Here is a 226,608-nt window from a genome sequence, read left to right on the forward strand (position 1 = left end):
CCGCGGTGCCGGGGGTGTTCGTGGGCTGCGCGCCCGTGGTCGTCGCCGTGATCGCGCCCGCGCTGGACGGGCGGCGCCCGGCCCCGGTGGTGGTCGCCGGGGCGCTGGCGGTGGCCGCGGGCGCGTTCACCGTGCAGGGGTGGGGGCGTACGGACACGGCCGGGCTGCTGTGGTCGGCGGGGGCGCTCGCGGGGGAGGTGGGGTTCGCCGTACTGGCCGTCCCCGTCCTGCGGCCCCTCGGCCCCCGGCTGCTGTCCGCCGTGGCGTGCGGCCTCGCCGCCGTGGAGTCGGCGCTGCTCGGCCTGGTGCTCGACGGCGGGGGATGGCTGAGGGCGCCGGACGGCGGGGAGACGGCGGCGCTGCTGTGGCAGGCGGCCGTGGTCACCGTCGTCGGCTTCGTGTGCTGGTACGTCGGCGTCCAGCGGATCGGCGCCGAGCGGGCCACCCTGTTCTCCGGTCTGATCCCGGTCTCCGCCGCCGCGACCGCGCCGCTCGTCGGCACGGGCGGCTACGGCCCGGCACAGGCGGCGGGCAGCCTCCTGGTCGCCGTGGGCGTGGCCCTGGGCTCCGGCGCGGTGGGCAGTGGCTCGGATCGCCTCCGGGGCGCGAGCCGGTCAGCTGCTGCCGTCCAGGATGACGCGGGCGACGAGGGCCGGGTCGTCGTTCATGGGGACGTGGCCGCAGCCGGGGAGGCGGACCAGCCGGGCGGCGGGGATCGCGCGCTTGGCCCGGACGCCCTGACGGGGCAGCAGCACCCGGTCGCGGGTGCCCCAGCCGATGGTGACCGGCACGTCGGGGACGTCGTCCGCGAACATGGCGCCGCGCCCGGAGGCGAGGGTGGCCTCGAAGCCGGTCGCCTCGCGCATGGCCCGCGCCTCGGCGACCACCGCCTCGGCTGAACGCCGCCCGGGCCGGGCGTAGATGGTGCCGGTCAGCACCGCCCGCCCGGCCGCCGTCCGTGCCAGCCGGCCGACCAGCGGCAGCGGTATGGCCCGGGCGGCGCCCCGCATGGCCGTCAGCACCCCGGAGGCGTAGCGGCGTTCGCCCTCGCTCCAGAACCGCGCCGGGCTGAGCGCGGTGACCGACCGTACGAGCTTCCGGCGGCCGAGTTCGAGGGCGAGCAGCCCGCCGAGGGAGTTCCCGGCGACGTCCGGACGGTCGAGGCCGAGCGCGTCGAACAGCGCCGCGAGCACGGGCACCATGTCCTCCAGCCCGTATCCGACGCCGTCCGGCAGCGCGGCGGACTCCCCGAAGCCGGGCAGGTCCACGGCCGTCACCTCGCGTTCGACGGCGAGGATGTCCAGCACCGGCTCCCAGGCCTGCCAGTGGTGTCCGACGCCGTGCAGCAGCACCAGGGGCCGACCGGTGCCGCGCCGCTCGTAGACGACGTGCGCGGGCTGCGGCCCGGTGGGCGTGTCGATGGGGAAGGCGATGGTGGCGGCCATGGGGGCGGCTCCCGTTCCGGACGACAGGTGACGTGGTGGCGCGGTGGCGTTACGAGACAGCATGTCAGCAAGGATTACCCCTGGGTAGACCCGACGCGGACGCCGCCTCGGCAGGGTGGGATGATGGCCTGGTGGCCACTTCTGACACCGCGGCCGGCGCCGCGACGGACGTCTTCGAAGAGCACCGCTCCCTGCTGACCGGAGTGGCCTACCGGATGCTGGGCCGGGTGACGGACGCGGAGGACGTCGTCCAGGAGGCGTGGCTGCGCTGGTCAGGCGCCGACCGCGAGGCGGTGCGCGAACCCCGCGGCTACCTCGTACGGATCACCACCCGGCTCGCCATCGACCGGCTGCGGCAGGCGCAGGCCCGCCACGAGTCGTACGTCGGCCCGTGGCTGCCCGAGCCGCTCGTCACCGACTTCGGCCACACCGTCCCGGACACCGCCGAGCGGGCGGTGCTCGTCGAATCCGTCTCGCTGGCCGTGCTGGTGGTCCTGGAGTCGCTTTCACCGCTGGAGCGCGCGGTGTTCGTGCTGCGCGAGGCCTTCGGCTTTCCGTACGGGGAGATCGCCGCCGCCCTGGACCGTACGGAGGGGGCGGTGCGGCAGCTGGCCGGGCGGGCGCGGCGCCATGTGGAGGAGCGCAAGCCGCGGTTCGAGGTGGATCCGGGGCAGCGCCGCGATCTGACCGAGCGTTTCCTGGCCGCCGCGCAGGGCGGCGACCTCGAGGGGCTGCTCTCCCTGCTGGCGCCCGATGTCCGCCTCGTCGGCGACACCGACGGCAAGGCCAAGGCGCCGCTGCGGATCATGGAGACGGCGGACAAGATCGGCCGCTTCCTGGTGGCGGTGGGCCAGCAGACCATCCTGGAGCCGGAGTTGGTCTTCACCGAGCTCAACGGCGGCCCCGCGATGGTCCTGTTCTCGGCCGGCCGCCCCGACGCGGCCCTCTCCCTCGATGTCGCCGACGGCCGGATCCAGACCGTCTACGTCATGCGCAACCCCGCCAAGCTGGCGCACCTGGCGGAGCTGCGGCCCGGCGGCGCGGCTCAGTGAACGGACAGTCCGCCGTCGACGAAGAGCGCCTGCCCGGTGACATAGGCCGAGGCGCGGCCGGCGAGGAACACCGCCGCGCCCGCGAAGTCCTCGGCCAGGCCGTTGCGCCCGACCAGCGTGCGCTCGGCCAGCGCCGCCACCTGCTCGGGGTCGGAGGACAGCCGCCTGTTCAGCGGTGTCATCACGAACCCCGGCACGAGTGTGTTGCAGGTCACGCCGTACGGAGACCACGCCTCGGCCTGTGACCGGGCCAGCGACTCCAGTGCCCCCTTCGAGACGCCGTACGCCCCGCTCTGCACAAACGCCCGGTGCGCCTGCTGGGAGGTGATGTGGATGATCCGCCCGAAGCCCCGTTCGGCCATCTTCGGGCCGAACCGCTGCCCCAGCAGATAGGGGGCCTCCAGGTTCACCGCCATCGTGGCGTCCCACACCTCCTCGCCGAGCTCGCTCATCGGGGGCCGCAGATTGATCCCGGCGCTGTTGACGAGGATGTCGGGCTCCCCGAAGGCCGCCGCCGCCTCCTCGGCCGCCGCGCGCACTCCGTCGCGCGTGCCCAGATCGGCGCTCACCCGGGCCGCACGGCACCCCTGACCGGTCAGTTCCTCGACCGTGGCGGCCAGCTCCGCCTCCCTGCGCGCCACCACGACGACGCTCGCGCCCGCGCGCGCCAGCGCCCCGGCGATGGCCCGGCCGATGCCTGAGCTGCCGCCGGTCACCACGGCGACCCGGCCGTCCAGCGAGAACAGCTCGGAGAGATAGGAGTGTGAGGTCATGGCGCCATCCTAGGCGGCCCGTTGATTGGTCTTGACCAAGTCAGGGCGCCGCCTTATCGTCGCACTAGATACTGCAACAACCTTTAATAAAGAAACACGCATATCAAGCGCGCAGATCTGTTGCGGAGGACAGGGTGGGGACCACGCAGCTCGACACGGTGCCGGAGCCCAAGTACTGGCACCTCAAGACCGTGCTCAGCGAAGCGCTGGACTCGGAGTTCGCGGTCGGTGAGATCCTGCCCAACGAGCGTGAGCTCGCGGCCCGCTTCGGCGTGGCCCGCGCCACTCTCCGGCAGGCCCTCGAGCAGCTCGAGCTGGAGGGCAGGCTGCAGCGCCGCCGGGGCGTCGGCACCACCGTCGCCCCGCCCCGGATGGGCGTCGCGGTCGGCGAGCGGGCCCACAGCTGGGAAGACGCCGACGACGCTGCCGACGCGGACTGGCAGCCCGTCGACAGCACGGAGGCGGAGCCGCCCGCCGCCATCGCCCGGCTCCTCGACCTGCCGCCCGGCGCCCTGGTGCACACCGTGCGCCGCACCCGTGTCAGCCACGGCCAGCCGATCGCCGCCGAGCTCCTCTACGTCCCCTCCGGCTCCGTCCCCGGCCTCACCGCCATCGACACCCCGCCGGGCGCCCCCCGCGCCCGCGCGGTCCTGCGCGAACTGCGCCGCGTCGCGCTCGAGGGCCGTGAGCAGTCCGTCGAGCTGGGCTCCGCCCGCGCCGACGACGCCAGGCAACTGGACCGCCTGCCCGGCGCCCCCGTCCTCCTGGTCACCACCCGCTACACCGCGGCCGGCCACACGGTCGCCGTGGCCGTCGCCACCTACCGCGCCGACACCTGCCGCCTCACCTTCGGCGACGGCGCGGACATGGAGCTCCTGGCGGGCTGACCGCTACACGGCCTTCGCCGGGCCCAGCTCGCGGATGATGCGGGCCAGGTCGTCCGGGGCGGCCGCGAGGCGCACCGGCGCGCCCGCGTCGTCGAGTTCGGCGATGTGCCAGCTCCTTGGGACGGTGTCGCCGTCGCTGCCCCGGGCGCGCCGTACGTTCGCGACGGTGAGCCGTTCCACCGGTATCCGTTTCGCCGCGAACCGGCCCGGTCCGGGGTGGGGCGTCACCGCGGGCGGGCCGCCCCCGAGGACGATATGGGTGCCGAAGCCGTGCGGGTTGTAGTCGGTGTGCTCCAGGAAGCGGGCGGCGAAGAACGCCTCCGTCTCCGGTTCCGCCTCCGCCTCCGCCTCTGTCCCTGTCCCTGTCCCGGCGGGGCCTTCCGTGGCGTGGACCGCTTCGGGCGTACGGATGCGGGTGGCGCGCCAGGCCCAGGTCAACAGGGTCAGCGTGACCAGCGAGCCCGCGGCCGCCCAGGTGATCGAGCCGGGAGAGGCCGGCAGGGTCGTGGGGTGGCGGTAGCACAGCGGCAGCAGCCACAGGGCGGTACCGGTGAGCGCGGCCGCGAACGGAAGGGCGGACGGGAGGACTTCGTCGTCCGGCAGCCGGCGCCCGCGCAGGCGCAGCAGCGCCTGGGCCGCGGGATAGCCCGCGGCGAGGGCGAACACGGCCGCCAGGACGGCCACTTCCCCTGCGGCGGGGATGTGCTCGCGCCACACATGGCCCTCCCCGGCGACCTTCCTCACCTGACCGCGCCAGACGGTCAGCTCGACTCTGTCACCGGCCTCGAAGTCCCCGGCGGCCTCGCTCGAGACCTCCAGCCGCTCCATGGGCCGACCGCCGCTGAAGTACAGCCAACTGGGCTGCTTGGGCCGGTTGGCCTCGGTCCGCGCGATCACGGCCGGCAGCGTCGTCAGGCACGTGTCGCGCTCCGTGGCGGGCGTCCCGGCGGCGCACGGGGTGGCCGACCGCCACGCCCGCTCGTCCGACACCATGCCCGGCACGAACCACGCGGCCACGGCCGCGCCCGCCACCAGCAGCGCGCACAGGCTCAGCGACCCGGCCCAGCCGCGCCCGGCGGTGCGGTACGAGACGACGGGGATGTGGCTCGACTCCGGGTCCCCGTGGCGGCGGTGCAGCGCGCGGAGCGCTTCCCACCGCGCGTCGAAGTCCGGGTCGTGGGGCGACCAGCTCCGCGGCAGGGGCAGCGGCCGCTTGTGGCCGTCGCGCAGCACCAGGATGACGCGACGGGTCTCCTGGACCCGGGGGGTGTTCGCGTACTTCAGGCGTACGCGCAGATCGGCGACGTCACGCCACGGCACGCTCCGGCGGCGCAGCAGCGTCCGCGTGTGCAGGCCGTACGCGTCGGCGCCCACCCGGGCGACGGCAGCGCGCAGTGAGACGCTGCCCAGCAGCGCGAGAAGCAGCCCGACGCCCAGCCACAGGTCCAAGGGCCCGGCCCGGAACACCAGGCGCACCACGGCCAGGCCGGCCCCTGCGGCCCCGAGTGCGACGAAGAACCACAAGGCCCCCTTCCGGGGGAAACGGCAGGTCACTTCCCACGCGTCGGTCATGCGCCAATCCTGCCACCGGCCCGGCCGCCCGGTACCGGGTCAGTCGGTGAGCAGGGCGTCCATCTGGCCGACCGCCTGCTGCAGACCCTCGGCCATGCCCATGTCCAGCATGCGCTCCATCTGGTCCCGGGAGTCGTAGGCCGAGCGCAGCTCCATCCGCGTGCCCCCGTCGTGTTCGGTCAGCCGCATCCGCACGGTGGTGGTCGGCATCTCGGCGCTCGGCGTCCCGTCCGCATCGGCGAAGCCGTCGGTGAACTCCAGGGCGGTCGGCGGGTTGACCGAGGTGATGCGCCACCAGCCGCGGTGCTTGTCGCCCTCAGGGCCGGTCATGAAGTAGGTGACTTCTCCGCCCGGGGTCAGGTCGTGCTGCTCCATGGTCGCCGGGTAGGTCGGCGGTCCCCACCAGCGCTCCAGCTGCCGCGGGTCGGCCCACAGCTGCCACACCCGGTCGACCGGCGCGGTGAAGTCGGCGATCAGGGTGAGGGTCAGGTTGTCGAAGTCCTTGTCCAGGCTGGTGACGCTCATGTGTTTCGTCCTTCCGTCGGGTTGTTCGCTCGGGGGTCGGAGTCCTCCGCCAGCAGGCCGGCCATCCGGTTCACTCGTCCGCGCCAGGCCGTCTCGAGCTCGTCGAGCACCTGCCGCGCGCGGCCTATGGCCTCCGGGTCGGTCCGCACCAACTGCTCCCGTCCGCGGCGCTGTTTGGTGACCAGCCCGGCCCGCTCCAGTACCGCCACATGCTTCTGCACCGCGGCGAAGCTCATGGGGTAGACCTCGGCCAGCCGTGACACCGACAGCTCGTCCCGCACACAGCGGTGGAGGATGCTGCGGCGGGTGGCATCGGCCAGCGCGTGGAACAGGCGGTCCACTGTCTCGTCGGTCCATTCATCTACAACCATTTGGTTGTAGGTTAGCTCTGTGGCGCCCGCGGCGCAAGGCCGCTCGAGTCAGGTCCGGTCGGAGGTGAACTGGAGGCGTGGCGGAGGCTCGGTCGTCTCGTCCCAGGCGCGGCGCTCCGCGTACTCGAGCCAGTCCAGATACCACTCCGCGAACGACACGTGCCCCGTTTTTCCGCGCGTTTCGACCGGGGCGACGCCCTCGCCGAGGGCCCGTACGTCGTTCCACATGGTGCCGCTGAGGGGGCCGGTGACCACGAGGAGCGAGTAGTACGCGCAGCCCTGAGAGCTGATGCACAGCGTGCCCTCGGTCACGGCGTCGAGCAGTTCGTCGTGGCGGGCGTCCCAGGCGGCGTAGACGGCGGCGAAGGTGTCGTCGTCCGGGTGGTCGGCCCTCCGGGGCTCCGCGTCCATGTGCTCGTCGAGCTCGGCCGAGAGCTCGGGGCGGAAGGGCAGCGCGCAGTGGCCGGTGGCGGGCGGGGTGCCCTGGCCGGGCGGTCTCATCGGGAACAGCCCGTAGTCGGGGCCCGCGCCGCCGGCGCCCACCTCCAGGAGGAACGTGCGGTACTCCGCGGGCAGTTCGGTCCCCAGCCGCCGCTCCACCGCCCCCAACTGCTCCTCGGTGAGGACGGGCAGCAGCTCGAAGTCGTGCCCGTGATCGGCGAAGTCGGCACCGAACACCGCCCACCACCGCGGCGCCTTCCGCAGCGCGAGCACACGCTCCCGCACCCCCGCCCAGGTCCCGCCCATCGCTCCTCCTCGGGAAATCGCTCCTCCTCGGGAATCCGACACCGCCACCACCGTACGCGGATGAGAGTCAGCGCCCCGCGCGGCGGGCGGTGACCGTGGACTCCACGGCGAACAGCTCCTCTTCCACATGGTCGAGGGCCAGCCGGAGCGCGCCGGTCATCACGGCAGCCTCCCCCAGGAGGGACTGGGCGACCTGGGGCGGGCGCAGGCAGTAGCGGGCGAGTTCTTCGCGCAGGGGGTCGAGGATGCCGTCGAGGCCGGAGGCCCAGCCGCCGACCACGACGACCTCGGGGTCCAGGGCCAGCACCAGGGCCGCCACGTCGTGCACCAGACGGCGGATGAAGCGGTCGACGGCCGCGCGGGCGCGGGTGTCCCCGGCGCGCGCGAGGTCGAAGACACGGGCGACCTGGCCCTCGTCGAGGGGGATGAGCGGTTCGCCCGTCGTGGAGAGGACTTCCTCCGGGCTGGCCTCGCGGCCCAGCAGATGGAGGGCGCCGATCTCGCCCGCGGCGCCGCCGAAGCCGCGGTGGAGCCGGCCGCCGATCAGCGAGCCGGCGCCGGGGCTCAGCCCCGCCACGACGTAGACGACGTCGTCGGAGCCGACGGCCGCGCCCTTCCAGTGTTCGGCCACGGCGGCGGTGTTGGCGTCGTTCTCGACGAGCACCGGGCAGCGGAAGGAGCGCCGCAGCCGCTCCCCGAGGCGCAGTCCGGTCCAGCCGGGGAGTGCCGTGCACAGGCGGACGGTGCCGTCGGCCTCCACGACGCCCGGGCTGCCGACACCCACCGCCCGCAGCGAGTAGCGCGCCACACCGGCCCGGCGCAGCAGGTCGGCGACGGCGGTACGGACCCGGTCCAGGCGCTCGTCGGCCGACGCCTTCTCGGACACCTCCCGCACCGTGGAGCCGAGCGGGCGGCCGTCGAGGTCCGTCAGCAGGGCCGCGACGCGGTGGGCGCCTATCTCGACGCCGAGCAGATGGCCGGCCTCGGCCCGGAAGCGGAAGCGCCGGGCGGGGCGCCCCTGGCGGCGGACCCCGCCCTCCTCCGCGGGCATCTCCACCACCAGGCCGTCGGCGGTCAGCCCCTCGACCACACCCTCGACGGTGGGGCGGGACAGGCCGGTCACCCGGGTGAGGTCGGTGAGGGTGGCGCAGCCCGGCGGGCGGTCGTCGGCGCCGTCGGGGTCGGTGCCCTCGCCGGGGTCCTGGGCGTCGGCGGAGACGGTCGCCGCGCGCAGCGCGTGCAGGACGACGGCGGAGTTGATGCGCCGCAGCAGGGACGGATCCCCGCCGGTGAGCCGCCCCACGTGGGCCTCCTCTCCTGTGTGTGTCTGCCGGATGGTAGCCGCCCGACGAGGGCGCGGGGAGAGCCCCGTCAGCCGGGCACCACGAACCCCGACTCGTACGCCGCGATCACCGCCTGTGTGCGGTCCCGCGCGCCCAGTTTCGCGAGCACCGCGCTGACGTGCGTCTTGACCGTCTCGGAGCCGATCACCAGATGGCCGGCGATCTCGGCGTTCGACAGACCGCGGGTCATCAGCCGCAGCACCTCGGCCTCGCGTTCGGTGAGCGCCGCCCGCTCCATCGCCTCGCGGGCGCGCTCGTTGCCGCCGCGGGCCGCGGCGAAGGACCGCACGGCCGCCGGGAACAGCAGCGACTCGCCCTCCGCCGCCAGCCGCACCGCGTGCACGATCTCGGCGGGGCGGGCGCGCTTGAGCAGGAAGCCGTCCGCGCCGGCGCGCAGCGCCTCGTAGACGTACTCGTCGTTCTCGAAGGTCGTCACGACCAGGATCCGGGGCGGGCCGGGGACCGCCCGCAGCACGGCGCGGGTCGCCTCGATGCCGTCGAGCAGCGGCATCCGGACGTCCATCGCGACCACGTCCGGCCGCAGTCGCCGCACCAGCGGCACCACCGAGGCGCCGTCGGCGGCCTCGCCGATGACCCGGATGTCCGGCTGGGACTCCAGGATCGCGCGCAACCCGGCGCGCACCAGCTCCTCGTCGTCCACGAGGAGGACGCTGATCGGCACACGATCACCTTAGACGTCCGGCAGCAGGGCCCGCGGCGTCGCGTGCCGAGGGGCGGCGCCCGGCCGCCCCCCGCTCGTCGCACGAGCGGGGGCCGGCGGAGCCGCTGTGCTCTCCTCGCGGGGCACGCCCATGCGTCTCCCCTCAGGCCGGCGTGTGCGCGTGGTCGCGGTGCGGCGGCAGGGTCACGCTCAGCCGCCATTCGCCCTCGTACGGGCCCGCCTCCGCCGCGCCGCCCAGCAGCGCCGCCCGCTCACGGATACCGCGCAGGCCGGTGCCGCGGCCCTCGCCGGCGGACATCCCGTCCGGGCGGCCGGGGCTCGGCAGGGGGTTGCGCACGTCCAGCCGCAGCGCCCCGGTGTCCGCGGCGACGTCGACCCGTACGGCCACCGGCACCGGGCCCGCGTGCCGCAGCACATTCGTCAGCGCCTCCTGCAGGATGCGATAGCCCTCGCGGGACACCGGTCCTGGCAGCTCCTCCAGCGGGCCGGTCACCTCCGCGTCGAGCGTCGAGCCCGCCGCCCGCGCCGACTCCAGCAGGCGCTCGGCCTCGGTGAGGCCGGGACGGTCGGCCGGGCCCCGCGCGGCGTCCTCGCGCAGCAGCCGCAACACCCGCTCCAGGTCCTCCAGCGCATGCCGCCCGGTCTCCTCGATCGCGGCCAGGGCGCGGTCCGTGAACTCCGTCGAGCCTGCCGCCCGCGCCGCGCCCGCCTGCACCACGGCGACCGTGAGCGCGTGTCCGATGGAGTCGTGCAACTCGCGGGCGAGCCGGTTGTGTTCCAAAAGCCGCTCCGTACGCTCCTCCAGCGCGGCCAGCCGCTCGGCGGCCGACGGGCCGAGCAGCCGGGTCGCGGCCGCCGTCATCAGGCTCCCGCCGGCCACGACCAGGGCCATCAGGGCGGCCAGGGGGAGCGGGGCGAGCAGCGCGTACCACCAGTGGTGGCCGCTGATCCGTACGCCCATGACCACCGTGGGCGTGCCCTGCGACGCGGCGGCGATCAGCGCCCCCGTCAGAGCGGGCAGCTGGAGGCTCAGCAGCGCCGTCAGACAGCCCGCCTCCAGCCGCAGGACCAGCCACAGCGCGGTGCGCACCCGGTCGCCCCGGGACGCGGACGGCGCGGCCGCGATCCGCGGGGCGAGGTGGCCCTGCTGGTGGCGCGCATGCTCCCCGGGGGTGAGCAGCAGGCGCGCCTGCAACCCCTCCGCCAGCCGGGTGGCCGGCACCATCGCGACGGCGGCCAGCGGCAGCACCGGCACCACCGGCAGCCACAGCAGATCGGCGGGGCGGAGGCCGAAGAGCCCGGGGTAGACCAGACCGCACACCGCCGCCACCACGGCCCCCATCAGCAGATGCAGCCAGCGGGTGTAGGTGACCGCGCGGCTCAGCGGGGCGAGGACGGTCCGTACGGCGCGCGGGAGCCGGGCGGTGAGGGCGGGCGATGTCGACACGTCGACCATCGTGCCCTGCGCCCCACAGCCGCGCCCTCCCCCGCGCGGGGGAGCCGGAACCCACGCGCGGGGGAGGCCCGGGCGCCCCCGGCACGGGACCGTGGAGACCATGATCACCGGGACGTCGATCGACGTACATCAACTGACCAAGAACTACGGGGCGGTGCGCGCCGCCGACGGGTTGACCTTCCGGGTGGAGCCCGGCCGGGTCACCGGCTTCCTCGGCCCCAACGGCGCCGGCAAGTCCACCACCATGCGGATCGTGCTGGGCCTTGACCGGCCGGACTCCGGCACCGCGACCGTCGGCGGCCGCCCGTACCGCGCGTACGACGAGCCGCTGCGCCGTGTCGGCGCGCTGCTGGACGCGGGCGCCGCCCATGGCGCCCGCACCGCCCGGGACCACCTGCTGTGCCTGGCGCTCAGCAACCGCGTCCCGGCGAGCCGGGTCGACGCCGTGCTGGAGGAGTCGGGGCTGGCCTCGGCCGCGAGGCGGCGCGTCCGGACGTTCTCGCTCGGCATGCGTCAGCGGCTGGGCATCGCGGCGGCGCTGCTCGGCGACCCGCCGGTGCTGATGCTGGACGAACCGGCCAACGGGCTCGACCCCGAGGGGATCATCTGGATCCGTACGCTCATGAAGCGGCTGGCCGCGGAGGGCCGCACCGTCCTGGTCTCCAGCCATCTCATGGCCGAGACCGCGCTGACCGCCGATCACCTCGTCGTGCTCGGCCGGGGCAAGCTGCTCGCCGACACCTCCATGGAGGCGTTCATCCAGGAGCACAGCCGGCCGCGGGTACGGGTGCGTACCGCCGAGCCGGAGCGGCTGCGCTCGGAGTTGACCCGCGCAGGGCTGGCCGCGGAGCCGGACGGGCCGGACCACTGGGCGGTCGACGGGGCCACGCCGGAGGAGGTCGGCAGGCTCGCCGCCCGCCACGGCATCCCCCTCCTCGAACTGGCCGACGACAAGGCGTCCTTGGAACAGGCGTATCTGCGGCTCACCGCCGACGAGGCGGACTACACGGCGAAGCAGGAGGTTTGAGGGTAAATGTCAGTCAAAGCGGTGCTGCACTCCGAGTGGATGAAGATCCGCACCCTGCGATCCCTCTTGACCGCCCTCCTCGGCGCTCTGGTGGCCACCACCGGCATCTCGGCGGTGGCGAGCGCCACCCATGACGGCAAGGAGAGCGGCTTCGACCCGCTCTTCCACTCCTTCTTCGGCCTGCCCTTCGGACAGATCGCCGCCGTCAGTTTCGGCGTGCTCGCGGTGGGACACGAATACGCCGGCGGAGGCATCCGCGTCTGGCTGGCGGCCGTCCCCCGGCGCGGTCTGTACTACGGGTGCAAGCTGACCGTCGTGGGCCTGTGCGCCCTGGCCGTCGGCCTGGTCACCGGATTCGCGTCGCTGCTCGTCGGCCAGGCGCTGCTCGACGGCGAGGGCGTGGGCCCGGGCGCCCCGGGGGCGCTGCGCGCGGCGGTCGGCTGCGGCGCCTATCTCGCCCTGCTGACGGTGCTGGCCTCGGGCGTCGCCGCCGTACTGCGCAGCTCGGTGGGCGCCCTGGCGCTGGTCGTCCCCGTCGTCTCCTTCCTCTCGCCGGTGTTCGGCGCCACGTCCGCCACCAGGTTCCTCCCCGACCAGGCCGGTCAGCAGGTGCTGCACACCGCGCCCGAAGGCCCGCTGGGCGCGTGGACGGGGCTCGGGGTGCTGGCGCTGTACACGGCGGTCGCGGTGTGCTGCGGACGGCTGGCGCTCGAGCGCCGGGACACCTGACGGGCGGCCAGTTGTCGGACCCGGAATGTTTACTGAGAGCATGACCAGCACGGCGGACCATCTGGCGACCATCGACCTGCTGCGCGTCCGGGACTTCCCCGACCGGCGGGGCGTCGCCGGGGGCGTGGCGAGCGGCCCCGGCTTCCATGTCGCCGACCTCCGGGTCAGCGAGGACTTCTGGGACGAGGATCTGGAGCGACTGATCGAGGTCGAGGAGGAGTTCGAGGCGGAGCTGCGGGTGCTGGTCCAGGTGCTGTCCTTACGCTGGGGCGAGCCCGAAGTCCTCGACCTGGCCGACCATTTGGAGCGTGACGCCATGGGCGAGCCGGTGCCGGAGCCGCTGCGGTCGCTGTGCGGCTATGTGGGGCGGGTGTACGGCTGGCGGACCGACGGGCGCTGGATAGGGCTCGGGATAGGGCAGGGGGACCGCGAGCTGCCCCTGCAACTGGTCGCGGCGATAGGAGAGGGAAGCGTGCGCTGAGTTGTCAGCCGTCGCCGTCGCTGTCGCCGTCGGCGTACGCGGCGGCGCGCAGCCGGCCGAACTCCTCCGCCATCGTGGCCAGGGTCCAGTGGGCGTTGAGCCCGCTGGGGTTGGGCAGGGCCCAGATCCGGGTGGTGCCGATGGTCCGCTCCTGCGGGCCTATTTCGGCCCGCTTGTCGCCGAAGGCGACCCGGTACGCGGTCACCCCGGCGACGGCGAGCCACCGCGGGCGCAGCCGGGTGACCTTCTCCGCCAGGATCCGGCCTCCCTCGCGGTACTCCTCGTCGCTCAGCTCGTCGGCCCGCGCGCTGGCGCGGGCGACGACATTGGTGATCCCCAGGCCGTAGGAGAGCAGCTCGTGCTGCTCGGACGGGTGGAGCCGGCGCGGGGTGAAGCCGGAGGCGTGCAGGACGGGCCAGAACCTGTTGCCCGGCCGGGCGAAGTGGTGGCCCGTCGCGGCGGTCATCAGCCCGGGGTTGATGCCGCAGAACAGCACGCGGAGGCCGTCCGCGACCACGTCGGGCACGAGGCGGTCGCGGGCGGCCTCCAGTTCCGCGGGTGTCATCGAGGGGTGCCCGCCGGGATCAGAGGATCGACCCGGGCGTGTACGCCGCGGCCTCCGGATGGCGCTTCACGATCTCCTCGATCCGGGCGACCACCGCCGCGACCTGGTCGGCGGCGGCGCCCGTGAAGGACAGCTTGTCGGCCATCAGCGCGTCCAGCTGACCGCGGTCCAGCGGGATCCGCTCATCGGCGGCGAGCTTGTCGAGCAGTTCGTTGCGCTCGGCGCCCTGCTCGCGCATCGCGAGCGCCGACGCGACCGCGTTCTCCTTGATGGCCTCGTGCGCCACCTCGCGGCCCACCCCGGCCCGCACCGCCCCCATCAGCACCTTCGTCGTCGCGAGGAAGGGGAGGTAGCGGTCGAGTTCACGGGCGACGACGGCGGGGAAGGCGCCGAACTCGTCGAGCACCGTCAGGAAGGTCTCCAGCAGCCCGTCGAAGGCGAAGAAGGCGTCCGGCAGCGCGACGCGGCGCACCACCGAGCAGGACACGTCGCCCTCGTTCCACTGGTCGCCCGCCAGCTCGCCGGTCATCGAGGCATAGCCGCGCAGGATCACCGCGAGGCCGTTGACGCGCTCGCACGAGCGGGTGTTCATCTTGTGCGGCATGGCCGAGGAGCCGACCTGCCCGGGCTTGAAGCCCTCGGTCACCAGCTCGTGCCCGGCCATCAGCCGGATCGTCTTGGCGAGCGAGGAGGGGGCCGCGGCCAGCTGCACCAGCGCGGTGACCACCTCGAAGTCCAGCGAGCGCGGGTAGACCTGTCCGACGGAGGTGAAGACCTGTCCGAAGCCCAGGTGCCCGGCGATCCGCCGCTCCAGATCGGCCAGCTTGGCCGAGTCGCCGCCCAGCAGGTCCAGCATGTCCTGCGCGGTGCCGACCGGGCCCTTGATGCCGCGCAGCGGGTAGCGGCCCAGCAGCTCCTCCAGCCGCCCGTAGGCCACCAGCAGCTCGTCGGCCGCGGTCGCGAAGCGCTTGCCGAGGGTCGTCGCCTGCGCCGCCACATTGTGCGAGCGCCCGGCCATGACCAGCTCGGCGTGTTCGGCGGCCAGCTTCCCCAGCCGGGCCAGCGTGGCCACCGTACGGCCTTGGACCAGCTCCAGGGAGAGCCGGATCTGCAGCTGCTCCACGTTCTCGGTCAGATCGCGCGAGGTCATGCCCTTGTGGACGTGCTCATGCCCGGCGAGCGCGTTGAACTCCTCGATCCGCGCCTTCACATCGTGCCGGGTGACCTTCTCGCGCTCGGCGATCGAAGCCAGGTCGACGGTCTCCAGGACCCGCTCGTAGTCGGCGAGGGCGGCGTCCGGCACCTCGATCCCGAGGTCCTTCTGGGCCCGCAGCACGGCGAGCCACAGCCGCCGCTCCAGCGTCACCTTGTACTCGGGGGACCACAGGACGGCCAGCTCCGCCGAGGCGTAGCGGCCGGCCAGGACGTTCGGGATGCGCGGCTTACCAGTCACGGGCAGACAGTCTACTGGGCGTATACGCAGGCCAGCGCGGTGGCCGTGGTCACGTCCGTACGGCGGCGGGCCCAGCGCCCGTACGGCGGCGAATCAGCCCTCGTACGGCAGCAGCTCGGGCCGCTTGGGCGGACGCCCGTCGCCCGAGGAGCGGCCCGTCAGCCGCCGGCCGATCCACGGCCCCAGGTGCTCGCGGGCGAAGCGCGCGTCCGAGGCGCGCCGGGCGACCCAGCCGGGCCGTACGGCGGGCGGCAGCGGTGCGTTCCAGTCGGCCTCCGGCTCGTGCCCCAGCGCCTGCCAGACCGCCTCGGCCACCCGCCGGTGCCCCTCGGAGTTCGGGTGCAGCCGGTCGTCCGCCCACATCCGGGGGTCGCCGAGCACTTCGGAGGTGAAGAGGTCCACGACGATCGCGCCGTGCCGCGCCGCCAGTTCGTCGATGAAGGAGAACAGCCGCTCCATCCGTGGCAGGAACCGCACCAGCACCGGCCCGCGCCGCCCCGGGCTGCGCATCAGCACCAGCTGTTTGCAGCTGGGCGCCAGCCGCTCCACGGCCTCCTCCAGCAGCCCGCAGACCCGCTCCACGTCGCACTTGGGCCGCAGCACGTCGTTCAGCCCGCCGACCAGCGTCACCAGGTCCGCGCCCATCGCCGCCGCCGCGTCCGTCTGTTCGTCGACGATCTGCCGGATCAGCTTGCCGCGCACGGCCAGGTTGGCGTAGCGGAAGCCGGGGGCGCGGGCCGCGAGGCGCGCCGCGAGCAGATCGGCCCAACCCCGGTAGGAGCCGTCCGGCAGTCCGTCGGACATGCCCTCGGTGAAGGAGTCGCCGACGGCGACGAAGCTGGTGTAGGTGGTCTTCATCTGCATGGCGCGGGCGATCCTATCCCGTGGGCTGCGCCCGGCGGCGGCCGCGCGCATGATGAGCCCCATGGGGATGACCAACATCTACTTCGAGGGCGGGGCGCGCAACGGCACGACCGCCAGCTGGAACCTGGAGCCGGGCGCCGACATCTACGACGACAACATCTTCCGGCCGCCCGAGCTCTACCGGCGGACCACCAGGACGAAGGTCATCGGGCGGATCGAGTACACGATTTTCCGCTACGACCCGTCCGCCACCCGGCCCACCTAAGGCGCGCGTGAACCTCCGCTCGCGCGCGTTCCGCGCGCCCGGCGGATCCCTCGGTTGGCCCGTGCCGGGTTCCGGACGGGGCGCATCGGGGCAGTCTGGTCGGCGTGGATGCCTTTGAATGCGACCGTACGACCATGGCCATCGTGGCCGCCGCGCTCGCCGACGACGGAGAGGGGGCCGTCGCCCTGCTGGACCCGCTGGAGCGGCGGGACGTGTGCCGGGTGGCCGTCCGGCTGGCCGCGATGGCCGCCGACGCGCTGCTGGCCGTGGCGGAGGAAGGGGGCGGGGGCAAGGCCGAGGCGCTGGCCCACTGGCAGGCGTGCATCATCGCGCACGAGTCGCGTCGGGACGAGTGAGGGGGCCGCCGGGCCTCGCGTCAGGCGACCAGTTCGCGCAGTACGTCCTCCATGGTGACCAGGCCTTCCAGGCGTCCCTCGGGTCCGCTGACGGCGGCGAGGTGGGTCCGGCTGTCGCGCATCGCGGTCAGCACGTCGTCCAGCGCCGTCTGGGACCGGACCCGGGCGATCGGGCGCAGCTGATCGAGGCGGAACGGCAGGTCGCGCGGGCGGGCGTCCAGCGCGTCCTTGACGTGCAGATAGCCCAGGATGCGCCCGGAGTCGTCGACCACCGGGAAGCGTGAGAACCCGGACGCGGCCGCCATCCGCTCCAGCTCCTCGGGCGTCACCCCGAGCCGGGCGGAGACCACCTGCCGCAGCGGCAGCACGACATCGCGCACCCTGCGGCGACCCAGTTCGAGAGCGTCCCGCAGCCGTTCGATGGCCCGGTCGTCCAGCAGCCCGGCCTCGCCGGAGTCCACGACCACCCGGGCCAGTTCGTCGTCGGAGAAGGTCGCCGCCACCTCGCCCTTGGGCTCCACCCGCGCCAGCTTCAGCAGGGCGTTCGCGAAGGCGTTGACGGCGAAGATCACCGGGCGCAGCCCGCGCGCCAGGGCGACCAGCGGCGGGCCCAGCAGCAGCGCCGTGCGCACCGGCTCGGCCAGCGCCACGTTCTTGGGCACCATCTCGCCGAACAGCATGTGCAGATACGTCGCCGCGGTCAGCGCGATCACGAACGCGACCGGGTGGACCAGCTCCAGGGGCAGCCCGACCGCGTGGAAGACCGGCTCCAGCAGATGCGCGATGGCCGGTTCCGCGACGGCGCCCAGCACCAGCGTGCACAGCGTGATGCCCAGCTGGGCCGCGGCGAGCAGCGCGGAGACGTGCTCCAGGCCCCACAGCACGGCATGGGCCCGCCGGTCGCCCTGCTCGGCGCGCGGCTCTATCTGGGCGCGCCGCACCGAGATGAGGGCGAATTCGGCGCCGACGAAGAAGGCGTTGACGACCAGCGTCAGCAGGCCGATCAGCAGCTGCAGCAGGGTCATCGGGCCGCCCCCTCGCCGTCCCCGCCCCGCCCGGCCTGCCCGCCGTGCCTGGTGTCCCCGCCCCGCCCGGTCTCCCTGCCGTGCCTCGTGTGCCCGCCCCGCCCGGCCTCCCTTCCGCGCCTGGTGTGTCCACCGCGCCCGGCCTCCCCGGCGTACGGCAGCGGCGCCCGCAGCCGGACCCGCGCCGCCCGGTGGCCGGAGTCGTCGACCACCTCGACGTCCCAGCCCGCCACCTCCAGGGCGTCGCCCCGCACCGGGATACGGCCGAGCTCGGTGGCCACCAGCCCGGCCAGCGTCTCGTACGGGCCGTGCGGCACCCGCATCCCCAGCGCCTCCAGCTGGTCGACGCGCGCCGCGCCGTCCGCGTCGTACAGGATCCGGCCCTCCGCGTCCGAGCCGACCGGGGCCAGGTCGGGCTTCTCGTGCGGGTCGTGCTCGTCGCGGACCTCGCCGACCACCTCCTCGACGATGTCCTCCAGGGTGACGACCCCGGCGGTGCCGCCGTACTCGTCGATGACCACGGCCATGCTGCGCTCCCCCGAGAGCCGGTCGAGGACCCGGTCCACGGTGAGTGACGTGGGGACGAGCAGCGGCTCGCGCATCAGCTCCGACACCGGGTGGCGCATCCGTTCCTCGGCGGGGATGGCCAGTACGTCCTTGATGTGGGCGGTGCCGACGACCGTGTCCAGGCTGCCGCGGTAGACGGGGAAGCGGGACAGGCCCGTGGCGCGGGTGGCGTTGGCGACGTCCTCGGTGGTGGCCCGTACGTCCAGGGCGATGACCTGCACCCGCGGGGTCATCACGTTCTCCGCGGTCAGCTCCCGCAGGTTCAGGGTCCGTACGAACAGCTCGGCGGTGTCCGCCTCCAGGGCCCCCTCCCGGGCGGAGTGCCGGGCCAGCGCGACCAGCTCCTGCGGGCTTCGCGCCGAGGCCAGCTCCTCGGCCGGCTCCAGGCCGATCCGGCGCACCGTGCGGTTGGCGGTGTTGTTGAGATGGGCGATGAACGGGCGGAAGGCGGAGCTGAAGGCGCGCTGCGGGGCGGCGACGGTCCGGGCGACGGGCAGCGGGCGCGAGATGGCCCAGTTCTTCGGGACCAGCTCACCGACGACCATCAGCACCACCGTCGACAGAGCCGTCCCGACCACCAGCGCGACCGAGCGCACGGCGGAGTCCGGCACGCCCATCGCCCGGAGCGGACCCGCCAGCAGCGCGGCGACGGACGGCTCGGCGAGCATGCCGACCACCAGATTGGTGACGGTGATGCCGAGCTGGGCGCCGGAGAGCTGGAAGGTCAGGCTGCGCACGGCCTTCAGCGCGCTGCCCGCGCCCCGCTCCCCGCGCTCGGCCGCCCGCTCGAGCTCGCTGCGCTCGACGGTCGTCAGGGAGAATTCCGCCGCGACGAACCCGCCGCAGGCGAGGGCCAGCAGGATCGCCACGGCCAGGAGGATCACTTCGGTCATCGGTTCACCCCTGTCTGTCCCCATGGTCCAGCAGGGACGGGAGGAGTGCGCGATGTCGGCCGGCGGAACGCGTCGCCTGTGGCCGAGGAGCCGCGGTCCCGGCCGAGGAGCCCCGGTGTCGGCCGAGGAGCCGCGGTGTCGGCTAGTGGGCGGGATCCAGCGGCTTGACCCAGCGGCTCCACTCCGGCTGCGGCGCGTAGCCCGCCGCTCGCCACGCGTGGTGGGCCAGTGCGTTGTGGTCGAGCACCATCGCGTCGCCGCGCCGCCCGCCGAGCGCGGCGAACCGCTCCTCGGCCGCCTGGAGGAGGGCGGTCCCCACGCCCTGGCGCCGGTGGGCGGGGTGCACGGCGAGCCGGTAGAGATGGCAGCGCCAGCCGTCGAAGCCCGCGATCACGGTCCCGGCGAGCTCGCCGCCCCGCTCGGCCAGCAGCAGCGCCTCGGGGTCGCGGTCCAGCAGACGGGCCACGCCGTCCCGGTCGTCGCTGATGCTGGTGCCCTCGGCCGCCTCCTTCCAGAAGGCCAGCACGGTATCGAGGTCCGCGGGCGCGGCGGCCCGTATCACGAGATCGTTCATGGCGGGATCCCATCACCGCCGGGGGCGCGGCGTCGATCGAATTGGCTCCGGTCCCGCGATACGAGACCCGGCTTGTGGACGCTAGCGGATAAGCGCTAGCGTGAGGCTGTGGCGAAGACACAGCTGAACGTCCGGGTCGACGAGGCCACCGCGGAGGTGGCGCGGGAGCGCGCGCTGCAGCGGGGCATGAGCATGAACCGCTACATCGAAGAGCTCGTCCGCAAGGACGCCGGAGAGGTGGGCCATACCTTCGTGGAGGCGGCCGCCGACTTCATGAAGCAGTACCGGACCGTATTCGACGAGGAGTTCGGCAAGGAGGGCGAGGCGCGCCCTTGAATGTGCGGATCGACCTCGCCTGGCTGTTGATGGTCGCCGAGCGCAGCACCCCCGGAGACCCGCAGGTCACCGACTACGGCGCACTGGTCGCCGCCGTCAGCCGACATGAAGCCGAGATATTCGGCACCCCCGTCTACACCGACCCGCAGACCCGGGCGGCCGCCCTGCTGCAGCTGCTTCTGCTGGTGCCCGCCCTGGAGCGTTCGAACGCGCTGTTCGCGTCGGCCGTCGCGTACGCCTATCTCATCGCCAGCGGGCTGAGGATCGCCATCAGCCCCGAGCGCGTCCGCGACCTGGCCCGCTTGGTCAAGGACGGCACCGCCGACGTCCACGCCATCGCCGCCGAGCTGCGCAGCTGGAGCGAGTGAGCGGCGCGCCGCCGCGATCGGGGCGGCACGTCGGCCAGGATCTGTGCATGCAGCCGAAGGAGCCGCGATGCCAGGTCAGCGAAGGCAGTGGAGAGCGACGAGACACAGAGGACTGTACGGAAGGCTCGGGTGCGGGGCGGCGTCATTCGTCGCCGCGGCGGTCGTCGCCGCGTTACCGCCCCTTGCGGGAGGGGCCGCGACCGCGGCCGACGAGCCGCCGCCCGCCCCCGCGGACCGGTTCGCGCTCGACGGGGTCGAGCTGTACGGGAAGGCCGACGGCTCGCCCAAGGCACAGGTGATCACGGACGCGGCCGTCCACCCGGTCAAGGAGGGCGCGACCGCCCGGGTCAGGATCTCCGTCGCCACCACCGGCTCCGTGCCGATCGACGAACCCGTCACCGTCGACTACACCACCGAAGGGGGCGGCGGCTCCGCCACCTCCGGCGAGGACTACCGGCCCGCCCAGGGCAGTGTGACCTTCCCGGCCGGCACCGCCCCCGGCACCTCGCGCGCCGTCGAGGTGGCGACCGCGAGCGGCGGCGGCGCCGAACCGGCCGAGACCATCCCGCTCCGGCTCACCGTCTCCGGCGCCAAGGCCCCCGCCGAGACGCCGCGGATCGTGATCGACGCGCACGGCCTGCCGTACCTCGACCCCGAGCTCCCCGTGCAGCGGCGCGTGAAGGACCTGCTCTCCCGGATGTCGCTCGAGGAGAAGGCCGGGCAGATGACCCAGGCCGAGCGCAACGCGCTCACCACGCCGGGCGACATCGCCGAGTACGGCCTCGGCTCCCTGCTGTCCGGCGGCGGCTCGGTGCCCACCCCCAACACCCCGGACGCCTGGGCGCGGATGGTGGACGCCTTCCAACTGCGCGCCCAGGCCACCCGCTTCCAGATCCCGCTGGTCTACGGGGTGGACGCGGTCCACGGCCACAACAACCTCGCCGGGGCGACGATCATGCCGCACAACATCGGCCTCGGCGCGACCCGCGACCCCGAGCTGGCCGAGAAGACCGGTGCGGTGACCGCCTCCGAGGTGCGGGCCACCGGTGTCCCCTGGGACTTCTCGCCCTGCCTGTGCGTATCGCGCGACGAGCGGTGGGGGCGGGCGTACGAGTCCTTCGGCGAGGACCCGGCGCTGGTCACGGCCATGGAGACGGTCATCAAGGGCATGCAGGGCTCGCCGGGCGGCGGGGATCTCGACCGCCGCGACAAGGTGCTGACCACCGCCAAGCACTTCGTGGGGGACGGCGGCACCGAGTTCGGCTCCTCGACCACCGGTGGCTACACCATCGACCAGGGCGTCACCAAGGTCACCCGCGAGGAGCTGGAGAAGATCCACCTGGCGCCGTTCCGGGAGGCCGTGGACCGCGGGGTGGGCACGGTCATGCCCTCGTACTCCTCGCTCGACATCCTCGGCGACGGGCAGGCGCCGCTGAAGACGCACGCCGACGGGGCGATGATCAACGGTGTGCTCAAGGACCGGATGGGCTTCAAGGGCTTCGTCATCAGCGACTGGCAGGCCATCGACCAGATCCCCGGCGACTACCCGAGCGACGTCCGCACCTCGGTGAACGCCGGAGTGGACATGATCATGGTGCCCACGGCGTACGCGGACTTCCACACCACACTCGTCGACGAGGTGAAGGCCGGCCGGATCAGCAGGGCCCGGATCGACGACGCGGTCTCCCGCATCCTGACGGCCAAGTTCCGGCTCGGCCTCTTCGAGAAGCGGTACGCCGATACCGCCGACCTCGACCGGATCGGCTCGGCACAGCATCGGGCCGTCGCCCGCGCGGCGGCCGCGAAGTCGCAGGTGCTGCTGAAGAACGACGGCGGGGTGCTGCCCCTCAAGCCCTCCCGGAAGGTGTACGTCGCCGGCTCCAACGCCGACGACCTCGGCAACCAGACCGGCGGCTGGACCATCACCTGGCAGGGCTCCTCCGGCCGGCACACCGAGGGCACCACGATCCTGGAGGGCCTGCGGAAGGCGCATGCGCCGACCGGGGGGTCCGGGGGCTCCGCCGTCACCTACTCCAAGGACGCCTCCGCCCCGACGGACGGCTACGACGTCGGGGTCGTGGTCGTCGGCGAGACCCCGTACGCCGAGGGGGTGGGAGACGTCGGCAACGGCCATGACCTGCGGCTGTCCGACGCCGACCAGGCGGCGGTGGACACGGTGTGCGGCGCCATGAAGTGCGCGGTGCTGATCGTCTCCGGGCGTCCCCAGCTCATCGGCGACCGGCTCGGGGACATCGACGCCCTCGTCGCGTCCTGGCTCCCCGGCACGGAGGGCGACGGCGTCGCGGACGTCCTCTACGGCAAGCGGCCCTTCACCGGTCAGCTGCCGGTGACCTGGCCCAGGTCCGAGGCGCAGCTGCCGATCAACGTGGGCGACGCGGCGTACGACCCGCAGTACCCGTACGGATGGGGGCTGACGACCTCGGCCCGTGAGCCCGGTGCGGACGGCGCGAGGCGCCTCGCGGAGCTGACCGCCGAGGCGAAGGCCGCCCGGAAGGCGGGGCGCGGGGACGCGGGGGAGCGGCGTGCGATCGTGACGGCCGCGCGGCTCCTCGTCCAGGACCGGGTCGGCCAGAAGATCACCCCGGCGGTGGCGAAACCCTTCGCCGAGGCGGACCACCTGCTGCTCGGCGGGGATGTGGTGGGGGCGCTGCGGAAGTTGACGGCGGCCTACCGCGCCGCGGAGTGAGGGCGCGGGGCTGAGCCGACGGGGCGCACGCGACCATCGCGTGCGCCCCGCTGCCGCATGGTCAACGCGGGTCAGCCCTGCGCCGCGGCGAACCGCTCCGCGCTCCAGGTCCCGTCGAGCGCGGGCGCGAGCCAGCCGGGGGCCGCGGCGCGGAAGTCGGCGGGCGGAAGGGCCGCCGCGCCCTGGGGGAGGGCGCCCAGCAGCGGGGCGCCCGCCGCCTCCGCCAGTTCCGCGAGGTTGCAGCGGTCCGCGAGGTCCGGGGCCGTGGGCCAGCTGCCGATCACGACGCCCGGGCAGTCCAGGCCCCGGGCGCGCAGGGCCTCCGCCGTCAGGGTGGTCGTGTTGAGCGTCCCCAGGCCCGCCTGGACGACGACCAGCACGGGGGCGCCCAGCAGCCGCGCCGCGTCCGCGAGCGTGCCGCCCTCCTCGTCGAACCGCACCAGCAGCCCGCCCGCGCCCTCCACGAGCACCAGATCGTGCTCGGCGGCCAGCTTCCCCGCCGCCTCGGCCACCTCGTACGGCCGCACCGCGGCCCGACCGGCCCGCCGGGCGGCCGTGGCCGGGGCCAACGGGTCCGGGTACCGCGCGAGTTCGGCCTGCGCGACCGCCCCCGCAAGCCGAGCCACCTCCGCCGCGTCCCCCGGCTCATCCGCCCGGACCCCGGTCTGCGCGGGCTTGAGCACCGCCACGGACCGGCCGGCGGCCAGCGCGGTGGCGGCGACGGCCGCGGTGGTGACGGTCTTGCCGATTTCGGTGCCGGTGCCGGTGACCACGAGTACGGGCATGGGGCGCGCCTTTCGTTGCGGTGTGCGGGTGGAGCGGTTCGTTCCCGGAGCCGTGCCGGTACCGCTCCGGGAACGAACGGTAACGGCCGGGGCCCGGGAACGGACCGCACGGCCGGGATCAGGCGAGGGTTTCGCCGCCGTCGACGGTGATGATCTGGCCGGTGACGTAGTTGTTGGCCATGAGGAAGAGGGCCGAGGCGGCGGCTTCCTCGGCGGTGCCGAAGCGGCCGAGGGGAGCGGACGATCCGGCGGCGGCGACGGCCTCGTCGGAGTCCAGCCCCGGGATCGAGCGCAGCAGGGGGGTGTCGATCCGGCCGTAGCGGACGGTGTTCACGCGCAGCCGTGCGGGGGCGAGCTCCACGGCGAGGGCCTTGGTGAGGGTTTCCAGGGCACCGCCGGCCGACACCAGGGCGGACATTCCGGGAGCCGGGCGGGTCACGAGTATTCCCGAGCTGAACGTGAGCGAGCCTCCCGCGGGAAGCCGGGTCGCCGCCGCGCGTGCGACGGCGAAGGCCCCGCCGACGCGGGAGTTCAAGGCCGTGCGGAAGTCGTCGGCCGACAGCCCGCTCAGGGGGCTGGAGCCGCTGACGCTGCCCGCGGTGACGAGCACATGGTCGACGTGGTCCACCCGGTCGAAGGCCTCGGCGAGGGCCTGCTCGTCGCCGACGTCGCCGGGAACGCCCAGCACGGCGTCCTCGGGAGCCTCGGCCGGGCCCGCGCCCCGCACCCGGGCGACGGCGGCCTTCAGCCGGTCGGGGTCGCGGCCGACCAGCACCACGCGGGCGCCGGCCGAACGCAGCAGGAGGCCCGCCGCCAGCCCGATGCCCGAGCTTCCGCCGATCACGAGGGCGGTCGTGCCGGAGAGGGCGCTCGGCAGCGGCGAACGAACGGGGATGGGAGTCGCAGTGCTCATGGGAGAGCCTTTCCAGGAAATAAACCATCTGGTTGTTTTAGTGCTGCCCCGATCCTGCCGCCTGGGCGGTGAGGAGTCAACTGGATGGTTTAATTCGTGTATGGCCTATGACGCGGAGGACACCAGGCGGCGGATCTTCGACGCCGCTGCTGCCGAGTTCGCCGAGCGCGGCCTGGCGGGGGCCAGGGTGGATCGCATCGCGGCCGCCGCCATGGCCAACAAGCAGGCCATCTATCTGTACTACGGGGGCAAGGAGAAGCTGTTCGCCGCCGTTCTGCGGGCGAAGCTGGAGGAGATCCACTGCGCCCTCTCCATCGACGCCGGCGCGGTGGCCGAGTCGGTCGGGCAGGTCTTCGACTGGTACCAGGAACACCCGGAGCTGATCAGGCTGCTGCTGTGGGAGGCACTGGAGGTGTGCGGCGAAGACGACGAGAGCGAGCGGGAGCGCCGTGACGCCTTCCGCGAGAAGGTGCACCATCTCGTGGACAGCGGGGCGGCCCGCCATCTCGCCGGGGAAGCACGCGTCCGCGCCGCCCAGGACATGCTGTTCACCCTCATGGGGCTGATCTCCTGGAACTTCGCGGTGCCCAGGATGTGCCGCATGGTCCTGGACGAGGAGACCGACCGGGCCGCCCTGGCCCGCCGCCGCGAGACAGTGATCGAAGTCGCCCGCCGGCTCGCCACCGCCCCCGACGCCTCCCGAGCGGGGTCCCGGAGCGGCCCGGGCTGACGCGGGCGCCGGCCGGGGGCCGCCCCGGCCGGCGCCCGCGTCAGGCCGTGTCAGCTCGCGTCAGGCCGCGCGGGCCGCCGCGCGCAGGGCGGCGCAGATGCGGGCCACGTCGTCGTCGCCCGTGATGTACGGCGGCATGGTGTACAGCAGGTCGCGGAACGGCCGCAGCCATACGCCCTCCCGTACCGCCGCGCGGGTCGCCGCCGCCATGCCCGCCTCGTCGAGGGCGTGGTCGAGCTGGACGACGCCGATGGCGCCGAGGACCCGGACGTCGCGGACGCCGGGCAGTCCGGCCGCGGCGGCCAGGCCGTCCCGCAGCCCCGTCTCGATGCGCTTGATCTCCTGCCGCCAGTCGTGGCCGAGCAGCAGGTCGATCGAGGCGAGCGCGACGGCGGTCGCCAGGGGGTTGCCCATGAACGTCGGGCCGTGGGCGAGCACCGGCAGCTCGCCGCGCGAGATGCCGTCCGCCACGCGTGGTGTGCACAGCGTGGCGGCGAGCGTCAGATAGCCGCCGGTGAGCGCCTTGCCCAGGCACATCACATCGGGGCTGACGCCCGCGTGTCCGGCCGCGAAGAGTTCGCCCGTACGGCCGAAGCCCGTTGCGATCTCGTCGAAGACCAGCAGCACGTCGTGCTCGTCGCAGGCCTCGCGCAACACCCGCAGCAGACCGGGGGAGTGGAAGCGCATCCCGCCCGCGCCCTGCACCACCGGTTCGACGATCACCGCGGCCAGCTCATGGGCGTGGCGGGCGACCAGGTCGCGCAGATGTGCCTCGTACGCGGGGTCCGGCGCGGCGTCGAAGCCGGGCGGGGGCGCGTCGGCGAAGAGCTGACGGGGCAGCAGGCCCGACCACAGGTGGTGCATGCCGCCGTCCGGGTCGCACACCGCCATCGGCTGCCAGGTGTCGCCGTGGTAGCCGCCGCGCCAGGTCAGCAGCCGCCGCTTGTCGGGGCGGCCCAGCGAGCGCCAGTACTGCAGGCACATCTTGACCGCGACCTCGACCGAGACCGAGCCGGAGTCGGCGAGGAAGACGTGTTCGAGCGGATCTGGGGTGATCTCCACGAGGCGCGCGGCCAGCCGTACGGCGGGCTCGTGGGTGAGCCCGCCGAACATCACATGGCTCATCCGGTCCAGCTGGCCGCGGGCCGCGTCGTTGAGCACCGGGTGGTTGTAGCCGTGGACGGCGGACCACCACGACGACATCCCGTCGATCAACTCCCGTCGGCCCTCCGCCGGTTCGGCCAGGCGCAGCCGGACCCCGGCGGCCGACTCCACGATCAGCGGGTCCTGGCGGCCGGGCATCGGACCGTACGGATGCCAGACGTGCCGCCGGTCCAGGGCCAGCAGCTCGCCGGGCGTCAGCAGCGGCTCAGGCATTGGGCGGCAGGTCCGTGCCCACGCCACGGCGGCGCACGGCGACCAGGTCGGTGCGGGCACCTGCGGCCGGCGCGCCGACGGGTGCGGCGGCCGACACAGGCTCGGCTTCCGCACCCGCCCCCGCCACGGGCGCCGCGTCGCCGCACGGCGCGCAGCCGCCGCCCGCCGAACCGCAGCCCGCGCCCGCCGCCTCCCCCGCGGAACCGCCGTGCGAACCGCAGCCCGCCCCGGCCGCCGCGAGCGCGTCGGCGCGGTGCGCGGGCAGCGTCGTGGTGTCCGCGCCCTCGACCTCGAAGCCGGCGTCGGCGATCATCGCGAGGTCGTCCTTGCCGGCCTGGCCCTCGGTGGTCAGATAGTCGCCCAGGAAGATGGAGTTGGCCAGGTGCAGCGCGAGCGGCTGCAGCGAGCGCAGGTGGATCTCGCGCCCGCCCGCGAGCCGCACCTCCACGTCCGGGCAGACGAACCGCACCATCGCCAGGATCCGCAGGCAGCGCTGCGGGGTGAGGTGCCACTTCTCGGCGAGCGGGGTGCCCTCGATGGGGATGAGGAAGTTGACGGGGACGGAGTCCGGGTCCAGCTCGCGGAGCGAGAAGACCACGTCGACCAGGTCCTCGTCCGTCTCGCCCATGCCCGCGATCAGCCCGGAGCAGGCGGACATGCCCGCCGCCTGGGCCTGCCGGACGGTCGTCACCCGGTCGGCGTAGGTGTGGGTGGTGGTGATGTCCCCGTAGGTGGCTTCCGAGGTGTTGAGGTTGTGGTTGTACGCGTCGGCGCCCGCCTCCCGCAGCCGCGCCGCCTGCCCGTCGGAGAGCAGGCCGAGACAGGCGCACACCTCGACGTCCTCGTGCTGTTCCTTGATCGCCTGGATGGTCCGGGAGACCCGCTCCACGTCGCGGTCGGTCGGCCCGCGCCCGCTGGCGACCAGACAGACCCGCTTGGCGCCGCCGGAGACCCCCGCGCCCGCCGCGGCCGCCGCCTCCTCGGGCCCCAGCCAGGAGTACTTGAGGATGCCGGTCTGCGAGCCGAGCCGCTGCGAGCAGTACGAGCAGTCCTCGGGGCACAGGCCGGACTTGAGGTTGACCAGATAGTTGAGCTTCACCCGCCGCCCGAACCAGGCGCGGCGCACCTTGCCCGCGGCGGCCACCACGTCGAGCACGTCGTCGTCGGAGGTCGCCAGCACGGCGAGGGCCTCTTCTCGGGTCGGCAGCTCGCGCCGCAGCCCCTTGTCCACCAGCGTCTTCAGCAGCTCCATGGGCCGATCCTGCCCTGACCCCGGGCCCGGGGCAAAGGAGGGACCGCACAACACCACCCGTTCCAGGTGTGTGTATTGCCACACCCTGCCCATGCATGGACGCCGATACGTTCTAGCGGGACCCGACAGTTGGCGCCCGCCGCGCGGCGGAGCCGCCTGTCGATCGAAGCCGACGGAAGGCAGGGACGGCGTATGCCCCAGGACCGCCACGACGATCCGTTCGAGTGGATCGACGAAGCGAGCGAACGGCGCAGCCGCGCCGGGCTCGTCCGCACGCTCACCCCCCGCCCCGCCGACTCCCCGCTGCTCGACCTGGCGGGCAACGACTACCTGGGCCTGGCCCGGCACCCGGAGGTGACGGCCGCGGCCGGCGAGGCGGCGGCCCGCTGGGGGGCCGGCTCGACCGGGTCCCGGCTGGTCACCGGGCATACGGAGCTGCACGCCGCGCTGGAGGCGGAGCTCGCCGCCTTCTGCGGCTTCGAGGCGGCCTTGCTGTTCTCCTCCGGCTACGCGGCGAACCTCGCCGTCGTCACCGCGCTGAGCGGCCGCGATGCCCTGATCCTGTCGGACGCGGGTAACCACGCCTCGCTCATCGACGGTTGCCGGCTGTCCAGGGCCGAGGTCGCCGTCGTCCCGCACGCCGACCCCGAGGCGGTGCGCAAGGCCCTCGACGCGGCCTCTCCGGCAGGGGAGACGGCAGGGGAGACCGCGGCGGAAGCGGCGGCGCAGACACCCCGGGGCGGGGGGCGGCCACGCCGCCGCGCCCTCGTGGTCACCGACTCCGTCTTCTCCGTCGACGGCGACGCCGCACCACTGCCCGCCCTCGCCGCCGCCTGCCGCGCGTACGGCGCGGCCCTGGTCGTCGACGACGCGCATGGCTTCGGGGTGCTCGGCGACGGCGGGCGCGGCGCGCCGCAGGGCGCCGGGCTCGCGGGGGCGCCCGACGTGGTCGTGACCGTGACGCTCTCGAAGGCGCTGGGCAGCCAGGGCGGGGCCGTCCTGGGACCGGCCCGGGTGATCGAACACCTGGTCAACTCCGCCCGTACGTTCATCTTCGACACCGGTCTCAACCCGGCCGCCGTGGGCGCCGCCCTGGCGAGTCTGCGCCTGCTGCGCCGTGAGCCGGAGCGCGCGATCCGCGCCCGCGCGTTGGCCACCGGGCTCTACGAACGGCTCACCGCCGCGGGGCTGAGTGCGGTGCGGCCCGACGCGTCGGTGGTGTCGGTGCGGGCCCCCTCGCCCGAGCGGGCGGTGCGGTGGGCCGTGGACTGCCGCGCGTCCGGGCTGGCCGTCGGCTGTTTCCGCCCGCCGTCCGTCACGGACGGGATCTCCCGGGTGCGGCTGACGGTCCGGGCGGATCTGACCGATCAGCAGATCGAGGAGGCGGCCGACACGGTCGTACGGACCGCGCCGACCGCCTGACGGCTCAGCTCAGCTTTCGCGTGGGCGCGTGGCCGCGCCGGTGTCGAACGCGCTGTCGCAAAGCGCGTCGACGAACGTGATCCAGACCTCCGGGGCGAACAGCAACGCGGGACCGGCCGTGTTCTTGGAGTCCCGGACGGCCAGCAGGCCGGGCGGGAGCGAGGCCGTCTCGACGCAGTTGTTCATTCCGGTGCTGTAGCTGCTGCGTCGCCATTGCGCATCGCGCAGTGCCGAATCGCAGGGTAGGGACCAGGACGTTGTGGACATGGTGCCCCCTCAGGCGCCGCCCCCGATTTTTGTGATGAAGGTCAACGATTCCTTGACGGTCAGGGCGTTGGTCCGCAGCGTGTCGAACGCAGCGCTGTACGCCCGGAGGTCTTCTTTCCGCTCCAGGTAGAGGCTACTCGTCAAGTGGTCGAGAACTACAACGTCGAGATCAGTAATGTGCGAAAAGGAAAAAATAATGAAAGGACCGGTGATGCCAATGGGCATTCCGGCCGAGAACGGCAGCACCTGCAGCTGCACCTGCGGCAGCGCCGCCACCTCGGCCAGATGCCGCAGCTGACCCGCCATCACCCCGGGCCCGCCCACCTCGCGCCGCAGCGCCGCCTCGTCGAGCACCGCGTGCAGCCGCAGCGGCCGCGCACCGCGCAGCACCGACTGACGCGCGATCCGCACCTCCACCAGCGTGTCCACCTGCGGCTGGGGCAGATCCGGCAGCGCCGCCCGGGTCACCGCCCGCGCGTAGTCCGGGGTCTGCAGCAGGCCCGGCACCACCGTGGTCTCCAGCGTGTACGCGGCCGAGGCCTCCGACTCCAGACTGATGAAGTCCCGGTAGGCGGGCGGCAGCAGATCGCGGTAGGCGTACCACCAGCCGCGCCGCGACCCCTCGGGATCCGACGCGCCCCCACCGCACAACGCCTCCAGCAGGGCGCGCAGCTCGGGGTCCGCGACCTCGTAGACATCCAGCAGCCGCGCCACATCGGACGGTCTCGCGCCGCTGCTCCCGGTCTCCAGCCGGCTCACCTTCGACTGGTGCCAGCCCACCCGGCGCGCGGCCTCGCCGCTGGTGAGTCCGGCCAGATCGCGCAGACGGCGGAGTTCCGCACCGAGCTTGCGGCGGCGCACCGCAGGGCCGTACCGCATGACATCCCCTTTCGGTATTCCCTCGAATTCCCGGTCGCCAGTGTGCCGTCCAAATCCGGTCTTCCGTAGCAGAGTTCACCGTTTCGAGCGACAGATATATGCATAACTCGGTGGATCGCACCCGTTGTGCGGTCGATCGATGGCACTCTGACGCTAGAGCCGCCGGGGCTGCCCACGACTTCACTGGCTTGGCATTACCACTCCTACGCGCCCACAGCCGCGCCCCGGCGGGAAGGGACAGGGTCGCCATGGCTGACCACCACGAAGCATCCGTCACTCTGCCGAGCGCGCCGGTGTCGGTGACCGCGGCACGAAGATATGTGACGAGCGTGCTGACCGATTGGGGTCTGCCGACGGACGCGGAGACCGTCGGCATCGTACGGCTCGTCGTCTCCGAACTGGCCACCAACGCGGTCCAGCACACGATGGGCCAGTCGCCCACCTTCACCGTGGATCTGCGGCTGGAGCGCGAGGAGCGGCTGAGCATCGGCGTCACCGACAGCCATCCCAGGTGGCCCAAACGGCTGCCGCCCGCGACCCACCAGGACAACGGCCGGGGGCTGCTGATCATCCGGTCGCTGGCCGCGGAGTCGGGCGGCGAGGTGTCCGTCATCCCGACGCCCGAGGGCGGGAAAACCGTCTGGATCGCGCTGCCCTGGACCGTCCCCGTGGGCTGAGCGGCCGCCCTTGCGGGGTGCCGCGACGGCTCGACGCGCGCGGGCTCGCGGCGACGGTGCGCAGGCTCACAGGACGCGCTTGACGCGCCCCGTGGCGCCGCGGGCCTCGGCCAGCTCCCGTATGCGCCCGAACACCGGCCCGGCCGCCGGGCTGATCAGATAGTGCGGCATATCGCCGCGCTCGATCACACCGTACGGACTGGTGCCCATGAGGTACGAGGAGTAGAGGATCAGCCCGTCGGGCCGCCGCATGTCGACGGCCAGCGCCGAGAACCCGGGGAACTCGTCCGTCTGGTACACCCTCAGCCCCTCGGCCTCGGCGCCGTAGCGCTCCTTGAACCGGCCGAACCGCTCCAGCGAATCCTTGATCTTCCTCGTCATGTCCTCCTGGTACTGCCGCGCCAGCGTGGCCGCGGCGTCCGAGGACGGATCCAGCAGAAAGCAGCTGTAGACGCCGCCCCGGCGCAGCAGGCCGAGGACCGCGTCGCGATAGCGGGCCGGGCGCTCGGTGGTGACCAGCCGGCTGGAGGAGGTGCGCAGCGCCGTGCCCATGTCGAGGACCTCCTCGGACGCCGCGTCCAGCAGCCGCGCCTTCTCCTGTGAGCTCGGCCGCTCGGGATACGCGTGGACCGCGGTGCCCCCCTCCAGCCCGCGGCTCGCCAGCCACGCCTTGGCCGCCTGCTGCGGGCCGCCGTCCCCGGCCATCAGATAGACGCGCTTGCCCTCATGGCTCCCCACGGGCGCGAACCGCTCCGCGTACGGTCCCGCGGTGCGGTACACGTCCTCCGAGATCGCCAGGCAGTCCCGGGGGGTCGCCTTCTCCAGGTGGGCGGCCAGATTGATGTCGGGGGAGTGGATGGTGCCGGTCCGGCCCTCGCCGGTGTGCTGGATCGTCCCCTTGTGCACGGCCATCCGAAGATGCAGCTCGCCGCCCACACCCGCCCGCGCGAACTCGTCACGCAGATGGGCCAGATCCAGGGTGAGGAAGGTCCTGGCGGCCTCCAGCGCGACATCGCGGGCCACGCTCTCGCTGTCGTCGTGGACGGCGAAGAACCCGCCGTCGCCCCGCCAGCTCCACACCTCGCTGCGGGCACAGCGGCGCTCCGCCGCCAGCTGTGCGAGCCGGCTGCGCATCCGCTCGCGCAGCAGGTCGAAGGCGTGGGCGGCGCGGTCTCTCGGGTTCGACAGGACGATCGTCGAATATCCGGCCGTGTCGATGAAGACCAGATACACATGGTCGTAGGTCCGGTCCGCCTGGAACTGCTCGGTCACCACAAGCCCCCTCCTGCTGCCGACACCGGGCCACGCTACGCGCGTTGGCACCGGTGTCGAAGACGTCGCGCGTCACATCGGTTCCACCAGGCCACGCTCGACGGCGCTGCGCTCGACGCAGAACTCGTTTCCCTCCGGGTCCACCATCACCACCCAGCCGAGCCCGTCCTCCGTGCGCCGGTCGTCGACGACCTTCGCGCCCAGCGCGAGCAGCCGCTCCACCTCGGCGTCCCGCGTGCCCGAGGGCGGCTGGATGTCGAGGTGGACGCGGTTCTTGATCTGTTTGGAGTCCGGCACCCGGATGAACAGCAGGCCCGGGACGCCGGTCTGCTGCGAGGAGATCAGCACGTCGTCGTCGTCCGGCGCGGAGTCCTCCAGCGCATACCCGGTCAGGGCGGACCAGAACTGCGCCAGGGCGTACGGATCATGGGCGTCGAAGGTGATGTTCCGGACCGGGTTCAGATACGACATAGGATCCCTCACGGTGATGCACGGATTTCCCCGACCCCGCCAACGTACCGGCGCCCACTGACAGCCAGGCCCTCCTGCCTCCGTGTCAGCGCACCTTGCCGTACCGGACCTTCTTGGTCCAGATGCGCTCCAGCCGCACCACGGTCCCCGGCTTGGGCGCATGCCAGATCCGGCCGCGCCCCGCGTACAGGCCCACGTGGTAGACGCTGCCCCCGGAGTGGAAGAACACCAGGTCGCCGCCGTGGCGGGAGGCGGCCTTGATATGGCGGGTGCGGTTGTACTGGGCGGAGGCCGTACGCGGCAGCCGCTTCCCGGCCCGCTTGTACGCGTACTGGGTCAGGCCCGAGCAGTCGAAGCGGCTGGGGCCGGCGGCCCCGTACGTGTACGGGGCCCCCTTCTTCGACGCGGCGACCTGCAGGGCCTTCGCGGCGGCGGAGGCCGCCGCGGCCTGCTGCGGGACGCCGGGCCCCGCTACGGGGCCGCCGACCGCGGCGACGGTCAGGGCCGAGACGGCGCCGGCCCGGGATACGGCCGCGGGGACTCGTATGTGCGCATTCATCGCGCACCCCCTTCGTCTGCCGGGGCCCGCCCGGCCCAGGCCGGCCAGGCGCCCGGCGTGCGGCGGGTCCTGTCGTCCTTGGGATGGTGCGGCAGTCCGGCCCGGCCGCCGAGCCGGGAGGGGAATCCGTGAAGTCCTTCGCGATGCGTCCATCCAGGTGAAGGACCTGCCCGCCGCGCGTTCCGCCGCCACCGCGCCCTTGGTGAATCCGCCGCCGTGCCCGGGCCCCGGCGGGTCTGTGCCCGGACCGCCGCGCCCGCCCCGCGCAAGCCGGGGCGCCGGGGGCGCCGGGGGCGGATTGCGCCGTCCGGGTGAGTGGCGGCGCGGAGAGCCGGATGGGGTCAGGGCGCGTCAGGGTGTGGGCGCGGGGGGAAGCGTGACGCGCTCGGCGCGCCGCTCCCCGTCCAGCACCCGCAGGGCCCGCTCCAGGGTCGAGGTGTGCAGCCGGCTCTCACCCCGCTCGTGCATCAGCGCCAGCGCGTCCCGCAGGGCGGTGGCCTTCCCCACCAGGGCCTGGGCGGCCCGCAGCCCGGCGTAGGTGTCGCTGCCGCGGGCCGGGTTGATCCGGCCGAGCAGGTCGACCACGTCCAGATAGCCGTCCAGCAGCGCGCCCTCCGCGCGGGTGAGCGCGGGCAGCGGGGGCAGTTCGGGTGGCAGCACGGCCGCTCACCTCGCGCCGCGCGGCGCCTGCGGCCGCTTGCGGCTCTGGGTGAGCCGGTCCACGAGCCCGTACGCCACCGCGCCCTCGGCGTCGAAGACCTTGTCGCGCTCGATGTCGGCGCTGATGCGCTCGGCGGTCTGTCCGGTGTGCCGCACCAGCAGCTCCTCCAGGAGGGCGCGGGTGCGCAGCATCTCCTCGGCCTGGAGCTCCAGGTCGGAGGTCGTGCCCTGGATGGGCTCGCTGAACGAGGGCTGGTGGATGAGCACCCGCGCGCCCGGCAGCGCGAAGCGCTTGCCCGGGGCCCCGGCGGCGAGCAGCACGGCGGCCGCGGAGGCCGCCTGGCCCAGGCAGACCGTCTCGATGTCGCAGGTGACGAAGCGCATGGTGTCGTAGATCGCCGTCATGGCGGAGAACGAGCCGCCGGGCGAGTTGATGTAGAGCGAGATGTCCTGGTCGGGCCCGGCGTGCTCGAGGTGGATGAGCTGTGCGATCACGTCGTTGGCCGAGGTGTCGTCGATCGGGCTGCCCAGGAAGACGATGCGCTCGGACAGCAGCTTGGAGTACGGGTCCATGGTGCGCACCCCGGAGCTGGTGCGCTCGGTGAACTCGGGCAGGACGTAGCGCGCGGTCGGGCGTTCCATCGCGTCACCTCTCGGTGTCAGGAGACAGGGCAAACGACGACCTGTAAAAAATGTACAGGACGTACATCTCGTTATGATGGGGAGCATGGCCTACGAGATTCCGGTGACGCAAGCCCGAGCAGAGCTCGCCGAACTGATCAACCGCGTTGTGTACGGCGGCGAGCGCGTGGTCGTGACCCGGCACGGAAAACCGCTCGTGGCCCTGGTCTCCGCCGATGACCTGCGGCGACTGGAGGAGCTCGAGCAGGCCGCGGCGGGTGCCGAAGAGCAGCAGGTGATCAGCACGGTCTCGGCCGTGCGCCCGGGGATGTCCGCTCCCGGCGAACGGCGGCGGTTCGGCATCGCGGCGGAGCACCATGGCGACATCGCGGCGGAACATCGCGGCCCGGGCGCCGGCGGCCGGCGCCCGGGCCGCGAGGGGTGACCGGGGGAGGGTCCTCACCACCCGCCGGGGCGGGCGGCGGGCCGGAGATATGGTGGCAGCGGGAGCAAGGCGCACGGCCGGCGCCAAGGGCCGACAACGCTGATTCGGAGTGCACTGTTATGGGCGTGAATCCGGCACCCTCGCACCGCCGGTCCCGCGAGGCCGCTCACATGGCCTGCGAGGTGATCGAACTGCTCGAGGTCCTGTGGGAGCGGGGACGGGACGCCGTCTCGTCCTCTCCCGTATCGGCGTCGCAGCTACGGGTGTTGTACAGCCTGGACCGCGAGGGGGGCATCAACCTCCGTACCCTCGGTGAGCTTTTGGGGTCGGCTCCTTCGTCGGTGAGCAGGCTGTGCGACCGGTTGCAGGCTCTCGGCTTCGTGGAGCGCGCGCCCAGCCCGGTCAGCCGGCGGGAGCTGGAGATCCGCCTGACCGGCCACGGCAAGGCGTATCTGCTCGAGCTGCGGGCCCGGCGGGAGGAAGTCCTGTTGGCCGCCATAGCGACCATGACCCCGACCGCCCGCAAGGCGCTGCTGGAAGGGCTCAAGGGGTTCCGCGGTGCGGTGGAGGAGACCGCCACCGTCCGGCGGCGGGACGCGGAGGACAGTACGGTGCGGCTGGCCTGAGACTTCCGCCCCGTGCTGGTGCGAGCGCCCCCACGCCCGATGCGCCACCGTCCACCCCTCATGTGTCACAGGCCGCCGCCTGAAGCGCGCCGGAGCAGCCCCCGGCGCGGAACGAGCCTCCCTAGAATGTTGTCACTCGGTCACAGTTGTCAAATGGCAATGATCGGCCTGCTCGGCCGTCACCCCGCTGACCCCGCTTGTCCGTCGCCTTCCCGTCCGTACCAGTCGAGGCAGACCACCAGGGCGTCGTCGTCGAGCGGCGTGTCACCGCGGAAGCCCGCCAGTTCGCGCAGGACCGCCTGCGGCACCTGGGTCGGCGGCAGCAGCCTGGTGTTGCCCAGGGCGCGGACCAGCGCCCGCTCCGCATAGCGCTCACCCGCCGGGGACACCGCGTCGTACAACCCGTCACTGCCGAACAGCAGGCGGTCGCCGGAGCGGACCGTGAAGTGCTCGGCGACGTAGACGGTGTCCTCGAACATGCCGAGCGGCAGCTGGGCGTCGAACCGGACGGACTCGACGGTGCGGTCCCGCTGGCGCCACAGGCGGGGCGACCCGGCGTCCACGACCTCCACCTCCCCGGTCGCGAAGTGGAAGCGCAGCAGCAGCATCGACACATAGGCGGCGCCCCGGTAGTGGGCGTAGACCGCCTGGTCGGCGAGGCTGGCCTGGTCGACGAGGTCCAGTCCCGCGCGCCTGGCGTTGCGCAGGGCGTTGACGGCCAGATTGGTCAGCAGCGCCGCCTCGATGCCCTCGCCCATGCCGTTGGTGACGGTCAGGGTCAGGTGATCGGCCGAGGCGGACCAGTCGAAGTTGTCGCCGAAGATGGCGTACGCCGGCTCGAGGTGGGCTCCGAGGGAGAACTCCGGGCGGGTGCAGGAATGGCCGGGCAGCAACTGCCACTGAAGTTCGGCGGCGAGGGTCAGCCGGGTGGCCCGCCGGGCCAGGAGGTAGAGGTCGGTGTCGCGCCCCGCCACCAGGATCTCGTGGCCGAGCGCTTCGCAGATCGACTGCAGGTCCTGAAGGGATGCCTGGTGCAAGGCGTCGGCGGGCAGCCGCACCGACAGGACGCCCATGCGGTCGCCGCGGATCGTCATCGGCAGATGCACATCCGCCGAGCCCCGGGTGGTGTCCTCGATGACGCGCGGCTCCTGTGACCCGAAGGCGCGGCCCTGGGGGCTGCCGTGGACGGGCACCGGCTCCGCGTCGTCGGGTCCGGACCCCACGACCTGGAGCGATCGCATGCCGTAGTCCACCAGGCGCAGTTCGACCCGTTCGGCGCCGTACCGCTCCGTCAGGGCAGTCGTGACGACATCGAGCAGGGCATGGGGTGCGGCTGTGCGCAGAGCCCGCTCGACCGTAGCAATATTGTCCACATCGTCCTGCTTCTCGAATGCGCCGGGACCGCGGCGGCCACGGGCCGGCGTGCTCTTGCCGCGCCGACATGCGACGAACGGTGCGGTCGCGACGGATGGACCGTCGCGACCCCCGAGTGATCGTCACGCCGCATTCTATGCACCACGAGGACAACAATTGTCTTACGACAAATATTGCGATAACCAGGAGCCCGGGCGGGTGACAGCGGCCCGGACCCGGTGGCCCGTGCCGTCGGGCAATTGATTGGATGGGGCGGCAGCGGCCGCCTCCAGGGTGCCCCGGACGGGGCCGAGGACGGTCATCGAGGCTGGAGGGGTGTGCATGTCCGGTGGTTTCCGGGTCGACGCCGTCGCCGGGCAGGTGCTCGCGCTGCACGGTGAGCTCGACCTCGAAGGGGCGCCCGTCCTGGAGCGGGTCGCGGGCGAGGCGCTGGCGCGGCGGTCCGACCGGCTGGTCCTCGACTGTCGCGGGGTGACCTTCTGCGACTCCAGCGGGCTCAATGTGCTGCTGCGGCTCCACGGCCGGGCCGGGCGGGTGGGGGCCCGGCTGGTGCTCGCGGGGGTGCCGGAGAGCATGCGCCATGTGCTCCGGATCACCGAGACCGAGCGGCTGCTGGCCCTGGCCGGGACGGTCGACGAGGCTCTCACGCGACCCGTTCCGTGACGCCCTCCCGGAGCCCTTTATCACATTCTCCTCGTGCCCGGCCGGAGTTGTCACCAGGGCTTTCCCGCATGTCCGCCTTTGTGGTGGCGGCCGGGCTTCGCTGATAGTTGCTGGGCGGCAACTGTGGCAGTATGACGCTCAGAGCGCCTGATCACTTCCGTGTCGACGGCTCACCGGACCCGTGACCGCGGGGCGAGGCGGTGAGCGGACCGCTACATGAGGGGCGGAGAATCATGGCAGCGAGTTCCGGCGCGGGAAGGCGTACGACGACGCGTTCCGCGACCGGCCGGAGTGCCGGACCGGTCGCGGAACCGGAACTGAGGCAGTTGCTGGCCGGCCTCACGGCGGTCAGGGACGGCGACTTCGGCACCCGTCTGCCGGCCGACCGCGACGGGCTCCTGGGGGAGATCGCCGCCGTCTTCAACGGCATGGTGGACCAGCTGGCGCTGTTCACCTCCGAGGTGACCCGGGTGGCCCGGGAAGTGGGCGTCGAGGGCCGCCTCGGCGGTCAGGCCGAGGTGCCCGGCGTGGACGGCACCTGGAAGGACCTGACGGAGTCCGTCAACGCCATGGCGGGAAACCTGACCACTCAGGTGCGGGACATCGCCCAGGTCGCCACTGCGGTGGCCAAGGGCGATCTGACCCAGAAGATCACGGTCGAGGCCCGGGGCGAGATCCATGAGCTGAAGGACACCATCAACACGATGGTCGACGAGCTGTCGGCGTTCGCGGACGAGGTGACCCGGGTGGCCCGCGAGGTGGGCACCGAGGGCCGGCTCGGCGGGCAGGCGCGGGTCCCCGGCGTCGGCGGCACCTGGCGGGACCTGACCGACTCGGTCAACTTCATGGCCGGCAACCTCACCGCCCAGGTGCGGTCGATCGCCCGCGTGGCCACCGCCGTGGCCCAGGGTGATCTCACGAGCAAGATCGACGTGGACGCCCGCGGCGAGGTGCTGGCGCTGAAGACCACCATCAACACGATGGTCGACCAGCTGTCGGCGTTCGCGGACGAGGTGACCCGGGTGGCCCGCGAGGTGGGCACGGAGGGAAACCTCGGCGGGCAGGCCACCGTCAGGGGCGCCTTCGGCACCTGGAAGGACCTGACCGACAACGTCAACGTCATGGCGTCCAACCTCACCAGCCAGGTGCGGTCCATCTCCCAGGTGGCGACCGCGGTGGCCCGGGGCGATCTGTCGCAGAAGATCACCGTCGAGGCCAAGGGCGAGGTCGCGGCGCTCGCCGGGGTGATCAACACGATGGTCGACCAGCTGTCGGCGTTCGCGGACGAGGTCACCCGGGTCGCCCGTGAGGTCGGCACCGAGGGCATGCTCGGAGGGCAGGCGCAGGTGCCCCATGTGGCGGGCATCTGGAAGGACCTCACCGAGAACGTCAACTCCATGGCGAACAACCTGACCAATCAGGTGCGCAACATCGCCCAGGTGACCACGGCGGTGGCCCGGGGCGACCTCACCCGCAAGATCGACGTGGACGCGCGCGGCGAGATCCTGGAGCTGAAGACCACCATCAACACGATGGTCGACACGCTCTCCTCGTTCGCCGCCGAGGTGACCCGGGTGGCCCGCGAGGTGGGCAGCGAGGGACGGCTCGGCGGGCAGGCCGAGGTCGAGGGCGTCCACGGGACCTGGAAGCGGCTCACCGAGAACGTCAACGAGCTGGCCGGAAACCTGACCGGCCAGGTGAGGGCCATCGCCGAGGTCACCAGCGCCGTGGCCGAGGGCGATCTCACGCGCTCCATCACGGTCGACGCCTCCGGAGAGGTCGCCGACCTCAAGGACAACATCAACGCCATGGTGCGGTCCCTGCGCGAGACCACCCGCACCAACCAGGAGCAGGACTGGCTCAAGACCAACCTGGCCCTCGTCTCCGGGCTGACACAGGGCGGGCGCGAGCTGACGGCGGTCGCCGAGTCGGTCATGGACGAGCTGGTGCCGCTGGTCGGCGCCCAGTACGGCGGCTTCTACCTCGCCCGGGACACCCCGCAGGGCCCGGAGCTGCACCTGATCGGCTCCTACGGGCTGCCCGCCGGGGACGAGGACCGGCCCGTGCGGTTCCGGCTCGGTGAGTCGCTCGTCGGTCAGGCGGCCCGCAGCCGCCGCACCATCGCCATCGACGAACTCCCGCCCGGCTATGTCACCGTCTCCTCCGGCCTCGGCGCGGCCGAGGCGTCCAGCCTGATCGTGCTGCCCATCGCGGTCGAGGACCAGGTGCTCGGCGTCATCGAGGTGGCCTCGGTGACCCGGTTCACCGCCATCCACCGGGACTTCCTCCAACAGCTCGCGGAGATGATCGGTGTCAACATCAACACCATCGTCGCCAACGCCAGGACCGACGAGCTGCTGGAGGAGTCCCAGCGGCTGACCGCCGAACTCCAGGCGCGCTCCGAGGAGCTGCAGGCCCGCCAGGACGAGCTGCAGAGCTCCAACGCCGAACTGGAGGAGAAGGCGGCGCTCCTGGCGGCGCGGAACCGCGACATCGAGACCAAGACCCGGGAGATCGAACAGGCCCGCCAGGAGCTGGAGGAGCGGGCCCGGCAGCTGGCCCTTGCCTCCAAGTACAAGTCGGAGTTCCTGGCCAACATGAGCCACGAGCTGCGGACCCCCCTCAACAGCCTGCTGATCCTCGCCCAGCTCCTGGCGCAGAACCCGACCCGGAACCTCACGCCCAAGCAGGTGGAGTACGCGAGCGTGATCCACTCCGCCGGGTCCGACCTGCTCCAGCTGATCGACGACATCCTCGACCTGTCCAAGGTCGAGGCGGGCAGGATGGACATCAAGCCCGAGCGGGTGCCGCTGCGGCGCCTGCTCGACTACGTCGAAGCCACCTTCAGGCCCCTGACGGCCCAGAAGGGCCTGGAATTCCACATCAGCGTCTCGCCCGCCGTCCCCGACGAACTGGTGACGGACGACATCCGCATGCGCCAGGTCCTGCGCAACCTGCTGTCCAACGCGGTCAAGTTCACTGAGACCGGAGCGGTGGAGCTGCGTATCGCGCCCGCCGCCGAGACCGGTCTGCCCCAGCAGGTCCGCGAGCACGGGCCCGTGATCGCCTTCCGGGTCGTGGACACCGGGATAGGGATCGCCGAGCACCAGCTGGAAGCGATTTTCGGGGCGTTCCAGCAGTCGGACGGCACCCCGAGCCGCGCTTACGGCGGCACGGGCCTCGGCCTGTCCATCAGCAGGGAGATCGCCCATCTGCTCGGTGGTGCGGTACACGCCGCCAGCACTCTCGGCGAGGGCAGCACCTTCACCTTCTACCTGCCGGTCGAGCGCCACACCTCGCCCGGCGACACGCCACAGGCCGCGGACGCGCCGCGGCCCGCCCAGGAGCCGTCGGCCGCCGCCCGGCCCGGGCGGCGCGGTCTGCTCGTGGTCGAGGAGCGGCCGCGCGGTCTGCTGTCGCTGCTGGCCGAGAGCGTGGTCGACGGGGCGGCGGACCGCGACCGGACCGGGGACGCGCCGGGCCCGGTGCGGCTGCGCACCGCCGTCGGGCCGCAGGAAGCCGCCGCGGCGCTCGCCGCGGAGCCGTGCCACTGCGTGGTCCTGGACCTCGGCATGCCCGACGGGGCGGCCCTGCGGTTCCTCGAGGAACTGGGCCGGACCCCGGCCGCGGAACGGATCCCGGTGCTCGCCCACCACACAGAGCCGCTGGACCCCCACTGGGAGCGGCAGCTGGCGGACTGGTCCGAGGGCAGGGCGTGGGAACTGCTGCCGAGCCTCGACGAGCTGCGCCGGCGCATCGCGGTCCACATGACCCCCGACGCCCAGCCCCCGGTACCGCCCACCGCCCCGACCGACGTCCCGCGGGCCCGGCCCGCGGAGGCGGCACCGTCCGCGCAGACGGACCCGCCCGCGGACGACCTCGCCGGGCGGGTGGTCCTCGTCGTCGACGACGACAGCCGCAATGTGTACGCGCTCACCGGCATCCTCGAACTGCACGGCATGCGCGTCCTGCACGCCGAGAACGGACGCGAAGGCCTGGAGACACTGTCCCGGCACCCCGATGTCGAACTGCTGCTGATGGATGTGATGATGCCCGAGATGGACGGCCACTCCGCGACCGCGGCGATCCGGTCCATGCCCGAGTACGCCGACCTGCCGATCATCGCGGTGACCGCCAAGGCCATGGCGGGCGACCGGGAGAAGGCGCTGGCCGCCGGGGCGAACGACTACATCACCAAGCCGCTGGACGCCGACGCGCTCGTGACCCGCATCCGCCGCTGGCTGCACCGGTGAGCGGGTGCGAACAGGGCCTGGACGCGCTGGCCGCCACGGTGGCGCGGCTGCGCCATGAACTCGCCGCGGCACAGCAGACGGCCGACGCGCGGTCACTGATCGGCATCGCCACCGGCATCCTGGTCGAGCGCGGCCACGGCGGCCCGACGGCGGCCGCCCACCATTTGGAGGAGCTGGCGGAGACCGCCGGGCTCCCGCTTCTGGAGCTGGCCGCGGACATCGTCAACGGGGCGGCCGGGGACGAGGTCGCCGAGGCCCTGCCCAGCCGCGCCACGTCCCCCGACGACAAGAGCCCCACCCCGCCCGCCGTCCTGCGGCTGCGGTCGGCCGAGGCCGGCGCGCTCACCGAGGACCCCCAGTCCGTGGTGGACACCCTGATCGAGCAGGTGCTCGCCCCGCTCGGGGCGAGCGCGGTGGCGCTGTGGACCGTGGCCTCCGGCGGCGCCCTGACCCTCGTCGGACACGCGGGTTTCCCTGGGGGCGAGGCGGCACGCTGGCGTTATGTGCCGCCCGGCATCGGCGTCCCCGCCCAGCGCGCCGTGACCGAACGCCACTCCCAGTGGTTCGGGGAGCTGCCCCCCGAGGTGCCGGGGATAGGGAAGCACCACGGCAGCGACGGTGCCCGAGCCGTGCTTCCGGCCGAGCTCGCCGGCCGCATCCTCGGCGTGCTGGAGGTGTGCTGGCCCCACCCCCGCCCCCCGCTGCCCTCTCCGGTCAGCCGCCAGCTGAACGCGCTGGCCGACCTGTGCGCCCACACCCTGCCCGACTCCCAGGCAGCCGCGGCCGGCACCGCCGAGGACCCGGTGGTCCCGGCGAACGCCCTGATGGAGCTGGCCGACGGCCTGCTCGACCCGGTGCTGGTCCTGCGCCCCCTGCTCGACGGGCACGACCACGTGGTCGACTTCGACATCGCGTACGCCAACGAGCGCTTCGTCGATCCGGCCGGCCGGCCGCGCTCCATGATCACGGGCACGCGGCTGCTGGAGGCGTATCCGCTCACCGCCCGCGAAGGCGGACTGTATGGACACGCGCTGCGGGTCCACGCGACGGGGGAACCGTTCCGCGCGGAGCGGACGGCCCTGAGCGTCCTGGCCGGCGACGCCTCCTTCACCGGGATCGTCACGGTGGGCATGGGCCGGTACGGGGACGCGGTGCTGCTCACCTGGCGGCTGGAGAGCGAGGCCGCCCGGCTCGCCTCCCTGCTGGAGCACGTCCAGCGCCTCGGCCGGATCGGCGGCTTCCAGCAGGACACGATCGGCGGCGAGGTCCTCTGGGACAGCCAGCTCTTCTCGATCTTCGAGCTGCCGCCCACGGCCGCACCCGTTCCGGTGGAGCGGCTGGCCGAACACGCGCACCCCGACGACTCCGTGCCCATCGGCCGGTTCCTGCGCACACTGCTGCACCACCGCCACTCCGCGTCCACGGATTTCCGGCTCCGGCGAGCCGACGGGTCGGTGCGCCACATCCGCGTCGTCGCCGAGCCGGTGGCCGATCAGGCCGGCAGGCTGCTCGCGGTGCGCGGGGCCTACCAGGACTTCTCGGCCCAGCACTGGACGGAAGTGGCGCTGGCGGCCACGCGCGACAAGCTCGCCGACACCGAGCAGCAGGCCGCTGAACGCAACCGCCTGGCCCTCCAGCTCCAGCGGGCCATCATGCCGTCGTCCCCGGCCCCGGTCGACATCACCGGGCTGCACGTGGCGGTCCGCTACCGCCCGGCCGAGGAGGGACACCTGGTGGGCGGCGACTGGTACGACGCCGTGGTCCTGCCCGGCAAGAAGGTGCTGCTGGCGGTCGGCGACGTGGCCGGCCACGGCATCGAGGCGGCCACCGGGATGGTGGTCCTGCGCAACGCGCTGCGCGGACTGGCCACGACCGGATGCGGCCCGGCCCAACTGCTGGGCTGGCTGAACAGCGTGGCCCACCATCTCACCGAGCATGTGACGGCCACCGCGGTCTGCGGCATCTACGACCCCTCGACCCAGACGCTGCGGTGGGCGCGGGCCGGTCACCCGCCACCCGTCCTGATCCACGACGGAACCGCCACCGCCCTCCCGCTGCCGGGCGGGATCCTGCTCGGCGCCGTCGCGGAGGCCCGGTACGAGGAACACCGGATCTCCCTGTCGTCCGGGGACCGGCTGCTGATGTACACCGACGGGCTGATCGAGCGGCGGGACACGTCCGTGGAGAAGTCGCTCGAACAACTGCTGGCCATCGCCGGCGCGGCCACGCCGGAGCTCGCGGAACACCTGGACCTCCTGCTGACGCACGCGCGGTCCGACACCGACGACGACACCTGTCTGATCGGGATCGATGTGAGCTGAACCCGCGAGCCGAGCCCGGCATCTCAGGCGGGCAGCAGCCTGGCGCGCAGTCGGCCGATGGTCCGGGTCAGCAGGCGCGAGACATGCATCTGGGAGACGCCGAGCCGCTCGCCGATCTGCGCCTGGGTGAGCTCGTCGACGAACCGCATATGGAGCAGCCGCCGGTCCCGGTCGCCGAGTTCGGCGATCAGCGGTGCCAGCGCGTGGTAGTTCTCGACGAGCTCCAGGGAGGGGTCGTCGGCGCCGATGAAGTCGGCCAGCACGGACTCCCCGTCCTGGCCGTCGCCGCCCAACGTGGCGTCCAGGGAGGCGCTGCTCTTGCCGTTCGACGCTATCCGCGCCTCGATGACCTCGTCCTCCGTCAGGTCCATCAGCGCCGCCAGCTCGCTCACCGTGGGAGTGCGCCCGAGGCGCGAAGCGAGCTCGTCCGTCGCCTTCATGAGCTCGACGCGGGCCTCCTGGAGCCGCCGCGGCACATGGACCGCCCAGGTCGAGTCCCTGAAGAACCGTTTGATCTCGCCCACGATGTAGGGCACGGCGAAGGTGGTGAACTCCACCTCGCGGGACAGGTCGAAGCGGTCGATCGCCTTGATGAGACCGATCATGCCGACCTGGACGATGTCCTCCATCTCTTCGCTACGGCCGCGGAAGCGCCGCGAGGCGAACCGGACCAGCGACATGTTCATCTCGATGAGGGTGTTGCGCACGTAGGCGTACTCGTGCGTGCCCTCCTCAAGGGTCGTCAGCTGGTCGAAGAGGGACTTGGACAACGCCCGGGCGTCCCTCGGCGCGACGCTTCGCGGATCGACATCGTGCGGCAATCCCGTCAGGCTGGTTTCGTTCGCCGTGGACATGCTCGCCGCGGACATCGTCATAACCCCTCCCTGCTCTGGCCGGACCGGACGCCGATTGGTCGTGGGGCGCTTCTGTCCAACGAATCGCGGGTTATGCCTACGATTTCGGTCACAGCCCTCGGGCTCCGCCTGCCCGGCGAGGCGGGTGAGTGAGCGCGGCGTCGCCGGGAAGCCGGAGAGGAAGGGCGAACCAGACCGCCGGAGGGAGGCCAAGTGACCACCGTCGACCGACACATGTCGGTGCTCCCCAGCCCGGGCACCGCCGCGGTGGCACGCGATGCCGTGCGGAAGCTGCTCAGCCGGCACCGGCCCCCGGTGCCCGCCCGGACGCTCACCGACGCGTTGCTCCTCACCTCCGAGCTGGCCACCAACGCACTGCGCCACGCCGGCGGGATCACCGTCTTCGGATGCGAGGTGCAGGGGAACCGGCTCGAGATCACGGTCGAGGACGCCAGCGACGCCCTCCCCACGGCCCGCCCCCCGAACGACCCGTCCGTACCCGGCGGCCACGGCTGGCCCATGGTGTGCATGCTGGCCTCCGAGGTGACGGTGAGCGCGCTCCCCGGCGGCGGCAAGCGCATACGAGCCTTCCTGCCGCTGAGCTGACCACCACCCCGGCGAGCCGCGGAAACGAGGCCCGCCGGGCAGCTCGGCCCGCTCGTGCCAGTTAACGCGGTGGAAACGCCGCGGATCTAGGGTCCGTCCTTAGAAGAGGGCCGGGACGAGTGTGAGGTGGGAAGCGTGCAATTGACCCCGCACGAGCAGGAACGACTGCTCATCCATGTGGCCGCCGACGTGGCCGGGAAGCGGCGGGCCCGGGGAGTGCTCCTCAACCACCCGGAGGCCGTCGCGCTGATCACCGCGCACATCCTGGAGGGCGCCCGCGACGGCCGTACGGTCGCCGAGCTCATGGCCTCGGGCCGTAAGGTGCTCACCCGCGAGGAGGTCATGGAGGGCATCCCCGAGATGATCCACGACGTCCAGGTCGAGGCCACCTTCCCGGACGGCACCAAGCTCGTCACCGTCCACCAGCCCATAGCCTGACGGAGGGCGCCTCCCGTGATACCCGGAGAGATCCTGCACGCCGACGAGCCGATCAGCCTCAACGAAGGCCGCCCCGTCACCCGCCTCACCGTGCTCAACGCCGCCGACCGGCCCGTCCAGGTCGGCTCCCACTACCACTTCGCCGAGGCGAACCCCGGCCTCGACTTCGACCGCGCCGCCGCCCACGGCAAGCGCCTGCACATCGCCGCAGGCACCGCCGTGCGCTTCGAGCCCGGTATCCCCGTCGAGGTCGAGCTGGTCCCGATAGCGGGCGAACGCGTCGTACCGGGGCTGCGTGGCGAGACAGGAGGGCCGCTCGATGACTGAACTCAGCCGCGCCGCGTACGCGGATCTCTTCGGGCCGACCGCCGGGGATCGTATACGGCTCGCCGACACCGACCTCCTCATCGAGATCGAGGAGGACCGCGCCGGCGGCCCCGGCCGGGCCGGGGACGAAGCGGTCTTCGGCGGCGGCAAGGTGATCCGCGAGTCCATGGGCCAGTCCCGCGCCACGCGCGCCGAAGGGGCCCCCGACACCGTGATCACCGGCGCCGTGATCCTGGACCACTGGGGCGTCGTCAAGGCCGACGTCGGTCTGCGCGACGGCCGGATCACCGGGATCGGCAAGGCGGGGAACCCGGACACCATGGACGGCGTCCACCCCGACCTCGTCATCGGGCCGGAGACCGAGGTCATCGCCGGCAACGGCAAGATCCTCACCGCCGGGGCCATCGACGCCCACGTCCACTTCATCTCCCCGACCATCGCCGACGAGGCGCTTGCGGCGGGCATCACCACCCTGGTCGGCGGCGGCACCGGACCAGCCGAGGGCACCAAGGCGACCACCATCACGCCGGGCCCCTGGCATCTGGCCCGGATGTTCGAGGCGCTGGAGGGCCACCCCGTCAACATCGGGCTGCTCGGCAAGGGCAACACCGTCTCGCGCGAGGCGATGTACTCCCAGCTGCGGGGCGGCGCCCTCGGATTCAAGATCCATGAGGACTGGGGAGCCACCCCCGCCGCCATCGACGCGTGCCTGGGGGTGTGCGAGGAGAGCGGCGCCCAACTCGCCATCCACACCGACACGCTCAACGAGGCGGGCTTCGTCGGCGACACCCTCGCCGCCATCGCCGGGCGTTCCATCCACGCGTACCACACCGAGGGCGCGGGCGGCGGGCATGCGCCGGACATCATCACCGTGGTGTCCCAGCCGAACGTGCTGCCCAGCTCCACCAACCCCACCCGCCCGCACACCGTCAACACCGTCGACGAACACCTCGACATGCTGATGGTCTGCCACCACCTCAACCCCGCCGTCCCCGAGGACCTCGCCTTCGCCGAGTCCCGCATCCGGCCGAGCACCATCGCGGCCGAGGACATCCTGCACGACCTCGGCGCCGTCTCGATCATCTCGTCCGACTCCCAGGCCATGGGGCGGGTCGGTGAGGTCGTGCTGCGCACCTGGCAGACCGCGCACGTCATGAAGCGCCGGCGCGGCGCCCTGCCCGGCGACGGCCGCGCCGACAACCACCGGGCGCGTCGCTATGTCGCCAAATACACCATCAATCCGGCCGTCGCCCAGGGCCTGGACCACGAGATCGGCTCCGTGGAGACCGGGAAGCTCGCCGATCTGGTGCTGTGGGACCCGGCGTTCTTCGGCGTCAAGCCGCAGCTGGTCATCAAGGGCGGGCAGATCGCGTACGCGCAGATGGGCGACGCCAACGCGTCCATCCCCACCCCGCAGCCGGTCCTGCCGCGCCCCATGTTCGGCGCGATCGGCCGCGCCCCGGCCGCGAACTCGGTCAACTTCGTCACGCAGACCGCGCTCGACGACGGCCTGGCGCAGCGGCTCGGCCTCGGCAAGCGGTTCGCCCCGATCCGCAGCACGCGCGGCGTCACCAAGGCCGATATGCGGGAGAACGACGCCCGCCCACGTGTCGAGGTCGACCCCGACACCTTCACGGTGACCATCGACGGGGAGCCGGTCGAACCGGCCCCGGCGGCGGAACTGCCCATGGCCCAGCGCTATTTCCTCTTCTGAGGTGAACGGGCCTTCTGAGGTGAACGTGCCGACCATGCCTGTGCCCGAGGGCGCCGCGACCTCCCCGGGCGGGCCCGCCGCCCGGGCGGCCCTGCTCGTCCTCGCCGACGGCCGGTTCCCCGCCGGAGGCCATGCGCACTCCGGCGGTGCCGAGGCCGCCGTCAAGGCGGGCCGGATCCGGGACGCGGCGTCGCTCGAGGAGTTCTGCCGGGGCCGGCTGCACACCGCCGGGCTCACCGCGGCCGGGCTCGCCGCCGCGGCCGCCGCCGGGCTCGACCCGCTCCTGCTCGACGAGGCCGCCGACGCCCGCACCCCGGCCCCCGCGCTGCGCGCCACCGCGCGGCGGCTCGGCCGCCAGATGATGCGCGCCGCACGGGCCACCTGGCCGGGTCCTGAGCTCGACGCCCTCGCCACCGCCCGCCCGCGCGGCGCCCACCAGCCGATCGTCCTCGGCCTCGCCGCGCGCGCCGCCGGGGCGAGCCCGCAGGACGCCGCGCACATCGCCGCGTACGAGTCGGTCAGCGGGCCCGCGACCGCCGCCGTACGGCTGCTGAGCCTGAATCCCTTCGACGCCACCGCCGTGCTCGCCCGCCTCGTCCCCGAGCTCGACCAGGTCGCGGCGCGGGCCGCCCAAGCGGCCGTCCGCGCCCTCGACGAGGGCCCGGACGCGCTGCCCGCAGCCTCCGCGCCGCTGCTCGACATCACCGCCGAAGCGCATGCGGCCTGGCCCGTACGCCTCTTCGCCTCGTAGGAGCCGCCAAGCCGCCACAGCCGTCGAGCCGCCACTGCCGCCAAGCCGCCACAGCCGCAGCGCCACAGCACCGCCGCAGGCGCCGCGGCGGCGGTGCACGCCCCGCCCAAGCCCCGCCCCTGAGCAACCCCCGGAGCCGTCATGCATCTCGACCACGCGGACACCGACGTCTACCCGCAGCGCCACACCTACAGCGCCGCCGACCCCCGCCGCCCCGACGGCACCCGCCGCGCCCTGCGCATCGGCCTCGGCGGCCCGGTGGGTTCCGGGAAGACCGCGACCGTCGCCGCGCTGTGCCGGGCGCTGCGCGACGAGCTGTCCATCGGCGTGGTCACCAACGACATCTACACCCGCGAGGACGCCGAGTTCCTGCTGCGCAACGCCGTCCTGCCGGCGGAGCGCATCACGGCCGTGGAGACCGGTGCCTGCCCGCACACCGCGATCCGCGACGACATCTCCGCCAACCTCGAGGCGATCGAGGACCTCGAGGACGCCGCCGGTCCGCTCGGCGGCCTCGACATCGTCTTCGTCGAGTCCGGCGGCGACAACCTCACCGCGACGTTCTCCAAGGGACTGGTCGACGCCCAGATCTTCGTCATCGACGTCGCGGGCGGCGACGACATCCCGCGCAAGGGCGGCCCCGGCGTAACCACCGCCGACCTCCTGGTCGTCAACAAGACCGACCTCGCGCCGTATGTCGGCTCCGACCTGGAGGGCATGGCCCACGACGCACGCGCCCAGCGCGGCGATCTGCCCGTCGCCTTCACGTCCCTGGTCGCCGAGAACGGCGTCAAGCCGGTCGCGGACTGGGTACGCGACCAACTGGCCGCCTGGACGGCGGCCGACGCATGACGGCGCCCCCGCCCCCGCTCCACACATCCGGCCCGCGCCCCACACCCCCCACCCCAGGCGTATCCCTCCCCGCCCCGGACCTGCCGACCCCCACCTCCGGCGTCCGCGCCCTCGCCCGCATCGTCGCCGAGGCGGACGGGCGGGGCGGGACCGGGCTGCCCGTGCTCGTCGGGGACGGGCCGCTCGCGTTGCGGCGGACCCGGGCGGTGGGGGCCGAGGCGCGGGTGACCCTGGTGGGGGCGATGAGCGCTCCGCTCGGTGGGGACCGGCTCGCTCTCGATGTGGTGGTGGGGCCGGGGGCGCGGCTGTGTGTCGGTTCGGCGGCGGCGACCATCGCGCTGCCCGGACGGTCGGGCGAGCCCGCCCGCTACGACGTACGGCTCACCGTCGGCGACGGCGCGACGCTGTGCTGGCATCCCGAGCCGCTCATCTCGGCGCGCGGCAGCGACCTGCGGATGACCTGCCGCGTCGAGCTCGCCCCCACCGCCCGTCTGGCGCTCCGCGAGGAGCAGGTCCTCGGCCGGGCAGGAGAGCCGCCGGGCCGGCTGACGACCCGTCTGACGGTGCACCGGGCCGGGCGGCCGCTGCTGGACCAGGAGCTCGGCTACGGGCCGGGGACGGCCGGCTGGGACGGCGGGGCGGTCCTCGGCGGACATCGGGCGGCGGGTCAGCTCCTGTTCGTCGACCCGGCGTTCGAGGAGCGGCCGGTGCCTGTCCGGCAGCTCGGCGAGACGGCGGTGCTCACTCCGCTGGCGGGACCCGCCGCGCTGGTCACCGCGGTGGCGCCGGACGCGCTGCGGCTGCGGAGGCTGTGGGAGGGGGTGGCCGGCGGCGGTGTGCGTGGCGATGTGCCCGGGTGGTGCGAGGCCGCTCAAGGGGCCGCCGATGGCAGGATGTTCATGGATTGACAAAGAAACGCTGATTTCATGCTTTGCCCTGTACCGACCGGTCGGTGAGGCGCGAGGATCCTCTTGACACTCTGTGATCATCGCCGCCACAGCGCGGCGCGAACCAGCAGGGGGATTACCCACGTGAGACGTACAGCAATGCTCGGCGCGGCCGGCGGCGTGCTGACCGGGGCGCTGATAGCCGGCGCCCTGGCCACACCCATGGCCAGCGCGAAGGGGCGTACGCCGGGGGGAGCAGCGGAGGCGCGTGGCGTTCAGATCGCCGCGGCCAAGGCCGCGGCAGCGGGCATCGACTGGCAGGACTGCCCGGTCGACTGGGGCCTGGAGAAGCCCATCCAGTGCGGCTACGTGACGGTCCCGCTCGACTACGCCAAGCCGCACGGCCGCACCATCAAGCTCGCCGTGGACCGGATCGGCAACACGGGGAGTGCCGGCGAGCGCCAGGGTGCGCTGATCTACAACCCGGGCGGGCCCGGCGGCTCCGGCCTGAAGTTCCCGCGCCGGGTCACCACCAAGAACCCGCTGTGGACGAAGACCTCGAAGGCGTACGACTTCGTCGGCTTCGACCCGCGCGGGGTCGGCCACTCCGCCGCCATCTCCTGCGTCGACCCGCAGGAGTACGTCAAGGCGCCGAAGCCGGACCCGGTGCCGGACAGCGAGGCGGACAAGCGCGCACAGCGCAAGCTCGCCCGGGAGTACGCGCAGGGCTGCGCGGAGCGCAGCGGAGGGATGCTGCCGTACATGACGACGCCCAACACGGCTCGTGACATCGACGTCATCCGGGCCGCGCTGGGCGAGAAGAAGCTCAACTACCTCGGCGTGTCCTACGGCACCTACATCGGGGGCGTGTACGCGACGCTCTTCCCGACGCATGTGCGCCGCATGATCGTCGACAGCGTGGTCAACCCGTCGCGGGAGAAGATCTGGTACCAGGCCAACCTGGACCAGGACGTCGCCTTCGAGACCCGCTGGAAGGACTGGACGGCGTGGGTCGCCAAGAACGACGCGACCTACCACATCGGCGACACCCAGGCGAAGGTCCTCAAGCAGTGGGAGACGCTGCGCGCGGCCGCCAAGAAGCACCCGATCGGCGGGGTCGTCGGCCCGGCCGAGCTGGTGGGCTTCTTCCAGAGCGCGCCGTACTACGACTCCTCCTGGGCCCCGGTCGCCGCGGTGTGGAGCGCCTATCTCGCCGGTGACGAGAAGCAGCTGGTCGAGGCCGCGGGCCCGGATCTGTCCGACACCGCGGGCAACATCGCCTCGGAGAACGGCAACGCCGTCTACACGGCGGTGGAGTGCGCCGACGCCAAGTGGCCGACCAGCTGGCGCACCTGGGACCGGGACAACACCCGGCTGCACAAGGACTACCCGTTCATGACCTGGGCGAACGCCTGGATGAACCTGCCGTGTGCCACCTGGTACGCCCCGCAGCAGACCCCGCTGGAGGTCGGCGCGGACAAGGGGCTGCCCAAGACGCTCATCGTGCAGAGCACGCGCGACGCCGCCACCCCGTACGACGGCGCCGTCGAACTGCACAAGCGGCTGAAGGGCTCACGTCTGATCACCGAGAAGGACGCGGGCTCGCACGGTGTGACCGGCCTGGTCAACCCGTGCGTCAACGACCGGGTGGACGCCTATCTGCTGAAGGGAACGGTGGACGCCGCGGATGTGACGTGCGGCCCGCACGCCACGCCCGTTCCGGCCGCCGCGAAGTAGCCGGCACCGGCCGAGGCCCGGGTCCCGCTTCGGGGGTACGCACCCCCAAAGCGGGACCCAGGGTCCGTCAGCGCCCGAAAACGTCGGCGAACGCGGCCCGCGTCGGCGAGTCCGCGCGGCGGTCGAGCACGGCGAAGACGACCCGCTCGAAACGCCCGGCGAAGCGCCCCGGGGCCACCAGATGGGCGCGGAACGCCTCGGCCACCGCCGCCGGGTCGTTCCGGAACACCCCGCACCCCCAGGCGCCCAGCACGAGGTGGCGGTACCCGTGCGCGACGGCCACCTCCAGCACCCGCCCGGCGCGCGAGGCCAGCGCCCCGGGAAGGCGCGAGGTGTCCATGCCCCGCTGCGCGACGACCCCGGCGTTCGGCGCGGCCGAGGTCAGGAAGCCGACCTCGTACCAGGCGTCGAGCAGGGCGCCCCGGTCGTCACGGAAGACCGGCACGCCGGGGGAGTGGATGACCCGGTCGCTGTAGAAGGGGCTCGGGTCGGCCCGGTGCGCCGCGTAGAACTCCGGTGCGGCGCGCAGGCACGCGTACAGCGCCGAGGCCCGGCACAGGGCCTCCTCCTGAGCCTGGGCGCCGTTGAGGTAGCCGCCGCCGGGGTTGCGGGCGGAGGCGAAGTTCAGCACCGCCACGGCCCCGTCGGCCCCGTCTCCTTCGCCCACCAGCCTGCGCGCTGCCTCCAGGCTGCTCTCCCCGGTGACCTCGAACCGCGTGTCGCGGTCCTCGGCGGGGGCGGGGCCGCGTCGGCTCGCCACCGTGTGCGCCGGCTCGTGGAGACGCGTTCCCCCGATCGCACGCTCGATGTGCTCGGCGAGACGGACTTCGTGTCCGCTCGGTGTCGTATAGCCGCCCTCGGCGACGATCCGCTCCGTCTCACCGGCGATCGCGCGCAACCGCCCGCTCATCCGCTCATCTCCGTGTCTTTGTGCATCGGTGCGAGGCTACGTGCCGGGTGATCACGGCGCGACGGAATTACCGCCCGCCCTCGGCCAGCCACGCGTCCTCCGCGGCGTAGTCGAAGAGATCGCGCGGGTACGCCTTCGACAGGAGCGGGAACACCTCCCGCCAGCCGCGGCCGTCCGCCAGCTGACCGGCCGTCCACTCCACCGTCTCCGGCAGCGATTCGGCGTATCCGGTCGCCGCCCGGTAGCCCAGCTCGCGCTCCGCCGCCGAAATGTCCATCACCAGCGGCAGGGCCGTGCTCCAGGGGGTCTGTCCCAGGCCCGGGCGCGGCGGCTCGCCGTCGATGGTGATCAGCTCGCTGGTGGCGCCCATCGCCGCGTCCACCGCGGCCGCGATCTCGGCGACCGTCGGCGCCTGGGGGTCGCCCGCGTTGAGCGCTCGGGAGCCGGGCTTGCGGGCGGCCAGGCGGATCAGCTCGGCGAGGTTGTCCACGTGCACCGGGTGGAACCGGCTCGCACCTCCGTGGGCGAGGAGGCGCACCGGCCGCCCGTCGAGCACCCGCTTGACGAAGTACGCCTCGCGGGGCAGGGGGCTGTACGGGCCGTGGATCGCCCCGGCGCGCAGCAGCGTGGTCGGCAGCCGGTCCCCGGCGTTCAGCAGCTCCTGCTCCAGCGCGGCCTTGGCCGTGGCGTAGGTGGCGTCGCCCGGCGCGACGGTCGGCTGCGACTCGGGGATCGGCACCGGGTAGTGCGGGAAGCCGTCCGGCTCGCCCTGGGTGTCGAAGCCGCGGCCCCGGTCGTCCTGGTACACGGCGCAGCTGGAGATCACCACCGCCGAGCCGATCCGGTCCGCGAGGCCGAGCAACTGCCCGGCGTGGCGCGTCCCGTAGGCCACACAGTCCAGCAGCACATCGCAGCCGTCCCCGAGGGCCGCAGCCAGCGCGGCGTCGTCCTCCCGGTCCACGGTCACGGTCTCCACGTCCTCGGGCCATCGCTGGTCGCGGCCGCCGCCGCGCGAGGCGGCCCGCACCTCCCATCCGTCCGCGGCGAGCGCGCGCACCGCCGCCCGCCCGATCTGTCCCGACGCCCCGATCACATATGCGTTTCCCCTGCTCATGCCCGGACGCTACGAGTCCCCCGGGGCCCGTGCCAGGCCCGTTCGCCCTGCGCTGATCTGCTCTGGGCAGAGCGGCCCCAAGGCTCAAAAGAGTTCGAAGAGGCAATGAAAATGAAAGAACCTGATCGATTCCTGTGCCGTTTCAATTCGTACTTCTATGCATTACCGAGAAAAACGCATATTCGTCTCGGCAACTGCCATAAGCGCTATGCTCCTTGGCTCATAGCGAGCGCTTCGCGCCCGGTTTCCCCATCATTCCCTCTGCTGTTCTCTGCCTGTTCTTTAAGGACGCCCATGGTTTTTGCTGGCTCGTCACCCGGAGGCCGGCGGCCCGCCTCCGCACTCGTATGGCTGATCCCACCCGCGGCGACGGCGCTGGCCGCCGCGCTGGCCGTGGTCCGGGTCCCCACCGGCGCCCGGACGGCGGTCGCCTGGTGCGGCCTGGCGGCGACGCTCGCGGTGGCCGTGGCGGCGGCGGAGGCGGTGCGCCGCGGGCGGGCCATCGCGGCCCTGCGGCTGAAGGCCGCCGAGCGGGAGGCCGTGCTGCGGCAGCGCCTGGTCGACCAGGAGGTGGAGACCAGGCGGCTGGCCAAGGAGGTGCTTCCCGCGGCCGTCGAGCGGCTGCGGCGCGGCGCGGAGACCGCCGACGTGATGAAGGCCATCGACCAGGCGCCGTGCCTCGACCCGGACTTCGCGTCCGCGCACCGGGCGGTCCTGGCGGAGCTGCTGCACACCGTACGGGTCGAGGAGGACCTGAGGGACGCCGCGCAGCGGGCCTTCGTCAACATCGCCCGCCGCGTCCAGGCCATCACCCACCAGCAGGCCTACGACATGCGGGAGATGGAGGACAAGCACGGCGCCGACCCCGAGGTCTTCAACGATCTGCTCCAGCTCGACCACGGCAACGCGCTGATCGGCAGGATGGCCGACAGCATCGCCGTGCTCGGCGGCTCCCGCCCGGGCCGCCAGTGGCGGAGCCCGATCCCGCTGTACAACGTCTGCCGCGGCGCGATGTCGCGGATCCTGGAGTACCGGCGGGTCACCCTGCACTCGGTGGCGGACGTCGGCATCGTCGGCCCGACCGTCGAGCCGCTGATCCACGCCATGGCCGAACTGCTGGACAACGCCACCCGCTACTCACCGCCCAAGACCCGGGTGCACCTGACCGCGGTCGAGGTCCAGTCCGGGGTCGCCATCGAGATCGAGGACGCCGGGGTGGGCCTGACGGAAGAGGCCCGCAGACGCACCGCCCTGGTGCTGGCCCACGCCGCGACCGGACTCGACCTCAACGACCTGGGCGAGACACCGCGCCTGGGGCTCGCGGTGGTCGGCAGGCTCGCCCACAAGTACCGCTTCCAGTTCTCGCTGCGCCCCTCCGCGTACGGCGGTGTCCGCGCGGTCCTGGTCGTACCGCAGAGCGTCATCTGCACCACCCCCGCGCCCGGCGGCATGATCGCCAGGGCCGCCAAGCTGCCCCCTCCCAAGCCCGTGACCCGGGCGACGCCCAACCCGGGGCCGACGCGCACCCCGATGCCGACGCGAACCCCGGGGCCGACGCGCACCGGCGGCCCGTCCGACTTCGGTCGCGTCACGGTGCCGCAGAACACGGTCGGACTGCCCCAGCGCCGCCGCCGGACGCCCCAGGTCACCCGGCCCGTCCGGCGCGAGAGCGGCGCCGAGCCCGCGCGCCCGGCGCCGGCCGAGCCGCCCGTGGAGCCGGGACTGTGGCTGGCCCCGTTCTTCAACGGCATTTCCGGTGCGGCCGAGCACACCGAATCCGGCGGCCGTCCGCACCGTGATGAATCGTCGAACATCTCGCACGAGTCGGATAAGGGTGAATAGGCAAGTGACGCAACCGCGGTACAACATGGACTGGATGCTCCGGGACCTGGCGACCAGCGTTCCGCAGACCCGCCACGTGGTGCTCCTCTCCTCGGACGGCCTGTGCATGGCGCAGATCGGCGCCGACGAGGAGACCGCCGACCGGCTGGCCGCCGCCTGCGCGGGGCTGCAAAGCCTCTCGGGGGCGATCGCCGCCGAATTCCCCGAGGGCGACGGGCGGATGAAACTGGTCGCCATCGAGGTCGACGGCGGGTTCTTCTACCTGATGGCGGCGGGCACCGGGGCGTATCTGGCGGTGCTGGCCGAGGACACCGTGGACGCCGGGCTGATGGGCCAGTGCATGAGAAGCCTGGTGGCCCGGCTCGGCGAACACCTCAGCAGCCCGCCACGCGTCGACGGGCGGACGGCATGAGCGAACCGCGGGAGCGCCTTGCCGAAGGCGTCCCCGAGCGGCTGTACACCCTCCCCGACGACGACGAGCCCCGGTCCGGGCGCGCCGACGTCGAACTGGTCACCTTGATCGTGGCGCGGGCCGAGCCGGAGCCGGGGACGCGCCCCGAGTGCGCGGCCCTCCTGCGGATGTGTCAGTTCCCGCTGTCCGTCGCCGAGATCTCCGCGTATCTGGCCCTGCCCGTCTCCTCGGTCACCGTGCTGCTCGCGGACCTGCTCGGGAACGACCAGGTGGAGACCCGGGCGCCGGTCCCCGCCGCCGCGCTGCCCGACCCCGAACTCCTCCAAGCGGTGATGCATGGACTACAGAAGCTCTGAAGCGCTCGTCGGCCCCGGAACGGCCGTCGGCCCCGACGCGCTCATCGGCCCCGGAGCGCCCGTCGGACCGCGCAGCGAGGACACCCTGCCGTCCTCGGTGAGCGCGGCCGTCAAGGTGGTGATCGTCGGGGGGTTCGGCGTGGGCAAGACGACGATGGTCGGCTCGGTGAGCGAGATCCGGCCGCTGACCACCGAGGAGACCATGACCCAGGCGGGGGTCGGCGTGGACGACGTCGCCGGGGTGGAGCGCAAGACCGAGACCACCGTGGCCATGGACTTCGGCCGGATCAGCCTGAACGACCGGCTGGTGCTCTACCTGTTCGGCACGCCCGGCCAGGAGCGCTTCTGGTTCCTGTGGGACGGCCTGTTCGAGGGCGCCCTCGGTGCCGTCGTGCTCGTCGACACCCGCCGCCTGGAGGTCAGCTTCGACGTGGTCGGACGGCTGGAGGAGCGCGCCGTGCCCTTCGTCGTCGCCGTCAACGCCTTCCCCCAGGCCCCCGTCTATCCCATGTCCGAGCTGCGCGCCGCGATGGACCTGCCCGACTCCGTCCCCATGGTCGACTTCGACGCCCGGGACCGCGGGTCCAGCCGCGACACCCTGCTGACCCTCGTGCGCTATCTGCACTCCCTCATCACCGTGACCCCGGAGACCCCGTGACCCCTCCCTCCGACCACCTCGGCACGGACCACCTCGGCGCCGCGCCTCCCCCCGGGTGCCCCGCCCACGCCGCCGTCCGCTCCGGCACCGTGGGGGACCTCTTCGGGCCCGGACACGAAGCCGATCCAATGGGCTTCTACGAGTGGCTGCGCGCCGAGCACGGCGCGGTGGCCCCCGTCCGGCTGGCCGGCGATCTGCCCGCGTGGCTGCTGCTGGGCTACCGGGAGAATCTGGAGGTGGCCCGTACCCCCTCCCGCTTCTCCCGCGACTCCCGCCACTGGGGCGACTGGCGCGAGGGCCGCGTCGCCCCCGACTCGCCGCTGCTGCCGGTGGTCGGCTGGCAGCCCATGTGCACCTTCGCCGACGGCGCCGAGCACGAGCGGCTGCGCGCGGCGCTCACCGAGAGCATGAACCGCTTCGACCGGCGCGGGATCCGCCGCCAGGTCACCCGGTTCACCCACCAGCTGGTCGATCAGTTCGCCGCCGACGGGCTCGCCGACCTGGTGACCGGGTTCGCCCAGCAGCTGCCCATGCTGGTGCTCACCCATCTGCTCGGCATGCCCGACGAGTACGGTCCGCGCCTGGTCCAGGCCACCCGGGACCTGATGATGGGCACGGAGACGGCCATCAGCAGCAACGCGTACGTCACCGAGACCCTGGAGAACCTCGTGGCGCGCAAACGCGCCGAGCCCGGCGCGGACCTGGCCACCTGGCTGCTGGACCACCCCTCCGGGCTGACCGAGGAGGAGGTCGTCCAGCATCTGCGGCTGGTGCTGCTCACCGGCAACGAGACCACCACCAACCTGATGGCCAACACGCTGCGGACGGTGCTCACCGACCCGCGCTTCCGCGCCTCCCTGGCCGGCGGCCAGATGACCCTGCCGGACGCCATCGAGCATGTGCTGTGGAACGAGCCGCCGCTCGCCGTGATCCCCGGCCGCTGGGCGACCGGCGACACGGAGCTGGGCGGGCGGCAGATCAGGGCCGGGGACATGCTGCTGCTCGGCCTGGCCGCCGGAAACGTCGACCCCGCCGTACGCCCCGACGTCGCCGCGCCCATGTACGGCAACCGCTCGCACCTCTCCTTCAGCGGCGGGCCGCACGAATGCCCCGGCCAGGACATCGGCCGCGCCATCACCGACACCGGTATCGACACCCTGCTGCTGCGCCTGCCCGATCTGTGGCTGGCGGTCCCGGAGACCGAGCTGAGCTGGACGGCCTCATGGATCTCCCGCCACCTGGTGTCGCTGCCCGTCGAGTTCACGCCGCGCCGGGGCGACTCGGACACCGTGGAGACCGAGACGAGCCTGCTGACACCCCACTCGCCGGCCCGCGCCCTGCCCCGGCCGAGCTCATCGGAGCAGCCGAATCCCTCGGAGCAGCCGAACCCGTCGCAGCAGCCGGAGGCCTCCGCCCCGCGGGCCAGGCCCGGGGCGCGGCGCTCCGGGCGCCGGTCGTGGTGGCGGTCGCTGTGGCGCGGGCTCAGGCCCGGGCCACCACGACCCCGACGGTGAGCAGGCCGAGCACCACCCAGCCGAACCAGAGCCACCCATTGCTGCCGAGGGCCACCGAGTACGCGGTCACCAGGACCAGGCCCCCCACCGTGCACGCTGTCATCGCCTTCGCAGATCCGGGCATTCCCCGCAACCTCCTCAGCCCCAACGGCCCAGGAGGACATGGTCGTACGGAACCGCCCTCACCGCTAGAGAGCGTCAGCGGTGAGGACGGTGGGAACGGTCGGATGGCGCCGAGCGGTCGGACGCGGAACGGTCGGATGGCGCCGAGCGGTCAGCGGCCGCGGGCCTGGAGCGACGCCAGATAGGCGTTGTACGCCGCGAGCTCCTGGTCGCCGTCCCGGTCCGCCGTACGGTCCGCGCGCCGCGCCTGGCGCTGGTCGGACTTGTACCACTGGGCGAGCAGCGCGACCAGGACGATCACCGACGGGATCTCGCTGAAGGCCCAGGCGATGCCGCCCGCCGCCGTCTGGTCGGACAGTGCGTCGACGCCGAGCGAGGCGGGCGGGTGCTCGTAGGTGCCGACCATGGGCTCGCTCGCCATCATCAGGGCGATCCCGAAGAAGGCGTGGAAGGGCATGCCCGCGAAGAGCTCCAGCATCCGCATCACATAGCCGGGCCGGTGGGGGCCCGGGTCCACGCCCATGATCGGCCAGAAGAAGAACAGGCCCACCAGCAGGAAGTGGGTCATCATCGCGATGTGCCCGGCCTTGCTCTCCATGAGGAAGTCGAAGAGCGGGGTGAAGTAGAGCCCGTAGAGGCTCGCGATGAACATCGGGATCGTGAACGCCGGGTGGCTGACGATCCGCACATAGCGGCTGTGCAACAGCGCGACCAGCAGCTCCCTGGCGCCCTTGCGCCCGCGCGCGGCCGTCGGCAGGGCCCGCAGGGTCAGCGTCACCGGGGCGCCCAGCAGCAGCAGGATCGGGGAGACCATGCTGACGACCATGTGCTGGACCATGTGCACGCTGAACATGACCATGCCGTAGTCATTGAGCTTGGTGCACATCACCAGCGCGATGGTGAGGACCCCCAGCACGAACGAGACGGTCCGGCCCACCGGCCAGCGGTCGCCGCGCCGCACCAGCCGCGCTGCGCCCCAGCCGTACAGGGCGAGCGCCACCAAGCAGCCGACCAGGAAGAACGTGTCCCCGCCGAACTCCAGCCCTCGCGCCAGCGTGAACGGCGGCAGATCCATGGGCATGCCGTGCCCGCCGTGATCCATGTGTTGTTCTCCCGGTCGGCCCCTTGTTGCGCCTAAGCCGGCGCCGCTCTCGCGGACCTGGTTGCTCGCCGTGGTGGTTGCGCAATCGGTGGTTGCGGGGTCGGCCGCCGGTCTTCGGCTGATGCGGTACTCAGAGTACGCACTCGGCCTCGGCGTACCGCTCCGCGGGTACCGTCTTGAGGTGCTCGACGGCCTCCGCGAGCGGCACCAGCGTGATGTCCGTGCCGCGCAGCGCCGTCATCTTCCCGAATCCGCCGCGGTGCACGGCCTCGACCGCGTGCCAGCCGAACCGGGTCGCCAGCACCCGGTCGTACGCCGTCGGCGTGCCGCCCCGCTGGACATGCCCCAGGATCACCGGCCGCGCCTCCTTGCCCAGGCGCCGCTCCAGCTCGATGGCGAGCTGCCGGGCCACCCCGGCGAACCGCTCATGGCCGTAGACGTCCGTGCCGCCCGCCTCGAAGTCCATGGTGCCCTCGTGTGGCTTGGCGCCCTCCGCCACGACCACGATCGCGAACTTCTTGCCCGCCTCGAAGCGCGCCCCGACGACCTTGGTCAGCTCGTCGATGTGGAACGGGCGCTCCGGCACCACGATCGCATGGGCGCCCGCGGCCATGCCGGAGTGCAGCGCGATCCAGCCGGTGTGCCGCCCCATGACCTCGACGATCAGCACCCGCTGATGCGACTCGGCGGTGGTCTTCAGCCGGTCCAGGGCCTCGGTGGCCACCCCGACCGCCGTGTCGAAGCCGAAGGTCACATCGGTGGACGCGATGTCGTTGTCGATCGTCTTGGGGACGCCGACGATCGGCAGTCCGGAGTCCGACAGCAGCCGGGCCGCCTTGAGCGTGCCCTCCCCGCCGATCGGGATGATCGCGTCCAGGCCGAGCTCGGCGACATGCCCCCTGGCGCGCTCCACGCCGTCCCGCAGCCGGGTGGGCTGGACCCGGGTGGAGCCGAGGATGGTGCCCCCGAGCGCCAGGATGCCGCTCACGGCGTCCAGGTCGAGCTTCCGGTAGTCGCACTCCAGCAGGCCCTTCCAGCCGTCCTGGAAGCCGATCACCTCGTCGCCGTGGTCGACGACCGCGCGGTGCACGACGGACCTGATCACAGCGTTCAGGCCGGGGCAGTCGCCGCCGGATGTGAGCACACCAATGCGCATGGCCCTGATACCTCTGCAGTGTGGGCTGACGGCCGGACCACGGCGTCCGGCGGGAGACCCCGCCACCCTACAAGCGAGGGGGGTGGCGGGGTGGTGGTGTGTCCGCCATGCGGGCGCTTACGAGGGCTGGGTCGCCGCCGCGATCCGCTCGTTGCGCAGCGCCTCGTACCACTGGTCGTTCACCGGCGGCAGCGCGTTCACATCCAGCGCCAGCTTCAGCAGCAGGTCCGCGATGTGCGGGTTGCGCGCCATCACCGGGCCGTGCATGTAGGTGCCGAAGACGGTGTCGTTGTACGCGCCCTCGGTGCCGTCGCCCGTGCCGTTGCCGTTGCCGAAGCGTACGCGCGCGAAGGGGCGCGCGGTCGGGCCCAGGTGGGTGACGCCCTGGTGGTTCTCGAAGCCGGTCAGCGGCGGCAGCCCCAGCCGGTCGTCGATGTCGCCCAGCACATCGCCGACGCAGCGCTCGCCCTCGCCGCGGGTGCTGATCACATCGAGCAGCCCCAGGCCCGGCTCGCGCTGTCCGAGGTCGTTGATGAACTCGTGCCCCAGGATCTGGTAGCCCGCGCACACCGAGAACACGATGGCGCCGTTGGACACCGCGCGGTTCAGCCCGCCGTCGCGGCGCAGCCGCTCGGCGGCCAGCCGCTGCGGCCGGTCCTCGCCGCCGCCGATCAGATAGATGTCACCGGAGGTCGGGATCTGCTGGTCGGAGCGGACGTCGAGACGGGAGACGTCCAGCCCGCGCTGGCGCGCCCGGCGCTCCACGACCAGCGCGTTCCCCTGGTCGCCGTAGGTGCTCAGCAGGTCCGGGTAGACCCACACCAGGCGCAGGCTGTTCTGGTTCATCCGTCGCAATTCCCTCATGCCCTTTTCGCTCGTGCGGACTTGACCGTGCGGACTCAGTTGCCCACGCGGCGGCGCAGGTCCTGGAACGCGGTGTAGTTGGCGATCGTCTCGATCCGGCCGGGCGGGGCGATCTGCACCGCCTCGTCCAGGGTCTGGCAGACCCGGAAGTCCAGCCCGGCGACCTCCAGCCGCACTGCCAGGTCCAGCTTGCGGTCGCCGATCACACAGATCGGGTGCCCGGCGAGCCGGGTGTAGTCCACGTCCCACAGCCAGGAGGTGTCGGTGCCGTCCGCGCCGCGGGCGTTCACCGACAGGATCACCGGGGTGGGCGGCGGGTCGATCAGGGAGAAGGTCTCCAGCCAGCCGGCGGGGTTCTTGGCCAGCAGCAGCCGCAGCTGGCGCTCCTGGAAGCTGACCACGTCGTACCGCCCGGCGACCGCCTGGACCTGGTACATCCGCTCCAGCGCCACCTGCGGCGGCACCCCGAAGGTCGCGGCGACGGCCGCCGAGGTGGCGGCGTTGGCCTTGTTGGCGCGGCCGGGGAGCTGGAGGTGGATCGGCCAGGCCGAGCCGTGCGGGTCCAGGACGTAGTCGCCGTTGAGCGCCCAGGTGGGGATGGGACGGCGGAAGCCGCAGTCGGCGCAGACCCAGTCGTCGCCCGGGCGCTGCAGCACGCCGCCGCACGAGGGGCAGGACCAGGCGTCGTCCTTCCACTCCTGGCCCGCCGCGACCCAGACCACATTGGGCGAGGAGGAGGCGGCCCAGACGATCAGCGGGTCGTCCGCGTTGGCGATCACCACGGCCTTGGTGCCGGACAGGCCCTCACGCCACTTCTCGGCGAGCATGCGTGTCTCGGCGGCCCGGTCGAGCTGGTCGCGCGAGAGGTTGAGCAGCGCGATGGCCTTCGGTTCGGTGTCGCGCGCCACCCCGGCGAGGTACTTCTCGTCGACCTCGATCACGCCGTAGCGGGCGTCGGAGCCGCCGGCGAGGGCCGAGGTGATACCGGCGGGCATATTGGCGCCGAGCGCGTTGGAGACGACCGGTCCGGCCGCTCGCAGCGCCTCGGCGATCAGCCGGGTGGTCGTGGTCTTGCCGTTGGTCGCCGACACCAGGATCACGTCCAGGTGCCGCGCCAGCCTGCCCAGCAGCTCGGGGTCGAGCCGCAGGGCCACCTTGCCGCCGATCACCGATCCGCTGCCGCGGCCCGCCGCCCGCGACACCGCCGCCGCGGCCTTGCCTGCCGTCACGGCCAGCTTGGCCCGCGGCGACAGCGGCTCCGAGTTGCCTGCCATCGTCTTCGTCCTCCTCGCATACCGGCGCCGCTCTTGCCCCCTGAGGCGCCGGTGGTACGCCCCCTCCGCGCCGAATCGCCAGCCGGGAGGCCACGGTCGGGGATCAGCCTATCGAGATCCGGGCGCTGTCCCGAATCTCACCCGCACAACCTGCACCTGTCTCCCGCATCTCCGCGGTCCCCGACGCCGGGCGCACCCCCCCCGGCTGTCGCCGGTATGTGCCCCGCGCGGGGGTCTCGGACCGCCCCTGTGGGCCGAGGCCTCAGGCCGTCGTCCGAGCCCGCCGCGGCGGCGCGCGCCCCGCGCCGGGCACGTAGGCTTTGCTGCCATGCGAAACGGCGCGATCCCCGGCAGTCGCGGACTGGTGCGGCCGATGCGGCTGCTCGGCGATCCGGTGCTGGCGACGCCCTGCGAGGAGGTCACCGCCTTCGACGCGGCCCTCGCCCGGCTGGTCGAGGACATGTACGCGACGATGTACGCGGCGCAGGGCGTCGGTCTCGCCGCCAACCAGGTCGGGGTGGGCCTGCGGGTGTTCGTCTACGACTGCCCGGACGACGAGGACCGCCGCCACCTGGGGCATGTGGTCAATCCGCGGCTGGTCGAGGCCGACGGCGTGACGGTGCGGGGGCCGGAGGGCTGTCTCTCGCTGCCCGGTGTCGAGGCGGGCACCCCGCGCTTCGACCGCGCGGTCGTGGAGGGCGTGACGGTGACCGGGGAGCCGGTGCGGGTGGAGGGCACGGGCTTCTTCGCGCGCTGTCTGCAGCACGAGTGCGACCACCTCGACGGGCGTCTGTTCACCGACCGGCTCACCGGCCTGCGCCGCCGCCGGGCGCTGCGCGCGGTGCGGCGGGCGCCCTGGGCCGCGGAGGCCTAGGCCTGGCCCAGGTCCTGCCCGGGCCCGCGGCCCGGTCAGGGCTCAGAAGCCGGGCGCGCCGACGCGGTCGTCCATCGTGGTCAGCCGTCCCCACAGCAGATCGGTGAGGTGCCGCACCAACTGGGCACGGGAACAGGGCCGTTCGCGCAGCCACCAGTCGCCCGCCGCGTGCATCATGCCGACGATCCCGTGTCCCCAGACGCGGGCCAGCTCCGTGCCGCCGGGGCCGAGCTCGAGCCGATCGGCGATCACCTTGGCCAGCTCCTCGCCGAGGCGGCGCAGCACCGGGGCGGAGTGGCGGCCGACGTCGAAGCCCTGCTCGGCCTGCGGGGCGTCCTCGGCCGGGTGCATCAGGAAGCGGTAGACCTGGGGGCGTGCCTCTATCGCCGCCAGATAGGTGTCCAGCGTGGCCTCGACGCGCTCCCGGCGGTCGTTGGGGGCGTCGAGGGCGGCGCGCAGCGAGGCGAGCAGCGCGTCGGTGTGGCGCTTGGCGAGGGCGCGGTAGAGCCCGCTCTTGTCGCCGAAGTGGCGGTACAGGATGGGTTTGGTGATGCCCGCCTCCGCCGCGATGGCGTTCATCGAGGCGTCGGGCCCGTCCCGCAGCACCACCCGGTCCGCCGCCTCCAGCAGCTCCTTGCGCCGCCGCTGGGCCGCCTGCTGCTGATCGTCGCGCTGGCTGGTGCCGGTGTCCATGAAGTCGCCTCCCGCCCCCTGATGCTTCTTTGACGCCTGCGAAACGTAACACCCCGGCCCCGGCGGTGGGGTGGATCGGCTGGGGGAGTTGACATCGTCTACTCGCGGGTAACAGACTCTTGTTACCGACGGTAATAGTGAGGTGGAGGGGTAATGCCGGAATTCTCGTTCGAACTCGACGACGACCAGAAGGCGGTCCGCGACTGGATTCACGGATTCGCGGCCGACGTGATGCGCCCGGCCGCCGCTGAATGGGACGAGCGGGAGGAGACCCCCTGGCCGATCATCCAGGAGGCCGCCAAGATCGGACTGTACTCGCTGGACTTCTACGCCCAGCAGTACTTCGACCCCACCGGCCTCGGCATCCCGATGACGATGGAGGAGCTCTTCTGGGGCGACGCCGGTATCGCGCTCTCCATCGTCGGCACCTCCCTGGCCGCCGTCGCCGTCCTCGCCAACGGCACCGAGGAACAGGTCGGCACCTGGGTCCCGCCCATGTACGGTGACGCGGACGATGTGAAGGTCGCCGCGTTCTGCTCCTCCGAGCCGGACGCCGGGTCGGACGTCGCCGCGATGCGCACCCGGGCCGTCTACGACGAGGCCAAGGACGAATGGGTCATCAACGGCACCAAGACCTGGGTCACCAACGGCGGCATCGCGGGCGTCCACGTCGTCATCGCCTCCGTCGACCCTGACCTGGGCGCGCGCGGCCACGCCTCCTTCGTGGTGCCCCCGGGCACGCCCGGCCTCTCCCAGGGCCAGAAGTTCAAGAAGCACGGCATCCGCGCCTCGCACACCGCCGAGGTGGTCCTGGAGGACGTCCGCGTCCCCGGCCACTGCCTGCTCGGCGGCAAGGAGAAGCTCGACGAACGCCTCGCCCGCGCCCGCGAGCGCGCCCGCACCGGCACCGAGCGCGGCAAGAACGCCGCCATGGCGACCTTCGAGGCCTCGCGCCCGGCGGTCGGCGCCCAGGCGGTCGGCGTGGCCCGCGCGGCGTACGAGGTCGCGCTCGAGTACGCCAAGAACCGGGTGCAGTTCGGCCGGCCCATCATCGACAACCAGGGCATCGCCTTCCAGCTCGCCGACATGCGCACCCGGATCGACGCGGCGCGCCTGCTGGTGTGGCGCGCCTCCTGGATGGCCACCGCGGGCAAGCCGTTCGCCGCCGCCGAGGGGTCGATGTCCAAGCTCTTCGCCGGGGAGACGGCGAAGGCGGTGACGGCCCAGGCGGTGCAGATCCTCGGGGGCAACGGATTCACCCGTGAGTACCCGGTGGAGCGGATGCACCGCGACGCCGCGATCTTCACCATCTTCGAGGGCACGAGCGAGATCCAGCGGCTGGTCATCGCCCGCACCCTGTCCGGTATGCAGATCCGTTAGGCCCCTGTCCGGGCGGTCGCCGCGGCCGTGACATCAGCGGCTGCCGGCGAGCGGCCCCAGCGGCGCATGGCGGGGCGCTCGACCAGCGCGTACAGGCCCCAGGCCACGAGGACGGAGACGAGGAGGCCGCCCACCAGGAACAGGATGCCGACAGGCGTCGACCACATCGGTCCGGAGGGCTGGCCGAAGGCGTTGGGCTGCGAACCGAACGCCCGGTGGCCGTACTTCAGGACCATGTGGTGGACCAGGTAGAAGGCGAACGAGATCTCCCCGAGCCACACCATGGGGCGGCTGCTCAGCCAGGTCCGGCGGCCCTTGACGTCCGACGCGGCGGCGGCCGCGATCAGCAGCGCGAGGGGGATGACGGTCGGCGTCCCGTAGTCGTAGAGCGCGGGGTGCTCGATGTGGATGGTGCCCACGTACGCCACGATCCCCAGCAGCGCCGCGGGCAGGACGCCCAGGCCGATCCACCGGCCGGTGAGCACGATGCGGGCCATCAGCATGCCGAGGACGAACTCCAGCAGGCGGCACACCGGGAAGACGTAGACGAAATAGATCTGCTCGTACGACACCGGCAGGGTCGGGTAGGGAGGGTAGCCCGATACGAGGTGCCGGGAGATCACCGGCACCAGCACGATCAGGCCGGCGATTCCCGCGGCGGCGTACCAGAGCCTGCGCGGCGAGACCCTGCCGATCACCTTGATGAGGAGCGGGAAGGACAGATAGAAGAACAGCTCCACCGACAGCGACCAGCTCACCTCGTTGCCCGTGGACACATACGCGGTGTCCGGCACCCAGGCCTGGAGCAGGAACACGTTGGGGAGTGTTTCGGGAAACGCGATCGCCGTGCTGGTCAGCGACATCAGGATCAGGGCGGCGGCGAGCGTGACCAGATGGTTGGGGAAGATCTTGACGATCCGGCGGCGCCAGAATCTCCCTGTGGTGTCGGAGGGCCGCGCCGACCAGGTCAGTACGAATCCGCTGAGGATGAAGAAGAACGAGACGCCGACCGGGCCGGCATTGCTGAACCAGCGGTAGTAGTCGGCGGTGACCTCACCGTCCCGGAAGACGGCCACCGCCGATCCGTGCACCGAGAACACCATGAGCGCGGCGAGGAACCGCATGCCGGTCAATGAGGGCAATCTGGAAGCCGTGGGTCGGGACATCACAGGCCCCCGTCACGACGGGATAAACGGCAGACAATATGGCGTCGACGCTCATTCACGACTCTGTTCCCCCGTTACGCCGGCATGCTAGGCCGGATATGTCCGATGCCTTTCACCGCGCAAAAGCCGCATGGCGAACCGTACCTCGCATGGCCGCCAGCCGTTCAGGGAGGACCGTAGCAAGTTCACACTTCTTCCTGTCAAGGAATCGGCAATTCTATTCCGCGAAGCGTTGCGATGCCGGGGCAGCCAATTCAGTGGAAAATGCTCGCTATCCAGACAGAGCCGCCGCTCCCCGGTCCGCACCGGGGAGCGGCGGCCCGGCCGGGGAGGAACGGGGCCCTCAGAGCTTGCGCGCGACGCCCCCGTAGACGTCCGTCTTCTCGACGGGCGCGTCGGCGGGCTCGGGGCGCCACAGGGGGCAGGACACGATGCCCGGCTCGATCAGCTCCAGACCGTCGTAGAAGCGCGCGATCTGCTCGGGGCTGCGCAGCACGTACGGGACCGCGCCGGTGTCGTCGTAGCCCTGCTGGGCCTGCTTGAGCGCCCGGTCGGTGTCCGTGCTGTCGTAGTGCACGAAGTAGCTGCCGGAGGGGAGCGCGTCCTGGAGCCGCCGCGCTATCGTCCGGGCCTCGTCGTAGTCCTGGACATGGCCCAGGATGCCCATCAGCATCAGCGCGACGGGGCGGCTGAAGTCCAGCGTCTTGCTCGCGGCCTCGAGGATTCTGTCCGGCTCGTGCAGATCGGCGTCGATGTAGTCGGTGACGCCCTCGGGGGTGCTGGTGAGCAGGGCCTGGGCGTGCCGGAGCACCAGAGGGTCGTTGTCGACATAGACGATCCGGGCCTCGGGGGCGACCCGCTGGGCGACCTGGTGGGTGTTGTCGTACGTCGGCAGCCCGGTGCCGATGTCCAGGAACTGGCGGATCCCGGCCTCCCCGGCCACATGCGTCACCGTGCGGATCAGATACGCCCGGGACGCGCGGGCCATCACCTCGATGGTCGGCGCGACCTCGCGGTACTGGTCGCCGGCCACCCGGTCGACCTCGTAGTTGTCCTTGCCGCCCATCCAGTAGTTCCAGATGCGGGCCGAGTGCGGCACGGACGTGTCGATCTTGCCTAAGGCCGCCTGCCGACCGGGGGTGGACGAGCCGTGAGTCATCTGGTGATTCTCCTGCCATGCGTGAGGCCGTGCTCGGGGCTCCAACTTAACCCCGGGGCAGGGTACTTCGCCGCGCCCCGGTGCACGGTGCACACCGGGGCGTGCTGGGCGAGGGTGGTGAAGGCGCGCTCATAGGCGGCGGCCGCCGCCTCGGTCTCCGCCGTGGCCGCGGCCGCCCTGGCGCCCCGCTTGGCCGACAGCTGCGGGAACGCGGCCGGAGCCGCCGCCACATGGACGAACGCGCCGCCGCGCTCGGCCACCGCCTCGGCGAAGTCGAAGGCCTCGATCCATGTCACCCGGGAGTGTCCCCGGCGCAGCGGCCCGTAGACGAGCTCGCCGACGAACCCGGAGTCCACCGCGAGCGGCCCGGCGAGCCGCAGCAACTCGCGGTACGGCCGCACCGGGTCGAGCGCGGGCAGCTCGGTGGGCGTGCGCTCGACGGCGAACCCGTGGCGGCGGACCAGCCAGGTCAGCAGCCCGGCCCGGGCGGCGCCGGCACAGCCCTCCACGATCAGAACGCGGTGGCGCGCGGCCTCCTGAAGGTCCATCCCCGCCACCCCGGTCATCTCACAGCCGTCCGTCGATCTCGCACGGGGCATTCAGTGTGCGCGGCCCGCCCGCTCGAGGGGAGCCCGGGGCCGGGTTGTGCGGTTGTGCGGGCGTAGTGGTTTCCGGGACGGCCTGCCGCAGTGGCTCGCCGGGGTGGCGGGGCCCTTCAGGCGATGAGGAAGTCGGCCCGGCCGGCCTTCGCGGCTTCGAGGAACGAGGCGACCTCGGCCCGGGAGTAGATCAGGGCCGGTCCGGTGGGGTCCGTGGACTGGCGCAGCGCGACACGGCCGTCCGGCAGCCTCTTGGCCTCGATGCAAGTGCCGCCGTTGGTGCCGCTCCAGGGCTTCTCCCAGCCCTCCGTGCCGAGGTCCATGGCCGGCATTCCGCTGTAGACCGGGTCCGTCATGTTCAGAGCTCCTTACGCAGTTCGGCCAGGATGGGAATCGTCTCGCCGACCGGCTCGGCCTGGACGGCCATCCGGTCCAGCACCTCGAGACAGGTGACGACTTCGCCCGGCTGGTCCACATAGACCGCGCCGGTGACGCTTTCGGTGTAGACGACGTCGGGCAGTTCGGTGAATCCGAAGCGGAAGTAGTGCAGGGGGCCGAAGGCCCCGGGGTGCGGCCCCGCCGCGAACCGCATGATCTGCAGCCGGATCTTGGGCATCGCCAGCGCCTCGACGAGATGGTCGATCTGCCGGCGCATCACCTCGGCCCCGCCGACCGGGCGGCGCAGCGCGGTCTCCTCCACGATGGCCCAGATGGCCGGGGCGTCCGGTTTGGAGAGCAGGCCCTGACGCTTGACGCGCAGGGCGATCCGGCGCTCGATCTCCTCGTCCGTGTCATTGGGGAAACCGGCGCGCAGCACCGCGCGGGCGTAGTCCTCGGTCTGCAGCAGCCCGGGGATGTAGTGCGGTTCGTAGGCGCGGATGACGGTGGCCTCGCTCTCCAGGCTCACATACGCGCTGAACCACTCCGGTACGACATCGCGGAACTGGTGCCACCAGCCGGGCTGGTTGGCCTCCCGGGTCAGATCCAGGAAGTCGTCGATCTCCGGTGAGGGGACGCCGTAGGTCCGCAGCAGCTCCTTGACGTACGGGATCTTCAGGCCGACCTCGGCCTTCTCCATCCGGCGGACCGTCAGCGGAGTCACCTCGACGGCCCGGGCCGCCTCCTCGAAGGACACCTGGGCCTGCTCCCGCAAATGGCGTAGGCGCTTGCCCAGGACCATGCGTAAGACGGTGGGGGCGGCGCTCCCCGGCCGTGCCTCACTCACGTCCTGCCTCCCGGAATCACCGTCATGTGGGTGCAGTGTGCCATGACCTCGGAGCACCGGACAGAGCGATGCGGATCGTTCTGAAATTATCAGGACGAAGCTTGCGAGCTGAGTCTGTCGGCGCGCATAGTGGGGCACGTGACCCATCTCACGCACCACGGCTGGTGCCCTCAACCACCTTTTTCCGCTAAGGCGTTACGGGCACTCGGCAGCTCGGCGGCGCGCGGCAGTGTCATCGGCCTCAGGTGGCCGCGGTGACCGGCGGCGCCGCGCCGGGCACCCGGCGCCGGAGCTCGGCCACCAACCAGGCTCTGGCCGCGGCCCTCAAGGAATCCGGCTGCTCGTACGCCTCATTGGCCCTGCGCGTCAATGAGCTGGGCCGCCGTCAGGGACACTCCTCCAACTACGACAAGGCGTCCGTCACCCGCTGGCTGCAGGGCTGCCAGCCGCGCGGTACGACGCCGGAACTGATCGCGGCCGTGCTCTCCCACCGGCTCGGCCGGCCGGTGGCCCCCGCCGAGCTCGGCTTCATCCCCGACCGGCAGCGCCCGGTCGTCGCCAGGGCGCTGGCCTACCGGGAGGACGTGGCGGAAACCTTGCACACGCTCGCCGAACTCGGCTCCACCGACATATCCCGCCGCAGCCTGCTGGGCGCGGTCCCCTTCGTCGCCGGCGCGCTGGTGACCCCGCAGCGCGAATGGCTGCTGTGGCTGGTCGAGAACCAGGGCACCGGTCCAGCCGCCGGCAATCCCGCCACCGGCGCTCCGGCCTCGGCGGCCGACGCGGGCCGGATCGAGCAGGTCCGCGCCGCGATCGGCATGTTCGACGAGATGGACAACCGCTTCGGCGGCGGCCAGGTCCGCGCCGGCATCGTCCTGTACCTGTCGACCGAGGTCGTCCCCATGCTGCAGCGCCGCGGGGTGGCCCCGGGCGAGCGGCGCGAGCTGTTCACCGCCGCGGCCAAACTGGCCGCGATGGCCGGCTGGAGCAGCTATGACCACGCCGAATACGGCCTCGCCCAGCGCTATATGACCCAGGCGCTGCGGCTGTGCGCCGAAGGCGGCGACCGGGTCCTCGGCGGCCAGATCCTGGCCGGCCTGTCCCATCTGGCCACCAATCTCGGCCAGCCCCAGGCGGGCGTCGAACTCGCCCGGGTGGGCGTGGCCACGGCGAAGCACGCGGGCAGCCCGCTGGGCCTGATGCGGCTGCACGCCATGGCGGCCCGCGGACACGCCGCCCTCGGTGAGCCCCGCGAGGCCGCCCGCGCGCTGCGCTCGGCGGAGGCCGCGCTGGACGCCAGCCGGGGCGCCGGGGAGGAGTCGGAGTGGGTCCGCTTCCTCGACCACCACTATCTGGACGCCGAGGCCGCGCTGTGCTTCCGCGACCTCGGCAGCGCGGCGCAGGCCGAGCGCGCGGCCGATGAGTCGGTGCGGGCCAACGGCGACCGGCGCCGCCGGCAGGCCATCAGCCGCTCGGTCCTGGCCACCGCCCATCTGCAGCAGAACCGGCTCGACGAGGCGATCGGCACCGCCGACGAGGCGCTGAGCGCGCTCAGCGGTGTGCACAGCGAGCGCTCGGTGCAGGCCCTGCGCGACTTCCGCACCCGGCTGCGGCCGCACCGCGCGGAGCCCATGGTCCGCGACTTCGAGCTCCGCTCCCGGGCCCTGCTCGGCGCGGCGGCCTGAGCCGCGCCACGGCGGCGCTCCCGCTCCGGCTCCTTCCGGGCCCCACCGCCATGCGGCCCGGAAGGCGGCCTCGCCCGGACCCTGCTCCACCGGGGGTGTGCAGGGCCCGGGCGAGGCCAAAGGGCCTAATAACCCTCCGGGCTGGGCGCGTTCTGGGCCCGGTCGACCGGGACATGGGCGCCGGAGACACCGCTGGAGGCGTCCGAGAGAAGAAACGCGACGACCCGCGCCACCTCCTGCGGCGCGACCAGTTCACCGCTCGGGAACTCCGCCGCGAAGCGGGCGAACGCCTCCGGCTCCGCGCCGCGCATCCGGTCCCAGCGCTTGCCGGGGATGAGCATCGACCCGGGGGAGACGGCGTTCACCCTGATCCCGTCGGGCCCGAGCTCGCGGGCCAGCGAGGCCGCGAGATGGATCTGGGCGGCCTTCGCCGCGCCGTACTGGGCCTGCGGCCCCGGCTTCCAGCCGGAGATGGAGGCGATGACCACGACCGACCCGCCCCCGGGCCCGCGCGCCCCGCGCAGATGGGGCACGGCGGCCCGCACCAGCCGGGCGGTATGGCCGACGTTCAACTCCCAGGTGGCGGCCCAGTCGTGGGCGTCCGCCTCTTCCAGGCCCCCGCCGCGGGCGCCGCCGGCGCAGGCCACCACGCCGTCCAGACCGTCGAAACGTTCCGCCGCGCCCTCGACGAACGCCTCCAGCAGACCCGGCTCGACGACATCGAGCGCCCGGGTGAACAGAGCGTCCCGCCCCTGGCCGGGCAGCGACTTCTCCAGGGCCGCCAGATCGGGCGCCGTCCGCGCGCAGGTGGCCACCGAGGCGCCGTCCGCCAGCAGCAGCCGTACGACCTGTTCGCCCAGGCCCCGGGTGCCCCCGGTGACCACGATCCGCTTGCCGTTCACACCGGACCGCGCGGCCGGGCAGGGCCCCTGCCGGCGGTCCTCACTCACGCTTGCCACGCCCGGACCGTACAGTCCGCACGGCGTGCGACCCGAACCACTACGCCCGTACAACCGAACAACCCCCGTGCCCCCTCGCCGACCGGACCGTCCAACCGTTTGTCTACGTGAACGGTGACCGACGTAGTCCCGCTGTCTTCGAAGGAGGAATCCATGCCGCAACCCGGCAGCCACCGCGACCGGGCCGCAGCCGCCCGTGGCAGCCGGCCCCGGCGGGCGGGCCGAGGGGCGCGCACCCCTCGCCCCCGGCGCGGATGCCGCGGTGGGGGACGTAGGCATGCGCTTACCCGCTTACCGGGGCACCAACCACCCACGCCGCGGACGCTATCGGTGCGAGGGGCCCGGCAGACCCGACAGCTCAGACAGGTGCCACAGGCTCGGCCGGCGGGGAGGGGCCGGTGATCTCATTGGCGACCCGCCGTTTCTTCCGGGCCGAGTTCCCCGCCCGGACCGACCGGGCCTTCGCCGTCCGCCGGATGCTCACCGCCTTCCTGAAGTACTGGCAGCTCGACCACGCCGTGGAATGCGCGGTGCTGGCCACCAACGAGCTGTTCGCGAACGCGGTGGAGCACGGCAGCAGCGGCCCCGGCGACACCGTCACCGTCACCGTGGGCGTGGAGCCCGCCGGGGACGAGCTGCGCATCGAGGTGGCCGACGGCTCGCCCATCCGGCCGGTGTTCCGTACGGCGGCCGAGACGGAGGAGTCCGGGCGGGGGCTGGCCATCGTCGACGGCCTGGCGAGCGACTGGGGCACCGATCCGCCGGACGGGGACGCCGCGGGCAAGAAGGTGTGGTTCACCCTCGCGCTCGGGCGGGCGCGGTAGGGCACCGGCGGCCGGGCCGAGGGCGGGGCGGTGTGACCGGAGCGGACGAGTCAGCAGGGAGACCGGAGGCGATATGCGTGGGCGAGGCACCGTGGAGACCGCCGCGGCCGACTGGCTGCTGTCGTCGGTCGGCGAGGAGCCCGGCCGGGTGCGCGTGCAGTGGGCCAGCGGTGACGGCCTCGCCGACCTCCCGGTGGGCCCGCTCTTCGACCTGGTCCGGATGTCCGAGGGCACCGGGATGGCCGTGGTCCGGGCGCTGCGGTGCAGCGACGCGGTCGTCGGTCCGGTGATGCTGGCCACCGCCAGCCATGTGCTGTCCTTCCTGGTGCCGCCCGGCTCGGCCCACGAGTGGAAGGCCTGGCTGCGGGGGTCCGGCCACGGCCGCCGCCGCGCCGTGGCCGCCGCCGGGCCGGGCCGGGTGCTGCGCTGCCCCCGGCCCGGATGCGTACGGCAGGGGCACGTCTGGCTGGTCAGGCCGGGCGGCCCGCTCACCGACAGCCGGGTGCTGTGGGCAGCGCTGCGGGACAGTGCGCCCCCGCGCCCCCGGGACCGCGCCTCGTACGCCCTGTTCCGCTAGGCAGGGTCCGCCTCGGCCCAGTCCGCGCGGTGCTCGACGGCGAAGTCGCGGAAGGAGCGGGGCGCGCGCCCGGTGACCCGGAGCACCGTGTCGGTCACACCGTCCACTCGGGCGCGGTCTCCCGGACGAGCCGGTGCAGGGCGCCGAGACCCGGCATCCCGGCGGTGACCGCGGAGGAGCTGAGCAGCACCACGCGCCGTACGCCCCCGCGGACCGCGTCGGCCAGGAAAGGCTCGACCAGCCGCAGCGGCTCGGCCTCCGCGACCGGGGCGATCAGGTAGAGATGGGGTCACTCCGCGCAGCGCCGCGACCCCGAGCTGGCTGCCCCAGGACACGGACCGCGAGACCTGGGTGTGCGCGGCGGGGCCTGGAGAGGTATGACAGAAGAAGGGCGCGGAGAGCCTTCTAGGCCGCCCGGCCGATCGCTGGTGCCGCGTCGGCCCGCCCCTGCGTACGGGTAGCGGGAATGAGGTACCGGGATGACTGCGCAAGACCGCCCGCCGGCCGCGCGAGCCCGCCCGCGAGGGGACGGTGAAGCGGAGCTGAACGATCTCGCCGCCCCGGGAGGCCTGCTCGATCTGCTACGGGTCGCCGCCGTGGTACTGGACAGCGACGGCCGTATCGCGCTGTGGAGCCCGGAGGCCGAGCAGCTGCTCGGCTACCGTGCCTCCGAGGCCCTGGGCCGCAACGCCGCCCGCCTGCTGGTCGACCGCGAGAACCGGCGGTCCGCGGTGGAGCTGTTCGCGCGGGTGCAGGCGGGCAGGATGTGGGCGGGCGTCTTTCCGGTCCGGCACAAGGACGGCACCGCCCTTCGGGTGGAGTTCCGCACCATGGGCCTGCGCGACTCCCGCGGCGACGCCTACGCCCTCGGGCTCGCGGCCGACGAGGGCACCGTACGGCAGCTGGAGACCGATCTGGCCGTCTCCGGCTTCCTGGTCGAGCAGTCGCCCGTGGGCCTCGCTGTGTTCGACACGGACCTGCGGTGGATCCTCGCCAACCCGGCCCTGCTGGAGATGAACGGCCTGACCGAGGTCGACCTGCGGGGCCGCCGCCTGACGGACGTGCTGCCGGGGCTGGAGGCCTCCACGATCGAGGCCGCGATGGAGCACGTCATGGAGACCGGGCAGCCGCTGCTCGACCAGCAGACCGTCGGCCGGACCCCGGCCGACCCGGACCACGACCACGCCTGGTCGGAGTCGTACTACCGGCTGGAGGACCCCAGCGGGCGCGTGCTGGGCATCGCGATCTCGGTGATCGATGTGTCCCGGCGCCACCGGGAGGCCAGCGAGGTCGCCGAGGCCCGCGAGCGGCTGGCCCTCATCGCCGAGGCCGGAGTCCGCATCGGGACCACCTTGGACCTGCGGCAGACCGCCCAGGAGCTGGCCGATGTGACCGTGCCCCGGCTGGCCGACCTGGCCGCCGTGGATGTGCTGGACGCCGTGGTGCGCCGCGAGCCCGTGGCCCGGGTGGGCGCGGACGGCTGGGCCCGCTTCCGGGCACTGGCCGTGGCGGCGGGCTATCCCACCGACGCCGTGCACGCGGCGGACCCGGTCGGCGAGATCGCCCGGTACGACCCGAGCCGCATGATCACGCGCTGTGTCCGCGACGCTCAGCCGATCTTCCTGTCCCAGGTGACCGACGCGGACCTGCGGAGCATCGCACGGGACGAGGCGTCCGCCGCCGTACTGCGCAAGGAGGGCGTCCACTCCTATCTGGCGGCCCCGCTGATCGCCCGCGGCAGCGTGCTCGGCACCCTCAGCCTGCACCGCACGATCAATGCCCGGCCCTTCGACGAACAGGACCTCACCCTCGCCTGCGAGCTGGCCACCCGCGCCGCGCTGTGCATCGACAACGCCCGCCTGTACGCCAGGGAGCGCGACGCGGCGCTCACCCTGCAGCGCAGCCTGCTGTCCCAGCAGCCGCGCGACCTGGACGGCCTGGAGATCGCCTCGCGGTATCTGCCCGCGGTCAGCGCGGCCGGCGGCGACTGGTTCGATGTGCTCTCGCTCAAGGACGGCAAGGTGGCCCTGGTGGTCGGGGATGTGATGGGCAAGGGCATCCACGCCGCGGCGATCATGGGCCAGCTGCGCACCGCCACCCGGGCCTTCGCCCAGCTCGACCTGGCGCCCGCCGAACTGCTGCGCCACCTCGACGACATCGCCACCACCCTGGGCGATTCGATCGCCACCTGCCTGTACGCGGTCTGCGACCCGCGCAGCGGCCGGTGCCGGCTGTCCACCGCCGGCCATCTGCCACCGGTGCTGGTGCGCCCCGGCGGGCGGGCCGAACTCCTGGACATGCCCAGCGGCGCGCCGCTGGGCGTGGGCGGTGTGCCGTTCGCCTCGGTCGAGTGCGAGCTGTCACCGGGGACCCTGCTCGCCCTGTTCACCGACGGTCTGGTCGAAAAGCGCCACCAGTCGATCGATGTGGGCCTGCGCACCCTGCTGGAGCTGCTGGGCCGCCAGCAGGGCCCGCTGGAGCGGACCTGCGACCAGGTGCTGGCCGCCCTGCACGGGGCGCCGGACGACGATGTGGCGCTGCTCCTGGCGCGGCTGCGCGATGGTTCACCGCACGGGGGAAGCGCGGGTTAGCGACGTACCACCCCCCGGCGTCGGCGGGCGACGCCGGGCCGCCCCGGCCGGCTCACTTCTTCGCGCGGCTGGGCTGCACCCGCTTCGGCTCGCCCTTCGCCTTCGGATGCTCGGGCGGATACGGCAGATCGCCCAGGCCGTGCTCCCGCTCGTCCCGGTCGGCCAGCTCCAGGGCCGCCTCCAGACGGCACACCTGCCGGTCCATGTCGGCGTGCACGTCGCCCAGCTCCCGGAACCGCACCGGCATGGTGGCCAGATCGAAGTCCCGCGGCCTGGCGTCGGGCACCTCCTCCCAGCGCAGCGGCGCCGAGACCGGGGCGTGCGGCCGGGGGCGTACGGAATAGGCGCTGGCGATGGTGCGGTCGCGGGCCGTCTGGTTGTAGTCCACGAACACCTTCTCGCCGCGCTCCTCCTTCCACCACGCCGTGGTGATCCGCCGCGGCGCGCGCCGCTCCAGCTCACGCGCGATGGCGATCGCGGCGCGGCGCACCTGGGTGAAGGTCCACAGCGGCTCGATGGGCACGAACACATGCAGCCCGCGGCCGCCCGAGGTCTTCGGCCACCCCCGCAGCCCCAGCTCCTCCAGCACCGGCCGCAGCTGGCCGGCCGCCCACACCGCGTCCTCGTAGTCGGTCCCCGGCTGCGGGTCCAGGTCGATCCGCAGCTCGTCGGGGTGGTCGGTGTCCTGCCGCCGGACCGGCCACGGGTGGAAGGTCAGGCATCCCAGATTCGCCGCCCAGACGACGGCCGCGGCCTCGGTGGGGCAGATCTCGTCCGCGTGGCGCCCGCTGGGGAAGGAGATCCGCCCGGTCGGAATCCACTCGGGCAGGTTCTTCGGCGCCCGCTTCTGGAAGAACGACTCGCCCGCTACGCCGTCCGGGTAGCGCTCCAGCATCGTCGGCCGGTCCCGCAGCGCCCGCAGCACGCCCTCGCCGACGGCCAGGTAGTAGCGGGCGACGTCCAGCTTGGTGAAGCCCCGCTGCGGAAAATAGAGCTTGCCGGGGTTGGTCAGCCGTACCGTGCGCTCGCCGACCGTGAGCTCCGCCGTCTCTCCCATGGATTCAACGCTAGGCCCGCGGGCCGCGGGGCACCTCCCGGCGGGCGCCGGGGAGGGGAGGGACAGACAATCGGGGCATGGACCTTCCGGTCATGCCGCCCGTGGAGCCGATGCTGGCCAAGTCCGCGGCCACCATCCCGCCCGGCATGTGGTACGAGGCGAAATGGGACGGCTTCAGGGCCCTCGTCTTCCGCGACGGCGACGAGATCGAGCTGGTCAGCCGCTCGGGCAAACCGCTGACCCGCTACTTCCCGGAACTGGTCGGCGCCCTCCTGGCGAATCTGCCGCCGCGCTGCGTCCTCGACGGGGAGATCGTGATCGCGCGCGGGGGCCGTCTGGACTTCGACGCGCTCCTGGAGCGCATCCACCCCGCCGACTCGAGGGTGCGCCATCTCGCGGAGGTGACCCCGGCGAGCTTTGTGACCTTCGACCTGCTCGCACTGGGGGACGAGTCCTTGATGGACACCCCCCTGCGGCAGCGGCGGGACGCGCTGACCGAGGCGCTGCGCGGCGCCGCGGACCCCGTCCACACCGCGCCCTGGACCGATGACCTGGCCCTCGCCGAGCGGTGGTTCCAGCAGTTCGAGGGGGCGGGTCTGGACGGCGTCATCGCCAAACACCCCGGCCTGGGCTACCGGCCGGGGGAGCGGGTCATGGTCAAGGTCAAGCACGAGCGGACCGCGGACTGCGTGGTGGCGGGGATGCGGCAGCACAAGTCAGGCCCGGTCGTCGGCTCGCTGCTGCTCGGCCTGTACGACGCCGCCGGCCGGCTCCAGCACGTCGGCGTGTGCGGCGCCTTCTCGATGCGGCGCCGGCAGGAGCTCATGGCCGAACTGGAACCGCTGCGGATGGACACCCTCGCAGGACACCCCTGGGCCGACTGGGCCAGTGAGGAGGCGCGCACGCCCCAGCAGGCACGCCGGATGCCCGGCGCGCCCAGCCGCTGGAGCGGCGTCAAGGACCTGTCGTGGATGCCGCTGCGGCCGGAGCGGGTCTGCGAGGTGGCGTACGACCACATGCAGGGCGACCGCTTCCGCCACACGGCCCGTTTCCGCCGCTGGCGGCCCGACCGAGAGCCGCGCGGATGCACCTACGCCCAGCTGGAGGAGCCGGTCCGCTACGACCTGGGGGAGGTGCTGGGCTCCTGACAACCTGGCGGCTGGGCTCCTGACGCCCCCTCAGTGCCCCTCGGCGCTCCCTGAGCGCTCCGGGAGTGCTTCCGTGCGACCCCGGTCAGGGCCGTATCAGGGCCGCCGGGGGGACCGGCGGGATCCGCCCGGCCCTCCCGCGGGGGCCGCGGTCATGTCCAGGAACCAGTCGCGGGCCGCCGCGGCGGCCTGGGCCAGCGTGCCCGGTTCCTCGAACAGATGGGTCGCGCCGGGCACCACATGCAGGGAGTGGGGCGCCGCCAGCATGGCCGCCGCCTGCTCGTTGAGCCGCAGCACCTCCTGGTCCTCGCCGCCCACCACCAGCAGCACCGGAGCGCGGACCCGGGAGAGCACCCCGCCCGCCAGATCGGGGCGGCCGCCGCGGGAGACCACGGCCCGCACCCGCTCCGGCCGCTCAGCCGCGGCCACCAGCGCCGCCGCCGCGCCCGTACTGGCGCCGAACAGCCCGACCGGCAGGGCGGCGGTCGCCGGGTGCCCGCCGAGCCAGTCCACCGCCGCCACCAGGCGCCTCCCCAGCAGGGGGATGTCGAAGCGGTGCTCCGCGGTGATCGCGTCCACCCGCTCCTCGTCCAGGGTGAGCAGGTCGAACAGCAGCGTCCCCAGCCCCGCGTCCTGCAGCACCTCGGCCACCGAGCGATTGCGCGGGCTGTGCCGGGAGCTGCCGCTGCCGTGCGCGAAGGCCACCGCCCCGCGGGCGCCCTCGGGCACCACCAGATCGCCCACCAGCAGCGCGCCGTCCGCGGCGATACGGGCCGTCTCCGAGACCATCGGCCACCTCCTGCGCGGCCGGGCGGGGCCGCCCGGCGGGGTCAGGCATGGGCCAGCAGGCCCTGCCTCAGTTCGCTGTAGAGCCGGGAGAGCCTGCGGGATATGTGCATCTGCGAGAAGCCGAGGATCTCGCCGATCTGGCTCTGCGAGAGGCCGACGAAGAACCGCAGATACAGCACGTAGCGGTCCTGTTCCGAAAGGTGGGTGATCAGCGCCCGCAACGCCTCCCGGTTGACGACGCGTTCGATCGCCGCGTCGTCGGCGCCTACCGTCTCCGCGAGCAGCCGCTCCTCGGCGCCCTGCACCGCGGCGTTGAGGGACAGCGGGGTGCAGGAGGCGCTGGCCTCCAGGCCCGCCTTCACATCCTCCTTGGGCATCCCGGTGCGGGTGGAGATCTCGGTGATGGTGGGGGTGCGGCCGCCGAGCTCCTGCTCGAGGGCGTCGCGGGCCGAGCGGGTGCGGGAGCGGACTTCCTGGATGTTGCGGGGCACGTGCAGGGTCCACAGATAGTCGCGGAAGTGCCGCTTGAGTTCACCGGTGATGACCGGGATCGCATACGAGGGAAAAGCGTGGCCGAGATCGGGGTCGTAGCGGTCGACCGCCTTCACCAGGGCGAGCGAGGCGACCTGGGTGAGGTCCTCCATGTTCTCGCCCTTGTTGCGGAAGCGCAGCGCAAGGCGTTTCGCCACGGGCAGCCACGCACAGATGATCGCCTCGCGCAGGGCGTCGCGCTCCGGCCCCGACGGCAGTCGGGAAAGGCGCGCGAAGTCACCGTCGGTATCGGGAGTGTCGTCATGGCGCCGGTGGCGAGTCGCGGTTGCTGACATGGTCACTCGTCTCCGTGGTCCGATGTCACATCCTGCCCGCGGCACATCGATGCGCTAATGTCCCGCTGCGCTCGGCCTCTCTGGTTGATCCAATTCAGGGTCGCCACCAGATTCGCACGGTCCCGAATGCCTCGCAATTCGGCTGAATTGCCCCGGTTGCGTCCCCCGTGCGGGGGAACCTGACCGGAGCCGGCTGGTTCGGCCCGACCGCGGCGGGTACCCGGACGCGATGGACGTCACCCTTCGCCTCGCGCAGCGGCCCGAGGCCGATGAACTGCTCGGCCGCAGCCCGCTGGCCGCGCTGACCGGCATGCTGCTCGACCAGCAGGTGCCCATGGAGTGGGCGTTCTTGGGGCCGTACACCATCGCGCGGCGGATGGGCGCCGACGATCTGGACGCGCACGAGATCGCCGCCTGTGACCCGGAGCGGTTCGTCGAGGTGCTGTCGGCCAAGCCCGCGGTGCACCGCTATCCGGGGTCCATGGCCAAGCGGGTGCAGCAGCTGTGCCAGTACCTGGTCGACCACTACGACGGCGACGCGGCCGCGCTGTGGCGGGACGCCGCCACCGGCGAGGAACTGCTCGGCCGGCTGAACGCGCTGCCCGGCTTCGGCAAGCAGAAGTCGCAGATCTTCCTGGCGCTGCTCGGCAAGCAGTACGGCGTGCGGCCCGAGGGGTGGCGCGAGGCGGCGGGCCCCTACGGCGAGGAGGGCTCGTACCGCTCGGTCGCCGACATCACGGGGCCCGAGTCACTGGACAAGGTCCGCGCCTACAAGCAGGAGACCAAGCGGGCCGCCAAGGCGGCGACGCCCAAGCGGACCACTTGATTCCAGGGCTCGGCTCCCCGGCCACCGCCGGGGAACCTCAGCGCGCCTGCTGAGTGAGCGGTCCGGGCGCGGGGGAGGGGTCCGGGACCGGATCGGGGCCGGGCGGCTGCGGCACCGGGTGCGGCGGCGGGCCCGGCGGTGGGCTGGGCGGCGGACCCGGGGGCGGCCCGGGCGGCGGGCTGGGCGCGGGGTCCGGCGGCGGGCCGGGCGGCGGGCCGGGCGTCGGCCCCGGCTCGGGACCCGGACCGGGCCCGGGCTCCGGCCCGCCAGGGCCGGGCGACGGGGTCGGCGACGGCGGCGCGGGCTCGCGGTCGGCGGGGGAGAGGTGTCGGGGATCGGGCTGCCGGTTCACGGTGACCTCCAGAATTCCTACGACGGTCACTCATCCATCATCCATCGTGACGCGAGTGCCCCGCCGTCAGTCGGCCATGCCTCCCCGCCTCACCGCGCGTCGACGAGAACGACCTCGACCCCGGCCGCGCGCAGCGCCCGCACCTCGTCCTGATCGGCCGCGCCGTCCGTCACCAGCGTCCACCCCGGAGGCAGCTGGACCCAGGTGTGGAAGGGGCGGCGGCCGATCTTCGCCGCGTGGGCCAGCACGTAGACGGCGTCGGCCCGGCGGGCCATCAGCTCCTTGAGCCGGGTCTGGCGCAGGTCCGCCTCGCACAGGCCGTCGCCGGCGGTCACGCCGTCGGCGCCGAGGAAGACCCGGTCGAAGGTCATCCGCTCGAGCGCGGCCTCGGCAAGCGGTCCGACGAAGCTCTGGCTCAGCGGGCGCAGCGTGCCGCCGAGGCATTCCACCCGTACGCCCTCCACGTCGGAGAGCTCCTGCAGCGCGGTGAGCCCGGTCGTCGCCACCGTCAGATCCGCGGCGGCGCGCAGCTCATGGGCCAGGGCGCCGACGGTCGAGCCCGCGTCCAGCAGGACCGTCTCGCCCGTACGGATCCGCTCCGCCGCCCACCGGGCGATGGCCCGCTTGGCCTCGAAGGCCTCGCCGGTGCGCTGGCGCAGCGACGCCTCGGGGTGCGCCACCAGGGCCATCGCCCCGCCGTAGGTGCGGGCCAGCCGCCCGGCGGCGGTCAGTTGGGCGAGGTCGCGGCGGATGGTGGAGGCGGTGACCCCGAAGGTGCGGGACAGCTCCTCCACGCTCGCCAGGCCCGTGGTGGTGGCGAGGTGGACGATCTGGTCGCGGCGGCCCCGGGCTCCCTGGGCGGGCATCGTCACTTCGTCACTCGTCCTTCTGGTGCTTGTGTCACCGGGCGGGGGCCGAGGACATCTCGGCCGCCTGCCGCAGGGCCTCGATCATGCTACCGGCGTCCGCCTTGCCGGTACCGGCGATGTCGAAAGCGGTGCCGTGGTCGACGGAGGTGCGGATCACGGGCAGCCCGACGGTCAGGTTGACCCCGGCCTCCAGGCCGAGCACCTTGACCGGGCCGTGCCCCTGGTCGTGGTACATCGCCACGATCAGGTCGTAGTCGCCGCGGCCGGCCAGGAAGAAGGCGGTGTCGGCGGGGAGCGGGCCGCGGGCGTCGATGCCGTCGGCGCGCAGCACCTCCAGCGCGGGGACGATCTTCTCCTCCTCCTCGCCGTAGCCGAACAGCCCGTTCTCGCCGGCGTGCGGGTTGATGCCGCACACCCCGATCACCGGGTCGGGGTTCCCGGCGCGGACCATCGCCTCGTGGCCGCGGCGCACGGTGCGCTCGACGAGGCCGGGTTCGATCCGGTTGACCGCGTCGATCAGGCCGATGTGCGTGGTGACGTGGATGACCTTCACGGTCGGGGTGGCCAGCATCATGGACACCTCCTCGACGCCGGTGAGATGGGCGAGGAGCTCGGTGTGGCCGGGGAAGAGGTGGCCGCCCGCGTGCAGGGCCTCCTTGTTCAGGGGTGCGGTGCAGATGCCCTGCACCGCGCCGCTCATGGCCAGTTCGGCGGCCACCCGTACGTACTGGTAGGCGGCGTCCCCGGCCACCGCGGACAGCTGCCCCCAGGGCAGGTCGGCGGGGAGCAGGTCCAGGTCGATGACGTTGACCCGCCCCGGGGTGAACTCGGCCTCCTCGGGCCCGGAGACGGACACGATCTCGCAGTCGAGGCCCCGCAGCCGGGCGGCCTGGCGCAGCCGCGCCGCGTCCCCGATGACCACCGGGCGGCAGCGCCGCAGCGTGTCCTGGTCGAGCAGGCCGGGGACGATCACCTCAGGCCCGATGCCCGCGCCGTCGCCCATGGTGACCGCGATGAGGGGAAGCGGGCCGTCGGCGGGGGATGCGGGGTTGGCGGATGGGTTCATGGACGGGCCTTCCGTTGAGTCGGGTGGGGGCGCAGCGCGTGGACGATCTGCCGCAGTGAGTCGGCGTCGCCGAAGCTGCCCGGGCGGGTCACGACGGATCGCCCGTCGGGGGTGCGCAGGTGCACGGCGCCGTGGTGCACCTGGCCGACGGGGTGGAGTTCGGTGACGCCGAGCGCGTCCAGCACCCGCCGGGCGGTCTCGCCGCCGGTCAGGACGAGGTCGGCCGCCCCGTCGTGGCGGGCGAGAGCGGCGGCGACGAAGCGGGCGAGGCCGTGCACCAGGCGCCGGGGCGAGAGGGCGGCCGGGACCGGGCCGGGCGCGGGGGTGAAGACGGTGACCGCGGCGTGGAGCGGCGGCGGTGCCACCGGCGCGGCCGAGTCGTCGGCGCACAGGGCGTCGAGGGGCAGCCGCTGGACGGCGGCGCCGTCGGAGGCCAGCCGCCGGATCTGCTCGGCGGCCGAGGGCTCGGCCGTGCCGACCACGACCAGCAGCGGCCGCGGGCCGACCGCCTCGCGCTCATGTTCCGCGCGGGCCTGCCGGACGGTGGCTTCCCGGGCCTCCGAGACCGTCGCCGCGGGCCGGGCGAGGGCGTGTTCGACCGTGCCGGGCAGGGCTTCGATACGGACCTGCCGCCCCGGGCCGGCCGCGACCGACGTTGCCGGGGATGGCGCGGCGGTCTTGGCGTCGGGCTCGCCGCCCGCCAGGTGGCGGCCGAGGGCGGCGGCCAGGCCGCCGGAGCCCACCAGGCGGGTGCCGGGCCCGTCGGCCAGCGCGGCCTCGACGATCGCGTCCAGGTCGGCGTCGGTCTCCGCGTCGCAGACGGCCACCCGCCCCTCGGCCAGGGCGGTCCGCAGCGCGATCAGCAGGGTGCGCCGGGAGCCGCGTACGGCCGTGAGCGGGACGAGCGCGGTGCGGGCCGGGGCGAGCGCGTCCGCCACCGAGTGCGGTGGCGGCACCGGCTCGGCGCGCCAGGCGTCGCTGTGGTGCAGCGGGGTGGCGCCGAGGTGGACGACGCCCGCGCGCACCGCGCGCCCGGCGGCGGGCAGCGCGGGGGCGACGACCACGCCCGCGCCGTCCGCGGCGAGGGCGGCCACCTCGGCGGCCACATTGCCGCGCAGCAGTGAGTCGATCTTCTTCAGCACGAGGGTGTCGCCCGGGGGCGGCAGGGCCAGCGCGGCGCGGACCGCCTCGGCCGCCTCGGCGGCGGGCAGATGGCGCGAGTCGAGGTCCAGCACGGTCGCCTCGCCCGGGTGGCGCGGGGCGGCCGAACCCCCAACAAGCACCACCCGACTGCGCGTTGTGCGCGACTCAAGCCCGGCGGCCGTCTCGGCCGCGCCGGACAGGTCGTCCGCGACGGCGAGCAGCCGCCTGCTGGGCGTCGGTTCCACCGGTACCTCCTCGAACGACCAGGGACAGCGAGGGACAGCGCAGAAGAACGGCGCAGAACCGCGGGGACGGCGCAAGACGGCACCGCGCCGCCCCGGCGGTCTCGATGATGACACACCTTGCGCGAAGTGTGCGAGGGGTATTGCGTGAAACGCGCATCCATGTCACGGTGACGCCGCGACACCAAGACCGTCCGGGAGCAGAGAGCGCGGGCGACGCCGCGGGCCCTGCCGCCGGACGGTCTACGACCCGCCCGGCGGCGATCCGGGCGGATCGAGCGAGCCGGTCGCTCCCCTGAAATGCCGAGAGGTCGACGATGACCCGTATCTCATCCGGTCCCCACCCCAGTCGGCGGACCGTGCTGCGCCTGGGCGCGAGTGCCACAGCCGGCCTCGCCCTCGGCCCCCTGGCCGGGTGCGCGGGGCCCACCGGTGCCCCCGGCCCCGGCACCATCAGCCTGGGGCTGAACCGCTCCCTGGTCAGCCTCGACAACAAGCTCAACCAGTTCGACGCGGCGGTCACCGTGCAGCGCGCCGTCCGCCAGGGGCTCACCCGGATCGGCAAGGGCCTCGAGACCGAGCTGGTGCTCGCCGACCGCTTCGAGATGACCGAGCCCACCCGCTGGACGGTCCGGCTGCGCGAAGGAGTGCGCTACTCCGACGGCACCCCCGTCACGGTCAAGGACGTGGCCACCGCCCTGAAGATGTACGCGGGCGTCAACGGGTCCTTCCTGATCGGCCTGTTCCCCGAGCTGCCCACCGTCGAGCCGGTGGACGGGCGCACGTTCCATCTGCGCACCGAACACCCGGTACCGATCCTCGACCAGCTGATGGCCAACATCCTGATCAGCCCGGCTGCCAAGAACCGCCCTGAGGAGCTGACCGGCGGGGTGGGCTCGGGCCCGTACGTCGTCACCTCGGCGAACTCCGGCACCGGCGAGTACTCCCTGGCCGCCAACCGCAACTACTGGGGACGGCGCCCCGCCGTCGAGAAGGTGCGGGTGCGCTTCGTCCCCGAGGAGTCCAGCCGCGTCGTCGCCGTGCGCAGCGGCGAGCTGGACGTGATCGACACCATCACCCCCGACTCGGCGGAGCAGCTGCGCGGCCTGCCCGGCGTCCGGCTCGACCGCACCTCGGGCACCCGGGTCAACCAGCTGTTCTTCAACTTCCGCAAGCCCCGGGGACATCCGCTGGCCGACCCCCGGGTGCGCGAGGCGCTCAGCTACGCCATCGACGGCGAGGCCCTGGTGCGCGATGTGCTCACCGGCTCCGCCCAGCAGGCCGAGGGCGTGGTCCCGCTGGCCCTCAAGGGCGCGGTGCGCACCGGGTCCTATGTCCACGACCCCGGCAAGGCCCGCAAAAAGCTGGCCGCGCTGGGCGCCGGCGACCTCAAGGTGAAGATCATCTGGGAGTCGGGCGAGTTCCCCGGGGACACCTCGGTGATGGAGGCCGTGCTGGAGATGTTGCGCGCCGTCGGCGTCCGCGCCTCCCTGCAGCAGTTCCAGCCCGGCGGCGACATCCTGCAGTGGCGGCAGGGCCGCCGCGGCGACTGGGACGTCCTGGGCAACGGCTACTCCGTCCCCACCGGCTACGCCAGCACCAGCCTCCAGGGCATGTACGGCGGCACCCCCGAGAAGGAGAAGACCCGGGACACCTACCAGGGCTATGTCTTCCCCGAGATCGCGGCCCGGATCGCCGACGCCTCCTCCGAGAGCGACGAGAAGACCCGGAACAAGAAGCTCGCCGCCGTCCAGAAGGCGATCTGGGACACCCGACCCTGCCTGTGGGCCTTCATCCCCAATGTGGTGCTGGCCCGCCGCACCCGCGTACACGATGTGCGGCTCCTGCAGGTCAACTCCTACGACCTCGCCGCCGTGCGCCTGGAGGGCTGAGCCGTGATCCGCTATCTGCTCCGCCGCCTCGGCCAGAGCGTCCTGACCATCTTCCTCACCCTCTCCACCGTCTTCGTGCTGGTGCGCATGGCACCCGGCGACCCCGCCGCCGCCCTGGCCGGCCCCAACCCGACCAGCGAGGACCTGGCGCGCATCCGCGAACAGTTCGGCCTCGACGACAGCCTGCTGACCCAGTACTGGGTCTTCCTGCGCGACCTGTTCACCGGCGACCTCGGGACCAGCTACTCCTTCCACGCCCCCGCCTTCGACGTGGTGCTCGACCGCGTCCCGTACACCATCACCCTCTCCGCCGCCGCGATCGCGCTCACCACGCTCGTCGCCGTACCGCTCGGCGTCTGGATGGCCCGCCGCGCCGACACCAAGCGCGAACTGGGCGCCAACGTCCTCACCATCGCCGGACAGTCCATGCCGGACTTCTGGATCGGCGTCATGCTGCTGACCGTCTTCGCCGTGCTGGTGCCGGTGCTCCCCGCCTCCGGGTTCACCACCTGGGGCGGCCTGGTCCTGCCGACCGTCACCGTGGCCGTCCTCCAGATGGCGCTGATCTCCCGGCTGGTCCGCCGCGAGATGGTCGCGGCCCTGACCTCCCCGTACATCACCGTGGCCCGCTCCCGCGGCGTCTCCGAGCGCGCGCTGACCTGGCGCTACGCCCTGGGCAACTCCGCCATCCCGGTGCTGACCGCGCTCGGCACCCGCTTCGCCGCGATGCTCAACGGCGTCGTGGTGGTCGAGGTGGTCTTCGGCTGGCCCGGCGTCGGCTCCCTGGTCGTCCGCGCCCTGGAGACCCGCGACTACCCGCTCATCCAGGCCACCGTCCTGGTCACCGCCGCCCTGGCGGTCCTCGTCCAACTCCTCATCGACCTGGCCTACCCGCTGCTCGACCCGCGGGTACGCCTGGGAAAGGCGGCCTGAGAGATGAAAGGCGCCCTCGAACCCCCGGCCCCGGCAAAGACGGCCCCACCGACCCGCCCCAGCGCGGTCACCGCTAAGGACCTGGGGCGCGCCACCGCCACCCGGCGCCGCCGCAGCGCGAGTCTGAAACTGTGGGCCGGCGCCGTGTGCACCCTGCTGGTGGTGGTCCCGGTCGCCCTCGCCCAGGTGCTGCCGCTGGCCGGAGCCGACGACCAGGACCTCTCCGCGCGCCGGCTGCCGCCGCTGACCGACGGCCACCTCTTCGGCACCGACCAGCTCGGCCGCGACCTGCTCTCCCGGGTGCTGCACGGCGGCCAGGTGTCGCTCGCCATCGGCGTGCTCGCGGTCGTCGTCTCCGGCCTCATCGGCATCGTGGCCGGCGCCGCGGCCGGATACTTCGGCCGCTGGGTCGACACGGTCGTCTCCCGGCTGCTCGAGGCCCAGATGTCGCTGCCGCTGCTGATGATGCTGTTGCTGGTCGTCGCCCTCTTCGGCCCCTCCGTCACCGTCATCACCTGCGTGATCGCGGTCGCCCAGTGGCCCGAGGTGGCCCGGCTCACCCGGTCGCTGGTGCTGGTCGAGCGGGAGAAGCCGTACGTGGCCGCCGCCCGGGTGCTCGGACTGCGCCAGGTCGCCATCCTGGCCCGCCACATCATCCCCAACATCGTCCGCCAGGCGTCCCTGGTCGTCCTCCTGCTGCTCGCCCAGGCGGTGCTGCTGGAGAGCGCGCTGAGCTACCTCGGCGCCGGCCCCCAGCGGCCGTTCGCCACCTGGGGGCGGATCATCTCCGACGGCCAGGACTACATCACCACCTCCTGGTGGCTGGTGACCCTGCCCGGCCTCGTCATCGTGCTCCTGGTGGTCGGGGTCAACCTGCTGGGCGACGGTCTGCGCGACCGCACCCGCCGACGCGTCACGGAGGCGTCCTCATGAGCGAGACGAGCGAGCCGGCCCCCCTGCTGGAGGTCGAGGAGCTGCAGATCGAGCTGATCACCGACCGCGGCGTGGTCCGCGCCGTCGACGGCGTCGGCTTCACCATCGCCCCGGGCGAGACGGTCACGCTCATCGGCGAGTCCGGCTCCGGCAAGTCGACCACCGCCATGGGCCTGCTGAGGCTGCTGCCCGACGGGCTGGCCGTGCTGTCCGGCACCGCCCGGGTGCTCGGCTGCGACATCATCGCCGACCCCAAGGCCATCCGGCGGATCCGCGGCCGCGGCGTCTCCCTCATCCCGCAGGACCCGATGACCGCGCTCAGCCCCGTGCACACCATCGGCCACCAGCTGGGCGAGGCGCTGCGGCTGCGCCACCCCGGACTGTCCAGGGCCGAGGCGCGCGACCGCGGCATCGAACTCCTCGGCCGGGTCCGCATCCCGCGCCCCGAGACCCGCTGGAGCGCCTATCCGCACCAGTTCTCCGGCGGCATGCTGCAGCGTGTCCTCATCGCCATCGCCCTGGCCGCCGAGCCGAAGCTGCTGGTCGCCGACGAACCGACCTCGGCCCTCGACGTCACCGTCCAGGCAGGCGTTCTGGACCTGCTCATGGAGCTGCAGGAGCGCACCGGTATCGGCATCCTGATGATCACCCACGACCTGGGCGTGGCCCGGCTGGTGTCCGACCGCATCCACGTCATGCGCGACGGCCGGTTCGTGGAGTCCGGCCCGGTCGAGCGGATCGTCGACCACCCCGCCGAGCCGTACACCCGCGGCCTGCTCGCCGCCGTCCCCACCCTGGGCCCCTGGGACGAGTCCACCCATGAGGCCCCCGCCGCCGCACACCGGGAGGCGCTGTGACCACACCCCTGCTGGCCGTCGAGGACCTTGTCGTCGAATACCCCGTCCACGGGGGGAAGTTCCGCGCCGTGGACGGCGTCGGCTTCACCGTGGAGCGCGGCGGATCGCTCGCCATCGTCGGCGAGTCCGGCTGCGGCAAGTCCACCATCGCCCGCTCCCTCGTCCGGCTGCTGCGCCCCACGGCGGGCCGCATCCTGCTCGACGGCACCGACATCGCCACCCTCCCGGAGCGGCGGCTGCGCCCGCTGCGCCGCCGGGTGCAGATGATCTTCCAGGACCCGTACGGCTCCCTGGACCCCCATCTGAGTGCCGAGGAGACCGTGGCCGAGCCGCTGCGGCTGGCCGGCGTCACCTCCAAGGCCGAGCGCGCCCGCCGGGCAGCGGAGCTGATCGACCAGGTGGGGCTGCCCGCCAGCGCCCTCCACCGGCGCCCCGGCGAGTTCTCCGGCGGGCAGCGGCAGCGGATCGGCATCGCCCGCGCCCTGGCCAGCGACCCCGAACTGCTGGTCTGCGACGAGGCCACCTCCGCGCTGGACGTCTCCGTCCAGGCGCAGGTGCTGAGGCTGCTGCGCGATCTGCAGGCCGAGCGGCAGCTCGCCTACATCGTCATCTCCCACAACCTCGGGGTGGTCCGCGAGATCAGCTCCGAGGTCGTGGTGATGCACGGCGGACGGATCGTCGAGTCCGGCCCGACGCAGACGGTCCTCGCCGGGCCCGCTGAGCCGTACACCAGGGCGCTGCGCCGCGCCGCCCTCGACCCGACGACGATGCGGGGGCGCAAACCGCGCGCCGTGGTCTCCGCGATCGTCACCGCGTCGGCGCAGTCACCGGAGACGGCCGAGTCGCCGGACCCCGCCACTTTGCCCTGACCCACCGTCCCCCACACCCGGCGCGCCAGGTCAGGCGCGCCGGGGCGCAGGCCGAAGGAGCCACCCCCTGATGACCCACCCCGACAGCACCTCCCGGACCACCACCCCGGCGCAGGCCGCCGAGGAGCTGCGGACCGACGGGCGGGTGCGCGAGCGCCCGGACGACCCGGCGCGCGCCGAGGCGTTCCTGCCGGCCCCCGCCGTGCAGAACCACGCCGCCAATCTCGCCGTCCTGCCCGGGGGCGACCTCGGGTGCGTGTGGTTCGGCGGCACGCAGGAGGGCGTCGCCGACATCTGCGTGTGGTTCTCCCGGCTCGCCCCGGGCGCGGACACCTGGACCGACCCGGTGCGGCTCTCCGACGACCTGGCGCGCTCGGAGCAGAACCCCGTGCTGTTCTCCGCGCCGACCGGCGAGCTGTGGCTGCTGCACACCGCCCAGCAGGCGGGCCATCAGGACACCGCCGAGGTACGGCTGCGCACCTCGGCGGACGGGGGCGCCACCTGGGGGCCGACGCGCACGCTGTTCCCGGCCACCGCGGTGGGCGGTGTCTTCGTGCGCCAGCCCCCGGTCGTCCTCGAAGACGGCCGGTGGCTGCTGCCGGTGTTCCACTGCGTCGCCACCCCGGGCACCCCGTGGGTGGGGGACCACGACACCAGCGCGGTGATGATCAGTGACGACCAGGGGCGGACCTGGCGGGAGCGGCCGGTGCCCGGATCCACCGGATGTGTGCACATGAACGTCCACCCGCTGCCCGACGGCACCCTGCTCGCCCTCTTCCGCAGCCGGTGGGCGGACGCCGTCCACCGTTCGCACTCCCGCGACGGCGGCGAGACCTGGAGCGAGCCGGTGGCCACGGAGCTGCCCAACAACAACTCCTCCATCCAGTACGTCCCGCTCGCCGACGGACGGCTCGCGCTGGTCTACAACCACAGCAGCGCCGCGGACGCCACCGCGCGCCGCGTCTCGCTCTACGACGAGATCGACGACGACGGCCAGGCGGGCGAGTCCCCGGCCGCCACCGCCCCGTCCGAGGTGGCCGACGGCGGCAGGACCGCCTTCTGGGGCGCGCCGCGGGCCCCGATGACCCTCGCGCTGTCGTCCGACGGCGGCGACACCTGGCCGCACCGCCGGGATCTGGACACCGGCGACGGACACTGCCTCACCAACAACTCGCGCGACCGGCTCAACCGCGAGCTGTCCTACCCCTCCGTGACGCAGACACCGGACGGCGCGCTGCACATCGCGTACACCTACCACCGCCGGGCCATCAAGTACGTACGGGTGGCGCCGGATTGGGCGGCCGATGTCTGAGCCACGCCACGCGGTGGTCACCGGCGCCAGCTCCGGGATCGGCGCCGCGATCGCCGCCCGGTTGCTGGACGAGGGGTGGCGGATCACCGGGATCAGCCGTACGGAACCGGTGTCCGCGGAGCGGATGCGCTGGCTCCCGGTCGATCTGGCGCGCCCGGAGGCGCTGCGGGACGCGCTCGGGCCGGTGGCCGGGGTGGACGCGATCGTGCACGCGGCGGGTGTTCAGCGCTCCGCCCGGCTCGGCGGGCTGTCGGCGGCCGACGGGGAGCTGATGTGGCGGGTCCATGTGCGGGCGGCCGAGGTCCTGGTCGACACCCTGGCGGACCGGATCACCGACGGCGGGCGGGTGGTGCTCGTGGGCAGCCGCACCATGACCGGTGTGCCGGGCAAGAGCCAGTACGCGGCCACCAAGGCGGCGCTGGTGGCCATGGCCCGGTCCTGGGCCGCGGAGCTGGCGCCCCGCGCGGTCACCGTGAACGTGGTGGCCCCCGGCCCCACGGACACCCCGATGCTGCGGGACCCCGGCCGCAGCGCGACGCCTCCGGTCGTGCCGCCGCTGGGCAGGCTCGTACGGCCCGAGGAGGTCGCCGGGCTGACGTCGTTCCTGCTTGGTCCGGAGGGCGGCTCGACGACCGGTCAGACGCTGGTGATGTGCGGGGGAGCGTCGCTGTGACGCGTCCGCGGGGCCCTTCGCCCAGCGGCCTCTGGTCATGACCCTGTCACGAAACCTCTCCCTGCCGTTCACCTTGGGAGATCGGCTCTCTGACACGCTTTCGGCGATCGAACGTGAATCGGGGAGAGGACCGCCTGTGCACATCACCCGTGTGACCCGCTGGAAATCCCTGGCCCTTCTGGTCTGCGCGGTGGCCGTGACCGCCACCGCGCAGACCCCCGCCACCGCCGGCGCCGCGCCCGCCGACCCGACGCGAGCCGGTGGCTACGACGACACGTACTACAAGGACGCGATCGGCAAGACCGGGGAGCCGCTCAAGGACGCGCTGCACAAGATCATCAGCACCAACAGCAAGATCTCGTACAGCCAGGTGTGGGACGCCCTCAAGAACACCGACCAGGACCCCCGCAACTCCGCCAACGTCATCCTGCTCTACAGCGGCCGCTCGCAGAGCAAGAGTTCCAACGGCGGCAACGCCGACGACTGGAACCGGGAACACGTCTGGGCCAAGTCACACGGCGACTTCGGCACCGCGACCGGTCCGGGCACCGATCTGCACCATCTGCGCCCCGAGGACGTGTCGGTCAACAGCACGCGCGGCAACAAGGACTTCGACGAGGGCGGCTCCCAGGTGTCCGAGGCGCCCGGCAACTACACCGACGCCGACTCCTTCGAGCCCCGCGACGCCGTCAAGGGCGATGTGGCGCGCATGATCTTCTACATGGCGGTGCGCTACGAGGGTGGCGACGGCTTCGCCGACCTCGAGGTCAACGACAAGGCGGGCAACGGAAGTCAGCCGTATCTGGGGCGGCTGTCCGTGCTGCGCAAGTGGAACGACGAGGACCCGCCGGACGCCTTCGAGCAGCGGCGCAACCAGGTGATATACGACGACTACCAGCACAACCGGAACCCGTTCGTCGACCACCCCGAGTGGGTCGGCGAGATCTGGTAGCCGCGCGGCCCCAAGGCCCGCCCCCAGACCCGCCCTCATCCCTGTCGGCAGCCCCGTCTCAGCCCTGCCGGGCCATCGGGAACAGCTCCGCGGCGAGGGGGCGGGTCTGCAGCGAGGGCAGCAGCAGCGCCCACAGATCGGCCAGATGGTCCTCGATGGACCGGCGCCGGTCCAGGGCCTCGGAGACGGTGTGCACGCCGAAGAAGGCGCAGACGACGGTCCGGGCGGCGCGCTCGGGGTCGATGTGCGCGGCGAGGTCGCCCTCGGCGTGCGCCCGCTCCAGCATCTCGGTCACGGCGTCGATCCAGCCGACGAAGGGCGGCGGGAGCGGCGCCGCGATGAGGGTGCGCTCCGTCCACAGCCGCGCCCCCGCCCGGACGACGATGTCGTCGCGGAACGCGCGGGCCACCGCGAAGCTCAGCCGCACCAGCCGCTCCAGGGCCGGGGCGCCGGTGGCGGTGGTGTACTGCTCGATCAGCGGTGGCCAGGTGGCGAAGTGTCCCTCGACGACGGCGAGCGCGAGTTTCTCCTTGCTCGCGTAGTGGAAGTAGATGGCGCCGCTGGTGTGGCCGGACCGGGTGGCGATATCGCTGATGCTGGTGCCGGCGTAACCCCGTTCGTCGAAGAGGGAAGCCGCCGCTTCCAGGAGGGTTCGGCGTGTCTGCTCGGCCCGCTCTTGCACGTGGTGTCCGTCCTCGCTCCGTCGCGTGCGATGCGTTGTCGGGGTGAACTTAGCGGACTTGTCGCATGTCATGGAGGTGAAGACCCACAGGTCCACGATTATTGGTATTTTATGGCGATCATTGGTGAGGTGCGTGGTGTCCCGGAGCCGCCGGAGCCCTCGAAGGGCCCTGGGCGCCGGCAGCGCCCGCCGCGCGCACAGGCCCCGGAGCCGTGGGAGCCGGCAGCGCGGCGGCTGAGCTGGTCCCGCACCGTGGCGCGCGAGGCGGTGCACCGCGCCTCGGTGGCCGAGGTGCTGCTCACCGACGTCCGCGCGCTCGGCGGAGACCGGTTCGTGGCCGCGGCGCAGTGGCCCCGCTCCCACCCCACCTTCCCGCACGGCCCGGACGGCCGCCACCACCCCCTGATGGTCGCCGAAACCCTGCGCCAGCTGGGCATCTATCTGCCCTCCCGGCACTTCGCCACCCCCGCGGGGGCGCGCTTCGTGATCAGGGACCTGTTCTTCGCGCTCGACCCGGCCGCCGAACCGCGGGCCGAACACGGGGCCACCGATGTGGTCTGCCGCGCCGCGGTGACCGATGTGCGCACCACGCCCTGCGGCCGGTTCGTCTCCGGGCTCCGGCTCGACATCCGGCTTCTCGCGGGCGGGACGCCCTTCGCGCGGGCCGGTGGCACCGCGCGCTTCCTGGCCCCGGAGGCGTATCGGACGGCCCGTCGCGCGGCGCCCGCGGCCGAGCGGCCGCGGGCCGGCGTCCTCGCCCGGCCGGCGCCGCGATCGGTGGCGGTGCCGGCGGCGCGCGACGTCCTGGTGGTGCGGGAGGCGGGCATCTGGCGGCTGGACCCGGCGGACCTCCGCCACCCCTTCTTCTTCGACCACTGGAGCGACCATGTGCCGGGCCTGGTGCTGCTGGAAGCCGCCCGCCAGGCCGCCGCGTTGGCGACGGAGGGTGTTCACACCCGCCCCGTCGGCTGCCGGTTCCGCGCCCTGCGGTTCACCGAATTCGCCCCGCCTGCCCGGGTGGAGTGCGTTCCGCACGGCAGGACCTGTGTCTTCCGGCTGAGGCAGGCGGGGGAGCGGACCGTGGTCGGCGTCCTGCAGTACCCCTGAGCGCCGAACACCTCGTCGACGGGCAAAGCACCGACGAGCGCAAGAGCGACGAACAAAACGCCGACACATAGTAGTTTCTTGCTTACTGCGGGTCATCAAACTACCGTAGTGATCGTTATCTTTCGGGCAGGCGACTCTCCGCCTGTACGGCTTCCCGCATCGCGCACGCGATCAGGCGCCCGCGCGTCGGACGGCAGCGGTTGGCGCATCCGCGCCTGAGCCGCCGGGAACCCCACTGCGCTGCTCCCCGCAGGTACAGGCACCCCCTGCGCCGATTCGTCCACTCCCATGGAACGGCAGGCAGATGACAGCCAACACGCTTCTCGCTTGGACCCCCGCCGCCGTCGTCTTCGACTGCGACGGCACCCTCATGGACTCCGAACGCCACTGGGAAAAGGCGCGTGAAGTGGTGCTCAGCCACCACGGCAGCGCCCCCGACCGGGAGTTCGCGCAGGCCACCAAGGGCCTCCACTACACCGAGTGCGGCCGTATGCTGGCCGAGTACGCCGGGGCCCCCGCGCTGGCCGAGCAGATGACCGAACAACTCCTCGCGAGCTTCCGCCAACTGGTGGCCGACGACCCGGTCACCATGCCCGGCGCCACCGAACTCGTCCGCAAGGCCGCCGCCTTCGCGCCGCTGGCCGTCGCCAGCAACTGCCCGCGCGATGTGGTCGAGGCCGGGCTGTCCCGGGCGGGGCTGCTGCGGTACTTCCGCCATGTGCTGGTCCCGGAGGGGGAGGTGCGCCCCAAGCCCTATCCGGACGTCTATCTGGAGGCAGCCCGCCGGTGCGGCGCGGCACCCGGCGACGCCCTGGCCGTGGAGGACTCCCACTGCGGCTTGGTGTCCGCGGCCCGGGCCGGGCTCAGGGTCCTCGCGGTGGGTCCGCGCAATCCCCTGCACGACGCCGACGACGCGGACGAAACACCACCGGTGGATCTGTGGGTCTCCAGCCTCGCCGACCCCGACCTGCTCAAGTGGGCGGAGAGCCGCAGACCCTGACCTGCAGTCAGTGGTGCCGGGCGTGCTCGGCGTGGCCCTTCCCGGGCTCCGTCTCCATGCCCTCGTGTTCCGTGCCCTCGTGTTCCGTGCCCTCGTGTTCCGTGCCCCCGTGCTCCATGCCCCCGTGCTCCATGCCCCCGTGGAAGGTCCCGGTCTCGATGGTGCCGCCGAGCTTGACCCGCAGCGGCTTCAGGGAGTCCTCCGAGGGGGCCGTCACCGACCAGCGGTAGCCGACCAGATAGGTGCCGCCGTAGTCCTTGGACTCCGACAGCCAGGCGCGCTTTCCCTTGTCGGTGGCGAAGGTGACCAGGGTGTACTGATCCTTGCCGGCCTTGCACGCCGCCTGGCGCAGCTCCTCGGCGTCGGTCACGACGTTCGCCTTGCAGCCGATGGCATGGGCGATCTTCGTCAGCGACGCGGGTCCGCCGGAGTTGTCGCCGGACTTCCCGGCCGACGGGGAGGCCTTCTTCTGCGCGTGGCCGGAGTGGCTCTGCCCCTCGCTCCCGGCGCAGCCGCTCACCAGCAGCACCGCGCAGAGCGCGGTGGCACGCAGTACGTGTGACACGTCAACCTCCCGATGGTGGTCCGGCGGGGTGGCCCGGTGCGCCCGTGGCCTCGGGCCCCCCGCCCGGTGGACCGCTGTTTCGTACGGACCGCTGTCTGTGTATCACTCCGAGGCGGCCGCGCCGGCCTTCTTGGCCTTGTCGGTGACCGCGAACCACAGCCCCTGCTTGCCCTGTCCGTTGGTGTCGCCGGGCTTGGTGTCCCCGGTGAACGTGTACAGCAGCCAGCAGTCGAAGGCCAGCTGCTTGGAGCCGTCGGGCCTGGTGAACGTGGTGAGCTTCTTCGGGTCGACCCCGGCGACCTTGCTGGTGTCGACGGGCTTGACGGGCTTCCAGGTCTCCAGGCAGGCGTTCAGGCAGCCGGTCTTCATCGGCCAGGCGCTGTCCTTGTCGAACCGGTAGACGGTCATGCCCTGGCCGTCCACGACGATCTTGCCGAGCTTGGCGTTGCTGGTGACCGAGAGCTGGAGGCTTTCGTCCTGGGCGGCCTTCTTCCCGGCCGGCTTGCCGTCGGGCGCCAGCGCGTTCCAGGTGCCGCCCACGCCGTGGCCCTTGGTGTCCCCGGCCTTGGTGTCCCCGGCGAAGCGGTACACCGGCCAGCCGCCCAGGGTCAGCTGCTTGGTGCCGTCGGCGCGGACGACCGAGCCGAGCTCCTTCTCGGCGATCCCGGTGCTGACGGAGGCGTCGCTCGCCGGCACCGGCGGCCACTTGGTGGCGCAGGCGTCGTTGCAGCTGGACTTGGGGGAGGCGCCCGAGGTGTCCTCGTCGAACCGGTAGAGCGTCCAGCCCTTGCTGTCGGTGACGACCGAGCCCAGCTTGGGGACGTCCCGCACGGACAGCTGCTTGGCCGGGCCGGTCAGCGCGTCCTTGCCGGAGCCCGAGGCCGCGTCGCCGCTGTCGCCGCCGGCCTCGTTGCCGCTGCCGGCGCTGGTGCCGTAGCCCGACGACCCCGGGGTCGCGCCGATGCCCACGGTCTGGGTGCCGCCGATGGGCTGGACGTTGGCGCTGCCCGAGGACTGCTTCTCACTGCTGCCGCACGCCGCGGTCATCAGGACCATCGCGACGGAGGCCCCGGCGAACGCGATCTGCCGCTTCTTCATGCCCACTCCTTCAAGCTTGCGGTCCGGCGGCTGTTTTGCGCCGACGTCACTTGCATACGGAGGGGGTCTCGGCGGGTGTTCATGGCCTCCGGAATTTGTCATCAGACGCAAAAACAACGGTGTTCGTTGAGCACAAACGAATCGACGGCCGTTCCATGACGGCCGTCGAGAAGAGGAGGCGGGAGGTGTGGCTATCCCTCCATGCGCAGCGCGAGAGCGGGGCAGCGCCGCACCGCGCGGACGGCCTGCCCGCGCAGCTGGCGCGGCACACCGTACTTGGCCCGGTTCGGGTAGCCGTCGATGCCCAGCTCGATCACCTCGGGGAGGATGTCCGCGCACAGCCCATGGCCCTGGCACAGCGTCCAGTCCACGAGGAGCTGCTCCGCGGCGTCCCGCTCGTCCCGCCGGGTGGCGGACGGGCCCGGGGGCAGGGCCAGCGGCCCGGAGGGGGCGCCGTCGGTCAGCGGCAGCACCCCGAGCGTGGGACGGCCGCACCCGGGGCCCAGCGCGTGTTCCCGGAACTCGTCCGGAAACGCCTCCAGCGCGGTGGTCACGAAGCCGGCCGTGCCGTCGGGGTGGCTGCAGGCGCCGCGGCGCTTCACCGACTCGATGTACGCGCTGACGCTGTCCAACGCCGCCTGGCCACCGCCCCGTTCGACCTGGCCGATGGCGTCCGCGAGCGCCGGCAGCCCGATGAAGCAGGGCCCGCACTGGTTGGCGGTCTCACCCGCCAGCCAGCGCGCCACCCGGGCGGTCTCGCCGACCGGGCAGGTGTTCTCCGGGATCGGCAGCACCGCTCCGGCCCCGAGCCGCGCGTTGTACTTCTCCATGGACTCCCGGGAGATGTTGACCGACGCGAGGCTGTCGGGCAGCAGCCACTTTCCGTGGTAGCCGCCCACCAGCACGCCCTGGCCCGGCGTGAGACCGCACAGCTCCAGGACGTAGGTGAGCGGCACCCCGAACGGGGTCTCCATCACGTACTTGCCGCCCACCGTCAGCAGGGTGGTGCCGGGCTCGGTGGGCAGCCCCACCGAGCGGAACGGCAGGGCGCCCATCCGCGCGGCCACCGCGAGCTGCGCGAACGTCTCGGTGTTCGACAGCAGGGTCGGCAGCCCGCCCAGGCCGCTGTCGCTGGTGCGGATCTTGCGGCCGTTGGGGATGGCCGGGGCGCCGCTGACACCGTTGATGACGGCGCCGCCCTCGCCCGCGACGAAACGGTCGTCCGTCACGCTGACCTGCACCCGCGGCCCACTCGGGCCGCGCTCGGCGATGGCCGCGCTCAGCGACTCCTCGACATCCGGCCGGTGGACGGCGATGACCACGTCGTCGGCGCCCAGCGCGGTGGCGGCCAGCACGGCCCCGTCGATGACCAGATGCGGGGTGTGCAGCAGCAGCGCGGTGTCCTTGAGACAACTGGGCTCGCCCTCACTGCCGTTGACGACCACCGCGCAGCGGCCGTCCCGGCGGCCCGCCGACTCCATGACGGCCGTCAGCTTCTTGGCGAACGGAAAACCCGCGCCGCCTCGGCCGCGCAGGTCGATGTTCTCCGCGAGGGCCACCAGCTCGTCCGCGCGCAGCGCGGGCATCGAGCCGTGGACGGTCAGGTGTCCGACGCGGTCGAGCCGGTATGTCTCGTCGAGACCGGCCAGCAGCCGGGGCGGATCGATGCAGGCCAGTCTGGGTTTGGTCGAGATCACGCGCCCCACCCGCGCGAGGCGCCGAGGGGTTCGCCGTCACGGGAGGAGGCCCCGCCGGCCGTCCGGGGCGCGGACGGCATGGACCCGCGGGCCCCGCCGCCCTGGGCACCGCCCACGGCGTTCATCTGGCCGGTGATGATGGCGTCGCGCTCGCTGCGCTCGGCCCGGCGGCTGGCCAGCCGGATCCACAGGGTGATGGCCACGGCGGCCAGCGCCATGACATATCCGGCGGTCGCCCAGTCCTTGGCGGCGCGGCCGCTCTTGAGGCCGTGGATCAGCGCGGCGCACCACGCGGGGTACGCGGCCACGTGCAGCGCTCGCCACCAGCGGTACCGCCAGCGGGACTTGCCGGCGGAGGCGAAGGAGCTGCGTACCGCTCCCGTCACCGCCGCCGTGATGAACAGGTATCCGGCCAAGGTGCCAAGTCCGATCAGCACAGGTTTATTTGCGTCAGCGAACGGTACCACGATGGCCGCGGCGCTCGTGTGACTCTCCGCCACCTTCACCCACACATGGAGGGCGAGAAAGAGCAGGCCGCCCACCGCGGCGCCGCGGTGGACACCCTGGGCGAGCAGCCGGTGCTGCGAGTGGAGGATCAGCCGGTCGGTGGCCGCCAGGCCCCACAGCACGGCGCTGCTCAACGAGACCAGTGCGAGGACACCGGCGCCGAAGTCCAGGAAGGCCCAAGTTTTCGAGAACGCACCGGCGTTGCCGGCCACGATCAGTGAGAGTATGACCGCCGCGACAGCGGCGTACAGCGCGGTGTGGCGCGGCCAGCCGATGCCGGCCCGGACCGGGCGGGCTCGGCGGTCGGCTCGTCGGCCGCCGGGTCCCCCGGGCCCTTGTGGCATGGTTGATCCGCCGTGGCGAGCCCTGCGGCGCGGCCCCGGAATCGGGGGAGTCGGCGGCTGGGGCATGGGCATCGAAAGCCTCCCGATCGCGCCTGATCGCGCGAGTGACGAGTACGTCAAGTCGTCTTTGGGTACGGCAGCATCTCCGAACTACACGTGATCTCCATAAGATTTGTCGTAATGTGACAACTTCTTGTGGACCACCACTGCCCACACCGTCTTGGGCTGCTCCACTGTCATTTCGATGGCAAAGACCCGGCAAAGCGCCGGGACCGGCAGGGGAGGGGTTCCTCCAAGATTCATCGGAGGACCCTCGACTCCCTTTTCCGGAGTGGACGAACCGGCGACGGAGGCAACCTCCACGGGCCTGACCGACCCCCCAACGGCCAGGCCTCCCCCCGGCAAGAACGAGGTAATGATGGGCGAACTCGCGAACCGCATCTGGTCCCCCCGTCCCCCCCGTGGCGAGCGGACCCGCGTCCTGCGCAATGAACTCCCGTCCCTGGCCGAAGAAGTGGTTGAGACCCTTCGGCGCAGAATTCCGGGATTCGCCGACCTCTTGGAGGACACTGAGCGTGACAAGGTGCGATGGACCGTCGAACAGGCTCTCTCGACCGCACTCGGCTACCGGACCCCAGGTGAGGAGGCCACCGAACACGCGGTGGCCGACAGCGCCCGCGGCCGTGGCCCCCTGACCGAGGTACCCCCCGAGCGGGCCAGGCGCGACCTCTTCGACGCCCTGGTCGGCGAGGCACCCGTATCCGAGCGAGCCCTGGCCGAACTCTCCCGGGCCGCCCGCTGGCCACTGCCCGAATCGGTCCAGGCCATCGCCCTGCCCACCCCGGGCGAGGCGCCCCAGCTGGCCGCGGTGTTCGGCGACACCCTGATCGGCGCCGTCGGCGACGAGCTGTGCCTGCTGATTCCCGACCCCGACACGGGCACCGACACCGCCACCGGCCCGGACACTCCCCTGACCGAGGGAGCGACCGCCGAGCCGGACACCGACCGGGACACCGCCACCGAGACCGCCTCCGCGCGCGGCGCGCTGGAGACCGCGCTGCGGGGCCGTACCGCCGCCGTCGGCCACGTCGTTCCGCTGAACGACGCCGCCTCCTCGGTGCGGTGGGCACGGCGGCTGCTGACCATGACCCATGCGCGCAGCGGCCCCGAGGCCCGGATACTCTTCGTGGACGACCACCTCTCCACGCTGCTGCTGCTCCAGGACGAGTCGCTGGTACGGGCGCTGGCCTCGCGGTGGCTCAAGCCACTGGCCGGGCTGACCCCCCGGCAGAGCGAGCGGCTGCAGATGACCCTGCTCGCCTGGCTCGAGGGCGGTGGCGCACCCGAGGCCGCCAAGGCGCTCAAGGTGCACCCGCAGACGGTGCGTTACCGGCTGCGGCAGATCGAGAAGCTCTTCGGGCCGGGCCTGCGGGACCCGCGCATACGCTTCGAGCTGGAGATGGCGCTGCGCGGCCGCCGGCTGATGGCGCAGATGGACCGGATCCGGCGCCACTACTCCCGGGTGGTCACCCGCAGGGGCCGCGGAGCGCCGACCGGCCTTCGGCCCGTGGGCGGCATCGCGAGGGAGGCGCGCGTCAACGGACTGTGAGCCGGGGGGCCGTATGAGCCCCCATCATGGAACTGCCGGCCGCGATCCGCGGCCGGCAGTTCCATGTGCGCGCTTGTCGTCCGGGGCTCAGCCCCGGCACCCCGCGGAGTCAGCAGAGCCCGTGGAGTCAGCGGACTCCGCGGCCCGGGTGGTGTCCGGCATGGCCGCGTTGAGGGCCAGCAACTCGGTGTACGCGTGCGAGCAGACGCCACACTCGGCCAGATGGCGCGCCAGCGCCCGGCCGCGTACGGCGCCACGCCGCACCGACGCGCCGATCATGGAGCCGAAGTGGCGGCAGCGGTCGTCGTCCCCGGCCGCGGACCGCACATGGGCGCGCAGATACGCCTCGCGCAGCCCCTCGCGGGCGCGGAAGGCCAAGGAGGTGAGACCGCTGGGGGACAGACCCATCAGCGCGGCCACGCGCTGATGGGAGTCGCCCTCCACCAGCGTGTGCCACAGCACGGTCCGCCACCGCGCGGGGAGGGCCTGGAAACTTCGGACCAGCATCCTGCGGTCCTCGTCGGCCAGCAGGTGCTGCTGGGGGTCCGCCTCGGTCGACTGCTGCCGCCAGGACTCGAAGTCCGCGGTGAGCAGCACCTGACGCTCGCCGGCGCTCCACTCGATCGCGGTGTGGCGGATGACGGTCAGCAGGTACGGGCGCCAGGGGCCACGCGGGCCGCCGCCCGACCGGACGGCCTGGAAGGTGCGGATGAACGCCTCGGACACAAGGTCCTCGGCGTCGTGGAGGGCTCGGCAACAGGTGCGGGCATAGGCGAACGCCGCCTCGCGGTGGCGGCGGTAGAGGAGGTCACCGGCCGCCGGGCTCGCGGCCCCCAGGCGGTACCCCTCCTGGAGCCGCTGGGTGAGTTCCTGGTCCGAGGGCGTCGGTTCGCGGCCTCGGGGCTCCGGCCCCGCCCGCGCGGGTGACCGCTCGGGTAACGGCTCGGGATCGGACCCGTCGGGTAAGTGCTCGGGATCGGAACCACCCGGACGGTCCGTGTGATCCGGGTGTCCGGCGGCCGGATCGCCGGCGGCCGCGGCAGCCTCGTGCCGCGCGGTCTCGTGCCGGGCCGGAACGCGGCGTGCGCCGACCGGAGACCGATCGGCGCACGCCTGGGGTCGGTGGGGCATCAGCCGCACTTCTGCCCGCTGTTGATGCACTGCACGGCCTGGTTCATCAGCTGGTCCGACATCACGTTGATGAAGTCGTCGTGGTCGGTGATCGGCTTGTGCAACTGCTCGGGGAAGCCGTCGACCGCGTACGTCGCACCCGCCGGGACCTCATAGGTGATTTTGTTCACCAGCTGGGGGATCGCCTGGAAGCCACCCGGGCAGGAGCCGTCCTGCTGAGCGAAGGCGACGTGGTCACGGTGGTTGGCGCTGTCGATGTTCTTGCCGTCCCAGCAGCTCTGGAAGGCGAAGCTGCGCACCACGTCGCTGCCCTGCGGGCAGATCGGGTACTTGTCGGTCAGCTGGCGGTCCTCGAAGCCGGTGCAGCTCCAGTGTGCGTTGGCGTTGGCGGTGCCGTTGGTGAACGCCTTGGCGTCACCGGTGATGATCCGCAGGAAGCGGGGCATCGCGGTGACCTTGCCGACCGGGCTGCCCTTGAACTCGATCGTGGAGCTCTTGGGGGTGAGGATGCGGCCGACGTTCCCCTCGAGGCCACCGCCGAGCTGGTTGGCGTCCTTCTCCTGGGTGCCGTCCTGGACCCGGACCACCGGCCAGTAGTACGTGGACTGGTCGCCGTTGGTGCAGGTGGTCTCGCCCGCGGCCAGACTGTCGTTGGTGGAGTTGGCGTTCGTGGTCTTGTTGCCCACGTAGTCGTGGGTGTGGTGGGCGCCGTTGCCCACGCCGGGCGCCACGATCACGTTGTCGGTGTTGCGGATGGCCTGCTCGTTGACACCGCACTCCGAGACGAAGCTGCCGGTGGACGCGTTGCCCTGGTTCTGCGGCTCCTTGACGTTGGGCTGCACCTTCGTGATGTCGACGAAGTCCTCCGGCGAGGGGCCGTTGCCCTGCTGCCCGCCGTTGCCGCCCTGGTTGTTCCCGCCCTGCTGGCCGCCGCCTTGCTGGTTGCCACCCTGCTGGCCACCGCCCTGCTGGCCACCGCCCTGGTTGTTCCCGCCCTGCTGGTCGCCACCTTGCTGGTTGCCCTGCTGGCCGCCGCCCTGCTGGTTGCCGCCCTGGCCACCGCCACGGCCCTTCCCGGCGAAGTTGGTCTGCATCTTGCAGGCACTCATCTGCTCGAGACCCGCGGGGCGTTGAGCGCTGCGGCCGATGGCGATCCCGATGCGGTCCAAGGTGGCCGTGCGCTGCTGCTGGAGCGTGGTGAGCACGGAATCCGTGCCCGCCTCCTTCTTCGCCATCCGCTGGTAGGCGTTGGCCACCTGGGAGTCGAGCTCGGCCAGGTTGCGGTCGACCTCGGCGCGGGCCTGCCGCGGGACGCTGCTGAGCTTCTGGCCCACGTCGGGGCAGCTGATCGTGCCCGCCGTCGCCGACAGCGTCCGCTCCTCGCCGGAGCTCTTGTCGCCGCTCGCGGACGCGTTCGCCGCGATGACGGCCGCGCCACCGCCGCCGAGCGCCAGCGCGGCGACGATGGCCACGGTCTTGTTCGTGAAACGCCCGCGTTTATGGGTCTGTTGCCTCATGAGATCACTTCACTTTGTGTTGAGGGCCTCGAAGTCGACAAGCCCGGTGTCCTCAAGGACCGTGATGTGGTCGAGAACGACTGCGTTGGCCCTTGTCGCGAGGGACCTGACCATGGAGTTCTCGCTCTGCGCCCGCACCTGGGCCACCAGGCCGAAGACCTTCCCGTGCGCGGCGCGCAGGCGGTTGGCGAACACACGCTGGAACTCGGCCGGTGAGGCGGCGTTGGTCATTTCGTTGAGCCAGCCCTGCTGCTGCTCGTTGGGCTGGGTGGGCAGGTCGATTCCGAGAGCCTGGCCCACCTCGTTGGACCGGCGGTCCAGCTCGGTGTGGCCCTCGATGAGGTGTTCGCCCGCGGTCTTCACGGCGTCGGTGTTGCCACGCTCCTGTGCCATGCGTCCCGAGGGGAGTTCCCACAGGCCGGCGAGCTTGACCTTGCGGACGAAGTCCCTGTCGACCGCGGTGAGCGGCCCGTATTGCGTACTGATGGTTCCTTTGCCGTCGTCGGTGACCCCGCTCGGGAGCGCCGCAGCGCTGCTTTCGCCGAACAGGCTCACGGGGATGAGCAGTGCCGCGAGCGTCATGGCGAGCGCACCGATGATGAGCCCGGTCCCGATCGTGCGGCTGGAAGCAATGGATCTGCTGATGACTGATCGCACAGCGCCCTCCTTGGTTCGGAGTGACACCGGACGCTAGTGCCTGGTGTGGGCCGGGAGTGGAGAGCTCATCACCAATGAATAAAGACCTGACAGCGATCTCTGCTTGCTGGTACTCTGCCGAACTGTTTTGTGTCCCGCCCCCTGAGCTGGTGCTTTACGTCCGTTTTACCCAGTCGGGGGCGGGAGTCGCTCGGCCGGGGCGCTGAGCGCCGCCGGGGTCAGCCCTTGGCCAGGGCCTTGAGCCGGGCCAGGCTGCCGTTGAACCTGTTGTGGTCGCCCACCACCGGCCCGGAGGACGTGTACTGCCAGATGGTGTGGGTCTTCCACCCGGCCGGCAGCGCCCCCGGCGTGGACGCGTAGCGCGCGAGCCACAGCGGGTTCTTCGCCCCGAACGCGCCGCTGTTGCCGGTGCAGGACTTCCACCAGCTGGTGGTCGTGTAAATCACCGGGTCACGCCCGGTGCGCTTCTTGACCCGGGCGCTGAAGTCCTTGATCCAGGTGACCATCTGGGCCTTGGTCCTGCCGTAGCAGGACGCGCCGTACGGGTTGTACTCGATGTCCAGCACGGGCGGGAGGGTCCTGCCGTCGGCCGACCAGCCGCCCCCGTTGCTCACGAAGTAGTCCGCCTGCGCGGCGCCGCCGGACTTGTTCGGCAGGGCGAAGTGATAGGCGCCGCGGATCATGCCCTTGTCGGCGGCGCCGTTGTACTGCGAGGCGAACTTGGGGTTCTTGTACGTCGTGCTCTCGGTGGCCTTGACGTAGGCGAACCGGACGTTCTTGTTCCAGAGCGACGTCCAGTTGACCGCGCCCTGGTGGTTGCTGACGTCGACCCCCTCCACCGAGGCGGCCGCCGTGGCCTTGGGTATCGCCTTCGGATCGCCGCCCTCGTGCTCGGCGACGGTCGAGCCCATCCAGTCCCGCTCCGGGTGGGCGGGGGCCTGGGCCCGCGCCGCGCCGCCCTTGGGCCCCTCGGTGGTCGAGGCCATGGCGGGCACTAACGAGGCCGCGGCGGCGGTGACCGCGAGGGCCAACCCGCCCATGGCGTAGGGCGAGCGCAGGGCGGGGCGCTTCCGATGGGCACCCCTGCCGGTCTGTGCGGACATCTGTTCCTCCGAACTCGGTGTCACGTGGGGGGAAGTGCGGTCCGGCGAAGATACGCGCGTAGATCGGGTGGGTGGAAGGGGTGCGCGAAGGAATTCGCGGATTCGCTGAACGCCCCGCCCGCCGCGTCCGTACCGATGGACGTGAAGCCCGAGCACGCACCGCGAAGGTGCTCCCCGGAAGACGCGACCCGCCCGGCCCCCGGCCGCGCCGCCGCGGCCCCGCGCATCCGGCCGTGGGCCGCCCCGCGTCGCCGCGCCCGTGTCGGCGCCGGTGCGGTGGTGCCGGCCGTCGCGGCCGTGGCGCTGCTGTCCGCGGGATGCGGATCGGACGCCGAAACCGACAAGGCGTCGATCGGCAAGGGCGGGAAGGGCAGGCCGAGCGCGAGCGCCCCGGCCGCCCGCCCGGCCGGCGTCGAGAAGCTGGCCAGGACCATGGGCTGCAAGCCGGAGATCACCACGGACGTCGACGACTACCGTCAGGGCGTCTGCCACCTCGGCAAGAAGAACTACGTCTTCCTCAGCTTCGTGACCGCCAAGGGGCAGCGGGACTGGCTGGACTACGCGCAGATGTACGGCGGGAGTTTTCTGGTCGGCAACCGCTGGGTCGTCTCGGCGGAGTCCATGAGCTCCCTGAAGGCCGCCCGGGACAAGCTCGGCGGCGCCATCGAGAAGTCCACCGCCTACAAGTCCTCGCCGTCCGCCTCGGACCCGCCCCCCTCGGGCTGAGCTGACGGCCGGTCCCACGCCCTTTTGCCGTCCCCGATCCGCCCCGTCTCTGTCCCCTATATACAGGGCCCGATTCAGGCGGCATACAGGGCCCGATTCAGGCGGCCCTATATAGGGGACAGAGAGGGGGTGAAGGGCGTCCCCTCCGCGCGCCCGCGCCATCCCTTGACAGGCCCGTCGGATGCTGGATTACTTGATCGCGTCGCACGGTTAAACCGAATGTTCGGTCGGTTCATGAGGTGGTGCCAGACATGACGGTGTCGACGCATACGACGGGGGGCGGGCGCCGGCTGGGATCACCGCCGCCGGCCGAACTCCTGGACGCCGCCGAGCGGATGGGGCCCGAAGAGCTGCGCGAGACACAGCTCGCCCGGCTGCGGGCCACCCTCAGGCGGGTGTACGACCATGTCGAGCCGTACCGGGCGAAGTTCCGCGCGGCCGGAGTCGAGCCCGAGGACTGCCGCACGCTGGAGGACCTGGCCCGCTTTCCCCTCACCACCAAGGCCGATCTGCGCGACACCTACCCTTTCGGCCTGCTCGCCGTGGACCGCTCGCGGCTGCGCCGCGTCCACGCCTCCAGCGGCACCACCGGCCGCCCCACCGTCGTCGGCTATACGGAGAACGACCTGGCCATGTGGGCCGAGGTGGTCGCCCGCTCGCTGCGCGCGGCCGGCGGGCGCCCCGGTCAGATGGTGCACATCTCCTACGGATACGGCCTGTTCACCGGTGGCCTCGGCGCGCACTACGGCGCCGAACGGCTCGGCTGCGCCGTCGTTCCCGCCTCCGGCGGCATGACGGCCCGCCAGGTGCGGATCATCGAGGACTTCAGGCCCGAGGTCATCATGGTCACCCCCTCCTACATGCTGACCCTCCTCGACGAGTTCGAGCGCCAGGGCATCGATCCGCGCACCACCTCCCTCAAGGTCGGCGTCTTCGGCGCCGAGCCGTGGACCGAGGAGATGCGCCGGGAGATCGAGGAGCGCGCGGACCTCCACGCCGTGGACATCTACGGGCTGTCCGAGGTGATCGGCCCCGGCGTGGCCCAGGAGTGCGTGGAGACCAAGGACGGGCTGCATGTGTGGGAGGACCACTTCTACCCCGAGATCGTGGACCCGCTCACCGACGAACCGGTGGCCGACGGGGAGGAGGGCGAGCTGGTCCTGACCTCCCTGACCAAGGAGGCTATGCCCGTCATCCGCTACCGCACCCGCGACCTGACCCGGCTGCTGCCCGGCACGGCCCGGCCCGCGTTCCGCCGCATCGAGAAGATCACCGGCCGCTGCGACGACATGATCATCGTGCGCGGGGTGAACCTCTTCCCCAGCCAGATCGAGGAGATCGTGCTGCGCACCCCCGGCGTCGCCCCGCACTTCCAGCTGGTGCTGACCCGCAGCGGCCGGATGGACCGGCTGACCGTCCAGGCGGAGGCGCGCCCCGGCGCCACGCCCGAGGCGCGCGCGGCCGCCGAGCGGACCATCGCCCAGGCGGTCAAGGACGGGGTGGGCCTGACCGTCGAGGCGGCGGTGGTGGAGCCGGAGTCGCTGGAGCGCTCCGTCGGGAAGCTCCGCCGGGTCAAGGACCTGCGCTGAGGGCTCATCGGCTCAGCGCAGGTCACCGCGGAGCGGCACGGTGAGGGGGTCGGCGGAGCGCGAGCGGGTCACATACTGCGGGACCGGGGCGGCGTCGGTTCCGGTGTCCCGCACCAGCCCGTAGCGGATCGCCCTGTCCCCGGGCGGCTGCTGGATGTCGCGGAGGATCGCGGCCCGGTCCACGCCGGAGACCGCGAGGTTGTAGTCGGCCCAGTCCTCGTTGAGATGGAGGGTCACACTGCCGTCGAGGTAGTAGTACTCGTTCTGCCACATCTGCTGGGCGCCGGCCGGCAGGGTGTCGAACCCCGTGGCGGCGCTGCCCATCCCGGTGTGCGGCCGGTCCGTGGCCCCCGGCACCTGGTCGTCCATGCGGCGGCCCCCGCCGGAGGCCACATGGAACAGCCGCCCGCTCAGCCCGGTCCAACTGGGCATCCTCAGTTGGCCGGACCGCGCGGCGGGCACGAGCCCCCAGCGGACCCGGACATACCCCTGCCCGGTCAGCGTCACGTACTGGGCGTTGTTGACCATCACATAATTGCCGGGGCTCGGCTGTTCATAGCTGCCGGAACCGGTGATCGGACGCCCCTCCGGCCGCTCCGGCAGGGGACCGGGGCGGGCGTCAACAGCCGGGGCCGCGTCGGCCTTGTCGACCACCGTGCCGTACAGCGAGCGCGGGCGGGCCGGGGCGGAGGCGGACCGGGAGGGCTTCGGCGTGCGCGACGGGGGCCGGGAGACCGCCTCGCCCACCTCACCGGTCGGCGCCGCCGACGACGCCCCGGGCACGGCGGGCGCGGTGGACGCCGCGGCGGACGGCGGGCGCCCCGGGTCCGCTGCGGATCCGGGCCCGGACTGGACGTACAGGGTGGCACCGGCGACCGCCAGACCGCCCGCGGCGGCCATCGCCACCACCGGCTTCGCCGTGGCCTGCGCCAGGATCTGGGCCAGTTTGCCCCCAGCGGTCGTTGACGACGAAGCCGCCGCCGCGCCCGCGGCGGCCACCGCGGGCGTCCCCGAGGCGAGCTGCCCCAGCGCGTACGCGGCCAGCCCCGCCGGCAGCGGCACCAGGGCCATGCCCACCAACAGCCCCTCGGCGGGCACCAGACCGGCCGCGGCCACCGCGCACTCCGGGCACTGCCCGACATGGCGGGCCAGGCGCTTGCGCCACAGCGCGGACGGCCGGCCGTGCCACGGCTTCACCAGCGCCGACAGCTCGGGGCAGCGCGGCGACGCGCGCAGCGCCCGCACCACGCCCCGGGCGGTGTCCAGCCGGCTCTTGACCCGCTGGACCCGCACCGCGGCATGGGTCGGGGGGAGCTGACAGGCCGCCGCGAGCTCGGCGCGGGTCAGCTCGCCCGCGGTCTCCAGCCACCACAGCGACAGCACCTCCCGCTCGTCCCGCTCCAGCCAGCGGGTCGCCTCCACGACCTCCCGCCGCTGCCCGGACAGCCCGAGCCGCAACACGGTCAGCTCGGCGAAGTCCGAACCGGGATCGGCCACCTCGGCCACCTCCTCCAGATGCCCGGCCCGCGCCCCCGCCCGCCCCTCCCGCCAGCGCTGGCGCACCTGGTTCATGGCTATCGCCACCAGCCAGGACCGGAAGCGCTCCGGGTCGGCCAGGCCCGCCAGCCCCGTTACCGCCCGCAGCATCGTCTCCTGTACGACGTCATCGACGTCCGCGTGGCCGTCCAGGGCCCGGCCCACCACGTTGTAGACCAGCGGCAGGTACTCCTCCAGCAGCTCCGCCAGCGCTCGCTGGTCCCCGGCCCGCGCCGCCGCGACTACCGCGGCGTCCGACTGCTCCTTGGTGCGCACGCGCCACCTCGCTCCTTCCCGATTTCGGCGACCCCACCCCGGTCATGTAGGGGCGCCCCCCACAGGAGACGGAGCCGCGCTGGTCTGGATAACACAAATCCCGGAAAGCTTCCTGCGCCCCGGAACCCCGCCGGGCTCCGGGCCGACTACCTGCTCACCGGCATTCCACCGGAGGACCGACCTGGGAGGGATTCATGGCAGGTGTGGACAACGGCCGCCGCAAACTGCTGAGGGCAGCCGCGGTGGGAAGCCTCGGCGCGGGGCTGACGACGGTCGCGGCGGCCCCGGCCCGGGCCCAGCAGGCCCCCGAGGAGGACGGCGCCGCGGCCGGCGGGGCGTCCGGGCGGCCGATTCGGGTGGCGGTGCTGCTGTACGAGGGCTTCACGGCGCTGGACGCCGTCGGCCCGTACGAGGTGCTGTGCCGCGTCCCCCGTGTCTCGGTGACCACGGTGGCCAAGCGGGCCGGGCGGGTGCGCACGGACACCGGGGAGCTGGCGCTGGTGGCCGAGCGGTCCCTCGACGAGATGCCCCGGGCGGAGGTCGTGCTGGTGCCGGGCGGGGGCGAGCGCGGCACCACGGCCTCGATGGGCGACGAGGCGATCCTCGACTGGCTGCGCCGTATGCACGAGCAGACGGTGTGGACCACCTCGGTGTGCACCGGGTCGCTGATCCTGGGCGCCGCCGGGCTGCTCCGCGGCCTGCCCGCCACCACGTACTGGGCCGCCCGCCCCTCGCTGGCCGAGGTGGGCGCCATCGACACGCCGGGACGGTTCGTCGAGACGGGGAAGATCATCACCGCCGCGGGCGTCTCCGCCGGGATCGACATGGGCCTGCACCTCGCCGCCCGGCTGTCCGACGAGAAAACCGCCAAGGCCATGCAGCTCGCGGTCGAGTACGACCCCGAACCGCCGTACGACACCGGCAGCCCCGACAAGGCCGGCCCCGAGCTCCAGCAGCTCGCCCTGAAGCTGTTGGCGGACGCCGCGACCTGACACATGGCGGCGTGCGATGCCGCGGCCATGCGTCGGTGATCCGGGCCGGGCTGCTCAGCCGCGCCGGGGCAGCGGCTGCTCGGTCCAGATCACCTTGCCGTGCTCGGTGTAGCGGGTGCCCCAGGGGGCCTCAGGCCGCCTGGGCGACGGTCGGGCGGCCGGTGGACGGGGGCGCCATGACGCCGCCGCGGCGCAGAACGGCGTAGCCGACGCCGATGCCCACGGCCACCGGCCACTCGATCGCGTCCGCGGCGCCCAGGATGCCCAGGCCCACGTACAGCGGCAGACCGCCCTTGGCGGGCAGCCACCGCCGGGCCACGGCCACCGGCAGCAGCGCCGCGTCCATCAGGCCGCCCGCCATGCTCCGCATCGTGGGGACGGTGACGGTCACGGACCGCTTGCCGTCGCCCGCCTCGGGCCTGGCCGGCTTGCCGGCCTTCGTCATGGCCTTGGAGCCCTTCGCGGGTGTGCCGGCCGAGGCCTTCGCGGGTGTGCTCTTCGCGGCGGCCGCTGACTTCTGCCGGGCCGTCGTCGTCTTCTGCCGGGCCGCTGTCTTCGTCTTGTCCGAGGGCCCGCGCTTGCGGGCGGTGGTGGGAGTACTCACAGATCTCACGTCCACACATGGTTGACGTAGCGGTAATTCCTCACTTTTCAGGGTAATCGGGATCCATCTTCTGCCGAACTGGGTGCCGGGTGGGGGCGGCTGCCGGGCGATGTGAACAGGAGGCCGCGCCGATGTCACAAGCACCACGGTCACAACCGTCCGAACAGCCGGAACAGCCGGAACGACCGGGACCGCGCATCCCGGCGCCCCCACTGCTGGGACCCCTCACCGGCGGGATGACTGCCGGCCTGCGCGGCGCGGCCGGACTCCTCGGACGGCTGGCCAGGCTGCCACGGCGCGGAGTGTGGTCCTACCCCGGGCGCTGCTACATCGAGGTCCGGGGGGTGCACGGCATCGGGGGCGAGCGGGTCGGCCGCCGCGTGGAGACGGCGCTCGAGACACACCCCCGCGTCCGGTGGGCGCGGGTCAACGCCCCCACCGAGCGTGTCGTGGTGTCGCTCGCCTCCCCGCCGCCGCGCGAGTCCGAGCTGATCGCCCTGGTCGAACAGGCCGAAGCCCACGGAGCCGCCGCCGAGGCCGAGGAGTTCGACGAATGGCGCCCGGAGCCGCACCACCCCTCGGAAGGCGCCAACACCCCCGCGTCCCTCTCCGCCCTGACCGCGGACGCCGTGGGCCTGACCCTGTCCACCGCGCTGCGCCTGGCCCCCTGGCTCAAACTGCCCACCGAAGTGGGTGCGCTGGCCTCTCTGATCCAGCACCACCCGCGGGCACGCCGGCTGGCCGCGGCGATCGGCGGCGCCGAGCGGGCCGACCCGGCGCTGACCGCGATGAGCGCGCTGGCCCAGGGCGTGGCCACCCGCGGCGGAGGGCTCGCCCTGGACGTGGTCGAGCGCCTCGCCCAGTGGCGGGAGGCCGACGCGGAGAGCGCGGCCTGGGAGGCGGCCGAACCGCATCTGGTGCACGGGCCGCGGGACGTGGCGGCCGAACCGATCATCGTCGAGCGGCCCGGACCGCCCCCCAGGGACGCCACCGCGCTGTACGCGGAGCGGTCCATGCGGGCCGGCGCCGTCGCCGGCGCGCTCGCCGTGCCGTTCGCCGGCCCCCGCCGCGGGCTCGCCGTGGCGCTGGCCTCCGTGCCCAAGGCGACGGGAGGCGGCCGGGAGGGGTTCGCGACCAGCCTCGGCCGCTTTCTGGCGCTGCGCGGCGTGGTGGCCATGGACCGCGGCGCGCTGCGGCGGCTGGGCCAGGTCGACACCGTGGTGCTGGACGAGGAGGCGCTGCGCAGCGACCGGTACGAGCCCGTCGACGTGGATGTGCTCGACGGGGCCGAGGCCGCGCCGATCTCCGAACGCCTCTTCGACCTCTTCGACCCCGACGGCCCCCTGGAGGTCCGCGGGAACGGCCAGGGCTGGTCGCTGGGGCCGCTGGACCAGCTCCATCTGACGGGCCGTACGGGCAGCCAGGCCGCCTCCCGGCTGCGCCGCAGGGGCAGCGAACGCGTCCTCGGCCTGGCCAAGGGCCGCCGCCTGCGGGCCGTGGTGGGGCTGGCCGTACAGACCGCCCCGGGCGCCGAGGCCGTGGCCGCCGCCGCCCGGCGGGCGGGCGCCCGCGTCGTCCTGGCCACCGACCGCCCGCACCCGGCGTTCGCCTTCGCCGACGCGGTGATGCCCGCCGGAGGACGCCTGGTGGCCTCGGTACGCGCCCTGCAGGCCGACGGCGCCGTGGTGCTCCTGCTCTCGGGCAACCGCCGGGCGCTGGGCGCCGCCGACTGCGGCATCGGCACCCACCGCGAGGGCGAGCCCCCGGCCTGGGGAGCGCATCTGCTGGTCGGTGCTGACCTGGAGTCGGCCGGGGTGATCGTGGACGCCGTGGGGGTGGCGGCCCGGGTCGACCGGGACAGCGCCGTACTCGCGGCCGGCGGCAGCGGCGTCGGCGCCGTCGCCGCCCTCCAGGCCCCGCGCCGGCAGGCCGCCGCGCGCGCCACCGGCGCCGGCAACATCGCCGGCACCATCGCCTTCTGCATGGGCACCTGGCGCGCCCGACAGCTCATAGCGCGCCCCCTCGCCCCGCCGGTGACCTCCGTCCCCTGGCATCTGATGCCCGTCCCGCGCGTGCTGGAGCGCCTGGGCACCCCGCCCGGCGGCCTCGCCCCGGCCGAGGCCGCCGCCCGCGCCCGCGCCCCCGGCGCGCCGCGCACCGGCGAGCCGCCCGGCACCACCCTGCCCTCGGCGTTCATCGAGGAGCTGGCCAACCCCCTCACCCCGGTGCTCGCCGCCGGGGCCGCGCTGGCCGCGGCCGTGGGATCGCGCACCGACGCCGCCCTGGTGGCCGCCATCACCGGGACCTCCGCGCTGGTCGGCGGGGTCCAGCGGGTGCGGACCGAGCGCGCCCTGGCGGAGCTGTTCTCCCGCTCGGCCATCGGGGCGCGGGTACGCCGCGGCGGCACCGAGCGGCTGGTCGCCGCCGGTGACCTGGTGGCCGGCGACATCGTCGCGCTGCGCCCCGAGGACGTGGTGCCCGCCGACTGCCGGCTGCTGGAGGCCGAAGGCCTCGAAGTGGACGAGTCGTCGCTGACCGGCGAGTCCCTGCCGGCGGCCAAGGACCCGGCGCCGGTGGCCGCCGCGGACATCACCGGGCGCCGCTCGATGCTCTACGAGGGCACCACCGTCTCCGCCGGGCGGGCGGTGGCCGTCGTGGTGGCCACCGGCACCTCCACCGAGGTCGGCCGCAGCCTCGCCACCGCGCGCCAGGCCGCGCCCGTCACCGGCGTGGAGGCCCGGCTGACCAGACTCACCCGGGCCAGCCTGCCCATCGCCATCGGCTCCGCGTCCGCGGTCTCCGGAGCCGGGGTGCTGCACGGCCGCAAGCTGACCGACACCCTGGCCTCCGCGGTCAACCTCGCCGTCGCCTCCGTACCCGAAGGGCTGCCGTTCCTGGTCAACGCGGCCCAGCTCGCCGCCGCACGCCGCCTGGCCGACCTCGGCGCGCTGGTGCGCAACCCCCGCACCATCGAGGCGCTCGGCCGCGCCGACGTCCTGTGCTTCGACAAGACCGGCACCCTCACCGAGGGCAACCTCCAGCTGGCCGCCGTCGGCGACGCGGAGGTGGAGCTGCCCGCCGACCGGCTCGACACCCCGCGCAAGGCGGTGCTCGCCGCCGCGCTGCGCGCCACCCCGCCGGCCCGGCAGGCGGAGCCCATGGCCCACCAGACCGACCGCGCGGTGATGGCCGGAGCCCGCCGCGCCGGCGTCACCGTACGACACGGCGCCCCCCGCTGGCGGCGCACCGACTCGCTGCCCTTCGAACCGTCCCGGGCCTACCACGCCACCGCGGGGCGCACCTCCCACCGCATGCTGCTGAGCGTGAAGGGCGCACCGGAGAACGTGCTGCTCCGCTGCGCCCGCCGGCGGACCCGGGACGCGGAGACCCCGCTGGACGGCGCCGCGGCCAAGGAACTCACCGACCGCGCCGAAGCGCTGGCCGGTGCCGGCCGCCGGGTCCTGGCCGTGGCCGAACGGCCCATGGCGGGCGACGAAGAACTCACCGACGAGGCCGTACAGGACCTGGTCTTCCTCGGCTTCATCGCGCTCGCCGACCCGGTGCGCACCAGCGCCGCCCCCGCCACCAGGCGGCTGCACGAGGCCGGTGTGCACACCGTGATGCTCACCGGCGACCACCCGGCCACCGCGGACGCCATCGCCGCGACCGTCAGCGACGTCCTCGAACCGAAGGTGTGCACGGGCCCCGAGCTGGACGAGCTCGACGACGCCACGCTCGACGAACTGCTGCCCACCGTCGATGTGATCGCCCGGTGCAGCCCGCACCACAAGGTCCGCATCGTCCAGGCGTACCAGCGCCTCGGGCGGACCGTGGCGATGACCGGCGACGGGGCCAACGACGCCCCCGCCATCCGCCTCGCGGACGTCGGGATCGCCCTGGGCCGGCGCGGCACGCCCGCCGCGACCGCCGCCGCGGACCTGGTCGTCGGCGACGACCGCCTGGAGACCATCGTCTCGGCGCTGATGGAGGGGCGGGCCATGTGGGCCTCGGTGCGCGCCGCGCTCGCCATCCTCGTCGGCGGCAACCTGGGAGAGGTCACCTTCAGCGTGGTCACCGCCGCCCTCACCGGCGGCACACCGCTGAACGCCCGGCAGATCATGCTGGTCAACCTGCTCACCGACCTCGCGCCCGCGCTCGCCATCGCGGTGCGCGAGCCGACCGGCCAGACCGGCGAGCGGCTGCTGCGCGAAGGCCCGCACCGCTCCCTGGGCACCGCCCTGACCCACGAGATGCTGCTGCGCGGCGTCATCACCGCCCTCGGCGCGGGCATGGCCTGGTCAGGCGCGCGGCTCACCGGCCGCTCCCGCCGCGCCGGCACGGTCGCGCTCGTCGCCCTGGTCGGCACCCAGCTCGCCCAGACCCTGGCCACCGGCGGTCTGGACCGGCACGTCCTGATCGCGGGATTCGGCTCGGCGGCGGTCCTCGCGGGCATCGTCCAGACACCGGGCGTCAGCCAGTTCTTCGGCTGCACCCCGCTGGGCCCGGTGGCGTGGGGCATCACCATGGGCTCCATCGTCACGGCCACCCTGGTCGGCTCGGCGCTGACCCCGCTGGTGCGGGGCACGGCCGCCTAGGGCCGGCGGTGCGGCCGGGCGTACGGGGCTCACCAGCGTACGGCCGAGAAGTCGATCGGGCGGGGCCGCAGCGCCCGTACCCGGTCCGTAAGCCCCGCCAGGCGGCGGGCCGTCTCGGCCGCGGGCAGCCGCTTGCGGTCCCCGTGGCCGGGCAGCAGCCATTCGAAGCGCAGCCGCGGGGCCGAGCGGGCCAGGGACGCGGCCAGCTCCTCGATGGAGTACCAGGTCACGCTCTCCACGACCTCGATGTCCGCCGTGGTGCGCGACCAGTAGAGGCTGTCGCCGCTGAAGCAGTACCGCTCGTCCGCCACGTACAGCACGCTGCCCTCGGTGTGCCCGGGGAGCGGATGGGCGACCACGCCGTCTGTGACCTCGGCCGGCTCGGTGCCGCGCAGCACGCGGTCGGCGTCCGGGGCCGAGGCCAGGTCGCCCTCGTGGATCCACAGCCGGGCGCCGAAGCGGTCCGCCCAGCGGCGGCCGTGCGCCGCGTGGTCGCGGTGGGTGAGCAGCACCTCGGCCACCGGACCCAGCGCCTCGTACCGCTCCGCCAGCGACTCGCTCCAGCGCGGGGTGTCGACCATGACGTTCCCCGACGGGCGGCGCAGCAGATACGAGTTGGCCGCGGCGGTGTGCGTCGAGTTGTGTCCGCACAGCCAGACAAAGTCGTCCAGGGCCAGCGGAAACGGGTCGAGCGCCGGGTCGAGCCGCTGCCCGGACGGAGGCCGGATCGACCGGGTGTGGCAGGCGTACGCGGCGGTGTGCAGCAGCCTGGTCTCGGCCTCGTCACGCGGCTGGCGCAGCACCCGCGAGCGGCCGTCGGCCTCGCCGATCAGCCCGGGGGCGAGCTGCCGCGCCACATCGCAGTTCGTACAGCGGTCGTCCACGTGCCAGCCGCCCTGCCAGCCGCTCTCTTCGAGGGTTGGGCGCGCCCTGTCGCTCATGGTCCAGGTCCTTCCGTCCGCGTCGATCACGGCCTGTGCGCGGCCGCTCACATCATGGATATCCCGGGGGCGGCGCAAAAAAGAAGGGGGGCCGGACCTTGTTGTTTTCCCGGGAGGGGACTCTGAGCGACAGTGACACACGCGGAAGGTTTGTGGTGATATGCCGGATCAGCGGCTGTCGAGCGCCAGCCGGACCGCGAGCCCGCCGAAGATCACGGCCGACGCCCGCTCCAGCCGGCGGCGGAAGGAGGGCCGGCGCAGGAGCTTGTCCGCCAGGCTCCCGGCGGCCAGGCCGACCGTGGCGTCCACCGGCAGCCCGACCATGATGAACAGCCCGCCGAGGGTCAGCAGTTGCAGCCACACCGGCCACGCCGCATCGCCCACGGTCAGGAACTGCGGCAAAAACGCCAGGTAGAACAGGATGACCTTGGGGTTGGCCACATTGGTGAGCGTCGCCATCAGATAGAGCTTGCGCAGCGGCCGCCGGGGCGCGGTGGCCCGTACGGGACCCTGGCCGGCCTCGCCGGGCGTACGGCGGCCCGCTCGCCAGGAGGTGACGGCGAGGTAGATCAGGAACACGGCACCGGCCAGCCGCACCACCTCCAGCGCCTCCGGAGCCGCCCGGAACAGCGCGCTCAGACCGAGCGCCGCCGCGAGCGTGTGCACGGCCAGACCGGTCGACATGCCGAGGGCGGCCACCAGCCCGGCGCGGCGGCCTCCGGCCGTGGCGTTGGCCACGATGAAGAGCATGTCAGGGCCGGGGGCGATGCTGAGCAGGAAGGCGGCCGCCACGAAGGCGGCGATCAGGGAGAGTTCCATGCGGCGAGTATCACCGCGGTGACGAGGCCGGCCAAGGCGATTTCAGGGGGCGAGACGCGGTCGCCGGGACGCGGTGGCCGGCACGCCGGCCGTCAGCGATCGGTGAGCGCGCGGCCCGGGCCAGGGGCCGGGGAGCCGCCGCCTCGCGGCCCCCGCGCTGCGTGCGGGGCGCCGCTCGCCCGGCCTGCGGGGCCGGCGACCCCGGGCGCGGGACCGTCGGCGCCCCCGGCACCGGCGGCCGGGCCGCGGAAGGACGGGCGGTGCCTGGAGGCGGCCCGCCGGTGGCCGGGGCGCGGCGCGCGGGGACATGGAGCGGTGAGGGGCGTGACAGGGGCCGGCCCGGGTGGCGGTGCGGGGACAATGGGCGGGTGACCTACCGCTACCGCGTCCTCGGCGCCACCCGGGCCGTCCGCCCGGACGGCACCGAGGTGCCGCTCGGCGGCGCCCGGCTGCGCGCGCTGCTGGGCGCGCTGGCCGTGGGCGGCGGCCGTCCGGCGTCCACGGCACAGCTGGCCGCCCGGGTCTGGGGCGAGGACGAAGCGCCGCCCGCCGACGAAGTGGCGGCGGTGCAGGCGCTGGTGGGCCGGTTGCGGAGGGCGCTGGGCAAGGAGGCGGTGGCCTCGGTGCCCGGAGGCTACCGCCTGGTGGCGGAGCCGGACGACATCGACCTGTTCCGCTTCGAGCGGCTGGCGGCGGAGGGCTCCGCCGCGATCGCCGCGGGCGACGCGCGCCTGGCCGCCGCGCTGCTCGACGAGGCGCTGAAGCTGTGGCGCGGCCCCCTGCTCGCCGATCTGCCGGGCGCGGCCGGAGGGGCGTCCCCCGCCTCGCGCGGCGGCCCCGCCGCCGTACGGGCCGAACGGCGCCACGCCCAGGCGCGCCGCGACCGCCTGGCGGCCGAGGTGGCGCTGGGCCGCGCGGAGGGCGCCCTGGCCGAACTCGCGGCGCTGGCGGGCCAGGAGCCGCTGGACGAGCCGCTGCAGGCCCTGTGGATCCGCGCCCTGCGCACCACCGGCCGCCGTGCCGAGGCCCTGCAGGCGTACGAGGAGGTCCGCCTCCGGCTCGTCGATCGCCTCGGCGCGGACCCGAGCGGCGAACTGCGCGCCCTGCACGCCGAACTGCTGGCCGAGGACGCGGCCCCGTCGCCTCCGCGCGGCCCGGCGCGGCCCGGCGGACCGGGCGGCACGCGGCCACGGGACGGCGCCGCGCGGGACGGTTCGGCATGGCCCGGCGTGAGCGGCGCCGCCGACCTCGACGAGCTCCCCGGGCGCGGCAGGCGACATCGGCCGGGGAATCTGCGGCCCCGGCTCACCACCTTCGTCGGGCGCGAGGCCGAACTGGGCGGACTCGTCGGCGAGTTGCGCACCCGGCGGCTGACCACCCTGATGGGCCCCGGCGGCGTCGGGAAGACCCGGCTGGCCCTGGAGGCCGCCGAGGCGGCGGCCGGGTCCGGCGCGGACGGGGCGTGGCCGGGCGGGGCGTGGTCGGGCGGGGTGTGGGTGGCCGAGCTGGCGCCCGTACGGGGCGGCGAGGCCGTGGCGGAGGCGGTGCTGACCGCCCTCGGGGCGCGCGACACGGCGCTGCGCGGGCCCGGCGCCCGGGAGCTGCGCGCGGCCGAGGGAACCGCGCCCGGCCCCCTCGCCGAGCTGGTGGAGCACTGCGGCCGGCGCCGGATGCTGCTCGTCCTGGACAACTGCGAGCATGTGGTCGGCGCCGCGGCCGAGCTGGTCCAGTCCCTGCTCACCGGCTGCCCGGGGGTGACCGTGCTGGCCACCGGCCGGGAACCGCTGGGCGTGCCGGGCGAGTGGGTACGGCCCGTCGAGCCGCTGCCGCCCGAGGTGGCGCTGCGGCTGCTCGCCGAGCGCGGCGCCGCCGTGCGCCCCGGGTTCCGGGTGTCGGACGACCGGCCCGCGTGCGAGGAGATCTGCCGCCGCCTCGACGGCCTGCCGCTGGCCATCGAACTGGCCGCGGCCCGGCTGCGCGCGCTGACCCCGCGCCAGATCGCCGACCGGCTGGACGGCCGCTTCCGGCTGCTGACCGGTGGCCACCGGACCGCACTGCCCCGTCAGCGGACGCTGCGGGCGGTGGTGGACTGGTCCTGGGACCTGCTGGACGACGACGAGCGGACCGTGCTGCGGCGGCTGGCCGTCTTCTCGGGCGGCTGCGCGCTGGAGGAGGCCGAGGCCGTCTGCGCCGGGGCCGTCTGCGCCGAGGGCGTCTGCGCCGGGGGCGCCTTCGACGCCCGGAGCGACTTGGCCGGGCCCACCCCGAAGGACACCCTCGACATCCTGAGTTCCCTTGTCGACAAGTCGCTTGTGCTCGCCGTCCCCGAGGGCAGGGACGGGATGCGCTACCGGCTGCTGGAGACCATCGCCGAGTACGCGGCGCAGCGGCTGGCCGAGGCCGGGGAGCGGGAGGCCGTCGAGCGCCGGCATCTGACGGTCTACCGCGAACTGGTCCGCATCGGCGACCCGCTGCTGCGCGGCCCGCGGCAGGCGCACTGGCTGGAGCGGTTCGAGGCGGAGCACGACAACGCACGGGCCGCGCTGCGGCGCGCCGTGGAGCTGCGGGAGGAGCAGGAGGCGCTGTGCCTGGCGCTGTCCATGAGCTGGTTCTGGCAGCTGCGCAACCACCAAGGGGACGCCCGCTCCTGGGCGCCCGCCGTCGCCGCGCTCGGCCCCGACCCCTTCGTCGCACCCGTACGGACCGCCGTGCCGCTGGCCGACCCCTGCACCGCCCAGGCGCCGCCCTGGTCCGAGGAACAGCTGTGGGAGGCCAGGCGCGGCGTGCGGCTGATGGTCTTCGCGAGCGACGGGGCGGGCGCCGCCTCGGCGTACCGGGAGGGCTCCCAGGAGTATCTGAGCGGGATCGTCGACGCCTACCGGCCGGGGCTGCCGCAGACCTGCCGTCAGCCGGGCTTCCTGTGGTTCTCCGCCCAGCTGCTCGCCGGCCGGGCCATGAGCCTCGGCGAGACCCTGGGCGCCATGGTGCAAGGCTGCCGGGAGTTCGGACACGTCTGGGAGCTCGGCTTCGTCCTGCTGCTGCGCGCGAGGCTGCGGTACGACCACCCGGACGGCCCGGAGCGGTCGGCGGGCGACGCCGACCAGGCGCTGGCCCAGTTCGAGCGGGCCGGTGACCCGTGGGGGATCGCCGAGTCGCTGTCCGCGCGCGGCGAGGCGTACGAGTGGCAGGGCCGGTACGGGGAGGCCGCCACCGACTTCGCGCGCGCCATCGGGATCTCCGCACGGGGCGGCGCCCACGCCCAGATCCCCGCGCTCAAGGCCAAGCTGGCCTCCGTACGGCTGGAGACCGCCCGGGACGCGCGGGAGGCGGCCGAGGCCGAGCGGCTGCTGCGCCAGGCGGTGGAGGAGTCGGGCCAGTACGCCGGGGAGGCCCTGGACACGGCGCGGCTGATCCTGGTCCAGCACCTCGGCCGCACCGGCCGCACCGGCGCCGCGCGGGACCAGCTCGACCAGATGGAGCAGGCCATTCCGGCCACCGCCCCGGCGTTCTTCACCGGCATGACGGCGGGCCTGCACGGCTGGCTGGACTGCCTGGACGGCGCGTACGAGCGCGCCCAGGACCACCTCCGGCGGGCCGTGCGCGCCCTGGAGACCCTGGCCTACCTGGTCGCCCCGCATCTGATCGCCGAGCAGTTCCTCAGCGCCGCCTGGGCCAAGGCACACCTGGGCGCGGCGGAGGACGGGGCACGGCTGCTGGGCGCCTACGACCACGGGCCCGCGATGGAGGGCTTCTGCTTCCGCTCCTTCTCGGCCGCGGGCGAGGTACGGCAGCGGGCCGAGACGGAGCTGCGCCGGGCGCTGGACGCGCCGACGTACGAGCGCGCCTACGCCGAGGGCGGCGGCCTCGCGGTGAAGGAGGCCGCCGCCCTCGTGTGACGGCGCCGAACCCTCAAAGAAGGGCCACCTCAGCCGTTCGGCGCCGCCCCGGCGTCCGCCACCCGCTCCCGCGCCTCGGCCAGGTCCTCCTCCGTCGGGGCGTCGTCCTGGGTGAGCTTCAGCCGCCAGTAGCCGGTGAAGTCGACCGACCGCCGGTCGATGCCGCGCTCGTCGACCAGGTGCCGGCGCAGGCTCCGTACCGCCCCCGCCTCACCGGCCAGCCACGCGAAGACCGAGCCGGGCGGGAAGACGGCCGAGCGCACCGCGTCGAGCAGGGGCCCGCCCGGTCCGGCGGGGCGCCCGCCCCGGTGCAGCCAGTGCACCTCCACCTCGCCCGCGGTCGTGAAGCGCTGTTCCTCCGCCGCGTCGGCCACCTCGATGTACGCCACCGCGCGGGCGCCCTCGGGCAGCGCCTCGATCAGCGTGCCGATCGCGGGCAGCGCGGACTCGTCACCGGCCAGCAGCGTCCAGTCGGCCCCGCCGAGCGGCACGGGGCGGGCGAAGGCCGCCGAGGGGCCGAACATGCCGAGCGTGTCGCCGGGTTCGGCCGCCCGCGCCCAGCGCGTCGCCGGGCCGGCCTCACCGGACCCGTCTCCGACCCCGACCCCGTCCCCGTCTCCGTGCAGGACGAAGTCGATGTCCAGCGCCCGGCGCCGCGGGTGGTGCGCCCGGATGGTGTAGCTGCGCATCCACGGCCGCTCGTCCTCGGGGATCGCCTGGTACGCCTGGTACCACCGCATCACATCGCCGTCCGCGCCGGGCTCCGGGAGGATGGGCGCCGACTGGCCGGGCCTGGGGAAGTACAACTTGACCTGCTGGTCGGGCGCGTCGCAGACGAAGTCGGCGAGGTCGTCCCCGCCGAAGGTCACGCGCGCCATGCGCGGGGTGATCCGCTGGACCTCGGTGACCTGGATGAACCGGACGGGCAACGACTGCTGCACCGAACCTCCTGAAGGCAGTAGGGCTTGGACCGGGCGGCACACCGGGTGTGCCGCCCGTGCCCATGACGGTCCCAGCCGCTCCCTACAACCGGTCGACAGCTCGCCTACAGATCACCGTAAAACTCGCGCGGCCGTCCCCTGCCGTCCCGCAGTCGCCCCAGCAGGCTCGCCGGATACTCGATGATCCAGTAGCTCACCACCGCGCCCACCGTGGCCACCGCCAGGACGACCGCCACGGCCGGCGGGAAACCCGCCGGGCCCGCGGCCGGCAGCAGACCGCCGTCGTAGAGGGCCAGCATGATCGGCTCGTGCCAGATGAACATGCTGTAGCTGATCAGCCCGAACCAGGTCAGCGCGCGGGCCGTCAGCGCCCGGTGCAGCCGGGTCCGCCGCCGTACGTGGAGGGTGCCGAACAACAGCACCGTCCACAGCAGGGCGGCGAGCGGGTGGTAGAAGGTGAACGCGGCGTTCTCCGGGGCCGAGTACAAAGACAGCAGATACAGGCCCGCCACCGCCCCCACCTGGAGCGCCGGTGCCGTACGCCTGCCCAGCCGCCCCTGCTCCCCGAGGCCGACCATCACCACCGCCAGCGCCATGCCCGCCGCGAACCCGCCGAAGCGGGCCTGCGGGCCGAAGTACACCGGCCAGTCGGTGTGCGGCACCTCGAACCCGTAGCGGGCCACCGCGATCCACACCAGCGGCGCGGCGTACAGCAGCAGACATCCGCCCGCGCACAGCGCGACGCGCGTAGCGCGTCGGCGAAAGGGCCGGCAGGCGCGCACCGCCAGCGGCCCGAGGGCGACGAGCGCGAGGTAGAACAGCACCTCCAGCGACAGCGACCAGGTCGGGCCGATGGTGTAGAAGATCTGCTCCCGGTCGAAGACATGGGTGAAGGTCAGATGGGCGACCAGGTCCCGCCAGTTGCCCGGCAGCTCCGGGTTCCGGCTCGCCCAGACGACCAGTACGGCGAGGAAGTACAGCGGCAGGATCCGGATGGCCCGCCGGAACAGGAACGCCCGGGCGGGCCGGGTCGAGCCCCCGTCGATCGCGGCGCGCGCGTACGACAGCGTCAGCAGGTACGCGGACATCACGAAGAAGAGGTCGATGACCTCCAGGGAGATCAGGGAGCCGAGGTACCGGTTGCCGACCGGCGGATGCGAGCCGCCGCGGTCGTAGGTGTGGTACTGCTGCCAGACGTGGAAGACCACCGTGCTCAGCGCGGCCAGGCCGCGGTAGCCCTCGATCTCGCCGGCCGGGCGGCGGGTGGGCCCCTCCTTGGGCGGGCGGGGTGGCGCCGGGGTCCGCTCCTCGGCGGGGACGGAGTTCACGGTCATCGTGTGCGTGCTCATAGGTCCGCCGCCTCCTTCGCCGCCCGCGGGGTGACCCGCCACTGCCGGTCCCGCACCGCCTCCTTCAGACACGCCTGCCGGGCCACGATGTTCTTGAAGTGGGTGTAGAAGACGGTCGACACCAGGAAATACCGCCAGAACCACCTTCTGCGGCGGCGCAGCTCCGGCACCGCGAGCCGCCAGGCGAAGGCGGCCTGCACCACCCCCGCCGACAGCGTGAACAGCATGGCCAGCAGGCAGACCGGCACCGCCCAGTCGAGCCTTCCGGGGCCGCCCGCCTTCCACACCGCGTACATCAGCACCGGCAGGATCTGCAGCGTCAGCCACGGCTGCACCTCACGCCAGCCCAGCAGCACCAGCAGCCCCAGCTTCTGGCGGAGGGTGAAGGCGGGGGAGCGCAGGGCCCGCCACAGGTGGCGGAGCGAGACCTGAAGCCACCCCTGGGCCCAGCGCGACCGCTGGTTCCACAGCGACCTGAGCGTGGTGGGCGCCAGCTCGCGCGAGATGAGCGTGCGGTCCATGGCGATCCGCGCGCCCTCGCCGAGGGCGCGGATCGAGGAGTCGATGTCCTCGGTCAGCATCGACCCGTGCATCCGGGTGCGGGCGAGCAGATCGGCGCGCCAGAAGCCGTTGGAGCCGCCGAAGACCCCGAAGCCGTACAGCCGGGTCCGGCCGGGGTGGCTGACCGCGTAGATCGCCTCGAATTCCACCGCCACCAGCCCCGCGACCCAGGAGCTGTCGCCGTTGCGGACCACACAGTGGCCCTGGACGACGTCATAGCCGTTCGAGAGCCAGTGCCAGGCGTGCCGGAAGGCGCCGGGGGCCGGGTGGTGGTCGGCGTCGAAGATCCCGACCACCTCGCCGCGCACCCGGCTCACCGCCGCGTTGATGTTCTGGGCCTTGGAGGTGGAGCCCGGCACCGGGAGCAGCACCAGCCGGGGGTCGCGTCGGGCCATCTCGCGCAGGGTGTCCTCGACCGGCAGGGGGTGCGGCGTGTTGTACGCCAGCACGATCTCCAGGTCGTTCGGGTACTCCAGGCGCAGGAACGACTCGACGGTGTCGACGATGGTCGCCGCCTCATTGGGCAGATAGGCGGCGATCACGGCACTGGCCGGGGGATACGGCTGCGCGGGCCGCTCGGGCCGGTCCACCGAGTCGAGCGCGAAAAGACACTCCACCACGATCAGCGCCGCGGACAGCAGCAGACCGGCCACCACCACCCAGTACATCGCCGACCCCAGGTCCCATCCCAGCTCGTACATCCGCTGGTACAGGACGAAGGGCACTCCCACGCCGAGCAGCAGCACCAGGACCGGGGAGAGGGCCGATATCAGCGGGCGCAGGGCCAGGGAGAACGGACGCCGCCGCCGGTGGCGGCGCGGCGCGGCGCGCATCCACGGCGCGTAGCGCACCGGGCGCAGATCCCGGTGGCGCAGCGACTCGGCCACCGCGTCCCGGGCCTGCTCGACGGCCTGGTGGTGGCCGGCGCACTCGGCCAGCGGGGTCCAGCCGATCGCGGGCGTCAGCCGGACGTTCTCGTCGGCGACGATGAACCGGGTGCCGGCCACGGTGCCCGCGAACTTCTGCAGGCTGCGCCGCGCGGCATCCTCGTCCACGCCGGGCAGCAGCATCAGCAGACGGCCGTCGTCGTCCCAGCCGAACCGGTCGCAGACGCCGCCCAGTTTCTCCGCCACGCCGGCCAGCCGCTCGGCGACCTCCCGGCGGACCCGTGGCCCCAGCCGGGACTCCAGGACGCCCATCTCGGCCACTTCCACCACGGCCATGACCCCGGCGCGCCGGCCGGCCACGGGCCGCTGCAGCTCCCGGCCGAGTTCGTCCAGGAAGTGCGGGCGGGAGTAGAGGCCGGTGCGCGGGTCGAGCAGCAGATTCTCCACCGGGACCGGGACCCTGCGCAGCTTGGCCTCGATCCGGGCGGCCAGTTCGACCGGGGCGAAGGCGTCGGTGACGCAGTCGTCGGCGCCCTGCCGCAGCATGTCCGCGACGCCGGTGGGCCCGGGGGCGGCCGTGACCATCAGCAGCGGCAGCGCCCGGCCCGCGGGGACGGCGCGGACCTCGCGGATCACCTCGAGGCCGTCGTGCCCGTCGTGCTCGCCATATTCTGAGGGCTCGCCGTCCAGCGCGACGATGGCGTCCGGGGGCGCCTGCTGGACCCGCAGATCGACGTCCCCGGGCAGGGCGTGGCTGACCTCGTGCCCGGTCGAGCGCAGCGTGTCGGTCAGCCGGTCGAGTCTGGGCCCCGGCGCGCCGACGGCCAGCACATGGCCGGTGGGGCGCGGGGCGGGCGGTGGGGGCTGGGCGGGCAGGGGGCGGTGCGAGGTGAGCACCTGGCCCGGACGCTCAGGCATACGTGGGTCCCATCCTGTTCGGATCGTGGGGGCGGACCGAACACAACTAGTGGCGCCGACCGGTGAGTTGTGGGGGTGCCGGTCGGTCACACCAGTCTCAGTGGATCACTGTGACACCGCACGTACAAGACCGTAAGGCTGTCATGAAGGGGTCGTATCCGGGAGTCCGTACCCGTCCACGAGGGCGCGGGCCGCCCGCGTGGCCCGGTCGGCGACCTCCGCCGCCACCGCTCCGGGGTCGCCGAATATCCCGTCGAGCAGGAGCGCGACATAGCCGCGGGCCACCGCCGAGAGCGCTTCGAGCAGTTCGACGGCGGCCTTGGCCCCCTTGATCCGGGGCACCACCTCGAACGCGCTCGGCAGCAGCAGGTCGATGAACTCCCGCGTGCTGTCGCGCAGTTCGAGGTGGTCCGCGCGCAGGCCGGGGGCGAAGAGCAGATCGAAGCCGCCCCGGTGGACGGCCGCGGCGCGCACATAGCTGCCGGCGACCATCGCCAGGCGCTCATGGGGCGAGGAGGCCGTGGCCATGGCCTGCAGATGGATCGCCCGCAGCCGGCGCGCGACCTCCAGGGCGGCCGCCGCCAACAGCGCGTCGCGGTCGGCGAAGTGCCGGTACGGCGCCCCGGGGCTCACCTGGGTGCGGCGCGCGGCCTCCGCCACGGAGAAGCCGCGCACCCCCACCTCGTCCACGATCTCCAGCGTCGCCCGGACCAGCGCGGCGGCCAAGTCGCCGTGATGGTAGGCGCCGCGTTCTCTGCCCCCGCTGCGTGCCATCCGGCTGACCTTACCGGACGCCCGATCCGCGCTCCCCGGCCAGGTCGCGCATCGCCCGCAGGGCCTCGCGCGAGCGCTCGATACGGATCGGCAGATCGCGCACCCGCACCCCGGTGGCGTGGTGGAAGGCGTTCGCGATCGCGGCCGCCGAGCCCACGATGCCCAGCTCGCCGATGCCCTTGCCACCGACCGGGTTGAGCCGGTCGTCGCGCTCGTCCAGCCAGTGCACCTCCATCCGCGGCACATCGGCGTGGGCGGCGATGTGGTAGCCCGCGAAGTCGTGGTTGGCGAAGTCGCCGAACACCGGGTCCCTCTCGCCCACCTCCAGCAGCGCCATCGAGAGCCCCATCGTCATCGCCCCCAGGAACTGCGAGCGGGCCGTCGTGGGGCTGAGGATCCGCCCGGCCGCGAACACCCCCAGCATCCGGTCGACGCGGATCTCGCCGGTGTCGCCGTCCACCCGCACCTGGGCGAACTGCGCGCCGAACGTGTGGCGCGAGAGGTCGGCCCGCTTCTGGAGGTCCTCGGTGGTGTCGGCCACCACCTCCAGGCCGCCGTCCGGGACGACACCCCCGTAGCCGCGCACCTCCTCCACCAGCGCGCGGCACGCCTTGTGGACGGCCCAGCCCCACGAGGACGTGCCCATCGAACCGCCCGCGAACGCCGCCACGCCCAGCGACGCCCGGCCGATCTCCAGCCGCAGCCGGGTCAGGGGCACCCCGAGCGCGTCCGCCGCCACCTGTGAGAGCGCGGTACGCGCGCCCGTACCGATGTCGACCGCGCCGATCCGCACCACGAAGGACCCGTCCGGCTCGGCGCGCGCCGTGGCCGTCGAGGGAAAGGTGTAGTCGGGGTGGTGCGAGGCCGCCATACCGGTGCCGACCAGCCAGCGCCCCTCCCGGCGGACCCCCGGCGCCGGATCGCGCCGCTCCCAGCCGAACCGCGCGGCGCCCTCGCGCAGACACGCGACCAGGCCGCGGCTGCTGAACGGCTTGCCGGAGCCCGGGTCCAGCTCCGGTTCGTTGCGGACGCGCAGCTCGATCGGGTCCATGCCCAGCTCGACGGCCAGCTCGTCGATGGCCGACTCCAGCGCGAACATGCCCGGGGTGTGGCCGGGCGCGCGGAACCAGGCGGGCGTCATGATGTCCAGCGGCGCCACCTTCACGGTGGTGCGGACATCCGGCGCCGCGTACATCATCCGCGTCGAGGACACCGTCTGGTCGGCGAACTCCAGCATCCTCGACCGCGGCTGCACCGACTCGTGGTCGATCGCGGTCAGCCGGCCGTCCCGCTCGGCCCCGAGCCGGACGCGCTGGATCGTCGGCGCCCGGTGGGGGACCAGCGCGAACATCTGCTGCCGGGTCAGCGCGACCTTCACCGGCCGCCGTACGACCCGGGCGGCCATCGCCGCCAGGACGGCGGGCGAGCGCGGAATGCCCTTGGACCCGAAGCCGCCGCCGACGTGTTCGGCGATCACCTCCACCGCGTCCGGGTCGAGCCCGAACAGCCCGGCCATCAACTGCGCGGCCATGTGCGGGCCCTGGCTGGAGTCGTGCAGGGTCAGCCGGCCATCCTGCCAGGAGGCGATGGTGGCGTGCGGCTCCATCGGGCTCGGATGCTCCACCGGGGTGGTGTACGTGGCGTCGGTGCGCACCGGGGCGGCCGCCAGCGCGCGCTCCACATCGCCGCGCTCCTCGAACCCGGGGCCGCCGTCGGTCACCCGCTCGGGGACGTACGCCGCCTCGTCATCGGCGCGCAGCACCACGTCGTGCGGCTCGGGCGCGTAGCTCAGCCGCACCGCCGCCGCGGCCTCGCGCGCCGACTCCAGGGAGGTGGCCACCACCGCCGCCACGATCTGGCCGTGGTAGGCCACCTCGGGGGACTGCAGCACGAACAGGTCGGCGCTCACCTCGGCGTCCGCGTCCAGCCGCGGGGCGTTGCCGGAGTCCAGGACCGTCAGCACACCCGGCAGGGCGAGGGCCGCGGACGCGTCCACCTCCGTCACCCGGCCGCGGGCGATCGTCGACTGCACCGGCCACACATAGGTGATGTCCGGGGTCGGGAACTCATAGGCGTAACGCGCCTCCCCGGTGACCTTCTGGGGCCCGTCCACACGGGTCAGCGGCGCGCCGATCGTCTGCTCGACGGTGGTCATGCGCGGTCCTTCCTCGCGACCAGGTCGCGGATGGCGGCGACGATCAGATCAACGGACAGATCGACCTTGAACCCGTTGTCCGGCAGCGGACGGGCGGCCGCCAGCTCGGCCCGCGCCGCCTCGCGCAGCGCCTCCTCGTCCGGGACCCGCCCCCGCAACAGGCCCTCCGCCACCCGGGCCCGCCACGGGCGCGGCGCCACACCGCCGAGCGCGATCCGGACGTCCGCCAGCCGGCCCGCCTCGTCCAGGCTCACCGCCGCGCCGACGCTGACCAGCGCGAAGGCGTAACTGCGGCGGTCGCGCACCTTGCGGTAGACCATCGACGCGCCCGGCGGCGGCGCCGGCAGCTCCACGGCGGTGATCAGATCGCCGTGGGCCAGCACGGTCTCCCGCTGCGGCGTGTCCCCGGGCAGCACGTACAGCTCCTCCACCGGGACGGTGCGCGTGGCGCCGTCCGCCGAGCGCAGCCGCACCACCGCGTCCAGCGCGACCAGCGCCACCGCCATGTCGGACGGGTGGCCTGCCACGCAGTGCTCGGAGGTGCCGAGGATCGCGAGCTCGCGGTGCGCGCCCTCGATCGCGGGACAGCCCGAGCCCGGTTCGCGCTTGTTGCAGGGCTTGGTCACATCCTGGAAGTAGCCGCAGCGGGTGCGCTGCAGCAGATTCCCCGCCACCGTGGCGACCGTGCGCAACTGCCCCGACGCGCCCGCCAGCAGCGACTGCGACAGCAGCGGGAAACGCTCCCGGACGCCCGGGTCGCCGGCCAGCTCGCCGTTGCGCACCGCGGCGCCGATCAGCGCCGAGCCGTCGGCGCGGTGCTCGATACGGTCGTGGTCCAGCCGCGAGACGTCCACGACCAGGCCGGGACCGGCGACGCCGAGCTTCATCAGGTCCACCAGGTTGGTGCCGCCGCCCAGATACACGGCGTCGGGCCGCTCGGCCACCAGCGCGGCCGCCTCGGCGGCGTCGCCGGCCCGCACGTACGTGAACTCCCTCATCGCGCGCCCCCGTCCGCGCCCGCCGCCTCCAGGACCGCTTCCACGATGCCGCCGTACGCGCCGCAGCGGCACAGATTGCCGCTCATCCGCTCGCGGACCTCCTCGCGGTCCAGTGCGGCGACGCCCGTGGCGGTGGCGGTGGCGGTGTCGGTGGCGGTGTCTACGGTTACCTGGCTCGGCCAGCCGCGCCGGGCCTCGGCGAGCGCCCCGATGGCCGAGCAGATCTGGCCCGGGGTGCAGTAGCCGCACTGCAGCCCGTCGTGGTCGAGGAAGGCGCGCTGCACCGGGTGCAGTTCCGCGCCGGGCGCGAGATCCGCCACCCCCTCGATCGAGACGATCTCCCGCCCCTCGGCCGCCACCGCGAACATCAGACAGCTGTTCACCCGCTCGCCGTCCATCAGGACGGTGCAGGCGCCGCACTGCCCGTGGTCGCAGCCCTTCTTCGTGCCGGTCAGGCCCAGCCGCTCGCGCAACACATCAAGCAGGGTGGTCCGGTTGTCCACGGTCAGGGCGTGATCGGCGCCGTTGACACGCAAAGTGATGTCGCTACTCGGAGACGAATGTGAGAGGCTCATACATCCAATGTATCAATCTCTTACATGAGTTGAGGGTATTTCAGACATGTCAGAGGCAGAGACGCCGCCGGCGGCCGAGGAGGCGTACCGGTGGTGGCGGGCGGGCGAGCCCTTCGCCCGTGCCACCGTCGTGGACACCTGGCGCTCCTCGCCCCTGCCACCGGGCACGAGCATGCTGGTCGGGCCGGACGGCTCGGCCGTCGGCAGCGTCTCCGGCGGCTGCGTCGAGGGCGCGGTCTACGAACTGGCCCAGGAGGTCACCGCCTCGGGCACCCCGGTGCTCCAGCGCTACGGGGTGAGCGACGACGACGCCTTCGCGGTCGGGCTGACCTGCGGCGGAGTCATCGACATCTACGTGGAGCGGATCGACCCCACCGGGTTTCCCGAGTACGGCGAGGTGGCCCGGGCGATCCGGGCCGGCGCGCCGGTGGCCGAGGTGACCTGCGTGGCCGTCGACGGCCCCGACCCCGCGGGCAGACTGGGCCGCCGCCTGGTGGTCCGGCCCGACGGCACCACCGGGTCGCTCGGCTCCCAGCGGCTGGACGCGGCGGCCGCCGAGGCCGCGCGCGGCATGCTGGCCGGCGGGCGCACCGGCACCCTGCGCCACGGCTACGACGGCCGGCGCCTCGGCCAGGAGCTCACCCTGTTCGTGTCCGCCCACGCCGCGCCGCCCAGGCTGCTGGTCTTCGGCGCCGTCGACTTCGCCGCGGCACTGGCCCGTATCGGCGCCTTCCTCGGCTACCGCGTCACCGTCTGCGACGCCCGGCCCGTCTTCGCCACCCGGCGCCGCTTCCCCGACGCGCACGAGGTCGTGGCCGACTGGCCGCACCGCTATCTGCGGGCCGAGGCGGAGGCGGGCCGGCTGGACGAGCGGACCGTGGTCTGCGTCCTCACCCACGACCCCAAGTTCGACGTGCCCCTGCTCGAGGTCGCGCTGCGCCTCCCGCTCGGCTACATCGGCGCCATGGGCTCCCGCCGCACCCACGAGGACCGGCTGCGCCGCCTGCGCGAGCGCGGCCTCGGCGAGGACCGGCTGGCCCGTCTGGCCTCGCCCATCGGCCTCGACCTGGGCGCCCGTACCCCCGAGGAGACCGCGGTCAGCATCGCCGCCGAGATCGTCGCCGACCGCTGGGGCGGCAGCGGCACCCGCCTGACCTCGCGCACCGGGAAGATCCATCCGGCGGCCGAGGGCTGAGACGGCCGTACGGCGCGGGGCGGGCCGGGGCCACAATGGGTCCGTTTCCGAAGATGGATGTAAGGGGAATCGAGTCAGCCGTGGAGACCGCGAGAAACACCGAGGAGGAGAACGGCCCGGCGCGGGAGGGCCCGCCCCCGGGACCGAGTGGGAAGGGGCCGGGCGGGAAGGGGCCGGGCGGGAACGGGCCGGGCGGGCAGAGATCGGCCGCGAAGGGGTGGCGGCGGTGGGTCATGGATGTGCGGCCCCTGCGGCACCGTCCGTTCCGCCGGCTGTGGGCGTCCACCTCCATCACCACGATCGGCAGCCAGCTCACCGCGGTGGCCGTGCCCAAGCAGGTCTACGACCTCACCGGCTCCTCGGCCTGGGTGGGCTACGCGAGCTTCGCGGGGCTGCTGCCGCTCGTGGTCTTCGCGCTGTGGGGCGGCGCGGTCGCCGACCGGGTGGACCGGCGGACCCTGATGCTGGTCACGGGCGTCGGCATCGCCGTCATCTCGGTGCTGTTCTGGGCGCAGTCCGCCGCCGGGATCCACTCGGTGGCGCTGCTGATGGTGCTGCTCGCCGCCCAGCAGGGCCTGTTCGGCATCAACTTCCCCGCCCGCAGCGCCTCGATAGCCAGACTCGTCCCCGCCGAGGAACTGCCCGCCGCGGGCGCCCTGCAGTCCACCGTCGCGCAGACCGGCATGGTGCTGGGGCCGCTGCTGGCGGGGGCGCTGATCCCGCTCATCGGCCTGTCCACGCTGTATCTGATCGACGCCGTCGCGCTGTGCTTCACCCTGTGGGCCGTATGGCGGCTGCCCGCCCTGCCCCCGCTGGACGCGGGCGGCGCGGCCGGCGACGGCAAGGCGCCCGCCCGGCGGCGGGCCGCCGGTCGGGAGGTGGCGGACGGGTTCCGTTACATCGTGGCGCAGCGGGTGCTGCTGCTGTCCTTCCTCGCGGACATCGTCGCGATGGTCTTCGGCATGCCGCGGGCGCTGTTCCCGCAGCTGGCGTCGAGCACATACGCACCCTGGGGCGAAGGGTTCGCGCTCGGGCTGCTGTTCGCGGCGATCCCCATCGGGGCGGTGGCCGGCGGGCTGCTGTCGGGGACCTTCTCGCGGGCCCGCCGGCACGGGCTGATGGTCAGCGCCGCCGTGGTGGTGTGGGGGCTGGCCATCACCGGGTTCGGGCTGAGCGGCGGACTGTGGTGGGCGGCGGCCTTCCTGGCCGTGGCGGGGGTCGCCGACATGGTCTCCATGGTCTTCCGCGGCGCGATCCTCCAGTCGGCCGCCACCGACGACATGCGCGGCCGGATGCAGGGCGTCTTCACGGTCGTGGTGGCCGGCGGCCCGCGCCTGGCCGACCTGCTGCACGGCACGGCAGGCTCGCTGTTCGGCCCCCGGGCGGCGGTGACCGCGGGCGGCCTGCTGGTCGCCGTCATCATGCTCGCCCTGACCGCCGCGGTCCCCTCCTTCCGGCGCTACACCGGCTGAGGGCGCGCCGGGCCCGGCGCGCCCTTGAGCCGGCAGGCGGTCAGACGCGGTCGGCCGCGATCAGGACGTACTGGAAGGAGCCGTCCTTGTAGGAGTTGATGAACGCTTCCTCAATGCCCGTGACCAGTGAGGACGTGGCCCGCAGCGCCCAGTAGGGCAGGGTCGCGGGGGTGAGGTCGATGACGGCCTGCGGTACGAGCCGGTTGTCGGCCATGGCGCGCAGATACTCCCGGCGGGAGTGGATGTTGCACTCGAAGTGCGCGTTGATCTGGGAGACCCACTTCGAGGGCTGGCCGTAACGCGGGTTCCAGCAGCCGGTGATGGTCACATAGCGACCGCCGACCGCCAGGATGCGGGAGTGCTCGGCGAACAGGTCGTGCAGGTCGACGTACATGCTCGACTCGTTGTTCCACGAGGCCGCGGCCTGCCCGGTCTCGAAGGGCGTGCCCAGCATGTTGCAGACGCGGGCGTGGACGTAGTCCTCGATGCCGAGTTCGCGGGCGCGCCGGTTGGCGAAGTCGGCCTGCTTGGCCGACAGCGTGACGCCCTCGACCTTGCACCCGAAGCGCTGGTGGGCCATGACCATCGAGCCGCCGCGGCCGCACCCGGCGTCCACGAGCGTGTCGTCGCGCTCAACGGGGCCGAGGTGGTCCAGGAGGAGTTCGGCCTGCGCCGACTCCAGGCGGTGGAGCTCGGCGATCAGCCTCTTCTCGTATGCGCTGTCGCCGGCGTCGCCGAGGGCGGCGTGGTCGACCTCGCCGATGCCGTAGTGGTGGTGGTAGAGGCCGTCGACATCGCCGAGACGCAGGTTCACGGGCCTGGCCTCGCCGTCCCAGTAGCGGGCGATGTCCCCCTGGTAGGGCGTCATCGGACCGGGGATGAACACGGAGGAGCCGGTGGAGGTGGCGACGGTGGAGAGATCGGCGCTGGTCACGGATAAGTCCATTCTTCTCACCAGAAGTCGGGCAGGCTGTAGCGGTAGGTGTTGGTCTGGTGCCAGTAGTGGTTGCCGTCGACCCACACGGCCACGCCCCGCACGAAGCGCTGCACGCCGGGGACGGGGCAGGTGGCGGCCAGGGCCGCGGCTTCGGCCTCGAAGTCGTGCATGAGCTCGTTGTGGACCTCGACCGCCTTCAGATAGGCCTCGCGTTCGGAGATGCCCTCACGTTCGGCGATCACCACGGGCAGGTTCAGGTGCCGGCCGGGGGCGGCGAGTTCCTTGGTGTACGAGTACAGGTCGTTCACGATGGTGGTGGCGTTCCCGGCGAGCGCGATGACCCGCTGCATGGCGGGCTGGGCGTGCAGATCCGCGGGCAGTTCGTAGCCGCCGACGGTGTCGGTGATGGTGGGGCAGGGGCGGAAGTTGTTGAACTGGCGCATCGCCAGGTACTCCCACACCTCGGGGACGTGGTCCGTCTGGGCCCAGGCGGCCTCGGCGAGGTACCCCATGTGCAGACGGGCCATGTCGTGCCGGAACCGGTCGGCCTGGGAGGGGCTGGCCGCCTGGAGGAAGTACTCCATGGCGGAGCGGTAGGCGCGGCGGGGCGCGTCCGAGTGGAGCGACCGCGCCCATTGCGGTTGGTACTCGGCTGTCGTGTGCAGGGGGTCGAGGGCGGTGTGCGCCAGCAGAAGGCGTCCGCCGAGGCCGATGGGCGAGCCTCCGTGGTCCTCGCAGTAGCAGTCGTCCACCGCGTTCTCGGCGACCATCAGGCGCGTGGCGAGCATCAGGTGGTCGACGGTGGGAGCGTCCGGATGGCAGGCGACCATGTAGCGCCCCACGGAGAAGCCGTCGAACTGGTCCTCCCAGTCCTCGGGGTACAGATCGACCTCGTCCAGCGCCCAGGCCTTGATCCGGCGGCTGACCTCCTCCACCCGCGCGGGGTCGGGCTCTGCCACCGGGTGGTGGTAGAGGCCCGGGACGGGGTTGCCTTCCGCCGGGGCTGCCGGCAGCTCCGGCGGCGCCGGCGCCTCCTCGCGCCGGGCCAGGTGCAGACTGGCCGTGCCCAGGCCGCTGGGGCCGCGCAGGATCCGCTCCAGGACGGTGCTCGGTGCCTCGAAGCGGGAGGCAGCCGCAGGCAGGCTCGACTGCGGGGGGGAAGGCTCGGGGGCGGGCATCCAAGGCTCCTTCTGGCTAGTCGTGCCTGCTGGCGATCTGCACGTTCTCCAACACGCCGAGCGCGTCCGGCACAAGGATGGCGGCGGAGTAGTAGGTGGTGACGAGATAGGAGATGATCGATTTTTCGTCGATGCCCATGAAACGCACCGACAGGCCCGGTTCGTACTCCTCCGGCAGGCCTGTCTGGCGCAGACCGATGACGCCCTGGTTGTCCTCGCCGGTGCGCATGACGAGGATCGAGCTGGTGTTCTCCTTGGTGATGGGGATCTTGTTGCAGGGCAGGATGGGGACGCCGCGCCAGGCCGGGACCTGCTGCCCGCCGAGGTCGACGTGGTTCGGGTAGAGCCCGCGGGAGTTGAACTCACGTCCGATCGCCGCGATCGTCCTGGGGTGGGCGAGGAAGAACTTGGAGCCGCGGCGGCGGCAGAGCAGTTCGTCGAGGTCGTCCGGGGTGGGCGGGCCTGAGTGGGTCTGGATGCGCTGCTTGAAATCGGCGTTGTGGAGCAGACCGAACTCCCGGTTGTTGATCAGCTCGTGCTCCTGGCGCTCGCGCAGCGCCTCGATGACGAGCCTGAGCTGTTCCTCGGTCTGGTTCATCGGCCCGTTGTAGAGGTCGGCGACCCTTGTGTGGACCCGCAGGATGGTCTGCGCCGCGGAGAGCTCGTACTCGCGCGGATTCAGTTCGTAGTCGACGAACGTCCCGGGCAGCTCGGGCTCGCCGGTGTGGCCGGCCGACATCGCGATCTCGGCCTCGCCATGACGGGTCTGCCGCTGCTGGAGGCGTGAGCTGAACCGCTCGATGTGGGCCTGGAGGCTCGGCGCCGTCGACAGTACGGCGGCGAAGTCGGCGCGGGACAGGGTGAGCAGGGTGCCGGCGGTCTCGGCGGTGGCGGTGTGGTCCCACCGGGCGTCCCCGTCCAGCAGGGCGCTCTCACCGAACCGGTCGCCGTCGGCAAGGACGGCGACGGTGAGCTCGTCGCCGTACTTGCCGACGGAGGTCTGGCTGACGCGGCCGTGGGCGATCAGGTGGATCTGCTGGGCGGGCGCACCGCGCTCGACCAGCACTTCGCCGGCCCGAAAGTCGCGCTGGACGCACTGGTCGGCGAGCGCGGTCAGCACCTCCACGTCCTCGAAGCCGCGCAGCAGGGCCAGTTCGCCGAGCTCGCGGGGGATCACCCGGACCTCGGAACCGTCCTGGACGAACTCCACGCGTCCGTCGCCGACCGTATAGCTCAGCCGGCGGTTCACCCGGTAGGTGCCGCCCTTGGCCTCCACCCAGGGGAGCGTCCGCAGCAGCCAGCGAGAGGTGATGCCCTGCATCTGCGGGGCGGACTTGGTGGTGGTGGCGAGGTTACGGGCAGCCGCCGTACTCAGGCTGGACTGCCGAGGCGGCTCCGGCTGTGCTTCCGGGCTGGTGTCAACAGTCATCGGGCGAACTCTCCTTCGTACGGGCGGTGGCCGCGTGCGTGCGCGCCACCGGGAAAGAGGAAAGGAGGGGGATGCATCCGGGAATCCGTCCAGATCCCGGGGAACAGTAACGGCCGATACGCCCGGCGGGCCCGGGGAAGCCGTTGCCATTAACTCGATCCGATGATCTGACCCGTCATAATGTTTGCCTGGGTCACCGACGATATTCGGACACGGTCGGCCGGTCTGCCCAATGCGGCCCCGGGGGTACCGTGATGATCAACGGACGGCCGTGGTCATGACACCCCACGCGAGCCCGGCCGGAACCGCCGAGCGGCACAGGAGACGCCCAGCATGCCCACCCTGCCCCAGCAGCCGTCCGCGGAACCGCCCGGCCGGCACATGGTCGTCTGCGGCGACGACGCGCTCGCCCACCGCCTCGCCGCCGAGCTCAAGGACGTCTACGGGGAACAGGTGACCGTCGTCATCCCCGCCACCCCCTCCGCCTGGGAGCCACGGCCGGTGCGGAGCGCGGTGCCGGGGGCCGGGCGCGGGCGGGCACGGGCGGCGGCGCTCTTCGGGCGGGTGACGGCGGCCGTGGGCCGCCCGTCGCTGTCCCCGCCGGAGCCCGCCGCCGCGCGTTCGGGCGCGGGCATACGCGTCCTGGAGGCGGCCGAGCCGGACGACGAGGTGCTGACCGAGGCCGGGGTGGACCGGGCCGCCGCCCTCGCGCTGGTCTACGACGACGACGAGATCAACATCCATGCGGCGCTGCGCGCCCGCCGCCTCAACCCCCGGCTGCGGCTGGTGATCCGCCTCTACAACCGCAAGCTCGGCGAGCATCTGCGGGAACTGCTCGACCAGGCCGCGGCGGTCGCCGACCCCGGCCTCGACGCGGCGGACCTGGACGCCTCGACCACCGTCCTGTCGGACGCGGACACCGCCGCGCCCGCGCTCGCCGCCACCGCCGTCGCGGGCACCAGCAAGGTGATCCAGGCCGACGGCCTGCTGCTGCGGGCCGCCATCCACACCCCGCCCGGCCGCGACGAGATCGCCGACCCCGGGCTGTGCACCCTCGCCCTGCTCTCCTCGACCACCAACGACCCGGCGGGCCAGGAGGGTTCGGACAGCAGCGGGGCCGAAGGGCCGCGCATGCTGCCCGACGACCAGGACGTGGCCGCCGCGACCGGGCGCCGTACGGTGGTGCTGGAGGCCGTCTCGCACACCGGCCCCGCGCTGCCCCCGCGCCGGCTCGGCGGCCGGGGCGTGCCGCTCGGCTCGCTGTTCTCCCGCCGGCTGCGGCGGACCATCGCCGGGTTCGCCGCGGCGCTGGTGGCCCTCGCCGTCGCGTCCTGGCAGATCACCGGGGAACACCCGCTGCGCGCCGCCTATCTGACGCTGCTCGACATCCTCGGCACCGGCGACCCCGCGCTCGGCGAGCCGCTCGCCCGGCAGATCCTGCAACTGCTGTCCGGGCTGGTCGGCCTGATGCTGCTGCCCGTCCTGGTGGCAGCCGCGCTGGAGGGGCTCGGCACCTTCCGGACCGCGTCCGCGCTGCGCCGGCCGCCCCGGGGGCTGTCCGGCCATGTCGTATTGCTCGGTCTCGGCAAGGTCGGCACCCGGGTGCTGGCCCGGCTGCGGGAGCTGGACATCCCGGTGGTGTGCGTGGAGGAGGACCCCCAGGCGCGCGGCATCGCGCTGGCCCGTCGGCTGAGGGTGCCCACCGTCCTCGGGGACGTCACGGAGGAGGGCGTGCTGGAGGCCGCCAAGATCGAACGGGCCCACGCGCTGCTCGCGGTCACCAGCTCCGACACCACCAACCTGGAGGCCGCGCTGTACGCCCGCTCGCTCGAGCCCGGCCTGCGGGTGGCCATGCGGCTGTACGACGACCGCTTCGCCAGAGCCGTCTACCGCACCCTGAGAGCCGCGCACCCGCACGCCCTGACCCGCAGCCGCAGCGTGTCCACCCTGGCGGCCCCGGCCTTCGCGGGCGCCATGATGGGACGCCAGATCATCGGCGCGGTGCCGGTCGAGCGGCGAGTGCTGCTCTTCGCCGCGCTGCCGGTCGCGGGCCATCCGCAGCTGGCGGGCCGCACGGTCGCCGACGCGTTCCGGCCGGGCGCCTGGCGGGTGGTCGCGCTGGACACCGCGGACGCCGACGGCGGCTTCCGCGATCTGGCCGTGGCGCCCCCGGACGACGGCAGCGGGCGGCAGCGCGGCCTGGTGTGGGACCTGCCGCCGGACTACGTCCTGCGGCCCCAGGACCGCGTGGTGCTGGCCGCCACCCGCCAGGGCCTGGGCGAACTCCTCGGGCGCGGGCCGGTGCCCGCCCGTACGGACGCCCGTACGGACGCCCGTACGGACCCCGCCGCGCGGCCCGCCACCCCTGGCCCGGCCTGAGACAGGGCCTTTCGCGTCAGGACGGGCCCGCCCAGTCCAGCGTGGGCGCCAAAGCACCCTCCAGGGTCAGCAGCCACCGCTTGACCGCGAGCCCCGCCTCCCCGCCGCCGAAGCCGCCGATGCCGTCGGCGGCCACCACGCGGTGGCACGGCACCAGCAGCGAGATCGGATTGGAGCCCATGATCGACCCCACCGTGCGCGCCGCGAGCGCCCGCTGCTCCGGGTCCGCCGCCTCGAACGCCCCGCTACGCTCGGCGAGTTCGCCGTAGGTGATGGTGCGTCCGAACCCGACGGTCCGCTGGAGCGTACGCAGCACGGTTTCCTGGGCCCCGGACATCAGCCGCCAGTCCAGTGGCAGCTCCAACTCCCGCCGCCGCCCGGCGAAGTACTCGGCGAAGCGGTTGATTACCGCCGCCGCCCTGCGGTCGCCGGAGGCCTCGGATATCAGCGGCCCCGCCGGCAACCCGGCCGCGCCCTGCGGGGTGTAGGCCGCCGCCGCCACGCCCCGGTCGGTCACGCCCACCCGCATCCGCCCGGTGGGAAGCGGCGTCTGCACGGTCACCCACATCACGCTCACCCGGCGACCCTACTGGGCCCCACAGACAACCGGCCCGGGCCGGGTGCCGTACGGGGCCGGCAGCCGTCAGGCGCCCCGCAGCTGGCCGTGGTCGCCGGTTCCGTTGACGGAGGACGGCGGGCGGGTGGGGCGCTCCAGGATGCCCCGGGCGTCGCTCGGGATCGCCTCGGGGGCCGGGCCGGGCGGTGCGCCCGTGGTCTCCGCTGCGCCCTGGTAGGGCTGGACTGAGCCGTTGATCTTCTCGATCGCCTGCCGGGCCTGTTCACCGGGGGAGCGGGCGGTCAGCGGCGCGGCCGGGGCCGGGGCCGGGGCGGGGGCGGCCAGCGGCTGGCCGCGGTCCTGGTGGGCGGGCTTGGCGTGGGCGGCGGGGGCCGGCCGGCCGCGCAGCCGGTGGCTGACGGCCTCGTCGAGGCTCACCGGGCGCTGCAGCTGGGCGGCCAGCCGGCCGGCCTCCTGGCCGAGCCTGGCGATGTCCTCCCAGGACAGATGGAGCACGAGGCGGAGTTCCGCTTCTCCGCCCGGGAGAGCTTGTACGGGAGGGGTAGCCGGCTCGTTCACGATCGGATCTCCAAGCGTCGGGCGGCTGCTGGGCCGCTGTCGGGTCGGCGTCGCGCGCCGTGCACCGGCGCACAAGGGGTGGTACGTGCTCCGGCTCCCTCCCGTTCAACGTCTCGTTCACCACCTCGTCGTTTTTCCTCCGGCCGTCGGCAGCGCCCCGGGGGCCGCTCGGTACTGATCGAATGATCGCTACTATGGCCGGGTTCTGGAAAAGCCGATCACGCCGGGCGCAACCGGTCTCCCGTGACCGGCGCGGACGGCGGAGACAGGCGGTGGGGCATGCGGGAGCCGGCACGGGGCAGGCAGGCGCGGATCGTGGGACTCGTGGAGGCCCGCGGGCTGGCGCGGATCACCGATCTCGCCGATGAGCTGGGGGTCTCCGTCGTCACGGTGCGCCGGGACATCGAGGAGCTGGCGCGCCGCGGGGAGCTGCGCCGCGGCCACGGGGTGGCGCGCTCGCTGCGGCCGCTGCCCGAGCCCGGCGGGGGCACCGGCGACGCGGTCGGCATGGTCGTCCCCGAGCGCAACACCTATCTGACGGAGGCCGTGCAGGGGGCCCGGGAGGCCGCCGAACAGGCGGGTCTGCGGCTGGCGCTGCACATCGCCGCCGACGAGCCGGGCGCGGGCCACCGCGCGGTCCGCCAGGCGCTGGACGCCGGGGTGCGCGGTCTGCTGCTCGCCCCGCGCTGGCGCACGGCGGCGGAGGCGGTGGCGGACCACGCCTGGCTGTCGGCCCTGGATGTGCCGGTGGTGCTGGTGGAGCGCCGCCCCGAGCGGGGCAGCGCCATCTACGGCCTGGACTCGGTCCGCGCCGACCACGGCCACGGCGTTCACCTGGCCCTGGACCATCTGCTCTCCCTGGGCCACCGGCGGATCGTGCTGGCGGCGCGCGACGACAGCCCCACCGCACGGGTGATCCGCGCCGAGTTCGCCGCGCAGACCGCGGCCCGCGAGATGGCCGAGGGGTGCGTGACGATCCTCAGCTCGCGCACCGCGGGCCCCGATCCGAGCGTCACCGACGCGGGCGCCGCCGATCTGGCACAGGCCCTGCGCGAGACCGGGGCGACGGCGACGCTGATCCACAGCGACATGGACGCGCTGGTGCTGCTGCAGCGGCTCCAGGAGGCCGGCATCGAGGTGCCGCGGGACTGCTCGGTGGTGGCGTACAACGACGTGGTCGCCGACATGGGGCATATCCCGCTGACCGCCGTGGCCCCGCCGAAGGCGGAGATCGGGCGCGCCGCGCTGGATGTGCTGCGCCGTCAGCTCGACGCGGCGCGCGAGGGCACGCGGCCCGGCGCCACCCGCCATCTGGAGCTGCTGCCGGCGCTCGTGGTCCGGGAGTCCACGGCGCCCGCGACGCACCGACCGTTCTGATCGTTTGACCGCTTTCGTTTCTTCTGTTCGATGTATTGACGTCTTTTCGGCCAAGCGATCAGGATTCCCCTGACTCCACCGTTCAATCAGGGGAGGGTCCATGCCTGGCCATAGACGCCCAGGACGCCCGGCAACCCGACGCCGGGCCACGGCCGGAACAACGGCACTGCTCACCCTGCTCGCCCTCATTCTGGCGAGCAGCGCGGGCTGCTCAGGTTTGTCTGCAAGCCGCGGGTCCGACACCGTCGGCGACGGCCCCGTGCGCCTCACCTTCTGGTCGGCGCTGCGCGGCAGTCAGGAGGTCGTCGACGAGTTCAACCGCACCCACACCAAGATCAAGGTCGATTTCCAGCAGGTCCCCTCGGGAGAGCAGGGCGGCTGGGCCAAGCTCAGCAACGCCGCGCGCGCCGGCAACTCCCCCGATGTGGCCACCATCGAATACCCCCAGCTGCCCAGTTTCACCATCGACGGCGTGCCCCGGGACATCACCAAGCTGCTGCCCGACTCGGTGCGCCGCAAGATCCTGCCGCAGGCGCTGGACCTCACCACCTTCGACGGGCGCACCTACGCCGTACCGGTGGACATCGAGCCGATGGTCTTCCTGTACCGCAAGGACATCTTCACCACGAACCACATCCCGGTGCCCAGGACCTGGGCGGAGTTCGAGAGTTCGGCCCGCAAGCTCAAGAAGGCCCAGCCGCGCTCCCGTATCGCCAGCCTCTTCACCACCGGCGGCACGCTCTACATGGCCGCGTACGCCTGGCAGGCCGGGGCCCAGTGGTACGACACCGCCGACGACACCTGGCGCATCACCATGGACGACGCCCCCACCCGCAAGGTCGCCGCGTACTGGCAGCGGCTGATGGACGAGGACCTGGTCCGCGTGGAGCCCGGGTCCAGCCAGCAGTGGCGGGCGCATCTGCGCAGCGGGGAGACGGTCGGCTATCTGGCGGGCGCCTGGGCCGCGGGGTCCATGATGGCGTCCACCCCCGACGGCAAGGGCAAATGGGCCATCGCGCCGGTGCCGCAGTGGGACCCGGCCAAGCCGAAGGTGTCCACCCAGGGCGGCTCGACCTTCATGGTCACCAAGGACAGTCACCACCCCAAGGAGGCCATGGAGTTCATCTCCTGGATGGTCACCAGCCCCGACGCGCTGCGCGCCAAGCTCGCCAGCGGTGTCAGCAGCGCCTTCCCGGCCGTGCCCGAGCTGGTCCCGGTCGCCCGCAAGGAGATGAACACCAGCTACTACTCCGGCCAGGACATCTTCGGCCTCTTCCAGCAGCAGGCCGAGCTGATCTCGCCGACCTGGAAGTGGGGGCCGCGGATGGTCTCGACCACCACCTCCGGCGACGACGGGCTCGCGAAGGCCGGTGTCGGCAGCGGCGACATCCTGAAGGCCCTGCGCGAGGCCCAGAACAAGACGATGCCCGACCTGAAGAGCCTCGGCTTGTCGGTCACCACCGGCTGAGCCCCTCCCTCCCGCTCAGCCCCGGCGCGCTCAAGCCCCGCCACCCCTCCGTCTCACCCCTGAGCCGCACCTCACACCGCCTAAGCCGAGGTAACCCGTGAGCACAGTCATGTCCTCGAAACGGACGGCACCGCCCTCGGCGGCCGCCGCCGACCCGCCCCGCAGAACCGGACGGCGCCAGCAGCGGATCGCCGCCACCGTTCTGCTGACCCCCTTCACGGCACTGCTCATCGCCGTGTTCCTGATCCCCGTCGGCTACGCCATCTACCTCAGCCTCTTCTCCGAGGACCACGAAGGCCTCGGCTTCGGCGGTGGGCGCACCGTCTTCACCGGGCTGCGCAGCTATCTGTCGGTGCTCCAGGACCCGAGCTTCCTCTCCGGGTTCGGCACCATCGCCCTCTACTGCGTGATCTTCGTACCCCTCGTGGTGATCAGCGCGCTCGCGCTCGCCCTGCTGCTCGACTCGGGCCTCATCCGGCTGCGGCGGACCGCGCAGATGCTGGTCTATCTGCCGCACGCCGTCCCCGGCATCATCGCGGCCGTCATCTGGCTGTACCTCTACACCCCGGGGCTCAGCCCGGTCATCAAACTCTTCGCCCAGGCCGACATCACCATCGACTTCCTCGGCCTGCACACCGTGCTGCCGTCGATCGTCAACATCGCCCTGTGGAGCGGGCTCGGCTACAACATGATCATCTTCTATGCCGCGCTCCAGGCGCTGCCCCGTGAGGTGATCGAGGCGGCGACCATCGACGGCGCCGGGGGCATCCGCACCGCGCTCCAGGTCAAGGTGCCCATCGTGCGCGGCTCCGTCGTCCTGGTGTGCATGTTCTCCCTGATCGGCGCGCTCCAGCTGTTCACCGAACCCATGCTGATGAACCAGGCCACCCCGATGGTCAACTCCCGCTTCACCCCCACCATGTACATCTACGACGCGGCCTTCCGCCGCAACAACTACGGACTCGCCTCCGCGGCCTCCGTGATCCTCCTGATCGTCACCTGTGTGCTGTCGTACGCCGTGACGCGCTGGTCGGGCCGCCGGGAACGGAGAGTGGGATGACCACGACCACACCCACCACCACCGCCGTGAACGCCTCCGCCGGATCGCCGGCCAGACCGCTCGGCAAGCCGTTCGGGCGCTCCAAACTGACCAGCCGGGGCATCGCCAACGCGGTGGTCCTGATCGCCGCCCTCTACACCATGCTGCCCGCGCTGTGGCTGCTGATGGCGTCCACCAAGAACGCCGACGCCCTCTTCGGCAGCGACATCTTCTCCCTCGGCGACTTCTCCTTCGCGCGCAACCTCTCCGACCTGTTCTCCATGGACGGCGGACTCTACGGCGAGTGGTACGTCAACAGCCTGCTGTACGCGGTCGTCGGCGCCCTGGCCGGCTCGCTCATCAGCGTCGCCGCGGGCTACGCCTTCGACAAGTACGAGTTCCGGCACAAGGAGAAGCTGTTCGGCCTCGTCCTCACCGGGGTCATGGTGCCGCCGACCGTGCTCGCCCTCCCGCTCTATCTGGTGGCCTCCAACGTGGGCATGGTCAACACCTTCTGGGCGGTGTTCGTCCCGGTCCTCTTCAACCCCTTCGGCGTCTACCTCGCCCGCCTGCTCAGCAGCGGCTATGTACCGAACGAGGTCCTGGAGGCGTCCCGGATGGACGGCGCGGGCGAGCTGCAGACCTATGTCCGGGTCAGCCTGAGGATGCTCGGCCCCGGCTTCGTCACCGTCTTCCTCTTCCAGCTCACCGCCATCTGGAACAATTTCTTCCTCCCCATGGTGATGCTCTCCGACCAGCACCTGTATCCGCTCAGCCTCGGCCTCTACACCTGGAACAGCGCCGCCACCGTCTCGCCCGAGTACTACCCCCTGGTCGTCATCGGCTCGCTGCTCGCCGTCGTCCCGCTCATCGCGGCCTTCGTACTGCTCCAGCGCTACTGGAAGTCCGGCCTCACCGCAGGGAGCGTCAAGTGATCCCACCGCACCCCCGCCCGCGCGCCGTCCTCGCCATGGCCTCCAGGACCGCGCACCAGGTGCTCGACGCGGAGGCGCTGGCCCGGCTGGGCCGGCTGACCGACCTCGACCCGGGACTCGTCCTCGACGACTTCACCACCCCGGCCGCCCGGCACGCCCTCGCCACCGCCGAGCTCCTGGTCACCGGCTGGGGCTGCCCGCCCGTCGACCGCCGGGCGCTTACCGCCGCCCCCCGGCTGCGCGCCATCGTGCACACCGCCGGGACCGTGCGCCACCACATCACCGACGCCTGCTGGGAGCGCGGGATCGCGGTCTCCTCGGCCGCCGCGGCCAACGCCGTGCCCGTCGCCGAGTACACCCTCGCCATGATCCTGCTCGCCAACAAACGCGTCCTGGACATCGCCCGCGACTACCGCGCCGAGCGCCGCCGGATCGACTGGAACGAGCGGTACCCCGGCGCGGGCAACTACCGCAGGACGGTCGGCATCCTCAGCGCCTCCGCCATCGGCCGGCGCGTCATCGAACTGCTGCGCCCGCACGACCTCGACGTGCTGCTGTACGACCCGTACATCACGGCCGAGGAGGCCCGCGAGCTGGGCGCCCGTCTGGTCCCCTTGGCCGACCTGTTCGCCACCAGTGACGTGGTCAGCGTGCACACCCCGCTGCTGCCCCGGACCCGCGGCCTGGTCAGCCGCGAACTGCTGGCGGCCATGCCCACCGGCTCCACGCTGATCAACACCGCCCGCGCCCCGATCGTGGACCAGACCGCGCTGACGGAGGAGGTGCGGGCCCGGCGGTTGTACGCGGTGCTGGACGTCACCGAACCGGAGGTGCTGCCCGCCGACTCGCCGCTGCACGACTGCGACCACGCGCTGATCACACCGCATGTCGCCGGGTCGAAGGGCGGCGAGCTCAGACGCCTCGCCGACCTGGCGATCGGCGAGGTCGAGGCGTACGCCCAGGGGCGGCCGTTCGCCCATCCGGTACGCCCGGAAGTCCTCGACCGCTCGGCGTGACGAGCGATGAGCGACGCTCGGCGAGCGACGCGTGACGCATGAGGCCGGCCACCGGATACGCGACGCCGGAGGCCGACCGCCTGACCCCTGACACCTGACGCCGGACACCGGGCCATCCCGCACAGACGCGAGTAGGAGACGCACCCCCGCCATGCCCACCCGCACCCTGCCCACCACCCCCACCGTGCCGCTCCCCTTCCCGTTCCCCGCCGACGACCGCGCCCTCAGCCCCCACACCGGGCTGACCCGCGCCCACTGGGAGGCCGTCGCCGACGGGATGCTGCGCGCCGCCCTGCGGTACGCCACCCCCGGCCACGGCCTGATCGACCTGCCCGGCCCGCCGTCGAGATCCGGAGTGCGCTCCGACGGCCTCGAAGGATTCGCCCGCACCTTCCTGCTGGCCGCCCTGCGCGTCGCGGGCGCCGGCGGAGCCGACCCGCACAGCTTCCTGCCCCGCTACACCGCGGGCATCGAGCGCGGCACCCTCACCCCAGGCCGGGACGACGCCGAGTCCTGGCCGCTGATCGGCCATCACGGCATCCAGGGCCAGCCGATGGTGGAGTCCGCGTCCGTCGCGCTCGCCCTGCGCCTGACCGCGCCATGGACCTGGAAGAGGCTGCCCGCCGCCGCCCGGGACCGCACCGAGGAATGGCTGCGCGGCGCGCTGCGCCACACCCCCGCCCCCAACAACTGGTACCTCTTCCCGCTGACCGTCGCCGGATTCCTGGAGTCCGTCGGGCGCGGCGACGCCGAGACCGCCCGGGCCGTCGAGCGCGGCCTCGACCTACTGGAGGGCTGGTACCGCGGCCAGGGCTGGTACACCGACGGCGACGGGCGGGCCTTCGACCACTACAACGGCTGGGCCCTCCACCTGTATCCGCTGCTCCACGCCCACCTCGCCGCCGACCGCGCGCTGCTCGACCACCTCGGCCCGCGGCTGCGTGAATTCCTCGAAGGGTTCTCCCTCCTCTTCGACGCCGACGGCGCCCCCATCCACCACGGCCGCTCCCTCACCTACCGCTTCGCCGCCGGCGCCGCCGTCGCGCTCGGCGCCCTCACCGACCACACCCCGCTGACCCCGGGAGCCACCCGGCGCCTGCTCAGCGGGGCGCTGCGCCACTTCCTCGACCGCGGCGCGCTCACCGCGGACGGGGTGCTGAGCCTGGGCTGGTACGGACCCCACGAGGCCACGCTGCAGCGCTACTCGGGACCGGGCTCCCCCTACTGGGCGTCCAAGGGGTTCCTCGCCCTGCTGCTCCCGCCCGACCACCCGGTGTGGACCGCTCCGGAGGAACCGGCCCCCTCCCAGGGGCGCGACCGGGTGCTGGCGCTGTCCGCACCCGGCTTCCTCGTGCAGACCACCGGCCGCGACGGGCTGGTGCGGCTGCACAACCACGGCAGTTTCAAGCTACGCCCCTGGGACGCGGAGCGGCCCCCCGGCGACCCGCTGTACGCGCGCCTCGCCTACTCCACCCGCACCGGCCCGACCAGCGCCGCCAACACCCCCGACAACCACTTCGGCCTCGAGATGCGCGGGCTGCGCAGCTCCCGGCTCCGGATCACCCCGCTGGCCGCGGGCCCCGACTGGCTGGCCTCCTCGCACATCCCGGTCTTCCCCGACGGCGGCCCCGTGCTGCCCGCCGCGCGCATCGACAGCCTGACCCTGGCCCGCGGCCCGCTGGAGCTGCGGGTGCACCGCACGGTGAACGTGCCCGCCGGCACGGCGGTCCACCACAGCGGCTGGGCCGTCGCCGTCCCGCCGGACACCGCCGCCGAGCGGGCGGACGGGGCGGGCCCGGCGGGGGAGGCCTGCGTGGCGGGGGCCCGGGTCACCGGCCGGCTGCTGCCCCTGCACGGCTGGCGGAGCTCGACGGTGCGCAGGGCCCCGCAGGGCACCGCGTACGGACCCTGGGCCCTGGTCCCCGAACTCACCGGCACCGTCGGCGAGGAGGAGTCCGGCACCGTCTTCGCCGCGCTCGCCTCGCTCAGCGGCGACCCCGACGCCCCGCCCCTGGCCGGGCTCGCCACCGCCGAGGTGAGCGGATGGACCCTCACGGTCCGCTGGCCCGACGGGAGCAGCACCGTGGTGGACTTCGGCGGCCGGGACGGGGACGCGCCACGGGTGACGGGGACGACCGCGTGACCGGCGGCCCCAAGGCCACCACCCGCCTGGGCCTGTGCTCCGTCACCTTCCGCCATCCGGACCCGGACCAGGTGATCGCCGCCGTGGCCGGGGCTGGCCTCACGTGCGTGGAGTGGGGCGCGGACCGCCATGTGCCCGCCGGGACGAGCGGGCCGCCCGCCGGGTGCGCGAGGCCACCGAGGAGGCGGGCCTCGCGGTCGCGTCGTACGGCTCGTACTACCGCGCCGGGGTGAGCGACCCGGAGGAGTTCGACGCGGTCCTGCGCTCGGCGGTGCTGCTCGGCGCGGATACGGATCTGGGCGGGGGCCACCGGCACCCGCGAGACCCCGCCCGAACAGCGTCGGCGGATCGCCCGGGACACCCGGCGCACCGCCGCGCTCCTGCCGGGGGAGGCGGCGACCCTGCGAGCGCTCGTGGGTGGGTGAGCCTCTTCGCGGCTCGGTTCGCCTTCGGGTGGTACGGCCGCCGCACCCGGCCGCGCGCGGTGTGCCATGACCGGCTCCGACCCGACCGTTGCGTACGCTGACCTGGCCGTCTGCCGAAGCGGCCGGTTCGACCCAACGGTTCGACAGGAGTACGCACGTGATGGCCAGCTCCGCCCCTGCGGGCCCCGGCGCCGGGGGAGGGATGCGGGGGCGTCTGCGCACCTGGATGCTCGAGGGCCTGGCCGACATCGCCAAACAGCAGCCGGGCCCGTACGCCGAGGTGCAACACCCGGGGCGGCCCTGGTGGAAGGTCATGTGTCTGACCGGTGTGGACTACTTCTCCACCCTGGGCTACCAGCCGGGCATCGCCGCCCTGGCGGCGGGCGTGCTCTCCCCGGTGGCCACGCTGGTGCTCGTGCTGGTCACCGTCGCCGGCGCGCTGCCGGTGTACCGGCGGGTGGCCGAGGAGAGCCCGCACGGCCAGGGCTCGATCGCGATGCTGGAGCGGCTGCTGTCGTTCTGGCAGGGCAAGCTGTTCGTCCTGGTGCTGCTGGGGTTCGCGGCGACCGACTTCCTGATCACCATCACCCTCTCGGCGGCCGACGCCACCGCCCACCTCGTCGAGAACCCCAATGTCGGCGGCGCCCTGCACGGCCACGAGGTGCCCGTCACGCTGGCGCTGATCGCCCTGCTCGGCGCGGTGTTCCTCAAGGGCTTCACGGAGGCCATCGGGCTGGCGGTGGTGCTGGTCGGCATCTATCTGGCGCTGAACCTGATCGTCGTGGTGGTGGGCCTGGAACAGGTGGTCGCCGAGCCCCACGTGGTCTCCGACTGGACCCGGGCGCTGACCACCGAGCACGGCAACCCGCTGCTGATGATCGGGATCGCGCTGATCATCTTCCCCAAGCTGGCGCTGGGCCTGTCCGGCTTCGAGACCGGCGTGGCCGTCATGCCGCATGTCGAAGGGGACCCGGGCGACACCGAGGAGCGGCCGGCCGGGCGGATCCACAGGACCAAGAAGCTGCTCACCACGGCCGCGCTGATCATGAGCGTCTTCCTGATCGCCACCAGCTTCATCACCACCCTGCTGATCCCGCAGCGGGAGTTCGAGCCCGGCGGGGCCGCCAACGGCCGCGCCCTCGCCTATCTGGCCCATGAGCACCTGGGCAACGGCTTCGGCAGCGTCTACGACGTCTCCACCATCGTCATCCTCTGGTTCGCCGGCGCCTCGGCCATGGCCGGGCTGCTCAACCTGATGCCCCGCTATCTGCCGCGGTACGGCATGGCGCCGCACTGGGCGCGCGCGGTGCGGCCCATGGTGCTGGTCTTCACCCTGATCGCCTTCCTGGTGACCTGGATCTTCGACGCCGATGTCGACGCGCAGGGCGGCGCGTACGCCACCGGGGTGCTGGTGCTCATCTCCTCCGCCGCCATCGCCGTCACCATCGCCGCCCGCAAGGCCCGGCAGCGCCGCTGGACCGCCGTCTTCGCCGCCATCGCGGCGGTCTTCGTGTACACCACGGCGGCGAACGTCGTGGAGCGGCCCGACGGTGTGAAGATCGGCGCCTGCTTCATCGCCGGCATCATCGGGCTCTCCCTGATGTCCCGGGTCGCCCGCGCCTTCGAACTGCGCGTCACCGAGGTGGAGCTCGACCCCATGGCCGACCGGTTCGTCCGCGACATGGCCCACCGCACCATCCGGTTCATCGCGAACGAGCCGGACCGCCGCGACGTGGCCGAGTACCGCGACAAGCTCCGCCAGATCCGGGACGACAACGACCTGCCGGCCGAGGAGGACCTCATCTTCGTCGAGGTCACCGTCTCGGACCCGTCGGAGTTCGAGGCGGAGCTGCGGGTGTGCGGGGAGGTGCTGCACGGCCGCTACCGGGTGCTGACGGTGGTCAGCTCCTCCATCCCCAACGCGCTGGCCGGGATGCTGCTGCACGTACGGGATCTGACGGGCCAGCGGCCGCACATCTACTTCGAGTGGACCGAGGGCAACCCCATCGCCCACTTCCTGCGGTTCTTCCTCTTCGGACAGGGGGAGGTCGCGCCCGTCACCCGCGAGGTGCTGCGCGAGGCCGAGCCGGACCGCGCCCGGCGGCCGCATGTGCACGTCGGCTGAGCGCCCGCATGCGCATGTGGGCTGAGTGGCCGCGGTTCCCCGCGCGTCAGCGGCGGGGCGGCAGCCGGTGCAGCTCCACGCCGGTCAGCCGTCCCGCCGACACCTCGGCCGTCATATAGGTGCAGTGGGGTTGCCGGCGCCGGTCGGTGGGGGAGCCGGGGTTCAGCAGCCGCAGCCGGTCCTCGGCCACCGAGTCCCACGGGATGTGGCTGTGGCCGAACACCAGCACGTCAAGACCGGGGAAGCGCGCGGCGCAGCGCGCCTCCCGGCCCCGCGCCGCCCCGGTCTCGTGCACGACCCCGAAGCGCACCCCGTCCAGCTCCGCGTACGCCACCTCCGGCAGCCGCGCCCGCAGCGGCGGGCCGTCGTTGTTGCCGTACACCCCGATCAGCCGCCGGGAGCGGGCCTCGAGCAGGTCGAGGGTGGCGGTGTCCACCCAGTCCCCGGCGTGGATCACCACATCGGCGCGCGCCACGTGCGCCAGCAACTCCTCGGGAAGCCGCTTGGCGCGCAGCGGGACATGGGTGTCGGACATCAGCAGCAACAGCACGCGGCGACCGTACCGCGCCACCGCGCCACCGCGCCGCCGTCCCGGACGCGGCGCACCGCGGCCAGGGGGAATATCCGCCGCCCCGGAGGGGAAGTACGGTTTGAGAAATAGTGTGCCAAGCGGCCCGGACCGGGGTCGGAGAGGCGGGCGTACATGGCGGGGGAAGCGGCGGACAACCGGTATCCGCGGCCGGTGGTGTCGGCCGCCGAGGCGGAGTGGGTGTGGCGGCTGCTGTCGGTGCAGGCGATGGAGCAGGGCACGCGGGCGGAGACGGTGCGGCTGGCCGTGGTGGTCGGGCTGGCCCGCGCCACCGGCGCCCGGTACGGGGACCTGCTGCGCTGCACCACCGACGCGCTGGACCTGGACGCGGGCTGGGTGACCATCGAGCACGGCAAGCACCGCGTCCCGCGCCGGCACGGCCTGGACCCGGGCACGGTCATGGTGGTGCGGCGGTGGCTGCGGGTGCGTCAGGAGCTGTGCGCGGAGCTGGAGGGGACGGTGCCGAGGGCGTTGCTGCTGACGGTGCACCACACCCATGACAACGGGGTCACCGTCGCCGCCGGGCTGCCCATCACCCGCCAGGGCCTGGTGCTCTCCTGGCGGCGCTTCGTCCACCGCACCAACGCCGCCTACGCCGCCCGGCGCCCCCCGCTGCCCACCCGCTTCGAACAGCTGCGCCGCGTCTGGTCCGCGGGCTGAGCCGGCCGGCGCCGAGCGTCACCGCCGGCCGAAGAACTCCACCTCGGCGATGGCCACCCGGCGATCCGACCGGACCCCGTACGCGCCGCCGACCGTCAGCCGCACCCGTGTGACCTCCGTCCCCGCGACGTCGAAGGTCTGCTGACCGGGCTTGTCGTTCAGCCTGACGGTCCTGGTGCTCCGCTCCCCGCCGGAGGAGACCAGCGTGACGGCGAGCTCCGAGGGCCGCGCCTGGGTCAGGAACTCGGCCTCCTTCGCCGAGCTCCCGGGGGTGATCAGCAGTTTCCGCAGCCGTACCGGCTGGTCGAAGTCGGCCTCCAGATACTGGCCGTCGGCGGGGCCGCCGGTGGCGGGCGCCCAGTACCGGTTGTTGTAGCCGTCGAAGGCCGCACGGGCCGGATGCCCCGGTGCCTGGGTGGAGCCGCGGAACTGATCGGCGTGCAGCGGTTTGGGATCGCTGGTCCGGTCCTTGGTGAAGGTGAACACCTCCGAGAGCTGCCCGCGGCCGAACCAGGCCGCCGCGGCCAGGACGATCAGCACGACCGGCAGCATCAGCCGGGGCCGCGGCCGGCTCCTGAGCCTCGGCCGGCTCCCGGCCGTCAGCGGGCGCTGGGCCCCGCGCCGGAAGATCCGCCGCCACCAGGGGAGCGGGCGGTTCGCGTCGGGCGCGGACGCGACGTCGAGCAGCGCGCCGCAGCGTACGCACAGCCTGCGGTCGTACGGGGTCTCCGCCCGGCACCGCGGGCACGGTCGGCGCGGTGCGGCGTCCGGGCGGGGCGGCACCGGCGGTGTGGCCGGGGCGGCCGGGGCGGCCGGGGCGGCCGGGCGGTGGTGGTCCGGGCCCGGGTCGGGCGCGCCGTCCAGCGGGTCTCCGGGGCGCCGAGGGGCGGCGGTCGGCTCCGGCGCCGCCCCCTCCCGCTCCCACTCCAGGAATCCCTGGCACGACACGCAGAACCGCGCCCCCGCCGCATTGCGATGTCCGCACTCGGGGCAGGTCATGACGGACCAGCCCCCTCCGCCGCGGACACGATCTCCACCCGGTACGGGACGTGCGCCGGAACCTCCGCCGCGACCAGCTTCTCCACCCGCGCCCGGTCGAACCTCTCCGGATCGGGCACCCGCAGCCGTACCGTCACCCACGGCCGGGCGGAACCGGGCAGCGCCGCCCCCGGCTCCGAGGACCACGAGGTGCCGCCGCTCTCGCTGATCTCCGGTTCGATGCCGGTCTCCACCCGTACCGCCGCCGCCAGCCCCTGCCGGGTGCCCCGCTGACGGTGACGGGTCACGGCCGTGGCCACCACCGCCCGGCGCTGATTGACCGGGCGCTCCTGGTCCACCTCCACCGCCACCCACTGCGCCAGCCAGGCCAGCAGGTCCTCGGGGGCGGTGCGCGGCTGCAGATGCGCGGGCAGGTTGTCGAGCGTGAGCAGCACCGGCGCCAGCACCTCGTCCAGGGCGCTCAGGAAGCGTTCGAGGAATTCCTGGCCGTGATAGACCGCCGGCAGCTGATGGAGCAGGGGATGGGCCGTGGGCAGCCCGGGAAGTGGTCCGCGCACTCAGGCCTCCCGTACCCGGAGCTGGTGCTCATAACTGAACACCAGCGCGTGCCGGTCGAGTTCGATCTTGTTGGTCGCATCGCCGCGCCGCCCCGTCACCGGGTCGGCGGGGAACAGCCGTACGTCCTCGACCAGATCGACCCCGGGCACCTGCTGGAGCACCGCGAACACCTCACCGGAGTGGACCGGCCGCCCGAACGGCCAGCCCTGCCCGTCGGGGCCGCCGGTGAGCGGGTTGAAGTAGCCGTACAGCGCGGTCAGGGCCGCGTCGCGCAGCCGTTCGGCGGCGCTCCAGCGGCTCGGCGATACGGTGGCGACCACGGTGACGCCCTGGTAGTAGGGCGGTTCGACGGACAGCCGGGCCCCGATCGGGCGCCGCTCCTCCAGATGCGCGGCCAGCCTGGCCAGGGTGGCCGGCGGTGGGATCAGGTCCTCGAACCGGATGCGGCCCTGCTCGTCGTCGCCGCCCGCAGGCACCACCAGCAGCCGTACCCCGCCTGTCTGTGCCCCGCCTGTCTCTGTCCCGCCCGCCTGTGTCCCGGTGCCGTTCCCGTGTCCGTCTCCACCGCCCCCGGACCGGTCCTCGCCCGCGGGTATGCAGGCCACCCGGGCGGCGTCCGGCGCGAACTCGCGGGCGAGCTGTTCGTAGTCGTGCGGCACCACGGCCCGGTGCAGGGTGCGCAGTGTCATCGGCCCGCGCACCCGGGCGTTCTCCATGGTTTCGCCGTCCACCCCGCCCAGCGCCGGCCGCCGGTTCTCCACCCGCGCCACGTACGGCAGGGAGCTGCGCAGCACCCGCAGCGCGCCGCGCGAGACATTGCCGCGCCGCCCGCCGCCGGTGCGGTAGGCGCGCACCCGTACCGGACACCCCTTGGGCGGTACCGCGCCGAACAGCCGCAGCGTGCCGTCGGCCTCCCGGACCGCCGGGGCGAAGTCCACCTGCCCGGAGTTGGGGTCCACGGTGATGTGCCGGTCGTACGCGGTGGAGTGCGCGAAGCTGTCCACCCGGGTCCACTCCAGCCAGCCGGGGCCCTCCGCCACCTCGACCACGAACGGCTCATCGCCCGCCACCACCGGCGGCCGGGCGACCTGGAAGCTCTGCCCCGGCACCCCCTCGGACAACCCGAGGGTCTCCTCCACGACCTTCTCGGAGTGCTCGGCCTCCACCGTGCCGCCGATGGTGAACGCGGCGGCCTGGCGTACCGTCGGGGACGCCACATAGGTGGGCTGGTCGGGCGCGGCCCGCAGCAGCCGGCAGCGCAGCCAGCCCGCGGACCGCCGCGCCACCACCGAGCCGGTGTGGGTGGCGGGCAGGTGCAGGATGACCTCTCCTGCCTTGTTGAACCCGCCGGTGTCGTCCTTCTCCACCTCGCACGCCACCCAGGCGTTGCCGTCCCATGCCTCCCACAGCAGGGGCGGGCGGCGCGGGTCGACGCCCACCCCGTCCACCCGGCAGTCAAGACGCAGCACCACCGCGCAGCCGGGCACCGGATCGGACAGTCCGAGGTACAGGCTGTCCCCGGGAGTGGGGGCCGGGCCGAAGCACGGCACATCGCGGCCCAGCGCCAGCTCCTCCGAGCGGTCCGCGGCGTCGCCGGAGGCGGGCCAGGTGGCGAGGTGGGTGAGCTCGCACGGCACCACCGAAAGATCCCGGCTGGTGGTGAAGACCACCGCGTCCTCGGTCTCGGTGCGCACGGTGGCGATCTCCGTCCCGGCCCTGACACGCACCGGCTCCGGCTGCGGTGCGGAGAGCCAGAAGGTGGCGTCGGCGCGCGCCGCCGTGGGCGGGTACAGCCGCACCCCGATCAGATCGAGGAAGGCCAGGTAGTGCTTGTCCGGTACCCGGTTCAGCCGGTAGACGAGCTGGTCGACCATGGTGGCGAACGCCTCGATCAGGGTGACTCCGGGGTCGGAGACGTTGTGGTCGCTCCACTCCGGGCAGCGCTGCTGCACCAGCCGCTTGGCCTCGTCCACCAGGGCCTGGAAACGCCGGTCGTCCAGGTTGGGGCTGGGGAGCGTCATAGGCCCTCCTCGCCGGTCATGTGCCCTCCTCGCCGTGCGGGATCACATAGAACGGGAACACCAGGTTGCGGGGGTCGTTGGCGCCGCGCACCGCGTAACTGATGTCGATGTACAGCACCCCCTGGTCCGCCTCGTCGAACCGGACGGCGACCTCCGCCACCTCGATGCGCGGTTCCCACCGCTCCAGGGCCAGCCGCACCTCGTAGGCCAGCTGTCCTGCCGTACCGGCGTCGGCCGGCGCGAACACGTAGTCGCCCAGCGCGCAGCCGAACTCCGGCCGCATCGGGCGCTCACCGGGGGAGGTGGCCAGGATCAGCCGGATCGACTCCTCGATCTCCCGCTCGTCCCTGACCAGCGCGATGCTTCCGGTGGCGTCCGTGCGGGGCGGGAACGCCCAGCCCGCGCCGATGAACTGGCGGCCCATGCCCGGTCACCCGCCGATCTGTACGCTCGGGCACCCGGTGGTGATCGGGGAGCCGCAGCCCGCCGTGTCGCCCACGCGGGCCGCGGGCTGCCCGCCGATCAGGACGGTGGAGCTGCCGGGCGGCTCGATCCGGGACGGCGGATGGGCGGGCGAACCGCACTGGTGGGGGGTGCCCACGGTGGCCGCGGGCCGGCCGCCGATGAGCACGGTGGGCTCGCCGGGCGGGCCCACCGTCCCGGGGTGGGCGGTGGGATCGCCGACGCGTGCGGCTGCTGGCATGTGCGTGCCCCCTGACTGTCCTGGTCCGTTCGGGTGTGCTGGTGTGCTGGTGTGCTGGTGTGCTGTGTCCGGTCGCTGTTCTCGGTGGTCAGTTGATCCGCACCAGGGGTGCGTTGACCGACAGGGAGTTGCCGCCCTTGATCTCGGTGCGGTTGGTGCTGCCCACCGCCACCTGGCCGCCCTGCACCTCCACCGTGCCGCCGGTGGACAGCTTCACCTGGCCGTTGCCGCCGTCCACCCGCACTCCGTTGCGGGCCGTCAGGTTGACCGAGTCGCCGCCCAGTTCGAGCGGGCCCTTGCCGGCCTCCAGCGTCACCCCGCTGCCCGCCTTGATGGAGACCTGTTCCTTGGCCTCGATCTCGACCGTGCCGTCGCTGTGCACGACGATGGTGGTGCCCTTGCGATCGAGGTTGATCTTGAGTTTGCCGTCGCCCGTGACCAGCCGCACCCCCTGCGGGCCGTTCGCGGCGTCGAGCAACTCCAGCTTGTTGCCACCGCGCGAGCCGAAGGCGCGTTTGTTGACCGCCCCGCTGGTGGGGTCGACCGTCTCCGCGTCCTGCCCGTCGCCCTGGCCCTGGCCCTGCGCCTGGACGGGGCCGAGGCCCGGCGGCTGCCCCTGGCCGCCCTGCCCCTGCCCCGGCTTGTCCTTGCCGTTGTACAGACCGGCGAGCACATACGGCCGGTCCAGATGCCCCTGCTCGAACCCGATCAGCACCTCGTCGCCCACCTCGGGGATGAACGCCTCGCCGCCCGCCGTCCCGCCCGCCTGCGCGGTCCGCGCCCAGTCGCTGGCGTATTCGTCCGACAGCCACGGGAAACGCACCTTGACCCGGCCCAGACCTTCCGGGTCCTTGGTGTCGGTGACCGTGCCGTTGGCCAGCCCCGAACACCGCGCGCCGGCGTCCGTACCCCCGCCGGAGCCGCCGCCCGTCAGCCCGAACAGCGAACGCTCCTGCTGCCCGGAGACCGTCACCCAGGTCTCGTAACCGCGCACCGGGTCGAAGACGTGCCGCGAGGAGGTGACCGTATAGCGGCCCTCGAAGGGCTTGCCCACCCCGGCCAGCGTGACCGCGCCGCCCGCCCGCACCTCGGGATTGCCCCGGATCACCGCCTCCAGCTCGGCGAACGACCCCGCGATCCGCGCCGCCAGCGCCCGGGCCGCCTGGTCCACCTGCGCCTGGCTGCCGTACGGGGCGTCGGAGACCACGAAACTCGCCTCGCCGAAGGGCCGTGCCACCTCCGCCGCCGTCAGGCCCAGGTCAAGCGTCGCCGCCGTCCCCGCGTCGGCCCGTCCCACCAGCGGCTGTTTGGCCCGTACGTCCCAGCCCCGCACCTCCACCGTGGACACCTGCTCGGCGGCGGACACTCCGGCCCGGCAGCGCAGCAGATTGTCGCCCATCTCCAGCACCAGCGGATCGCGGGCGGCGCGCGCCGACACATCCGGGGCGCCGCCCGCCTCGGTCGGCTTGGCGATGTGCAGCCGGCCGTCCGTCACATACGCCTGCGCGCCCGCCTCCTCGGCCAGGGCGCGGACGAACTCCCAGTCGCTGATGTTGGGCTGCGCCACATGCTCCAGCACCGGCCCGGTGACGTCCATCTTCCCCGGGCGCAGCCCGGCCCGCCGGGCGACGCTGGTGCAGATGTCGGACAGCGTCATGTTCTGGTAGCTCGCGACCCGGCGGCCGCGGAAGAGGCGGTGCGACTCGTCAAGGCCGCGGACCACGGTGAAGGTGCCGGTGTCGTCGATCTCGACCTCCAGCGCGGTGACGTTTCCCGACAGCAGCGGGCGCGGGGACGGCCCGCCGCCCGCGCCGGCCAGCAGCCGTACCTCGGTGCCGATGGTCAGCCCCGCCTGCTCCAGCAGCGTCCGGCCGGGGTCGCGGAAGCGCAGCACGAACAGATCGGGCAGGGTGCGGCTGTCGTCCACGTACCCCTCGACCAGGGTGTTGGCGAGGGCGGGCGGGAGTGGACGGCCGCCGAACTCCACGACGAGGGCCTTCGCCACACTCTGGTTGACCATGCGGGCCTCACCGTCCCCTGTCGTGGTTCACGCCGTGGCCGTGGGCCGTGGCTTCGAGACGATCCAGCTCATCGAGGGCGGGGAGCAGCAGCTCACGGCCGCCTGCCAGGCGCATCGGATCGTCGATCCCGTTCGCCTCCGCGATCACCCGCCAGGCGGCCGGATCGCCGTACTCCCGCCACGCCAGCAGCGGCAGCGTGTCACCGGCCCGCACACGGTGCACCCGGCGGGCGTGCAGGGCGCCCGAGGTCGGGTTCTGGCCCGGGGTGTCCCCGGTGATCTCCTCCATCGTCACCTGGCACACCGCCCGGATCGGCACACCGGAGGTGGTGAACAGCGTGTACTTCGCCTGCACTTGGCTCACATAGCCGGGAAAGCCGGTCAGCCCGCCCCAGTGGAACACCACCCACGGCGGCGAGGAGCGCTGCTGCTGCCGGGTCTCACTGGTCGGTACGCAGCAGGTGAACAGCTGCTCCACGGAGGTCACGACGCTGGTGTCCTGGGTGTCGCTCGCGTCGAAGAACATCTCGACCGTCAGCTTGCTGGGCTGCGGCCCCTGGTACTCCGGTGGGCCCGCGCTCCTCGCACCCTTGGCGGGGCTGCGTTTCCACGCCGCCGCCTTGGTCAGGCTCAGCTCCTTGGGGTTGAACTGGAAGTCGATACGTCCGCAGGGGCCGCCCGGGGTCAGACCGCCGCCGGGTGGCGGGGTGCGCAGCTCCAGGTACGCGTGTTCCAGCTTGGGCCGCGCCCCGCCGCCCCCCTTGGCCGCGGCGGCCCCGCCCGCCGCGCTGAACGCCACGGGTGAACTCATGACCCCGGCTCCATGACATAACCGTGGTGCGCGATCTCAATGGTCTCGATGGCCACTTTCGGGGACTCCGGGTTGAACGAGGGCCCGGTCCAGCGCACCGGCACGACCTCCAGCAGCCCCCACTGGGCCACCTTGCGGCCGTCGCCCGTGCGCGCCTCGATATGCGCGGTCCTGCGGCGAATGCCGGTGGTCATGCTCGCGAACCACTTGGCCACCTTCTCGGTGTCGCGGGTCAGCGGCCGGGACAGCTTGATGTTGGGGTACTTCAGCCGGGTCGGCAGCTGCCACAGGTGGAAGTTGTTGCCGCCCTCCTCACGCTGTTCCAGCACCACTTCACAGCCCAGGCCCTCGCAGGTGTTGAACGAGCCGAGCTCGATGCCGTCGACGGTGACGACGAAGCAGACGCTGACCGCCGGGTCATCGGTAACGGCCACGCCGTCTCCCCTCTCTCCGCACTTGTCAGTGCCTGGTGTTGATCAGAAAACCGGCCCGTTCGCGCTCCAGCCGCAGCTCCGCCTTGAGCAGTCGGCTGAGCGGTGCGAACAGCGCCCGGACCAGCTCGTCGTCGACCTTCGGCGGCCCGCCTCCGCCCTCGCTTCCGGGGGGTGGGGCGGTGGCCGCAGGAGCGGTCGCCTCGGAGCCTTCCGGCGGCTCGGGCGGGGGCTCCGGGGCGGGCTCCGGGGTCGCGGGCTCGGCGGTTTCGACGTCGCGCTGGACGGGGGCGGGAACCGGCGAAGAGGGCGGCGGGGGCTGGAACACCACCGACCCATCGGCCATACGCCGCGCCACCCCCGCGGCAACCGCCACCGCCCCGGCATCCACCAGCCGCCCGCCCGAGGGCGTCGCCGGCCCGGCCGTGACACCTGCTGCGGAGCGGGAGACAGACGGGGACGGGGGCGGGGGCGGGGCCGCCGATACGACGGACCGCTGAGCCGAGGGCACTCCTGAGGCGCCAACCGCCCTTTCCGCCGCGGCTCCTGTGCCGAGACTCGTGGCGCCCGGCGGATCGTTCGGCCCGTCGCTGGGGCCGCTGTACGGACCGCTGTACGGATCGGACCACCGCACCGGTACGACCGGAGGCCCGGCGGCGGGGGAAACTCTCGACGAGCCGTCGGTCGACGGCGGCCGCACCCCCGAGAAAAGGGGCACCGACCGCTGCGCGACCAGCGGCACCACCGGGCCCACGGCCAATGCGGGCGGCCCCTCCGCCACCGGGGACCCGGCCGCCGAGGCCCGCTGGATCGGCACCGGTGGCCGGTGCGCGGCGGAGGGCGAGGGCACGGACGCGGGTACGGCGGCGGACGCGGGCTCGGCCGAAGCCGGGGGTCCGGGCCGGGGCGCGGCGGGCGTCGGCGCGGGCGGCACCGGCCCGCTGTCGGCCGTACGGACCTCCAGCGGATCGTCGCCGAGCAGTGGCCTGGCCACCGCCGTCTGCTCCGCCTCCGCCTCCGCCGCACCGCTGCCGGGCTGGTCCAGCGGTACGGCGCCGGTGCTCGCGGCGGGTGTGCGCTGCGCGGTGGGCGGCAGCCCGGCCAGCGGCTCGCCGAGACCGACGGTGTGCGGCCGGGGAGGCGTGGGCGCCGCGGAGCGCCGCTGGAGGGAGGGCGGAGTGGTTTCCGTATGCGGGACGGCCCCCTGCGCGGGTGCCACGGGCAGCGTGGGCAGTTGACGTATCCGCATGGCGGGAGCGTGAGCGGAGATCAGCGGCTCCACGGCGCCCGAGTCCGCGACCCGCTGCAAGGCCACGGCGGGGGTTCCGGACGGCTGTGCGTCGCCGCCGCTCCGGGGCGCGTCGAACACTCGGCTCACCATCGGCGTCTCGGGTCCGCCGACCGTGGTGTCAGCGTCCGGTGCCTGGGATGTCCCCGGCGTGGCGATGCCATGCGCCAGGCCGGACGGTGCCTCGGGGCTGACGAGGTGGCCCAGCGGTGTCAGGAAGGACGCGTCCCGCCACGTGTCCAGCGAGCCGCTAAATCCGCCGGGGTCGGTCACCAACTCGGGCTGAGTCACAGTACGTTGCAGGGCGGGCAGCTCAAGCCACCCCGGTACGGCCGGGGCGGCCGGCATGTCAGGTGTGGCCGGCGTGGCTGACGCGGCCGGACCCTGCTGGGGACCACCGCGCCGCATCCCACTCCACCAGGACAGGAATCCCATGCGCCCTCACCGCTCACTCAGCCGGGCGATGTGGCCCACATAGCGCAGCCGGTCGGGGTGTTCGAGGTCGAGGATCTGGTCCAGGGGCCAGTGGAAGTGGTAGGCGAGGTACGCGACTTCCTCGTGGAGCCGGTCGGCCGCGTACGTCACGATTCCCCCAGGCGACCACCACCGGACAGGTCCACCGCGAAGTTCTCGTGGCAGGAGGGGCAGGTCACCGCGGCGCGGGTGTGCCCCTCCGCGTTGATCCTGCGGTAGAAGTCCTGGAGGAAGGCCAGATCGGAGGCGAACAGGTCCTCGACCACACCCGGGTGGACATCGTCGATCGTGCCCAGGCGTGTGATCACACGGGAGATGAGCACCACGGACAGATACGCGGAGTTCTCCCGGACCCGGTCGTCCCGCAGCGGAATCAGCTCGTCGCGGGCGGTCGCCAGCCGCATCACACCACTGCGGTGCACCGTGCCGGACTCGTCCACGTACCCGCGCGGCAGCTCGAAGGCGAACTCGGTCCGCAGTGTCTCCCGGCCTTCATCCCGGCCCGTACCGGCGCCGGGGCCGGGCGGCAGCCCGGTGGCCTCCTCCTGCCGCGCGGACGGGGCGAACGCGCGCCGCATCAGTCGACTTCCACACTCTCGTAGGTGATCGACAGTTTCTCGGTCAGCACGGAGGTGTCCCCGGCCTTGAGCGTGCTGATCTCCAGCGACTTCGGCCAGGCGTTGATGAGTTTGTAGCGCTTGATCGGCATGCCCTCGTAGTCGTAGACGATGATCGAGCCATTGCGGCGGGCGCTGACCATCTTCCCGAACCGGGAGTCCTTGATCCACTGCTCGAAGCTGTTGTCCTCGGTCAGCCCGCGGGTGACGGTGACCTCACCGGCCTTGGGCCGGCCCGGGAGCTTTTTGATGGCGTACTTCCCGTCCGCGGTGTTCTGCTTCAGCTCGATGACGTCCTGTTCCATCTTCAGACCACTGACCTCGGTGATCTGCCGGATCAGAACGCTGTCGAATTCCAATCCGAAGGAATGGCCCACGGAACTGTCGAATTCGGCGAGCGGCATACGACCTCCTCAAGTCGGACAGTCATTCGGTCGTGGTCGGTCACTCGTCGACCCCGCCGGTCCCGGCGGAGAGCTGGGCGAGCCGGAACACCACGAACTCCGCGGGCTTGACCGGGGCCACTCCCACCTCGCAGATGACCTGCCCCGCGTCGATGCTCTCCGGCGGGTTGGTCTCGCGGTCACACTTCACATAGAAGGCCTCGTCCGGGGTCACCCCGAACAGCGCCCCCTTGCGCCACTCATTGACCAGGAACGCGGAGATCGTGCGCCGGACCCGGGCCCACAGGGCGTCGTCGTTCGGCTCGAACACCACCCACTGGGTGCCGGCGAGAATCGACTCCTCGAGATAGTTGAAGAGCCGCCGCACATTGAGATAGCGCCAGGCCGGATCGTCCGCCAGCGTCCGCGCCCCCCACACCCGGATGCCACGGCCGGGAAAGGCCCGGATGCAGTTCAGCCCGATCGGATTGAGCAGATCGTGCTCGCCCTTGGTGATCTGGGTCTGCAGCGCGACCGCCCCGCGCAGCACCTCGTTCGCCGGCGCCTTGTGCACCCCGCGCGAGTCGTCGTTACGCGCCCACACCCCGGCGACATGCCCGCTCGGCGGCACGAACGCGTCGCGGCCGGCCGCCGGGTCGAACACCTTGATCCACGGGTAGTACATGGTGGCGTACTTGGAGGCGAAGCCGGTCGTCTCCTCCCGCCAGGTCTTGATCTGGCGCGGGCTCAGACCCGGCGGGGGATCGAGGATCGCGATCCGGTCGCCCATCGCCTCGCAGTGCGTGATCAGCCCCCGCTGGACCGAGATCACCGACTCCAGATCCAGCAGCCCGCGCTGGTAGGCGCTCATCAGATCCGGCGCGGCCACCATCGTGATCTCTTCGACCGCCTCCAGGCCGCCGAACCCGGTGCGCTGGTCGGGGTCGCCGACGTACGAGTCCGCCGACAGCGCGTCGGGCACCGCCGCCCCGGGCCCGGTGCCGGGGCCCACCACCAGGGTCACCGCCTGTGCCTCGGGCCGCGCGGGCGCGGCGCCCTTGCCGGGCTCCTCCAGCCCGATCAGCCGGGACCGCGCCCTGACCTGGGTGGCGACGTTCTCCTTGCTGCGCTTGGTGGTCACGTTCGGATAGGTCTCCACGACCGTCCCGTCCCGCTTGACCACCACCGTGAAGACGTCCTGCGGCGGGTCCTCCCCCTCGGGGTCGGCCACCTCGACGGTGATCTGCCCGGTGACGCCGGGGAGGGCCCGTACGGTATAGGGCCCGAGCTGGGCGGTGGGCCCGGCGCCGATCTCCTTCGGCGCGCCCGCCCCCGCTTCTCCCTGGCCTGCCGTGTCTGCAGCGTCCGTCTGACCGGCTCCGCCGATGCGTACGACGTAGCAGATACCGCCGCCGTTGGCGAAAAAGCCGTAGACGGAGGAGGCGAGATAGGTCCCCTCGACGAAGTCGCCGAAAACGCTCGTGAACTGGGTCCAGTTGGTGACGAGCGTCGGCTCGTTGAACGGCCCTTTCTGCGCGAACCCCATGAAGGCGGCGACGGAAGTGCCGACCCCCTCTATGGGCCGCGACCCGGATTCCACCTCTTCGACGTAGACACCCGGGGACAGGTATGACGGCATGCCACTCTCCTCGACCGGGGAAACGAAGCGATTCTTCCCGGGCAAAGGATCAATGGGAAAGGGCTTTCGGCCGCCCCCGCGTACAGAGCCCTCTTCCCGAAGGTGCAGCCGCGGTTCTTTCCCCATCGGGCAGGCGCATCTGCCCCCATCGTTGCCCCGCCGTCGGCGCCTGCTGAGCGCTTGGGCGCAGCAACCTGGCAGACCTGCCGCGGACGCGGTGCCGGCCGCCGGCGTTCGTGCTGACCCCGGGCGAGGCCGCGGACAGCCCGCAGCTCATCCCCGTGCTGGGCAGGCTACGGGTCCGCGGCCCCGTCGGCGCCGAGAACTCAGTTCGAGTGCCGCCGACCGTCTCGGACCCACGTCACCACAACCAGAGCTGCGGTGATGTACATCAGGACGCTGAAGGTGGCTACGGATTCGACGTACTGCGCGTAGCCCTCTGCGCGCAGTTGGAGCGCGAGGGAACCAAGCGCGGTCCCAAGCGCCGCGGTAGCGGCGGCCATGGCGACGAACGGGCCCTTCGTCATGGGTACTTCCTCCAAGCTACGAGACGATTGATCAAGACCGAGACTACACATGCAAGGCGATGTCACCGAAGCGGCTGTGTACGGCCGGCGCCACGGCCGTTGAGGCGCCCGGCCCGCCCGGGGTCTGCGCGGTGGGCATGGCGTCGCGCTCGTGGGGATCACGGGCGTTGGAGGGCCTGGCGGAGGGGGACCAGGATGGAGTCCGGGCGGTAGGTGTCGGCCCAGGTGAAGCGCAGGAGGGTCAGGCCGGGGACGAGGGTGGCCAGGCGGTTCTGGCGGAAGCGGTCTTGGTAGAGGGCCTGGGGTGTGCCATGGGGGCCCTGGCCGTCGGCTTCGATGCCGACTCGCTGGGCCGGCCAGCCCAGGTCGATGCGGAGGATTCGGCCACGCTCGGGGTCCGGGACGGGCCACTGGGGGAGGGGTGGGGGCAGGCCGTCGTCCAGGCAGATCAGGCGGATGCGGGTTTCGAGGGGGGATTCGGCTCGGGCGTCGGCCAAGGGGACCCAGGCGCGGGCCTGGCGTGCGCCGGGGCGGCCGGAGAGGTGGGCGGGGAGGGTGAGGCGGTCGGCGGCTGTGAGCACGCCTTGGTGGAGGGCGGAGTCCAGCACGCTCACCGCCTCGGCGCGTTGGAGCTGCAGGAGGAGGTCCGCGCAGGTGCGGGCGGGGGTGGTCAGGGGGATGCCGCGCAGTGTCGTGTGGGCGTTGTCGGGCACGGCGGTTCGGTAGACCTGGACGCCTCGGCGGCTGCGGATGGTGCCGTGCGGGGCGGCCAGGTGCAGTGTGCCGTCGTCCGGAGGGAGGCCCTGGATGCCCAGCAGCCGGGCGGCTGTGGGGCCCGCCGCCATGACGTGCGAGCCGCAGGTGAGGAGGAGGCCCCGGACCCGGGCCGGCAGCGATGGCCCCCGCGCGTCCCGCCCGACCCAGTAGCTGCCCCGGCCCAGCGGCACCCACTGGCCCGCCCGGATCATGCGTCGGACGTCCGCCCGCTCGGTGCCGGCCGCGCGGAGCTGTGCGAGGGTCACCACACAGTCCTGCCCGGTGGCCAGGGCGCGCACGCTTCGCAGGACCTCGCTGCTGATCGTCATGCTGCACTATGGCGTGGAGTTCCCGATCGCGTGTGAGCCTGTGGATAACCGGCCGGCGGCTCAGGACAGCAGGGACATGTAGGGGCCGAACTCCGAGGCCAGCGTCAGGCGGCCGAGCTTCTGGTACTCCCGCTGCACGGCGTGGATCAGATCGGACATGGTCACCGCGTGGCCTGACTCGGCGGCGAAGTAGGCGGCGGTGACCGCGATTGAGCGGATGTTGCCACCGGCGAGTTCGAAGGACTCGGCGCAGAAGTCCAGGTCGAGGTCGGTGGCGCGGGGGAGGGCGGGGCCCAGGCAGCGGTCCCAGAGTGTGCGGCGTTGGGGGGCGTCGGGGAGGGGGAAGTCGATGGCGAGGTCGAGGCGGCGGGTGAAGGCGTCGTCGAGGTTGGCGCGGAGGTTGGTGGCGAGGATGGCCAGGCCGTCGAAGGTCTCCATGCGCTGGAGGAGATACGCGCTCTCGACGTTGGCGTAGCGGTCGTGGGCGTCCTTGACCTCGGAGCGTTTGCCGAAGATCGCGTCGGCTTCGTCGAAGAGCAGGACGCCGTTGATTCCGGCCGCTTCGGAGAAGATGCGCTCCAGGTTCTTTTCGGTTTCGCCCACGTACTTGTCGATGACGGTCGCCAGATCGACCGTGTAGAGGTCCAGTCCCAGGTCGGCGGCGATGACTTCGGCGGACATCGTCTTGCCGGTGCCCGAGTCGCCCGCGAAGAGGGCGGTGACGCCCCGGCCCCTGCCTCCGCCCGGCCGCATGCTCCATTCGCCGAGCACCCGGTCGCGGTGGCGGGCGCGGGCGGTGAGTTCGCGGAGTTGGGCGAGGGTGTCCGGGGGGAGGACGAGGTCGGGCCAGCCCACGGCGGGTTCGATACGGCGGGCCAGGCGGTCGAGACCCGCGGCGTTCTGGGCGCGGGCTCCGGCGCGGACGTGGTCCGGGCGCAGGGTGCCGCCGTCCAGCATCGCGGACTGGGCCGCGCCCTGGGCGGCCCGGGTGATCTGGTCCGGGGCGAGGAGGAAGGGGGACAGGAGGCGGGTGATGTCCAGGTTCGGGGGGATGTTGCTCAGCGGCTGCTCGTGATCGGCTGCCATGCCTTCTGGCGGCTCGGCTCGGGCCGCCGTCCGGCCCCTGGTGCGTTCGCCTTCGTACGCCGCCGACCACAGCGCCGCCCGCGCCGTCGGTTCCACGCGCGGGGCATGGAGCAGCAGTGGCGGGTGGGTCGACCAGGCCGCGTCCCAGGGGGCGCGGCCGACCAGGACGACCGGGAGGGGGATGTCCGACACCGCGCGGATGACCTCGGGGTTGTCGCGGGTGAGTGCGTCGATGGGGGTGCACACCAGGCCGGAGGCCGTCAGGCGGGCTTCTCTGGCGAGGATTCGTACCGCGTCGGCGGGGCTCGGGTCACGGGCCAGGGCTTCCAGGTCCACGCCCAGGACGCCATGGCCCGCCCGGCTGAGGGCGGCGGATGCCAGGGCGGTGCCCGCGCCGCCCTGGTCCTCGCGCAGATACACCAGGCGGACGCCGGAGGCGAGTGAGCGGGCGAGCGGGGCCGGGTCGCCGACCGCCGCCGGTACGTCCTGCCAGGGGGCGAGGAGGCCGACGATGCGCGGATCGGGGGTGTCGTCGCCGAGGAGATGTGCGGTGACGCGGTCGGGGACGCGCAGCGCGCGGGCCAGGAAGGGGCGGTCCGGCTCCGCCACGAGGAGGAGACCGCCGGCGCGGAGGGGGCCTTGGGGGGACAGGCGTGAGCGGGCTCCGGCGTCGGCGGGGGACAGGCCGCACAGGCCGAGCGCCAGGCCGATGGTCGGGCGGCGGCGGGTGACGTCGTCGTTCAGGTAGCCGTAGAACTGCTCGAAGCGGTCGTCCAGATCCGGGATCAGCGCGATCAGCAGGATTTCGATGTCCAGGGCTGTGAGGCCGAAGTCGCCTGCCAGGGAGTGCAGTCGGGGTGGGCGGCCGGACCGGGTGGCGGCGTCGGCGCGTGCTTCCGCTTCGGCCAGGAATGCGGCGTCCGTGTCGTCGGGGGCGGTGACCTTGAGTTGGCGGCCGTGTTCCAGGAGATGGTGGATCGTCTCGTCGGTGAGATACAGGCCCCGGAAGGCGTCATCGGGGGCCGGGTCCGTCTGCTGCCTGGCGTGGACGGCCCGCCTCACCCGTTGCTCGATGAGGATCGCCCGGTCCAGGAGGTGACGCAGGCTCGGGTCCGGGAAGGGGGGCCCGGGCGGGGTGTCCGTCATTCGGTGTGTTCTTCTGATACGCGGGAGGCCATGCCGGTGCGTGTGGGGCGGTTGTTCCGTCGTTCGACCACAGGAGTCGGGGTGCCGTACACGGGGAGGTCCCCCGGACCCGATGAGGGTTTTGTGGGCGTCCGGGCGTCCGCCGCTACGTCGGAGAAGCCGACGCGCAGGCCCTCGTCGCCGACCTCCGGGCCGGCCGGGTAGACCGGAGACTCGGTGACCGGCACGCTCACCACCAGGTCGAGGGAGGGCTTCAGCTCCCCGCCCAGCGCGCTCCACACATCCGCGAACGACCGGTCCTCGGGAGGCGGCAGCGCGATCGTCATCGGGACCGGCACGCCGAGTTCCGCGAGCGTGCCGGTGAGCCGTTCGGCGGGCAACGCCTCGTAGCGCAGCAGGCAGGAGAGGAGCGAGGAGAGCAGACGGTGCTCGTCCTCGGGGCGCTTGGTCCACGCCGTGATGAGATACGAGAGCTTGAAGTAGCGCGGTGGGCGGCGCCGGGCCACGATCGTGCCCCGCTCGTCGTATTCATTGAGCAGACCGCGCTCCCGGCGGCGCATGTCCTCGCGGATGTCGTACAGATACAGATTGACCGTGGGGGCGTTGACCTTGGCGGCCCAGTCGCGGGTGGGCGCGTCGAACACGACCGTGATCTGGCTGCCGCCCGCCAGGGCCTCCGTCCGGAACATCGCGCGCAGCGCCTCGTCGACCTCGTGGATCACCGGTGCCGTCACCCCCGGCCCGCGAAGTCGGGCGGCTGCAGGCCGCGTTGCACGATCAGCACCGGCTTCTCCAGCCGGTCCAGGCCCCGCACCGAGGCGCGGAGCTCGCGCGGGCCGAGCTGGTCCTTGCGCAGGACCAGCACCTGCGCCTCGAAGGTGCCGTCGCCATCGACGCGTACGGTCGAACGGGCCGCGGTGATGCCTGGCTTCCAGGTGAGCGAGACCGTGGCGCCGGGCGGGAAGTCCTTGCCGCGCGCCACCGCCACATCGCCGGGCCTGGCGACCTTCGGGGTGACGGTCAGCTTGGGCTGCAGGACGCGGATGCGGGCCGTGTCCGTGTTGTCGGCGCGCCTGGGGTCGCGTGGGGAGCCGGTGACGAAGACGCGGATGTCCCCGCGGACGGCGGCGCGGTAGACCGCGGACTGCGTCACGGTCAGGCGCTCGCCGGGGGCGAGGGAGCAGGGGGCGGAGCGGGTGCAGCCGGAGAGGGCGGAGAGGCTGCGCTCGCCGGCGTCCTCGGTGCGGGGCCAGGTGGTGGTGAGCATGATGTTCTTCGCGGTCTTGGGGCCCGCGTTGGTGAGGGTGAAGCGCGCGCCGGTCCGCTGGCCCGCGTAGCGGGGGGAGGGGCCGGCGGTCGCCGTCACGGCGATGTCCGCCTGGTTCGGCACCGGGGCCGGGGTGACGGTGAAGGTGGCCGTGTCGCTTCCGGTGTTGCCCGACGAGTCCGTGGCGGTGCAGGTGACCTCTGTTGTGCCGACGGGGAAGAGCGAGCCGGAGGTGGGGGCGCAGGTCACCGGGAGATCGCCGTCGACCGCGTCCTCGGCGGTGGCGGTGAAGTCGACCTTGGTGCCGTTCTTGCCGGTCGCCTCGACGATGCGGTCGTCCACGGTGACGACCGGGGCGGTCGTGTCGTTGACGGTGATGGTGATGTGCTGCTGGTAGTCCTCGGGGGCGTGGTCCCCGTTGCCGTCTTCGTCCCCATCGCTGTCGCTGTCGCCGTCGCCGTTGCCGGTATCGCCGCCGTTGCCGGAGTCGCCTCCGTTGTCGCCGCCTCCGGCACCGTTGTCTCCGCCTGCGTCCTGGCCGCCGTTCGCCTCACCGCCGCCGCAGCCGCCGTCGGTCCCGGCGATGGCGCCTCCCAGCACCCCGGCGACCAGAGCGCCACCGCCTTCGCTGTCCGAGCCGCCCACGCCGCCGACCGCCAGTCCGGCGATCGTTCCGCCGGTGCACCCGCTGGATCCGCTGGACACACCGCCCGCCGCCCCGCCGATGAGCCCCCCGTTCCCGCCGCCGTCCGCTCCGCCAACCGCGCCGCCGATGGCTCCGGCGATGGATTCCCCGGGCTCACTGGGGTCGCTGGGGTCGCTGGGTTCGCTTGGCTTGCTGGGTTCGCCCGACTCACCCGAGTCAGAACCGCCCCCGTCCGTCCCCTCCTGCCGATCATGGAACTCCCGCGCGGGCGGCACATCCGCGGGCATCTCTCCGCTCGGCGGCTTGCCGTCGAGCAGAAACTGAACGGTGCAGCTGAGCGTCGCGCCCTGCGGGGCGTCGTCCGCCGGTTTGATGGTCTCGCTGAAGTCCGCCACCGCACCGCTGGTCACCTCCCTGCTCGCCGGGGTCAGCGAGACGGAGAGGGCGGGGTCGCAGGCGACTGCCTGATAGCTGACCGTCGTGGGCAGATTGGTCAGACCCTCCGCGATGGTGTCCGCCACTTGGTTCGCGTCGATGTTCTGGAAGAGCTTGCCGCCCGTGGCCTGGATGGCCTTGCTCGCCTGATCGGGGTCGTGTGGATCTTCTTGGTTCTGGTCAGGGCCGTTGCCGTTGTCGCCGTTTCCGTTGAGACCGTCGCCGAGTTCGGTGGCCACATCCACGCCGATGACCCGGACCCCCGCGTTCTGCAGCGCGTTGATGCCGTCACTCAGGGAGTGGCCCATGCTGGGGTCGTGGCTGGAGGCGTCGCCGACCAGGACGACGATGGGGCTCGCGCCCTCGCGGAAGACGGTTTTCCCGCCGGCCCCGTTGCCGATCTGCCACAGGGCGTTGATCCAGTCCTCGGCGGGGCCGGGGCTGTTGAGACCGCGGTCGGCGGTGAGGCCGTCGACTCCCCGCTGTACGTCGGCCAGGTTGTCCGTGAGCCCTTGGAGGACGGTGAAGACCCGGTCGCCGTCGATCTTGTCGCCGAAGGTGGTGACGGCGAAGCGGGAGTCGGGCTGTTCCTCGCGCACCCTGTCGGTGATCCGGTCCAGGTTTTCCTGGACGTTGTCGATGGTGGGCTTCATGCTTCGTGTCCCGTCGACCAGCAGCACCACATCGGGCCGCGGTGGGATCACCGGCGTACGGACCTTCTTGTCCACGGTGAGGGCGCCGCCCGGGTCCAGGGGCTCGTCCACCACCGCGGGGGTCACCGCGGGTGGCGGCGCGGCTGCCCGTCTGGCCGCCGCCGCGCCCGGAAGGACGCTGATCGTCAGGAGGAGTGTGGCGGTCAGGGCGCCGATGCGCAGGGCGCGGGCATGCGCCTCGGCACCCGCGTCGGCCCGCGGCCGCAAGCGAAGGAATCCCCGTATGGAACGCACAGAACACTCCACTCGGCATCGGCGTGCGGTGTTCCACTGTCGCGGGACGGAATGCGGAAGCGCACCGGGGCGGCAGCCAGCCCTTCGGGAAGGGCCGGCTGCCCTATGAGGCACCGGGGCCCGCGGGGCGCGTTTCCTAAATCAGACCCTGGCGCAGCGCGTATGCCACGGCGTGCGAGCGGTTACGGAGATTCAGCCGCGTCATGACGGCGTGCAGCACGTTTTTGATCGTCCGCTCGGAGTAGGAAAGCTTCATGGCGATATCGGCGGTGTCGTATCCCTCGGCCACCAGCCGTAACACCTCGATCTCGCGGGCCGCGAGCCCGGTGAAGTTGAGCCCGCGTGGTGCCAGCACCTGGCCCTGGAGCTTTCCGACCTGTTCGAGAAGGCCTCCCAGGAGATCGGGAGGGACGTGCCCCTCGCCCTGCGCCACCGCGCTGATCACTTGTACCAGGCGCTCCGGAGTGGTTTCGGCGCGCCTGACGATTCCGACGAAGCCGCATTCGGCGGCGCTGACGAGTTGTTGCTCATCGATGCGGGTGATGACCAGGACCCCCCGCGCGGTGCTGGTCCGCTGGATCTGGCGCAACATCCGTTGCGCGTCGTCGTCGAGTACGTCCAGGACGACCACGGCCACCTGCGGCGCGTGTGATTCGGCCCAGTTGATGACCGTGACTTCGGGACGGGCGCGCAATTGGCTGGCCACTCCGGCTTGCGATACCGGATCCTGGGCGCGCAGCGCTACCGTGATGCGTTCTCCGTTCGTTTGATGCACGTGTCGCTCTCTCCCCTCGGGCGACTCATGAGGGAGGGGCGTGACAATTGCGCGGATGGCGCACATGTCATGCACATAAATCATGCACATGACATCACAATGTCCTCACGTTTCCCTCCCTGTAACGGGCAACCACAGTAATGCTCTTGCTTCTCCAAGGGAATTGAACGTGCGTTCCCGGGCAACCGTGATTGCCCGAAAGTGTTCCTGCGCGGCCGGTGCCGGGATGTGATGCCGGAGTTTACGGTGCGCCGCATGAGTGTTTCGGCGAGCCTGGACGAGTCCACCGTCACCGCCCAGCCCGGCGGCGAGGCGGATATCGCGCTACAGGTGCTCAATTCGGGGGACACCGTCGAGGAGTGCCGGTTCGAGGTGGTGGGGCCGTGTGCCGCCTGGACCACGGTGGAGCCGGCGAGCCTTTCGCTCTATCCGGGGGCCACCGGCACCGCGACCGTCACCCTGCGCCCCCCGCGTACGTGGGAGATCGCCCCCGGGGACACACCCCTCGGGCTGCGGGTCGTGCCGACAAGTGACCGGAACCAGACGGTGGTTCTCGAACGCGGGGTGATGATCCTGCCGTTCACCGAAGTCACCGCGGAACTGGTGCCACGCGGATCGGCCGGCACCTGGCGCGGGCGGCACAAGGTGGCGATCGACAGCAGGGGCAACACACCGGTCACGGTCGGGCTGAGCGCGCGGGGAGCCACCGAACGGGCGCGGCTGGGCTTCGAGGCCCCCGAGCTGACCATCCCGCCCGGCCAGGCCAAGTTCGCCGCGCTCAAGGTACGCCCGGCCAAACGGCTGTGGCGGGGGACACCGGTCACCCACCCCTTCCAGGTGATGGTGACACCGCGGGCGGAGGAGGGGCACGACCCGTACGAACCGGTGGTCCTCGACGGCTCCTACGAGCAGCAGGCCATCCTGCCGCGCTGGCTGCCGCGGGTGCTGGCCGTCGCGGCGCTGGTGGCCGCCGTGCTGGTGGGCCTGTGGTACGCGCTGCTCCGGCCCACCGTACGGTCGGCGGCCCGGGAGGCGATCACCCCTCAGGCGGTCGAGTCCGCCGCGCGCCAGGCGGACAAGGAGCGCAACGCCGGCGAGCAGAAGGACGGACAGCAGGACGGGCAGCAGGGCGGCCGGAAAGGGGCGGGCGGGGGGAATGGCCAGCAGGGCGACTCGGGAGGATCCGGCGGCGACGCGTCGCAGTCCCCGGCCGGCGACGCGAGCGCGGGGCCCGGCGGAGCGGGCGGATCCGCCATCCCGACGAGCGCCCGGGTGCAGGTGCGCGACCGTGTGGGGGGCGGTTCCGCGCAGGAGACCGCGTACCAGGTCCCCGAGGGGAAGACGCTCCAGCTGACCGACATCGTCGTCCAGAACCCGCAGGGCGATGCCGGCACGCTGGTCATCTCCAGCGACGACGGACAGCTCCTCAACCTGGCGCTGGAGAACTTCCGCGACTCCGACTACCACTTCGTCACCCCCATCGAGGTGCGGGCGAAGGGCAGGGTCACGATCTCCGTCAGCTGCCGGGAGGTCGGCAGGCCGGTCAAGGCCCCCACGCCCGCGCAGTGTTCGGAGTCGCTGTTCCTCGGTGGCAAGCTCGCGCCGAGCACGGAGGCCGACGACTGACCGGGGACCGATGCCGACCGGGGCGGCCGGCGGCTGAACGACCGGTTGTCACGACTGGCTGAACGACGGCCGCCGCCCTGCCGGGTCTCATGCCTCGGGCGGAGACTCCTCCTCTTCCTCGGCCCCGTCCTCGGCCGCCCGCTGCACGAAGGAGCCCTGCACATCCGCCGGTTCCTCGTCCTCGTCCTCGTCCTCGGTCTGGCGCTGGACGAGGGCCGCCGACGGTGCGGGCGCGGGGGCGGGGGCGGGGGCCGGGGCGGCCATCGCCCGCTCGGCGTTGGCCGACGCCTCCTGCTCGAAGCGGTCGGACGGATCGCTCACCCGGATCCCGCCCGGCGCCTCCGTACCGTCGACCGGGCCGCCGCGCTGCTGTATGACGTGGGTGAGCTCATGGGCGAGGGTGGTGCGGCCCTGGGGTGAGGCCGGGTCGTAGCTGTCCCGCTGGAAGACGACGTTGTCGCCGACGGTGTAGGCGCGCGCGCCGACCTCCTTCGCCGACTCGTGCGCCGCCGAGTCCGTGTGCACCCGCACCCCCGAGAAGTCCGCCCCGAGGCGGGTCTCCATGTCGGTGCGGACGTCGGTGTCCAGAGGCTGCCCGCCGCCGGCGGAGATCACGTCGTGGACGCTCGAGCGCTGGGCTTCGTCCTCCTCCGGGGCCGGGGACGGGGCCGGGGCCGAGTCCCTGTCCCGCTGGAGCGCCGATCCGAGGGCCGTGTTGCCGATGGTCCGCTGGAGGGTGCCCATGCCCGAGCGGCCGATCACCTCCGTACGGCCGGTGGCTATGGCCTTCAACAGGTGGGGGAGGTCCGCCGACTGCTGGAGGTCCGTTCGCTCAGGCGTCCTGAAGGCCTCGTCGTGCTCATGTTCGTGCTCGTGTTCATGTCCGTGGTCGTGTGCGCGCATCTGCCGCTCCCCGGGGAATAGCGGATGTCCGCTCCCAGCGTCGCGGGCCGGGCCTGGTGTCGTCCAGGTCCGGCCCCGCCGGGGAGGGGCAGCGGGGATTGCCCCTTCGGGCAGTCACCCGCAGCCCCTCCCCCTCAGCTGCGACCGGTCATGCCGCCGTGGCGGGTCCCCCGGCCGCGCGGGCCGTGACGGTGAGGCTCGCCTTCGCCACCGCCCCGTTCACCGTGACGGTCAGCGTCGCGGACCCCGGGCGCAGCGCGGTGAGCCGGCCCGTCGCCGGGTCGTAGGCGGCGACGTAGCGCGGCCGGTGCCGGGCGTCGTCCGGGTCGCCGATGAAGAGGTTCGGCGATCCGGTCCAGTCAGCGCTCACCGGGAAGCCGACCGGCACCCGGCGTGGGTCGGCGCCCTCGCCCTGGAGCACGGTCGCGGCGACCTCGGCGTGCTGCCCGGCGGGCAGTTCGGCCGGGGCGGTGACGGTCAGCCCGTCCACATGGGCTCGGGTCTGTACGGACACCCAGTCGGGCCCGCCGGTCCACGGGGTCTGCCGGGCGCGGGCCTGTTCGCGCGCGGAGACCTGGTCGACGCCGACCATGGACCAGCCGGTGAACCCGCCCTGGCCGGGCGGGGTGGCCGGGTTCTTTCCCGAGTTGCCGTTGATCAGGTACGGCACTCCGTCGACCCGCGAGGCGTGGAAGGCCCCCACATGGCCGCCGATGAAGGCCGCGCCCTTGCCGGTCGTACGGCGGAACCGGGCGAGCCAGCCCTCCAGCAGCGCGGCCTCCTTGCGGTCGCCGAGCTGGCTGCCCTGCTGCGGGGTGGGGTCGCGCGGGGGCACATGCTCGATCACCACCACCGAGCCGACCTCCGGGTCCTTCGCCGCCGCGTCGAGCTGGGCGCGCAACTCCCGGATCTGGTCGAAGCCGCCGCCGCGCAGGCTCAGGCTGGAGGTGTCCAGGGTGATGAAGCGGGTGCCCCGGTGGTCGAAGACGCGGTGTGCGGGGCCGAATTCGGTCTCGAAGTTGTCGATCTTCCCGCCCATCACCTCATGGTTGCCCGGCACGTAATACCAGGGCACGGCGTCGCCCAGCTCCTCGGTGAGGACCTTGCGGGCGAAGGCGAGATCGGCGGGGGAGCCCTCGTCGACCAGATCGCCGTCGATGACCAGGAAGTCGGGGCGCGCCGCCTTGATCTCCCGCAGGGTGCGGCGGGCCTGGGCGACGATCGCGCTGTCGGGGTCGCGGGCCACGAACTGGGCGTCCGACATCACCGCGAACCGCCAGTCCCGGCCCTCGGTGCGCGCGGCGGTGCTGATCAGCGGGTCCGGGTAGGCCGTCTGCTCGGGCAGGTCCACGGCGGGCGGGACCTGCGCGGTGAGGTCGTCGATGGTGATGCGGCCGGTGTACTGGCGGGTGGCGCCGGTCTCGGCGAGATAGAAGCGGCCCACCTTCAGCGGATACGAGACCCCGGCCGGGACGGCGAAGTCGACGTGCCGCCAGCCGGTCCAGGTGACGTACGGGCCGCGCAGCAACTGGTCGGAGCCCGCCGCGTCCTTGAGGTGGAGCGTGGGCCACGCCCCCTTGCCGTCACCCTTGATCCACAGGCCGAACGACTGCGGCTGGCCCTCCACGGCGATCTGCTGCGGCGGGCTGACGTACGCGGCGCGGGTGGCGGTGGACTGGGTGAAGTCGTAGGTCAGCTCCAGGCCGGTGCCGCTGTGGCCGTCGGGCGTGGCGGCGAGCGAGCCGGAGGCGCGGGCCTGGCTGAACGTCCACTGCGCGGCATCGTCGAAGGAGGCCTCCTGCCGCTCCGTCAGCCCCACGGTGACCGCGAGCCGGGTGGTGGTGCCCGCCACGGTGACCTTGATCTGGCCCGCGCCCTGCCCGCCGTGGGCCTTGACGGTGAAGTCCCCCGAGTCCTGGTCCGGGGTGATGTCGAAGAGGTCGTGGTCGTAGTCGAGCCGGACGTCGGACGGTTCGACGGGCGCGCTGGTGCCGTGCGCGTCCAGGCCCACTACCCCGAAGCGGCCGGTGGCCCCCGCGTCCTTCAGGCCGATCAGCCGGGTCGTGGGCTGGATACGGTCCAGGTCGTCGAGGACGGTCAGCGTGATCTCGCCCTTCGCCGCCCCCCGGCGGGCCGTGACCTTCGCGTCGCCGCTGTGCCGGGCGGTGAAGGTCCCGTCCGCGCTCACCCGTCCGATGCGGGGGTCGGCCGAGTGCCAGGTCGCGTCGCCCTCGGCGGGGCCGTACGTCTCGTCGTACCCGGCGGCCGTCAGCCGCCGGGTCAGCCCGGGGAAGACGCGTTCGGGGTGGCCGCCCTTGACCGGGTCGACGGTGGGCGCCGCCCCGGCGGCGGCCGCGGTCTCCACCCAGAAGCCCTTGAGCCGGCCGCTGCCGTCGGGGGCGGTGAAGGCCAGGCCGTTGGGGACGGTGCGCTCGCTGCCGTCGGACGGGCTGTTCTCGACGCGCGCCGTGTCGCTGCCGGGCGCGCGGGCCACCAGCGTGGAGGAGCCGCCGCCGTCGAGGTTGAGCGCGCTGTAGGCGCCCGCGTCCTTCATCATCACGCCGAGTTCGGTGAGCGTGACGCCGCCGCTGTCGGCCTGTCGCCCGTCCACGGTGAGGACCTGCATCGTACGGCCGTCGCGGGAGAAGCCGACCGCGGTGCGCGGGGCGGCGGTGTTGTTGCCCTCGCCGTCATGGCCGACCGCCTTGCCGTCCACGACCAGCAACTCCCGGCCGCTGACGGCCGTATCCGGCACCTCGCCGCTGTCGGTGCGCGGGTGGTACTCCCACGAGACCGCGTCGCCGACGGCGAGGTCCGCCAGCGCGTCGGCTCCCGCGTCGCGGCCGATCAGCACGGTGGTGCCGGGGGGTATCGCGCCCTTGCCGGGCGCGCCGGCCACGGCGGTGACCTTGCCGTTCACGACGGTGACTTCGGCGGTGCGCTTGGTGCCGGCCCCGTCGACGGTCTGGGCCCGGTCCGCCTCGCCCCACTGGGCGGTGTACGCGCCGATGCCCTGGGCCGGCACATTGGCCGAGTTGAGGGCGGCGAGCGGACGCGGGCCGTCGGGGAGGGTGAGCGTGCCCTCGAAGTACAGCTGCAGGACCCGGCCCGCGTCGGCCGGCCCGATGCCCACCGCGCGGCCCCCGGAAGCGCCGGAAGAGGCCGAACTGACCACGCGGCCCGCGCTGATGCCGGTCCCCTCGGGGGCACCGGTCTGGTTGATGTCGAAGAAGTCGCCGTTGATGGCGGCGACCGTACGCCGGCCCGGCCCCGGGTCGTGCTCGGCGGCCAGCTTGGAGACGGGCTCGCGGGCGGCCACCTTGTCCGGGTGGAGGTAGTCGACCTTCGCGCCGCTCGCCAGGTCCACCGACAGCGAGTCGACCCGCAGCCACTTGTCGGACTCCAGCCGGTCGTACGAGGTCAGCTTCACCCCGGGGGCGACCGGCCGCGAGCTGCGGGCGGTCTCGATCCCGTCGCCGTCGACGACGGACCGCACCGAAGCGTCGCCGCGCCCACTGGCGGCCGGCGGGGCGACGGGCCGCAGCATCTCGGCGGAGGAGCGGGGCAGCGGCTCGGGAGCGGGGGAGGGGGTGCTGTCGGCGGCGGCCTGACCGGCGGCGCCCAGCAACAGGGCGGACATCGCGGCCAGTACCGCCACGGGTCTGACGAGAGCGACAGGGGGCACGGCAACTCCAGGGAACCCTCGGCTTCGCGTGGATCACACGCACAGCGCCCCAGCATCCCGGGGGGAGTTGACCTTGCGCCAGGAGTCGTCGGCAACATCCTGGGAAACTCGCGGCGCGCGTCACGGCCCGCACAGCGGCGTACGCACCGGCGTGCTGCCCGGCGCACACCGCCCCGCACGAACCGGCGTACGCCGAGGCGCGCGACGCGGCACACACCGCGCCGGGCTGACGCGTCCGGTGGGGGCTGACGCGTCCGGCGGGGGCTGAGACGCCCGGTGGGGGCTGACGCGTCCGGCGGGGGCTGAGACGCCCGGCGCGGCGCTGACGCGCCTGACGGGCGCCGAGACGCCCGCCGCGCGCAGACGCGCCCGCCGCGCGCAGACGCGCCCGGCGCGGCGCCGACACGCCTGACGTGCGCGAGACGGCCGGGTACGTGCCGAGACGCCCGACTTGGCGCTGACGCGCCCCGGCGCGGCGCCGACATGCCTGACGTGCGCGAGACGCCCGGCACACCCGTGACGTCCGACACGCGCCCAAGACGCCCAAACACGCACCGACGCGCCCGACGCGCCTCGGCCTTCGACGGGGGCGCTCAGGTGTCGACGACGCCGTCGAGGTAGACCCAGTCCCCGTCGTGGCGTACGAAACGGCTGGTCTCGTGGAGCTCGCCGGCGCGCCCGCGCTCGGTGTAGCGGGCGCGGAACTCGACGGTGCCGGTGGTGTGGAACGCGCTGCCCTCGGACGTGTCGAGGACGTCCAGGCCCTGCCAGCGCAGCGCGGGGTCGAAGTCGATGCGCGGCGGTCGGGTGTCGGGGTGCCAGCTGCGCAGCAGATACGCCTCGTCCTGGCGGACGAAGGCGCTGTAGCGGGAGCGCATCAGCTGCTCGGGGGTGGCCGCCGGGGCCTGGCCGCGGTGCAGTCTGCCGCAGCAGTCGTCGTAGGCGGCGGGCAGCCCGCAGGGGCAGGGCGCCGGGCGGGGCGGCTGCGGGCGTCGTGCGCGTCGGGACATGGCCCCATTGTGACGGGGCGCGCGCCGGCCGCGGCCCAGGGGCCCGGGGCGGCGGCCGGCCACTCGGCGAGGTCGAGGGGCGGCGGAGGGTCAGTGGGGTGGGGCTGATGGGGAGTTCAGCTCCCGGTGGACCACCGTGACCAGGGCGGTGTCCTCGGCCAGGTCCTCGGCGCCGAGCAGGAGCAGCAGTGTGCGCAGGGCGTCCGGGGCCGGCCGCTCCCAGGCGCGGCGCAGCTGCTCGGCGGCCGGGTCCTCGGCGGGGGTGTCCCGGGTGGCGCGGGCCCAGGCGGCGAGCGCGGCGGTGAGCCGCGGGGTGTCGTGGCCGGTGGCGCGCAGCTCCCGCAGCGGGGCCAGCCACCGTTCGGGGATCTTCAGGGAACCGTCGGCGGCGATCTGCCGGATCCGGTGGCGCATCGCGGGGTTGGCGAAGCGGCGGACGAGGCTGTCGACGTAGCCGGGGATGTCCAGGCCGTCGGCCGGGGGCAGGCTCGCGGCGGCCTCCGCGCAGTAGGCGCGGACGGTCTCCTCGCCCCACCCGGTGGCCATGACGTCGGCCACGGTCTCGCAGCCGGCCGCCAGGCCCAGATAGGCGATGAGCGAGTGCGAGCCGTTGAGCAGCCGGAGCTTGGTGAGCTGGTACGGGGCGACGTCGGCGACGAAGCGCGCGCCCCCGGCCTCCCAGCGCGGCCGGTCGGCGGCGAAGGCGTCCTCGAGCACCCACTGGGTGAAGGGCTCCGCGGTCACCGCGCCCTCGTCGCGCAGGGTCAGGGCGCGGGCCGCGGTGCGCAGATCGCCCTCGGTGGTGGCGGGGACGATGCGGTCGACGACGGTGGAGGGGAAGGCGACCGAGGTGGCCGTCCACTCCAGCAGGCGCTCGCGCTCGCTCCATCCGGTGGCGGAGAGGAAGTCCCGTACCAGGCGGCGCACGACCGCGCCGTTGCCGGCCATGTTGTCGCACGAGACCACCGACAGGGGCGCTCCGCCGGAGCGCAGCCGGGCGCGCAGTCCGTACGCCAGCTGCCCGACCACGGTCGCGGGGGCGGGCACGCCCGCGAGGCCGTCCCGTGCCGGACCGCCTCGTACCACCTCGCCCCGCGCCACCTCGCCCCGTGCCAGATCGCTTCGCGCCAGGTCGCCGCGGATCAGCGGGTCGGCCAGGTCGAGGCCGCCGGTCGCGGGGTCCCGGCGGTAGCCCTTCTCGGTGACGGTGAGGGTGACGACGGTGACGTCCGGTGAGGCGAGCAGTCCGGTGAGGCGGGCGCCGTCGTCCGCCGCGTGCAGCACCTCGGTCACCGTGCCGACGACGCGGGTGAGCGGCCCCTCGGGGCGGCGCTCGGTGAGCGAGTACAGCCCGTCCTGGGGGCGCAGCGCGGCCACGACGGCTCCGCTGCGCTGGGTGACCCCGGCGATTCCCCACCCGCCGCCGGCACTCACCTCGGCCTGCTCCGTATAGACGGCCTGATGGGCCCGGTGGAAGGCGCCGATGCCCAGGTGGACGACGCGCGGCCGCAGCGCGCCGCGGTCGACCGGAGGCCGGAGCTCGGCGGGGACGGCGCGCAGGGTCGCCGTGGACAGCCGCTCCCCGGCGGGGGCGGGCGTGGGCCGGTCGTGGGATGTGGCGCTCACCAGTCGTGCACCGACCCGTCGGTACGGCGGCTCACCGGCAGGTACTTGGGGTCGTACGGGAAGCGGGCGGCCGCCTCCTCGTCGAGTTCGACGCCGAGGCCGGGGGTGTCCGAGGGGTGGAGGGCGCCGTCGCGCAGCTCGTAGGCGGGGTGGAACACCTCGTGGGTGAGCGGGTCGTGGGACATGTACTCCTGGACGCCGAAGTTGGGGACGGTGACGTCCAGGTGGACGTTGGCGGCCAGGGACACCGGGGACAGGTCGGTGGCGCCGTGGGAGCCGGTGCGCACCTGGTAGAGCTCGGCGAGGTGGAAGATCCGCCGCAGGTGGGTGATGCCGCCGGCGTGGACGACGGAGGCGCGGATGTAGTCGATGAGCCGCTCGGTGATGAGCTGCTGGCAGTCCCAGATGGAGTTGAAAACCTCGCCGACCGCGAGGGGTGTGGTGGTGGCCTGGCGGATCTGGCGGAAGGACTCCTGAAGTTCGGCGGGGGTGGGGTCCTCCATCCAGAACAGCCGCACGTCCTCCAGCTGGTGGCCGAGCCGGCCCGCCTCGGTGGGGGTCAGCCGGTGGTGGACGTCGTGCAGCAGGTGGAAGCCGAAGCCGAAGCGCTCGCGGACCGCGGTCAGCAGGCGGGGCGCGAAGTCCAGGTAGTCCTCGGTGGACCAGGTCTGTTCGTCGGGGAGGGAGGCGGCGGCCGGCTCGTAGACCACGCCCTTGCGCACCCCGTAGCTGCCCGGCGAGCCGGGGACGGCGGCCTGGGCGCGGATCGCGCGGTAGCCCAGGTCGCGGAAGCGGGCGACGTCGTCGAGGAGTTCGGGTATGTCGCCGCCGCTGGCGTGGCCGTAGACCATGGCCCCGTCCCGGGCCCGGCCGCCCAGCAGGTCGTACACGGGCATGCCGGCGACCTTGCCCTTGATGTCCCACAGCGCGGTGTCGACGGCCGCGATGGCGGTCATCGTCACCGGGCCGCGCCGCCAGTACGCGCCCTTGTAGAGGTACTGCCACATGTCCTCGATACGGGCCGGGTCGCGGCCGATCAGCAGCGGTACGAGGTGGTCGCGCAGATACGAGGCGACCGCGAGCTCACGGCCGTTCAAGGTCGCGTCACCGAGCCCGGTCACGCCGTCGGACGTGGTCACCTTCAGCGTCACGAAGTTGCGGCCGGGGGAGGTGACGATGACCGTCGCCTCGGTGATCTTGGCCATGCGCTGCTCCTGGGGTCGACGGTCGACTACCATACAAGTATGGCGGCTGGGCGGGTCAAGGGCCGAGCGGGTCAGGGGATGTCAGTGGATGTCAACGGACGGGAAGGGGCTCGATGGCACCGGTGGAAGGACTGCACGCGGCTCGTTCCCGGGGGCGCAACACCCGGCAACTCGTCCATGAGGTGCTGCGCTCGCGCATCGTCGCCCTGGAGCTGGCGCCCGGGGCGGCCATCTCCGAGAACGACCTGGCGGCCGAGCTCGGCGTCAGCCGCACCCCCGTGCGCGAAAGCCTGATCCTGCTCGCCGACGAAGGCCTCGTCGACATCTATCCGCAGATGGGAACGTTCGTCTCGCGCATCCGCGAACGGGACGTCGCCTCGGCCCAGTTCATCCGGGAAGCGCTGGAGCGCGCGGCCCTGCGCGACGCCGCCGGGCGGGTCACCGAGCGCGACATCGCCGACCTGAAGGCGCTGCTCGCCGCCCAGGAGGAGGCCGACCGGCGGACCGACCGGGAGGACTTCTTCCGGCTCGACGAGGAGTTCCACGCCCGGCTGATGGCCGTCAGCGGACACGGCTCCGCCTGGCCGGTGGTCAGCCAGGCCAAGGCCCAGCTCGACCGGGCGCGCCGGCTGTCGATGCCGCTGACGGACCGGATGACCCTGCTGACCGGCCAGCACCGCGCGATCGTCGAGCTGCTGGAGGCGGGCGACCTGGACCGGGCAGACGAGGCGCTGTGCTCGCATCTGCGCCTGGTCTTCAGCGATGTGGAGAAGATCCGGGCCCGCCACCCCGAACTGTTCAGCGACCAGGACGCGCCCGTCCGGCCGCGCCGCGAGACCTCCCGGCGCGGCGGCTCCCGGAGGCGGGCCTGAGTCATGCGGGATCGGGCCCCTGCGCCGACAGGGGGCGTTGCATGAGCAGCGTGTCGATCCAGCGGCCGTGTTTACGGCCCACGGCGGTCAGCCGGCCGGCGTCGGTGAAGCCGAAGCGGCGGTGCAGGGCGGCCGAGGCGTCGCTTCCGGTGTCCGCGATGACCGCGATCATCTGCCGCCGCCCGGCCCGGGCGGTCTCCGCGATCAGGGGGCCGAGCAGGGCGGTGCCCAGCCCTTGGCCGGTGGCGTCGGGGGCGAGGTAGATGGTGTCCTCCACCGTGTGCTGGTACGCGGGCTTGGGTCGCCACGGCCCGGCGTACGCGAACCCGGTCACGGCGCCGGAGACTTCGGCGACCAGGAAGGGCAGGCCACAGCCGGTGAGATCGTCCAGCCGCCGCTCCCACTCGGCGACGGAGCGGGGGGTCTCGTCGAAGGTGGCCACGGTGTGGTGGACGTAGTGCGCGTAGATGTCGGCCACGGCCTTCAGGTCGGCGTGGACCGCGGGGCGGATGGTCGCCGGCGGGGGTGTCATGGGACGCTCTTTTCGCTATAGAGGAACGAGTTGTTATTATAGAGGAATGTTGGATCTCCTGACCCTGGGCGACCGCGTGCAGGGCCTGCGGCACGAACGAGGCCTGACCCTTCAGCAGTTGGCCGACGCGGCCGAGGTGAGCGTGAGCATGCTGTCCTCGGTCGAGCGCGGCCAGAAGGCGCCCACGGTCCTGGTCCTCGCCCGGATCGCCGACGGACTCGGCGTGCCACTCGCCGAGCTGGTCGCCGAGCCCGAGGACAGCCGTGTCATCGTGCGCCGGGCGGCCGACCAGGACACCGCCGAGGAGCCCGGAGGGTGGCGGCGGACCGTCCTCACCCCTGTGGTGCCCGGCGTGAACTTCGAGTGGATCCGCACCACCCTGCCGCCCGGCTGCGACGCGGGCCGCTTCCCCGCGTACGCCCCGGGCTCGCATGAGTTCGTCGCCGTGGAGTCGGGGACCCTGCGGCTGACCCTCGGGAGCAGGGCGGTGGAGCTCGGCGACGGAGACTCGGTGTACTTCGCCGCCGATGTCACCCACGGCTACGCCAACCCCGCGCGGGTGCCGTGCGTTTACCATGTCGCCGCGCTCATCATGCGGCCCCGCGCGGCCCAGCCCCGGAGGAACGGCGCACCCTGACGGTGCCCGCCGAAAATCGATTGCCCGGAAAATCGATTGCCCGCCCGGTGAGCCCCCTGCTCTACTCGCCCCGGCACGCCCGCAGTCCGAGGAGGCGCAATGAGGAACACGTTCATGTCCATCCACCCCATCCCAGCCATCCGCGCGAAGGACATGACGTTTGTCGACCTCACCGACCCTGCCCGCCGCAAGGAGGACGACCTCCGGTAGGCACGTTCTCCGCTTCCTCCTGCCGGGCGGCGGCGCCGCCGTACTCCTGGCCCTGAGCATCGCCGCCGCCACCGCCCTGCCGCTGGCGGCACCCCAGTTCACCCGTCGGCTCGTCGACGGCGCGAGCGCCGGCGACGACACCCGTACGCTCACCCTCACCGCGCTGGCCTACCTCGCCCTGGCCGTCGCCGGACAGGGCGCCCGCACGGTCACCGCCTGGCTGGCCGGCCGAGCGGCCTGGGACGGCACCAACCGGCTGCGCGAACACCTGGCCGAGCACACCCTCGGCCTGGATCTGGCCTTCCACGGCCGGCACACCCCCGGCGAGCTGATCGAGCGGGTGGACGGCGATGTGTCCGCCATCGCCGACTTCGTCGTGGCGTTCCTGCTGGACGTCGTGGCCGGGGTGCTGCTGCTGGGCGGGGTGATCGCGGTGGTGTGCGCGGTCGACCCGCGCATCGGCGCGGCCCTGCTGGCCTACTGCGCACTGACCGGCCTCGGCATGGTCCACGCGCAGCGCCTGGCCGTACCCTCCGCCACCCGCGCCCGGGCGGCCGGTGCGGCGCTCTTCGGCTTCCTGGAGGAACGGCTCGCCGGAGCCGAGGACCTGCGCGCCAACGGGGCGGGCGAGCACACCGTACGCCGCTTCCACCAGGCGAGCGCCGTCCTGTGGCGCACCGGGCGGCGCGCCAGCGCGGTGGGCAGCGCCGTCCTGGCCGCCACCAGCGTGGCGTTCGCGACCGGCACGGCGCTCATGGCGGGCCTGTCGGGCACCCTCAGCATCGGCACCGCGGTGCTGCTGTTCCAGTACACGCTGATGGTCCGCACCCCGTTCGAGCGGCTGATCGACCAGCTGCGCCACTACCAGTCCGCCCTCGCAGGGGTGGCCCGCATCGGCTCCCTGCTGGCCGAGCGCCGCGCCCTGACCGTCCCGGCCCCCGCCAAGGAGCTGCCCGCGAGCGGGCCGCTGCGGCTGGAGCTGGACGGCGTCGACTTCGCGTGCGGCGGCGAAGACGGCGAGCCGGTGCTGCGCGGCATCACCCTCACCCTCGCCCCGGGCGAAACGCTCGGCCTGGTCGGCCGCAGCGGCAGCGGCAAGACCACCATCGCCCGCCTGGCGGCCCGGCTGTACGACCCGACGGCGGGCGCCGTCCGGGTCGGCGGCCTGGACCTGCGGGAGGTGGACACCGCCTCGCTCCGCGGCCGGGTCGCCGTGGTCACCCAGGACGTGCAGCTGTTCGCCGCCGACGTCCGGGACAACCTCACCCTGTTCCGCCCCGGGTACGACGACGACCGGCTGCGGGCCGTCCTGGCCGAAGTCGGGCTCCCCGCCTGGGACCTCGACGCCCCGCTCCCCACGATCTCCGCGGGCCAGGCGCAGCTGCTGGCCTTCGCCCGGGCCCTGCTCGCCGACCCCGGGCTCGTGGTACTCGACGAGGTGTCCAGCCGGCTCGACCCGGCCACCGAGCGCCATATCGGCCGCAGCACGGCCCGGCTGCTGGCCGGCAGAACCGGGGTGCTCATCGCACACCGGCTCGCATCGCTGTCCCAGGTGGACCGGATCGCGGTCCTGTCCGACGGCAGGATCGTCGAGCACGGCAGGCGCGAGGAGCTTCTCGCCGACCCCGCCAGCCGGTTCGCGCGGATGCTCGCGGGGGTGCGCCGATGAGCCGGCTCGCGGCGGTGACCGCCACCCTGGTCCGCTTCGATCTGCGCCGCTATCTCATCGGCGGCCTGCTGTGGATGCCGGCCAGTGTCCTGCCGCTCGTCGGCGGGCTGATCCTGCAGCGGATGTTCGACCACCTCACCGTGGGCCGGGTGCCGCTGCTGCTGTGCGCGGCGTTCGTGGGGGTGGAGGTGGTCCGCGGCCTGACCATCGTCATCGCCTGGACGTACGGCGACTACTGGTGGAGCGCGGCGGCGGCCCTGCTGCGGGGCAACGTGCTGCGCTCGATCCTGAGCGGCAAGGGGCGGGTGCCGCACTCGTCCGGGGACGGGCTGGCCCGGCTGCGCGACGACGCGGCCGACGTGGTGGAGTTTGTGGACGAGTCGGTGCCGCTGGCCGGAGCCGCGCTCTTCAGCGCCGCCGCGCTGGCGATCATGGTGTCCATCCATCCGGCCGCCACCCTGGCCCTGATCGTCCCCGCGCTCGCGATCGGAGTGGCGAGCCGACTGCTGAACCGGCTGACCGGGCGGCTGCACCGGCAGGCCGCCGAGCGCGGCGCGGCCGTCACCGGCCACCTCGGCGAGATCTTCACCGGTGTGCTCGCCATCAAGACCGCCGGGGCCGAGGAGGCGGCGCTGGAGCGGCTGCGCGCCCACAACCGGCTGCGCCGCGACGCGGCCGTCAAGGACCGGCTCGCCACCGACCTGCTGACCACCGCCACCGGCGCGAGCGTCGAGATCGGCGTCGGCCTGGTGCTGCTGCTGGCCGCCCCGGCCATGCGCCGCGGCGAGTTCACCGCGGGCGACCTGGCGCTGTTCACCATGTACATCGGCTGGCTCACCGCGCTGCCGCGGACCGTCGGTTCGATCCTCGCCCGGATGCCCCGGGCGGCCGTCTCCACCGAACGGCTCACCCGCATGACGGGACCGGACGACAGCCTGTCCCGCGACACCGGCGTCTGGTTCCACCGGGACTACCCCGCCGAGGCCCCGGCCGCCCACGACGATCCGCTGAGAACACTTCAGGCGCGGGGGCTGGCCGCCCGGCACGGACTGCACGGGGTGGACCTGGAGATCGAACGGGGCACCCTCACCGTGATCACCGGTGCGGTCGGCTCGGGCAAGACGACGCTGCTGCGCACCCTGCTCGGGCTGGAACCGCCGGTGGCCGGCACGATCCACTGGAACGGCAGCCCGGTGGCCGACCCCGGCGGCCACCTGGTGCCCGGCCGGGTCGCGTACGTCGGCCAGGTGCCGCGGCTGTTCTCCGCCACGCTGCGGGAGAACCTGCTCCTCGGCCGGGACCCCGAGCACATCGGGCGGGCGGTGGGGGCGGCGGCGTTCGACCGCGACCTGGCCGCGCTGCCCGACGGCCTGGACACGGTGGTCGGCCCCCGGGGCACGCGGCTGTCCGGCGGGCAGGCCCAGCGGGTGACCGTCGCTCGGGCCCTGGTCCGCTCACCCGACCTGCTCGTGGTGGACGACCTGTCCTCGGCGCTGGACATGGAGACCGAACAGCTGCTGTGGGAGCGGATCACCGGCGCCGCCACGCTGCTGGTCGTCTCCCACCGGCCGGCCGTGCTGGCCCGCGCCGACCAGGTCGTCGTCCTGGACCGGGGCCGGGTGGCCGGCCGCGGGACGCTGGACGAACTGCTGGAGAGCTGCGCGGAGATGCGGCGACTGTGGTCGCGGGAGACCGCGGATACTCCGGAAACCCCGGAAACCCCGGAGACCCCGGAGTCCGGCGACAAGGCGACAGCGCTCTAGCGGGACGGCCCGGGCGGAGCCCGGGGCGGGCGGGCGGCGCGGCGGCGGCGCGGTCAGCCGCTTCGCCCCGGGCCATCCGCGCACGCCACGGGCGCGCGCAGATGGCCCAGCAGTTCGTCCCCGGCCGGGTACGGGCGCTCCTCGGGCAGCAGCCGGGCCGCCGCGTCGAGCTCGTCGCGGCGCACCAGGGCGTGGACCTCGTGTGCCAGCGGGGTCACATCGGTGATCGAGACCGTCCACTCGTCCGCGTAACGGCGCGCCGCCTCGCCCGAGAGTCCGAGCTGCAGCGAGCGGTACGGCAGCGGCCGCAGCCGCAGATCGCGCTCCGGGTCCCACTGGACGCGCGCGGGAGCGGACTTCAGCGCCCGCTTCCAGGCGGCCTGGTCGGGGTGGAGCCCGCGCTCGTAGTGCGACAGACAGGACCGGCCGAGCGCCCACTCGAACCCTTCGCGGGTGATCTCGACGGCCAGGACGGTCTCCTGCCCCTCCTTGGCACCCCAGCCGCAGCGGTACATCATCCACAGGAACGACGGTTTGATCCACGTCATCCGGTCCCGTTTCCAGGCGGCGGGGAAACGGCCGTCGCGGGCCGCGGGCAGGCCGAGGTGCGGAGCGTACGCCTGGTAGACGGTGACCGTGGACTCCGTGTGGAGCGCGCGGATCCGGTGTCGCGGTTCTTGCATGGCCCTCAGGGTGGCGGGCGCGGGTCCTCGGCGGCCAGCGAATTACGGCGACTTCGGGCGGCGCGGCCGGGCATGTGGTCGGATACGGCGCATGGGTTCCGAAAGCGACGTGCTCGACACCCCTCCCGCCGCAGGCGCGGCCCCGTATGTCGTGGGGGTGGACGCCTGCCCGGGCGGCTGGGTGGCGGTGGCCCTGCGCGGCGGCCGGTTCGCGGGCGCCGATGTGGACCCGGCGCTCGCGGTGCTGCTGACGCGGGTGTCGGCGGCCGTCGTGGTGGCGGTCGACATTCCGCTGGGGCTGCTGGAGGCGGGGCGGCGCCGCGCGGACGAACTGGCGCTCGGCCATGTGGCCCCGCACCGCTCGCGGGTCTTTCCGGTGCCGCCGCGCCCGGTGTGGGAGGAGCCCGACTACGGCTCGGCCAACGAGCGCTGCCGGCGGATCACGGGTTCGGGGCTGTCGCGTCAGTCCTGGGGCCTGGTGACGAAGTTGCGGGAGGCCAACGCCTGCCGCGACGGCGGTGAGCGGCGCCTGTACGAGGTGCATCCGGAGGTCTCCTTCGCGGCCATGAACGGCGGCCGGCCCGTCGCCCGGAGCAAGAAGAGCTGGAACGGCCAGGCCCAGCGGCGGCGGCTGCTCGGCGAGCAGGACATCGCCCTGCCCGAGGAACTCGGCCCGGCGGGCCGGGTCCCCCCGGACGACGTCCTGGACGCCGCGGCGGCGGCCTGGAGCGCGCACCGGATCGTCCTCGGCACCGCGGTGAGCCTGCCCGACCCGCCCGAGACGACGCGCGACGGGCTCCCGGTCGCCATCTGGTACTGACCGGAGCGCAGGTGAACGAGGTTCAAGAGCAGGGGCCGCCCGGCCCCCTCCTCCGGGCGGCCTCCCGTTCACCGGTCCCGGCCAGGCGTCAGAGGGCGACTCCGCGCGAGCGCAGATACGCGACGGGGTCGACGTCCGAGCCGTAGCGCGGGCCGGTGCGCACCTCGAAGTGGAGGTGCGGTCCGGTGGCGTTGCCGGTGGCGCCGGAGCGGCCGATCCGCAGGCCGGCGTCCACCGACTGTCCGGGGCGCACCGCCAGCGAGGACAGGTGCGCGTACTGGGTGTAGAGGCCGTCGGAGTGGCGGATCACCACCTCGTAGCCGTAGGAGCCGCCCCAGCCCGCGGTCACCACGACGCCCGCGGAGGCGGCGCGCACCCCGGTGCCGACGGGCACCACGAAGTCCACCCCGGTGTGGTGGCCGCTGGCCCAGCGCGGGCCGCGGACGCCGTAGGACGTGCCGACCGGGCCGGTGACCGGGGACACATGGCGGCGCTTGGCGGAGGGCCGCCGGGCGCCGTGGGCCGAGGTGCCCGATGTCGTGGCCTGTGCCTTGCCGGCCTGTTGGTGGCTACTTCGCGTGGAGCGCGGCTGCTTCGGGTGTGGCTGCTTCCCGTGCGCCGCCGCCGTGCGCGCCGTACCGCTGCGGGAGGGGAGGGCCAGCCGCTGACCGGGGTAGATCTTGTTCGGGTCGGGGCCGACGGTGCGCCGGTTGGCGCGGTAGAGCGCCTTCCAGCCACCGCCCACGGACTCGCGCTGCGCGATGCGTGACAGCGAGTCGCCGGGCTTCACCCGGTACGGCCCGGAGCCGGTGGCGTGCCGCCGCGGGGCGGGGGAGTGGTGGCGGGACCCCGTGGAGTGGCCGGACCCCGTGGAGTGGCGGGAGCCGGTGGAGTGGCCGGAGCCGGAGGAGTGGCCGGAGTTGCCGCGGCTCGCGCCGGACGCGGGCCGGCTGTCGCGGGTCAGCCGCCCCCGCGCCGAGCAGACCGGCCAGGCGCCCGGCCCCTGGCGGCGCAGTACCGCCTCGGCCACGGCGATCTGCTGGGCCCGGGTGGCCAGATCGGCCCGGGCCGCGTACTTGGCGCCGCCGTAGGCCTCCCAGGTGTGCTGGGAGAACTGCAGCCCGCCGTAGTAGCCGTTGCCGGTGTTGATGTCCCAGTCGCCGCCGCTCTCGCATTCGGCGACCTTGTCCCAGGTGTCCGAGGGGGCCGCGACGGCCACATCGGCGCCCAGGAACGGCAGGACGATGCCCACGCTGCCCACGGTGAGGGCGGCACACAGGGGCGAGATCCGGCTGGGCGGTGCGGAACGGCGGTGACTTCCTCGTTGGGCCATGGGCCTGTTCCTCTCCACGAGCGTTCGACTCGCCCACCGGTGGGCCCGGCGGGCTGTACGAGTACCGCAGCCGGGCGGCGCAGGTCACAAGGCGCAGGGGGCCTCACGGACCGCCGCGCGCCGTCGAACGCCACCCCACGCTCAGCTGATGCTCCGTCAGCCGTGCACGGCAAGGCGCGCGGAGGGCCGGGGGCGCACGGCTCGGCACGGCACGAGGGGCGCCCTGGACGCGGCGGGCCCCCGGCCGCGCCCGGCCAGGCGCCGGGGCCGGGTCCGGGCCGCGTCGGGGCGCGGCGGGAAATGATTCTTTCCCGGTGTGGACGGACCGGGTAATCCCCGGGATTGGTTTACCCGCCCCATCGGTACCGCAGGCCGCGGCGGGAGCCGAAATAGGTGCGGTACGGGGGAGATCGGAGGACACCGGCGCCGGCACCGCGCCGCCGCCCGGAATCCGCCCACCCTCGCCCCGAGCCGGTCCCCCGCTCCCGCCGGGGGGATCGGGCCGGGAGGAGAGGAGAAAAGCCCTGCCGCGGCCGAGCCCACCCGTTGGAGAGCGGCGGAGAAGCGGGGGAGAAGCAGGAGGGAAGGGGGAGAGAGAAGAACGAGAGGAGAAGGGGAGAAGAAGTACGGATGCGTCATGCGCGCGGGCGGCCGGGCCTGCGCCTTCGCCGCGGCCGCAGCCCTCAGGTGACGCCCGGTGCGCGAAGGGACGTCGGGCCTGTTTCGCCGGGGTCGCCGTCGAGTCGCCGCGCGCGGCATATCGAGATCCGCCCCCGGCGGTGACCCGTTCCGCCCCGGGCGGATGGATTTGCGCCGCCTGGTACCCGGTTCGAGCGCAGGGCCGGGTCCTGGAGCGGAGCTTGGCGTACGAGGCGGGCGTATCCCGGCTATCGGCGCGGGCCTCGAATCGCCCCTCACGGGCGGTATCCCGGTGCGGCGCCGGCATCCGGAGGTCACGGGCCGGGCCCGGGGTCCGGGGCGGGGCTCCCCACGGCCGGGGCCACGCGGGGACGCGGCCCACGGACCCGCCCCTTCCAGGGGATATGGATGCCCGGGGCGTCATATGGGAGGAGCCCTGCGGAGTCACCGCCTCCGGTCCGGGGGTGGCTGCCGCCGACGGTCCGGAGCGGAGGGGGAGCGCCTGCCGCGCGGCGAGGCCTCATATCGGCGTCGCCGGCGCCCCGCGGGCAGGCGTCCCTTCTCGTCCGTATCGATTTACGGCATCCCTGATCCGCGGACTCCGCCCCGGCCCGGGGCGTGGGGCGGAGCCCGCCGACTGACGGGTTCCTTACCCGGCCGGATGGATTTGCCGCGCACCGGGCGGCGTTCGGCCCGCGTCCCGGGCCCGGGACGGAGGCGGAACCCGCCGCTGCGCGGCCGGGCCGTAAAATCGACCTTGTACCTGAACCGTCCCTTCTCGGCCGTGCGATATCCGCTCTGCCGTGCGAGGCCCGGCCCCGTCCGAGGCCCGGGGCGGAGCCGGTGCTTGGGGCCGGGCCGCAAAACGATGCCGACCGCCAGGGGTGGGATGAGCGGCGGGATAGGGAAAGATCCGCCGCACCGCCGTGCTTCTCCCGAAAAGGCGATCGCCGCGCGGGGCCGGAAACTGGCGGAGAATCAGGTGGTCCATGTATAGCGGGAGGCGCGCCGCCGCGCATACCATGTCAATCACATCGACTTCCTCCGCAGACCGCCCGCCGGGCGGCTTGTGAATAATCAACTCCCCCCGCCGCCCGGTCGGGACCCCGGAGGGCACCGGTCCCTCTTTATCCAGGGCCTCGTCCGAGGGTGGGCGGTAAGAGCCCGCGGCCGGGCTCGCACCGCCGGGGAAGCGCACCGCGCCTACGGCGTACGGCGGTCATCGCCGGGCGCCGCCGTACGTGATGTGTCGTATCCATGCGTACGTCATGCCGCTGGACACCCGACCGGGGGGCGCACGCCGCGCCCTCGCATGCCGCCGACCGCCCGTCGAACACCGGGCCGGGCCCGCTCGCCCGCCGCCGTGGGGCGGCGGCGGGCGGCGTCGGCTTCGCTTGAGGGCCGCGGTCGGCCGGGCTCAGGGCTTGCGCGCCAGGCCCGCGTAGACGGTGACCGGAGGGCCGTCGGGGGCGAGTTCCTCCTCCTCGGCGTCCGGCCGCCAGTGCGAGACCAGGACCGGCGCCGGGCCGACGGGCTCCAGCCCGTGGAAGAACCTCGCCACCTCCGCCCGGGTGCGCGGCCGCAGGGTCACACCGCCCTTGGCGTACAGGGCCACCACCCGCGCCGCCTCCTCCTCGCTGCCGTCGGCGGTGGCGTGCGAGAACACCAGGTGGCTGCCCGGGGCGAGCGCGTCCATCAGGCCGTGCACCAGGTCATAGGCGCCGTCCCCGTCCGGGATGAAGTGCATGAGCGAGATGAGGGAGAGGGCGACCGGCCGGCTCAGGTCGAGCACTTCGGTGGCCAGCTCGATGATCCTCTCGGGTTCGCGCACATCCGCTTCGAGGTAGTGGGTGGCCCCCTCCGGGGTGCTGCGCAGCAGGGCTTCGGCGTGGCGCAGCACGATGGGGTCGTTGTCCGTGTACACCACGCGGGAGTCGGGGGCGATCCGCTGGGCGACCTGGTGGAGGTTGGGCTCGGTGGGTATCCCGGTGCCGATGTCGAGGAACTGGCGGGTGCCGGCGCGGGCCAGCCACTCGGTCGCGCGGTGCATGAACAGGCGGTTGGTCCTGGCGGAGTTCCTGACGCTGGGGTCGATGTCGAGGACCTGCACGGCCAGTTGTTCATCGACGGGGTAGTTGTTCTTGCCGCCGAGTATGTAGTCGTAGACGCGGGCCGGATGAGGCCTGCTGGTGTCGATTCTGGTGGGCTCGGGCCCGGGTGCTGACATGGGGCGCTCCATGGGGGTCGGCGCGGTGGTTCAGGGGTGCGGGTGCGTCAGGAGACCAGGAAGTCCGCCTTGCCGGCCTTGGCGCCCTGGATGAAGGCGATGATCTCGCTGCGGGTGTAGATCAGCGCCGGGCCCTCCGGATCGGTGGACTGTCGGAGCGCGACCCGGCCGTCGTCCAGCTTCCTGGCCTCGACACAGTTGCCGCCGTTGCCGCCGCTCCACGGCTTGTGCCAGCCCTCGGAGCCGAGGTCGGCCGCGCGCATGCCGTTGAAAATGCGATCCATTCAGAGCTCCTTGCGGAAATCGCGGAGGATTTCCTTTGTGCGTCGTGCGGTTGCCGCCTGGGCCGCCATGCGGTCCAGGACCTCCAGATGGGAGGCCACCTCGACACGTTCGTCGAGGTAGACGGCGCCGGTCAGGTACTCGACATAGACCATGTCCGGCAGTTCGGGTACAGCGAAGCGGAAGAGGACGAAGGGCCCGTAGGTGCCCGGATGGTGTCCCGAGGAGAACTCCGCGATCTGCAGGGTGACATTGGGCCGCTCGGTGTCCGTCAGCAATCGGTCGATCTGCCCCCGCATGACCTCGGGGGTGCCGACCGGGCGGCGCAGCACGGTCTCGTCCATCACCACCCACAGATGCGGGGCGTCCTCGCGGGTGAGCAGCGCCTGGCGCTCCATGCGCAGGGCGACATGCCGCTCGGAATCCTCGGGGTCGACCTGGCCGACGGCGCCGGTGCGCATGATGGCCCGGGCGTAGTCCTCGGTCTGCAGCAGACCGGGGATGAAGTGCGGCTCGTAGGCGCGGATGACCGCGGCCGCGCCCTCCAGGCTGACATGGACACTGAACCAGTCCGGCAGGATGTCGTGGAACCGCTGCCACCAGCCGGGCCGGTTGGCCTCCTCGGTCAGGGTGATGAACGCCTCGGCCTCGCCGCCGGTGACGCCGTACGCGTCCAGCAGCATCCGCACATACGGGATCTTCAGGGCGACCTCGGCGGTCTCCATCCTGCGGACGGTGGCGGGGGCCACGTGCAGCACCTTGGCGGCCTGCTCGCGCTTGAGCCCCGCTCTCTCGCGCAGTTCCCGCAGGCGCTTGCCGAGGACGACCTGGCCCACGGTCGGGGCGGACCGCGGTTCACTCACTTCTACCTCCCGCAGCTGATGCCCGCAGTGTGTCATGCCCTGAATGGAGCGGACACACTGCACTTGCGACTCTGCACTTTTCAGAGTGCCCCTTGCCAAGTGCACAAGGCGTTACGCATAGTGGCGTCGTGATCCCGTCAACTCCCGCGGCGCCGCCCAGGCCCGGCTGTCGACAGCGTCTGGAGCTGCCGCCCACGCTGTTCGCCGATGCCGGATACGACGCCATCGCCCTGCCGGAGCGGCATGGACGTCAGGTCATGGAGCTGCTGCCCAGGGCGGGCTGTGTCTACTCCACCGCCGGCCGGTGGTGGTGGATCGTCCCGCCGCGGTCGGACTGCGGCCTCAATTGGCCTGCGATCGCCCTGTATTCGGTCGGCGCGGTGGTGACCGACGCGCCGGGGCGGCCGGAGCCGGCGGCCGAGGCGCCCCGGCTGATCCACCGGCCCGAGGGCACCGTGCCGTACACCCACCCGCTGGTGCTGCACATCGCCGTGTGCGCGGTCGCCGGAGTCTCCCCGACCTGGCCGGCCAGGCCGCGGCCGTAACGTCCCGTCGGCCCCGTCAGGGGCCGCGGCTCGCCCGGCCGGGGTCCGTCCGCGGACGGACCCCGGCGCCCGGACCCGTTGTCAGGACCCGTTGTCGGTCTGCAGATACGCGGCGGGGCGCGGATAGCGGCGCAGGGCGCCGCCGCCGGGCGGGTCGTCGCTGTCGATGGAGGGAAGTGCCGCGGCCGGAGTGGCCGGGGCCGGGGCCGGGTCGGGGGTGGAGTCGGGGACGACCGTCGGCATGTAGATGAGGGTGTCGTCCATCGACGTGTCCGCCCCGACGGAGCCCGGCGCCGGCGCGTAGACCGTCATCCCGCCACCGGCCGAGGGCTGTTGCTGCGCGGTTTGCGCGGGCCGCGCGGGCTGCGGTGCGCTCGGCTGCTGCTGGGGTTGCTGCAAGGCCTGCTGCATGGCCTGCAGCCGGGCGTAGGCGCCTGTCGTCTGCTGGGCCTGGAGGGGCGGCATCTGGCCGGCGGGGGTGTACGCGGCGGGGGTCAGCTCGGCCATCGGCTGCGCCTGGGGCTGCGGATAGGCCGCGGCCATCGCCTGCTGCGCCCCGTACACCCCATAGGTGTCCTGCGTCGACTGGAGCGGGGTGGCGGGGTACAGGGCTGGTTGTTGCTGCGGCTGCTGCGCGGACTGGAGTAACTGCTGGAGCTCGGACTGCGGCTGCGGCAGCGCGTATGAAGGCTGCTGCGGCAGCGCGTACGAGGGCTGCTGCGGTAGGGCGTACGAGGGCTGCTGCGGCAGGGCGTACGACGGCTGCTGTGGCAGGCCGTACGAGGGCTGCTGCTCCAGCGCGTAGGACGGCTGCTGTTCGAGCGAGGGCTGCGGGGCGTACCAGGCCGTGCCGTACAGCACCGTGCTCAGCCCGGTCAGCAGCCGCTGCACATCCGGCTGGGAGCGCACCACCAGCCGCATGAACTGGCTGTTGCTGCCCAGCTTGTTGCCGCATTCGCGGACCAGCACGCCGTGCTCGGACAGCAGCCGGTCACGCACCTGGGCGCCGTCGGCGCCCTCCGGGAGTTTGACGAAGACGAAATTGCCCTGGGAGGGGTAGACCGTCAGGCCGGGCAGATTGGCCAGCTGGGCGGTCATCTCCTGCCGGTCGCGGCTGAGCATGCGCAGGCTCTGCGCGTACTCCGGCTGGTATCGCTTCAGCATGAAGACGATGACCTCGGCGAAGGAGTTGAGGTTCCATTTCGGCAACCGGGAGCGGATCTGGACGGCGAGCGCCGGATTGGCCACCAGATAGCCGAAACGGACGCCGTGCAGCCCGAAGTTCTTGCCGAGGCTGCGCAGCACGATGACATTGGGCCGCAGCACCGCCTCGTCCACGACGCTCGGATAGGCCTCGGCGTCGGCGAATTCCAGGAAGGACTCGTCGATGACGATCAGGTCGAGGTCGGCGAGGGCGTCCATCATGGAGACGACGGCGTGCCGGGGCAGCAGTCCGCCGTCGGGGTTGTTGGGGTTGCAGATCACCGCGACCCGCGACCCCCTCGACCTCACGAAGGAGACGAAGGCGTCCGGGTCGAGCCGGAAGCCGTCCATCTCCGGCAGCTGGAACATGTCCACGCGCTTGCCGGTCTCCATCGGCTGGTCGGTCCACCGGCCGAAGGTGGGGATCGGCACCGCCAGGCTCTCCTTGACCAGCAGGTGGTCGATCCAGGTGATGAGCTCGGTCGAGCCGTTGCCCATCGCCATGGTCTGCGGCTGCAGCCCGAGCAGACCGGCCAGCTCGGCGGTGATGGTGTCCGCCGAGCTCGGGTAGTAGGTGAGGATGTCCCGCAGCCGGACCGCCAGCACCGCGAACATCGCGGGCGTGGGGAAGTAAGGGTTGCAGGGGATGCAGAAGTCGACGACGTCCTGGCCCACTCCCGCTCGGGCGAGTGAGAAATAGGACGGGCTGTGGTTGGTGCCACGGAACAGCTCCGTGGCATTACCGGAATTGCCGACTGCGGCAACAGTCACAGCAGGACCTCCTCGGTCACGGGGTCGTGCGGGCACGACCGTTGCTGCTCTGTCTCCAGAGCCTGCTGCATGATCCCGCAAACGTTGGGCCACTGAGGATTTTCGTGGGGTGTTTGAGAAGTTGAGGACAGGGGAACAAGTGAGCGGTTATCATTCCGCCTCAACATCCTGTTCGGACCGTTTCTGTCCGGCCACCCAGACTGCCACCTGAGCCCGGGAGTTGAACCCGAGTTTGCTCAGAATGCGCTCGATATGGCCCTCGGCGGTGCGCTGGGCGATCACCAGCGCGGCCGCGATGTCCTTGTTGCTCAGCCCCTGCGCCACCAGTCGCGCGATCTCGGTCTCCCGCGGGGTCAGCGGCGAGGGCTGCTCGCCCTCCCCGGCCGGGGCCCGGGTGGGCAGCTGGTCCTGGAGCGCATAGGCCAGTGCCTCGTCGTAGGAGAGCCTGGCGCCCTCCTTCACGGCCGCCTGGAACGCCTGTTTGCCCAGGGCCTGGCGGGTGTCCGCCTCGCAGGCCTCGTGGTAGCGGACGAGGTGGCCGTAACCCGACAGCGGGGCGCCGATCTCGTGCCAGATGTTCCGCAGCGCGCCCAGCAGCCTGCCGGCCCGCTGGTACTGGCCCTGTGACGCCGAGATCCAGGCCAGCACCTCCAGGTTGACCCCGACCCCCAGCGGATCGTCCAGCGAGCGGTTGAAGGCCAGGCTCTCCCGCTCCAGGGCGGTCGCGCGCTCGTGGTCGCCCTGACGCCACACCTCGACGCCGAGCGCCATCGTCGCGTACGCCCGGTGCCAGCCCTCCTCGTGGGCGTCGCACACCGCCAGCGACTTCTCGCCCACCGCGATGGCGCGCGGCGAGTCGCCCAGGAAGGAGTGGGCCAGGGAGAGCCGGATGAGCGCGAGCGCCAGCCCCACCGGGTCCCCGGCGGCGCCGTGGCGCGCCACGGCCTCCTCGTACAGCCCGATCGCGGACGCGGTGTCGCCGCGGCACATGGCGATCATCCCGGAGTAGAGCGCCACATAGCCGAGGATCGCCTCCTGCCGCAGCCGGCCGCCGAGCTCCCGGCACTCCTCCAGCATGGTGGCGGCCGCGTCGATGTCGGACTGGATGATGGCAAGCCAGCTGTCGGTCCACAGCGCGCGGGCGCGCGCCTCGGTCGGCTCGGGACACAGGGCCAGGCCCCGGTCCAGCCAGCCGCGCCCCTCGGCGAGGTAGTAGCTGGTGATCCAGTGGTAGAGCAGGTCGGTCGCGATGCCGAGCCCGGCCGGGGCCTGCCCGGGTTCGGCGAAGCTGTACTCCAGCGCGGCGCGCAGATTGGCGTGCTCCCGGTGGAGCCGGGCGAACCACGGCACCTGCGAGGGGCCGAACAGCTCCGTGCGCGCCGTGGCCGCCAGCCGCTGGTAGTAGTCCCGGTGGCGGCGCAGCCGTGCCGTCTCCTCCCCGGCCGCGGCGAGCCGTTCCCGGCCGTAGCGGCGCAGCGTGTCCAGCATCCGGTAGCGCACGGCCTCCGGGTGGTCCTCCCGGATCAGCACCGACTTGTCCACAAGACCGGCCACCAGGTCCAGGATCTCCTCGCGGTCGATGCCGTCCCCGCCGCACACCGCCTCGGCCGCCTCCAGGTCCAGGCTCCCGGCGAACACCGAGACCCGGGCCCACATCAGCTGTTCCTTGTCGGCGCACAGGTCGTAGCTCCAGTCGACGAGCGCCCGAAGCGTCCGATGGCGCGGCAGCACCGCCCGCGAACCCGTGGTGAGCAGCCGGAACCGGTCGTCCAGCCGGTCGAGCAGCTGCTGTACGGACAGCGCCCGCAGCCGCACCGCCGCCAGCTCGATGGCCAGCGGAATGCCGTCCAGCTGGCGGCAGACCCCCTCCACCGCGTCCCGGTTGTCCTCGGTGACGGCGAACCCGGGCAGGATGGCGCCGGCCCGCTCCACGAACAGCCGCACCGCGTCGCACTGGGCCAGGGCCGCGGCGGACAGCCGGGGGCCCTCGGCGTCGGGCAGCGCCAGCGCCGGGACGGGCAGCGTCTGCTCGCCGGCCGTGCCCAGCGCCTGCCGGCTGGTGGCCAGGACGCGCAGCCGCGGGGCCTCGCGCAGCAGCCGGCCGGTGAGCACCGCGCACGCATCCACCAGCTGCTCGCAGTTGTCCAGCAGGATCAGTGCCTGTTTGTCCCGCAGATGGTCGACCAAGGCCTCGGCCGCGGGCCGGGAGGAGTGGTCCCGAAGCTCCAGCGCCTCGTTCACGCTCTGCGCCAGCAGCCCGGGGTCGGCCAGCGAGGCCAGTTCGACCAGCCACACGCCGTCGGGGAACGCCCGGCGCGCGTCCTCGGCCACCCGCAGCGCCAGCCGGGTCTTGCCGACCCCGCCCACGCCGGTCAAGGTCACCAGCCGCGAGGCGGACAGCAGTCGCTTGACCTCGGCCGTCTCATGCCGACGTCCCACAAAGCTCGTCACCTCGGCCGGCAGCCTTCCGGTGTGCCTGCCGTTCGAGGTGCCTGATGCCACCGCGCTCATGTGATGCCTCGAACCGGTCCCGGCCCTCGGGTCTCGCGCGCTCGGACCGGGCCGCCGTTTCCAGGCTATGCCCTGGGCTTTCCGGGGCGCTCGGGGCCCGGAGGGCATTGCGTGAAGACGGTATGAAATGGGGAGAATGGCTGTAATGGGTCATTTGAGCCGTATGGTGGGGCGGGCGAGCGAGCTGTCCGAGGCCCGGAGGTTGCTCGGCCGAACGCGGCTGCTCACCCTCACCGGGGTCGCGGGGGTGGGCAAGAGCCGGCTGGCGCTGAGCGTGGCCGACCTGGTGCACGAGGACTTCCCGGACGGCGTGTGGACGGTCGAGCTCGCCGCGCTGGAGGACCCGGGCCTGCTCCCGGAGACCGTCGCGAACGCGATGGGGCTGCGCGGCCAGGCGGCCCGGCCCGCGGTGGAGGTGCTGGGCGACCATCTGAGCGGCAGGCGGGCGCTGCTGCTCCTGGACAACTGCGAGCACCTGGTCGAGCCCTGCGCGCTGCTCGCCGACCGGCTGCTGCGGCGGGCACCGAGGCTGCGTGTGCTGGCCACCAGCCGCGAGCCGCTGCGGGTCGCGGGGGAGGCGGTCCTGTGGGTGCCCTCGCTGCCCGTACCCGAACCGCGCCGGCGGCACAGCCCCCAGGAGCTGGCCCGCTGTCCGGCGGTCCAGCTCTTCGTGGACCGCGCGGCGCGGGTGTCGCCCTCGTTCACCCTCGACGCGCACAACGGCGACGCGGTGGCCCTGCTGTGCGGGCGGCTCGACGGCCTCCCGCTGGCCATCGAACTGGCCGCGGTCGGGCTGCGGACCCTCAGCCCCGGGCAGGTGCTGGACCAGCTGGACCAGTGGCTGGAGCCCGCGGCGGGGGAGCCGGCGGCGGCCCGCTCCCGCCACGAGACCCTGGGCGCGGCCGTCGACTGGAGCTTCGACCTGTGCTCCCCGGCCGAGCGGACCCTGTGGGCCCGGGTGTCGGTGTTCGCCGGGGACTTCGGCCTGCGAGCGGCGGAGGAGGTCTGCTCCGGTGACGGCGTGGACCGCGAGGACGTGCTCGACCTGGCGGCCGGGCTGGTCGACAAGTCGATTCTGGTGCGGGAGGAGCGGGACGGCGAGGTCCGCTACCGGCTGCTGGAGACGATCCGCTGGTACGGCCGGGCGCGGCTGGCCGGATACGGGCAGGCGGCCGCGTTGCGGCGGCGCCACCGCGACTGGTACCGCGACCTGGTGCGCCGGGCCGAGGGGGAGTGGCTCACCCCGCGGCAGGAGGAGTGGCTCACCCGGCTGCGCGGCGAGCTCGCGAACCTCCGCACGGCCCTGGAGTTCTGCTGCACCGAGCCCGGCGAGGCCCGCGCGGGGCTGGAGACGGCCGCGGGGATGTGGCCCCACTGGATCTGCGGCGGCAGCCTGGGCGAGGGCCGCCACTGGCTCGAACAGGCGCTGTGGCTGGCCCCCGAGGACAGCGTGGCCCGCGGAAAGGCCCTGTGGGTGGACGCGTGGCTCGCCGCGCTCCAGGGGGACACGGCCTCGGCGCTGCCCCGGCTCGACGAGTGCCGGGAGCTGGCTCTGAGGCTCGGACACGAGCCCACCCTGATCCGCGCCACCCAGCACCGGGGCGCCCTCGCGCTGTACGAGGGCGACTTCCCCCGGGCGATCCGCCTCATCGAGAAGGCGCTGGAGGGCCATCGCGCGGCCCGTGACCGCAACGGCATGATGACCGCCCTCTACCAGCTGACCATGGCCTGCGCCCTGTCCGGCGACGCCCGCGCGGCGGTCTACGGCGAGGAGTGCCTCGCGCTGTGCGAGGCCGCCGGGGCCCAGTGGGCCCGCTCCTACGCGCTGTGGGCGCTGGGCCTGCACACCTGGCACCGCGGCGACCGGCGGCGCGCGACCGCACTGGTGCGCACCGCCCTGCGGACCCGCTGGGCGGTGCGCGACGGGTGGGGGATGGCGCTGTGCCTCGAGGTGCTGGCCTGGATCGCGGCCTTCGGCGGGCAGCCCGGGCACGGCGCGCGGCTGCTGGGGTCGGCGGACGCGGTGTGGAGCTCCCTCGGCGCGACACCCTCGGGATTCCGGCACCTGGCCGCCGTGCACGACGAGGTCGCCGCCCGGCTCCGCGCCGACCTGGGGACCCGCGCGTACGCCGCCGCGTTCCGGGCGGGGGCGCGGCTGACGGCCGACGAGGCGGCGGCCACCGCCCTGCACGACCCGCCGCGCCCCCGCCCCCACGGCCGCCGGCCGGCAGCCTCGGCCGGCGCGTGAGCGCACCGTCCTGCCGCCCCGAGGACCGCGTGGCGGCAGGACGGCGCCGGGGGCACCGCCCTCGCGAGGAGCCCGAGAGGGGACGGCGGGGAGCCCGAGGGGAGACATGCGGGCAGATGCCCCCGGCCGGCCGGCGCCGGGGGCTTCGGGACCGCGGGGAGCGCCTCCGGGGCCGCGACCCTGGACGGGTACCCGTGCGGGGGTTTCTCCCCTCCCCGGGGGGTGCGCCCGGACGCATGCTGGTGGTCGTCTCGATTCCGGATTCCGCCGGAAGTCGGCGGAAGATCGAAGGCCCCAGCCATGTGTGATCATCAGCCCCCCTGTCCGCCCGCCGACGCCACCGACCACGACTCGGCGCGTCTCGTGGCAACCCACCCCGAGCAAGGGTGGAGCCTGCTGTGCAACGGCGTGGTGATCTTCGCGGACACGGGTGAACTGCTCCCCGACGGACGCGTCATCCCCGCCCCCCGTACCTCTCCGGACCAGGCCGCATGAGCTCCCCCACCGTGGCCCTGGCCCCACCGCCCGGCACCCTCCGGCGGCCGGCGCGGCGTGGTGCCCGCGCCGCAGACCGGGGGGTCTCCTGGATCTTGCCGCGCCATCCCTCCTCGGTGCCGAGCGCCCGTCGGCTGGTCCTGTCGCAGCTGGCCGCATGGGCGCTCACCGGGTCGGCGGACGACGCCGAGCTGCTGGTCAGCGAGGTGGTCACCAACGCGCTGCGCTACACCGGCGGGCCGGTCCGGCTGACGCTGTGCCTGTGTCCGGCGGACGACGCGCTGCGCTGTGAGGTGGAGGACGCCGACCCCACGCTCCCGCAGACGCGCCAGGCAGGCGAGGACGACGAAGGCGGCCGAGGCCTCTACATGATCGATCTGCTGGCCCGCTGCTGGGGCAGCCACCGGACGGGCACGGGCAAGACCGTCTGGTTCGAACTGCACGTCCGCCCCGGCGCCCAGCGGCATCGGGCCGACGACCTGTGACCTCGAGGACATAAGGCCCACGACGAAAGGAGATGCCATCGGACGGTACAGCGCATACACGCACTCCGTGATGCCGAAAACGGCCCGGGGACCGGAAGGTGAGTGCCCTCCACCGCGACTTCCGTCCCCGGGCCCCGGCATGTCCGCATCCGCCGTGGCGCGAACACTGATTCCGCAGGACATCACCAATCACTGTCGTATTGGTTGATCACCTTTGTATCACTCGTGTAGTCTCACCATCGCAGTGAGTAGCACACTTTCCGGCGCATCGCAGCGAGTTGGGGCGTGAGGGGGCTACTGTGATGGACCGGACCGACAACTCCTGGTTACCCGGCGCCCTGATCGGGCGCGACGCTGAGCTGGCAGCCCTGAGGGGCCATGCCGAGGCGGCGCGCTCCGGACGCGCCGGTCTTGTGATCCTTTCCGGCCCGGCCGGTATCGGCAAGACCACTGTGCTGCACGCCTTTGTGAACGGCGGGGCGTGTCAGGGCATGACGGTACTCCACGGCCGGTGCGGCGAGGTCGTCACCAACGCGGGCTACGGCGGCGTACGGGCCCTGTTCGGCGGCCTGGGACTCACCGAGGCCGGCGACGAAGGCGCCCCCGAGTCCCCGCTGCTGAAGGGCAGCGCCCGCCGTGCGCTGCCCGCCCTGCGGCCCGCTCCCGGCGAGGAGGAGCCGGGCTCGGCCGCGACCGTCTACCCCGTGCTCCACGGGCTCTACTGGCTCACGGTCAACCTGACGGCGCGCGGCCCGCTCGTGCTGGTCCTGGACGACGCCCACTGGTGCGACGAGCGGTCGCTGCGCTGGATCGACTTCCTGCTGCGCCGCGCGGACGACCTGCCGCTGCTGGTGGTGCTGGCCCAGCGCACCGGGGCCGAGCCGGCCGCCCCCGGCGCGCTCGCGGACATCGCGGCCCAGCCCCGCTCCACGGCGATCCGGCTGGAGCCGCTCACCGACGAGGGGGTGAGGGAGATGGTCAGGCGGGTCTTCCCGACGCCCGGCCATCTCCTCGACACCGCCTTCGTCGAGCGCGCCGCCGCCGTCTCCGGGGGCAACCCCCTGATGCTCGCCAAGCTCCTCGGCGAACTGCGGTCCATGGGAGCGTCGCCGGACGAGAAGAGCCTGGGCGCGGTCGCCGAAGTGGGCCAGGGCGTGCTCACGCTGTCCGTGCGGGCCCTGATGGGCCGCCTGTCCCCCTGGGTACGGGATGTGGCCACCGCGATCGCGGTGCTCGGCGAGGTGGACTCGAAACAGGCTGAGCACGTCGGAGCGCTGGCCGGGGTGCCCGTCGCCCTGGTCGAGGAGGCGGTGGCGGCGCTGCGGCAGGCCGAGGTGGTGGCCGCGGACCGGGTGGACCTGGCGCATGACGTGGTGCGCTCGGCGGTGCTGGACTGGTCCGCCACCGAGGAGCTGGGCGAGCTGAGGGCCAGGGCGGCCCTGCTGCTCAGCGACGCGGGGCGGCCCGCCGAGGAGGTCGCGGGCCAGCTTCTGCTGGTGCCCGTCGTGGACCAGCCCTGGATGCGGCGGGTGCTGCGGGAGGCGGCGGCCGGGGCCGAGACCCGGGGCGCTCCCGAGGCGGCGGTCCGCTATCTGTACCGGGTCCTGGAGTCGGAGCCGCACAGCGTGTCGGCGCGCGCCCAGCTGGCCAGGTCGCTGGCGGAGATCAACCCGCCCGAGGCCATCGCGCTGCTGGAGGAGGCGCTGGCGCTGGCCGAGGACGTTCGCGTGAGGGCGACCCTCGCCGTACAGCTGGGGCTGGCCTGTCTGACCGTGCAGCGGGCGCCCGCCGCCGTACGGGTGCTGGGCGAGGTCCTGGACGCGCTGGAGGCCGAGCTGGGGTCGGACCCCGACCCCGTGGACCGTGAGCTGCGCGCCCTCGTCCAGTCGGTGCTGCTGATCACCGGGTGCGACGAGAAGGCGACGATCGCCGCCGTACGCGGCCGTTTCGCGCGGATGGCCGCCCCGGCCGGGGACACCCCGGCGCAGCGCCAGACGCTGGCCATGATGAGCGTGCTGACGGCGATGGACGGGCGCTCGGCGGAGCGGGCGGTGCGTCAGGCCCGGCGCGCGCAGCGGGCGGCGGACGCCGCGACGGGCACCCTGCCGCTGATCTTCTCCGCGTTCACGCTCGGCCTCGCCGACGATGTTCGGGGCTCGCTGGAGGCGCTGGACCGCGCGCTGCGCTACAGCCAGGAGAACGCGGCGGTGTGGACGTATGTGCTCGGGCTGTCCACCCGCTCGGTGATGCTGCACGCGATGGGCGAGATCGCCGACGCCCTGGCGGACGCCCAGACGGCGGTGGAGATCATCGCCGAGGAGCGGTGGAGCGGCCATGTGACCATGCCGCAGACGGCGCTGGCCACCGCGCTCGTCGACCGCGGCGAGCCGGAGCGGGCCGAGGAGCTGCTGGAGCGGATCGCCCGGCCGAACCTGGACGGCTTCGTGATGGAGTACCACTGGTATCTGATGGCGCGTGCGCGGGCCCGGTGGGCGCTGGGCGACGGCGAGACGGCGCTCGGTCTGCTGCTCGACTGCGGCCGGTCCCTGGAGGAGACGGGGATCACCAACCCGGCGTTCGTGCCCTGGTGGGCCGAGGCGGCCTGTCTGCTCGCGGAGCTCGGGCGCCCCGAGGAGGCCGCGGACGTCGTCGAGTGGGGCGCCCGGCTGGCCCGTGACTGGGGGACCTCCCGCGCGCTCGGGCTGGCCGCGCTCGCCCGGGGCGTGACCACCGAGGGGAGCCCGGGCGTCGAACTGCTCACCGAGTCGGTCGAGCTGCTGTCCCGGTCGCCCGCCCGGGCCGAGCACGCCCGGGCCGAATACCTGCTGGGCGGGGCGCTGCTGGAGGCGGGCGATCCGCGCGGCGCGCGGGAGCACCTGCGGACCGCCGCCGACCTCGCCTGGCGCTGCGGGGCGCTCGCGCTCGCCAGGGAGGCCCGGCGGCGGCTGGTGGCCTCCGGAGGTCGGATGCGGGAGATCACCACCTCGCCGGTCGACCTGCTGACCGGTATGGAGCGTACGGTCGCGGGGCTGGCCGCGGCCGGGGCGGGCAACCGGGAGATAGCGGAGTCGCTGTTCATCACGGTGCGCACCGTGGAGATGCATCTGACCGGCGTCTACCGCAAGTTGAGCGTCAGTCAGCGCGCCGAGCTCGGCGCCGCGCTGAGCTCCCCGACCGCCGCGGGCCCGCAGGCGCCCGCCTGGGTCTCCGCGTCCCGCGGCAGGCGCTGAGCGGTGGGATGGGCCGTCCGGGCTCGCCCCGGCTATAAACGCGGTGTATAGTGCGCGCCATGCAGCTCCCCGGCCTCCCGCTCCTCGGGCGCGAACCTGAGCAAGAGGCCCTGGCCGAGGCCGTCACCGGTCTGAGCGCCCGGCGCCCGGCGGTGGTCACCCTGAGCGGCGCGGCGGGCTTCGGACAGAACGCGCTGCTGCGGTGGGCCGTCCGGTTCGCCGAGGACCGCGGTCTGCGCGTGCTGCGCGCCCGGGGCACCCCCGGCGAGAGCGATCTGCCGTACGCGGCGGTGACCCAGCTGCTGGGCCCGGCCACCGACGCCCCGGCCGCCGACACCCCAGCCGGGGGACTGTCCGGGCGCGACGGGCCGTTACCGGGCCTGGCCGAACTGCTGCGCACGGCCAGGGACCGGCCGACGCTGCTGGCCGTGGCGGATCTGCAGTGGCTGGACCCCGAATCGCTGCACTGGCTCCAGGCGCTCATACGGCGGCTGCCCGGCGCGCCGGTCGCGGTGCTGGCCGGCGCCACCGGCCCCGTATCCCTGGCCGACGGCCTCCCGGGGGCCCTCCCCGTGACCCGGCTGGCGCTCGGGCCACTGAGCCCCGCCCAGGTCGCCACCGCGGTGACCCTGGTGTGCGGCGGCCAGGCGCAGGAACGGTTCACCGCCGCGGCGGCCGAGGCCACCGGGGGCAACCCGGCGGTGCTCCACGACGCGCTTGGCCGCTTCGCCGACGCCGGACACGAACCGGTCGACGCCCGGGTGCCCCAGCTGCGCGCGATCGCGGCAGCCGCCACCGCCGACCACGCCACCCGCGCCCTGCGCGGTCTGCCCGCCCCGGTGGTCGCGGCGCTGCGCGCCCTGGCCGTCTGCGGCGACCTGCTGGACTTCTCCCTCGTCCGCACGCTCGCCCGGCCGCGCCCGACGTACGAGGCGGGGCTGCGCGAGGCGCTGGAGGCGACCGGGCTCACCGCCCCGGGCCCCGGCGCTGCGCTGCGGCTGACCGGCTCCGAGGTCCGGGCCCGGGTGCTGGAGGAGATGCCCGCCGACGAGCGGGCCGACCTGTACGCGCGCGCCGCGGAACTCGCCCACCGGGCCGCCGTGGACGACGCGGACACCGCCCGGCTGCTGCTCGCCGCCCGCCCGATCGGGGAGCCCTGGGCCGTCCACGTACTGCGCCGCGCCGGCGCCGACGCGCTGCGCGCCGCCGACCACGGCCGGGCGATCGCCTGCCTGGCCCGCGCGCTGGAGGAGCCGCTGGACCGCGAGGAGCGGGCCTGGCTGAGCCTTCGGCTGGCCGCCGTCGAGGTGCTGGAGGCGCCGGAGGCCGGGGACCGCCGGTTCGCCGAGATCCTCCGGGCACCGGGCGCGGAGCTCGCCGGACCGCGGCTGCGCGCCGCCGACCTGGCGCTGGCCCGCGGCGGCGCCGACGTCGTACGGCGGGCCCTGACGGACGCGCTGCCCGCCGCAAAGGACGGTGAACGCGACGCCCTGACCGCCCTGTTCTGGCTCGCCGAACTGGGCCGCCACGACGACACCGACCTGCTGCTGCACGAGGTCCCCCCGCTCCCCGCCCACCCGGCCTCTCCCGCCCAGGCCGGGGCACGCGCCTGGCAGCTGGCCCTGCTCGGCGAGGACCTGCTCACCACCAAAGCGCTGGCCCGCAGCGCCTTCACCGGCCGCGACCACGGCCACACCGACGACGCGCTGCTGCTGCCCCGGCTGGCGGCGTGCCGGGCGCTGTGCCTGGCAGACGAGATGGACGAGGCCGGGATGCGGCTGGACGACCTGCTCACCGAGGCCCGGCGCGGCCACGCCCGCGCCGCCGCCGCGCTGGCGCTGACCGGGCGCGGGGAGATGAACCTGCGTCGGGGCCGGCCCGACCTGGCCGAACGGGATGTCGCCGCCGCCGAGCGGGCCCTGCCGCACACCCATCTGCACCCCCTCTACGCCCCCTACGCGCGGGCCGTACGGATCCTCGTCGCGCTGGAGAGCGGCGACCGCAAGCAGACCGCGGCGCTCATGGCCCTGCCCGACCCCGACGCGTCGTGGAACACCATGGCGGGGGCCCATCTGCTGTTCGCCAGGGCGCTGGTGGACATCGCCGACGGCAAACCGGTCGAGGCGATCGATCTGCTGCTGGCCGCCGGCCGCCGGCTGCTGCGCCTGCAGTACCTCAACCCGGCCCTGCTGCCCTGGCGTTCCATGGCCGCCCGGGCCTGCCATGCGCTCGGCCACCACCAGGAGGCACACCGGCTCAGCCGCGAGGAGCTCGTGCTGGCCCGGCGCTGGGGCGCGCCGAGCGCCGTCGGCTGGGCCGAGCTGGGCGTCGGACGGGTGACCCGCGAGGGACGGGCCGCCCGGCTGCGCGAGGCCGTGCGCACCCTCCGCGCCACCCCCGCCCACATGTCCTACACCGGGGCGCTGATCGAACTGGCCACGGTGGAGCTGGACGCCGGGCGGCGGAAGGCCGCGGAGCCCCTGATCGCCGAGTTGTCCCGGCTCACCGCGGCCCAGCCCGGCAGCAGACCGGCCGCGCGGGCGCGCGCACTCGCCCAGCGGCTCGGCAGACCGCCCTGTGTCGAGATCAGCGGACTGTCCCCCGCCTGGGCCGCGCTGTCCGACGTGGAGCGGCGGACCGCCACCCTCGCGGGCCTGGGGCACGGCAACCGGGACATCGCCGACATGCTCTCGGTCACCACCCGCACGGTGGAGCTGCGGCTGAGCGGGGCGTACAAGAAGCTGCGGATCAGCGGCCGGGCCGAACTGCGTGAGCTGGTGCGCTCGATGGAGGGCTACGACACGGATGTTGCATGAGCGGGACGCCGAACTGGCGCAGATCACCGGGGCCTTACAGGCCGCCCGCGAGGGCAGGCCGTCCCTCGTCCTGCTGACCGGCCCGCTCGGCATCGGCCGCTCCGCGCTGCTCCAGCGGCTGCCCGCGCTGAGCGGCCTCAACGAGGCCGAGGACGTACGGGTGCTGCGCGCCAACGCCGCCCCGGTGGAGGAGGAATTCGGCTTCGGCGTGGTGCGCCAGCTGTTCGACAGCCTGCTGGCCGGCGCCCCCCGGGAGCTGTGCGAACGCTGGACCCGCGAGAGCGCGTGCTTCGCCGACCTGGCCCTCGCCGACGAGCCCCTGCCCGCCGACGGCCGCCCCACCGCCGCCTACGAACCGGTGCTGGGGGGCCTGCGTTCGCTGCTGGCAGGCGTCTGCGCCGACGGCCCGCTGCTGATCCTGGTGGACGACCTGCAGTGGGTGGACACCCCCTCGCTGCGCTGGCTGGCCTACCTGGCCAAGCGGCTGCGGGGGCTGCGCGCCGTCGTCGTGTGCACCCTGCGCGACGGGGAGCCCCGCGCCCGGCACCCCCTGCTGAGCGAGGTCGTCGAGGCCGCGACGTACCGGCTGCGCCTCCGCCCGCTGTCGTCCGCGGCCACCGCCGAGCTGATCCGCGACCACTTCGGCGAGCAGGGCGAGACGGAGTTCGTCCGGGCCTGCCACGAGACCTGCGCCGGCAACCCGTTGTCGCTGACCTCCCTGCTTCTGGACCTGGCGGCCGCCGGTCACCGGCCGACCGCCGACCGGGTCCCCGCGGTCCACGCGGCGTGCCCCTCGGACCTGCGCGAACGGCTGGCCCGATGCGTACGGCTGCAGCCGCGGCCGGTACGCGACCTGGGCGCCGCGATCGCGGCCCTCGGCGATCCGGGCGACCCCGCGCTCGTCCCCCGGCTGGCCGGCCTTGACCCGATCGGCTACGCGGCGGCGCTGCGCGCCCTGCACGCGCTGGGGTTGGCGGCCGACGAGCGTGAGCCGCGGTTCGTCCACCCGGTCGTGGCCGACGCCGTCCAGTCGTCGCTGTCCGTCGCGGAGCTGGAGCGGTTGCACGACCGCGCGGCGGAGCTGCTGTACCGCGCAGGGCGCTCCGAGGAACAGGTCGCCGCCCAGCTGATGGCGGGCGTCACCTCCCGCCACCCGTGGTCGGTGGGCGTGCTGCGGGCCGCCGCGGACGTGGCGCTGCGCCGGGGCGCCCCCGAGGTCGCCGTGCGCTATCTGCGGCGCGCCCTGCTGGACGCCTCCCTGTCCGGCGAAGGCCGGGCGCGGCTGCTGATCGACCTGGCCACCGCCGAGCGCGGCCTCGACCCGGTGGCGTGCGAGCGCCATATCTCCCAGGCGATCCCCATGCTCCCCACGGCCGGCCACCGGGCCGCCGCGGCGCTGCGGCTCACACCGGCCGTCATGGGCCTGCTGCGGCCCTCCGCCGTCGATCTGCTGCGGCAGGTCGCCGACGGGCTCGGCCCGCCGGACGCGCTGGAGGGGGCGGCGCGCGAGGCGGCCGTGCGGCTCGAGGCGCGGCTGCGCCAGAGCGGCATCGACGACCCGGCGGAGCTGGCCTCGGCGGTGGAGCGGCTGGACGGGATGGGGGAGGAGCCGCCGATGGCCACCGCCGCCGAACGCGAACTGGTCGCGGTGCTGGTCAGCGCCGCCACGCTCACCTGCAGGCTGCCCGCGGCCGAGGTCACCCGGCTGGCGAAGCGGCTTCTGGAGCGCGAACCGGTCGCGTCGGCGCGGGTGTACTCCGCGCTGCCGTTGGCCACGGTCGCGCTGGTCGCCGCCGACTCCGTGGAGGCCGTCGGCTCCTGGCTCTCCGTCGAGCAGCGGATCAACCGGTCGCGCGCGGCCGCCACGGTCGGTACCGCCGGCACCATCGTCGATGGGTTCGGCCACCTCGAGCGGGCGACGGTGCTCATGGCGCGCGGCCGGCCGACCCAGGCCCACGCCCACGCCGAGCGCGCCCTGCGGCTGTCCGACGCCCACTGGCACGAACTCGGCGTCGCCGCCACCATCGCACTCGTCCGCACGGCCCTGGAGATCGGCGACCCCGCGCTGAGCGAGCGGGTGCTGGACGAGGCCTCGCGGCGCAGCTCCTCCTGTCTGCCCCTGGCGGCGGCGGTGCAGTTCCTCGGCGCGTCCGTGGACGCCCACCGCGGCCGCTGGACCGCCGCCGTGGAGACCCTGATGGCCTGCGGCCGCCGGCTGGAGGCGGCGAGCTGGCGCAATCCGGTGCTGTTCCCGTGGCGGCTGCGCGCGGCCGGCCTCTACCAGCGGCTGGGCGACACCCGCTCGGCGCTCGCGCTCGCCGAGGAGGACCTGCTGCGGGCCGAGGAGTGGGGCGCGCCGGTCGCCATCGGGCGGGCGCTGCGGCTCAAGGGCACGCTGCTGGGCGGCGAGACGGGCGAGGGCCTGCTGCGCGAGGCGGTCGGCGTACTGCGCGAGTCGGCCAACGAACTCGAACTGGCCCGCACGCTCCTGCTGCTGGGCCGGCGCCTGGAAGGCCGCGCGGAGGTCGAGGACATGCTGCGCGAGGCCGCGGAGCTGGCCGCCGAGTGCGAGGCGCCGTGGCTGGTCGAACGGGCCCGCAGCGGCGGCGGGGACGGCACCATCCGGCTGGAGGACGCGCTGACCCGCACCGAGCGGCGGGTGGTGACCCTGGCCGGCCGGGGACTGACCAATACGGAGATCGCCGGAGAGCTGGGCGTGACGTCCCGTGCCGTCGAGAAGCATCTGACGAATTCTTATCGCAAGCTGTCCGTATCCGGGCGGCGTGAACTCATCGCCGCGCTGCCGAGGCTGCAGGCGGCCAAAGGCAGTTAACGCCGCTAATGCACCGACGCCCGCCGGTGCCCCCACGGTCCCCGCGCGCCCGGGGGCGGTGCCCTGGGCCCCGCCCTGCGCGCGGCGCCGGCCATGTGTCAGTGAGGCAAACTGCGTGCCAGGTCAGAGGGGTTGACAGCCGGTTCGGTACGGCCTGTGGGGACACCGTACCGAACCACCGAAATCGCGGCCCGCGTACCGAACCATCCGCCGTACGCACCACAGGATTTGCGGCGCGCCGCCAGTGGACGTTGACTCCCGTGTCCGGGGCTACCTAGTCTCCGAACCGGAATATCAAATTGCACGACCACTATTTCGTTCCCGTAATTTCCAGGGGAGCGGATCCCTGAAGGGACGGCAGGCCATTGGCGATTCCCGCGCCCGCAGACACAGCGATATCCCATGACGCAGGACGTGATCAGCTCGAGTACGCCGATCTGCTCGGGCAGTTCGACCAGCCGGGCGCGTGTGTGGCCCGCCTCGACGCCAACCTGCTCGTCCAGCAGGCGAACCAGGAGTTCTTCCGGCAGTTCGGCGGCTCCTCCGCGGATGTCTGCGGCCGTGACTTCTGCGATCTGGCCCACCCCAGCCTGCGGCAGCCGCTCAGGCACCAGCTCTCCCGGCTCGTCGACGGCACCCGCCGCCGGTTCGCCACCCATGTCGTCGCCTTCACGGCCGAGGACACCCCGTTCACCAGCGCGCTCACGGCGGTCCCGGTGCGCGGGGAGACCTCCCGCGTCGCCTCGATCCTGGTCGTGATGCGCTCCGCGGCGGGCTTCGAGGACGCGGACGTCGTCACCCCGCACAAGAAGGTCCTCACCGAGATCGAGGCCCGCATCCTGGAAGGCATCGCCGCCGGCGTCTCGACCGTCCCCCTGGCGTCCCGGCTCTACCTCAGCCGCCAGGGGGTCGAGTACCACGTGACGCGACTGCTCCGTAAGCTGCGGGTGCCCAACAGGGCCGCCCTGGTCTCCCGCGCCTACTCCATGGGCGTTCTCGAGGTGGGTTCCTGGCCCCCGAAGGTCGTCCGGGACTTCGTCAAGTGATCATGTGCGGGACTCCAGGTCACGCCGGGTGGCGTCGCCGTACACCCCGTCCTCGTCGCCGCGTATGCCGTACCACAGCTGGAAGCGGGCCACGGCGGAGGCGAGGCTCTGGTCGTATTCGCCGTTGACCGCCCCGCCCGTGTACACGTCCGGGATCCGCAGCAGCCGGGACTGGAGCTCGGAGACCTCGGGGCCGCTGTCCCCCAGGGACAGCACCGCGCCCCCGCCCTCCTGACCGCCGCCGCCCGTCGGCGCGGCGGACGGGGTGGGCGTGGTGGGCGCGGCGGTTGTGGCGGGGGCCGACGTACCGCCGGAGGGGGAGCCGCCCTGCGGATCCGGCTGCGCCGCGGTGGATCCGTCGGCGCCGGGCAGGAGCAGGACGAGCGCGAGCGTGAGGGCCGCCCCGACCGCCCCCGCGGCGGCCAGGGCGGCGGGGCGCGACCGGCGCCAGAGCGGGGACGAGGCGGATGCGGCGCGCGTGGCGGATGAGCCGGGCGGGTCCGCGGAAGGGGTGGAGTCGGGCGGCTCGGGGGCCGTCCGCAGACCGGGTTCGAACTCCTCGGTGTCCGCGTCGGCGAGGTCGTATGCGCGCGGCGGCGGCGTCGCGACCAGCGGGCGGAAGAGGTCCAGGTCCTCCATCCAGCCGTCGACCGGCGGATCACCCTCCCCGTCGGGCTTCGCCAACGCACGGAAGATCCGGGTCGGCTCGATCACCTGCCGCCCGGTGGGCTGTTCGGGATCGGTTCCGGCAGCCATACAGACCTCCTCTTGCGCGACGCGCCGTCAGGACCGTCAAAACCGTCTGGACCATGAAGACCTTCAAGACCTTCAAGACCGTCACGAGGAGATACGGGCCAAAGGCCGGGATGACTCAACCGGGGGCGTCCTTGTCGGCGGCGCCGTGCCCGCGGATACGGTGGGGCCGGGAGCCGAAGGGAGACGGGACGATGGAACGCACGACGTGTTGTGTGGTGGGCGGCGGGCCGGCCGGGATGGTGCTCGGGCTGCTGCTGGCGCGTGCCGGGGTGGAGGTCACGGTCCTGGAGAAACACGGCGACTTCCTGCGTGACTTCCGCGGGGACACCGTGCACCCGAGCACGCTGGCGCTCCTGGACGAACTGGGCCTCGCCGAGCGGTTCGCAGCGCTGCCGCAGCGGCATGTGCACACCATCCAGCTGCCCATCGGCCCGGGCCGCTCGCTGTTCACCGTGGGCGACATCGGCGCGCTGCCGGTCAAGTACAACTACGTCGCGATGGTCCCGCAGTGGGATCTGCTGAACCTGCTGGCGGACGAGGGCGCCCGGGAGCCCTCCTTCCGGTTGCGCATGAAGACCGAGGCGACCTCCTTCCTCATGGAGCGCGGCCGGGTCGCGGGGGTGCGCTACCGCACCGCGGACGGCGGCACCGGCGAGCTGCGGGCCACCCTGACGGTGGCCTGCGACGGCCGGGGCTCGCTGGCCAGGCAACTGCCCGAGCTGGGGCTGCGGGAGTTCCCCTGCCCGATGGACGCCTGGTGGTTCCGGCTGCCGCGGCACGAGGACGACCCGCGGGGGCTGGTGGGCAACGCCGGTGACCGCTTCCTGACCGCCATGATCGACCGCGGGGAGTACTGGCAGTGCGCCGCGCTGATCCCCAAGGGAACCGACGCGGCCCGGCGCGAGGCCGGACTTGACCGGTTCCTGGCCGAGTTCGCGGCGGTCGCCCCGTGGCTGGCGGACCGCGCTCATGCCCTGCGGTCCTGGGACGAGGTGAAGCTGCTGGACGTACGGCTTGACCGGCTCCGGCGCTGGCACCGACCCGGGCTGCTGTGCATCGGGGACGCGGCACACGCGATGTCGCCGGTGTTCGGGATCGGCATCAACCTCGCCGTCCAGGACGCCGTGGCCGCCGCCCGTATCCTCGCCGGGCCGCTGGCCGGGGGCGGTGTCGGGCTGCGGGAGGTGCGCGAGGTGCAGCGCCGCAGATGGCCCACCGCCGCGGCGACGCAGGCGCTGCAGCGGATCGCCCACGCGCGGGTCGTCGAGCCGGTGCTGACCGGCCGCACCCTGCTGGGCGACGGGTCCCGGCCGCCCGCGGTGGTGCGGGTCCTCAACGCGGCGCCCTGGCTGAAGCGGGCCCCGGCGTACTTCCTGGCCTACGGCGCGCAGCGCGAGCGCCCGCCCGCCGCCGCCCTGCGCTGAACCGTTTCGCCACGGGCGGCGCGGTACGAGCGGCGCCCGGCGGCGCGGCGCGGCGGCGGGTCCGGCCGCTCAGCGGCCGCGCAGCCGCTCCATGTCGCGCCGGTCCCGCTTGGTCGGGCGGCCGGCGCCGCGGTCGCGATGGCCGACCGCGGCGAGCTCTTCGCGCGGTGGCGGCGGAGGGGAGTTGTCGACGAAACACTCTGCCGCGACGGCCGCCCCGACCCGCTTGCGCACCAGGCGTTTCACCACGACGATGCGCTCGCGCCCGGCGTGGAAGAGCCGCACCTCGTCCCCCGGCCGCACGGCGTGGGCGGCCTTGACGCGCTCCCCGTTGACGCGGACGTGGCCGCCGCGGCAGGCCGTGGCGGCCAGCGACCGCGTCTTCGTCAGCCGTACGGACCAGATCCAGCTGTCGACCCGCACCGGCGCGTTGTCTGAAGCCATGTCTGAAGCCATGTCCTGACTCTATCGGCTCCGTCCGAGGCGGTACGTCCTGCTTTATCCGGGATTGCTGTCTAAGGTGCGACCCATGAGCGCACACTTTGACGTCGTGGTCCTGGGGGCGGGCTCGGGCGGCTATGTCGCGGCGATCCGTGCCGCGCAACTCGGCCGGTCCGTGGCCGTCGTGGAGGAGCGGTTCTGGGGAGGGGTGTGCCTGAACGTGGGCTGTATCCCCTCCAAGGCCCTGCTGCGCAATGCCGAGCTGGCTCATCTGTTCACCAACGAGGCCCAGACCTTCGGCATCCGGGTGGACGGGCAGGTGATCCTGGACTACCGGGCGGCCTACGAGCGCAGCCGCAAGGTCGCCGACGGGCGCGTCAGGGGCGTCCACTACCTGATGAAGAAGAACCAGATCGCGCAGTACGACGGCCGGGGCACCTTCACCGACGACCACACGCTGCGGATCGACCTGGCCGCCGGGGGAGCGGAGACCCTCACCTTCGGCCACTGCGTGATCGCCACCGGCGCGGTCACCAATCTGCTGCCCGGCACCTCGCTCAGCGAGCGGGTGGTGACCTACGAGGAGCAGATCCTCAGCCCCGAGCTGCCCGAGAGTGTGATCATCGCCGGGGCGGGCGCCATCGGCGTCGAGTTCGCGTACATCATGCGCAGCTACGGGGTGCGGGTGACGCTGGTGGAGTTCCTTGACCGGATCGTCCCGCTGGAGGACGAGGAGGTCTCCGCGGAGCTCGCGCGCCGCTACCGCAGGCTCGGCATCGACGTCCTGACCTCCACCCGGGTCGAGGCGATCAACGACTCGGGCCCCTCGGTGAAGGTCATGGTGACCACGGGCGGCCAGCGGCAGACGCTGCAGGCCCAGGCGGTGCTGCAGGCGATCGGCTTCCGGCCCCGGGTCACCGGCTACGGGCTGGAGAACACCGGCGTCCGGCTGACTGGAGCCGCCGGCGGCGGTGGCGCCATCGCCGTCGACGCGTACTGCCGCACCAGCGTGCCGCACATCTTCGCGGTCGGGGACGTCACCGCGCAGCTGATGCTGGCCCATGCGGCCGAGGCGATGGGCGTGGTCGCCGCCGAGACCATCGCGGGCGCGGAGACCATGGCGCTGGAGTACGTGATGATTCCGCGGGCGACCTTCTGCCGGCCCCAGATCGCCAGCTTCGGCTGGACCGAGGCCCAGGCCCGCGAGCGGGGATTCGATGTGCGGGTGGCGAAGTTCCCGTTCACCGCGAACGGGAAGGCCCAGGGCATCGGGGACCCGGTCGGCTTTGTGAAGCTCGTCGGGGACGGCCGCCACGGCGAGCTGCTGGGCGGCCATCTGATCGGCCCGGAGGTCACCGAGCTGCTGCCGGAGCTGACGCTGGCGCAGCGCTGGGACCTGACCGCCCACGAGGTGGCGCGCAACGTCCATGCCCATCCCACCCTCTCCGAGGCGGTGAAGGAGGCCGTGCACGGCCTCGCGGGCCACATGATCAATATGTGAGCGGCGGTGCAAATGCCCTAAATATGCTAGAAAGACCAGATGAAGGTGGGTTCGACGCTGCGCCTCCGCAGTGTCGCCGGACAGGCGCTCGCCCTGCTGCTGGTGATCACCGCGCTGCTCGTGGTCGCCGCCGGCGCCGCGCTGGTCCTGCAGGCCCAGAGCAATGGCGAGAACCAGGCCCGGGGCCGCGCGCTCGCCGTCGCCCACTCCTTCGCCCGCGCCCCGGGAGTCCTCACCGCCCTGGTCTCCCGCCACCCGACCGCCACGCTCCAGCCCTTCGCCGAGCGGGTCAGACGCGACGCCAACGTCGACTACATCGTGGTGACGAGCCCGAGCGGCATCCGCTACACCCACCCCAACCCCCGCGAGATCGGCAAACGCGTCGACCGCCCCCTCTACCCGGCCACGGTGGGCCGCTCCTTCACCGACAAGGTCCCCGCCGTCAGCCTGTCCGCCCCCTCCATCCGCGCGGCGGTCCCGGTCACCGGCGCCGGCGGAAAGGTGGTCGGCATCGTCAACGCCGGGGTCACCATCCCGAACGTCAGCCGCTCGGTCGACCGCCAGCTGCCCCTCATACTCGGCTCCCTGGGCCTGGCCCTCGCGCTCGGCGCGGGCGGGGCGGCGCTGGTGGGCCGGCGGCTGCGGCTCCAGACCCATGGCCTGGGACCCGCCGAGATCACCAAGGTGTACGAACAGCACGACGCCGTGCTGCGCACCGTACGGGAGGGCGTGCTGATCGTCGACCGCGGGGGAAGGCTGCTGCTCGCCAACGACGAGGCGTGCAGACTCCTCGCCCTGCCGCCCGACGCCCAGGGAAAGCAGGTGACGGAGGCGGGCCTGCCACCGGACACCGCCGCCCTGCTCGCCTCGGGCCGCCTGGCCACCGACGAGATCCACCAGGTGGGGGAGCGGCGGCTGGCCGTCAACCAGCGCCCGACCCGCCGGCCCGGACAGCCCTGGGGCAGCGTCGCCACCCTCCGCGACATCACCGAGCTCCAGACCCTGACGGACAAGGCCGACCGGGCGCGGGCGCGCCTGGAGCTGCTGTACGACGCGGGCGTCGAGGTCGGCACCACGCTCGACATGGTGCGCACCGCCCAGGAACTGGCGCAGGTCGCCGTGGAGCGCTTCGCCGACGTCGTCACCGTCGACCTGCTGGAATCGGTCCTGCGCGGCGAGGAGCCAAGGACCCGCCCCCGGGCGGGGGACACCCGGATGCGCCGCGTCGCCGTCAGCGCCACTCCGGGGGACTCCGCACCGCGCCTGGTGGGCGAGCCGATCGGCTCGGTGACGGTGCCGCTCACGGCGCGCGGCGTCACCCTGGGCCGGGCCGAGTTCTGGCGCTCGGCAAGCGCGGCGCCCTTCGAGGACGACGATCTCACCCTCGCCGAGGAGCTGGTCAGCCAGGCGGCCGCGTACATCGACAACGCCCGCCGCTACGCGCGCGAGCACGCCACCGCACTGGCCCTGCAGCGGAGCCTGCTGCCCCGTGAACTGCCCGAGCACGAGGCCGTCGAGGTCGCCCACCGCTATGTGCCCGGGCACGCCGGGGTGAGCGGGGACTGGTACGACGTCATCCCCCTGTCCGGCGCCCGCGTCGCCTTCGTCGTCGGCGATGTCGTCGGCCACGGCCTGCACGCCGCCGCCACCATGGGCCGGCTGCGCACCGCCGTGCACAACTTCTCCTCGCTCGACCTGCCCCCCGACGAGCTGCTGACCGCCCTCGACGAGGTGGTGGACCACCTGGACCAGGAGGAGACCGCGGCGGACGGCGCATCCCCCGGCGCCGGGGTCACGGGCGCCACCTGCCTGTACGCGATCTACGACCCGGCCGCCCGGCGCTGCGCTCTGGCGCGGGCCGGCCATCCGCCGCCCGCCCTGATGCGCCCGGACGGCACGGCAGCCCTGCTGGACCTGCCCGCCGGACCGCCGCTGGGCCTGGGCGGGCTGCCCTTCGAGACCGCCGAGCTCGACCTCCCCGACGGCAGCCGCCTGGTGCTGTACACCAAGGGGCTCCTCCAGTCCGGCGGCGTCGACGTCGACACCGGTCTCCAGCGGCTGCTCGGCGCGCTCGCCCGCGCCGACCCCGACCCCGAGCGCACCTGCCGGACGGTGATGGAGTCCCTGCCGCCGAGCCACCCCACCGAAGACATGGCGCTGCTCGTCGTCGGCGCCACCGGTCTGGCCGAGGACCACATGGCCTCCTGGGACCTCCCGTCGGACCCCGCGGTCGTCGCCGACATGCGGGCCGCCGTGGCCAGGACCCTCGCGGACTGGGGCCTGGAGGAGGCGGGCTTCACCACCGAACTGGTGGTCAGCGAGCTGCTGGGCAACGCCATCCGCCACGCCTCCGGCCCCATCCGGCTGCGCCTGCTCCGCGACCGGGCCCTGATCTGCGAGGTCGCCGACGGCAGCACCACCGCGCCCCATCTGCGCCGGGCCGCCATCACCGACGAGGGCGGCCGCGGGCTGTTCCTGGTGGCCCAGATGGTCGACCGCTGGGGCACCCGCTACACCAGGCGCGGCAAGGTCATCTGGACCGAGCAGACGCTGCCGTCCGAGGCGTCCGCGTCGCCCCTCTCCTCCGTCCTCGCCCTCAGCTGATCACTGCCGCCGTGGTGGCCAGCAGCTCCGGGAGGGTGCCGGTGAACTCGGGCATCAGCCGCATGGCCACCGTCCATGCCTCCGGGTCCTTCCCCAGGTGGGCGGCGATCAGGTCCAGGGCCTCCTGACGGACCCGGCGCAGCTGCTCATCCATGCCGTCCTGGGCCTCCTGGGGACGGTTCGACGCGTATTTGGCCAGGTAGGTCGCGGCCACGCGGGCGGGCCGTGCCGAGTTCAGGATGTCCGACAAGGTCAGCTGCCCGTAGGACACCGCCGTGTTCAGCCAGTCCTGCTGGATGTACGGGGGCAGCTGGTGGTGGCGCAGCAGCTCCAGGGCGGTGGGGCGCGGACCGGTGAGCCGGTGTGGATGGGCAGGGTGCCCCTGCCGCACCTCGGCGTCCCGGCAGTCGGCGCGCAGCTCGTCCGGGAAGTCGTCCCGCTTCGCCAGCTCGACCAGCAGCGCGTCCGGCAGCGGCTCGCGGCGGTGCTCGGCCATCAGGTCCTGCCACGGGAGATCCGGACCGGTCTCCTCGGACAGCCGCTCCAGCGCCGGGACGAGCTGGTCGCGCCGCCCCTCGGCCGCACCGCGCAGATACGCCGCCTGGCTCGCGGGCGACTGGGCCAGCTCAAGCCGCTCGCGCAGCTCGGCCAGGCCGTCCGGCGCCTCCAGAGCGGATCGGACGATCTTCTGGGTGGCCGCGGGCAGGGGGTGCTTCTTGCTGCGCCGCTCGGGAAACTCGGTCTCCTCCAGCAGCGCGCGCACCTCCTCCGCGCCGTGCCGCTCCCACAGCCGCACCACCAGCAGCAGCTGCCCTGCGAGCGTATGCAGCTTGATCTTGCCGAGCAGGATGCGGGCCAGGCGCGGATCGCCGGCCTCGCTGATCGGCAGGAGCCAGTGGCGGCGCCCGCTGGTGCGCAGCTCGGCGAACACCTCCTCGGTGAGCGGCAGCGGCCCCTCACCGCTGTCGGGGCGGCTGCGCCGGCCGGACAGGATCTGCCGGCGCTGTCCGGGGGTCAGCGGGGTGTGGATGTACAGCTTGGCGTTGATCTCGGGGTCGTCGTGGAGCAGCAGCTCCTCGATGGTGTCCTGAGGCAGCTCCCAGCTGGAGGCGATGCCGGCCAGCACGGACACCCCGTGCAGCGCGACGAAGCGGTCGCGCAGGGCGGCCGAGGGCTTGTGGTGGACGAGCAGATGCTGGATGGAGCGCTGGTCCAGGTGGGCCGCCAGCGCCAGCTGGACGTCCTCGGTGGCCAGCCCGTACAGCTGCAGAAACACCGCCCGGGTGCCGTCCGGCTCGCTCACCGGGTACTCGGGGGCCAGCGGCCGGAGCCAGGTCTTGCCCCGGTGCTTGGCCGTCTGCTCGCGGGCCGCGGCGATCAGCTCCGTGGACGTCCCGGCGAAGCGGGGCATCAGCGAGTACAGGGCGCGCCAGGTGGCGAAGTCGTCGCCCAGCTCGGCCACCAGGCCGGTCAGCGCCTCGCGGACCCCGTCCTCCTCGTACGGCAGCGAGGAGAGCACCGTACGGGCGGGCCGGATCTCGGCCAGTACCCGCTCGACGGGATAGGCCGCCCCCTGGATGCCCCGGCGCAGCAGCTTGGCCAGGTCGAAGCGGGAGTAGGAGTCGCTCCAGTCGGCGTCCGCCAGCAGCAGCCACGGCAGCGGGGAGGTGTCGGGGAGATGGCGGGGCGCCTTCTTGTAGGCCTCCAGCACAAGCTCCTCCGAGCAGTCCTGGTGGGCCGCCAGGACGAGAAGGGCGCCGTTCGGCAGGGGCTCGCGCCGGTGCTCGGCCAGCAGGAGATCCCAGTCCGCCCCGCCCAGCGGGACGTCCTCGCGCGCCCATGTCACCGCGCGCAGCCGGGCCACCAGCTCCGGCCCGGACAGGGGCGGGGCCTGGGGCGCGGGGGCGGGCTCGGCGGGGGCTTCGGCGTCCCGGGGCAGCGAGGCGGTCTCCAGCACGGCCGCCGGGTCCGGCGCGGCCACCGCCCGGCGCACCAGCTTCGCCAGCGCGGGGCGCAGCGAGGGCAGTTCGGCGAGCTCGGCCAGCTCGGCCACGCCGCCGTAGGTGAGCACGGCCCGGCAGGCCGCCAGCTGGTCGTCCGCGTCCGCCTTGTCGCCGACGCACTCGAGCGCGTGGCGCACGACGCGGGGGAAGGGCGCGCGCAGCGCCGGGAAGAGCTCTTCCAGGCTGGTGGTGTTCAGCAGGTACTCCACCAGCCCGTCCGGCTCGTACCAGTCCGGGTCGTCCAGATTCCGCTTCGCGCCCTCCAGCAACGCGGCCCGCAGTTTCCGCCGGTCGCCGTATCCCCGGTAGAGCCGCGGGCCGAGGGCCGTATAGCCCAGCGAGGCGAGGCGCAGCAGCACTGGCTCGCGCTCGGGCGTCAGCGGGCACCCGGACAGGGACCAGATCATTTCGGCGTCGCCGGTGGCGAACGCCGTGTCCACCAGATAGTCGGGCAGCGGCTCCCGCCCGGCCATCAGCGCCATGGCCTCCTCGCGCAGCCGGGGCATCAGGTCCGGGGCGAGGTCCGGGCCGGCCAGCCGGAACGTGGCCGAGAGCAGGGAATCGTCGAGGGTCGCCACGCCGGGTGTTCTCCGATCGTCAAGAAAAGTGCAGGAGGCAAGGAGAAGGGGAGAGAAGGGGAGGAGAGCGGGGGTCAGGGGGCGGCGGACAGCTCGGCCATCTGGGACAGCGCGCCGATCCAGAACCGCTGCCGCTCCGGGGTCTGCCCCACCAGATGGGCGGCGCGCAGCTTCGGCGGCATATGGCGCAACAGCCGCGCGACCACCTCGGCATGGCGCTTCAGCTGCGAGACCTCGGCGTTGGCGAACACCTGGTGCACCAGATCGGTGTCATTGGTGCCCTCGGACGAGCTCTCGCAGGCCGCGGCCAGCCTGGCCTCCCACTCCGCCACATCGCGCGCCAGCTCCTTCAGCCCGAGGACCTTCTGCCCCTGGCTCTCCGACAGCCTCGCCTCGAGCCCGGACAGCGGCACCGGGGCGTACTCCCCGTCGCCGAGGTAGATCAGCCCGGTCTCCAGCGGCTGCCCGGCCAGATGCAGCTTGATCAGCCGCTCCAGGGTCCGCTTGGTGATCCACTCCCGGCCCTCGTCGTCGATGTCGCTCTTCCACCACTCCAGCACCGTCTCGGCCACCTCGCCATAGGTGTCGATCAGCCACTGATTGGCGGGGATGTCCTGCGGGCTCACCTCGTAGCTGACCGTGAAACGGCTGGCCTGCGCCACGTTGTTGCTGCTGACCAGCAGCTTGCGGCCGAGGTGGTACGGAGGGTTCTGCAGCGCTATCTGGGCGCACAGCCCCGGAATCGGCCGGCCGGCCAGCGACCACTCCTGGGTGATCTCCATCAGCTTGGCGAAGGTGGCCTTGTCCTTGGGCCGGTTGTACTCATCCCACACGATCACCTTGGACTCGGGCCCCATGAGCGAGCGGCTGAGCAGCGTGTCCAAGGTGCCGTCCGGCGTCGGGATCGGCACACACAGGTCCTCGACGTTGGTCACCGGCAGCGAGAAGTAGACCGGGTCGCGTCCCGTCTCCTCCTGGACCACCGCCTTGGTGATCTCCGTCTTGCCGCAGCCGGGCGGGCCCTGGAGCAGCACGGACCAGTTCTCCCGGACGGCGGTGCGCAAAATGGCGCGCACCGGATCCGCGATGGTCGCCGGGTTCGGGCAGCCGACGGCGGCCGCGACACCGTCCAGGATCTCCGCCGTGCGGTCGGGGCCGGGCTTGCCGTCCGACTTCACATCGCGCAGCCGCAGCCGCTGGCCGCCGACCAGCGGCAGCCCCCAGGACAGGGGAAACCCGGCGCGGGCGCAGTCCAGCACATGCTGGACGGTGCGCGGCGACAGCAGCGAGCGCAGCCGCGGGGTCAGCCCGGCCCAGAGCCGGAACACCTCGGTCAGGTCCCAGTCCGGGTAGCGCTCGGTCAGCTTCTGCCGCCAGGCGGTGTCATTGGCGGTCACCCGCAGGGTGACCATACGGTCCAGCACGGCCAGATCGCTGCGCCGGGCGCTGGTCTCGGCCAGTGACTCGTTGTCGGCGAGGAAGACGCCGACGCAGCCGAGCTTGCGCAGGTCGTGCTCGCCGAGCGTCCAGTTGCAGGCGATCTGCATCAGCTGGGACTGAATGGTCTCCCCGGCCTGCAGCGAGTCGTCGATCAGCAGCACAAAGGGGGTGCCGGGGGTGAGCTGACGCATGATCAGCTGGGTGAGGACCAGCTCACCGCTGTGCTCGTCCCGCACCGGCGCGTTGACCAGCAGGTCGTCCGGGGTCAGATTGGCCGCCGGGACCAGGATCACCTCGGTGCCGGGGTGCGCCTCGGGGACGTAGGTGAGGAACGTCGACGTCTTGCCGATGCCGTGCTCGCCGAAGACCTGGCCGGTCTGCCCCATCGCGATCATCGCGCTGATGAACTGCTCCAGACGGGAACCGCTGCCCGGCCCGGTCCGCCGCGGAGTCTCCTGCGTCTTCTGCGTCTTCCGCGTCTTCCGCGTTTGCCGCGCCGCCTGCCCCGCCCGGTCGGCGGACCCGTCCTCCGCGGCCGGTGCCGTCGTCTCCACGCTGCTCACAGTGGTTTGTTCCCTCGTCGTGTGTCTGTCGAAGTCCGAAACGGTCAGCCGGCGAATCGGCCGTCAGCTGTCACCGGTGACCACCCGGTGGCAGGCCATCGGCGGATCGTGCCGCTCCGGCCAGTCGTCCCCGCCGTCCGTGATCAGCCAGATCCACCGGTCGGGGTGGGCGGGGGTGACCTTGGGCGCGTATCCGTCGGTGACCATGATCACCGCGTCGGCGCGCTCCTCGAACCGCCGCCCGTTCACCGCCAGTCGGCCCTCGACATAGTCGACGACCAGGTGGAAGTTCGTCCCGCCACCGCCGAGCACCCGCTCCCCGGGGACGAAGGGCATCACGGCGCCGTCGAAGCTCAGCCAGTGGCTCTCCACCCCGTCGGTCCGGCCCACCAGCGAGGTGATCCAGTCGACCACGGACTGCGGCATCG

Annotated in this window: 195 protein-coding genes and 1 pseudogene (2 of these 196 cut by a window edge); 85 read left to right on the plus strand and 111 right to left on the minus strand. The window is 73.2% G+C overall.

Translation table 11 applies throughout. The features are described 5' to 3' along the window. Positions 1 to 503: pseudogene (locus ACFZDL_RS06455) on the plus strand (DMT family transporter); its annotated part reaches 415 nt to the left of the window's first position; the annotation flags it as partial. Positions 504 to 614: 111 nt separating this feature from the next. Here the strand turns inward: ACFZDL_RS06455 and ACFZDL_RS06460 are convergent. Then, a complete protein-coding gene (locus ACFZDL_RS06460; protein ID WP_353593298.1) occupies positions 615 to 1,445 on the minus strand; it encodes an alpha/beta hydrolase in 831 nt (276 codons plus the stop codon). Positions 1,446 to 1,576: 131 nt separating this feature from the next. On the opposite strand from ACFZDL_RS06460, the gene ACFZDL_RS06465 reads away from it, so the two are divergent. After that, entirely contained in the window at positions 1,577 to 2,497 is a 921-nt protein-coding gene (locus tag ACFZDL_RS06465; RefSeq protein ID WP_353593163.1) for an RNA polymerase sigma-70 factor, read from the plus strand. Here the strand turns inward: ACFZDL_RS06465 and ACFZDL_RS06470 are convergent. Next, positions 2,491 to 3,270, minus strand: a complete 780-nt coding sequence (locus tag ACFZDL_RS06470) for an SDR family oxidoreductase (RefSeq protein WP_353593164.1) — start codon at positions 3,268 to 3,270, stop codon at positions 2,491 to 2,493. The two genes, ACFZDL_RS06465 and ACFZDL_RS06470, sit on opposite strands and share 7 nt — an antisense overlap. Positions 3,271 to 3,404: 134 nt before the next feature. On the opposite strand from ACFZDL_RS06470, the gene ACFZDL_RS06475 reads away from it, so the two are divergent. Beyond that, entirely contained in the window at positions 3,405 to 4,157 is a 753-nt protein-coding gene (locus ACFZDL_RS06475) for a GntR family transcriptional regulator (protein WP_353593165.1), read from the plus strand. A 3-nt stretch (positions 4,158 to 4,160) separates the two neighbouring features. Here the strand turns inward: ACFZDL_RS06475 and ACFZDL_RS06480 are convergent, their stop codons facing one another. From ACFZDL_RS06480 to ACFZDL_RS06510, 7 genes are all read right to left on the minus strand, one after another. Then, a complete protein-coding gene (locus tag ACFZDL_RS06480) occupies positions 4,161 to 5,729 on the minus strand; it encodes a PH domain-containing protein (RefSeq protein WP_353593166.1) in 1,569 nt (522 codons plus the stop codon). 39 nt (positions 5,730 to 5,768) lie between these two features. Continuing rightward, positions 5,769 to 6,254: an SRPBCC domain-containing protein gene (locus ACFZDL_RS06485; protein ID WP_353593167.1), complete on the minus strand. Its 486-nt coding sequence runs from the start codon at positions 6,252 to 6,254 to the stop codon at positions 5,769 to 5,771. Next, positions 6,251 to 6,625: a metalloregulator ArsR/SmtB family transcription factor gene (locus ACFZDL_RS06490; RefSeq protein ID WP_353593168.1), complete on the minus strand. Its 375-nt coding sequence runs from the start codon at positions 6,623 to 6,625 to the stop codon at positions 6,251 to 6,253. Before ACFZDL_RS06490 ends, ACFZDL_RS06485 begins: the two co-directional genes overlap by 4 nt. Positions 6,626 to 6,673: 48 nt before the next feature. Then, positions 6,674 to 7,372 (minus strand): SMI1/KNR4 family protein, encoded by a 699-nt coding sequence (locus ACFZDL_RS06495; RefSeq protein ID WP_353593169.1) that lies wholly within the window; start codon positions 7,370 to 7,372, stop codon positions 6,674 to 6,676. 67 nt (positions 7,373 to 7,439) lie between these two features. Then, on the minus strand, positions 7,440 to 8,675 hold the full coding sequence (locus tag ACFZDL_RS06500) for an ROK family protein (protein ID WP_353593170.1): 1,236 nt from the start codon (positions 8,673 to 8,675) through the stop codon (positions 7,440 to 7,442). Between the two features lie 68 nt (positions 8,676 to 8,743). After that, complete coding sequence (locus tag ACFZDL_RS06505) at positions 8,744 to 9,397, minus strand: response regulator transcription factor (RefSeq protein WP_353593171.1); 654 nt, start codon at positions 9,395 to 9,397, stop codon at positions 8,744 to 8,746. A 142-nt stretch (positions 9,398 to 9,539) separates the two neighbouring features. Next, on the minus strand, positions 9,540 to 10,853 hold the full coding sequence (locus ACFZDL_RS06510) for a histidine kinase (RefSeq protein WP_353593172.1): 1,314 nt from the start codon (positions 10,851 to 10,853) through the stop codon (positions 9,540 to 9,542). 100 nt (positions 10,854 to 10,953) lie between these two features. Between ACFZDL_RS06510 and ACFZDL_RS06515 the strand changes: the two genes are divergently transcribed. Genes ACFZDL_RS06515 through ACFZDL_RS06525 form a run of 3 tightly spaced genes read left to right on the plus strand, consistent with a single transcriptional unit; the run spans position 10,954 to position 13,090 of the window. Then, on the plus strand, positions 10,954 to 11,880 hold the full coding sequence (locus ACFZDL_RS06515) for an ATP-binding cassette domain-containing protein (protein WP_353593173.1): 927 nt from the start codon (positions 10,954 to 10,956) through the stop codon (positions 11,878 to 11,880). Positions 11,881 to 11,886: 6 nt separating this feature from the next. Continuing rightward, positions 11,887 to 12,609 (plus strand): ABC transporter permease, encoded by a 723-nt coding sequence (locus ACFZDL_RS06520; RefSeq protein WP_353593174.1) that lies wholly within the window; start codon positions 11,887 to 11,889, stop codon positions 12,607 to 12,609. A gap of 40 nt (positions 12,610 to 12,649) precedes the next feature. After that, positions 12,650 to 13,090, plus strand: a complete 441-nt coding sequence (locus ACFZDL_RS06525) for a hypothetical protein (RefSeq protein ID WP_353593175.1) — start codon at positions 12,650 to 12,652, stop codon at positions 13,088 to 13,090. A 4-nt stretch (positions 13,091 to 13,094) separates the two neighbouring features. Here the strand turns inward: ACFZDL_RS06525 and mug are convergent, their stop codons facing one another. From mug to ACFZDL_RS06540, 3 genes are all read right to left on the minus strand, one after another. Further along, complete coding sequence (gene mug, locus ACFZDL_RS06530; RefSeq protein WP_353593176.1) at positions 13,095 to 13,655, minus strand: G/U mismatch-specific DNA glycosylase; 561 nt, start codon at positions 13,653 to 13,655, stop codon at positions 13,095 to 13,097. A 19-nt stretch (positions 13,656 to 13,674) separates the two neighbouring features. Next, the gene (gene purB / locus ACFZDL_RS06535) at positions 13,675 to 15,108 is read right to left on the minus strand and encodes an adenylosuccinate lyase (RefSeq protein ID WP_353593177.1); all 1,434 of its coding nucleotides are present in this window, start codon (positions 15,106 to 15,108) and stop codon (positions 13,675 to 13,677) included. A 93-nt stretch (positions 15,109 to 15,201) separates the two neighbouring features. Continuing rightward, positions 15,202 to 15,972 carry an SGNH/GDSL hydrolase family protein gene (locus ACFZDL_RS06540; protein WP_353593178.1) on the minus strand — a complete coding sequence of 257 codons (771 nt, stop codon included), beginning with the start codon at positions 15,970 to 15,972 and terminating at the stop codon, positions 15,202 to 15,204. Between the two features lie 61 nt (positions 15,973 to 16,033). Between ACFZDL_RS06540 and ACFZDL_RS06545 the strand changes: the two genes are divergently transcribed. Both ACFZDL_RS06545 and ACFZDL_RS06550 read left to right on the plus strand, forming a co-directional pair. Then, entirely contained in the window at positions 16,034 to 16,237 is a 204-nt protein-coding gene (locus ACFZDL_RS06545) for a hypothetical protein (protein WP_353593179.1), read from the plus strand. Between the two features lie 134 nt (positions 16,238 to 16,371). Then, positions 16,372 to 16,593 (plus strand): hypothetical protein, encoded by a 222-nt coding sequence (locus ACFZDL_RS06550; protein WP_014181418.1) that lies wholly within the window; start codon positions 16,372 to 16,374, stop codon positions 16,591 to 16,593. Positions 16,594 to 16,613: 20 nt separating this feature from the next. On the opposite strand, the gene ACFZDL_RS06555 is transcribed toward ACFZDL_RS06550, so the two are convergent. The 3 genes from ACFZDL_RS06555 to ACFZDL_RS06565 all read right to left on the minus strand — a co-directional run bounded on the left by ACFZDL_RS06555 (position 16,614) and on the right by ACFZDL_RS06565 (position 19,652). Then, positions 16,614 to 17,618 (minus strand): hemolysin family protein, encoded by a 1,005-nt coding sequence (locus ACFZDL_RS06555; RefSeq protein WP_353593180.1) that lies wholly within the window; start codon positions 17,616 to 17,618, stop codon positions 16,614 to 16,616. Beyond that, positions 17,615 to 19,078 (minus strand): hemolysin family protein, encoded by a 1,464-nt coding sequence (locus ACFZDL_RS06560; RefSeq protein ID WP_353593181.1) that lies wholly within the window; start codon positions 19,076 to 19,078, stop codon positions 17,615 to 17,617. Before ACFZDL_RS06560 ends, ACFZDL_RS06555 begins: the two co-directional genes overlap by 4 nt. Before the next feature lie 142 nt (positions 19,079 to 19,220). Beyond that, positions 19,221 to 19,652, minus strand: coding sequence for a GNAT family N-acetyltransferase (locus ACFZDL_RS06565; protein WP_353593182.1), 432 nt, complete (start codon positions 19,650 to 19,652; stop codon positions 19,221 to 19,223). A 108-nt stretch (positions 19,653 to 19,760) separates the two neighbouring features. Here ACFZDL_RS06565 and ACFZDL_RS06570 point away from each other — a divergent pair, with 108 nt between their 5' ends. The 3 genes from ACFZDL_RS06570 (at position 19,761) to ACFZDL_RS06580 (ending at position 23,063) form a co-directional block, all read left to right on the plus strand. Beyond that, positions 19,761 to 19,988: an antitoxin gene (locus ACFZDL_RS06570; RefSeq protein ID WP_353593183.1), complete on the plus strand. Its 228-nt coding sequence runs from the start codon at positions 19,761 to 19,763 to the stop codon at positions 19,986 to 19,988. Beyond that, complete coding sequence (locus ACFZDL_RS06575; protein WP_353593184.1) at positions 19,985 to 20,356, plus strand: fic family toxin-antitoxin system, toxin component; 372 nt, start codon at positions 19,985 to 19,987, stop codon at positions 20,354 to 20,356. The genes ACFZDL_RS06570 and ACFZDL_RS06575 overlap by 4 nt, the downstream gene beginning before the upstream one ends. Before the next feature lie 67 nt (positions 20,357 to 20,423). Beyond that, the gene (locus ACFZDL_RS06580; RefSeq protein WP_353593185.1) at positions 20,424 to 23,063 is read left to right on the plus strand and encodes a glycoside hydrolase family 3 N-terminal domain-containing protein; all 2,640 of its coding nucleotides are present in this window, start codon (positions 20,424 to 20,426) and stop codon (positions 23,061 to 23,063) included. 71 nt (positions 23,064 to 23,134) lie between these two features. Here the strand turns inward: ACFZDL_RS06580 and bioD are convergent, their stop codons facing one another. Together bioD and ACFZDL_RS06590 are read right to left on the minus strand one after the other, a co-directional pair. Then, positions 23,135 to 23,848 carry a dethiobiotin synthase gene (gene bioD, locus ACFZDL_RS06585; protein ID WP_353593186.1) on the minus strand — a complete coding sequence of 238 codons (714 nt, stop codon included), beginning with the start codon at positions 23,846 to 23,848 and terminating at the stop codon, positions 23,135 to 23,137. 118 nt (positions 23,849 to 23,966) lie between these two features. After that, complete coding sequence (locus tag ACFZDL_RS06590; RefSeq protein ID WP_353593187.1) at positions 23,967 to 24,761, minus strand: SDR family oxidoreductase; 795 nt, start codon at positions 24,759 to 24,761, stop codon at positions 23,967 to 23,969. A 100-nt stretch (positions 24,762 to 24,861) separates the two neighbouring features. Between ACFZDL_RS06590 and ACFZDL_RS06595 the strand changes: the two genes are divergently transcribed. Further along, a complete protein-coding gene (locus tag ACFZDL_RS06595; protein WP_353593188.1) occupies positions 24,862 to 25,491 on the plus strand; it encodes a TetR family transcriptional regulator in 630 nt (209 codons plus the stop codon). Between the two features lie 60 nt (positions 25,492 to 25,551). Here ACFZDL_RS06595 and ACFZDL_RS06600 read toward each other — a convergent pair whose 3' ends face one another. Together ACFZDL_RS06600 and bioB are read right to left on the minus strand one after the other, a co-directional pair. Then, complete coding sequence (locus ACFZDL_RS06600) at positions 25,552 to 26,868, minus strand: adenosylmethionine--8-amino-7-oxononanoate transaminase (RefSeq protein WP_353593189.1); 1,317 nt, start codon at positions 26,866 to 26,868, stop codon at positions 25,552 to 25,554. Continuing rightward, positions 26,861 to 28,120: a biotin synthase BioB gene (gene bioB / locus ACFZDL_RS06605; RefSeq protein ID WP_353593190.1), complete on the minus strand. Its 1,260-nt coding sequence runs from the start codon at positions 28,118 to 28,120 to the stop codon at positions 26,861 to 26,863. The genes ACFZDL_RS06600 and bioB overlap by 8 nt, the downstream gene beginning before the upstream one ends. Positions 28,121 to 28,312: 192 nt before the next feature. Between bioB and ACFZDL_RS06610 the strand changes: the two genes are divergently transcribed. After that, the gene (locus ACFZDL_RS06610; RefSeq protein WP_353593191.1) at positions 28,313 to 29,542 is read left to right on the plus strand and encodes an 8-amino-7-oxononanoate synthase; all 1,230 of its coding nucleotides are present in this window, start codon (positions 28,313 to 28,315) and stop codon (positions 29,540 to 29,542) included. A 9-nt stretch (positions 29,543 to 29,551) separates the two neighbouring features. Here ACFZDL_RS06610 and ACFZDL_RS06615 read toward each other — a convergent pair whose 3' ends face one another. Next, positions 29,552 to 29,809 carry a DUF397 domain-containing protein gene (locus tag ACFZDL_RS06615; RefSeq protein ID WP_353593192.1) on the minus strand — a complete coding sequence of 86 codons (258 nt, stop codon included), beginning with the start codon at positions 29,807 to 29,809 and terminating at the stop codon, positions 29,552 to 29,554. 9 nt (positions 29,810 to 29,818) lie between these two features. Continuing rightward, positions 29,819 to 30,688 (minus strand): helix-turn-helix transcriptional regulator, encoded by an 870-nt coding sequence (locus tag ACFZDL_RS06620; RefSeq protein ID WP_353593193.1) that lies wholly within the window; start codon positions 30,686 to 30,688, stop codon positions 29,819 to 29,821. Positions 30,689 to 30,936: 248 nt separating this feature from the next. On the opposite strand from ACFZDL_RS06620, the gene ACFZDL_RS06625 reads away from it, so the two are divergent. Further along, complete coding sequence (locus ACFZDL_RS06625) at positions 30,937 to 31,365, plus strand: ATP-binding protein (RefSeq protein WP_353593194.1); 429 nt, start codon at positions 30,937 to 30,939, stop codon at positions 31,363 to 31,365. A gap of 66 nt (positions 31,366 to 31,431) precedes the next feature. Here ACFZDL_RS06625 and ACFZDL_RS06630 read toward each other — a convergent pair whose 3' ends face one another. From ACFZDL_RS06630 to ACFZDL_RS06650, 5 genes are all read right to left on the minus strand, one after another. Next, positions 31,432 to 32,637 (minus strand): hypothetical protein, encoded by a 1,206-nt coding sequence (locus tag ACFZDL_RS06630; protein ID WP_353593195.1) that lies wholly within the window; start codon positions 32,635 to 32,637, stop codon positions 31,432 to 31,434. A 72-nt stretch (positions 32,638 to 32,709) separates the two neighbouring features. Continuing rightward, positions 32,710 to 33,108: a VOC family protein gene (locus ACFZDL_RS06635; protein WP_353593196.1), complete on the minus strand. Its 399-nt coding sequence runs from the start codon at positions 33,106 to 33,108 to the stop codon at positions 32,710 to 32,712. Positions 33,109 to 33,193: 85 nt separating this feature from the next. Beyond that, positions 33,194 to 33,667: a C40 family peptidase gene (locus tag ACFZDL_RS06640; protein ID WP_353593197.1), complete on the minus strand. Its 474-nt coding sequence runs from the start codon at positions 33,665 to 33,667 to the stop codon at positions 33,194 to 33,196. Positions 33,668 to 34,018: 351 nt separating this feature from the next. Continuing rightward, a complete protein-coding gene (locus tag ACFZDL_RS06645; protein WP_353593198.1) occupies positions 34,019 to 34,327 on the minus strand; it encodes a hypothetical protein in 309 nt (102 codons plus the stop codon). A 6-nt stretch (positions 34,328 to 34,333) separates the two neighbouring features. Next, a complete protein-coding gene (locus ACFZDL_RS06650; protein ID WP_353593199.1) occupies positions 34,334 to 34,969 on the minus strand; it encodes an ATP-dependent Clp protease proteolytic subunit in 636 nt (211 codons plus the stop codon). An 85-nt stretch (positions 34,970 to 35,054) separates the two neighbouring features. Here ACFZDL_RS06650 and ACFZDL_RS06655 point away from each other — a divergent pair, with 85 nt between their 5' ends. Then, positions 35,055 to 35,393, plus strand: a complete 339-nt coding sequence (locus ACFZDL_RS06655) for a type II toxin-antitoxin system Phd/YefM family antitoxin (protein WP_353593200.1) — start codon at positions 35,055 to 35,057, stop codon at positions 35,391 to 35,393. A gap of 119 nt (positions 35,394 to 35,512) precedes the next feature. Continuing rightward, positions 35,513 to 36,019 carry a MarR family transcriptional regulator gene (locus ACFZDL_RS06660; RefSeq protein WP_353593201.1) on the plus strand — a complete coding sequence of 169 codons (507 nt, stop codon included), beginning with the start codon at positions 35,513 to 35,515 and terminating at the stop codon, positions 36,017 to 36,019. A gap of 179 nt (positions 36,020 to 36,198) precedes the next feature. Here the strand turns inward: ACFZDL_RS06660 and ACFZDL_RS06665 are convergent, their stop codons facing one another. Continuing rightward, a complete protein-coding gene (locus ACFZDL_RS06665; protein WP_353593202.1) occupies positions 36,199 to 37,392 on the minus strand; it encodes a PP2C family protein-serine/threonine phosphatase in 1,194 nt (397 codons plus the stop codon). 322 nt (positions 37,393 to 37,714) lie between these two features. On the opposite strand from ACFZDL_RS06665, the gene ACFZDL_RS06670 reads away from it, so the two are divergent. From ACFZDL_RS06670 to ACFZDL_RS06680, 3 genes are all read left to right on the plus strand, one after another. Beyond that, on the plus strand, positions 37,715 to 38,056 hold the full coding sequence (locus tag ACFZDL_RS06670) for an STAS domain-containing protein (protein ID WP_353593203.1): 342 nt from the start codon (positions 37,715 to 37,717) through the stop codon (positions 38,054 to 38,056). A 233-nt stretch (positions 38,057 to 38,289) separates the two neighbouring features. Then, positions 38,290 to 42,309, plus strand: a complete 4,020-nt coding sequence (locus ACFZDL_RS06675; RefSeq protein ID WP_353593204.1) for a HAMP domain-containing protein — start codon at positions 38,290 to 38,292, stop codon at positions 42,307 to 42,309. After that, entirely contained in the window at positions 42,306 to 44,630 is a 2,325-nt protein-coding gene (locus tag ACFZDL_RS06680) for a SpoIIE family protein phosphatase (RefSeq protein ID WP_353593205.1), read from the plus strand. The genes ACFZDL_RS06675 and ACFZDL_RS06680 overlap by 4 nt, the downstream gene beginning before the upstream one ends. Positions 44,631 to 44,653: 23 nt before the next feature. Here the strand turns inward: ACFZDL_RS06680 and ACFZDL_RS06685 are convergent, their stop codons facing one another. Next, positions 44,654 to 45,499 carry a SigB/SigF/SigG family RNA polymerase sigma factor gene (locus ACFZDL_RS06685; protein ID WP_391190710.1) on the minus strand — a complete coding sequence of 282 codons (846 nt, stop codon included), beginning with the start codon at positions 45,497 to 45,499 and terminating at the stop codon, positions 44,654 to 44,656. Positions 45,500 to 45,697: 198 nt separating this feature from the next. Between ACFZDL_RS06685 and ACFZDL_RS06690 the strand changes: the two genes are divergently transcribed. The 8 genes from ACFZDL_RS06690 to ACFZDL_RS06725 all read left to right on the plus strand — a co-directional run bounded on the left by ACFZDL_RS06690 (position 45,698) and on the right by ACFZDL_RS06725 (position 52,796). Then, positions 45,698 to 46,090, plus strand: a complete 393-nt coding sequence (locus ACFZDL_RS06690; protein WP_353593206.1) for an ATP-binding protein — start codon at positions 45,698 to 45,700, stop codon at positions 46,088 to 46,090. 135 nt (positions 46,091 to 46,225) lie between these two features. Next, on the plus strand, positions 46,226 to 46,528 hold the full coding sequence (locus ACFZDL_RS06695) for an urease subunit gamma (protein WP_353593207.1): 303 nt from the start codon (positions 46,226 to 46,228) through the stop codon (positions 46,526 to 46,528). Between the two features lie 15 nt (positions 46,529 to 46,543). Beyond that, positions 46,544 to 46,855: an urease subunit beta gene (locus ACFZDL_RS06700; RefSeq protein WP_353593208.1), complete on the plus strand. Its 312-nt coding sequence runs from the start codon at positions 46,544 to 46,546 to the stop codon at positions 46,853 to 46,855. Beyond that, the gene (locus ACFZDL_RS06705) at positions 46,848 to 48,569 is read left to right on the plus strand and encodes an urease subunit alpha (protein WP_353593209.1); all 1,722 of its coding nucleotides are present in this window, start codon (positions 46,848 to 46,850) and stop codon (positions 48,567 to 48,569) included. The genes ACFZDL_RS06700 and ACFZDL_RS06705 overlap by 8 nt, the downstream gene beginning before the upstream one ends. A 34-nt stretch (positions 48,570 to 48,603) precedes the next feature. After that, entirely contained in the window at positions 48,604 to 49,320 is a 717-nt protein-coding gene (locus tag ACFZDL_RS06710; protein ID WP_353593210.1) for an urease accessory UreF family protein, read from the plus strand. 141 nt (positions 49,321 to 49,461) lie between these two features. Beyond that, positions 49,462 to 50,172 (plus strand): urease accessory protein UreG, encoded by a 711-nt coding sequence (gene ureG, locus ACFZDL_RS06715; RefSeq protein ID WP_353593211.1) that lies wholly within the window; start codon positions 49,462 to 49,464, stop codon positions 50,170 to 50,172. Further along, positions 50,169 to 51,080 (plus strand): urease accessory protein UreD, encoded by a 912-nt coding sequence (locus ACFZDL_RS06720; RefSeq protein WP_353593212.1) that lies wholly within the window; start codon positions 50,169 to 50,171, stop codon positions 51,078 to 51,080. Before ureG ends, ACFZDL_RS06720 begins: the two co-directional genes overlap by 4 nt. A 138-nt stretch (positions 51,081 to 51,218) precedes the next feature. Then, a complete protein-coding gene (locus ACFZDL_RS06725; RefSeq protein WP_353593300.1) occupies positions 51,219 to 52,796 on the plus strand; it encodes an alpha/beta hydrolase in 1,578 nt (525 codons plus the stop codon). A gap of 67 nt (positions 52,797 to 52,863) precedes the next feature. Here ACFZDL_RS06725 and ACFZDL_RS06730 read toward each other — a convergent pair whose 3' ends face one another. Together ACFZDL_RS06730 and ACFZDL_RS06735 are read right to left on the minus strand one after the other, a co-directional pair. Then, positions 52,864 to 53,706, minus strand: a complete 843-nt coding sequence (locus ACFZDL_RS06730; RefSeq protein ID WP_353593213.1) for a TIGR02452 family protein — start codon at positions 53,704 to 53,706, stop codon at positions 52,864 to 52,866. A 67-nt stretch (positions 53,707 to 53,773) separates the two neighbouring features. Further along, entirely contained in the window at positions 53,774 to 54,820 is a 1,047-nt protein-coding gene (locus ACFZDL_RS06735; RefSeq protein WP_353593214.1) for an NAD-dependent epimerase/dehydratase family protein, read from the minus strand. Between the two features lie 294 nt (positions 54,821 to 55,114). On the opposite strand from ACFZDL_RS06735, the gene ACFZDL_RS06740 reads away from it, so the two are divergent. Genes ACFZDL_RS06740 through ACFZDL_RS06760 form a run of 5 tightly spaced genes read left to right on the plus strand, consistent with a single transcriptional unit; the run spans position 55,115 to position 59,602 of the window. Beyond that, positions 55,115 to 56,662: an ATP-binding protein gene (locus tag ACFZDL_RS06740; RefSeq protein WP_353593215.1), complete on the plus strand. Its 1,548-nt coding sequence runs from the start codon at positions 55,115 to 55,117 to the stop codon at positions 56,660 to 56,662. Between the two features lie 25 nt (positions 56,663 to 56,687). Beyond that, positions 56,688 to 57,074 carry a roadblock/LC7 domain-containing protein gene (locus ACFZDL_RS06745; protein WP_353593301.1) on the plus strand — a complete coding sequence of 129 codons (387 nt, stop codon included), beginning with the start codon at positions 56,688 to 56,690 and terminating at the stop codon, positions 57,072 to 57,074. Continuing rightward, on the plus strand, positions 57,071 to 57,430 hold the full coding sequence (locus tag ACFZDL_RS06750; RefSeq protein ID WP_353593216.1) for a DUF742 domain-containing protein: 360 nt from the start codon (positions 57,071 to 57,073) through the stop codon (positions 57,428 to 57,430). Before ACFZDL_RS06745 ends, ACFZDL_RS06750 begins: the two co-directional genes overlap by 4 nt. Next, positions 57,411 to 58,088 (plus strand): ATP/GTP-binding protein, encoded by a 678-nt coding sequence (locus ACFZDL_RS06755; RefSeq protein WP_353593217.1) that lies wholly within the window; start codon positions 57,411 to 57,413, stop codon positions 58,086 to 58,088. The genes ACFZDL_RS06750 and ACFZDL_RS06755 overlap by 20 nt, the downstream gene beginning before the upstream one ends. After that, on the plus strand, positions 58,085 to 59,602 hold the full coding sequence (locus ACFZDL_RS06760) for a cytochrome P450 (protein ID WP_353593218.1): 1,518 nt from the start codon (positions 58,085 to 58,087) through the stop codon (positions 59,600 to 59,602). Before ACFZDL_RS06755 ends, ACFZDL_RS06760 begins: the two co-directional genes overlap by 4 nt. Here the strand turns inward: ACFZDL_RS06760 and ACFZDL_RS06765 are convergent. The 5 genes from ACFZDL_RS06765 to ACFZDL_RS06785 form a co-directional block, all read right to left on the minus strand. Continuing rightward, a complete protein-coding gene (locus ACFZDL_RS06765; RefSeq protein ID WP_043488071.1) occupies positions 59,571 to 59,726 on the minus strand; it encodes a hypothetical protein in 156 nt (51 codons plus the stop codon). The two genes, ACFZDL_RS06760 and ACFZDL_RS06765, sit on opposite strands and share 32 nt — an antisense overlap. 150 nt (positions 59,727 to 59,876) lie before the next feature. Beyond that, positions 59,877 to 60,827: a cytochrome c oxidase assembly protein gene (locus ACFZDL_RS06770; protein WP_353593219.1), complete on the minus strand. Its 951-nt coding sequence runs from the start codon at positions 60,825 to 60,827 to the stop codon at positions 59,877 to 59,879. Between the two features lie 130 nt (positions 60,828 to 60,957). Further along, positions 60,958 to 61,983: a 6-phosphofructokinase gene (locus ACFZDL_RS06775; RefSeq protein WP_353593220.1), complete on the minus strand. Its 1,026-nt coding sequence runs from the start codon at positions 61,981 to 61,983 to the stop codon at positions 60,958 to 60,960. A 117-nt stretch (positions 61,984 to 62,100) separates the two neighbouring features. Beyond that, the gene (locus ACFZDL_RS06780) at positions 62,101 to 62,829 is read right to left on the minus strand and encodes a glutamine amidotransferase (protein ID WP_353593221.1); all 729 of its coding nucleotides are present in this window, start codon (positions 62,827 to 62,829) and stop codon (positions 62,101 to 62,103) included. A gap of 53 nt (positions 62,830 to 62,882) precedes the next feature. Then, complete coding sequence (locus ACFZDL_RS06785) at positions 62,883 to 64,121, minus strand: MurT ligase domain-containing protein (RefSeq protein WP_353593222.1); 1,239 nt, start codon at positions 64,119 to 64,121, stop codon at positions 62,883 to 62,885. 328 nt (positions 64,122 to 64,449) lie between these two features. On the opposite strand from ACFZDL_RS06785, the gene def reads away from it, so the two are divergent. Continuing rightward, positions 64,450 to 64,995: a peptide deformylase gene (def, locus tag ACFZDL_RS06790; RefSeq protein ID WP_353593223.1), complete on the plus strand. Its 546-nt coding sequence runs from the start codon at positions 64,450 to 64,452 to the stop codon at positions 64,993 to 64,995. 42 nt (positions 64,996 to 65,037) lie between these two features. On the opposite strand, the gene ACFZDL_RS06795 is transcribed toward def, so the two are convergent. Then, on the minus strand, positions 65,038 to 65,688 hold the full coding sequence (locus tag ACFZDL_RS06795) for a TetR family transcriptional regulator (RefSeq protein ID WP_353593224.1): 651 nt from the start codon (positions 65,686 to 65,688) through the stop codon (positions 65,038 to 65,040). A gap of 153 nt (positions 65,689 to 65,841) precedes the next feature. Here ACFZDL_RS06795 and ACFZDL_RS06800 point away from each other — a divergent pair, with 153 nt between their 5' ends. Beyond that, positions 65,842 to 67,068: an acyl-CoA dehydrogenase family protein gene (locus ACFZDL_RS06800; protein WP_353593225.1), complete on the plus strand. Its 1,227-nt coding sequence runs from the start codon at positions 65,842 to 65,844 to the stop codon at positions 67,066 to 67,068. On the opposite strand, the gene ACFZDL_RS06805 is transcribed toward ACFZDL_RS06800, so the two are convergent. The 5 genes from ACFZDL_RS06805 to ACFZDL_RS06825 form a co-directional block, all read right to left on the minus strand. Continuing rightward, on the minus strand, positions 67,065 to 68,192 hold the full coding sequence (locus ACFZDL_RS06805; RefSeq protein ID WP_353593302.1) for an acyltransferase: 1,128 nt from the start codon (positions 68,190 to 68,192) through the stop codon (positions 67,065 to 67,067). The two genes, ACFZDL_RS06800 and ACFZDL_RS06805, sit on opposite strands and share 4 nt — an antisense overlap. 385 nt (positions 68,193 to 68,577) lie before the next feature. Next, positions 68,578 to 69,393: an SAM-dependent methyltransferase gene (locus ACFZDL_RS06810; RefSeq protein WP_353593226.1), complete on the minus strand. Its 816-nt coding sequence runs from the start codon at positions 69,391 to 69,393 to the stop codon at positions 68,578 to 68,580. Then, entirely contained in the window at positions 69,390 to 69,941 is a 552-nt protein-coding gene (locus ACFZDL_RS06815; protein WP_353593227.1) for a hypothetical protein, read from the minus strand. Before ACFZDL_RS06815 ends, ACFZDL_RS06810 begins: the two co-directional genes overlap by 4 nt. 167 nt (positions 69,942 to 70,108) lie before the next feature. Beyond that, the gene (locus tag ACFZDL_RS06820) at positions 70,109 to 70,348 is read right to left on the minus strand and encodes a DUF397 domain-containing protein (RefSeq protein WP_353593228.1); all 240 of its coding nucleotides are present in this window, start codon (positions 70,346 to 70,348) and stop codon (positions 70,109 to 70,111) included. 2 nt (positions 70,349 to 70,350) lie between these two features. After that, positions 70,351 to 71,172: a helix-turn-helix transcriptional regulator gene (locus ACFZDL_RS06825; protein ID WP_353593303.1), complete on the minus strand. Its 822-nt coding sequence runs from the start codon at positions 71,170 to 71,172 to the stop codon at positions 70,351 to 70,353. A 290-nt stretch (positions 71,173 to 71,462) separates the two neighbouring features. Between ACFZDL_RS06825 and ACFZDL_RS06830 the strand changes: the two genes are divergently transcribed. Next, the gene (locus ACFZDL_RS06830; RefSeq protein WP_391190565.1) at positions 71,463 to 72,902 is read left to right on the plus strand and encodes a hypothetical protein; all 1,440 of its coding nucleotides are present in this window, start codon (positions 71,463 to 71,465) and stop codon (positions 72,900 to 72,902) included. Positions 72,903 to 73,027: 125 nt separating this feature from the next. Here the strand turns inward: ACFZDL_RS06830 and ACFZDL_RS06835 are convergent, their stop codons facing one another. Then, complete coding sequence (locus ACFZDL_RS06835; RefSeq protein ID WP_353593230.1) at positions 73,028 to 73,861, minus strand: SDR family oxidoreductase; 834 nt, start codon at positions 73,859 to 73,861, stop codon at positions 73,028 to 73,030. A gap of 398 nt (positions 73,862 to 74,259) precedes the next feature. Here ACFZDL_RS06835 and ACFZDL_RS06840 point away from each other — a divergent pair, with 398 nt between their 5' ends. The 3 genes from ACFZDL_RS06840 to ACFZDL_RS06850 all read left to right on the plus strand — a co-directional run bounded on the left by ACFZDL_RS06840 (position 74,260) and on the right by ACFZDL_RS06850 (position 77,853). Then, the gene (locus tag ACFZDL_RS06840) at positions 74,260 to 74,685 is read left to right on the plus strand and encodes an ATP-binding protein (RefSeq protein ID WP_353593231.1); all 426 of its coding nucleotides are present in this window, start codon (positions 74,260 to 74,262) and stop codon (positions 74,683 to 74,685) included. A gap of 73 nt (positions 74,686 to 74,758) precedes the next feature. Further along, positions 74,759 to 75,262 carry a hypothetical protein gene (locus ACFZDL_RS06845; RefSeq protein WP_353593232.1) on the plus strand — a complete coding sequence of 168 codons (504 nt, stop codon included), beginning with the start codon at positions 74,759 to 74,761 and terminating at the stop codon, positions 75,260 to 75,262. Positions 75,263 to 75,741: 479 nt separating this feature from the next. Further along, entirely contained in the window at positions 75,742 to 77,853 is a 2,112-nt protein-coding gene (locus ACFZDL_RS06850; protein ID WP_353593233.1) for a SpoIIE family protein phosphatase, read from the plus strand. Positions 77,854 to 77,905: 52 nt separating this feature from the next. Here the strand turns inward: ACFZDL_RS06850 and ligD are convergent, their stop codons facing one another. Next, positions 77,906 to 78,910, minus strand: a complete 1,005-nt coding sequence (gene ligD / locus ACFZDL_RS06855; protein ID WP_353593234.1) for a non-homologous end-joining DNA ligase — start codon at positions 78,908 to 78,910, stop codon at positions 77,906 to 77,908. Positions 78,911 to 78,987: 77 nt separating this feature from the next. Between ligD and ACFZDL_RS06860 the strand changes: the two genes are divergently transcribed. Then, the gene (locus ACFZDL_RS06860) at positions 78,988 to 80,058 is read left to right on the plus strand and encodes an ATP-dependent DNA ligase (RefSeq protein WP_353593235.1); all 1,071 of its coding nucleotides are present in this window, start codon (positions 78,988 to 78,990) and stop codon (positions 80,056 to 80,058) included. 96 nt (positions 80,059 to 80,154) lie between these two features. Here ACFZDL_RS06860 and ACFZDL_RS06865 read toward each other — a convergent pair whose 3' ends face one another. Together ACFZDL_RS06865 and ACFZDL_RS06870 are read right to left on the minus strand one after the other, a co-directional pair. Then, complete coding sequence (locus tag ACFZDL_RS06865) at positions 80,155 to 80,847, minus strand: dienelactone hydrolase family protein (RefSeq protein WP_353593236.1); 693 nt, start codon at positions 80,845 to 80,847, stop codon at positions 80,155 to 80,157. Between the two features lie 41 nt (positions 80,848 to 80,888). Next, positions 80,889 to 81,674, minus strand: a complete 786-nt coding sequence (locus tag ACFZDL_RS06870; RefSeq protein WP_089508149.1) for a SigB/SigF/SigG family RNA polymerase sigma factor — start codon at positions 81,672 to 81,674, stop codon at positions 80,889 to 80,891. A gap of 229 nt (positions 81,675 to 81,903) precedes the next feature. On the opposite strand from ACFZDL_RS06870, the gene ACFZDL_RS06875 reads away from it, so the two are divergent. Further along, a complete protein-coding gene (locus ACFZDL_RS06875) occupies positions 81,904 to 82,500 on the plus strand; it encodes an HhH-GPD-type base excision DNA repair protein (RefSeq protein WP_353593237.1) in 597 nt (198 codons plus the stop codon). 441 nt (positions 82,501 to 82,941) lie between these two features. Here the strand turns inward: ACFZDL_RS06875 and ACFZDL_RS06880 are convergent, their stop codons facing one another. The 3 genes from ACFZDL_RS06880 to ACFZDL_RS06890 are packed head-to-tail and all read right to left on the minus strand — an operon-like array spanning position 82,942 to position 86,175. Continuing rightward, on the minus strand, positions 82,942 to 83,718 hold the full coding sequence (locus tag ACFZDL_RS06880) for a DeoR/GlpR family DNA-binding transcription regulator (protein ID WP_353593304.1): 777 nt from the start codon (positions 83,716 to 83,718) through the stop codon (positions 82,942 to 82,944). A 34-nt stretch (positions 83,719 to 83,752) separates the two neighbouring features. Further along, positions 83,753 to 84,787, minus strand: coding sequence for a 4-hydroxythreonine-4-phosphate dehydrogenase PdxA (pdxA, locus tag ACFZDL_RS06885; RefSeq protein ID WP_353593238.1), 1,035 nt, complete (start codon positions 84,785 to 84,787; stop codon positions 83,753 to 83,755). Then, positions 84,784 to 86,175, minus strand: a complete 1,392-nt coding sequence (locus tag ACFZDL_RS06890) for a four-carbon acid sugar kinase family protein (protein ID WP_353593239.1) — start codon at positions 86,173 to 86,175, stop codon at positions 84,784 to 84,786. Before ACFZDL_RS06890 ends, pdxA begins: the two co-directional genes overlap by 4 nt. 314 nt (positions 86,176 to 86,489) lie before the next feature. On the opposite strand from ACFZDL_RS06890, the gene ACFZDL_RS06895 reads away from it, so the two are divergent. The 8 genes from ACFZDL_RS06895 (at position 86,490) to ACFZDL_RS06930 (ending at position 94,593) form a co-directional block, all read left to right on the plus strand. Next, positions 86,490 to 88,064 carry an ABC transporter substrate-binding protein gene (locus ACFZDL_RS06895; RefSeq protein WP_353593240.1) on the plus strand — a complete coding sequence of 525 codons (1,575 nt, stop codon included), beginning with the start codon at positions 86,490 to 86,492 and terminating at the stop codon, positions 88,062 to 88,064. 3 nt (positions 88,065 to 88,067) lie between these two features. Beyond that, positions 88,068 to 88,997: an ABC transporter permease gene (locus tag ACFZDL_RS06900; RefSeq protein WP_353593241.1), complete on the plus strand. Its 930-nt coding sequence runs from the start codon at positions 88,068 to 88,070 to the stop codon at positions 88,995 to 88,997. 3 nt (positions 88,998 to 89,000) lie between these two features. Then, entirely contained in the window at positions 89,001 to 89,930 is a 930-nt protein-coding gene (locus ACFZDL_RS06905) for an ABC transporter permease (protein WP_353593242.1), read from the plus strand. Beyond that, positions 89,927 to 90,787: an ABC transporter ATP-binding protein gene (locus ACFZDL_RS06910; protein WP_353593243.1), complete on the plus strand. Its 861-nt coding sequence runs from the start codon at positions 89,927 to 89,929 to the stop codon at positions 90,785 to 90,787. Before ACFZDL_RS06905 ends, ACFZDL_RS06910 begins: the two co-directional genes overlap by 4 nt. After that, positions 90,784 to 91,656, plus strand: a complete 873-nt coding sequence (locus ACFZDL_RS06915; RefSeq protein WP_353593244.1) for an ABC transporter ATP-binding protein — start codon at positions 90,784 to 90,786, stop codon at positions 91,654 to 91,656. The genes ACFZDL_RS06910 and ACFZDL_RS06915 overlap by 4 nt, the downstream gene beginning before the upstream one ends. Before the next feature lie 70 nt (positions 91,657 to 91,726). Continuing rightward, a complete protein-coding gene (locus tag ACFZDL_RS06920; RefSeq protein ID WP_353593245.1) occupies positions 91,727 to 92,968 on the plus strand; it encodes an exo-alpha-sialidase in 1,242 nt (413 codons plus the stop codon). After that, complete coding sequence (locus tag ACFZDL_RS06925; RefSeq protein WP_353593246.1) at positions 92,961 to 93,641, plus strand: SDR family oxidoreductase; 681 nt, start codon at positions 92,961 to 92,963, stop codon at positions 93,639 to 93,641. The genes ACFZDL_RS06920 and ACFZDL_RS06925 overlap by 8 nt, the downstream gene beginning before the upstream one ends. Positions 93,642 to 93,777: 136 nt before the next feature. Further along, entirely contained in the window at positions 93,778 to 94,593 is an 816-nt protein-coding gene (locus ACFZDL_RS06930) for an endonuclease (RefSeq protein ID WP_353593247.1), read from the plus strand. Between the two features lie 58 nt (positions 94,594 to 94,651). On the opposite strand, the gene ACFZDL_RS06935 is transcribed toward ACFZDL_RS06930, so the two are convergent. Then, positions 94,652 to 95,275 (minus strand): ScbR family autoregulator-binding transcription factor, encoded by a 624-nt coding sequence (locus ACFZDL_RS06935; RefSeq protein ID WP_353593248.1) that lies wholly within the window; start codon positions 95,273 to 95,275, stop codon positions 94,652 to 94,654. A gap of 111 nt (positions 95,276 to 95,386) precedes the next feature. Between ACFZDL_RS06935 and ACFZDL_RS06940 the strand changes: the two genes are divergently transcribed. Together ACFZDL_RS06940 and ACFZDL_RS06945 are read left to right on the plus strand one after the other, a co-directional pair. Beyond that, on the plus strand, positions 95,387 to 96,382 hold the full coding sequence (locus ACFZDL_RS06940) for a ScbA/BarX family gamma-butyrolactone biosynthesis protein (RefSeq protein ID WP_353593249.1): 996 nt from the start codon (positions 95,387 to 95,389) through the stop codon (positions 96,380 to 96,382). Between the two features lie 304 nt (positions 96,383 to 96,686). Beyond that, positions 96,687 to 97,382, plus strand: a complete 696-nt coding sequence (locus tag ACFZDL_RS06945; RefSeq protein ID WP_353593250.1) for an HAD family phosphatase — start codon at positions 96,687 to 96,689, stop codon at positions 97,380 to 97,382. Positions 97,383 to 97,389: 7 nt separating this feature from the next. Here ACFZDL_RS06945 and ACFZDL_RS06950 read toward each other — a convergent pair whose 3' ends face one another. From ACFZDL_RS06950 to ACFZDL_RS06965, 4 genes are all read right to left on the minus strand, one after another. Further along, complete coding sequence (locus ACFZDL_RS06950; protein WP_353593251.1) at positions 97,390 to 97,947, minus strand: hypothetical protein; 558 nt, start codon at positions 97,945 to 97,947, stop codon at positions 97,390 to 97,392. Between the two features lie 102 nt (positions 97,948 to 98,049). Continuing rightward, positions 98,050 to 99,045 (minus strand): SCO0930 family lipoprotein, encoded by a 996-nt coding sequence (locus tag ACFZDL_RS06955; RefSeq protein ID WP_353593252.1) that lies wholly within the window; start codon positions 99,043 to 99,045, stop codon positions 98,050 to 98,052. A gap of 191 nt (positions 99,046 to 99,236) precedes the next feature. After that, positions 99,237 to 100,751 carry an NADH-ubiquinone oxidoreductase-F iron-sulfur binding region domain-containing protein gene (locus tag ACFZDL_RS06960; RefSeq protein ID WP_353593253.1) on the minus strand — a complete coding sequence of 505 codons (1,515 nt, stop codon included), beginning with the start codon at positions 100,749 to 100,751 and terminating at the stop codon, positions 99,237 to 99,239. Further along, the gene (locus tag ACFZDL_RS06965) at positions 100,739 to 101,593 is read right to left on the minus strand and encodes a hypothetical protein (RefSeq protein ID WP_353593254.1); all 855 of its coding nucleotides are present in this window, start codon (positions 101,591 to 101,593) and stop codon (positions 100,739 to 100,741) included. The genes ACFZDL_RS06960 and ACFZDL_RS06965 overlap by 13 nt, the downstream gene beginning before the upstream one ends. Positions 101,594 to 102,008: 415 nt before the next feature. Between ACFZDL_RS06965 and ACFZDL_RS06970 the strand changes: the two genes are divergently transcribed. Beyond that, positions 102,009 to 103,202, plus strand: a complete 1,194-nt coding sequence (locus ACFZDL_RS06970; RefSeq protein ID WP_353593255.1) for a helix-turn-helix domain-containing protein — start codon at positions 102,009 to 102,011, stop codon at positions 103,200 to 103,202. A gap of 87 nt (positions 103,203 to 103,289) precedes the next feature. Here ACFZDL_RS06970 and ACFZDL_RS06975 read toward each other — a convergent pair whose 3' ends face one another. The 4 genes from ACFZDL_RS06975 to ACFZDL_RS06990 form a co-directional block, all read right to left on the minus strand. Beyond that, complete coding sequence (locus ACFZDL_RS06975) at positions 103,290 to 104,333, minus strand: sigma-70 family RNA polymerase sigma factor (RefSeq protein ID WP_353593256.1); 1,044 nt, start codon at positions 104,331 to 104,333, stop codon at positions 103,290 to 103,292. Continuing rightward, positions 104,333 to 105,850 carry a DUF1996 domain-containing protein gene (locus tag ACFZDL_RS06980; RefSeq protein ID WP_353593257.1) on the minus strand — a complete coding sequence of 506 codons (1,518 nt, stop codon included), beginning with the start codon at positions 105,848 to 105,850 and terminating at the stop codon, positions 104,333 to 104,335. The genes ACFZDL_RS06975 and ACFZDL_RS06980 overlap by 1 nt, the downstream gene beginning before the upstream one ends. Before the next feature lie 9 nt (positions 105,851 to 105,859). Then, positions 105,860 to 106,507 carry a DUF4142 domain-containing protein gene (locus tag ACFZDL_RS06985; protein ID WP_014181503.1) on the minus strand — a complete coding sequence of 216 codons (648 nt, stop codon included), beginning with the start codon at positions 106,505 to 106,507 and terminating at the stop codon, positions 105,860 to 105,862. Positions 106,508 to 106,725: 218 nt separating this feature from the next. Beyond that, positions 106,726 to 107,610 (minus strand): lysozyme, encoded by an 885-nt coding sequence (locus ACFZDL_RS06990; RefSeq protein ID WP_353593258.1) that lies wholly within the window; start codon positions 107,608 to 107,610, stop codon positions 106,726 to 106,728. Between the two features lie 135 nt (positions 107,611 to 107,745). On the opposite strand from ACFZDL_RS06990, the gene ACFZDL_RS06995 reads away from it, so the two are divergent. Both ACFZDL_RS06995 and paaK read left to right on the plus strand, forming a co-directional pair. Beyond that, a complete protein-coding gene (locus ACFZDL_RS06995) occupies positions 107,746 to 108,336 on the plus strand; it encodes a hypothetical protein (RefSeq protein WP_353593259.1) in 591 nt (196 codons plus the stop codon). 251 nt (positions 108,337 to 108,587) lie between these two features. After that, positions 108,588 to 109,925, plus strand: a complete 1,338-nt coding sequence (gene paaK / locus ACFZDL_RS07000) for a phenylacetate--CoA ligase PaaK (protein ID WP_353593260.1) — start codon at positions 108,588 to 108,590, stop codon at positions 109,923 to 109,925. Between the two features lie 12 nt (positions 109,926 to 109,937). Here the strand turns inward: paaK and ACFZDL_RS07005 are convergent, their stop codons facing one another. Beyond that, the gene (locus ACFZDL_RS07005) at positions 109,938 to 111,737 is read right to left on the minus strand and encodes a sigma-70 family RNA polymerase sigma factor (RefSeq protein WP_353593261.1); all 1,800 of its coding nucleotides are present in this window, start codon (positions 111,735 to 111,737) and stop codon (positions 109,938 to 109,940) included. 194 nt (positions 111,738 to 111,931) lie between these two features. On the opposite strand from ACFZDL_RS07005, the gene ACFZDL_RS07010 reads away from it, so the two are divergent. Then, a complete protein-coding gene (locus ACFZDL_RS07010; protein WP_353593262.1) occupies positions 111,932 to 112,729 on the plus strand; it encodes a DJ-1/PfpI family protein in 798 nt (265 codons plus the stop codon). A gap of 130 nt (positions 112,730 to 112,859) precedes the next feature. On the opposite strand, the gene ACFZDL_RS07015 is transcribed toward ACFZDL_RS07010, so the two are convergent. Further along, on the minus strand, positions 112,860 to 113,333 hold the full coding sequence (locus tag ACFZDL_RS07015) for a hypothetical protein (RefSeq protein ID WP_353593263.1): 474 nt from the start codon (positions 113,331 to 113,333) through the stop codon (positions 112,860 to 112,862). Positions 113,334 to 113,569: 236 nt separating this feature from the next. Between ACFZDL_RS07015 and ACFZDL_RS07020 the strand changes: the two genes are divergently transcribed. Next, positions 113,570 to 117,928 (plus strand): cation-translocating P-type ATPase, encoded by a 4,359-nt coding sequence (locus ACFZDL_RS07020; protein ID WP_353593264.1) that lies wholly within the window; start codon positions 113,570 to 113,572, stop codon positions 117,926 to 117,928. A gap of 29 nt (positions 117,929 to 117,957) precedes the next feature. On the opposite strand, the gene ACFZDL_RS07025 is transcribed toward ACFZDL_RS07020, so the two are convergent. Both ACFZDL_RS07025 and ACFZDL_RS07030 read right to left on the minus strand, forming a co-directional pair. Then, complete coding sequence (locus ACFZDL_RS07025; protein WP_353593265.1) at positions 117,958 to 118,869, minus strand: MBL fold metallo-hydrolase; 912 nt, start codon at positions 118,867 to 118,869, stop codon at positions 117,958 to 117,960. A 168-nt stretch (positions 118,870 to 119,037) separates the two neighbouring features. Further along, positions 119,038 to 119,688 (minus strand): LysE family translocator, encoded by a 651-nt coding sequence (locus ACFZDL_RS07030; protein WP_353593266.1) that lies wholly within the window; start codon positions 119,686 to 119,688, stop codon positions 119,038 to 119,040. A gap of 368 nt (positions 119,689 to 120,056) precedes the next feature. Here ACFZDL_RS07030 and ACFZDL_RS07035 point away from each other — a divergent pair, with 368 nt between their 5' ends. Further along, the gene (locus ACFZDL_RS07035; protein ID WP_353593267.1) at positions 120,057 to 123,584 is read left to right on the plus strand and encodes a BTAD domain-containing putative transcriptional regulator; all 3,528 of its coding nucleotides are present in this window, start codon (positions 120,057 to 120,059) and stop codon (positions 123,582 to 123,584) included. 29 nt (positions 123,585 to 123,613) lie between these two features. Here ACFZDL_RS07035 and ACFZDL_RS07040 read toward each other — a convergent pair whose 3' ends face one another. From ACFZDL_RS07040 to ACFZDL_RS07070, 7 genes are all read right to left on the minus strand, one after another. Beyond that, positions 123,614 to 124,525, minus strand: coding sequence for a siderophore-interacting protein (locus tag ACFZDL_RS07040; RefSeq protein WP_353593268.1), 912 nt, complete (start codon positions 124,523 to 124,525; stop codon positions 123,614 to 123,616). A 104-nt stretch (positions 124,526 to 124,629) separates the two neighbouring features. Continuing rightward, positions 124,630 to 125,874: an acyltransferase gene (locus tag ACFZDL_RS07045; RefSeq protein ID WP_353593269.1), complete on the minus strand. Its 1,245-nt coding sequence runs from the start codon at positions 125,872 to 125,874 to the stop codon at positions 124,630 to 124,632. After that, a complete protein-coding gene (locus ACFZDL_RS07050) occupies positions 125,871 to 128,240 on the minus strand; it encodes a glycosyltransferase (RefSeq protein WP_353593270.1) in 2,370 nt (789 codons plus the stop codon). The genes ACFZDL_RS07045 and ACFZDL_RS07050 overlap by 4 nt, the downstream gene beginning before the upstream one ends. 141 nt (positions 128,241 to 128,381) lie before the next feature. Further along, positions 128,382 to 129,014, minus strand: coding sequence for a TetR family transcriptional regulator (locus ACFZDL_RS07055; RefSeq protein WP_353593271.1), 633 nt, complete (start codon positions 129,012 to 129,014; stop codon positions 128,382 to 128,384). 10 nt (positions 129,015 to 129,024) lie between these two features. Beyond that, complete coding sequence (locus ACFZDL_RS07060; protein WP_353593272.1) at positions 129,025 to 131,169, minus strand: xanthine dehydrogenase family protein molybdopterin-binding subunit; 2,145 nt, start codon at positions 131,167 to 131,169, stop codon at positions 129,025 to 129,027. Then, positions 131,166 to 132,167 carry a xanthine dehydrogenase family protein subunit M gene (locus ACFZDL_RS07065; RefSeq protein ID WP_353593273.1) on the minus strand — a complete coding sequence of 334 codons (1,002 nt, stop codon included), beginning with the start codon at positions 132,165 to 132,167 and terminating at the stop codon, positions 131,166 to 131,168. Before ACFZDL_RS07065 ends, ACFZDL_RS07060 begins: the two co-directional genes overlap by 4 nt. Beyond that, positions 132,164 to 132,742 (minus strand): (2Fe-2S)-binding protein, encoded by a 579-nt coding sequence (locus ACFZDL_RS07070; RefSeq protein WP_353593274.1) that lies wholly within the window; start codon positions 132,740 to 132,742, stop codon positions 132,164 to 132,166. The genes ACFZDL_RS07065 and ACFZDL_RS07070 overlap by 4 nt, the downstream gene beginning before the upstream one ends. Before the next feature lie 46 nt (positions 132,743 to 132,788). On the opposite strand from ACFZDL_RS07070, the gene ACFZDL_RS07075 reads away from it, so the two are divergent. Both ACFZDL_RS07075 and ACFZDL_RS07080 read left to right on the plus strand, forming a co-directional pair. Then, entirely contained in the window at positions 132,789 to 133,937 is a 1,149-nt protein-coding gene (locus ACFZDL_RS07075; protein WP_353593275.1) for an XdhC/CoxI family protein, read from the plus strand. A 53-nt stretch (positions 133,938 to 133,990) separates the two neighbouring features. Continuing rightward, positions 133,991 to 135,409 carry an MFS transporter gene (locus tag ACFZDL_RS07080; protein WP_391190585.1) on the plus strand — a complete coding sequence of 473 codons (1,419 nt, stop codon included), beginning with the start codon at positions 133,991 to 133,993 and terminating at the stop codon, positions 135,407 to 135,409. Positions 135,410 to 135,449: 40 nt separating this feature from the next. Here ACFZDL_RS07080 and ACFZDL_RS07085 read toward each other — a convergent pair whose 3' ends face one another. Genes ACFZDL_RS07085 through ACFZDL_RS07095 form a run of 3 tightly spaced genes read right to left on the minus strand, consistent with a single transcriptional unit; the run spans position 135,450 to position 138,953 of the window. Next, positions 135,450 to 136,355 (minus strand): geranyl diphosphate 2-C-methyltransferase, encoded by a 906-nt coding sequence (locus ACFZDL_RS07085; RefSeq protein WP_353593277.1) that lies wholly within the window; start codon positions 136,353 to 136,355, stop codon positions 135,450 to 135,452. A gap of 5 nt (positions 136,356 to 136,360) precedes the next feature. Next, on the minus strand, positions 136,361 to 137,524 hold the full coding sequence (locus tag ACFZDL_RS07090) for a family 2 encapsulin nanocompartment cargo protein terpene cyclase (protein WP_391190587.1): 1,164 nt from the start codon (positions 137,522 to 137,524) through the stop codon (positions 136,361 to 136,363). 16 nt (positions 137,525 to 137,540) lie between these two features. Next, complete coding sequence (locus tag ACFZDL_RS07095; RefSeq protein WP_353593278.1) at positions 137,541 to 138,953, minus strand: family 2B encapsulin nanocompartment shell protein; 1,413 nt, start codon at positions 138,951 to 138,953, stop codon at positions 137,541 to 137,543. Between the two features lie 333 nt (positions 138,954 to 139,286). On the opposite strand from ACFZDL_RS07095, the gene ACFZDL_RS07100 reads away from it, so the two are divergent. Then, a complete protein-coding gene (locus tag ACFZDL_RS07100; protein ID WP_353593279.1) occupies positions 139,287 to 141,332 on the plus strand; it encodes an NAD-binding protein in 2,046 nt (681 codons plus the stop codon). 16 nt (positions 141,333 to 141,348) lie between these two features. Here ACFZDL_RS07100 and ACFZDL_RS07105 read toward each other — a convergent pair whose 3' ends face one another. Both ACFZDL_RS07105 and ACFZDL_RS07110 read right to left on the minus strand, forming a co-directional pair. Next, complete coding sequence (locus ACFZDL_RS07105) at positions 141,349 to 141,900, minus strand: methylated-DNA--[protein]-cysteine S-methyltransferase (RefSeq protein ID WP_353593305.1); 552 nt, start codon at positions 141,898 to 141,900, stop codon at positions 141,349 to 141,351. A 75-nt stretch (positions 141,901 to 141,975) separates the two neighbouring features. Then, entirely contained in the window at positions 141,976 to 142,467 is a 492-nt protein-coding gene (locus ACFZDL_RS07110; protein WP_353593280.1) for a hypothetical protein, read from the minus strand. Positions 142,468 to 142,746: 279 nt separating this feature from the next. On the opposite strand from ACFZDL_RS07110, the gene ACFZDL_RS07115 reads away from it, so the two are divergent. The 8 genes from ACFZDL_RS07115 (at position 142,747) to ACFZDL_RS07150 (ending at position 152,995) form a co-directional block, all read left to right on the plus strand. Further along, positions 142,747 to 143,844 (plus strand): substrate-binding domain-containing protein, encoded by a 1,098-nt coding sequence (locus ACFZDL_RS07115; protein ID WP_353593281.1) that lies wholly within the window; start codon positions 142,747 to 142,749, stop codon positions 143,842 to 143,844. A 100-nt stretch (positions 143,845 to 143,944) separates the two neighbouring features. Continuing rightward, a complete protein-coding gene (locus tag ACFZDL_RS07120; RefSeq protein ID WP_391190590.1) occupies positions 143,945 to 145,312 on the plus strand; it encodes an extracellular solute-binding protein in 1,368 nt (455 codons plus the stop codon). Between the two features lie 109 nt (positions 145,313 to 145,421). Then, entirely contained in the window at positions 145,422 to 146,372 is a 951-nt protein-coding gene (locus ACFZDL_RS07125; RefSeq protein ID WP_353593283.1) for a sugar ABC transporter permease, read from the plus strand. Then, positions 146,369 to 147,286 (plus strand): carbohydrate ABC transporter permease, encoded by a 918-nt coding sequence (locus tag ACFZDL_RS07130; protein ID WP_353593284.1) that lies wholly within the window; start codon positions 146,369 to 146,371, stop codon positions 147,284 to 147,286. The genes ACFZDL_RS07125 and ACFZDL_RS07130 overlap by 4 nt, the downstream gene beginning before the upstream one ends. A gap of 35 nt (positions 147,287 to 147,321) precedes the next feature. After that, the gene (locus ACFZDL_RS07135; RefSeq protein ID WP_353593306.1) at positions 147,322 to 148,302 is read left to right on the plus strand and encodes a hydroxyacid dehydrogenase; all 981 of its coding nucleotides are present in this window, start codon (positions 147,322 to 147,324) and stop codon (positions 148,300 to 148,302) included. A 151-nt stretch (positions 148,303 to 148,453) separates the two neighbouring features. After that, the gene (locus ACFZDL_RS07140) at positions 148,454 to 150,445 is read left to right on the plus strand and encodes a DUF2264 domain-containing protein (protein ID WP_353593285.1); all 1,992 of its coding nucleotides are present in this window, start codon (positions 148,454 to 148,456) and stop codon (positions 150,443 to 150,445) included. 112 nt (positions 150,446 to 150,557) lie between these two features. Further along, entirely contained in the window at positions 150,558 to 150,971 is a 414-nt protein-coding gene (locus ACFZDL_RS07145) for a hypothetical protein (RefSeq protein ID WP_353593286.1), read from the plus strand. 59 nt (positions 150,972 to 151,030) lie between these two features. Next, complete coding sequence (locus ACFZDL_RS07150; RefSeq protein ID WP_353593287.1) at positions 151,031 to 152,995, plus strand: amino acid transporter; 1,965 nt, start codon at positions 151,031 to 151,033, stop codon at positions 152,993 to 152,995. A 46-nt stretch (positions 152,996 to 153,041) separates the two neighbouring features. Here the strand turns inward: ACFZDL_RS07150 and ACFZDL_RS07155 are convergent, their stop codons facing one another. Further along, positions 153,042 to 153,545, minus strand: coding sequence for a metallophosphoesterase (locus ACFZDL_RS07155; RefSeq protein ID WP_353593288.1), 504 nt, complete (start codon positions 153,543 to 153,545; stop codon positions 153,042 to 153,044). Positions 153,546 to 153,698: 153 nt separating this feature from the next. Between ACFZDL_RS07155 and ACFZDL_RS07160 the strand changes: the two genes are divergently transcribed. After that, on the plus strand, positions 153,699 to 154,244 hold the full coding sequence (locus tag ACFZDL_RS07160) for a tyrosine-type recombinase/integrase (protein WP_353593289.1): 546 nt from the start codon (positions 153,699 to 153,701) through the stop codon (positions 154,242 to 154,244). Positions 154,245 to 154,262: 18 nt separating this feature from the next. Here the strand turns inward: ACFZDL_RS07160 and ACFZDL_RS07165 are convergent, their stop codons facing one another. The 19 genes from ACFZDL_RS07165 to ACFZDL_RS07255 form a co-directional block, all read right to left on the minus strand. Further along, the gene (locus tag ACFZDL_RS07165; RefSeq protein WP_391190595.1) at positions 154,263 to 155,243 is read right to left on the minus strand and encodes an NADase-type glycan-binding domain-containing protein; all 981 of its coding nucleotides are present in this window, start codon (positions 155,241 to 155,243) and stop codon (positions 154,263 to 154,265) included. Further along, complete coding sequence (locus tag ACFZDL_RS07170; protein WP_353596765.1) at positions 155,240 to 155,800, minus strand: phage tail protein; 561 nt, start codon at positions 155,798 to 155,800, stop codon at positions 155,240 to 155,242. Before ACFZDL_RS07170 ends, ACFZDL_RS07165 begins: the two co-directional genes overlap by 4 nt. Then, positions 155,801 to 157,822, minus strand: a complete 2,022-nt coding sequence (locus tag ACFZDL_RS07175) for a putative baseplate assembly protein (protein WP_353596764.1) — start codon at positions 157,820 to 157,822, stop codon at positions 155,801 to 155,803. A 16-nt stretch (positions 157,823 to 157,838) separates the two neighbouring features. After that, positions 157,839 to 158,246, minus strand: coding sequence for a GPW/gp25 family protein (locus ACFZDL_RS07180; protein WP_353596763.1), 408 nt, complete (start codon positions 158,244 to 158,246; stop codon positions 157,839 to 157,841). A 6-nt stretch (positions 158,247 to 158,252) separates the two neighbouring features. Beyond that, a complete protein-coding gene (locus ACFZDL_RS07185; protein ID WP_353596762.1) occupies positions 158,253 to 158,525 on the minus strand; it encodes a PAAR domain-containing protein in 273 nt (90 codons plus the stop codon). Positions 158,526 to 158,613: 88 nt separating this feature from the next. Next, a complete protein-coding gene (locus ACFZDL_RS07190) occupies positions 158,614 to 160,545 on the minus strand; it encodes a VgrG-related protein (protein WP_353596761.1) in 1,932 nt (643 codons plus the stop codon). A 7-nt stretch (positions 160,546 to 160,552) separates the two neighbouring features. Further along, entirely contained in the window at positions 160,553 to 161,356 is an 804-nt protein-coding gene (locus ACFZDL_RS07195; protein ID WP_353596760.1) for a peptidase M23, read from the minus strand. Further along, positions 161,353 to 161,790, minus strand: coding sequence for a phage tail protein (locus tag ACFZDL_RS07200; protein ID WP_353596759.1), 438 nt, complete (start codon positions 161,788 to 161,790; stop codon positions 161,353 to 161,355). Before ACFZDL_RS07200 ends, ACFZDL_RS07195 begins: the two co-directional genes overlap by 4 nt. Positions 161,791 to 161,815: 25 nt before the next feature. Continuing rightward, positions 161,816 to 163,366 (minus strand): hypothetical protein, encoded by a 1,551-nt coding sequence (locus ACFZDL_RS07205; protein ID WP_391190599.1) that lies wholly within the window; start codon positions 163,364 to 163,366, stop codon positions 161,816 to 161,818. A gap of 150 nt (positions 163,367 to 163,516) precedes the next feature. Beyond that, positions 163,517 to 163,660 (minus strand): DUF6760 family protein, encoded by a 144-nt coding sequence (locus ACFZDL_RS07210; protein ID WP_353596757.1) that lies wholly within the window; start codon positions 163,658 to 163,660, stop codon positions 163,517 to 163,519. Then, positions 163,657 to 164,127 (minus strand): hypothetical protein, encoded by a 471-nt coding sequence (locus ACFZDL_RS07215; RefSeq protein ID WP_353596756.1) that lies wholly within the window; start codon positions 164,125 to 164,127, stop codon positions 163,657 to 163,659. Before ACFZDL_RS07215 ends, ACFZDL_RS07210 begins: the two co-directional genes overlap by 4 nt. Further along, positions 164,127 to 164,570, minus strand: coding sequence for a phage tail protein (locus tag ACFZDL_RS07220; RefSeq protein WP_014181557.1), 444 nt, complete (start codon positions 164,568 to 164,570; stop codon positions 164,127 to 164,129). Before ACFZDL_RS07220 ends, ACFZDL_RS07215 begins: the two co-directional genes overlap by 1 nt. A gap of 40 nt (positions 164,571 to 164,610) precedes the next feature. Beyond that, positions 164,611 to 166,188, minus strand: coding sequence for a phage tail sheath subtilisin-like domain-containing protein (locus ACFZDL_RS07225; RefSeq protein WP_353596755.1), 1,578 nt, complete (start codon positions 166,186 to 166,188; stop codon positions 164,611 to 164,613). A 326-nt stretch (positions 166,189 to 166,514) separates the two neighbouring features. Next, entirely contained in the window at positions 166,515 to 166,715 is a 201-nt protein-coding gene (locus ACFZDL_RS07230; RefSeq protein ID WP_353596754.1) for an SCO3870 family protein, read from the minus strand. A 158-nt stretch (positions 166,716 to 166,873) separates the two neighbouring features. Beyond that, a complete protein-coding gene (locus tag ACFZDL_RS07235; protein ID WP_353596753.1) occupies positions 166,874 to 167,800 on the minus strand; it encodes a type IV toxin-antitoxin system AbiEi family antitoxin domain-containing protein in 927 nt (308 codons plus the stop codon). A 60-nt stretch (positions 167,801 to 167,860) separates the two neighbouring features. Continuing rightward, positions 167,861 to 170,032, minus strand: a complete 2,172-nt coding sequence (locus ACFZDL_RS07240) for an ATP-binding protein (RefSeq protein ID WP_353596752.1) — start codon at positions 170,030 to 170,032, stop codon at positions 167,861 to 167,863. After that, the gene (locus ACFZDL_RS07245; RefSeq protein ID WP_353596751.1) at positions 170,029 to 170,754 is read right to left on the minus strand and encodes a DUF4255 domain-containing protein; all 726 of its coding nucleotides are present in this window, start codon (positions 170,752 to 170,754) and stop codon (positions 170,029 to 170,031) included. Before ACFZDL_RS07245 ends, ACFZDL_RS07240 begins: the two co-directional genes overlap by 4 nt. An 8-nt stretch (positions 170,755 to 170,762) precedes the next feature. Then, the gene (locus ACFZDL_RS07250) at positions 170,763 to 173,300 is read right to left on the minus strand and encodes an HYR domain-containing protein (protein WP_353596750.1); all 2,538 of its coding nucleotides are present in this window, start codon (positions 173,298 to 173,300) and stop codon (positions 170,763 to 170,765) included. A 163-nt stretch (positions 173,301 to 173,463) separates the two neighbouring features. Then, positions 173,464 to 174,102, minus strand: coding sequence for a response regulator transcription factor (locus tag ACFZDL_RS07255; protein WP_353596749.1), 639 nt, complete (start codon positions 174,100 to 174,102; stop codon positions 173,464 to 173,466). A gap of 255 nt (positions 174,103 to 174,357) precedes the next feature. Here ACFZDL_RS07255 and ACFZDL_RS07260 point away from each other — a divergent pair, with 255 nt between their 5' ends. Further along, positions 174,358 to 175,728 carry a hypothetical protein gene (locus tag ACFZDL_RS07260; protein ID WP_353596748.1) on the plus strand — a complete coding sequence of 457 codons (1,371 nt, stop codon included), beginning with the start codon at positions 174,358 to 174,360 and terminating at the stop codon, positions 175,726 to 175,728. Positions 175,729 to 175,815: 87 nt separating this feature from the next. Here the strand turns inward: ACFZDL_RS07260 and ACFZDL_RS07265 are convergent, their stop codons facing one another. From ACFZDL_RS07265 to manD, 5 genes are all read right to left on the minus strand, one after another. After that, positions 175,816 to 176,631, minus strand: coding sequence for a DUF4157 domain-containing protein (locus ACFZDL_RS07265; RefSeq protein WP_353596747.1), 816 nt, complete (start codon positions 176,629 to 176,631; stop codon positions 175,816 to 175,818). 148 nt (positions 176,632 to 176,779) lie between these two features. Beyond that, a complete protein-coding gene (locus ACFZDL_RS07270) occupies positions 176,780 to 180,271 on the minus strand; it encodes a phosphodiester glycosidase family protein (protein ID WP_353596766.1) in 3,492 nt (1,163 codons plus the stop codon). 638 nt (positions 180,272 to 180,909) lie between these two features. After that, complete coding sequence (locus tag ACFZDL_RS07275; RefSeq protein WP_353596746.1) at positions 180,910 to 181,326, minus strand: YchJ family metal-binding protein; 417 nt, start codon at positions 181,324 to 181,326, stop codon at positions 180,910 to 180,912. A gap of 90 nt (positions 181,327 to 181,416) precedes the next feature. Continuing rightward, complete coding sequence (locus tag ACFZDL_RS07280; protein ID WP_353596745.1) at positions 181,417 to 182,952, minus strand: mannitol dehydrogenase family protein; 1,536 nt, start codon at positions 182,950 to 182,952, stop codon at positions 181,417 to 181,419. Beyond that, positions 182,949 to 184,157, minus strand: coding sequence for a D-mannonate dehydratase ManD (manD, locus tag ACFZDL_RS07285; RefSeq protein WP_353596744.1), 1,209 nt, complete (start codon positions 184,155 to 184,157; stop codon positions 182,949 to 182,951). Before manD ends, ACFZDL_RS07280 begins: the two co-directional genes overlap by 4 nt. Positions 184,158 to 184,270: 113 nt before the next feature. On the opposite strand from manD, the gene ACFZDL_RS07290 reads away from it, so the two are divergent. Beyond that, the gene (locus ACFZDL_RS07290) at positions 184,271 to 185,029 is read left to right on the plus strand and encodes a GntR family transcriptional regulator (RefSeq protein ID WP_353596743.1); all 759 of its coding nucleotides are present in this window, start codon (positions 184,271 to 184,273) and stop codon (positions 185,027 to 185,029) included. A gap of 1 nt (position 185,030) precedes the next feature. Here ACFZDL_RS07290 and ACFZDL_RS07295 read toward each other — a convergent pair whose 3' ends face one another. Next, positions 185,031 to 185,561: an N-acetyltransferase family protein gene (locus ACFZDL_RS07295; RefSeq protein ID WP_353596742.1), complete on the minus strand. Its 531-nt coding sequence runs from the start codon at positions 185,559 to 185,561 to the stop codon at positions 185,031 to 185,033. A gap of 46 nt (positions 185,562 to 185,607) precedes the next feature. Here ACFZDL_RS07295 and ACFZDL_RS07300 point away from each other — a divergent pair, with 46 nt between their 5' ends. From ACFZDL_RS07300 to ACFZDL_RS07310, 3 genes are all read left to right on the plus strand, one after another. Then, positions 185,608 to 186,198, plus strand: a complete 591-nt coding sequence (locus ACFZDL_RS07300; RefSeq protein WP_353596741.1) for an XRE family transcriptional regulator — start codon at positions 185,608 to 185,610, stop codon at positions 186,196 to 186,198. A 160-nt stretch (positions 186,199 to 186,358) separates the two neighbouring features. After that, positions 186,359 to 188,077 carry an ABC transporter ATP-binding protein gene (locus ACFZDL_RS07305; protein WP_353596740.1) on the plus strand — a complete coding sequence of 573 codons (1,719 nt, stop codon included), beginning with the start codon at positions 186,359 to 186,361 and terminating at the stop codon, positions 188,075 to 188,077. Next, complete coding sequence (locus ACFZDL_RS07310) at positions 188,074 to 189,840, plus strand: ABC transporter ATP-binding protein (RefSeq protein WP_353596739.1); 1,767 nt, start codon at positions 188,074 to 188,076, stop codon at positions 189,838 to 189,840. The genes ACFZDL_RS07305 and ACFZDL_RS07310 overlap by 4 nt, the downstream gene beginning before the upstream one ends. Before the next feature lie 53 nt (positions 189,841 to 189,893). Here the strand turns inward: ACFZDL_RS07310 and ACFZDL_RS07315 are convergent, their stop codons facing one another. After that, on the minus strand, positions 189,894 to 190,523 hold the full coding sequence (locus tag ACFZDL_RS07315) for a DUF4291 domain-containing protein (protein WP_353596738.1): 630 nt from the start codon (positions 190,521 to 190,523) through the stop codon (positions 189,894 to 189,896). 91 nt (positions 190,524 to 190,614) lie between these two features. Here ACFZDL_RS07315 and ACFZDL_RS07320 point away from each other — a divergent pair, with 91 nt between their 5' ends. Beyond that, positions 190,615 to 191,343, plus strand: a complete 729-nt coding sequence (locus ACFZDL_RS07320) for a DUF429 domain-containing protein (protein ID WP_353596737.1) — start codon at positions 190,615 to 190,617, stop codon at positions 191,341 to 191,343. An 88-nt stretch (positions 191,344 to 191,431) separates the two neighbouring features. Here the strand turns inward: ACFZDL_RS07320 and ACFZDL_RS07325 are convergent, their stop codons facing one another. The 4 genes from ACFZDL_RS07325 to ACFZDL_RS07340 form a co-directional block, all read right to left on the minus strand. Next, complete coding sequence (locus tag ACFZDL_RS07325) at positions 191,432 to 192,676, minus strand: transglycosylase family protein (protein WP_353596736.1); 1,245 nt, start codon at positions 192,674 to 192,676, stop codon at positions 191,432 to 191,434. Between the two features lie 2,056 nt (positions 192,677 to 194,732). Next, complete coding sequence (locus ACFZDL_RS07330; protein ID WP_353596735.1) at positions 194,733 to 195,542, minus strand: SAM-dependent methyltransferase; 810 nt, start codon at positions 195,540 to 195,542, stop codon at positions 194,733 to 194,735. A gap of 47 nt (positions 195,543 to 195,589) precedes the next feature. Beyond that, complete coding sequence (locus ACFZDL_RS07335; protein WP_353596734.1) at positions 195,590 to 195,826, minus strand: DUF397 domain-containing protein; 237 nt, start codon at positions 195,824 to 195,826, stop codon at positions 195,590 to 195,592. Then, positions 195,827 to 196,687, minus strand: coding sequence for a helix-turn-helix transcriptional regulator (locus ACFZDL_RS07340; protein ID WP_353596733.1), 861 nt, complete (start codon positions 196,685 to 196,687; stop codon positions 195,827 to 195,829). 128 nt (positions 196,688 to 196,815) lie between these two features. Between ACFZDL_RS07340 and ACFZDL_RS07345 the strand changes: the two genes are divergently transcribed. Then, entirely contained in the window at positions 196,816 to 197,232 is a 417-nt protein-coding gene (locus tag ACFZDL_RS07345; protein WP_353596732.1) for a hypothetical protein, read from the plus strand. Between the two features lie 81 nt (positions 197,233 to 197,313). Here ACFZDL_RS07345 and ACFZDL_RS07350 read toward each other — a convergent pair whose 3' ends face one another. Then, positions 197,314 to 199,206, minus strand: coding sequence for an aminotransferase class I/II-fold pyridoxal phosphate-dependent enzyme (locus tag ACFZDL_RS07350; protein WP_353596132.1), 1,893 nt, complete (start codon positions 199,204 to 199,206; stop codon positions 197,314 to 197,316). A 150-nt stretch (positions 199,207 to 199,356) separates the two neighbouring features. Continuing rightward, positions 199,357 to 201,645, minus strand: a complete 2,289-nt coding sequence (locus ACFZDL_RS07355) for a LuxR C-terminal-related transcriptional regulator (protein WP_353596131.1) — start codon at positions 201,643 to 201,645, stop codon at positions 199,357 to 199,359. A 235-nt stretch (positions 201,646 to 201,880) separates the two neighbouring features. Here ACFZDL_RS07355 and ACFZDL_RS07360 point away from each other — a divergent pair, with 235 nt between their 5' ends. From ACFZDL_RS07360 to ACFZDL_RS07390, 7 genes are all read left to right on the plus strand, one after another. Beyond that, positions 201,881 to 203,965, plus strand: coding sequence for an AAA family ATPase (locus tag ACFZDL_RS07360; protein ID WP_353596137.1), 2,085 nt, complete (start codon positions 201,881 to 201,883; stop codon positions 203,963 to 203,965). 300 nt (positions 203,966 to 204,265) lie between these two features. Continuing rightward, positions 204,266 to 204,460 (plus strand): DUF5999 family protein, encoded by a 195-nt coding sequence (locus tag ACFZDL_RS07365; protein ID WP_353596130.1) that lies wholly within the window; start codon positions 204,266 to 204,268, stop codon positions 204,458 to 204,460. Beyond that, entirely contained in the window at positions 204,457 to 204,945 is a 489-nt protein-coding gene (locus tag ACFZDL_RS07370; RefSeq protein WP_353596129.1) for an ATP-binding protein, read from the plus strand. The genes ACFZDL_RS07365 and ACFZDL_RS07370 overlap by 4 nt, the downstream gene beginning before the upstream one ends. Before the next feature lie 302 nt (positions 204,946 to 205,247). Then, positions 205,248 to 208,175: an AAA family ATPase gene (locus ACFZDL_RS07375; protein WP_353596128.1), complete on the plus strand. Its 2,928-nt coding sequence runs from the start codon at positions 205,248 to 205,250 to the stop codon at positions 208,173 to 208,175. A gap of 59 nt (positions 208,176 to 208,234) precedes the next feature. After that, positions 208,235 to 210,991, plus strand: coding sequence for an AAA family ATPase (locus tag ACFZDL_RS07380; RefSeq protein WP_353596127.1), 2,757 nt, complete (start codon positions 208,235 to 208,237; stop codon positions 210,989 to 210,991). After that, positions 210,981 to 213,824: a LuxR family transcriptional regulator gene (locus ACFZDL_RS07385; RefSeq protein ID WP_353596126.1), complete on the plus strand. Its 2,844-nt coding sequence runs from the start codon at positions 210,981 to 210,983 to the stop codon at positions 213,822 to 213,824. Before ACFZDL_RS07380 ends, ACFZDL_RS07385 begins: the two co-directional genes overlap by 11 nt. A 365-nt stretch (positions 213,825 to 214,189) precedes the next feature. Next, the gene (locus ACFZDL_RS07390) at positions 214,190 to 214,870 is read left to right on the plus strand and encodes a LuxR C-terminal-related transcriptional regulator (protein WP_391190612.1); all 681 of its coding nucleotides are present in this window, start codon (positions 214,190 to 214,192) and stop codon (positions 214,868 to 214,870) included. Here ACFZDL_RS07390 and ACFZDL_RS07395 read toward each other — a convergent pair whose 3' ends face one another. After that, the gene (locus ACFZDL_RS07395; protein WP_353596125.1) at positions 214,871 to 215,626 is read right to left on the minus strand and encodes a peptidoglycan-binding domain-containing protein; all 756 of its coding nucleotides are present in this window, start codon (positions 215,624 to 215,626) and stop codon (positions 214,871 to 214,873) included. 191 nt (positions 215,627 to 215,817) lie between these two features. Here ACFZDL_RS07395 and ACFZDL_RS07400 point away from each other — a divergent pair, with 191 nt between their 5' ends. Next, complete coding sequence (locus ACFZDL_RS07400) at positions 215,818 to 217,050, plus strand: FAD-dependent oxidoreductase (protein WP_353596124.1); 1,233 nt, start codon at positions 215,818 to 215,820, stop codon at positions 217,048 to 217,050. A 69-nt stretch (positions 217,051 to 217,119) separates the two neighbouring features. Here the strand turns inward: ACFZDL_RS07400 and ACFZDL_RS07405 are convergent, their stop codons facing one another. Further along, on the minus strand, positions 217,120 to 217,494 hold the full coding sequence (locus ACFZDL_RS07405) for an RNA-binding S4 domain-containing protein (RefSeq protein ID WP_353596123.1): 375 nt from the start codon (positions 217,492 to 217,494) through the stop codon (positions 217,120 to 217,122). Positions 217,495 to 217,579: 85 nt separating this feature from the next. Between ACFZDL_RS07405 and lpdA the strand changes: the two genes are divergently transcribed. Then, the gene (gene lpdA / locus ACFZDL_RS07410; protein ID WP_353596122.1) at positions 217,580 to 218,992 is read left to right on the plus strand and encodes a dihydrolipoyl dehydrogenase; all 1,413 of its coding nucleotides are present in this window, start codon (positions 217,580 to 217,582) and stop codon (positions 218,990 to 218,992) included. 39 nt (positions 218,993 to 219,031) lie between these two features. Further along, entirely contained in the window at positions 219,032 to 221,596 is a 2,565-nt protein-coding gene (locus tag ACFZDL_RS07415; protein WP_353596121.1) for a SpoIIE family protein phosphatase, read from the plus strand. Here ACFZDL_RS07415 and ACFZDL_RS07420 read toward each other — a convergent pair. The 3 genes from ACFZDL_RS07420 to ACFZDL_RS07430 form a co-directional block, all read right to left on the minus strand. After that, entirely contained in the window at positions 221,589 to 224,177 is a 2,589-nt protein-coding gene (locus ACFZDL_RS07420) for a hypothetical protein (protein ID WP_353596120.1), read from the minus strand. The two genes, ACFZDL_RS07415 and ACFZDL_RS07420, sit on opposite strands and share 8 nt — an antisense overlap. A gap of 74 nt (positions 224,178 to 224,251) precedes the next feature. Beyond that, entirely contained in the window at positions 224,252 to 226,180 is a 1,929-nt protein-coding gene (locus ACFZDL_RS07425) for an ATP-binding protein (protein ID WP_391190616.1), read from the minus strand. A 63-nt stretch (positions 226,181 to 226,243) separates the two neighbouring features. Continuing rightward, on the minus strand, positions 226,244 to 226,608 hold the final stretch of the coding sequence (locus ACFZDL_RS07430) for a hypothetical protein (protein ID WP_353596134.1). 1,060 nt of this gene lie beyond the right edge of the window; the window shows 365 of its 1,425 coding nt (coding positions 1,061-1,425); the start codon falls outside the window, past its right edge — the gene reads right to left on this strand; it ends in the stop codon at positions 226,244 to 226,246.

This window comes from Streptomyces sp. NPDC007917 (assembly GCF_042959105.1).
Lineage (GTDB): Bacteria > Actinomycetota > Actinomycetes > Streptomycetales > Streptomycetaceae > Streptomyces.

Excerpts from the sequence above, each read along its gene's own strand:
- ACFZDL_RS07225 (WP_353596755.1), bottom strand. The coding sequence starts at position 166,188 with ATGCCGTCATACCTGTCCCCGGGTGTCTACGTCGAAGAGGTGGAATCC.
- ligD (WP_353593234.1), bottom strand. The coding sequence starts at position 78,910 with ATGGGAGAGACGGCGGAGCTCACGGTCGGCGAGCGCACGGTACGGCTG.
- ACFZDL_RS06820 (WP_353593228.1), bottom strand. The coding sequence starts at position 70,348 with ATGACGGACCCGGTCTACAGCGGAATGCCGGCCATGGACCTCGGCACG.
- ACFZDL_RS06540 (WP_353593178.1), bottom strand. The coding sequence starts at position 15,972 with ATGCAGATGAAGACCACCTACACCAGCTTCGTCGCCGTCGGCGACTCC.
- ACFZDL_RS06650 (WP_353593199.1), bottom strand. The coding sequence starts at position 34,969 with ATGGAACGCCCGACCGCGCGCTACGTCCTGCCCGAGTTCACCGAGCGC.
- ACFZDL_RS06800 (WP_353593225.1), top strand. The coding sequence starts at position 65,842 with ATGCCGGAATTCTCGTTCGAACTCGACGACGACCAGAAGGCGGTCCGC.
- ACFZDL_RS07140 (WP_353593285.1), top strand. The coding sequence starts at position 148,454 with ATGCCCACCCGCACCCTGCCCACCACCCCCACCGTGCCGCTCCCCTTC.
- lpdA (WP_353596122.1), top strand. The coding sequence starts at position 217,580 with ATGAGCGCACACTTTGACGTCGTGGTCCTGGGGGCGGGCTCGGGCGGC.
- ACFZDL_RS07415 (WP_353596121.1), top strand. The coding sequence starts at position 219,032 with ATGAAGGTGGGTTCGACGCTGCGCCTCCGCAGTGTCGCCGGACAGGCG.
- ACFZDL_RS07070 (WP_353593274.1), bottom strand. The coding sequence starts at position 132,742 with ATGAGCCTCTCACATTCGTCTCCGAGTAGCGACATCACTTTGCGTGTC.
- ACFZDL_RS06810 (WP_353593226.1), bottom strand. The coding sequence starts at position 69,393 with ATGACTCACGGCTCGTCCACCCCCGGTCGGCAGGCGGCCTTAGGCAAG.
- ACFZDL_RS06940 (WP_353593249.1), top strand. The coding sequence starts at position 95,387 with ATGGCGATCATTGGTGAGGTGCGTGGTGTCCCGGAGCCGCCGGAGCCC.
- manD (WP_353596744.1), bottom strand. The coding sequence starts at position 184,157 with ATGGCCAAGATCACCGAGGCGACGGTCATCGTCACCTCCCCCGGCCGC.
- ACFZDL_RS06520 (WP_353593174.1), top strand. The coding sequence starts at position 11,887 with ATGTCAGTCAAAGCGGTGCTGCACTCCGAGTGGATGAAGATCCGCACC.
- ACFZDL_RS07260 (WP_353596748.1), top strand. The coding sequence starts at position 174,358 with ATGAGTGTTTCGGCGAGCCTGGACGAGTCCACCGTCACCGCCCAGCCC.
- ACFZDL_RS07020 (WP_353593264.1), top strand. The coding sequence starts at position 113,570 with ATGACTGCCGGCCTGCGCGGCGCGGCCGGACTCCTCGGACGGCTGGCC.
- ACFZDL_RS06970 (WP_353593255.1), top strand. The coding sequence starts at position 102,009 with ATGATGGGCGAACTCGCGAACCGCATCTGGTCCCCCCGTCCCCCCCGT.
- ACFZDL_RS07400 (WP_353596124.1), top strand. The coding sequence starts at position 215,818 with ATGGAACGCACGACGTGTTGTGTGGTGGGCGGCGGGCCGGCCGGGATG.
- ACFZDL_RS07075 (WP_353593275.1), top strand. The coding sequence starts at position 132,789 with ATGTCAGAGGCAGAGACGCCGCCGGCGGCCGAGGAGGCGTACCGGTGG.
- ACFZDL_RS06635 (WP_353593196.1), bottom strand. The coding sequence starts at position 33,108 with ATGTCGTATCTGAACCCGGTCCGGAACATCACCTTCGACGCCCATGAT.
- ACFZDL_RS06525 (WP_353593175.1), top strand. The coding sequence starts at position 12,650 with ATGACCAGCACGGCGGACCATCTGGCGACCATCGACCTGCTGCGCGTC.
- bioB (WP_353593190.1), bottom strand. The coding sequence starts at position 28,120 with ATGGAGCTGCTGAAGACGCTGGTGGACAAGGGGCTGCGGCGCGAGCTG.
- ACFZDL_RS07300 (WP_353596741.1), top strand. The coding sequence starts at position 185,608 with ATGTTGGATCTCCTGACCCTGGGCGACCGCGTGCAGGGCCTGCGGCAC.
- ACFZDL_RS06795 (WP_353593224.1), bottom strand. The coding sequence starts at position 65,688 with ATGGACACCGGCACCAGCCAGCGCGACGATCAGCAGCAGGCGGCCCAG.
- ACFZDL_RS07180 (WP_353596763.1), bottom strand. The coding sequence starts at position 158,246 with ATGGGCCGCCAGTTCATCGGCGCGGGCTGGGCGTTCCCGCCCCGCACG.
- ACFZDL_RS06955 (WP_353593252.1), bottom strand. The coding sequence starts at position 99,045 with ATGAAGAAGCGGCAGATCGCGTTCGCCGGGGCCTCCGTCGCGATGGTC.
- ACFZDL_RS06860 (WP_353593235.1), top strand. The coding sequence starts at position 78,988 with ATGGACCTTCCGGTCATGCCGCCCGTGGAGCCGATGCTGGCCAAGTCC.
- ACFZDL_RS07120 (WP_391190590.1), top strand. The coding sequence starts at position 143,945 with ATGCCTGGCCATAGACGCCCAGGACGCCCGGCAACCCGACGCCGGGCC.
- ACFZDL_RS07405 (WP_353596123.1), bottom strand. The coding sequence starts at position 217,494 with ATGGCTTCAGACAACGCGCCGGTGCGGGTCGACAGCTGGATCTGGTCC.
- ACFZDL_RS06595 (WP_353593188.1), top strand. The coding sequence starts at position 24,862 with ATGGCCTATGACGCGGAGGACACCAGGCGGCGGATCTTCGACGCCGCT.
- ACFZDL_RS07085 (WP_353593277.1), bottom strand. The coding sequence starts at position 136,355 with ATGGACTTATCCGTGACCAGCGCCGATCTCTCCACCGTCGCCACCTCC.
- ACFZDL_RS06495 (WP_353593169.1), bottom strand. The coding sequence starts at position 7,372 with ATGGGCGGGACCTGGGCGGGGGTGCGGGAGCGTGTGCTCGCGCTGCGG.
- ACFZDL_RS07030 (WP_353593266.1), bottom strand. The coding sequence starts at position 119,688 with ATGGAACTCTCCCTGATCGCCGCCTTCGTGGCGGCCGCCTTCCTGCTC.
- def (WP_353593223.1), top strand. The coding sequence starts at position 64,450 with ATGCGAAACGGCGCGATCCCCGGCAGTCGCGGACTGGTGCGGCCGATG.
- ACFZDL_RS06720 (WP_353593212.1), top strand. The coding sequence starts at position 50,169 with ATGACGGCGCCCCCGCCCCCGCTCCACACATCCGGCCCGCGCCCCACA.
- ACFZDL_RS06770 (WP_353593219.1), bottom strand. The coding sequence starts at position 60,827 with ATGGATCACGGCGGGCACGGCATGCCCATGGATCTGCCGCCGTTCACG.
- ACFZDL_RS07175 (WP_353596764.1), bottom strand. The coding sequence starts at position 157,822 with ATGACGCTCCCCAGCCCCAACCTGGACGACCGGCGTTTCCAGGCCCTG.
- mug (WP_353593176.1), bottom strand. The coding sequence starts at position 13,655 with ATGACACCCGCGGAACTGGAGGCCGCCCGCGACCGCCTCGTGCCCGAC.
- ACFZDL_RS06745 (WP_353593301.1), top strand. The coding sequence starts at position 56,688 with ATGGACTGGATGCTCCGGGACCTGGCGACCAGCGTTCCGCAGACCCGC.
- ACFZDL_RS07240 (WP_353596752.1), bottom strand. The coding sequence starts at position 170,032 with ATGACGGACACCCCGCCCGGGCCCCCCTTCCCGGACCCGAGCCTGCGT.
- ACFZDL_RS06480 (WP_353593166.1), bottom strand. The coding sequence starts at position 5,729 with ATGACCGACGCGTGGGAAGTGACCTGCCGTTTCCCCCGGAAGGGGGCC.
- ACFZDL_RS07215 (WP_353596756.1), bottom strand. The coding sequence starts at position 164,127 with ATGCGGCGCGCGTTCGCCCCGTCCGCGCGGCAGGAGGAGGCCACCGGG.
- ACFZDL_RS07385 (WP_353596126.1), top strand. The coding sequence starts at position 210,981 with ATGTTGCATGAGCGGGACGCCGAACTGGCGCAGATCACCGGGGCCTTA.
- ACFZDL_RS06705 (WP_353593209.1), top strand. The coding sequence starts at position 46,848 with ATGACTGAACTCAGCCGCGCCGCGTACGCGGATCTCTTCGGGCCGACC.
- ACFZDL_RS07115 (WP_353593281.1), top strand. The coding sequence starts at position 142,747 with ATGCGGGAGCCGGCACGGGGCAGGCAGGCGCGGATCGTGGGACTCGTG.
- ACFZDL_RS07165 (WP_391190595.1), bottom strand. The coding sequence starts at position 155,243 with ATGACCTGCCCCGAGTGCGGACATCGCAATGCGGCGGGGGCGCGGTTC.
- ACFZDL_RS06785 (WP_353593222.1), bottom strand. The coding sequence starts at position 64,121 with ATGGCAGGCAACTCGGAGCCGCTGTCGCCGCGGGCCAAGCTGGCCGTG.
- ACFZDL_RS07315 (WP_353596738.1), bottom strand. The coding sequence starts at position 190,523 with ATGCAAGAACCGCGACACCGGATCCGCGCGCTCCACACGGAGTCCACG.
- ACFZDL_RS06470 (WP_353593164.1), bottom strand. The coding sequence starts at position 3,270 with ATGACCTCACACTCCTATCTCTCCGAGCTGTTCTCGCTGGACGGCCGG.
- ACFZDL_RS07275 (WP_353596746.1), bottom strand. The coding sequence starts at position 181,326 with ATGTCCCGACGCGCACGACGCCCGCAGCCGCCCCGCCCGGCGCCCTGC.
- ACFZDL_RS06610 (WP_353593191.1), top strand. The coding sequence starts at position 28,313 with ATGCCCCAGGACCGCCACGACGATCCGTTCGAGTGGATCGACGAAGCG.
- ACFZDL_RS06735 (WP_353593214.1), bottom strand. The coding sequence starts at position 54,820 with ATGAGCAGGGGAAACGCATATGTGATCGGGGCGTCGGGACAGATCGGG.
- ACFZDL_RS06755 (WP_353593217.1), top strand. The coding sequence starts at position 57,411 with ATGGACTACAGAAGCTCTGAAGCGCTCGTCGGCCCCGGAACGGCCGTC.
- ACFZDL_RS06730 (WP_353593213.1), bottom strand. The coding sequence starts at position 53,706 with ATGAGCGGGCGGTTGCGCGCGATCGCCGGTGAGACGGAGCGGATCGTC.
- ureG (WP_353593211.1), top strand. The coding sequence starts at position 49,462 with ATGCATCTCGACCACGCGGACACCGACGTCTACCCGCAGCGCCACACC.
- ACFZDL_RS06880 (WP_353593304.1), bottom strand. The coding sequence starts at position 83,718 with ATGCCCGCCCAGGGAGCCCGGGGCCGCCGCGACCAGATCGTCCACCTC.
- ACFZDL_RS07185 (WP_353596762.1), bottom strand. The coding sequence starts at position 158,525 with ATGCCAGCAGCCGCACGCGTCGGCGATCCCACCGCCCACCCCGGGACG.
- ACFZDL_RS07230 (WP_353596754.1), bottom strand. The coding sequence starts at position 166,715 with ATGACGAAGGGCCCGTTCGTCGCCATGGCCGCCGCTACCGCGGCGCTT.
- ACFZDL_RS06965 (WP_353593254.1), bottom strand. The coding sequence starts at position 101,593 with ATGCCACAAGGGCCCGGGGGACCCGGCGGCCGACGAGCCGACCGCCGA.
- ACFZDL_RS06980 (WP_353593257.1), bottom strand. The coding sequence starts at position 105,850 with ATGAGGCAACAGACCCATAAACGCGGGCGTTTCACGAACAAGACCGTG.
- ACFZDL_RS07360 (WP_353596137.1), top strand. The coding sequence starts at position 201,881 with ATGGTGGGGCGGGCGAGCGAGCTGTCCGAGGCCCGGAGGTTGCTCGGC.
- ACFZDL_RS06550 (WP_014181418.1), top strand. The coding sequence starts at position 16,372 with ATGGCCATCGTGGCCGCCGCGCTCGCCGACGACGGAGAGGGGGCCGTC.
- ACFZDL_RS07270 (WP_353596766.1), bottom strand. The coding sequence starts at position 180,271 with ATGTCCGCCCTGTTGCTGGGCGCCGCCGGTCAGGCCGCCGCCGACAGC.
- ACFZDL_RS06660 (WP_353593201.1), top strand. The coding sequence starts at position 35,513 with ATGGGCGTGAATCCGGCACCCTCGCACCGCCGGTCCCGCGAGGCCGCT.
- ACFZDL_RS07375 (WP_353596128.1), top strand. The coding sequence starts at position 205,248 with ATGGACCGGACCGACAACTCCTGGTTACCCGGCGCCCTGATCGGGCGC.
- ACFZDL_RS06805 (WP_353593302.1), bottom strand. The coding sequence starts at position 68,192 with ATGCGGTTCCTCGCCGCGCTCATGGTGTTCTCGGTGCACGGATCGGCG.
- ACFZDL_RS06640 (WP_353593197.1), bottom strand. The coding sequence starts at position 33,667 with ATGAATGCGCACATACGAGTCCCCGCGGCCGTATCCCGGGCCGGCGCC.
- ACFZDL_RS06850 (WP_353593233.1), top strand. The coding sequence starts at position 75,742 with ATGACTGCGCAAGACCGCCCGCCGGCCGCGCGAGCCCGCCCGCGAGGG.
- ACFZDL_RS06625 (WP_353593194.1), top strand. The coding sequence starts at position 30,937 with ATGGCTGACCACCACGAAGCATCCGTCACTCTGCCGAGCGCGCCGGTG.
- ACFZDL_RS06580 (WP_353593185.1), top strand. The coding sequence starts at position 20,424 with ATGCCAGGTCAGCGAAGGCAGTGGAGAGCGACGAGACACAGAGGACTG.
- ACFZDL_RS07160 (WP_353593289.1), top strand. The coding sequence starts at position 153,699 with ATGGCGGGGGAAGCGGCGGACAACCGGTATCCGCGGCCGGTGGTGTCG.
- ACFZDL_RS07265 (WP_353596747.1), bottom strand. The coding sequence starts at position 176,631 with ATGCGCGCACACGACCACGGACATGAACACGAGCACGAACATGAGCAC.
- ACFZDL_RS06995 (WP_353593259.1), top strand. The coding sequence starts at position 107,746 with ATGGACGTGAAGCCCGAGCACGCACCGCGAAGGTGCTCCCCGGAAGAC.
- ACFZDL_RS07045 (WP_353593269.1), bottom strand. The coding sequence starts at position 125,874 with ATGAGCACGCACACGATGACCGTGAACTCCGTCCCCGCCGAGGAGCGG.
- paaK (WP_353593260.1), top strand. The coding sequence starts at position 108,588 with ATGACGGTGTCGACGCATACGACGGGGGGCGGGCGCCGGCTGGGATCA.
- ACFZDL_RS06895 (WP_353593240.1), top strand. The coding sequence starts at position 86,490 with ATGACCCGTATCTCATCCGGTCCCCACCCCAGTCGGCGGACCGTGCTG.
- ACFZDL_RS07125 (WP_353593283.1), top strand. The coding sequence starts at position 145,422 with ATGTCCTCGAAACGGACGGCACCGCCCTCGGCGGCCGCCGCCGACCCG.
- ACFZDL_RS07335 (WP_353596734.1), bottom strand. The coding sequence starts at position 195,826 with ATGGATCGCATTTTCAACGGCATGCGCGCGGCCGACCTCGGCTCCGAG.
- ACFZDL_RS06815 (WP_353593227.1), bottom strand. The coding sequence starts at position 69,941 with ATGGACCTTCAGGAGGCCGCGCGCCACCGCGTTCTGATCGTGGAGGGC.
- ACFZDL_RS06945 (WP_353593250.1), top strand. The coding sequence starts at position 96,687 with ATGACAGCCAACACGCTTCTCGCTTGGACCCCCGCCGCCGTCGTCTTC.
- ACFZDL_RS07055 (WP_353593271.1), bottom strand. The coding sequence starts at position 129,014 with ATGGCACGCAGCGGGGGCAGAGAACGCGGCGCCTACCATCACGGCGAC.
- ACFZDL_RS06825 (WP_353593303.1), bottom strand. The coding sequence starts at position 71,172 with ATGGTCCTGGGCAAGCGCCTACGCCATTTGCGGGAGCAGGCCCAGGTG.
- ACFZDL_RS06710 (WP_353593210.1), top strand. The coding sequence starts at position 48,604 with ATGCCTGTGCCCGAGGGCGCCGCGACCTCCCCGGGCGGGCCCGCCGCC.
- ACFZDL_RS06725 (WP_353593300.1), top strand. The coding sequence starts at position 51,219 with ATGCTCGGCGCGGCCGGCGGCGTGCTGACCGGGGCGCTGATAGCCGGC.
- ACFZDL_RS07135 (WP_353593306.1), top strand. The coding sequence starts at position 147,322 with ATGGCCTCCAGGACCGCGCACCAGGTGCTCGACGCGGAGGCGCTGGCC.
- ACFZDL_RS06845 (WP_353593232.1), top strand. The coding sequence starts at position 74,759 with ATGCGTGGGCGAGGCACCGTGGAGACCGCCGCGGCCGACTGGCTGCTG.
- ACFZDL_RS06920 (WP_353593245.1), top strand. The coding sequence starts at position 91,727 with ATGACCCACCCCGACAGCACCTCCCGGACCACCACCCCGGCGCAGGCC.
- ACFZDL_RS07310 (WP_353596739.1), top strand. The coding sequence starts at position 188,074 with ATGAGCCGGCTCGCGGCGGTGACCGCCACCCTGGTCCGCTTCGATCTG.
- ACFZDL_RS07050 (WP_353593270.1), bottom strand. The coding sequence starts at position 128,240 with ATGCCTGAGCGTCCGGGCCAGGTGCTCACCTCGCACCGCCCCCTGCCC.
- ACFZDL_RS07365 (WP_353596130.1), top strand. The coding sequence starts at position 204,266 with ATGTGTGATCATCAGCCCCCCTGTCCGCCCGCCGACGCCACCGACCAC.
- bioD (WP_353593186.1), bottom strand. The coding sequence starts at position 23,848 with ATGCCCGTACTCGTGGTCACCGGCACCGGCACCGAAATCGGCAAGACC.
- ACFZDL_RS06765 (WP_043488071.1), bottom strand. The coding sequence starts at position 59,726 with ATGCCCGGATCTGCGAAGGCGATGACAGCGTGCACGGTGGGGGGCCTG.
- ACFZDL_RS06910 (WP_353593243.1), top strand. The coding sequence starts at position 89,927 with ATGAGCGAGACGAGCGAGCCGGCCCCCCTGCTGGAGGTCGAGGAGCTG.
- ACFZDL_RS06740 (WP_353593215.1), top strand. The coding sequence starts at position 55,115 with ATGGTTTTTGCTGGCTCGTCACCCGGAGGCCGGCGGCCCGCCTCCGCA.
- ACFZDL_RS06990 (WP_353593258.1), bottom strand. The coding sequence starts at position 107,610 with ATGTCCGCACAGACCGGCAGGGGTGCCCATCGGAAGCGCCCCGCCCTG.
- ACFZDL_RS06655 (WP_353593200.1), top strand. The coding sequence starts at position 35,055 with ATGGCCTACGAGATTCCGGTGACGCAAGCCCGAGCAGAGCTCGCCGAA.
- ACFZDL_RS07380 (WP_353596127.1), top strand. The coding sequence starts at position 208,235 with ATGCAGCTCCCCGGCCTCCCGCTCCTCGGGCGCGAACCTGAGCAAGAG.
- ACFZDL_RS06515 (WP_353593173.1), top strand. The coding sequence starts at position 10,954 with ATGATCACCGGGACGTCGATCGACGTACATCAACTGACCAAGAACTAC.
- ACFZDL_RS06675 (WP_353593204.1), top strand. The coding sequence starts at position 38,290 with ATGGCAGCGAGTTCCGGCGCGGGAAGGCGTACGACGACGCGTTCCGCG.
- ACFZDL_RS06925 (WP_353593246.1), top strand. The coding sequence starts at position 92,961 with ATGTCTGAGCCACGCCACGCGGTGGTCACCGGCGCCAGCTCCGGGATC.
- ACFZDL_RS07150 (WP_353593287.1), top strand. The coding sequence starts at position 151,031 with ATGGCCAGCTCCGCCCCTGCGGGCCCCGGCGCCGGGGGAGGGATGCGG.
- ACFZDL_RS06590 (WP_353593187.1), bottom strand. The coding sequence starts at position 24,761 with ATGAGCACTGCGACTCCCATCCCCGTTCGTTCGCCGCTGCCGAGCGCC.
- ACFZDL_RS06975 (WP_353593256.1), bottom strand. The coding sequence starts at position 104,333 with ATGCCCCACCGACCCCAGGCGTGCGCCGATCGGTCTCCGGTCGGCGCA.
- ACFZDL_RS07190 (WP_353596761.1), bottom strand. The coding sequence starts at position 160,545 with ATGGTCAACCAGAGTGTGGCGAAGGCCCTCGTCGTGGAGTTCGGCGGC.
- ACFZDL_RS06775 (WP_353593220.1), bottom strand. The coding sequence starts at position 61,983 with ATGCGCATTGGTGTGCTCACATCCGGCGGCGACTGCCCCGGCCTGAAC.
- ACFZDL_RS07370 (WP_353596129.1), top strand. The coding sequence starts at position 204,457 with ATGAGCTCCCCCACCGTGGCCCTGGCCCCACCGCCCGGCACCCTCCGG.
- ACFZDL_RS06460 (WP_353593298.1), bottom strand. The coding sequence starts at position 1,445 with ATGGCCGCCACCATCGCCTTCCCCATCGACACGCCCACCGGGCCGCAG.
- ACFZDL_RS07060 (WP_353593272.1), bottom strand. The coding sequence starts at position 131,169 with ATGACCACCGTCGAGCAGACGATCGGCGCGCCGCTGACCCGTGTGGAC.
- ACFZDL_RS06685 (WP_391190710.1), bottom strand. The coding sequence starts at position 45,499 with ATGTCCGCGGCGAGCATGTCCACGGCGAACGAAACCAGCCTGACGGGA.
- ACFZDL_RS07235 (WP_353596753.1), bottom strand. The coding sequence starts at position 167,800 with ATGACGATCAGCAGCGAGGTCCTGCGAAGCGTGCGCGCCCTGGCCACC.
- ACFZDL_RS07010 (WP_353593262.1), top strand. The coding sequence starts at position 111,932 with ATGGCAGGTGTGGACAACGGCCGCCGCAAACTGCTGAGGGCAGCCGCG.
- ACFZDL_RS06560 (WP_353593181.1), bottom strand. The coding sequence starts at position 19,078 with ATGACCGAAGTGATCCTCCTGGCCGTGGCGATCCTGCTGGCCCTCGCC.
- ACFZDL_RS06565 (WP_353593182.1), bottom strand. The coding sequence starts at position 19,652 with ATGAACGATCTCGTGATACGGGCCGCCGCGCCCGCGGACCTCGATACC.
- ACFZDL_RS07395 (WP_353596125.1), bottom strand. The coding sequence starts at position 215,626 with ATGGCTGCCGGAACCGATCCCGAACAGCCCACCGGGCGGCAGGTGATC.
- ACFZDL_RS06905 (WP_353593242.1), top strand. The coding sequence starts at position 89,001 with ATGAAAGGCGCCCTCGAACCCCCGGCCCCGGCAAAGACGGCCCCACCG.
- ACFZDL_RS06545 (WP_353593179.1), top strand. The coding sequence starts at position 16,034 with ATGGGGATGACCAACATCTACTTCGAGGGCGGGGCGCGCAACGGCACG.
- ACFZDL_RS07105 (WP_353593305.1), bottom strand. The coding sequence starts at position 141,900 with ATGTGGGTGACCGTGCAGACGCCGCTTCCCACCGGGCGGATGCGGGTG.
- ACFZDL_RS07100 (WP_353593279.1), top strand. The coding sequence starts at position 139,287 with ATGCCCACCCTGCCCCAGCAGCCGTCCGCGGAACCGCCCGGCCGGCAC.
- ACFZDL_RS07330 (WP_353596735.1), bottom strand. The coding sequence starts at position 195,542 with ATGTCAGCACCCGGGCCCGAGCCCACCAGAATCGACACCAGCAGGCCT.
- ACFZDL_RS06485 (WP_353593167.1), bottom strand. The coding sequence starts at position 6,254 with ATGAGCGTCACCAGCCTGGACAAGGACTTCGACAACCTGACCCTCACC.
- ACFZDL_RS07025 (WP_353593265.1), bottom strand. The coding sequence starts at position 118,869 with ATGAGCGACAGGGCGCGCCCAACCCTCGAAGAGAGCGGCTGGCAGGGC.
- ACFZDL_RS06510 (WP_353593172.1), bottom strand. The coding sequence starts at position 10,853 with ATGGTCGACGTGTCGACATCGCCCGCCCTCACCGCCCGGCTCCCGCGC.
- ACFZDL_RS07195 (WP_353596760.1), bottom strand. The coding sequence starts at position 161,356 with ATGAGTTCACCCGTGGCGTTCAGCGCGGCGGGCGGGGCCGCCGCGGCC.
- ACFZDL_RS06615 (WP_353593192.1), bottom strand. The coding sequence starts at position 29,809 with ATGTCCACAACGTCCTGGTCCCTACCCTGCGATTCGGCACTGCGCGAT.
- ACFZDL_RS06780 (WP_353593221.1), bottom strand. The coding sequence starts at position 62,829 with ATGAACCAGAACAGCCTGCGCCTGGTGTGGGTCTACCCGGACCTGCTG.
- ACFZDL_RS07065 (WP_353593273.1), bottom strand. The coding sequence starts at position 132,167 with ATGAGGGAGTTCACGTACGTGCGGGCCGGCGACGCCGCCGAGGCGGCC.
- ACFZDL_RS06620 (WP_353593193.1), bottom strand. The coding sequence starts at position 30,688 with ATGCGGTACGGCCCTGCGGTGCGCCGCCGCAAGCTCGGTGCGGAACTC.
- ACFZDL_RS06670 (WP_353593203.1), top strand. The coding sequence starts at position 37,715 with ATGTCCGGTGGTTTCCGGGTCGACGCCGTCGCCGGGCAGGTGCTCGCG.
- ACFZDL_RS07320 (WP_353596737.1), top strand. The coding sequence starts at position 190,615 with ATGGGTTCCGAAAGCGACGTGCTCGACACCCCTCCCGCCGCAGGCGCG.
- ACFZDL_RS06490 (WP_353593168.1), bottom strand. The coding sequence starts at position 6,625 with ATGGTTGTAGATGAATGGACCGACGAGACAGTGGACCGCCTGTTCCAC.
- ACFZDL_RS07095 (WP_353593278.1), bottom strand. The coding sequence starts at position 138,953 with ATGACTGTTGACACCAGCCCGGAAGCACAGCCGGAGCCGCCTCGGCAG.
- ACFZDL_RS07295 (WP_353596742.1), bottom strand. The coding sequence starts at position 185,561 with ATGACACCCCCGCCGGCGACCATCCGCCCCGCGGTCCACGCCGACCTG.
- ACFZDL_RS07130 (WP_353593284.1), top strand. The coding sequence starts at position 146,369 with ATGACCACGACCACACCCACCACCACCGCCGTGAACGCCTCCGCCGGA.
- ACFZDL_RS07325 (WP_353596736.1), bottom strand. The coding sequence starts at position 192,676 with ATGGCCCAACGAGGAAGTCACCGCCGTTCCGCACCGCCCAGCCGGATC.
- ACFZDL_RS06875 (WP_353593237.1), top strand. The coding sequence starts at position 81,904 with ATGGACGTCACCCTTCGCCTCGCGCAGCGGCCCGAGGCCGATGAACTG.
- ACFZDL_RS06600 (WP_353593189.1), bottom strand. The coding sequence starts at position 26,868 with ATGCCTGAGCCGCTGCTGACGCCCGGCGAGCTGCTGGCCCTGGACCGG.
- ACFZDL_RS06555 (WP_353593180.1), bottom strand. The coding sequence starts at position 17,618 with ATGACCCTGCTGCAGCTGCTGATCGGCCTGCTGACGCTGGTCGTCAAC.
- ACFZDL_RS07080 (WP_391190585.1), top strand. The coding sequence starts at position 133,991 with ATGGATGTAAGGGGAATCGAGTCAGCCGTGGAGACCGCGAGAAACACC.
- ACFZDL_RS06870 (WP_089508149.1), bottom strand. The coding sequence starts at position 81,674 with ATGTCAGCAACCGCGACTCGCCACCGGCGCCATGACGACACTCCCGAT.
- ACFZDL_RS07220 (WP_014181557.1), bottom strand. The coding sequence starts at position 164,570 with ATGCCGCTCGCCGAATTCGACAGTTCCGTGGGCCATTCCTTCGGATTG.
- ACFZDL_RS07090 (WP_391190587.1), bottom strand. The coding sequence starts at position 137,524 with ATGCCCGCCCCCGAGCCTTCCCCCCCGCAGTCGAGCCTGCCTGCGGCT.
- ACFZDL_RS07290 (WP_353596743.1), top strand. The coding sequence starts at position 184,271 with ATGGCACCGGTGGAAGGACTGCACGCGGCTCGTTCCCGGGGGCGCAAC.
- ACFZDL_RS06865 (WP_353593236.1), bottom strand. The coding sequence starts at position 80,847 with ATGGTCTCGGAGACGGCCCGTATCGCCGCGGACGGCGCGCTGCTGGTG.
- ACFZDL_RS06750 (WP_353593216.1), top strand. The coding sequence starts at position 57,071 with ATGAGCGAACCGCGGGAGCGCCTTGCCGAAGGCGTCCCCGAGCGGCTG.
- pdxA (WP_353593238.1), bottom strand. The coding sequence starts at position 84,787 with ATGAACCCATCCGCCAACCCCGCATCCCCCGCCGACGGCCCGCTTCCC.